The organism is Psychrobacter sp. NPDC078631 (assembly GCF_050268165.1).
Lineage (GTDB): Bacteria > Pseudomonadota > Gammaproteobacteria > Pseudomonadales > Moraxellaceae > Psychrobacter.
In genome coordinates, this window is record NZ_JBNNGG010000001.1 from 576,717 (window position 1) to 807,402 (window position 230,686).

Below are 230,686 nucleotides of genomic sequence, written 5' to 3' on the forward strand. Positions count from 1 at the left end.
GAACATAGCAGTTAAAGATGCAATGATTACTTTTTTCATAATAGTATCCTCAAAGATAAATGAATGGTTATAAATAACAACAGTGACGCTAAGCATCGTGCTCAAGCTTCACTGAAGGGGTATTGGATGAGACAGTCATACATAAATGCTATCGCGTTATCCATTACAGACATCATAGTGAAAGTTAAAAACGCTGCACAGTATCAAAATGTAATTATTGGCAGTAAACTGTAACTTTTAATTACCTATCGCTCATAAATTTAAATAATAGAGCATCGACCATTTGTGGAGTAAACAAGTATGACCATTCATATCGTGTTGGTCGCCCCAAAAATGCCGAGCAATACTGGCAACATTATTCGCTTGTGTGCCAACAGCGGCGCGCAGCTGCATTTAGTGAGACCGTTAGGGTTTGAGCTTGATGATAAAAAGCTACGCCGTGCAGGTCTTGATTATCATGAATACGCGCATTTGCAAGTGCATGATGATTGGACGGCTGCGAGACAAGCTCTAAAAACTGCTGATTGCAATGTCGTTACCGCATTGACAACCAAACTGAGCAAACCGTTCTACGATTATGACTTTGGTAAGCACTCGGACTCCGAAGTATCTGATAAGGCTGCTATGCCCAATATCGCGCTGGTTTTCGGTTCTGAGACAGCAGGTTTGGCAGATGATATACGTGAAGATATCGGTGCTGATAACTGGCTAAGACTGCCCATGCTGGCTGACTCGCGTAGTTTAAACTTATCAAATAGCGTAGCCATTTGTCTGTACGAGATATGGCGACAGCAAGGATTTGCAGGCGATGAAGGTCGTAGCGTTGGTTATGAGACATTGACAGTCTATGACCCAAAATAGCGATTCTACAAAGCAATAACTATAGACTTAAAAGTATTTGCGTACTTAATGAGCAGTAAAATATTAGATACTGCTCACTCATCTACACTGGTTATTTAATATGATATCTAGTGTGTCTTACCACCTATAAAGCACTTATAAACAGTTTGGTGGTTTGGGTAGTCCTGCTAAGCGATTGACATGACGCGCGACCAAACCTGTATTAAACAATTGCTGTAGCTTTTGATTGCTAATATCTTGGTCTGGCAAAGTCTTTTGTAGCCATTTGATTAGTGGACGGGTTGCTGGCGCGTGATTAAATTTATCAAAAAACGCGCGCACTTGTTGCAAAATTTCTAAATGCTCATCGCTCAGATTGACCTCTAGTGTGTCTGCCAATTGCTGCGCGATAACAGGTGTCCAAATCGTATGGTCACACAGATGGCCGTCTTGATCTAATTCGATATTAGCCGCCGATAATACAGCGTTGTGAGTGGTCATATCATTACTCATAAGGCAATCGTCACCACTTTATCAAACTGACTGCTCTGAGTCAGATTCACCCATTCTGCGTCGTTTAAAATAGTAGTCAACTTAGTCTCTAAATTAAGTTTGCCAGTTGTATTTGCTGTGAGCTGTGCGATGTCATCTGCTAATGCGTAAATACCAGCAATATCCTCGATATCGCTATCATTTAAATAAGCATTGAGCCAGTCGATAAAAGCAGGGGTGCTGCCAAGCAAGAGAATACTATCACCTGTGCGCCAAGTGAGAGACATCTCTTCGGTGCTGCGTCTAAGGGTAGCCATCGTGCTATGCAATTGATATAAAGTTGCCATAAAGGTGTCCGATTACGTGCTTTATTATTTTATAAATCTAAGTTATATAGTGATTTAAAATGTGAGTATCTGCTCAAAGTCTTGTGAGTTGATGACCTCTGGCACGAGTGTGAGCTGTGATGCCAGATCTGTCGGCAACATACCGGTGACCCAGCCACTAAAGACATCATCAGGTAGCCAAGCTGCAGGCATGTCATAAAGCTCAAGTGACTGAATCATGCCATGCAGCCGCGAGTCAGATTGCATCAATAATCCAAAGACTGGCGCATCTAAGAATAATTGCACCTCATGACCAAATGTCGCTAAAGTTAGCGCAAGCGCACAACCTTCGTAGCTTGCTGCTTCAGTGGGCGTGTGCAGCTGAATTAATAATCTCATTATGTATTCCTAAAAATAGTTACCGCTACCAGTGATCTCAATAGACAAACCATCAAACGATACGCTATCAAAATTGTATCAAACGACAGTCGTCCTGCATCATCATCGCAAGTTCACTGAGTCCCACTAAGGTAAACCCTGTCGCAAGATTGGCACCGTCAAGCTGATGGCGTGAGCTGTTGTCTACATCACTCACACCGCGGCTAAGGGCTGTACTGACACAGACAGGCAGGGGTAATTGATACCGCTCAGCCAAAGACTGCCATTCTTTGGTCAAGTCTAATTGATCGGCTGACTGCCAACGCAATCGATTGGCTATGTGAGCCGAGTCGCCATAAAAGAAGACGTTGAGCAGAGGTAGTTCAGAGGTAGCATTATCGCTGCTGCCTACGCTATTAGTGTCATTGTTATCAACATCATCACTATTCGCTGCGCCCTTCAGGTAAGCGCGTGCATAGCGTAACGCCAAGTGTGCCAATGGGTGACTAGGGTCAGCAGTAATCAGTAGTAACGGGGTAGTGGTCGTCATAAGGCGCGGTATCACATATTATAAATTAGAGTTTAAAAATTATGGCCGAGTTGCTATAAATGCTTTGTATAAAGTCATTTGGTCGTTATTATTATAGTGCTTGTGTGCAAATTTGCGTGACAGAAAACAGAATTTATACTGATAATGCGACATACAGCGGATCATACTGTCACATCAAATGTTGTTGTGTCATAAAAGAGAGGTGAGTCGTCTCTATCAAAGATGTTTATGCTACCATAAAGCGCCGCAAACCAAGTAGAGTCACTGTTATTTAACGTGGTTTTATCTCAAGTGTAGGCACACTGAGTATTATTATTTGATGCTGTGACTGCCTCGTAAGAAAAAACAATAAACTTATGAGCTAGGTTCACGTAGTCTTACCATTCTATGTAAGGAGTTTTTGTCACTATGTTACCTGCTATGCCCTCACGTGTGAACAATGGTACAGATTATCAGCCTACCGTAGAACAACTGCAAGTCCTGCAGACAGCGAGCGAATTTGCTTATCAGATTTGGGAAAGTCGGACCGTTTCGTGTCAGACTTTTTTGCGTAGCTATCCGTTGAATAGTACGCTGACCCGCCAGCAAATCGATGATCTGATACAAGATTATACGCTAGATGAGAACTATCAACTCGCTGATGAAATCAAGGTCATGAGTGGTCTGCGTCACTTGCGCACGCTACTAATGATGCGCTGGATTTGGCAAGATGCCTTGCAAACGATCAGTCTGGAGCAACTGACCGATGAGTTGTCTGAATTTGCAGATGGCTGTATCTCTTTTGCTAAAGATTACACTTATCAGCACTTGGTTGCTAAATATGGTGAGCCGACCTTTATCAATGAACAAGGCAATGTACAGATTGATGATATGGCGATTATGGCCATGGGTAAGCTTGGTGCGCAAGAGCTGAATTTATCGAGTGATATTGATCTAATCTTTGTGCATCAAGCGCGCGGCGAGACCAATGGCAGTAAAGCAAAAGGCACACGTAGCATAGATAACAAACGCTTTATGACTCGATTGGGTCAAGGCATTATTAAACTGCTTGATAACAAGACCGCTGATGGTTTTGTCTTTCGAGTAGATATGCGCTTACGTCCATGGGGTGATGGAAGTGATTTAGCCATTCATCTGTCTGCATTGCAAAAATACTTTACGATGCATGGGCGTGCATGGGAGCGTTTTGCTTGGTTAAAAGCGCGCGTGGTCGGACAAATAGACCAGCCATTTTATGAAGAGTTACAAGCGCTGATTAAGCCATTTGTGTTTCGTTATTATGTGGACTACAGTGCGTTTTCGGCATTGAGAGAGATGAAATCTCTTATTCAAAACCAAGTTGCACAGCGTGAAGACTTGGACAATATCAAGCTTGGCGCGGGTGGCATTAGAGATATTGAGTTTATCGTACAGGCCTTTCAGCTTATCTATGGTGGCCGGCATCCACAGCTGCAAATCAAACCTTGCTTGCAAGCGATGCAAGTATTGTGTGAGCTTGGCTATCTGGAGCATTCAACTTACGAGCAGCTACAGGCAGCGTATCGGTTCTTACGCCGGCTTGAGCATGCTATTCAAGCGATTAATGACCAACAGACCCAGCGCTTACCACACGATGAGCAATGGCAGCATAATCTAGCAGTGACGCTGAATTTTGAAAACTGGCATGCCTTGTTAGATCAGCTTAATCGTCATCGCGAGAGTGTCAATGTGCCGTTTGAGCGTATGGTCACTGAGCGTCAAATACCTGATAACGAAGATACCGACCTAGAGCCAGAGCACTTAGATGAGCAAATTGCCCGTTTAAATGAAGTGCTAACAAAAGAAAATCGCGAGGTACTACAGAATTTTTGGCAATCAAAAATGGTGGCTAATTTAAGTGATGAAGCCAGAGAGCGTTTAGACGACGCATATCCTGTCATTGTCCATGCGTTGTTAGCGCATCAAGAACAGCAGCAACTTGCCAATACTGCTTTACCAAGATTGATCTCACTGCTTGAAGCGATTTGCCGCCGTTCTATCTATTTGGTCATGATTGCTGAAAACCCTAATGCAACGATTGAGCTGATTCCAATGCTATCTGCCAGCCCGTGGATCGCAAAAGAGTTGGCTCAGTATCCTGTATTATTAGACACATTTTTGCAGCAGCGTTATCGCCATCTGCCAGATAAGCGTGAGCTGCGTGATATCTTGCGTCAACAGTTGTTACGCGTCGAGCCAAACGATGAAGAAGAGCTGTTGAGCGTCCTGCGACTGTTTAAAAAGAATCAGGTGTTGGCGGTCGCGGCTAGTGATGTATTGGCTGAACGCCCGATTATGAAAGTGTCGGATTCATTGACTTACATCGCTGAAGTCGTATTAGAAGCCGCATTGGAGCGCGCTTTTGCAGAGATTGTTAATCGTTATGGGTATCCTATTGGCCAAGATGGTGACCCAGTCACTGAAGCAGACTGCGGCTTTGCAATTATCGGTTATGGCAAGCTTGGTGGCTTAGAGTTATCGTATTCTTCAGATTTGGACTTGGTATTCTTACACAAGATAAAAGAGCAAGGTATGACCACTGGTGAAAAATCAGTCAGTGGTATGAAGTTTGCCGCGCGTCTTGTACAAAAACTGATGAATTATCTCAATACTCAAACACGTGATGGCCGTGCTTATGAGATTGATATGCGTCTGCGGCCTTCGGGAAATGCTGGCATGATGGTGGTGTCTTGTCATGCGTTTGAAACCTATCAAATGGATAAGGCATGGTCATGGGAGCATCAAGCGTTGGTACGTGCTCGTGCGATTTGCGGGGACAGACGAGTCACTGCACGCTTTTGTGATATTCGCCGCGATGTATTGTCGTTGCCACGGACACTGGATCAAGTACGTAGCGAAGTCACTAGCATGCGTATCAAAATGCAAAAGCATCTAGGGACGAACCAATGGCAGCAGGAAGCGGGTAAATTTCATCTTAAGCAAGATGCAGGCGGTATTGTAGACATTGAGTTCTTAGCACAGTTTGCCGTATTGGCCTACTCGCATGAATATCCGAGTTTGACCAAATGGAGCGATAATGTGCGAATTTTTGCAGAAGTTGCTTTGCTTAGTATTTGGGATGACCAAGTCTGTCAGGATTTGACCGATGCCTATCTAAGGATACGTGCTGCCACGCATCAGTTGGCACTATCAGAGCAGTCTTTGCTCGTTGATGAGTCATTGTGGCAGGAGACGCGAGCGTTAGTACAATCACAGTGGCAGCATCTCATGGGCGTGGAGACAGACGACGAGTAATATCGAAACTTGTATGATTAAGGCCTTGCCGATGGTCGAAGAGACGCTTAAACTGTAATGCGTTATGATAAATAGAAGCTATGAACAAAAGCTATGAACAAAAACTATGGATAGAATCGGTAGCTAGAAACGATATAATTAAAAACCATATAGTGCCAAACCAAAAGATTTCATTTGCCAAGACGGCCAGTGATATAATCGGTCACACATCATCATAGCACTGTCAGTCGTTCGTCATAATGAAGCTGTTGTTTAGGCAATAAAAATTGACGCTGCGGTGTTATCATACGATGTTGATCAATACTGTTAAATAAAACCTACCTAAAAAAAGTTAGACGTCAGTGCTAGCATAAGGACAATAAAATGAATATGGCAACACAAGATGGTAAGCTTTGGATGAATGGCACAATGATCGAACAGCCAGATGCTAAAGTTCATGTGCTTACACATAGCTTGCATTACGGTATGGCTGTGTTTGAAGGCGTACGCGCTTATCAGACAGCTGATAATCGTACCGCTATTTTCCGCTTAAAAGAACATACCGAGCGTCTCCTTGGCTCAGCCAAAATCTTCCAAATGGATGTACCTTTTGATGCTGCCACTCTAGAGCAAGCACATAAGGATGTGGTCAAGCAAAACAACTTGGCAGAAGCTTATATTCGTCCGCTCATTTGGGTAGGTGCAGAAAAACTTGGCCTGTCTTCACGTGATAACAGCATCAATGCAATGGTTGCTGCTTGGCATTGGGGTGCTTATCTTGGTGAAGAGGGCATCAAAAACGGTATCCGTGTAAAAACGTCATCTTATACGCATCACATGCCAAACGTGACTATGTGTAAGGCTAAAGCCTCTAGTAACTATCCTGTGTCTATCATGGCCAATCAAGAAGTGACGCGCAATGGCTATGACGAAGCTATCTTGATGGATCCACAAGGATTTGTATGTCAGGGCGCAGGCGAGAACTTATTTTTGGTGAAAAATGGTGAGCTACATACGCCAGACCTATCAGGTGGTGCATTAGACGGTATCACCCGTCGTACTATCTTGCAGTTCGCAGCTGACCTAGGTATCAATGTCATCGAACGCCGCATCACTCGTGATGAGTTTTACTTAGCTGACGAGATATTTATGACAGGTACCGCTGCTGAAGTCACGCCTATTCGTGAATATGACGATCGTATCATCGGTAATGGTGGCCGCGGTCCATTGACTGAAAAACTACAGACCTTATACTTTGATGTGGTTCATGGTCGTAATGAGCAATATATGGACTGGTTAAGCTTTATTGATTAATAATGCCATTACTTTAAAGACCAAAAAGGCTGAACATAATTGTTCAGTCTTTTTTTTATGCTAATATAGCCATCATATTTATTCATACGATTAAAGTGAGCAGTCAATGCCAATAGATTCTAGTACAGCCGATAATAAAAATATCAAACAAATTATTTGTATTAAATGGGGTACAAAATACGGTGCTGATTACGCCAATAAACTATATGGTATGGTATCTCGTAATATTACCCCGCCATTTCGTTTTGTATGTTTTACGGATGATACGACTGACGTACGTCCAGAAATCGAATGTCAAGAATTGCCACCATTAGATGTCACCATGCCAACGAATACGTTAGGAAAGTGGCCGAAATCTCGTTTGTGGGGTGAAAAACTCGGTGATTTAACAGGGACAGTATTGTTTGTAGATTTAGATGTGATCATCGTCGATAGCCTCGATCCTTTCTTTGAATATGGCGAGCCAGATGATGTTATCTTGTCTTACAATCCAAGCAATCCATTAGAGCGCTTAGGGCAGACCTCTTGTTTTAGATTTCAGATCGGGTCGCTTGTCTCATTACAAGAGAAATTCAAAGCCGATCCACAAGGTATCGCTGATGAGTATCGTTTTGAGCAGCGCTTCGTCACTCGTAATGCGCCAGGTGGTGTCAAGCTGTTTCCAAAGGCATGGGTAGCACACTTTAGACGCAAATGTCGCCAACCATTTCCGCTTAACTACATCAAAGAACCGAAGATTCCTAAAGGCGCTCGTATTGTTATCTTCCCAGGTGATTTGTATCCTACGCACGCTATTGAAGGTAGATATAATAAAAACGCTGCCAACAATGCTAAAGACCATCTAAAAAGACTTACTGAGCCTAAAAACTTGAAACGCCCATTGCGCCATTTGCGTCATTTTATCTTGCCAGTAGGGTGGATTGAAAAGTACTGGAAAGAATAGATTTAACTTTATAGTTATTACCATATTAGCAAACGTTAGTATTGATGCTTGCTATCTTTATATTCGTGAAGATAGAAGCATGACCCAGTGAATGGATAGAATTATGAAAACAAATGATACCATCAGAGTCTTTGTTGGCTGTGACCCAAATAACTGTGATTTAGAGCAGATGATGGTTCTAGATTATAGTATTCATAAACATACTAGTATACCAGTGGAAATAGTATGGATGCAGTTATCGCGAGATCCGGACAGCTACTGGTATTCAAATCCTGAGACTGGTAAGGGTTGGGATACTACTAAATGGTCAACGCCTTTTTCTGGTTTCAGATGGGCGATTCCGGAGTATTGCAATTATTCTGGACGTGCGATCTATATGGATGCTGATGTTGTTATTTTAGACGATCTAGCAAAGCTATGGCAGCATCCTATTCAAGGGCAGTCTATAGTAGCCGCTAAAGCAAATGCTGATATGACTCGCCTATGCACCTGTGTGTGGGATTGTGATGCTGCAAAAAATGTGGTTTTGCCTATCGAGAAACTTAAAAAAGATCCCAAAAGTCACAAAGAGATGATGGCTTTGTTTAAGAAAAACCCGCAACTGATTGAGCCTTATCAAGATAGCTATAACTGTATCGATGGTGAAGACTTAGCAATAGAAGAAATCAAAATTTTGCATTATTCGGATATGGGAACGCAATTCAGTCATAAGTATTCCTTACCTAGAGTAAATGAGGAAGGGATTGAGCATTGGTTTGACGGTGAAGTATTGCCACATCCAAGACAGGATTTGGTCGATCTTTTCGATACCTACTATAATGAAGCGCTTACTGCTGGATATGATTTAGAAAGTTATCGAATTGAGCCATTTGGTAGTTTTCCAAAAAAATCACAACAAGGATATATAGGTAATAAGGTGACTCGTCCACATGCTTCTAAGTCATTTTTTTCAAAGCTATTTAAACGCTAGTTTTTAATGAAGCAGTGAAAAGCCTTTTTAAAAAGCTAAAGATTTATTCCATAGGTTGTCGTTTATGAAGCAGCACAAAAAAATAGCGTTACTCGTTATTAATTGTTTACAAGGCGGCGGTGCGGAACGTGTTGTATTGACATTGGGGCAAGGATTTTACGAATTAGGGTATGAAGTACATATTCTAAGATTCAAGCCACTGGTACAGTACGATTTAAGCCAAAATCTCAATTATCATGTCTTAAAGTTTAAGCCCTACAAACTGATACCAGGTGCACAAAGACGCGATAGAGTGTTTGCTCGTGCTGTCGATAAATATGTTCTACAACATATCGGTCAGCCTGACATCATATTGTCTAATCTAGACCGTGCAGATAGTATTCTAAGTAATAGCAAACTACCTAATATCACTTATATTATCCATAATACGGTATCACTACTCTACAAGTTTAATAAAAATTATGATGCTGAACAATTGAAAAAAAGAATGGTGGAGATATACGCAAAGCACCCATGTGTGTGTGTGAGCGAAGGCGCACAAAAAGATTTTATCAAGAGCTTTGGTCGTATTACGCCAACCATTGCCATCCACAATCCAATTGATAGAGACAGCATTCAAAAGCAGGCTGATGCTTTTGTTCCTGAGTATCAAAACTATATTATTCATGTCGGTAGTTTCAAAGATGCAAAACGCCATGATTTGTTAGTAAAAGCCTACGCACAGACTGATCAATCTATGAAGTTATTATTCTTAGGTCAAGGCAAGCACAAGAACGAGACAGAACAGCTAGTAACAGAGTTAAATTTAACAGAAAAAGTGGTATTTCTAGGGTTTCGTGATAACCCTTTTCCTTATATTAAACATGCGCAATTTAAAATATTGACCTCTGATTGGGAAGGCTTTGCCTTGGTTATTGCCGAAGCTCTCGTACTAAGTACACCAGTTATCAGTACCAATTGCCCATCAGGCCCAAGTGAGTTACTGCCTCAAAATAATTTAATGCCTATGGGCAATGTTGACGCCATTGCCAAAAAAATGCGTCAGGCTATGAATAATCCGCAGGAATTTCATGCGCCATTCGATGAGTCGCTACTACCAGTCAAGATAGCAGAAAAATACGTAGAATTTACTCAAAAGTAATAGCTGAAATATAGTGATATCACCATATTTCTAAATTGAAATACTTACCTTTAAGAATACCTGATACATGGCTAATAATATTATAGAAGTAAAAGAAGAACTGAATAATAAAGAAAAAGTGTTACTTGTGATTAACTGCCTACAAGGCGGGGGTGCCGAACGCTCTGTTTTAACTCTTGGACAGGGTTTTCACGATTTAGGTTATGACGTTCATATTCTACGCTTTAAATCTAAAATATCGTATGAACTCAGTGATGATATTTCCTATCATCAACTTGACCTAAGTGACTATAAGTCTATACCCACTAAACAACTGAGGCACTGGTACTTTGCAAAAGTATTAGACAGATACGTGAGCAAAGAGATTGGCACTCCAATACTGACGCTTGCGAATTTAGACAAAGCTGATATGGTCTTGCGTCACAGTAAGCTACCTAATATTGCACACGTAATTAGAAATAATCTTTCTAAAAAAATTGAATTGTTTAGAAGCCAAGGCAAAAAAGCAAATGAGAAAAGATTAAGCAATATATATTCTCGGCATCCTTGTATATGTATTAGTAAAGGAGTCGAAAAAGACTTTCAGTCTACATTAGGTGTTACAAATACCACGACAATATATAACCCGATTGACCAAATACAGATCATACAATCGGCGTCAGAGTTTGAGCCAGAGTTTGAGCCAGAGTTTGATAGTTATATTGTTCATGTTGGTAGTTTTAAGACTCAAAAAGCCCATGAGGTCTTACTTAGAAGCTATGCAAAAACAAAAAAAACGGTTCCGCTTTTGTTGTTAGGTGAGGGAGCATTGTTAGAGCAAATGAAGACGTTGGTTATTTCTTTAGGTTTAGACCATCATGTATATTTTTTAGGTTTTCAAAAAAACCCGTATCCCTATATCCGAAAAGCAAAGTTTATGGTGTTATCATCAATATTTGAAGGGTTTGGACGAGTCATTGCTGAGTCACTGGCTTTAGGGACGCCTGTCATCAGTACAGACTGCCCATCAGGTCCAAGTGAGCTACTACCATCGTACAACCTCGTCCCTGTAGGAGATGTTGATGCTTTAGCAGAAAAAATGGATGAAGCAATGGTGGATGCTAGTATGTATGAGTCCGCATTCGACAATGAGCTGCTACCAACGAATATTGCTCAACAATATATAGAGTTTATGGCAACCAATAATTAGGCGTTTCTTAGTCTCAGCATTGATAAAAAACGAAAGCAGTAGTTTTGAGTCAAAATATGAGAAAGATAGCCCTAATCTAACCACCATTTGGACCAATCATCTCTATGCAATTGCCGTAGAGTAGCGAAAGCACTCTGGTTGTTCTGTAGTTTTTCGAATACAGCGAGCAGTATAGTCGTAGCCAATTTATCGACTTTCTGAAATTTATTATAGCGTTTACGCATATTTCTTAAGCTATCATCGGTACCAATACGAAAATAAGTAAGTCCATCGTATAGAGGCAAATCGCCGGCATAAAGTATGTCGGTTTTTTCGTCTAATAACGGCTTAGGTTCAGCATTAGCGCTTAGTTGTAAAAAGTTTTTGGTCTCATGAACTCTTAAGGTATTCATCAGAGTGATGACGTTCATTAAAATAGCAGCTCTAAGACTGTTGTTTGAGTGATCAATGAAAGTATCGCAGGCTGAGACAATCCAGCGCAGCGAAAGATGCTCTAATAAATAATCGCTTTCTGACTCCCAAAGCTTTTCAAATTCAGCAAAAGTTTTATCTATTTTGTATTTGCGGCGCATCAATATAATAAGCGTATTGTGATAAAAGCAGAGCTCAGACTCTCCTAAAGATTGATACTTTAAGTTATTTAAGTGGATTTCTAAGTCTGTACTTTTACGCTCATCTGTCAGTGCTTCAATATCACACGATAACTCAGTGATTATTGTCGTTTTCATCTCATTAAAGCTTTTACCATCATAGTTTTTGACAATCTTACCCGCATTCAATCTTTTTTCACTTAGAAATATCAATAGCAGTTTTCTTTGCCAGTTTGAAGGTGTAGTCATGTCACTAAAATCCTTTGAACAAGTATGATGCAATTAGAGCTTAAAGGTCTGTCGAAAAAATTGATACCAAAGTGGTTTATAAAATACTTTTGTTTAAACTGAATAGTATTGCTTGTACCATTCGACAAATTTTGTGATTCCATTCTCGATACTGGTATCAGGTTTGAAATCAATATCATCTACTAGCTCGTCTATATCTGCATAAGTAATAGGCACATCACCTGCTTGCATCGGTAATAAATTCTCTTGCGCTTTTTTGCCACAAGCGCTTTCGATGGCAGTGATAAAACGGCGTAAAGTTACTGGTTGATTATTGCCAATGTTATATATTTTATAAGGGGCGGTTGCTGTAGTGATAGTAGAGTATTGAGGAGAGGGGGCTTTATCCATTATTCGAATGATACCTTTTACAATATCATCAATGTAGGTAAAGTCACGCTGCATATCACCATTATTGAAGACATTGATTGGCTCACCAGCTATAATTTTTTTGGTAAAAGAAAAATAGGCCATATCAGGTCGACCATAAGGACCGTAAACGGTAAAAAACCTTAATCCTGTCGTAGGGATATTATATAAATGGCTGTAACTATGTGCCATGAGCTCGTTAGATTTTTTGGTAGCCGCATATAAACTGATAGGAAAATCAACACAATCAGCAGTGGTAAATGGCTGTTTTATATTCATACCGTAGACCGAGCTGGAGCTGGCATAGATCAAATGCTTGATATCATGATGGCGGCAGCCCTCAAGTATATTAACAAAGCCGACCACATTTGAATCAATATAAGCATTCGGATTTTCGATAGAGTAGCGGACACCTGCTTGGGCACCTAAATTAATGACAATATCGAATTGATAGGTAGAAAAAAGATCAGACATGGCTTCGCGATCAGCAAGATCTAGCTTAATGAAGGTAAAGTATTCTGGTTCTGATATTTCGTTTAGCAGTTTTAAGCGATCTTCTTTTAAACTGACGTCATAGTAGTCGTTAATATTATCAATACCAACGATGCAATTATTGCTATTAGGCAGCTCTATTTCTAGTAGAGCTTTGATTAGATGAAAACCAATAAAACCTGCCGCACCAGTGACTAATATATTCATCAGTCGCTCCCGAATAAATCTCTGGTAAAGACCTTGTCCGCCACATCTTCGATTTCAGCAGATAAACGGTTTGCCACAATGACATCACTCATTGATTTAAACGCTTCTAGATCTTGAATAACTTGTGAGTTGAAAAAGGTACTTTCTTTCAATACTGGTTCGTAAACAATGACTTCGATACCTTTTGCCTTAATACGTTTCATGATGCCTTGTATGGCAGAAGCTCTAAAGTTGTCTGATCCACTTTTCATAACCAATCGGTGTATACCTACAATTTTCGGTTTTCGTTCAATAACTTTATCAGCGATAAAATCTTTACGAGTTCTGTTGGAATCGACAATGGCTTTTATTAGGTTACTTGGCACCTCGTCATAATTTGCCAATAACTGTTTGGTATCTTTAGGCAAGCAGTAGCCACCATAGCCAAATGATGGATTGTTATAATGATCACCAATGCGCGGGTCTAAACCAATACCTTCTATGATTTGTTTGGTTTCAAGTCCAAATGTTTGCGCATAAGTATCAAGCTCATTAAAGTAGGCCACGCGCATTGCTAAATAAGTATTAGAAAACAGCTTGATTGCCTCAGCTTCAGTGGGCTTTACAAACAGTAGCGGTACGTCCTTTTTGATTGCGCCTTCAAGTAATAAATTCGCGAATAATTGAGCTTGTTCTGACTGTTCACCTACAATGATTCGGGAAGGGTAAAGGTTGTCATGCAGCGCTTTACCTTCTCGCAAAAATTCGGGTGAAAAGATAATACGGTCAGTTGCATAACGCTCTCTAATACTCGCCGTATATCCTACTGGTACGGTAGACTTTATAATAATAGTCGCTTGTTGATTGACCAAAAGTACTTGCTCAATCACTGCTTCTACCGTTGATGTATTGAAATAATTGGTCTTGGCATCATAATCAGTTGGTGTCGCCACAATAATAAAATCAGCGCCTTTATAGGCTGCCGATGCATCAAGTGTCGCAGAAAAGTTGAGATTTTTATTTAATAAAAAATCCTCAATATCTTCATCTTCAATAGGGGACTGCTGGGCATTCAACAAGTCGATTTTTTCAGGAACAATGTCAACAGCGACGACTTCGTTGTGCTGTGCCAATAGCATTGCATTTGATAGGCCTACGTAGCCTGTACCTACTACTGCTATTTTCATAATATATCCAATTAATGTTTATGCTTTGATAGATCTAGTCCAAAATTGGTTTATGCTAAATAAGATTCAAAATCACGATACGGTGTCAGGTTGCCTTAGCTCAGAGAGCTGGTGTTCCCGTCACAGAAACGGGGAGATACGCTAAAAATTTATGCTTCATAGCTTGGCTGATTTTCTTGTGTAAATTTGGTTCAAGAAGATCTAGGCTCTGGATACAACCGTACTTGATAGATTTATCTTCTAAAGCAGCAATAAAACCCTCGACACTACTTTCATCTTTTAGATAGTTGACAGAGGTATCGGGTTTTAGATTTGCTTCATCTTTTTGAATTTTAAGATGATTCATCAGGGTTATTGGGTTCACCTGCGCCACATCTCTAAATTTATATCTAATCTGCTTTGTCAGTAGCTGAGGATGGTTTAGTAAATAATCTTTCAATATGTCCCTATCGACGATATGCGGATAGTGATGAATTTCAAAAAACTGATCCATACCAAGTATTTTGGCACTTAGCATTTGGGCGATAGTATGCCTTGGTTGAATCGGTGTTCCAAACAATTTAAAGCGAGATTTTCGGAAATTAAGCTTAGCATTTAATGCCGCACTTTTACGCCAGTGGCCGTGAATGTTCAGATTTTTACCATCCAAAAATTCATCTATTTTTACTGGTTGATTAAAAAAGAAATCATCATTCATATAGATGAAGTAATCAGACAGCCCCTCAATATTCCATATCATCGACTCAATCGATCGAGTGTTAAACGTAGGCAAAAATTGCTCATAACCGGAAAATATATCCTTATGATCAACGATGCGTATTTTATCTGCTGAGCAAATACCTTGCTTGGCAAACTCATCAATGAACGCTGGCTTTTGTTGATCTGTGACAATATATATATGACGACAAAAAGGCACATATTTGATGATAGAAGCAATATTATAATATATCTCATCGTCACTGGCGAAACGCGTGTCAGTTATTGCGTCAGATGCCACTTCTTTACTTGGCTTATACTGTTCTCGCTTTTGTTTAAGTATAGGGTCTGCGCCATCTACCCAAGCAATGACGATATCTAATGTGTTTTCATTAGGCTGCTTCATAACTGATCCTGCTCTCTTCGGATATGCATCTATTTTAGTAGCTATATTAGACCAGCTATGATATTTGCTGCTGCGATTATTAACAAGGTTTAATCGATTTAGATAGTTAGACTAATTATAATTTTTATAGAGATACTGTTAAATCCTGCTCGTACTTTACTGAGTAGATGCCGAGCACTAGCGGTAGGTGAGACTAGCATATAAAGTCAGAACGCTGCAATAATTATGACCATAGTCGCATTCATTTGGCTAACCTATCATGCCTATACTGTTAAAAAATCAAGCTGAGACACTAATGCCACCTATTATTCTATTTATTTTAAAAGCGCTTGAAGGTCGCGGTGCTGAGCGTATGGTTACGACGTTGGCAAGCGCTTATGCAGATATGGGCTATCGTACTCATATCCTATGCTTGGAAGCGACGCAGGATATGCTACTAGACGCTCGTGTGCAATATCATATCGTGCCATATGATGAGGTGTTTTCTGAGCAGAATCTCGACCCAGAATCTACGCAAGCACAAGCCTACGAATCAGTTGCCAAACGTATTGATACTTACGTGCTTAGCCAAATAGGGAAGCCAGATCTAATACTGGCTAATATCTATAAAATAAACTGGATTATGGCATATAGCCAGTTACCCAATATTGTAAATGTACTGCATACAGCGCTATCAAAGCAGTTCCAAAACCAATTATTAGAGGCGCCAGTACAGACTATAAATCATTTGAAAACGGTCTATGGCGCTCATCCTTGTAGCTGTGTAAGTAAGGGTGCACGCCAAGATTTGATTGATCTTATAGGAAATATCACCAAAACCACAACAATATACAATCCTTGTGATGCTGCTGATATAAATACCAAAGCAGCAGCGTCTAGCCATCTTGAACATTTCGGCTTAGTAGATAAAGAGTACATTATACATGTCGCCTCATTTGATAGCATGAAAGGTCATCGAGACTTGCTACAGGCATATGCCGAAACAGAACGAAAGCTGCCGTTAGTACTAGTGGGTAAAGGTAGGCTTGAAGCAGAGATTAAACAGTTGGCTGTCCAACTAAATATTAGCGATTGTATTAAGTTTTTAGGCTTCCAGACCAACCCTTATCCATTAATTAGGTCAGCCGCACTGATGGTGCTTACTTCTAAGTTTGAAGGCTTTGGCTATGTCATCGTAGAGGCGCAAGCACTGGGCGTACCAGTAATCAGTACGGATTGTCCTTTTGGTCCACGAGAGTTATTACCTAAGCAAAACTTAATTGCGGTAGGTGATATTGATGGCTTGGCGTTACTCATCGATCAAGCCATAGACAACCTTACAGATTATATCGTGCCGCTAAACCAGCAGTTGCTGCCTGAACATATTGCAAGACAGTACTTAGCGTTTCGTTCTGTTTTAGATTTAGATAAAAATGAGGGTTTATAACGTGTAGTGGTTCTTAATTAAACGCAATTAAGTAAAGGTTATTAACTGCGAGTCATTAACTAGAAAGTGTCGAATAGCGTTTTAGAGATAGGAGAGTGATTGATGACAGGAACACCATGCGATTGATAGATTCTGCCGAGTAAGTTAAACGAAGGGACAATCCGCTCGTGCATAACTTTGCTGAGCATACTTGGCGCACTATTATTTTTATTTTCATAAAACCGTGGTTGCTTACTGTTAAGCAGGTCAATACCGTACAGATGAATACTCGCTGCTTGGCGCGAAAACGCCAACTGCGCTGCTACATAGGCGACAGTGCCTGCTTCCACAAAGCCATGAGTAATGTTAAGAGAGACACCGATGTCAGCCGCTTTATGATCGCTATCAATAATAAAGTTTGGATTATTGATAAAGTACGATAGCGGCATTTTTTTATTGAGCAATTTTTTCTTAAAGATAAGCTTATTAAAAGATAGCTTGTTTGACTTAACTCCCCATGGCCTATCTACTGGGTACAACACTCGCATGGCATGATGGTACGTTTGCATAATATCAGGGTGCGTAGTGGCCATCGCTTCAAAGACAGCTAACGTTGCATATAGAGGTTGACCTGTATAGTACTGCCGTAAAATCTTAGGCTGATGATTGATGAAGCGCGCATCACTAATGACGTAACCAACAATATCGGTAAACTGATGCTGCCCAATCAGGCTGATACTGCCATTAACAAAAATAGTAGGTGTATCTAGTAGCTCTGCTAACGGCAGCTGCTGTATAGATGGTCCTGAGGCGATAATATTGACGTCTTTTCCATGCAGGCTTTGTTCAGGTTCATTGGCATTAAAAGCATTGATAATGATGAGCTCATTATCAATATTGAACCTAGCGGTAGCAGGTAATCTCAAATATAGCGCCATACTATTTTCCAGTCGTTTGTTTCACCTATCTTATATCGTAATACACTGCCTTTATGCTAATTATAAATTGTCTAAATATGGTTAATTGCTAAGCATCTATTGCCAATGGTCTTTTAACCATGGGCTTGGCTTCACATGTCGATACCATTTACCACCACTACCAGCAATTGCATCTGGCGGGTTAATCTCACCGTGGAAGATAACGATTTTTGCATCATCCGGCAGAGTAGGTGTGCGTACAAAGTTAAAAGGAATCGGCGCAATACATTGGTACTTAAAGCTGACACACCATGTTTTGTCCCAATACTCTAGGTGATGATGCTCACGCAAATAGTTAGAGAGATAAGCCTGCTCGTGACGTACTTGGGTGCGAATGGTTTCAAAGTTTCGCTCAAAATTGGACAGCAAATCAGGATAGGTATTCATACCAATATTGAAGCGATAAACAGAGCTGTTACCAATCATGCGCCAAGGTTTCTTCCAGTCGCGGATGATGACGACACTGTCCTCATGCTCAGCTTGGTAAGTAAAAAACGCATCGATATTATCGACAATGACGATATCAATATCTAAAAATAGGGCCACACCTTTTAAATCATACAGCTCAGGCTTAAAGGTAGTCAGTTTTTTCCAACCACGTTCAGGACCTGCTGGCAAATCCATATCGGGTATCGGATAACAGGCAATCGCAGGGTCAATACCTGTGCTGTCATCGGTCAAGCAAACCATTTTAAAATCTAAGGTTAGATGTCGACTAACCATGTTGTAGAGACGATTGACGTATTCAGGACCATATTTGTCGCCCCATTTCATACAGATGATATAACGCTGTTCAGCAGCATTTGTGCTGGTCTGATTAGGATCTGTAGATGAAGTCTTAGTTACGTCAGATGTCATAATGCACTCGTATTGAGATAATAGTCAGATAAATGAAGGATTAATAAAAGTAAAAGAATATAGAGTTCAGCCAATATTAGCATAGCTATGACTGATGGTACGTCTAAATAGTGCAACGCTAGGTTGGTGATGACTAATGATTGTCGAGCTTAGTGTTATCATTTTTAACAGTACTATCGTTTTTAGCATTGTCGCTTTCAACATTGTCATTTTTAACGCTATCGTTGATATCACTAGCAGAACGACTAGAAACGCTAGAATGGTGAGATTGGATAAAGGCTGCTAAAGTCTCTTTATCTTTTTTATAAGGGTTGCCTAAGTTTGGAATACGCTTAAAACGTCGATAGCCCCACATATAGTGACTATAGTTGTCTGTAATCATACGCTCCATAGCCTGATTGAGAGCATGAGTCGCCACTTTAGCATTGCGGTCATACAAGGCTGGATCATCGAGTTTATAGCAGTAAATATCAAAACCGCGTCCATCGGTACGGCGAATACAAGATAAGCCAACCAGCGCACATTTGGTTTTGCTCGCCAATTTTGAGGCAAGTGTACTGGTCAATGTTTCGATACCAAAGAACGGAACGACAACGCCGCCTGATGGTTCTGGAACGTGGTCGGGCAGTACAATACTAAAACCACCTTGCTTGAGCGTTTTAAACACGGCTTTGACGCCGCTACCATCAGTAGGTACCAAAGTCGCATTAAGTCGCGCACGTCCTTGAAGGATAAACTCATTAGCGAATTTGCCGTCAACTGGCTTATACATAATGGTTGGCGCACCAAACTGGTTTAGCCAAGCATTCATCATCTCCCAAGTGCCGAGATGCGGTACGATAGCAAGCATGCCATTTGGATTGGCAAGACCTTCTAAAAAAATGTCTTTATTATGGACATCACGAATCTGAGCGATACTCCACTCAGGTGGCATCGCCCAGCTTTTTATAGATTCAATACTGGTCAAACATTGATGATAGATGATGTCTTTAGTCAGCGCCCGTTTTTGCTGCTCAGACAGTGTGTGAGTAATCAACGCCATATTGATCTGAATGGTACGCATGATACTTAGACTGGGTATCTTAATGATAACCCAAGCGGCAAAACGTGCCAGCATCTGCAGTACAGACAATGGCACGACTTTGAAAATATGATACGGATTCATGACCACTCACATGGCAATGAATCACGTAATAGGCACTGTAGACAGCAACCGCGCATCATCAAACGATTTATTCAGCAGGCTTGCTGGTATCAGCTTGTGCTTTTTCGCGCACACGGATACCAAGCTCACGTAGTTGTTTGCTATCAACGCCAGCAGGTGCTTGAGTCAATGGGCAATCAGCCGTTTTGGTTTTTGGGAAGGCGATAACGTCACGGATAGAGCTTGCGCCTACCATCAACATAATCAAACGATCCAAACCAAATGCTAGGCCGCCATGCGGTGGCGCACCGAATTTTAGAGCATCAAGTAAGAAACCAAACTTGTCTTCAGCTTCTTGCTCACCGATACCCAAGGCTTCAAGTACAGCTTGCTGCATATCATAAGTGTTGATACGTAAGCTACCACCACCAATCTCAGTACCGTTCAATACCATGTCATAAGCGATAGAAAGGGCAGACTCTGGGTTATTTTTCAACTCTTCAACTGAACCTTTAGGCTTAGTGAACGGATGATGCATCGACGTCCAACGACCATCGTCAGTCTCTTCAAACATCGGGAAGTCGGTCACCCAAAGAGGTGCCCATTCACAAGTCGTCATTTCAAGGTCTAGACCGATTTTTTGGCGTAATGCACCAATTGCATCGTTCACGACACTGGCTTTATCCGCACCAAAGAAGATAATATCGCCATCTTCTGCAGCAGTACGCTCGATTAGGCTCACAAGCACGTCATCAGTCATATTTTTGATGATTGGAGACTGTAGGCCAGACTCTTTATCCACACCGTTGTTGATACTGCTAGCGTCATTGACTTTGATATAAGCCAAACCGCGTGCGCCATAAATACCAACAAACTTGGTATAAGCATCGATTTGCTTACGGCTTAATGATGCGCCACCAGGGATACGTAGGGCAGCCACACGACCTTTAGGATCGTTAGCAGGACCTGCAAACACTTTGAAGTCAACGTCTTTCATCAAATCTGCAACGTCGACCAGCTTTAGTGGAATACGTAAGTCAGGCTTGTCTGATGCATAGTCACGCATTGCTTCTGCATAAGTCATGCGTGGGAACTGCTCAAACTCAACGTCCATCATTGTCTTAAACAAATGCTTGATAAGACCTTCGTTGATGTTCATGATTTCTTCTTCGTTCAAGAAAGAAGTCTCAATATCCACCTGAGTAAATTCAGGCTGACGATCGGCACGTAAATCTTCATCACGGAAGCATTTAGCAATTTGATAATAACGGTCAAAACCTGACACCATCAATAATTGCTTAAACAGCTGTGGTGACTGCGGCAGGGCAAAGAAGTTACCTGGACGAGTACGTGATGGTACAAGATAATCACGCGCACCTTCAGGTGTTGCACGAGTCAAGATAGGTGTCTCAACATCCAAGAAACCATGATCGTCTAAATAACGACGAATCGCTGACGTTGCCTTGGCACGGAACACCATACGCTCTTGCATTTGCGGACGACGCATATCAAGATAACGATACTTCAAACGCAAGTCTTCAGATACAGTTGTTTTTTCGTCATTCAATGGGAATGGCGGCGTTTCAGATTTAGCCAGTACTTCAATTTCTTTGCCCAATAGCTCAATCTGGCCACTGGTCATATTATTATTTTCAGTACCTTCATAACGGCGACGTACGCGGCCAGTTATCTTTAGCACGTATTCAGGACGTACAGCATCAGCTGCTGCAAAAGCTTCTGGGGTATCAGGGTCGACCACGACCTGTAAGATACCAGCGCGGTCACGCATGTCTAAGAAAATCACGCCACCGTGATCGCGACGACGATGTACCCAGCCTACGATACTAATGGTTTGCTCAAGCAAGCTCTCGGTTACGGCTCCGCAATACTCGTCTCGGTATTCGCTATGCGTCATAGTGCTTTGCGTCATAATATGGTTATCCAGTTATCAGCCCAATTCGAAGTACAATAATGCAGCCATTGTTGTGCGTTTCAAGCTATTTGCAAAAAAAACACACAAACAACGCGATTAAGACATATGGTCATCACGTTGGCTGCAGAAAATTTGATATAAACGCATATTATGCCTAATCTGCCTTTGTTATACAACCGGCTGAGTTCAATCAAAGAATGGGAGTCTGCAAGTATCTGACGTATTTATTCTGCGTTATTTATATTGGGTTAAATATTGTCATCATGCTTGAAAACACCGCTTAGTGTGCACATATCAACCGCACGTTAATAAAAACAGCCATATCAATATATTTACTGACTTGAGGATTTGTAACCATGCTATTTCATCCCCCTAAAAACCCTGTTGAGCTTAAAATACGCCACTTAAATGATGCTCAAAAGCAGCGTCGCGAAGATTTGATGGAAGCCACCCAAGGCAAAGCTGCCCTCAAACAGTTCAAAAAAGTCATGGCCAAAAAAGCCAAGCAAGCATTGAAGGCAAAAACTAAAAATAAGAAAAAACATACCGATGATAAGGCACAAGTTTTTGTACTCGATTTTGACGGCGATATCAAAGCAACTGCGGTCAAACATTTGCGTGAAGAAATCAGTACTTTAATTAGTACCGCAAATAAAGGTGACGAAGTTATCGTCCGTCTCGAATCAGGCGGCGGCTTGGTACACGGTTATGGTTTGGCCGCAGCGCAATTGGTTCGCCTAAAAGATGCTGGTTTAAAATTAACGGTCTGTGTTGATAAAGTGGCGGCAAGCGGTGGTTATATGATGGCCTGCGTTGCAGACAAGGTAATAGCAGCACCATTCGCTATCATTGGTTCAATCGGTGTGGTGTCACAATTACCAAACTTTCATAAATGGCTAAAAAACCATGACGTCGATTATGAGATGTTTACCGCTGGTGATTATAAGCGTACGGTGACTGTATTTGGTGAAAATGATGCCGAAGACCGTGCCAAATACCAAGAAGAACTAGAGCAGACGCATGAGCTATTCAAGCATTTTGTTAATACATATCGTCCAGAACTCGATGTTGCCAAAGTAGCTACGGGTGAGCATTGGTATGGCGAAGATGCGTTAAAGCTTAACTTAATTGATAGTCTACAGACTTCAGACAGCTATATTTTGGAACGTATGGAAGACAACGAAGTATACGCACTATATTCACGTCAGAAGCCGACATTAGCAGAAAAGTTAGGATTGGCTCAGGCAGCAGAAGCGACACTGAGCATGGCTGTAGATAAATTACCTGATGCACTTGCACGTTTTGATTTGAACAGCCGCCTAAATATTCTGAAATAATGTTAGTTATCATTATGATAGTTAAATAATGGTATTTTAGTGTTCAGAAGTTTTTAGATACATTGTTTATATTTTGTAAAAGGCGTGGCCTAGCTGGTCGCGCCTTTTTGCTGTTTATTGACAATTGCTGTGTTATAAATGTAGCACACGGAAAACAGTATACGTGCGTGCACTAAAGCTCTAGTAGAGCTTTTTATCAACATTTGATTTAGACAATCAATAAAGAAAAGGAAGTCATTTATGTCTAACGACAATTTAATGTTTACCGCAACAGAACATGGTCAAGCCATGCATGCCAAAGTCAAAGCGTTCATCGAAACGAATATTGAGCCTATCGAAGCCCAATTCTGGGAAGATTGTCATAAAAAAAATCCTGATGGCAATTGGGAAAACTGGGAGTGGCCAGAAGCCTACGAAAACCTGCGCAAGCAAGCGCGTGAAGAGGGCTTGTGGAATTTATTCCTGCCAGATGACACACTAGGTGCAGGACTGTCAGTCACTGATTATGCACCTATTGCAGAATTGACTGGTCGTAGTTTGCTAGCACCTCATGTATTTAACTGTAATGCCCCTGATAGCGGTAATATGGAGCTGTTGTGGCGCTACGGTACTCAAGAACAGCAAGACAAGTGGCTTACCCCAATTCTAGAAGGTAAGACACGTTCTGTATTCTGTATGACTGAGCCTGATGTGGCGTCAAGTGATGCAACCAATATGCAAGCAACAGCGGTAGTAGATGGTGATGAGATTGTCATTAATGGTAGCAAGTGGTGGTCATCTGGTCTTGGCGATCCAGCGGTTGATGTCTTGATTGTGATGGCATATACCGCGGATGAAAGTGCAGACCGTCATCACCAGCATTCGATGGTGCTTGTGCCAGTTAACACTCCGGGTGTGAACATCAAACGTATGCTGAAAGTGTTTGGGGATTATGATGCACCGCACGGGCACGGTGAGATTAGCTTCGAGAATGTGCGTGTGCCAGTTAGCCACTTTATTGGTGGACCTGGTAAGGGTTTTGAGATTGCACAGGGTCGTCTAGGACCAGGCCGCATTCATCATTGCATGCGCTGCATCGGTGCTGCCGAAAAATCTCTTGAATTAGCGGTCAAGCGTGGTATGTCACGTACTGCCTTTGGTAAGCCATTACTACAATTGGGTGGTAACTTTGAGCGTATCAGCGAAGCCCGTATCAAAATCGACCAAGCACGCTTGCTCACATTGTACGCCGCCCAAAAAATGGATGCTCAGGGCACCAAAGCCGCATTGACGGAAATCTCTGCTATCAAAGTAGTGGCGCCAACTGTGCTACAAGAAGTCGTCGACATGGCGATTCAGATTCATGGTGGTATGGGCGTATGTCAAGATACCTTGCTACCGAATTTCTACGCGCAAGCACGTGTACTACGTTTGGCAGATGGTCCAGATGAAGTACATAAAACCATGATTGCTAAGCTAGAACTAAAACGTCAGGGCTTTAGTCGTTCTGCTAAATCTGACAAAGCTTAGTCTTAAGTTTAATCTTAACAAACAGTTGTGTGAGTTAGTTTCGATTTGCTCATGCAACTATCAAGAATAAGCCAATCAACATGCTAATTGAAAATTCACTATTAACAACTTAGTAGTGAATTTTTCATCCCTAGAGCGAGTCCTCATTTCAAAAATGGTAATAAGTATGAGATAAATTGAATTGAGAACTAGCTCGCATATCTGTTATAAAAATAAATGACCACATGATAAGGAATGTCTCATGGCAACTGATAGTAAAGTACTAGACAAAGGCGGTGCCGTACGTGAGGGTGAAGAGCTTGATGCCAAGGCAGTAAGCGCATGGCTTCGCGGTCAAGGTGTCGACGTGGTAGGCGAGCCTACGGTCACTCAGTTCTCAGGCGGCGCATCAAACTGGACATATCGACTACAGTATGAGGGTGAAGATAAAAACCAAGACCTCATATTACGTCGTCCACCAAAAGGTACCAAAGCAAAATCCGCTCATGACATGGTGCGTGAGTACACTGTTCAAAAAGCATTAAAAGATGCTTATCCTTATGTACCTGAGATGATTGCGCTATGTACGGATGAAGCTATTATCGGCGCTGACTTTTATGTGATGGAGCGGATGGAAGGTATTATCCCTCGTGCAGAATTACCAGAAGGCATCGATCTAAATCCTGAGCAAACGCGTCTGCTTTGTACCAATGTATTAGACGCTTTGGTAGAGTTACACCAGATAGACTATACCGAGCATCCTGATTTGGTCAACTTGGGCCGCGGTGAAGGTTACTGTGAACGCCAGATCAGTGGTTGGGACAAACGGTATGTTAAAGCAAAGACGCCAAACGTACCGAGCTTTGCACTGGTCAGACAATGGCTTGCTAAGCACACGCCTGCTGATAGCAAAACTTGTATCATTCATAATGATTGGCGCTTTGACAATGTCATACTTGATGCGGATGAACCGACCAAAGTTATTGGCGTGCTCGACTGGGAGATGGCAACCCTTGGCGATCCATTGATGGACTTGGGTAGTGCGTTGGCTTACTGGATTGAAGAAGATGATAATATCATCATGCAACAGTTCCGTCGCCAGCCAACACATTTAGAAGGCATGATGACGCGCGATGAAGTGGTTGAATATTACCTAAAACAGTCAGGTTTAGAGATAGATAATTGGACCTTTTATGAAGTGTTCGGATTGTTCCGCCTCTCAGGGATTATTCAACAGATCTACTATCGTTATTATCATAAGCAAACCACCAATCCAGCGTTCAAAAACGCTTGGCTCGTTATACATGTCATGCATGCTAAATGTTTGAAACTAATTGCGCAATATGAAGGCGAAGCCTTATTCAATGCGCATGTACAACCGCATTTAGAAGACATCGGCGTAGATGCTGCTGCTATCGAGCAGTTACCAAGCCCTGTTCAAAAAGTGGTCAAAAGTATTTTACCAAAAGGTTATTTTGCAAAAGCACCTGACTCTCCTGAAGCGTAAGCATTCAGCAAACTGTACTTTAGCAAATAAGATAAAAGGTAATAATTTATGACAACCATACTTTTAGCACGTCATGGCCAAGCGTCTTTTGGACAAGAAAACTATGATCAACTCTCAGAGCTAGGTACTGTCCAAGCACAAATGCTAGGTCAGCACTATGCAGCTACGCAGCGCCGTATTGATGCCATATTTACTGGTAGGTTGGTTCGGCAGCAAGACTCAGCACGTCATTTTTGGGAGCGTTACCAGTCATCTGTACATGCCAGTAATAGCAATGGCACAGCTGTTGCGCCCGCAATCAACTTTGATCAGCCTGATAGTTATATTCTGCCGCAATTTGATGAATTTAATCATAAAGACGTGTTTGTTAAGTCAGCAGAGGCATCTGGCAATCGATCTGACATCTCAGCTGAAATCGCCAAAGCAGAATCGCCAGCGACACGACTGGCTGAGCTATTTGATCAAGCGATGCAGCGCTGGCATGCTGGTGATAATGATCAAGACTATCTTGAAAGTTGGCCCCAGTTTAATAATCGTGCACAGCAAGCCCTTGAACAAGTATGTACAAAAGCAGCAAGCATGAGCTTAGATCAGGACAGCACCGTGCTCGTATTCACTTCAGGTGGTGTCATCGCTGCAATCACTGCCCAGTTATTGCGACAAGGCAGTCAGACCGCTTATCAGCTGAATAAAAGCTTGGTCAATACGGGGGTGACCTCTATTACTTTAAAGAATCAAAGCTCTCGCTTGCTGTCTTTGAATGAATATAGTCATTTATTCTCTGAGGGTAAACCGTTTGTGACATGGCGATAAATTTACACATGATTTGCGAATGATATAGTGTCATATCTGCTTAAAGTATGAGCCTTATCGACGTTTATACTAAAAAGTTACCGATTTGATTCTGTGCAATATCGATATACAAAGGACGGTACATGCAAAATAAATTAATAAAATTGGTTGCTAAAAGTGCGCGCCATAGCAAAAACCAGATAGTAGGCGCGGTTCGACCTGCAAGCTATCTAAAAGACTTGAGTCAGCAGCAAGTAGGCACAGGTAAAACGGTGCTTATCACAGGTGCCAGTTCAGGTCTAGGCGAGGGCATGGCCAGACTGTTTGCTAGCCTTGGCTACAACTTGGCCATATGTGCGCGTCGCACTGATCGTTTAGAGCATCTAAAATCGGAGATGATGCAGAAGTATCCTGATATCCGAGTCGAATACCAAGCACTAGATGTGAGTGATTACGATACGGTCTTTCAAGTATTTGATGCTTTTGCAGATGACTTCGGTAGCATTGAGCGAGTAGTGGTCAATGCAGGTATTGGTGATAGCCGCCGCATTGGTAAAGGGCATTTTGAGACTAATCGTCGCACTGCTGATGTTAATTTTGTCGCCGCATTGGCACAGTGTGAAGCCGCCATGAATATCTTCCGTGCTCAGAATAGCGGGCATTTGGTCGTGATATCGAGCATGTCAGCAATGCGTGGATTGCCTAGACACTTGACAACCTATGGTGCAAGTAAAGCTGGTTTGGCTCACTTAGCAGAAGGTATTCGTGCTGATATGCTTTTGACCAATTTACCTATTAAAGTTTCTACAATTTACCCAGGTTATATTCGCACTGAAATCAACGAAGGCTCTAAGCCATTACCATTTGAAGTCAATGCAGATACTGGTACTAAAGCTATTGTCGCAGCTATCGAAGCGGGTGTGGATGAAGCCTGTGTGCCGAGCCTACCTTGGTCCATGGTCAGTCACGCGATGAAGCACTTGCCATTACAGGTAATGAATAAACTAAGCTAAGCAAATTGGTTTTCCTAAGGTAGAAAAGAAGAAGCCCACTATTATTGTAGTGGGCTTCTTCTTTTATTTACTCTAAATAGCAGGACAAGTATTACAACGTTTGAGGATTATTTGACATATGCTGTTCACGCAGTTTTTGACGTAGTACTTTACCAACGTTACTCTTTGGTAACTCACTGACAAACTCAATATGACGGGGACATTTATAACCAGTCAAATTGTCCAGCGCAAATTCTTTGATGACTTCTTTAGTGACGTTGTTATCGGCGGGTACGATATAAATTTTAACCGCTTCACCTTGATGGTCATCAGGAATACCAATTACTGCGCAATCGACGATACCATCACAGTCGAGCATAACGGATTCGATTTCGTTAGGGAATACATTGAATCCAGAAACCAAGATCATGTCTTTCTTACGATCTAGTAGGGTGATATAGCCTTTTTCGTCCATACTGATAATATCACCCGTACGGAAGTAACCGTCACTTGTGAAATCATTGGTATTGTCTTTATTAAAGTAACCAGACGTAATATTAGGGCCTTTAATACACATTTCGCCTGCTTGATTTAGGCCCACACGTTTGCCACTGTCATCTACTACAATGATATCGACACTAGGAACAGGTATACCAATAGTACCGTTGAATTTACGATCAGTAATCACGTTAGCAGTACCTGCCGCAACACCTTCCGTCATACCCCAACCTTCAACCATAGGGCAGCCAGTTACTTCCAACCAACGTGCTGCGGTTTGCTCAGTTGCCGCCATACCACCAGCCTGAGTGATACGTAATGAACTAAAATCTAAGTTTTTAAAGTTTGGCTGGTCAAGTAACCCTTTGAATAGAGTGTTTACAGCAGGGAAGATATGGAACGGTTGTTTTGATAACGTTTTAATAAACCCTGGCATATCGCGCGGATTAGGTACTAGGATAAAGGTATAACCTGAACGCATACCAAGTAGACTCAGCATGAAGGCAAAAATATGATATAGCGGTAAGGCCATAACCATATTGATATATACTTCATTGATACCTGAGGTCACAGGACGATACCATGCCTCTGATTGCATAGCAGCAGCGACGACATTACGTTGTGTTAGGACAGCACCTTTAGATAGTCCAGTCGTACCACCTGTATACTGCAAAATAGCTTTCTGTTGTAGGGTGGTTTTTGGTGCTTGAATCGGTAGATTCTTACCTTTCTTTAGAACTTCAGGGAACTTAGTAACGTCATACTTAGGATCGTTTAGGTTGTACTTTGGAACCAAGCGTTTGACCTGACGGATGACCGTATTGACCAAAATACCTTTTAGACCCATCATATCGCCCATTTTTGACAGCACGATACGTTTGATATTGGTCTCTTCAATGACTTGCTCTAAGGCTTGAGCAAAGTTGTCAACGACAAAGATAACCTGAGCACCTGAGTCATTCAATTGGTGACGCAACTCGCGACCCGTATATAGTGGGTTTACTGGAGTGCAAACATAACCTGCACGTAGAATACCAATCATAGTTGGTAGATATTGGGGAACGTTTGGCATCATAAGAGCCACTACGCTGCCTTTAGGTAAACCTTGAGCCTGTAACCATGCTGCTACTGCCAGTGAAGCGTTATCAACATCACCATAAGTATGCGTCACACCCATACAGATAGTCATCGGATGCATACGAAAGCGGTTAAAACACTCTTCATATAACTCTATAAGGCTTTCATACTGATCCGGATTAATCGTCTTAGGTACGTTTTCCGGGTATTGAGAAAGCCAAGGTTTATCTACAGTCATGATTAGCGTCCTTAAATATTAAAATAAATTAAGGCTCTATAAAAAAGTAGTCACATCCATGTCAACAATTTATATTGCTGTTCCGTTAGCAAGAAATTGTCGAGTGTTATCCTATATATTCACATACTGCTAAAATACGAGGCCCTTATAAAGTTTGATTCAACCACAGAGCATAAATATCTCATCAGGTTAAAAAACTAATTAATGTTTTGATAATGAAAATAGCTACTAGTAATACTGCTAATCAATCGATATGAGTCATAATTATATAAGATTAAAATAACAGAAAGTATAGTGACACATTTTGGCAATACATTAACATAACTACAACCGTGCCTGTTATGCTTATACAAGAACTTGATAGTTTACAGTTAAATTTGATAAATGAAAAAATATATGTTGAATAACTATAAAATGCCTAGACAAGTAATTTACTTTCTTATCAAGTAATTAACATGAAATTTATTCAAAAAATGTCATATAACTCAATATAAAGGTAGATTTGTAGTAATGGTAATAGAGAAATTTTATAATTGAATGACATAAAATGAATATACAAAAAGAGCATCTTACATTAAATGTAAAATGCTCTTTAGTGAAAATAAAATCAAATTTTTAAAAAATTAAAACTTTGATGTTCGTTTATCTTTGTGGATGGTCTGCATTGTGTTTTTCACGCAATTTTTGACGAAGTACTTTACCGACATTACTCTTTGGTAAGTCGCTCACAAACTCAATGTGACGTGGACACTTATAACCCGTTAGATTGTCTAACGCAAAATCTGTAATCACTTCTTTGGTAACATTATTGTCTTCAGGTACTACGTATATTTTGACCGCTTCACCTTGATGACTATCAGGAATGCCAATTACCGCGCAGTCAAGAATACCATCACAGTCAAGCATCACAGATTCGATTTCGTTCGGGAATACGTTAAATCCTGAAACCAAGATCATGTCTTTCTTACGATCTAGCAGTTTAATATAACCCTTGTCGTCCATGCTGACGATATCACCAGTACGGAAATAACCATCACTAGTAAAATCAGCACTACTGTCTCTATTGAGATATCCAGAGGTTACGTTAGGGCCTTTAATACATAGCTCGCCCCCTTCGTTTAAACCTACATGCTTGCCATCTTCATCGATAATAATGACATCGACACCAGGGGCTGGTACACCGATAGTACCATTAAACTCACGATTGGTAATAACGTTGGCGGTACCGACGGCAACGCCTTCTGTCATACCCCAACCTTCGATCATCGCGCAGCCAGTCACTTCTAACCAGCGCTTCGCAGTTTGCTCAGTAGCCGCCATACCACCAGCTTGTGAGATACGCAAAGAGCTAAAGTCCAAATTTTTGAAATTAGGATTATCGAGCAGCCCCTTAAAGAGAGTATTGACCGCAGGGAAAATATGGAACGGTTGTTTTGACAAGGTTTTAACAAATCCAGGAATATCACGTGGATTAGGTACTAGTATAAAGGTATAGCCTGAGCGCATACCAAGTAAACTCAGCATGAATGCAAAAATATGATACAGCGGCAGCGCCATCACCATATTGATATACACTTCGTTAATTTCTGATGTGATAGGGCGAGTCCATGCTTCTGATTGCATCGCTGCTGCTACGATATTACGCTGCGACAAAATAGCGCCTTTCGAAAGTCCTGTAGTGCCGCCTGTATATTGTAAAAATGCTTTTTGATCCAAAGACATTTTTGGTTGCTGAAAAGGTAGGTTTTTACCTTTTTTCAATACTTCAGGGAATTTAGTGACATGGTACTTAGGATCATTAAGATTGTACTTGGGTACTAAGCGTTTGACCTGACGAATAATCGTATTGACCAAAATACCTTTCAAGCCCATCATATCGCCCATTTTCGACAAGATGACACGTTTGATAGCCGTTTCTTCAATGACTTGCTCAAGCGCTTGGGCAAAGTTATCAACCACAAAAATTGCTTGAGCACCAGAATCGTTAAGCTGATGGCGCAATTCTCGGCCAGTATATAGTGGGTTGACAGGGGTGCATACATAGCCTGCACGCAGTATGCCAATCATAGTTGGTAGATACTGTGGAACGTTTGGCATCATCAAAGCGACGACACTACCTTTTGGCAAACCTTGGTTCTGTAGCCAAGCAGCGACTGCCATTGAAGCGTTATCAATATCACCATAAGTATGAGTCACTCCCATACAGATGCTCATTGGATGTCCACGGAAGCGATCGAAGCATTCTTCGTACAGCTCCATGATGCTGCTATATCTATCGGGATTAATGGTTTTTGGCACACCGGCTGGATATTGAGAAAGCCAAGGTTTGTTCGATATCATAGTTAGCATCCTTGCGATTTGATATAGGCTAAAGTATTTTAAAAAGGTAATTGTCAATCTATCAGTAGTACAGAACACCATTTAAATAAGTGATATATCCCACATTCAATAGCGTCCTTGTCTATTGATTAATAGCTGGTTTTTTGCTGCTGTCACAGCATTTTATTTAACGAATATTTAGATGAAGCATTAAATAAAACAAATAAATAAAAAATTCAATTTTAAAAATAATGTTCGTTCTAAAACTATTTATCTGCTACTTACAAATAAAGTATCAAAAAAACGATACATTTGAGCAATACATTAGCATGAATTTAGTCTAAAACAATAACAGTAAGCGATACTGATCAGTACATATATTAACTTATAAGAATATATTGAATTTGTTATCTCATAAATGAAGGATTAGATAATTAATGTTGGTGAGTTGATAAAACACAAAGGAATGTAGATGCCAAAATTATTGCGGTAAAATGAATTGATCTTTTTTATTAAAGAAACGTCGATAGATAAGCAAGGCACTGATGGTGCAGCCAAGCGTGCTGCTGACACATATCAGGAACATAGTGACTATTTGATAGCGTACGGCTTGAGTGGGATCGGCGCCCGCTAGGATTTGACCCGTCATCATGCCTGGTAAGCTAACAATACCGACGACTAGCATAGAGTTCAAAGTCGGAGTCATACCATTAGTGATAGCTGCTTTTATCTGCTCATGGACGGCTTCAAATGGCTTAGCAGATAGACTGAGCATCATCTCTATACGCCCAGATTGCTCATGAAAGGATTCAATCAATTGATTGCTCGTCAACGAAATGGCAGTCAGAGAGTTACCTAATATCAGACCCAATATGGGAATAATGAATTGCGGTGTATACCAAGGCTCAACATTCAAAATCGCTATAATGGCAATCGCCGTTACTAGTATTGCTGAGATACTGACTGCCAATAATGTATCTGTTAATAACCCTTTATAGCTGCGTTTAACACGATTTTTGGCGGCACTTCCTGCAATTAAAGTCATGACCGTTAAGATAAGTAGCACTTCATACCATTGTTCACGTGCAAAAATCCACGCCAGTATCAGCCCAATAAAGCTCAGCTGTATGATCGTACGAAATGCCGCTATTAAAAGCGTCTTGCTTAGCTTTAAACGTAAGCGCCAAGAGATGAGTAATACAATGACAATTAGGCTGCTAGCAAGAGCGATATCACCATAAGTGAGAAAAATTTGCATATCATTCGTACCACTCGTATGAGCTTATTTAGGAAGTAATTATGGTAATAATACAAGGTGAGGGCTAAGGTTATTAACGTGCTAAATTGTCTGAGCAACTAAGCGACGACTTAATTATTTAATTAAATATTCTTGAATAAAAGTTCTTCAAGAGTCTGTGGTGAGTACACCTGCTTGCATATGCCAGTGTCTATTTGCCAAAGGCATGATATCTTTTGTATCGTGAGTTACCCATAGGAGTGTGCGCTGCGCATCTGCGTGCAACCAGTTGATAAGTAAGTTGACGAGCTGTGCTGAAGTGTCAATGTCCAAAGCGGCAGTTGGCTCGTCTAGTAATAGAACTTTTGGACTAAGCTGCAATAGACGTAATGTATTGACCAGTTGGCGCTCGCCACCAGATAAGTGCTTGGCGTCCTTTTGCAAAAAGTCTGCACTTCTATCTAAGTGTTCAAGCTGAGCAACATGCCAGTCTCTATCAAAAGTCTGCGATTGATGAGCATGCAATTGATAAGGCATTTGTAAATTTTCAAGGACACTGCCGTCTAGCAACTGTGGATGCTGAGCGAGTAGGGCGACCTGCTTGCGCCACCGCATAGGTGCAGTCTCATGAATATCGTGATAAACATTATTCGACGTGTCATCGTGCAAACGAACAGTGCCGCTGCTCATTGGCAATAATCCTGCCAATACTCGCAATAGTACTGATTTACCGCTACCAGACGCTCCTGTCAAAACAGTGACCTGCCCTGATAATAGCGTACCGCTCGCACCGCTTATTAGCGTTCGATCATGAGTTGATGGCTCTTTATCCAGTGAGGTGTTTGCGGTTAGCTTGCTTGTCCATTTTTGATAAATGCTAGACGGTATCGAGATTTTATTCGAGGCTTCTTTACTATCTTTAATGCTTTGAGCATTTATCGTCCGTTGGCTATGTGCACATAGGTTATCAAATTCAAGCAACACTCTACCCGTATCTATGCTCATAGCAGTTCTACTGCTGACCATTTACTTGCTCAGAGATAGCCTGTTCGATCGTAACGCGCAGTTTTTTTGGCACACGAATAGGACGCATTGGTGGGGTTGTCGCTGCAGCTGCAGTATCTGGTTTATCGCTGCCTATTTCATCATTACTCATTGGCTCTGGTTTGACAAGGTTTTGTACGCAGGCAATGACGATTTTGGTACTGCTTAGTAGCTGGCTATCATTTGTTTCAGTAGTACTATGATTCGGTAGATTGCGATATATACTTTGATAAAATATGATACTGGCAGGTTTTAGCTCCACTTTATCAATACGTACGCTAATTACCTCATCTAATAGAATGGCTCTTTTGTATTGCAAGTCTGCCTGACTCACGACAAAATGCTGTACTTCACCACTGTCAGTCTGCAAAAAATAGCCATTTAAGCCCAGCTCAGTAAACCAGTCGCGTCGGCAGTTTTCAAAAAACACCAAGTGATTGGCGTGATAGACTATACCGCCAGCATCAGTATGGTTAATATAGACGTTATAATCTTTAGCAAATAATGGTTTGGTGTCATCATTCATGGCTGATGTCGTATTTTTTTGCTTAATTGTTGTCATAGTGATGCTCGATATTTTTAATAAGTATTGTTGAATAAAAGTGTTTCAGATAGACCAATAATAGATAGTGCTTATAATAGAGTTACTCTAGCTCAAGATTTCAGGCCATGCAACCGCTAGAACCGCTTACATTTGTTATCATAGTCGTTTATATTTCACCTATTTATAGAGCGCTATATTCTAACCAATCAGTATAGGACAGTTTATGACCCGTTTTGTCAGTTTTAATATCAATGGTATCCGTGCACGTCAGCATCAGCTCGAGGCGGTGCGCGAGGTAATCGATCCTGATGTCATGGGCCTACAAGAAACCAAGGTTCATGATGATCAATTTCCGCTTAGCGATATCGAAGGGCTGGGCTACCACGTCGAGTATTTTGGGCAAAAAGGGCATTACGGCGTTGCACTATTATCTAAAGCTGCACCTGTACTTGTACAAAAAGGCTTCCCTGGCGAAGATGAAGAAGCCCAAAAGCGCTTTATGCATGCACGTTATGAGTTTGAAGGTCGTGAAGTGGATGTGCTCAATGGTTACTTTCCGCAAGGAGAAAGCCAAGATCACCCGACTAAATTTCCAATGAAGCGCGCTTATTACGCCAATTTGATGGCTTATATTGATACGCTAAAAGCGGAAGGTCGTTCGATTATCGTCATGGGTGATATGAATATTGCACCAGAAGATATCGATATTGGTATTGGTGAAGTTAATGCTAAGCGTTGGCTGAAAAATAGAAAAACCTCATTTCTGCCAGAAGAGCGTGAATGGTATTCAGCATTGATGTCACGTGAGCTGACAGATACTTACCGTCTGCATTATCCAGAGAGCACCGAGTTATACAGCTGGTTTGATTATCGCAGTCGCGGCTTCAATGATGAACCTAAGCGCGGGTTACGTATTGATCATATCCTATGTACCTCAGACTTAATCGATAAATGTATTGATGCTGGTATCAGTTATGAGCTACGTGCTATGGAGAAACCATCTGATCATGCACCGATTTGGTCGGCATTTGACCTAAAGAAACCGTAATACTTATATACCGTGATACCTATATATAGTCAACCTCATGTCAATTAGATACGATGATTAGCTTGTTCAGTCTGCTTATTGTAGTGCTGTAGCTAGTTCTTCTTGTATCTGAACTGTCTTGAACTGACGATAGTATTTATCACTTTGTACTCCGTAAATAACGATAAAAATTGAAAAATAAGGATTTTATTATGGCTGTTGGAAATGTATCAGTACCTGACGTTATCTATTCTATCGATGGTATCAAACTCAGTGCCACAGCGGCAGGCGTTCGCTACAAAGACCGCGATGATTTAGTAGTCATCGAAATATCTGACAAAGCTACTACTGCGGTTGTGACCACTAAAAATACCTTTTGCGCCGCGCCAGTGCGAGTATTGCGTGAGCACTTTGCTAAGGTTAGTCCGCGCTATTTAGTCACTAATACTGGTAACGCCAATGCAGGTACGGGCGCTGATGGCAAGCGCCGCGCTATTGATATCTGTACAGCATTGGCTGACAAGGCCGGTGTAGATACCAATACAATATTGCCATTCTCTACCGGCGTGATTGGTGAGCCATTAAATAGTGATGCGGTCATTGCAGGTCTGGATAATGCATTAGCTAACCTAGCGCCTGATAGCTGGCTAGCTGCTGCCAATGGCATTCGCACAACAGATACCATTCCTAAATTGGCCAGCCAAAAAATTGATGTAGCAGGTACTAGCTATCATATCACTGGTATGTCTAAGGGCTCAGGAATGATACGCCCAAATATGGCGACTATGCTGGGCTATGTGGCGACAGATGCTAATATCGCTGCTGACTTATTGCAAGAGATGCTAAGCGCTATCAATGAGCAGTCTTTCAACCGCATTACTGTCGATGGCGATACCTCAACCAATGATTGTTGTGTGTTAATCGCAACAGGTGCTGCTAGCTCAGAGGTGATTGATAGTCCAGAGCATCCACATTATCAGCCTGTATTCGATGCATTAGCTGATGTGTTTGTCCGTCTGGCACAATTGATCGTACGTGATGGCGAAGGCGCTACCAAATTTATGACGGTCAAGGTGACTGGCGGTCAGACCACGCAAGAATGCTGCGATGTGGCTTATGCAGTCGCACATTCACCCTTGGTAAAAACGGCATTTTTTGCTAGTGATGCTAACTGGGGACGCATATTAGCAGCAGTGGGCTATGCTGGTATCGAAGACCTAGACACAGAGCAAGTCGATGTGCATCTAGATGAGGTAATGATTTGCCAAAATGGCGGTGTTGCACCTGACTATACAGAGGAGGCGGGCAAAACAGTCATGAGTCGACCTGAGATTACTATCCATATCGATCTTGCACGTGGCGATGCTAGTGATACCGTATATACCTGCGATTTATCATACGATTATGTCAAAATAAACGCTGATTATCGTAGCTAGTCATTCTTAACAAAACAGAATTTGCATAGTTATATAAGAGCCAGAACAAATATTGTTCTGGTTTTTTTATGTCAATCATCTCCTCAGTAGCAAATAACTCTGCTATTCAATACGCTTCATTAACATCAGTTGCAAAAGCTGACGTTACTTTACAAAGCAGTCATAGAGGGTAAGACGACTAGCGACCTATACTGGTTTCAGTAAAAAGCAAACAACCTTATTAGCTTGTAACAAAATTAGCTTGTAGCAAAGCAAGATAAGGTGTTCAAAATAATAAGTTTATCTAAGTAGCAGTGAATTATTAGCTAAATCAATAAATAAGTCAGTAACTAAGCTATCAATAAAGAATTAATAACAATTATCTGAGGATTGTATAATGAAGAAATTAGCACTTGCAGCATTGATGACAACTTTTGCCCTTTCTGGCTGCTCTACGATGGGTATGGACAATGAGCGCACGATGGTTGTTGAAGGACAACCTATGAATGTAAAAGTAGTTAATATTCCAAGTTTTGAAGTGGAAATTGCACCGCGTAAAGCAGTATGTGACCTGACTGCTACTGATGGCAGCATGGTCGAATCACAGTGCTTGCAGTATCGTCAGACCTATCAGAAAAATTACACTACGCTAAATGGTAATATTCAAGGCTTTACCTATGAGCCGAACTATCGTTATGTCCTAGATGTACGCCAAGAAGCAATAACAGCAGAAGGCTCAAATGTAGTGCAGCCAGTTTGGATTCTAAACGAAGTAGTATCAAAAACTGCTGAATAATATTGATAGCAATATATAAACGATAAACCAGTCATAAAAGCAGTTATGCATGACAAAAAGGCCTCTAATTCGTTAGAGGCCTTTTTGTTGTTTCTATTATCAGTAAATTGTTTCTCGAGAAGTCAAATTAGCATTGACTGTAGTTGACACTAACGCCGCGCGTTGCTGTAGGAATTCTATTATCAGCATAAACTGCCAGGCCGCCTCGTGCTGTTTCTTTATATTTATCAGACATATCAGCTCCTGTTTGCTTCATCGTCTCTATCGCTTTATCCAAAGAGACGAAGTGCTGACCATTACCTCTACAGGCTAGACGTGCTGCATTGATTGCCTTGACTGCGCCCATCGCATTACGCTCGATACAAGGCACTTGTACCAGTCCGCCAATAGGATCACAGGTAAGACCTAGATTGTGCTCAATGCCAATCTCTGCTGCATTTAGGCATTTGGCTGGCGTGCCATTCATGATTTCTGCCAGTGCAGAGCCTGCCATTGCACATGCAGAACCAACCTCACCTTGGCAACCAACTTCAGCACCAGAGATTGAAGCATTTTGCTTGATAAGGCTACCGATAGCAGTAGCATTTAGCAAAAACTTACGAACCCCATCTTGGCTGTAGTTGGGCAAAAAGTCACGATAATAATGCAGTACGGCAGGAATGATACCTGCTGCGCCATTGGTTGGCGCTGTGACTACTTTGCCGCCATTTGCGTTTTCTTCGTTAACGGCGAGCGCGTACAAATCGACCCAGTCCATAGCGGCTAACTTATCGGTCTTGGTGATAGGTTTGTCTTTTTCAGCGCACAGCTGTGTATGCAAATCTTGGGCACGGCGCTTTACATCTAATCCGCCCGGCAAGATGCCGCCATTTTCACAGCCTTGTTTGACGCAGTCTTGCATCACTTCCCAAATGCTATCTAGATAAGCAAATACTTCTTCTTTGGCATGAAAGTGACATTCGTTTGCCAGTACCAATTCACTGATACTCAAGTCATGCTCACGACATTGCTCTAGTAGCTCTGCTGCGTTATTGAACGGGTAGGGAACTCTATCGATGGTCGGGCTAGCATGATCTTCGTCTGGGTTAGTTGCATCCTCTTCATTAATGACAAAACCGCCACCGACTGAATAATAAGTCTGCTGATAGCGAACACCTTCAGTTGAGATGGCGCGTAGCGTCAATGCATTAGGGTGATAGGGTAGCACGGTATCGTCATACCAGTAGATATCTTGCTCCGTATTAAAAGCAATCGTATGCGTGCCTGATACATTGAGAATTTTGTCAGAGAAGATAGGAGATAGGTAGCTACTGGTCATGCGTGTGTCTATCGTGCTAGGCGTATGTCCAAGCAGTCCTAATAAAATAGCGGTGTCTGTTGCATGGCCTTTTCCAGTCGCCGCCAAAGAACCATACAGTTCAATCTCAATGGTCTTAACCGCAGTCAGTTCCATCTGCTCAGTTAGCGAGGTCAAAAATAAATTTGCAGCGACCATCGGTCCGACGGTATGCGAACTGGATGGGCCGATGCCGATTTTAAATAAATCAAAAACACTGATCATAATAAGTCACCAAAAATTTTAAGCGCTTTAGCCTATTTTATCTATGACATTGGGCGCTTTTGTGAAAAATATAATAGACAGCCATCGCTCCTAGTCACCATTGATAGGTGGGCGCGAGACACTATTTATGAAGGTTATAAGGTAAATGAGCACTGAGGGCAGTTGAATAATAACTTTTATTTATTTTGAAACTCCGTTATCATGCTCGCAGTCAACAACTATGTAACATCCTGTAAGTTGGTTATCATCGTAAAATAAGACGGATTAAAAAAAGACTAATTTTTTCAGTCAGACGCATTCTTATTCATACATCTAGCAAGATATGGCTATCATACCAAATAATACTTTTGGTTTGTCATATTACAACATAAATGAATGAATTGGGATGACATATTATAGATAGAAAGACTTAACGTTCTGCTATTTATACAAGCCCTTAGAAATATGTCAATTTACTAATATCTCCATCTGATTCTTATTTTATCAGTTATTCAAGGGCGTATTGAACATTCATAAATAGTCTCTGTCAGTGCCATGGTCGAATATTCAACACGCCCCAGCCTATTACTTTAGCTTAGCTCACATAGGACAAGCGCGCATGCCATCTCAAAAAGACCCTTCATCAGCGTCAGACAATAGCGCTCAAGATCTATCGACTCAAAATGCCTTGGAGTCTGCAGGCATTGATTCAGCCGCTATCAATTATCCGCATAATCCAGATTTTGAAAATGGCCGTTGGTTCCCGACATGGCGTCCTTATAAGGGCGACTTGGATCGTGATCCAGTCGGTATCAACGACTATTTACCTCCGTCAAAAAGCGTATTGCTCGGTATACAGCATACGTTTGCGATGTTTGGTGCAACCGTGCTTGCACCTTTATTGATGGGGTTTGATCCTAACCTAGCTATCTTGATGTCTGGTATCTGTACGGTAATGTTCTTTATGATTACCGGTGGGCGCATGCCGAGCTACTTGGGATCAAGCTTTGCTTTTATTGGTCCAGTCATCGCGGTGACCGCTTATGCAGGCGCAGGATTCAATGACAATCTAAATGTTGCGCTAGGCGGTATTATGGCCTGCGGTATCATTTATGCATTGATTGGTCTGCTAGTGATGAAGACAGGTACAGGTTGGATTGAGCGCTTGATGCCGCCTATCGTGACGGGTGCGATTGTCATGATTATCGGTCTTAACTTGGCGCCAGTGACCATTCAGGGCGTGTCTGCCAATCAGTTTGATGCTTGGATGGCTACCTTGACCGTACTGCTCATTAGTGGTGTGGCAGTATTTACTCGCGGTATGTTGCGTCGTCTGTTGCTACTCGTCGGTCTGGTTCTGTCGTACGTTGCTTACTTTGTCATGACCAATATTCTAGGCTTTGGTACAGCGATTGATTTTAGTACAGTAGCTGCCGCTTCATGGTTTGGACTACCAAGCATTCATACGCCGCGCTTTGAGATGAGCGCTATTATCCTAATTGCACCTGTGGCTTTTATTTTGGTGGCTGAAAACCTAGGGCACTTTAAGGCAGTAGAGGGCATGACCAAGGCTCGTGTGACGCCTTATATGGGCCGAGCATTTTTGGCGGACGGTTTGGCCACGACTTTTTCAGCAGGATTTGGTGGTACAGGTGTTACTACTTACGCTGAAAATATCGGTGTTATGGCGGTTACCAAAGTGTATAGCACGACGATATTTGTCGTAGCAGGGTTGGTTGCTATCATATTGGGACTGTCACCAAAGTTTGGTGCTATCATTCAGACCATCCCAGCGGCTCTATTGGGCGGTGCTTCTATTGTTGTCTTCGGTCTTATCACGGTTGCTGGGATAAAAATATGGATCGATAGCCATATTGATTTTAGTAAAAACAGCAACCTAATCATCGCGGCAGTGACGGTCATTATGGGTACTGGTAACTTTAGCTTGCACTTAGGCGGCTTTGATTTAGGCGGTATCGGTACGGCTACTTTAGCCGCTATCGTGTTAAATGCTTTGTTTAACCAAAGCTCTGAAACTAAATAAGTAAGGCTGATGAGATTGAAGTTTGAGTCTGTCAAATAAAGATGGTCAAAGAATATCTCATCTAACAAAAAGCGCCCATGCTATCGATAGTATGGGCGCTTTTTTGTATGGCAGTGTTGAGCAACAGTAGTAGCGAACAACAGTATCGGAACTATTTATAATCGCGCTTATAAAATCTTGAAAAAAATCGATAGCGGCGAAGGGCGCGTGGTTTTGGTTTCAACGAGCCTAAGTAAATAGCAAACATCGTTAGTAATGCGCCACTCCACTGCAAAGTATTAATCGGCTTGTCCAGCCAGCTATAGTCAATGACAAGGGCTGCAATAGGCTCAGTCAACAATAGCAGCCCAGTCAGTGCCAACGAAAGCTTAGGAATAGAGTAGGCAATCAATCCCCATGCCAAGCATTGCATTACCGTACCATAGATAAGTACCCAACCAATCTCAGACCATGTATTGGGTAGGATATTACCTGTGTCAAATACAAACATCGGTATAATCATGGCTAAGACGCCACCGATACTGATTAGCTGCATTAGCATAAATATAGGCGTCGGTTCAGTATCGTGCGTTTTGCGGATAAAGGTCATTGATGCCGCCAGCATGGCACCCGATACAATACCAGTGACAAAACCCCAAGTCGCAGCGGTGTTGTGTGCAAATTCAGGGCTACCTATCATTGCCACGCCTATCATGGCTAAAAACAAACTAATAAGCTGCACGATAGACTGACGCTCATTAAAATACATAAAACCAATAGCAGCCAAGAAAAATATTTGCAAGCTATTCAGCAGCGTCGAAATACCAGGCCCAACCGCATAAATACTCTCATGCCACAGCGCCAAATCCAATCCTAAAAACGCCCCTGATAGTAGCGCATAAAAAATGGCGCGTCTTGATTTGGGCATACGTTGGCCCATTATCTTAGCCAATACCGCAAACACAATACCAGAAACAGCTAATCGCCAAAACGACATGGCCCAACCACCAATATCGACGTGAGCGACAATTAAGCTGCCCAATCCAAAAATGATACAACCAATGACTAAGCCAATAGGTGCAGATCGCGTTGAAGCAATAGCCATAATTTGTCCTTATAACAGTATTTGAATAACAGCATTCTTATTATCATTGCATCATGTCAGAACTTATGTTGACATAGAGCCATATTGTCGTGGTTTTAAGTGCAAAATGAAATGGTAAAACCATAATTTATTATGCTGAATACAGATACTATCGCTATGCCGAAAACTATTAGGCATGTTAGACGCAAATAAATAATCAAAGTGTTTGATATGGCTACGTTTTTCACAATAGACTTATGACAGTTAGATAATAGTACATATATCAAAATATTTGTATCAGGGCGACGATTGATAAAAGCATGAAAGAGCATAATGTATGCAAGTGATATTTCTGCACGGAGGATATGTGTGTAGCACTTTAAGCGACATTAACGCGGCAACACATGTATAGTAGATTGACGATATAATGTACTCAACGTCTGATTCGTTATACCAAACAATCTATATTATTTGTCTAGGTTTATTTATGCTTCAACGATTGCTATCAAAAAAACAGCCACATACATTGTCTGGTTCGCTACCAAAAATATCGCAATACAGTGTCGTCGTGACGATGCTATCTAGCGCATTGTTTTTGATGCCTAGCGCACATGCCGCCAGCTGTAAAATCCCAAAAAGTTATTACAAAAACGTCTCCTGCACGGCTAGTAGTAGTTACTTTTTGGCGATCAAAGACTTTGGTGCGCCGGTGGCTTTAATCGATAAAAAAGGCAAACGAGTCGTTGATTTGTCACGTTATCAAAAAGTCGATGCCGATAAATTATCGGGCGGTCTGTTGCCTGTACTGCGTAACAGTCGCGTCGGTTATCTCAATATGCAGGGCCGCGAAGTCGTGCCTGCCATGTACGATATATTGACAGAGAGTCAAGGTTGGGCGCGGCCTGTATCGGATGGGCATATCGTAGTAAAAAAAGAGGGTAACTATGGTGTGATTAATACAGCCAATAGTACCGTTGTCTCGTTTTCTGCAGCGATTGATGATATCGATAATTATCGTAATGGAGTAGCGCGTGTACGTAAAGGTCGTGCAACCAGTTGGGTAGATAAAAACGGCAATGCGGCGAGTGATCCGAATGCCCAGAATGACACTCAGGCAGTGAACAAACCTACTTCATCTAACGAAAAATCTAGCAAAGCATCACAGTCTGTACCAGCGCGTTTTACGACGCTTCAATCGCGTCAGCAAGATGGTAAATGGGGTTTCGTCGATGATAATAATGTCACGATGATTACGTACTCATTTGACGAAGTGCGTCCGTTCTCTGAGGAATATGCTGGCGTGCGTATTGGTGAAGAGTGGGGCTTTATCAATCTAGGCGGTGAGCTGGTGATTCCTTTTCGCTTTGCTAATAGTGGTGTGAACGCTAACGATAGCTATCAGGGCAAACCATCTTTTGTATTTACAGGTGGTAAGGCGTGGATTGGTAACCTAAAGAACGGAAATAAAATGTGTATTGATAAAGAAGGGGCTGGTGTTGCTTGTGATTGATGCAATTACTAGGGCGTGTCCTCATTTTAAAAATGGTGATAAAAATGAGATAAATCGCAGTCAAACAAGGAAAATAGCGCAGATAATATCGAGATATTAGTCAGCTATTCGAAGCCATTTGGCAAGATTTAGCCATTTTTAACCCATTTAGATAACTATCGATTGAATTGAGGACACGCGCTAGGATTAAATAGGCAATAAAAAAGAGTGTAAAACCTGTGATTTTTCGCTAGGTTTTACACTCTTTTTTTAACACTGATACTTTTAGCTCATTTGGATGACTTTGGATAACTATCGATTGAATCGAAGACACGGCCTAGTCTTTTAAAGCTATTTGCTCGATAAATGATTGCTGATTAAGTCAACCATATAAGGCTGATAATACTCTGGAATATCGTGTGCCATGCCCTCGATGAGATGGAACGTAGCATTAGGGATGGTCTTGGCAACGACTCGGCCCTGCGAGGCAGGCAGGAGTCCGTCAGCGCTACCATGTAATACAATCGTTGGTGCTTTGACTTGCTTACTAAATCGACTGATAGAGCCTGATGCCAAGATAGCATTGAGCTGCTGCACCGTACCAAGCGGGTGGAAGTTGCGCTGATAGCGAATCTTAGCGATTTCACGGACCATACGCACATTCACATGACCTGGTGTACCAACGGTCTTCATAAACCAAACACTATGACGCACGATATCACGCTCAGAGTGGCTCTCTGGACGATTGATAAGGGTGTATAGCTGTTTGGGCTTTGGCGGCTTCAAAAACGCACGATTGGTCGTGGTAAACATAAGCGCCATTCGCTGCACTAAGCTTGGATAACGTGCCGCCACGATTTGTGCAATCATACCGCCCATCGAAGCCCCAAGCAGGTGTGTCTTACCAAGCTTTAGTGCTTTAATCAAACGTGCGGTGTCTTCAGCCATGTCCGTCAAGTTATAAGCAACCTGTGTGCTTTTGTTAGACAGCCCTGTCTGTAGACGAACCATCATTTTGAGCTGGCTAATACGCGGCAAGCCTTCTATCTGTACTTTAGAAGACAAGCCGATATCTCGATTATCAAAACGAATCACAAAAAAACCAGCATCGATAAAGCGCTTAATAAAATTGTCTGGCCAAAATATCATTTGTGATCCTAGCCCCATGATCATCAGCAGTGGCGGATTATTGGGATTACCGCCAGCTTCGACACACAACTCAATACCATCACCGATGTCAATCATTGCTTGACGAAGGTGCTTACTCAAGTCAGAGTCGCGCCATTGATGCTCCCCAAACTTGCGCCACTCAGGAGTAGGGTAGTTATTCAGATGATCTTCTAGATTGTTATCTAGCGTTTCAGGCAATTTGGCACTATTGATGTCATTTGATTTTGTCATGAAGTGTCCTAATTAGAGGGTCATCTACTACAGCTCAAGCATCTCAAAATCAAGCTTGCCGACACCGCACTCAGGGCAAGTCCAGTCATCAGGGATGTCTTCCCACTTAGTACCAGGTGCGATACCTTCTTCTGGGCAGCCAAGCGCCTCATCATATATCCAGCCGCAGACAATACATTCATAACGTTTCATAAATAGTCCTATCGATCATTACCAGTATTACAGTTACAGCGTGCTATAAACGCTCATTTTTAATATTACAGCTATTATATTAGACTGCAAAAACGCACGTAGTTTAGCATATAACCGCAATTTTCATAGTTAAGTTTACACTTGTATATTGAGATGACTTTTCTTTTATCAAGTCAATCACATACGTTACCTTATTAGCGCTTAATAACAAGACTGGACGCCAGCCCGCCACACGAAAACCAATTATGCTATAATAATCGCCGCTAAATTCACAGTAATGCTTAGCATTTATCGCTGATATATCATCCAGCTGTTGTCTTATCTAAACTAACTAAACCATCTAAATACATAAGCTAAGGGTCATCATGAGTACCAATGCCGCCGCCACATCCGCCACCAACAATGAGACGTCTCATGTGCTCAATACTGACCATCCGTTTTGGCAGATTATTCGCACAGTACCAGACTTTCCAAAAGCTGGCATTGATTTTTATGACATTACCCCGTTACTACGCAGTCATATTGACGCTGTCATCGATGCGCTACTTGCCGCTTTGCCAGAAGGGCTTATGGACGAGGTAGATTGTCTGGGTGCAGTAGAAGCGCGCGGCTTTGTCTTTGCCAGCATGCTAGCAGGCCGTCTGGGCAAAGGCATGATCTTGCTACGTAAACCAGGTAAGCTGCCGCCGCCTGTTGCCAACAAAGCCTATGCACTTGAGTATGGTAAAGACACGCTTGAGATGCAAAACAATCTACCACCTGAGCGTGTACTATTGGTCGATGATATCTTGGCAACTGGTGGTACGTTGACTACTGCTTACGAGCTATGTCAATCAGCTGACCATACTGTGGTCGGCGCGCTAGTGTTATTGGACTTGGTCGACTTGCATGGCGAGTTCCCAGTACCTGTTTATACGGTACTAAAAGCTTAAAATGAATTGCTATGTTTTTGACTACTAGACACGTCGTATTGTCGATATAGCTAAACGATTCTCCAAATAAAAAGCGCCCTGATACTATGTCAGGGCGCTTTTTCGATACTGTATTAATGTTTTTTAGTACTGTGTTGAGTAGGCTGTATTTATTGCTCTTCGTCTTGTTCATAGTCCTTACAAGACTGCTCTATCACCGTACGACCGACTGTCTTTGGGGTGGTGACTTTAAAGTCTTTTGTGGTCAATATTGGTTTTTCTGACTGCCATGACTTGGTTACTTTGCCTTCAGCATCGTAGTTAACAAAGGCTCGTCTATAGTAACTGGCATCTTTACATGAAATGAGTAGTTGCTGCTCACTATGGTCAATATTGCTTTTTCCTTCCTTCGAGTCATCTTTATCGGCATCTTTGTCTTTAGGATAGGTTCTAAGGATAGATACTGTGATATTTTCAACGTCTTTTTCATCTATGATACTGATGTCAGAGCTTTCAATAGAATCCAAATCTATACTAAAAATTGATCCAGAGCTGCTCTCGGACACCTCTACCCAGTTAACTGCCTGGGCGCTGATCGCTAAAGCACTGCCTGCCAATAATATTGATAGCCGTTTCATATAAGCCTTGCTTCTTGTCATTTGAAGTAGGTAATGATAGCCAACTTACTATTAGTAGGCAAATATCTTTTGTGCTAGCTCAGTATCCGTCGTGCTCTGTCGTGTGGCTATTATTGTCCGCGAATGGCTGCTAATGTCTTAGCCAGCTCGTCACGCGCCCCAATAAAACCATCAATACCTTTAGGTAACAAGTCCTGTGTAACCTTGTCTTGCTGATACGCCGCACTAAACTCTTCGTGCGTTAAGCTTACTTGAGTCATCGCCTTCATATCCATCGACATGCTTGGAGACAGTTGGCGAGTTACCTCGGTATCCATGGCTGCCAACTCGTCAATGAGGTTGGGAGCTATCGTCAACAAGTCACAACCTGCCAATGCCAAAATCTGCTCGGTAGAGCGGAAACTGGCGCCCATTACTTGCGTCTCGTAACCGTGCTGCTTGTAATACTGATAAATGAGCTTGACTGACTGTACGCCCATGTCATCAGAAGCCGGTACGTTTTGACGGCTTTGTTGACGTTTTTGCCAGTCTAAAATACGGCCAACGAAAGGTGATATCAGGGTCACGCCAGCATCTGCACAGGCAATCGCTTGGTGTTGTCCAAACAGTAAGGTCAGGTTGCAGTGGATATTTTGAGTCTCAAGATAGCGCGCCGCCTCGATACCTTGCCAAGTTGCCGCCATTTTGATCAATACTCGCTCTGAATCGACGCCCGCTTTTTGGTAAGCATCCATAAAGGCCAGTGCCTTATCTATCGTCGCTTGAGTATCATAAGATAAGCGAGCGTCCACTTCGGTAGAGACTCGGCCTTCAATCAGCTCTAAAATATCGCAGCCAACCTGAATGGTCAGCGCATCGATCACGGCATCCACGTCACCATTGTGACGACTCATGGTCTCTGACAGCATACCTTGGTTATCAGGATGAATCAGAGCCTTGGTAATAAGGCTTGGGTTGGTGGTTGCATCGATAGGTTTTAAACGGGCAATAGCGGCAAGGTCACCAGTATCAGCAACAATCGTGGTCATAGTACGTAGCTGTTGTAATGCGCTCATCAGGTATCCTTTTTCTTATTAATCACATGATGCTCCTCTTATATATAACAGGGTAGGGAGCTGAACTGGAACTGTAACACAGTTTTGGGCAGGTGTTGCCTCATAGTTATGCTATGCGTCACTGTTATCTGGCTCAACTGTGCTAATATTAATAACAGTTGGTATATTTATACGCATTTACGAATGGGCACTGACCTTAGTTTTTGCTATAGTAGAGCCGGCTATGTATCAAGCTGCTGTATTTGGCAGTAAATATAGCATTAACGCTAAATGGCACTAGCAATATAAGGTGTTTTTGATAGACTGTTTTGAGGTTGATTTTGAATATAGTTTCTATTATCAGGCTTAGCCTTTAACTAAAAACAGAAAACAGTCAGATTTGGCAATAGAGCTACCTAAGTAATAGCAATGTAATAGCGATATTTAAATAATAGTAATATCTAACAGCGATAAAATCTAAAAAGGATGGGCGGTAATGAGCGAGCAGTCACCAGAGCAAACAATGGATAATCTAAATCAAACCACTACAGGCGCTAGCGATACCGCAACTGAAAAAGAGTTTTTAGACAATATTCGCCAAAATATTGACGCAGTAGACTGTGAGATCCAAACGTTAATCAATAATCGTGCAAAGTTAGCTCAGCAAGTAGCCATGGTAAAGAAAAATCATACCGCTGCTGATGATAATAGCAATCCTATCTTTTACCGCCCTGAGCGTGAAGCACAGGTACTAAAAGCTGTCATGGAGCGTAATGCAGGTCCCATTGCTGATGAGAAAATGGCGCGTTTATTTCGTGAAATCATGTCAGTATGCTTAGATTTAGAAGCGCCGCAGCGTATTGCCTTCTTGGGCCCTGTCGGTACTTTCACGCATGCCGCTGCGCTCAAGCACTTTGGTAAAGCCGCGGATACCGTGCCAATGACAACCATTACTGATGTGTTCCGCGAAGTCGAAGCGGGGACAGCGATGTATGGCGTGGTCCCTGTTGAGAACTCTTCAGAAGGCGTCGTCAACCATACTCTAGATGGTTTCTTATCTTCTACTTTGAAGATTATAGGCGAAGTTGAACTGCCAATTCATCAAAACTTCTTGGTTGCTGAGCATACCAAGATTGATGGCTTGAGCCGTATTTATTCGCATCAGCAGTCGCTTGCTCAGTGCCGTCATTGGCTAGATGTAAACTTCCCTAATGTTGAACGCGTTGCAGTATCAAGCAATGGTGAAGCCGCTCGCCGCCTTAAAAACGAATGGCATTCAGCTGCGATTGCAGGTGATGTCGCTGTTGCAGAGTATGGCTTGCATAAGCTTTATTCGAACATTGAAGACAATCCAAGTAACACCACACGCTTCCTTATTATCGGTCATGAAGCAATTGCGCCATCTGGCCAAGACAAAACTTCTATCGTCGTCTCCGCTCACGACAAAGCAGGCGCACTGATCGAAATCTTGAAACCTTTGTCATATCATGGCGTATCGATGACCAGTATTGAAACGCGTCCTGAGCGTCCTAACAAATGGGCATACGTATTCTTTATCGATATGAATGGTCATGTTAATGATCCAAACGTTAGCGCTGCCATCAATGATATTCGTCCATTGGTCAAAGATTTGCGCATATTAGGCTCATATCCAAAAGCTGTCCTATAGACGACTACCTATAGACAACTATAGGCTTACTCACAGGTATTCATACATAATAGATGGGTCTTAGCTTTTGCAGATAGCATTCAAACAAAGCATTTACAGACACCATCTAAGGATAAACCATGCAGACTACTCAATTGACCGCGTCAGATCTATCGCCGTTAACGCCAGCTTACGACAGTATTTTGGCATTGGCACCTTATCAAACCGGTAAGCCAATTGAAGAGCTGACACGTGAGTATGGTGTCTCAGACGTGGTCAAGCTGGCTAGCAATGAGAATCCAATGGGATGCTCACCACGAGTGACGCTAGCAGTGACTGAGCAGCTAGGGCAGTTGTCACGTTATCCTGATGGCAATGGTTACTATCTAAAGCAAGCGCTGGCTGATTTTAACGATGTCAATGCCAATCAAATTACCTTAGGTAATGGCTCTGATGATTTGCTAGATATTTTAGCACGCAGCTTTGTGGGTGCTGGTGATGCCATCGTCTATAGCCAGTATGCTTTTGTGGTATATCCCATGCTAGCGAAGATGCAAGGTGCCACGGGCATTGAAGTGCCTGCTCAGCGCTTTGGCCATAATCTAAAAGCCATGAGCCAAGCGGTTCAAGATAATCCGAATACCAAAATCGTCTTTATTGCCAATCCGAATAATCCAACGGGTACGCAGCTAGAGCAAAAAGAGCTGTATCAGTTCGTTGCCAGTGTGCCAAGCTCAGTCTTGGTGGTACTAGATGAAGCTTATATCGAGTATAGTCCTGAGAGTAACAACCGCGCACTATTAGATGAGTTCGATAATGTCATTATTGTGCGCACTTTTTCTAAAGCTTATGGGCTAGCAGGTTTACGCGTCGGTTATGCTCTAAGCTCGGTGGCAGTGGCGGATTTACTAAACCGAATTCGTCAGCCATTTAACGTTAGCCGTGTCGGTTTGGCTGCTGCTGCTGCTGCACTTGCCGATCAAGACTTTATCGAAAAAACTCGTCTGATAAACGATGAGCAAATGCGTTGGTTAGAAAAGCAGTTTGACGCGCTAGGATTGGGTTTTGTGAAGTCGCATGCCAATTTTATTATGGTCGAAGTGCAGGTTGAGATGGAAGATATAACCGCTGCTTCGATTCATCAGGCACTACTTGAACAAGGCGTTATCGTCCGTCCGTTGGATGCTTATGGACTACCTAACTGGCTGCGTATCACAGTAGGTGTGGCTGAAGACAACCTACGTTTGATTGATACTTTACGTTCTATTTTGACTGAAGACTAAGCGCGTCCATAAGTGCTTTGTAATTTAAAAACTGTTCTTAATTAGCCATTAAAATTTATAACACTAAGACTGGCTCTATCTATGTCTTAGTGTGTCCAACGAGAAAAACCGTGAGTAGTCAGAAAAACAATAAACTTCAATCGTCTCTAAATACTACGCCACCTATATTTAAACAAGTTTGTGTGATTGGACTTGGGCTGATTGGTGCCAGTTTTGCGCAAGCTATTAAAGATAATGGCTTAAGCGCGCGTCTGGTAGCAGTCGATAGACATGCGCCAAGTATCACAGAAGCTATTGAGCATGGTCTGCTAGATGCAGGCAGTGCAAACTTACAGGACGTCATCGCTGGCAGTGATTTAATTATTATTGCAGTGCCAGTACAGGCAGTTCAAGCAGTGTTCATTGATATCAAGCAAGCGATGGATAATGGACAGCTTGCCAGTGACTGCATCATGACGGATGTCTGTAGTACTAAGGTCAATATCATTGATGCCGCTAAAGTAGTGTTCGGTTCGCTGCCGATAGGATTAGTGCCAGCGCATCCAATTGCTGGGGCTGAAAATTCAGGGTATCATGCGCGCCGCGCCAGTTTATTTGTCAATCATAGCGTCATTATTTGCGAGCTACCGACAACCAGTGCAACTGCTATTGTAAAGTTGCGACTATTATGGGAATCAGTAGGCGCAAATGTCATGTCAATGGATGCTGAGCATCATGACCGCATATTAGCGCACACCAGCCATTTGCCACATTTGCTTGCCTTTAATTTGGTTGAGCAACTGGCAAGCCATGATGATAATTTAGATATGTTTCGTTATGCCGCTGGTGGGTTCCGCGATTTTACGCGTATCGCTGCCAGTGACCCTAAAATGTGGCATGATATATTTTTTGCCAACCAAAGCGCGATTGTCAGCGCTCTTGATGAGTATGGTGTCTATTTACAGACCATGCGCCAGCTTATCATTGATAAAGATTCAACTGCCCTGATGGGACTTTTGGGCCGCGCGCAAGCCGCACGGCGACATTTCGGCCATATGTTAGCCAGCACCCCTTATACGGATACTTCTGCTATGTCAGCTTCTTATAATATTACCCCTAGCAATACTGTTTCTGGCACCATCGCGATTCCTGGTGACAAATCTATCTCGCATCGCAGCATTATGCTCGGCAGTCTTGCCACAGGCGTGACAAATGTGACTGGGTTTTTGGAAGGGGAAGATGCGCTAGCAACGCTACAAGCATTCCGTGATATGGGTGTGACTATCGAAGGCCCTGACAATGGCAACTTGACCATTCATGGCGTCGGTATGAATGGTTTAAAACCTAGCAAAACGCCACTGTACATGGGTAACTCTGGCACCAGTATGCGTCTGCTGTCAGGTATCTTGGCAGCGCAATCATTTGATAGCGTGCTGACAGGTGATACTAGCTTGAATAAACGCCCAATGGAGCGCGTGGCGGCACCGCTACGCACGATGGGAGCTGTGATTCAGAGCACTGGTCATAGTGGTACTGCGCCGCTTAGTATCACTGGTCGTGATACAGCTGGTAAGCCATTACAAGGCACTGAGTATGATATGCCAGTCGCTTCAGCTCAGGTAAAGTCTTGCTTGCTACTAGCAGGTCTATGGGCCGAGGGTACGACAACGGTCACACAACCTGAGATCAGCCGTGACCATACTGAGCGTATGCTATCAGCCTTTGGTTATCCGGTAACCGTAGAAGGCAATCGTATCAGTGTCACTGGTGGCGGCACACTAACAGGCGGCGATATCGCGGTTCCTGCTGATATCTCATCTGCAGCGTTTTTTATGGTGACAGCAGCTATCAGTCAAGACAGCGAGCTGACCTTGACCCAAGTAGGTATCAACCCTACGCGTACTGGCATCATTGATATTCTAAAATTAATGAATGCAGATATTAGCCTAAGCAATGAGACACATGTGGGCGGCGAGCCAGTTGCTGATATTACAATTCGCAGCTCAAACCTAGTCGGTATTGAGATACCAGAGCATCTTGTACCACTGGCGATTGATGAATTTCCTGTGCTGTTTATCGCAGCTAGCTGTGCACAAGGTCGTACGGTATTGACTGGTGCTAAAGAGCTGCGTGTCAAAGAATCAGACCGTATCGCTGTGATGGCAGAAGGGTTACATACACTTGATATTGATTGTACTGTAACTGATGATGGTCTGATTATCGAAGGTAAAGGCGCTGCTACTGAAAACGGCGACATAAATAATAGCCAACCTGTCTTTGGTGGCGGTTATATTGTCTCGCATCATGATCATCGTATTGCAATGAGCTTCTCTGTAGCCAGTCTGCGTGCATCCCAGCAAATTACCATTGAAGGGGTTGAAACGGTTAATACCAGCTTCCCAGGATTTGCTGAACTTGCCAACCAAATCGGTATGTCTATCCAAGTGGATACTGGGGCTGAGTAAGTCGCTAAGCTATCATTAACTCTTAAAGATTTAATCTAACATCGTTAGCAATGTACTCATGTCATTATTGGCATGAGTACATTGCTTTTTATCTTATAATCTCACTGTAGTAACCCTGCGCTTTCACGATTCAATTGACAATAATAATTAGAATTAGGTGAGAGTGCGCTTTGCTCTAAAAAGTTGTCCTATATTATGACTACCCAAAATGTCATCAAAAACCCCGTTGCCCCGATAACCACAACTAGACGTGGCATTATTACTGCGCTCATTGCCTTTTTTATATGGGGCGGGTTTCCATTGTATTTCAAGCAGTTATCTGAATACGATGCCACTGAAATTATTGGCCATCGCATTATTTGGACATTTTTATGTTTGCTGGTGCTGCTGGTAGTGACCAAGCGCTGGCAGTGGATTGACACCTTAAAGCAAAATCCAAGATGGATTGTATTCACCTTTTTGTCTGGTTTAATTATTGCCACCAACTGGCTGACCTATGTATGGGCGGTCAATCATGATCGTATTCTTGAGGCCAGTTTGGGTTACTTTATCGGGCCATTGGTCGGCGTTGCGCTATCCATGATCTTGTTCAAAGAGCGTTTGCGCACGCTACAATGGGTCGCTATTGGATTTGCACTGCTGTCTGTCATCATTCAAGTGGTGATGCTTGGTAGTCTGCCGTGGATATCGTTGATTTTGGCATTTAGTTTCAGTACCTACGGGACGATTCAACGACAAACGCCATTGACTGCTGTTGATGCTATGTTTGTCGAGACTGCGATGTTAGTACCGTTATGTCTGTGGTGGTTTTGGCAGTCTGATGTGGCAAGTCATCAACTGAGCTTTTGGTTTAGCTCAAATATTTGGCTGCTCATGATCGCAGGTCCGATTACGCTAATACCGCTTTTATTATTCAATAAATCTACCAAGCTCGTGGCATACAGTATTCTGAGCTTTATGAATTATCTGACGCCGACCTTCATTTTCTTTTTGGCAGTGTTCTATTATAAAGAACCATTCGATTTACATCGTTTAGCAGTATTTGGTTTGATTTGGTTAGGTCTGCTATTATTCAGCATCGACCTGTGGCGCCATCGTCCAAGTAAAGTGTTAAAAGCGGCGCGCCTACGTGAAGAAGCGCTAAAATCAGTTAAGTAAATATTAAAAACACGAAAAAAATTAGCAAACAAGGATGAAAGCATGTTTCATACTCAGTCTGATGTAGTATTTATAAAAGGTCTAAAAGTCGATGCAGTAATCGGTGTGTTTGATTGGGAGCGAGCCATTACTCAGCCATTACTCATTGATATCGCGCTTGAGACTGACATTAGCCGTGCTGCTGTGTCAGATGATGTCAGCGATGCCCTGAGTTATAAAGAAGTCTGCGATGATGTGAGCGAGTGGTGCAAAGAGATTCAAGCAAAGCTGCTTGAGCATTTGGCAGATCAGATCTCTGATAAGATATTTGCAAAATATGACTGTCAAAAAATAACGTTGAGCATTGCTAAGCCTACCGCTATTGCTCAAGCGGATACGGTAGGGGTGCAAATAACGCGCTATGCGCCAGCATCAACCAACGAGCCAGCTACTAAAGAAGCTACCAAAGAAGTTAACGTTAGCCAAGCTGATGATGCATAAAACGTCAGTGGATTTGAATTTGGCAACGTTAAAACAATGCGCACCTGAGATTGTGCAAGCGCAGCCTGTGGTAGAGGTAATGTTAGCGCTAGGTAGTAATTATCAAGCCGACAAGTATCTACCGCTTGCTCGGCAACGCTTGGCAGCGCTAGGTGAGGTGCGATTGTCTACTGCTTTTCAAAACCCTGATTTTACTGCAACATTGGAACAACCAAAGCCTGACTATACCAATCAGTGTGTCCATCTAACATTGACCACACCGATAAGCCTGCAGCAACTACAGCAAACCTTCAAAACACTTGAAGGTGATTGTGATAGATGTCGACAGACTAAGCCGAATCAAGTACGGCAGGTGACGATGGATATTGATATTTTGATGATTAAATTGGCTACTATAGAAAATAGCCTAAGCAAAGGTTCGATATTTAAATCAATGTCTGATTGGATTGTCATGGCCGATCGTTATCCGTTTAAAGCGCATGAGGAAATGGGAGTCAGGGAATTAGCCGTATCTACTGATTAGATGTTTGAATAGCGTTTTAAGATAAGGTCGATGATAAGTGGATAGATAGTAAATTAATTTATTTTAACTGACACTGACTACATCTGATATTTTTGTAATAGATAAAACTAAGGGGCGTACAATATATTGTACGCCCCTTAGTTTTATTTCTTTTGCTGAAATTCTAGTAGTTACTTCAGCTCGTTATCTACGTCATTGATATCAGCACGACCAATCACATCTAAATCTTCTAAACAAAGCTTATCATATTCTTTTTTGCAAAAATTAGGATCAATATCGCACATCGCTGACTGTAGTTGATCGAGGCGATTTTCTGATTGTTGAATGTGTTCAAGCATTTTAGCAAAGGCTTCTGCGACAGGGTCTTGTGAGGTTGGGTCGATACCATAAGCCTGAAATGCCGTATCGCGTGCCGTCGCTTGTTTTGAGGTCGCTGTTTTTTCTTGTGACTTAGTATCTGGTGATTTTTCGGCAATTGGATTGCCTTTTTCATCGTGATGATCTGAGATCATACGCGCGGCACTGCCGACCATCGTAGCACCTGCTGGTACTGGCTTGACTACCACTGCATTTGAGCCGATTTTAGCGTTTTTACCGACTGTAAATGGACCTAAAACTTTTGCACCAGCACCGACTGTTACGCCGTCTTCTAGCGTTGGGTGACGCTTGCCATTATTCCAAGACACACCGCCCAAAGTAACACCATGATATAGCGTCACATCGTTACCAATCTCAGCCGTCTCACCGATGACGACGCCAACACCATGATCGATAAAAAAGCGTCTACCAATCTTAGCAGCAGGGTGAATTTCGATACCTGTCATGATGCGAGAGCCATAAGAGATCACGCGAGCGGCTAGTTTCTGTTCATTGTTCCAAAGGCAGTGAGCCCCGCGATGCAAAACAAGCGCATGTATGCCCGGATAAGTTAGGATAACTTCCAGACTATTACGCGCCGCAGGATCTCGGGTGAATACTGCATCAATATCTTCTTTCAAATCATTCTTGATAGTAACAAGTGATTTGAATAATTTGGATGGCAATGACATAAAGCGTCCTATCTATTCGTCGGTAGAGTGTCGTCGCGAAAACAGCGATGTCTCTAATCTGTGGTCATAAAGTTCGGATAATCAGGAATATATATTTTCGCTAAGCTTCTGCAAGTTATAACAGCTTTATACCGCAAAATATAGTAAAAAGCTGTCAAACAAAGGCAAGCTTATAAACTACGGCTTGTTTTAGTCTTTTGATAGTTTAGCAATCAAAGCGCTTAATAGCTGATATTCTTTTTGATCAAGCTGTAGGCGTGACCCAAGTCTAGACAAGCGCGATGGCAATGACTTTAGATGTTCGCTATTGGCTAGGCCACGCTGCACCATAAGGTCAGTGGTGCGCTGAGTAAGCTGTTGCAGCTGCTGCTGATTAATAGCAGGCTCATCCCATTGCTGACGCAAATTCACATTGATTGTCGATTGGGCATCTGTGCTTGTATCCAAATCTAAACTATCAGCTGTCTGAGTGTGCGTTTGAGCATAAGCAAAGATAAAGCTGGCGATGACTTGCACCGCTGATGCGACATTTAGCACAGGGTAAGCAGGATTGGCATCGATTTGAATGTGATAATCGGCATAAGCCAATTCTTCATTGGTTAATCCACGGTCTTCACGTCCAAATAAAATAGCAATATTTGGTTTGTTAGAAGTAGCAGCAGATGAGGTATCAGCATTACTATCGTCTGCACCTAAAGCTGCCTGTGCATCGATAAAGTCAAACATAATCTTAGCGGCTTGCGTAGGTGTCACGACAGGGCGCGGCATATGACGGCTACGACTGCTAGCAGCAAATACCAACTGACAGCCAGAGATAGCAGATTCTAAAGTGGGTGTAATCAAAGCTGACGATAATAACTCACTGCCACCCGCTGCATGAGACACACTGGTTTCGTCAATTGGTAATTTGGGATCGACCACCGTTAGACGAGATAAGCCCATAGTATGCATCGCGCGGGCAGCCGAACCAATATTGGCAGGCAAAGTCGTATTGACCATTACTACTTGTAGGCAAGCAAGATAGTCGCTTACTGTATGTGATGATACGGCTAATGAAGCGTCGTTACTCATTATTGTCCCAGTCTCTGATTGATTTCTTGTTCAGCACGGTGTAATGCAATGGCAATCTCTTCGATCAGGACGGCTTGCTCATTGATACGGCGCTCACGGCAGTATTCTTGTAACTGGCTGCTAAGACGGACTAATTGAGTCGTACCTAAGTTGGCGCTGGCGCCTTTTAAAGCATGAGCAGTTTCAAAACCATTGGCGTTATCGTCTTTTTGATGAGCAATTCGCAGCGCTGCAACTCTTTGCTTACTATCAGCAAAATATACTTGTATCAAATCAACAAAGTCTTCTTCAAGCAAGTCACGCATGTCCTCGAACTGTTCATGATTGATAATTTCTTCATCAGTTTGTCCGAGCATATTATTATTTGTAGTGTCATCCATGGTGGTTGTCCAATTTATAAAAGTTAAAGCAATAAGATTACTATAATGAATTTCTAAAACGTAATGTACGTCTTAGCTGTAATGGAAATGTAAGTTCTCTTCACTGACCAAAGTCTTTAATGTCTGCAAGTTGTCGTCATTTGGGTAAACGCGCCAGTGCTCAGACAGTCCGACATTTGCGATGCCATAGACTTCATAAATGCTTAGTCCAAGTGGCAGACAGTTATCATTGATAGAAGCGTCAGTATTACTCAGGGCGTTATTGGCATAACTGGCTGGCATACCGTTTTGATTGGCCGCATCATGGTTCATGTCGCTCTCTAATGCCAATAAATCATTACCGTTCTCATCATACAAGCTGCCACCCATTGCAGGATCGTAGACATTGTTACCGCCACTACCTTGCTCGTCTTGCTCTTGGTTATAAGCCAGACGCGGTTCGGGAATAATGTCAGCTTGGGCTGATTTGAGTAGTGGCTGTAAACGTGTGAGCAAATTAATATCACTACCGTGAACTTTGATACTGATTTTTTTGAGCCAACGTAGTCTGGCATCTACCATGCTCATGGCACTATCAAGACGTGCAAACAAACGTCCATCGCGCTCACGGATGCTGCCTTTGATGATGACGACTTCATCGATTTTCAACTGTTCTTTGACACGATTAAAACGCTCAGCATAACAGCTGACCTCGAGTCTCGATGTACCATCATCCAAAGTAATCACGTTGCGATTACCAAAGTTAGCAATATCTATAATAAGCCCTGAGAAATAGCAGCTGCCGTTATAGCCAGTATCAGTTAATTTGTCGAGACGCGCACCAGAGGTATAGCGCTTCAACTCATCCAAATACTCATTGATTGGATGTCCCGTTAAGTACAGTCCCAAGGTGTTTTTTTCAGCTTTTAGGCGGTGTTTGTCACCCCAAATGAGTTCTGGCGTCATGACTAACGGCGGCGCTGCGACCACACCGTCCATTTCACCAAACAAATCCATCATACCGATTTCGCGGTTTTGACGATCTTGCTCAGCAGCCTGTACTGCGCTTGGCAATTGACTCATCAAGGCGCCGCGAATCTCATACGCTTCATCGGCTGGCAAGTCAGGTCGTAGCGTGGCGGCAAAGTCATCAAAACAGCCAGCGCTGACCAACGCTTCAAGTGTGCGTTTATTGACTTTTTTGATGTCTACACGGCGGCAGAAGTCATATAAGTCTTTAAAAGGACCATCCGTGCGGCGTGCATCTACGATAGACTCTACCGCGCCTTCACCCACGCCTTTAATTGCGCCAAGACCATAGATGATATTGGTCGGAGTATCGGCAACGAAATGCCACTCACTACGATTGACCGAAGGATTGACTACGGTCAACCCAAAGTTTTCACGGCAGTCATTGATAAAGAACACGACGTTGTCGGTGTTGTTCATATCTGAAGTTAAGACCGCTGCCATAAATTCGGCAGGGTAGTATTGCTTTAGATAAGCCGTTTGATAAGCCAATACCCCGTAAGCCGCAGAATGCGAGCGGTTAAAACCGTAACCTGCGAACTTTTCCATCAAGTCAAATACACCGCCTGACGTGACTTCATCAATGCCTTGTGAGGTGGCACCAGTGACAAAAATATCGCGCTGCTTGGCCATCTCTTCAGGTTTCTTTTTACCCATCGCACGGCGTAGCATATCCGCACCGCCCAAACTATAGCCTGCCATCACCTGTGAGATTTGCATGACCTGTTCTTGATAGACAATAACGCCATTGGTGTTTTCTAAAATCGGCTCAAGATTGGGATGGTCATAAATGACTTCCTCGCGACCATGCTTACGGTCGATATACATCTCTACCATGCCTGCATCGAGTGGGCCGGGACGATACAGCGCACACATGGCGATGACATCTTCGATATTGGTCGGTTGCAGTTTAGCCAGATACTTTTTCATGCCCATACTTTCTAGCTGAAAGACCGCCGTGGTTTTGGCATCTTGCAGCAGTTTATAGGCTTTGCTGTCATCTAACGGCAAATCTTCTAAAACTAAGGCAGGTACGTTTTCTTTTGCACGGCGCAAATTAATATTTTCAACCGCAGCGTTGATAACGGTTAAGTTACGTAGACCCAAAAAGTCAAACTTCACCAAACCGACAGCTTCTACATCGTCTTTATCAAACTGGCTGACACGGTGACCTTCATCATCACAGTAAATGGCGCTAAAGTCAGTGATCTTGTGCGGAGCAATCAATACACCACCGGCATGTTTACCGACGTTTCGACAGACGCCTTCAAGCTTAATCGCCATCTCCCAAATCTCGATGGCATCTTCATAATCCATATTATCAGGATTAGAGATCAAGTCTTTGAGCTGTGGCTCTTGTTCAAGCGCTTGGCTCAGTGTGATGCCAGGCGTTTTTGGAATCAGTTTGGATATTTTATTGGCCAAAAAGTATGATTTGCTTTGTACGCGTGCCACATCACGCACAACCGCTTTTGCGGCCATCGTACCAAAGGTAATAATCTGTGAGACGGCATCACGGCCATAGGTTTGCGCGACATAATCAATGACGCGGTCACGACCTTCGATACAAAAGTCGATATCGAAATCGGGCATCGATACACGCTCAGGGTTCAAGAAGCGCTCGAACAGTAGGTCGTAATGAATCGGGTCAAGGTCGGTAATGTTTAGTGCATAGGCGACCAATGAACCTGCACCAGAACCACGTCCAGGGCCTACTGGCACGCCATTGGCTTTTGCCCAGCGGATAAAGTCCATGACGATTAGGAAGTAACCAGGGAAGCCCATAGATAAGATAATATCTAACTCATATGCTAGGCGTTCATCATATCTCTGACGGAAATCGTTCCAATTGTCCGTACGTGCCTCGACAGGAAACAGCTTGTCTAAGCGCTGCTCAAGACCGCGTTGTGACTCGGCACGGAAAAACGATTCAATCGTCTCGCCTTCAGGCACAGGAAAATCAGGTAGGACGTTAATACCAAGCGTTAGGGTGACATTGCAGCGTGTAGCGAGGCGCAAAGTATTGTCAATGACCTGCGGAATATCAGCAAATAATTGCTCCATCTGAGCTTGGGTTTTTAGATACTGCTCATCCGAATAAGTCTGCGGACGGTTTGGGTCAGCAAGGACATAAGAGCCTGCAATACAAACGCGGGCTTCATGAGCATCAAAATCATCCTGCTCTAAGAAACGCACGTCATTATGCGCAATGATAGGGATGTTATGTTTGGCACCTGAATGGATGGCTGCTCTAATAAAAGCATCTTCGCCTGAACGATTGGTACGCTTGATCGCAAAGTACAAACGATCATCAAATTTTGCCTGCCACTCAGTGAGTAGTTCATCGGCTTTTTCTGGCATCGAGCCGACCAATGCTTGACCCACGTCTGACTTTTCGGTGAGCAGTACAATCACACCTGCTGCATGCTCTAAGATATGACTGCGCTTAATAACCGGCGTGCCATGATTGATAGGATCAGCACGACCTTCGGTAAACCCAAGCGATACGATACGGGTAATATTTTGATACCCCTCGTTATTCATCGCGAGTAGGGTGAGGCGTGTGTCTTCATTATCCATGATGACTTCACTGCCAATGATAGGCTTGATACCCGCACCTAAGCAGGCACGATAAAACTTCACCGTGGCATATAAATTGGACAAATCGGTCAATGCCAACGCGCGCTGATTGTCAGCCGCAGCAGCTTTTACCAGCGGTTTGATACGCACGATAGAATCGGTGATGGAATATTCGCTGTGAATGCCAAGATGTACAAATGCCATAGAAGACTCTTACTGGTACGATCAAAGAAATAAGCTAGCGATAAAATAATTGATTATTATCAATCAATTATACTGATATCTAGAGGCCGATAAGACCTCGATAGCCATATTGATACGTTTTAAATGGGGTCGTCAATAATAGCATTATTTGCCGCAGACAGCCACAGGTTCAAAGGGTTTAATCTGCGTGAGTTAAGTCATTAAGATGTAAAAACTCGGTTATGGACAACAGCAAAAAGCCCTCAATATAACGAGGTATAGAGGGCTATGTGATTGATAATTAAAGTCAGTTTTTTAGTAACCAACCACCGCTGCATCGACAATACGTGGATCAGACGATCCATAAATACCGTTTGGTGTGAGCATGATCGATTGCGTAGATCCCATCGCGGATTTTGGACTGACCGTATGACCCATTGATTCGAGCTTTTTGACAGTATCAATATTCAGTGCTTTTTCCACTCGAATCTCATCAGGTAACCATTGATCGTGGATACGCGGCGCATGTGTTGCCTCAGCGATATTCATATCATGGTCGATGACGTTGGAGATAATCTGAGTGACAGTCGTGATGATTCGGCTACCACCTGGACTACCCGTGACGATGTAAGGTTTGCTGTCTTTGAATACGAGCGTTGGACTCATAGAGGACAGTGGACGCTTATTGGCTTCCACCGCATTGGCATCGCCACCAAGTAGACCGTAGCCATTTGGTACGCCTGGTTTGGCAGAGAAATCATCCATTTCATTATTGAGCAGAATACCTGTACCGTCCGCAACGAGACCAGTACCATAAGAGAAGTTCAACGTATAAGTATTGGCTATCGCATTGCCATCTTTATCAACGATAGAGAAGTGTGTGGTTTGATCGCTTTCATAAGGTAGCGGGTTGTTGGCTTTGATGGTAGATGCTGGCGTGGCTTTATTTGGATTAATCAATGTACGCAGTTTGTCTGCATAGGCTTGTGAGGTTAAGCCGCTGGCAGGTACATCGATAAAGTCGGCATCTCCCAGATACTCAGCTCGATCTGCATACGCTAACTGCATCGCTTCCGCCATTAAGTGAATAGTCTGTGCGCTGTTTTGTCCGTAGTCTTTGAGCGGATAGCCTTCTAAGATATTCAAAATCTGGACGATGTGAATACCACCAGAGGAGGGCGGCGGCATAGAGACAATCTCATAGCCACGATAGTCGCCTTTGACAGGTTCGCGAGCGATGGCTTGATAATTGGCTAAGTCTTGCAGGCTCATGCTGCCGCCTGCTTCGTTGACTGCTTTGACCAGTTTTTGAGCGGTCTCACCCTTATAAAACCCATCGGTACCCTGTATCGAAATCCGCTTTAACGAACGAGCAAGCTCAGGCTGCTTTAAACGTTCACCTGGCTGATAAGCGCTGCCATCAGGCTTAAAAAACACTTTTTTGGTACTTGGCCATTTCTGCAAGCGATCGCTCAACGCCGTGAGTGACTCTGACAAGCCAGCAGTGACTTCTATACCGTCTTCAGCCAGTGCTATCGCTGGTGCCATAACTTGCTCACGGCTCATCGTACCATGCTCTTCTAGCGCTTTTAGTAGTCCTGCTACTGTCCCTGGCACGCCAACTGCCAAGCCATGATAGCGAGATAAGTCGCTGACAGCATTGCCTTCTTTATCAAGGTACATATTGCGCGAGGCGCTACTCGGTGCTTTTTCACGGTAATCAAGTGCCACCGTTTTGCCTTGCTTGGCATCATAAATCATCATAAAACCGCCACCACCTATATTACCCGCACGCGGCAAGGTTACTGCTAGGGCAAAACCCACCGCAACGCCAGCATCTACCGCATTACCGCCGTCCTTTAAAATCTGCAAACCGATATCAGAGGCAAGCGCTTCTTGGGTAGCGACCATGCCGTTCTTTGCCCAAACTGGATGATGAATGGCGTCTTCAGAGTAAATAGCTTGGTCACTATTAATATTATTGGAGGTATTAGCATTGTTCAATGTGATGTTAAGTGTATTGGTCTTCGCTCGCGTGATGCGTTTGGTTTCAGATAATACCGTTGGACTATCAGCCACGATGGCCAAGTTTATGGCACTGGTATTGATTGATGTGTTGTTGACCGTCGCATTACTTATTGAGGTCGTTGACTCTACAGCCTGTGCGGATATAGATAGCAGTAGCGTACTAGTAATGAGCACGACGCTAGATTTGAGTAAGGTATTAATTTTCGGTTTACGCTGCTGAGCGGTTCGATGGTGGCGAGATAATAACTGTGACATCGCAAAGTCCTTTTTACGCGAGTGGAGAGAATAGAGCTAAGAAATAGATAAGCCTAAATAGTAACGAAAATATGAAATAGTAGAAAGTTGTTTATTATCTTTTGTGGTGTACGCTTTTATAGCGCTTGTCTGTATCAGCTGTATTTCAAATAAATGAAGTTGGTTTTCAAGTAAATGAAGCTACTGATAAGACAACAGTTATACAGAGAAAATTATTTATGAATGAAGAAATTCTTTAAAAATATTCGCTAATATTACTAAATTGTAACGTCCTGTGATATAAATAACGGTACCACTGTACACTCATTATCGACTGTCTATTCATACAAAGAGATTACTATGTCATCACACCATATTAATAACCGCAATCGACAGCGCTACTCTGAGACTGCGCCTGCTTGTTTATCGAACACTGATCATAAAAACTATAATGGCAAAAGCAATAACAGTCATCTATATCCAACCAGTAAATTGACGTCTATCGCCTTGATAGTTGGTAGTGCTTCACTTGTACTCGCAGGTTGCCAATCAACTCCAGCCAGCTCATCCTCCAATCTGTCGTCGAACAGCAGCGTCTCTAGTACTATGATGGACTTTAGTGTCGCAAATGCCGCGCAGAGCCAACGTCAGGGTCAAGCTTTTACTGCCAGTCAAAACGCTCAGGCCGCACGTTATGAGCAGCTGTTTGATCAAGAGAAGTATCCAAACACCGAAAACCAAGCCAAATCACACTTGCTAGCAGCCATTCGTCAACACTTGGCGACCGAGCATGTCGCAGTCGCCACAGCCAACTATCGCTCAGCACCATTTATTGACCCAAGTAGTATTGATGCAGGATCTAGTAGCTTGCTTAAAACGATTATAGAAACCTATGCGTATCAGCCTGAGGGTATGTATGATAGTAGCGATGATGAGGCGCAAGCTGAGGCTAGAGCAGAATTAGCAGCGGTAGGTGTAGAGTCGAATAAATGCAATAAAAACGAAGATGATGACGCTTATGAAGTCTGTGTGGTAGAGGGTATTAACTACGATTATGATAACGCGAAAGATTCGATAGAGTCCGACTATCCTAGTGATTATGATCAATCTAGAGCAGAAGCTGAAGCAGAGAGAAGAGCCATTGCTGCTATATTGGCCGAAGCGGGGGAGAATGAGCCTACGAGCAGTGTTACCAACAGCGATAACGAGTATGCTTACGATACAGCAGATGACTATAGTAGCGATAATTACAGTAGTGACGACTATGATAATTATGATGAATACAGTAGCGGTACTGAAGGTATGCTCTCAGGAATGTCAGGGTTAAGTCCCAAGTCAATGGCTGCAAAGTATGAAGCCATGCAAATGGCAAAACAGCAAGCTAAGACAAAGACGGTAAATCGTGGCAGCCTACCAATGTCATCTACAGGCATGATTGGCAATATACTTAATATGTTCCACCGCACTCCTGAGCAAATAGCTGCATCCAATGCTTATCAGTATGAGCATTTAACATTCAATAGTGTCAGTCAATACCGTTCCAAGCAGCGCCAACTACAAAGCGTCTATAGCTACGATTACGCCACACCAACGATTAGCTCATCGATACAGATACCGTTAGCATTTGATTTCAATAACAGCAGTGTCGTAGTAGATCCATCGGCCATTATGCCGATTGTTGCACTTGTTAACCCTGAGAATACGCCATTACCATCACAGATGACCTCGCACACGGTGAGCTTTGGTTTGCCTGAAAGTATCACGGCACAGTTGCCATCAGCGGTGCTCTATGATGCGGTGCTCAACGCAATACAGAACAGCATGGCTGAGCTCGCGCCTGAGCATTTTAGCGCAGTCGATATCAGTGGTGACACGTTTGCCAAAGAAGTCGGTGCGACTCGCGCTGTAAAAGTCTATTTCGGTAGTCAGCAAAGCGGTGAAATGATTGGTAAGACGCTCAAATATGTGACTAAAGCACTGCAAGAATACGTAGATGCCAATCCAGATAAATATCCTGATGGTGCCGCACTAAAGACAGCACTTGCTAAAGTGCAGTTATACAATAAAGGCTATCAGAGCGCGGATGTCGGTTCGCTATTGCAGCTTATCGAAGCTATCGGTCCTATCTCGTTTAATCAAATCAACTACTATTACTTAGACAGCTCAGATCGACTGTTGGCCAAGCAGCAACGTGTCAATATCGGTGGTGATTTGATGGGGTCGACCACAACCATGCTAAACCAAGTACGTTACGATAAAGCCAGCTTTAACCGTCATGCCTTGACACCACTGCTTGCTGAGTCTTTTGGTCCAGACGCGATGCCTGCTATCGATGGCAATGCATGGATAGCTAAGCAGCGCGATAAAAAAGACAGATTACAAACGGCTCGCTATGCACGCTACGACTATCAAGATAGCGGTGTCGAAGGTGCTTATAGCAGTAATGAATATGGCACTGATGAGTACGGTAACGATAATGACAATGGCGCAGACGCTGTCGATGAGAGCCGAGTTGACGATGCTCCAGATGATATGAATGAAAAATAGAAGTCGAATGACCTCATCTCATTGCATTTACGCTCATATCTATTAAGGATGAAAAATGAAAATAGTACCTCACACCATTGCACAACGTCTGCCATTTAAGACTAAAAATAATCTGTTAATCACCAGCGCATTTTTGACAGGGGCACTGTTGTTAACAGGTTGCCAGTCTACCAATTTGGGCCAGTCCAGCACGGCGGCTGTAAAACAAGCACCTAGCGTTGCTAAAAAAATACTAGAAACAGCACTACAAAAACAGCGTCGTCAGTCATTTAGCTATCATAGCAATCTTGAAATTGGCAATAACCAACAATTTATAGATGCTGATACTAATACTGGTACGGAGAAAATGGCGGCATCAGACTATGTAGATGAACACTGCGAAGAGGCACATGACCAAGCGTACGCGGCTCTAATCCTGCAAGCAGAACAGCAAAACAAAGATGTCTTAGCGGTGGATTACGTTACTAAGCGTGACAGCATAAGGCAGTCGTATTTTGAGTGCGTAGCTGCCTATCATGCATGGGATGACCATCAATACGATAGCGATGTAAAAGTAGCACCAGATTATCAAGCGCTATTTGATAATTATGAGGATAAACAAAGACCGTTAGATAGGAAGAAAGCACAGTTATTAGATGAGTACCTACTACAGCCGCTTTCTATCGATTCTCAAGGGATCTATCAACCGATGGCAGGCAAGGCTACGATGCTCGCCAGCGCGCAATATCAAGCACGTAATCATCACAGCAGCATCAACCAGCCTATTTATATGGATTTTAAAAACGGTGATATTTACCTATGGGCAGATAACTTTGCGATTCTAAACTCAGAATTGTTAGACGATAAACTCGGTACAAAATGGCAAAACAAGTGGTTAAAAATAGCCATTGATGATGGTACGTTGCCTAAAGGGTTTGGTGGTGAAGTCATTAAAAGCCACTTTGCGGCGTTAGATGCGACTTATGATGCGGCGCCTGTCGGCCAGTTTAATTATGTTACTCCTGACTCACTTGCTTCACTGTCTCCAAAACTGCCCGCGCACCAGTTATCGGCTATGCTACCAAGCGATCAAATCATTCGCCGAGTACAACGCTTTGAGGATTATCAAACGTCGCAACAGAAATATATGCAGATTTTCTACGATCGGATCAGTGAAAAATACCCAGAGCTGGTACAAGAACCCGAGCCGATGACAGCGTTTGAGTCGATTCGAAATCCAAAGGCATTTACCAGTAAGTCTATTGTACAAAAAATACTGGCTATGATAAAAGGTCAAATGCATGAGGGAGCAACGACAGGTGAAACCGTTGCCAACACAGAAGTACAGGAACTATATGGGTTTGATAAACGTGGTCAACTCAAGTGGGAGCACTTACGTCGTCAGTTAGATAACACTAGCGAAGCGAATAACAACAAAGGCATGAGGATAGATGTGTTGCAGCAGTATTCTGCTATTAGCAATAAGGACTTAGCGTTTCCTAACCTACCAAGTAATGTGCAGACGCCAAACGCTAGCAATAGTATTGATTTACAAAAGTATGCTCCAGAGCTGCTGCAATACTACCAAGATGGTAATGGCACGGCAGTAGGTAAAATGGTATTTAACATGTTGCCGATGGTCAGAGAGCGTTTTGGTTCGGTCGAGTAAATAGCGATTTTCGTAAAAATGATTTTTCCACATTCGAATAGGATAGGTATGAAACAATATTTAGTAGGTATATTTTCTGCTGTCATCACTTTTAGTTCTGCTCAAGCGGGATGTATTGGCAACTCATCGTTCTCCACATGTTCTGATGCTAGTGGAAATACGTACACAAATAATAGAATAGGGAATACTACATATACCTCTGGCTATAATAGTAGTACAGGAAGTAGCTGGAACCAAAGTACCAATAGAATTGGTAATACTTCATATACTAACGGTACCAGTGCTGATGGTGGTTCTTGGAATAAATCTTCTCAACAGATTGGTTCTTATACTTATCATAATGGTAGTGATAGTAATGGTAATAGCTTTAACTATTCCTGCAATCAATATGGATGCAACTAAAATATATAGACGATAAAAAATAAATAAAAAAGCGCACCTATTAACGGCGCGCTTTTTCATTTTATACGTATACAGCGGGGCAAAATAACACTTTTCCGGAGTGGCTTATTACATACCTTGATGCTGTTTGTCATGGCCTTTACGGTCTTTTGAATGCTTACGACCTTTTTCTTGTCTCTCTGATTTCATTTGTTCCATCTTTGCACGTTGCTCAGCAGTCAACACTTGAGCGATGGCATGTTGTGTTTGTACACGTTCGATAAAGCGTTGCTTTTCTTTTGCCGCTCGTTGATCAGCCAGACGGTTCAGAGCAGCAGTGTTCAAAGTGCTGGCATTGGTCAACGCTTGTATTTGCTGATCCATTTGCGCGCGTTCTGCTTGATGTTCTGCACGGTCAGCAGTGCGATCGCCACGTTTGTTTTGCATGATGGCTTTAATTTGCGCTTGCTGTGTCGCTGTTAGATCCAGCTTTGACATTGGGCCTCTCATCTCACCTTTTTTCATGCCATCTTTGTGGTTCTTTTGCATTTGTGCAGTTGGCGTTGTATCAGTAGTCGCGTTAACGCTGGTGCAAGCCGTTACTGTAAATATGCTAGACGCTGCTAATACTGAGCCTAATAGTAATTTTTTCATCATAATATCCTTGATTACATTGAGTTTGATTTAATAAGCACTAAATTTTTATCTCGCAAGTAGCATCTGTTGAACGTTATCGCTCGTTATGGTCAGCCATCTTAGAAATGCAATACTTGCTGTTGATAGGAGTATATTACGACAGTTAAAGGTTACGAACATTTATGAAGTATTAAGAAAGGTAACGTTTCTGGTGAATTAGCAAGTGCTTGCCTGATAATATGGTTAACTACCGTCTACGAGCAATAAAAATGCCACGGCGACAATTCTGCTAACCATATATCACAATGACATTTGTACGTGGACTTATTGCGTCATGATTATTATAGAGTGATTGGATTGAGTAAATAGAGATAAATAAAAATTAAAGGAGAGAAGCATGCCAAACATCCTGATAGGCGATGACGACGAAGAGTTAACTCAATTATTGCAAGAGTACTTGGACAATCACGGCATTCGCTGTGACTGCGTACATGATGGTGCAGCAGTCATACAACGACTCAAAGCAGTAGCACACGAAGATACGGTTTATGATTTACTCGTACTCGATATTATGATGCCAAAACTAGATGGGTTAAGTGTCCTGCGCCAATTACCAAATATTATCGATATTCCAGTCATTATGCTGACGGCAAAAGGGGAAGAGATTGATCGTATCATTGGTCTAGAGCTTGGCGCTGATGATTATATTACAAAACCTTGTAACCCTAGAGAGCTGCTAGCGCGTATCAACGCAGTGATTAAACGTACCAATACGACTGTATCAGAGCATACTCCGTTGCCAGAAAGTCGTTTGCATCTCGATCAAAATCAACGTGCCTGCCAGATAGATGGGGTGACGCTGCAAGTCACTGGTACAGAGTTTGATCTGCTCGTGGCCTTGCTCAAACAAAAAGGGGAAGTGGTAAGTAAAGCATGGCTGTCAGAAAATATCTTGCAGCGTGAGTTGCAGCCATTTGACCGTAGCCTCGATGTACACGTATCTCGCTTACGAAAAAAACTTCAGCCTTTCCACGATGAACCAATAAAAGCGGTGCGTGGAAAAGGTTATCAACTGGTGCTGTAATGACGGACATATCGATGAAAGCTTCTGAGCAGACCCTCAAAAAAGCACCTAAGTTTAAGATGCGCATTACTCTGTTTTGGCGTCTGTTTCTGAGCCTATTATTGACGATTTTAATTACTTCTGTATTGTCTATCATGGTAGAGCGCTGGTTAGCTGAAAAAGAGCTGACCTCTCGTATGGACGTGCAAATCGATAGTCTATTGATAAAGCGTGAAGATATGGTCGCGTCACTACGGGCTGGTGATATAGAGTCTGTCAGGCAGATGTATCGTCAAGACCGCCAGTTGATGAATCAAATCAGAGTCTATGATGAGCAGGGCGCTATCATATTCCCGCGTTATCGTGACAAAGATGAGCGCACGCAAGGACAACTGCAAAGTGGTCGGCAGCTAATGGATCGTGCAATACAACCGTTGCAGCAAATACCGTCTAGACCACCTAGAGTAGAGAATAATGCGTATGGTGTAGAAGGTCGCAATGCTGACAATAGACTGCGTGAGCACGACAATGAAATACCAAAAGATGAGCCGTCTTTTTGGCAAAAATTCCTAAAGCCAAGAACGGCAAGTAGTACAGCAGTGGCTGATATCGATACTCGTCCTGAACTGGCCGATATGTCTATTGAATTACCTGATGGTCAGTCAATCATCATACAGTTGCGTCCGCACCTACGTTTTTCAGACGTGGTAGAGATACAGCACGGTAATTTTCCAATACGTTTGCTATTGATTGTTATTTTTAGTGTACTGGTCTGCATATGGCTCAGTCGCACGCTAACCCAGCGAATTGGCCGTGTACAAAATACCGTACACCGTATGATTGATGGTAATTATCAAGCCAACCCAGAACTGTCCAAGATGGGTGATGATGAGTTGGGGCTACTTGCCAAAGACGTTGCTCATCTGTCAACGAGGCTCGTCGATAGTGAGTTGGCACGCAAGCAAATGCTTAGCGATATCTCACATGAGCTGCGTTCGCCACTTGCTCGTCTAGATGTAGCGACTGAGCTGACTCGAGACTTTGCGCCCAATGCCAATCGTTATCTGGACCGTATCGATAAAGAATCTACACGAATGAATGAGCTGATTGAGCAAATCATTCATATTCAATCCCTACAAATGCAGCAATATACCGTCGATAATTTGGAAAGTGAGGCAGTCGACATATCTGACATCATTAGTAATATCGGAGAGGATGTCTGCTTTGAATTTCAACATAAAGACGTGCATTGGCAATGGCAACCGCCTGTAGCCTCAGCGTTAGATAGTTTGGAAGGTTTTTGGACAGTCCAAGGTAATGCAGAGCAGTTGTATAGCGCACTTGAAAATGTCATTCGTAATGCCTTTATGCACACGGCAGCGGGTTCGACAGTGATTGCTGAAATTAAAGCAATACAAATGGACAATAAGGCACCAGCTGTTCAAATTAATATAACAGACGAAGGTGGCGGTGTCGCAGACAAAGACTTAGAACGTATTTTCCATCCCTTTGTACGGCTCGATACTGCTCGGCATCGTGATACTGGCGGCTATGGTCTTGGGTTGGCTATTGTTCATGCTGTAGTTATGGCGCATAAAGGATATATCAATGCTCATAACCGCCAAGATGGTATCCAAGGGTTGGTGGTTCAAATAGTGCTACCTAGCAGACAAAAAGATAAATAATGTAGAAACAAATTATGTAACCAACATGCGCTTATCATGTATTTTTAATGTGTATAAGCGCATATTTAGTAATAGATAAAAGCTGACTCTTCTTAAAACCGACGTAATTTATTATAAATAGACAAAAATTAAAAGTAATTATATTCGTTTATATGAATATAATGGACGAACGGTATCAAAACACGGATGAACGGCATTGTCTCTCTGTATATATTCGGTAATACTAATATATACAGAGAGTGATAAAGATTATACAAAACAGAACGTCTTATTCCTTAAAGACTACTACAACTATTATTTGAACAAGGTCTCATTATTATAAGCCTATAACCCGTTTTATTTTGTCACATCGTCTCTCTGGCATGGATCTTATCTCTGATTTTTTAAATCTGACAAGTCTGTAAGGGAGTACGCATCATGAACCGCATCTATAAAGTCATCTGGAATGAAGCCTTAAGTTGTTTTACCGCCGTTGGTGAATACGCGAAGGGACGTGGCAAATCTTCCAAATCTAGCGTTAGCTCTAACGCTACCATAAATACAACGTCTAACCTGTCCGTTATCCATACGTTACGTCTGAGCACTATAGCGCTTGGGCTACTAGCTGCTGGCTTTGGCATGCAGGTGAATGCATTGGGTACCTACTTTGTTGGTGACGACCCAACGCCTAAAATACATACCAATTCATTCCTTCACCAAACACTAACGGTGCAGGGTGGAGAAACGGTCACTGGCGATCCCAATACCAAAAATATTAGCGTGACTGCCAATAGACATGATAAGTCGCTAACGATAAAGCTCGATGAAAATGTCGATTTAGGGACTGATGGTAGTCTCAAAACGGGTGATACTTTAGTTGACAATTCAGGCATTAAGATTACAGCCATAAATCCAGCCAATAGTGTCACTTTGAGCAGTAGTGGTCTAAACAATGGTAATAATAAAATCATTAATGTAGCCGATGGCGACGTTATGGTAGGGAGCAAAGATGCAGTTAATGGCTCGCAACTTCATAGCTTAGCCAGTACGGTTACGGCTAACAAAACCAAGTACTACAGTGTAAACAGCAGCGCCACAGGGTTGTTAAGTAACGAAAACAATGATGGTGCAACAGGCTACAATGCGATGGCTATGGGGGGCAATGCCAGTGCATCTGGTAGCCAAACGATAGCCATTGGTAGTGGCGAGAGTGGTCAGCACACGACTGCATCAGGAGAACAATCCATCGCTATTGGTGCAAATGTTGTCTCAAAAGGTAGCTCTTCTATTGCTATCGGTGGTGACGATTTGAATGCTGCATCCGAGGCAAACATAGATGGAACAGCTAATGTTGGTCAAAACAGTGGTAGTGTCAATACGGTGTTTAGATCTTACACTGGTCGAGATCTCGTTGAACCAACACAGTATGATAGGAATACTGAAGCTGCAGGTGCAGCCTCCATAGCTATTGGCTCAAAGGCGCTATCTACAGGAGACTTGTCTACCGCTATTGGCGTGCAATCTAGTACAGCAGGTATTGCAGCTTCCGCCTTTGGTATTGGTGCATCAGCGAGCAAGGATGGTTCTGTTTCTCTAGGTGCCGGCGCTCAGTCTAATACTCAAGATGGCGTGGCGCTAGGATCACAATCTGTAGCTAACGTTGCAGGTGGTGCGCTTGGGTTTACTCCATCAAGTGCTAGTGTCATAGACAAAGCAGCTATTACAGCAACTAATAGTACAGGTCTTGGTGCAGTTTCTGTTGGTAGCTCTACTAATGGTACTCGCCAAATTGTAAATGTCGCAGCAGGTACTCAAGACAGTGATGCAGTAAACATATCTCAATTAAAAGCGTTAGATACTATCGTTGCTGGCATTGACTTCCCTATCCGCTCTAGCAGTACACAGCCATACACCACATCAGTAACAGGTACTGACGCTCTTGCCGTTGGCTCTAATGCCAATGCAAACGGTAATAATGCAACCGCTATTGGAGAGAATGCATTTGGAAATGCAAATGCAACCGTTATCGGTGAAGGCGCAAGATCTTCGTTCAACGGCTTTGCTGGTGGTCAGGAGGCCAAAGCGGGTGTTAATTCAGTGGCGATAGGTCAAAGAGCCACAAACGGAACCGCAAGTCGTGCGGTTGCGATAGGCTATGAAGCAAAAGCAACTGCCCAAGACACTATTGCACTTGGTCTTGATGCACAAGCTAAAGCGCAAGGCGGTGTGGCACTCGGTAAAGGTGCTAGTGCAAATGCTCTAAACAGTGTCGCTTTAGGTCAAAACTCTATTGCAGCTGTACAAAGCGGTGCATCTTTCTTAACCAATGTTGCTGCTGATGCCAATAACGGCACCGTCTCAGTAGGCGCTGTTGCAAGCGAACGTCGTATCATTAACGTTGCAGGTGGTTCAGCAGATACTGATGCAGTGAACGTATCTCAGCTAAAAGCTGTTACAAACATTGCTAATAGAGGTTGGGATATTAGTGCACAAGGTGATAGTGCTACCGCAAGTACGGTAGAACCTGGCGAATCAGTTGACTTTAATAGTAAAAACAGCAATATCACTGTTTCTAAAGAAGCAACCAGTAATGATGTCTCGTTCGAACTCAACAACAACTTAGACCTAGGTAATAACGGTAGTGTAAGAATGGGTTCGAGCTCTCCATTCGGTCTTGGTAATACAACGACACTTGATCGCTCTGGCCTCAAAACAGGTAACGTATTATCTAGTACTACCGTTGATGGCTTAGGTGTTAGAACGGGTAATGCACTGGCTAGTACATCAGTTAATGGCTTAGGAGTATTTGTGAATGGTCCACTAGGTATTCCTAGTACTGTTCTAACCATGGATGGTTTAACAATTATCGGTGGTCCAAGCGTAACAAGGTCTGGTGGTATCAACGCTGGTAATAGAAGGGTTGTCAATGTTAATGATGGCATACATGATAAAGATGCTGTCAATGTCAGTCAGCTAGAAGGTGTTAAAGAAACAGCTAACAAAGGTTGGGATGTCAGTACACAAGGTATCGCTACCACTGCAAGTACTGTAGAGCCTGGCGACTCAGTTGACTTTAACAGTAAAAACAGCAACATCATTGTCTCTAAAACATCAGACAGTAATGATATCTCATTTGAGCTCAATAATCAGTTAGATTTGGGAGGTGTTGGTAGTATACAGATAGGTAATACCTTTATGGATAACAGAGGTTTCACTTTTATTGATAGTAAAGTCATGCTAAGTAGCCGTGGTCTAGACAATGGAGGCAACACCATTCGCAACGTTGGGGAAGGTGTGCTAAATACGGATGCTGTCAATGTTGGGCAGTTAAAAGATGTCGCCATTGCCTTGGATCAAGGTTGGGGCATTACCGCTCAAGGTGATATCGCTACGATGGTAAAACAAGGAGATGCTGTCGACCTTAGCAGTAAAGACGGTAATATCAAGGTATCTCGGAAATCAGTGAGTGATGTGGCTGCTTTCGATAGTAGTCCATCATTGCAAGCTGCAGCCATACCTACCAATGCTAATGATATTAGCTTTGATCTGAACCCAGATATTACTTTGAATAGCGTAACCACTGGGGGTACGGTCATGAATGACGATGGACTGACCATTGCAGGTGGCCCAAGCATCACAAAAATTGGTATTGATGCCGCTGATACCAAAATTACCAACGTTCAAAATGGAGAAGTTTCGGCGACAAGTCAGGACGCTATAAATGGTGGTCAGCTTTATGCCCAAGGAGCTGGTATCAGTAGTATTATCGGTGGTGACACTGTTTACAACGCCGAAGATGGTACTTTTACCAACGGTGACATTGGTGGAACGGGTGAAAGTAATATCGATGGTGCGATCGCTTCTATCAGACAAGGCACGATTGAAATTAGTGAAAATGTGCAAATTAACACAGAGAGCATTACTACTAATACAACCAATATCGCGACCAATACGACAAATATTGCTACGAATACCAGCAATATCACGACCAATACGACAAATATCAAAACCAATACGGATAAGCTAGATGCTGGACTCAATTTTGGCGCAGACAGTGGTGCCAATATCAACAAACCAATTGGCGATGAGAGTGTCCTCAGCTTTACTGGTGGCAATAACATCACCACCACAGCAGATGGCAGTAGTATTAAGTTTGATCTAAACGGTAATATCAGCGTTGATAGTGTCACAGTTGGAACAACGGTTATCAATAGTGAGGGCATTAGTATGCAAGATGGGCCAAGTATGACGTCTCAAGGTCTATATGCTGGTAACCAACGTATGACCGGTGTCGCCGATGGGGTCGAAGCAACAGACGCCGTCAATTATAGTCAGCTTAGCGCGCTTGATAGTCGACTCAATAACAATATGAGCGATCTTGGCTACAAAATCGACGAAGTAGAAGATGATGCAAATGCAGGTATCTCAGCTGCAATGGCAATGTCGGCAATGCCTCAGGCTTATATCGCAGGTAAGTCACTGATTGGTGGCGGTGTCGGTACCTATAACGGAGAGAGTGCCGTAGCGATTGGTTTCTCTAAATTATCTAATGACGGTCGCTGGGTCATCAAGGTAAATGGTACAGCAGATACTCAAGGCAACGTAGGCGGTGCAGTTGGTGCAGGCTTCCATTTTGACTAACAAAGCCTTTCAATTGTAGTTATCGGTAGGCTATAAAAAAGCAAGACATCCAATGTCTTGCTTTTTTACGGCTTAAAGATAAACAATTAAAGTAATAAAGCTAGCGATAAATCAAAATAAGCGCTTGTAAATTGTGTCTCACAAGCGCTTATAATTTATAATTAAGGTGCTTCTATATTCTGAACATTGCGCCATTCGGTGTCAGTCCAACATAGGCCATACCTGCTTGATTCATCCAGTGAGGTTGAATAATGCCATGCTGCAAAATCGCATGGATATCTCTATGTGCTCGTTCTATCTTGTGCTTTTTATATAGGGAAGCCGTGCCTGCGACTGCGTAAATTTCAGATACCATGTCACGAGCTTCTCTTGCGGCCTCACAAGACGCTGCCCATACATCTGCAAGCTGTATATCAGTAAAGGTGTTCTTCTGTTGAGATTCTTCCCATAGTATCTCGACACTATGATGCAGTTGGGCGCGTTTTGATACCAGTATTGTTTTGCTCTTAGCAATAGTAGCCTGTACCGTTGCACGGTCGCGTAGATCTGGACTCTTACCCGGTGTTACTCTCTCAAGGCACATATCAACCAAGTCATCCATGGCGGCTTTTAATACGCCTAGCGCCATCGCCGCACAGCCAGCAGCATTGATACAACCAATAGGCAGTCGACTGTAGGCAGTATCGACAGCCACAGGACTGTCAAAGTCAACTGCATAAGCCTCTCTGACAAAAGCGTCTTTGACGACTATATCGTGGCTACCTGTGCCATTTAGGCCACCCACATCCCACGTATCAATGATTTTTACATCTTTTTTAGGAATAAAAAATAGCTTTAAATTTGCACCCGGGCCAAGGGTCGTAGGAGAGCCTTCGGAGATAACGAGACAACGGAGCACAAACCAGTCAGCCAATTGGCATCCAGAGACGAGTGTCCATTGTCCTGATACCATATAGCCATTATCTGCTGTTTGGGCCGCGCCTTCAGGACGTGCGGAATTGGCATAAATATGAGAGGGGTTACTGTATACCTCTTTCATACTGGACTCGTCCAAAAATCGACCGAATGTACAGGCTAAATGGTTGTTCCAAACGATCCAAGCAACGGAGGCCTCAGCACTGGCCAACGTCTCATAAGTTTTTAGCGTTTCTACTGGGTTTCCTGCCCATCCTCCTAACGATTTAGGCAGCCCCATTCTAAACAATGCAAATTCTGAAAGTTTATTAACCACTACGGGCGCAATTTTTCTAGCACTTTCTGTTTCATCTCTGAACATGATTGCTGATGCATAAATCTTGTTTGCTGCATCCGATGGTAGGGTGGTTATCTCTGCTGAGGATATATCATTCATATTGTTCAACCTTATTGTGATGAATAAGACAGTACTTTTTTCTATAGCTGATAAAGTACAAATTTGAGCGATGACAAATGCTTATATAAAGAATAACCAACAGCTGCCCACCATACAACCGTTAATATGAATATATTAAAAATTATATTGTAAAAATTGAATAAATAATAATCAATGAGGCTAAATTCAGCGATTAAGCTGTAAAAATAGGTAGGGGTAAAGAATAGCGAAGAATAAAGCTCGACAAATATTAAGTGTTAATTCTAAGTCACTTAATATTTGGCCAAGAAGATAAATATTCTATAAAGATAGGTATCCTATAAAAACTGTCTTAAATTAGGCATCACGTTTCGGTGCATCAGGCTGCATCATAGGATCCGCATCTGCAAATGCCTTTAGTGTACGGCAACGAGTATCAATGGCGACGATGTTGGGATAAGCGCTTAAATCTACTTTGAAGCGGCGAGCAGAAGAGACTTGCGGAATCAAATAACAATCTGCGAGAGTAGGACTGTCCCCATAGCAGAACTGTCCGCGATTGTTATCCGCCGCTAAGCGTGTCTCTAAAGCGGCAAAACCTTCACTGATCCAGCGATTGCACCATGCAATCACATTTTCCTCGTCGACTGAAAGCTCGTTACGCAGGTACTGCAAAATGCGGCGATTATTGATTGGGTGGATGTCGCAACCAATCATGGCGCTCAGCGCGCGTACCTGCATACGCCCAGCAGCATCATTAGGCAATAATGGATACTCGGGGTAGACCTCTTCTAACCACTCCAAGATAGCTGGACTTTGATATAATAATAAATCGTCAGTCTGTAGGACAGGTACTAATCCTTGCGGATTAATCGCTTTAAAGGCAGATTCTAACTGCTCATCCTGTGCCAGATTGATCGTGATATCATCGTAATCTAAGCCTTTTAGGTTCATAGCGATACGAGTACGGTAAGACGTGCTACTACGAAAATATCCATAAAGTGTCATCATGATTCATGTCCTTATGTAGATGTGTTTTTATAAAGATAAATATTATGAAGTAAGATCTATATCTCAGTGATATTTGATCGGGCAAGCCATTATTGAACAAACCACTAACAAGCAAAATTAAAAAATAACCAAGCACACCAGAATCGAGCAAATCATGCCAGCAGACAAAACCCTTGTAGACAGTTCTATCAGCAGTAAAAACCAAAGTGGGGTCCAGTCGCTTGAGATTGGGCTGTCGATACTCGATGTGCTGATCGACCGTAATGAGCCTATGATGCTAAAAGATATCGCTGAAGCCATGCAAATGCACCCAGCAAAATCCCATCGTTACTTGGTCAGTCTCATCCGTAAAAACTACGCGCGTAAGCTTGATGATGGCCGCTATGGGCTTGGCGATAGAGTCAATGCATTGGCATCACTAGGACATACGGAACTCAACCAAAACAATCTTTTGGCACGTCTCACGCAAGTGGCTAATGAAATCAAAGACACCTTAAATTGCGGTGTGCAAATTGCCAAATGGTTTAGCGAAGGCCCTATTATTATTCAGTCCGTTGAGCCAGACAGTCCGATTAGCATCATTACTCGCATTGGCTCACGTATGCCTCTGACGACATCGGCCACAGGGCAGTTATTTGCCAGTTATCAACCTGATGCCGTCATTCAGCCATTGGTCACAGCTGAGTGGCATACGAGTAATACCGCCGCAAATATGGCCGAGAAGTGGCAGCACTTTACCCAGCTACAGGCCAAAATTCGTACGCAAGGCTATGCAACAGTGACGGGCGATATGCTCATGGGGATCAACGCCATTACGATTCCCGTTATATTGCCGCAGCTTGCCAATAGTACTACTAAACCATCCACGAGTAGTGATAAAACTGCTGGTGAAGATTTACCGCTAGAATATGCTATTACTATCATTGGAACCACAGAGCAGTTACCGATGAGTGAGCAACATAACGTGGTTGAACAAATACTGGCGATAGCACAGCGTTATCACATTGCCTAGCCAATAATGGTGCTATAAGCTAAGGCGATCCTTCAATTCATCCTCTAAACCATACAGCCGCTACTGGCCGCTTTTGCTTTTTCGTATACGTTGTCAGCATCTAGGCCAGTTGCATTTACTTCATCAAGGTAATGCTGCGAACCTTCCATTAATGGACCTCTCCAATCTGGGTCGTTGAGTGGATCAGGGATATCAATCATAATATCGCCTTTTTCTTTGGCAGCGGCCATTGCTTTGGCATTGCTAACGTCAAATACTTTAGAGATATGCGCTGCTAGCTCTGCGCCAGAATTATCATCGATTACTTTTTTGAGGTCATCAGGCAAACGGTTGTATTTCTCCTTGTTCATGCTAATCACAAAGGTAGAATTATAAAAAGGAATATTGGTGTGCGTATTGATCAGCTCATCAAGGCGAAATGCTTGAATGGGTTGCCAAGTAAAGCTGAGCCCGTCAATGACACCGCGCTGCAGAGAGGTATAAGTATCACTGGCAGGCATGCCGACAGGTGCAGCACCAGTGGCTTCGATAATATGGCTAGCAACCGCAGAAGGTTGGCGAATACGTAGACCTTTCATGTCGGCTGGCGTGCGAATCGGTTTATCAACCGTATGAAGCGCACCTTGACCAGTCCCTATCAAAGCGAGCAAGTGAGTGTCTTCGTACTCGTCTTTAATGATACCGTCATTATATAGCTTATGAAGTATACAGCTCTGCTGCTGTGCAGTATTAGTGATGCCTGGCAACTCTACAATTTGAGTCAAAGGAAATCGTCCTGCTGTATATCCTTGTGCTTGCATACCAATATCCACACTACCTTTCGCCGTAGCGTCATAGGTAGCCCCTGGTTTGCTGAGCGTTGCAGAAGGGTAGATCTCAATCTTTAAGCGGCCGTTTGAATCCGCTTCAATTTTCTTTGCCCATGGCTCTAACGCTTCGGTGTTTATATTGTCAGTGGCAGTCATAAAGTGTGAGAACCGCAACGTTGTCACTTCACCTGCATCTGTAGACGCGCCTGTTGCTTGGTCGTTATTGGAGCAACCAGTCATCGCAAGCGAGGCGGCTAAGAGTATTCCTAGAGGGGTTCTTATTTTCATCATAGAGTCCTTTCATGATGGTGATATATGGTTCGCTATTTATTGATACCTAGAGTAGGTCGTCAATTAGCACCTTTATAATTAAAGCGATGATTAACTAATCATTTAAAAACGTAGCAAGCAGGATTACAGGAGAGTTACTCGCCGACAGGAGCAACTTCGCGTGCTTCAGCCCACTCATCACTATGCAAAAACTGTGTATGTGCTGGGGCGCGTTTGGTACGAGACCACTCATCTAGCATGTCTTGCTTGATGGCATCTGTAATCATCGATACTTTGTCTTCTGAGGTTGGATCATCATAGGTCAGCTCTAGACGATGACCATTGGGATCAAAGAAATAAATCGAGTGAAAGATGCCGTGATTGGTCACGCCAATGACATCAATGCCGGCATTTTCTAAATGCTCTTTGGCAACGATTAGCTCGTCACGGTCCTTAACCTTTAGCGCTAAGTGCTGCACCCAGCTTGGGGTATTTGGATCAAAGCCCATCTCAGGTTGATTGGGTACTTCGAAAAATGCTAAGACATTGCCATTACCAGCGTCCAAAAAGACGTGCATATAGGGGTCAAAGGCTTTGGTCGAAGGCACATGGTCTTCTGCGAATGCCAAGATGAAATCCATATTTAGATTTTTTTTATACCATTCAACGGTTTCTTTGGCATCTTTGCAGCGGTAAGCCACATGATGAATTTTCTCAATTTGAAAGCTCATATCAAACTCCTTTTGATAAGGCGTGTCACTCATTTGGCTTTATTCACATAACGATGAGTAGGTGAATGCGTTTGTCTTTCTATCCGCCTGCATGAGAATTCTCACACCTATTTTGCTATTTCTCTAACTATGTTATTTCTTAAATACTATTTATCAAAATCAAAGCTCAGCGCTGGTAGTACTTTGCCGCGTACTTCACCAAATCCAACACGTATGCCGTCTTTTTCGCTATAGCCTTTCATGATGACCGTGTCACCATCTTCGATAAAGCTGCGCGTCTCGCCGCCTTCAAGCGTGACTGGTTTGGTAGCGTTCCAAGCAATCTCTAGCATTGAGCCATAAGAGTCAGGCGTTGGGCCTGAAATCGTACCTGAACCCATCATGTCACCGACTTCAACTTTGCAACCAGTGATGGTGTGGTGGGTGAGCTGTTGTGCCATTGACCAATACATGTATTTGAAGTTGGTCTCACAAATGACCGTCGCTGTTTCCGAATTTTCAGGTAGTAACTCAACTGATAGGTTAATATCAAAGCTGTTATCGCTCGCTTTTTCATTTAAATAAGCGAGTGGCTTGGGCTCTTGAGTTGGGCAAGCTGTTTTAAACGGCTCCAATGCATCCATGGTGACAATCCAAGGGGAAACCTCAGAGGCAAAGGTCTTGGCATTAAATGGACCTAATGGCACGTATTCCCATTTTTGGATATCTCGTGCTGACCAATCATTGAGCAACACCATGCCAAAGATATGATCAGCGGCATCATCTACGGCGATTGGCTGACCGATATGATTGCCTTTACCAACGACAAATGCGGTCTCTAGCTCAAAATCCAAGCGCTTACAGGCTGAGAAGATAGGACGCTCATCAGGGCTAGGCTTTAGCTGACCAGATGGACGTACGATATCAGTTCCACTAACGATGACGGTGCTGGCACGTCCGTTATAACCAACTGGCATTTCAGTCCAGTTAGGCAGGAGGGCGTTGTTTGGATCGCGGAACATGGTGCCGACGTTGGTCGCGTGCTCTTTCGATGAATAGAAATCGGTAAATCCCGGTACTTGCACTGGCAAATGCATGGTGACGTCTGCTTGCTTAAATAGCGCCTTTTTTTGCAAGTCTGCATTGTCACGTAAGGTGTCAGTGTCGCTAGACAGCAGTGTTTGAATGGTCGTGCGTGCCTGCGTCCAATTGTCTCGACCAGAATCAATAAAAGCATTTAGCGTAGATTGGTCAAAATACGGACCACCGTCTAAACTTAATAATCCTTCGGCTTCGAGTACAGATAGATCCAGTACATGCTCACCAATGGCAACGCCTGCACGGCGCTTGTTATCACTAGCAGCGTCTTTAGTTTCGCTAAAGATGCCATAAGGGAGATTGTGAATAGAGAAGTCAGAGTCAGCAGCGATATCGATAAAAGAGGTGAGGGTGTTGTCAGTCGTTGACATGATTTGCTCCTTGCTAATATACATTATGAATTACGTTATAATTAATCACTTACGTATAATGTAATTTATTGATATATGGATTGCAAGTTTTTTGTACAATGTCTTTTGTTAAAAGGCTGCTTTGAAAAGTGGTTGTCAGTGTTTTAGCTAAACGGTTCTGACTAGACGGTTTTGACGAAATAATTTTGATTAAATGCTAGGCATAAAAAAAGGCCGAGCAATCGCTCAGCCTTTCTTATCCGCGTTTATTTTTTATCAAGTTACATATTGATTAACATGTTAAGTAACTTGGACTAATTAGTCTTTTAAGACGTCTGCCATGGCATTGGCCACATAGTCGATGTTGCTGGTATTTAGGCCAGCCACACACATACGTGAGTTAGAGACCATATAGATACCAAACTCAGTCTGTAAACGCTCAACTTGCTCAGGCGTGAGACCAGTAAAGCTAAACATACCGTTTTGACGAGTGATGTAATCAAAGTTACGGTGAGGGATTTTGGCTTCTAACACTGACTTTAGCTTTAGGCGCATGGCTTTGATACGGTCGCGCATCGCATAAACTTCGCCAACCCATTGCTCATGTAGTGCTTCATCGTTCATGACGATATCGACCACACGTCCACCATGTGACGGCGGGCTTGAGTAGATACGGCGTACGGTTGCGTTTAGCTGACCGAATACGCGATCGGTTTCGTCTACAGTTGGACAGACGACTGATAGGCCGCCGACGCGCTCGCCATATAGCGATAAGTTTTTAGAAAATGAGTTGCTAACAAACAATGGCAAGCCCATCTCAACCGCTTTACGGATAGCGTAAGCGTCGCTGTCCATGTCTTCGCCAAACCCTTGATAAGCGATGTCCATGAATGGAATCAGCTCACGCGCCTTCACGACATTGAGTACAGTGTCCCATTGCGCTTGGGTCAAATCCATACCGGTTGGGTTATGGCAGCATGGGTGTAGCAAAATGACGTCGTTTTTGTTTAATGTTTCAAAAAACGCAATCATTTCATCAAATTTGATGCTGCTGTTGGCTTTGTCGTAGTACGGGTATTTACCGACTTCTACATCAGAGCCTTCAAAGATAGCAATATGGTTGCCCCATGTTGGATCGCTCACATAGCACTTAGCTTGTGGGAACCAGTCATGAATAAATTCAGCACCAACTTTCAACGCGCCAGAACCACCGATTGTAGCGATAGTAGCGACCAAACCGTCTTTTAAAATTTGGGCGTCTTTACCAAATAGTAATTCCTGACAGCCTTTACGGTGGCCTGGCAGACCTGCCATTGGCAAGTATGGACGCGGGGCGATAGGATCAGCAATACGCTCTTCGGCTGTTTTTACACAGTCGAGTACGGGCAATACGCCATTCTCATCATAATAAATACCAATGCCTAAATTGACCTTGTTAGGATTGCTATCTGCTGAGTATTTTTCCATAAGACCTAAGATTGGATCACCAGCGTAATAATCGATACGTTCAAACATGCCATTTCCTTATAAAAATATAAATCGAGCAGCCGAAAATCATAGAGCAAATCGTGGCTGAACTCAACATGAGAGTGGGTTATATTCGGCAATTAATAAAATAAATAGCCAAATAGATTGTTTATCCGTCTATCAAGTGCATTTGACATGCTATACGTCATTCGCTAGACGATGATTCAGAGTGATGTAGGTCGTTATAATGAGTCGCAAAATACGTTTGCAAAAACTGCTTAAAGGCAATCGTCGCTGGAGAGAGCGCCCGTGAGGCACGCTGATAGATAAAAAATTGCCGCATTTTGACTGGTTGAGTGAGTGGTCGCATCAGCAGACCATTGGCACTGACCCAATCAATAACTTCAGGCATATAGGGCAGACACAGCGTAATGCCAAAGCCTTGGCGTGTCATCTCAAGTGCGGTGGACATAAAGTTCACCTTGTAGCGGGCTTGTTGCACATGAGCGGAGATAGAGTCGTCGAGCTCTGCGGTTACTTGATCGAGGAACGGACCTTGTAAAGTAATCAGAGGTGTCTCTAATAAATCTTGCCAAGTAATTTCGTCTCTTTGTGCCAGTGCATAATTGTCTGGCATAACCACACAAAATGGTAGCTGATACAACAAGTCAGCCCCGATATCATCTTCAGTTTCTATAAAACCAAGCTCGGTGCCAACCCCTAAATCGACTTCGATATCTTGGATATGCTTAAGCAAGTTTTCTGCTGAACAGTCTAATAGTGAGACGCCAATATTTGGATATTCTTTGGCAAATTGAGCGATGACGGCAGGTAGGGAAGACGCTGCAAACTGTGATACAGCCAAGCGCACCTGACCTTGGGCCAAGCTGGTCAAGCTACTTGCTTCATTTTCAAACAGCTGCATCTCATTCAAGATGCGACGCGCTTGCGGTAGTAGATGCCGTCCTACTGCTGACAGAGACAACTGGCGAGTGGTTCGATCAAACAGCACGATACCGAGGCCAGTCTCTAATTCCTTAATCAATCCACTAACAGCAGATTGGGTCAAATACATCTGTTCGCTGGCACGAGTAAAGCTGCCGTTGTCAGCGACTTTGATAAATGCAGTCAATTGGCGAATGCTGATATTCATAAGTAAACCTGATAAATAAATCATAAAAAACAATTAGTCTTATAAATAAAGCTAATCTAATATAAATACAACGTCAACAATAAAGATTGATTATTAATCGTTTTATAGACTTTTACTATTGATCGACTTTTACTATTGATCGACTTTTACTACTCATCGATTTTCTATTACCAATTGAAATTAAGGATAATTACAATGGCAGATTTATTTGACAACCCAATGGGACTAAATGGATTTGATTTTGTCGAGTTTGCTTCTCCGCAGCCTGATGCAGTCGACGCATTGTTTAAGCAGCTTGGTTTTGCTCATGTCGCCAATCACCGTTCAAAAGACGTTGCTCTATATCGTCAAGGTGATATCAACCTTATCCTAAACCGTGAGCCAAAAAGCCAAGCCAGTTACTTCGTTGAAGAGCACGGCGCTGGTGCTTGTAGTATGGGCTTTCGGGTAAAAGATGCCAAAAAAGCGTATGAGCGTGCGGTAGAAATGGGCGCGCAGCCAGTAGATGTGCCAACTGGGGTGATGGAGCTTAGATTGCCTGCTATCAAAGGTATTGGGGGCTCACTAATCTATTTGATTGACCGCTATAAAGACGGCGAATCTATCTATGATGTCGACTTTGAGTTCTTTGCAGATATCGACAGAAACCCTGTCGGCTATGGCTTCAAAGTTATCGATCATCTAACGCACAACGTCTATCGTGGACGCATGGCATACTGGGCAAAATTCTATGAGCGCATCTTTAATTTCCGCGAGATTCGCTACTTTGATATCAAAGGTGAGTACACAGGACTAACCAGTAAAGCCATGACCGCACCTGATGGAAAAATCCGTATTCCATTAAATGAAGAAGCCAAGCAGGGCGGTGGTCAAATCGAAGAGTACCTGATGCACTTCAATGGCGAAGGTATTCAGCATATTGCTCTAGCCAGTGATGATTTGTTTGCCAGTATCGATAAGCTAAAAGCGGCTGGTATTCCGCTTATGACCGCACCAAATGCTGCTTACTATGAAATGCTGAGCGAGCGTTTACCGAACCATGGTGAAAATGTTGCTGACTTGCAAACGCGAGGTATCTTATTAGACGGTACGACAGAAGGCGGTGCGCCGCGTCTGCTACTACAGATTTTCTCTGAGACCATCTTGGGTAGCCCAGTATTCTTTGAGTTTATTCAGCGTAAAGGCGATTATGCCGATGGCTTTGGTGAAGGTAACTTTAAAGCGTTGTTTGAGTCGATAGAGCGCGACCAAGTACGTCGCGGCACAGTCGGTCAGCCAGAGACTGAAACCCTATAGCATTATCTAACGCTTAGACCACGTTTAATCAACGGACAAGACAAAAGGAGTTTGTATTGTCCTTAATAAGAGCATTACCTAAAAGCATACTGCAAAGGTAATACTCTCATTGCGATAAAAGGAACACAGGCATGGAACGCCTATCACAGATAGATTCTCTTAATACTGCCATCGGTACCAATAGCGTTGCGACTAATAAGCAAAGCGACGATGCGGCCAGTCATTCTAACGCGACACATAAAAAACAGCCGTATATCTCACACCAGCCAGATAGTAATGGTCATATTCACTATAGTGATGATGAGCATGCGATGTGGCAAGCGCTGCTGGCACGTCAAGCGGAACAAACGCCCAATCGTGCATGTACTGCATATTTAGAGGGTTTGACTAAGTTAAATTTACCGACGACGCATATCCCGCAGTTGCACGATATCGATGAGGTATTACAAGCGACCACAGGTTGGCAGACTGCTGCTGTGCCTGCATTAATCAGCTTTGGTAAATTTTTCAAATTACTGGCCAATAAGTCCTTTCCTGTGGCGACATTTATTCGTCGATTCGATGATATGGACTATATTGAAGAGCCTGATATTTTTCATGAAATCGTTGGGCATTGTCCGCTATTGACCCATCCTGCGTTTGCAGCCTTCAACGAAACGTATGGTAAGCTTGGTCTTAGCGCGACGAAAGAGGAGCGCTGGTTTTTAGCACGACTGTATTGGTTCACTATTGAGTTTGGGTTGGTTGGAAGTCGTATAGAAAATCGTAGGATTTACGGCGGCGGTATATTAAGTTCACCTTCTGAAACGGTCTATGCGCTTGATCGGATGCCGCGAGAGCTTTCAGTCGCTCAAAATAAGCCGCAATCTCAACCTCAGTCTCAACCTGAGCACCGAGCGTTTGATTTGCTCGATGTGTTGCGTACGCCTTATCGTATCGATCAGATACAGCCGATTTACTATGTCATCGATGAATTAGATACCTTATTTGATATCGTCAATAGTGACATTATGGGTGCGGTAAAAAAAGCTATGTCGCTTGGTCTATTTGAACCGACCTATCCAGAAAAAACTCGTTAAAAACGTCAATTCAAAATTAAACATGAAAACCAACACTTCAGTGCGGAATATTGAGATAGCAGCAAAGCTATATCAACATGAACGTACGAGTATTAGAAAGTAGCTATCAAAACAACCATTAAAAACTGACATCGAAAACAGCCACTATAAAAGGATTTTATTATGACAGCATTATCACAAAACAGCTGCGAAGCTTGCCGCATTGGCGCACCGAAAGTTGATGAAGCCGAAGCACGAGAACTATTACCACAAATTCCTGATTGGTCACTAATCGAGGTGGGTGGTATTCAGCAATTGCAGCGTCAGTATAAATTTAAAAACTTCGTCTCAGCAATGGCATTTGCCAATCAACTGGCAGACATCGCTGAAGCAGAAGGGCATCATCCGGGGATATTGGTAGAGTGGGGTAAGGCTACGGTCACTTGGTGGTCGCATAGTATTAAAGGGTTGCATCGCAATGATTTTGTCATGGCAGCTAAGACCGATGACTTACTTAATAAGTAACGCATAAGTCATTCGGTTATTCGCTAGCAAACCCGTTTTCTAACGCTATAAAACTAACGCTCCCAAATTCAAACCCACTCTAATGCCAGCCTGAGCTGGCATTTTAAGGATGTGTCATGCCACCAAAACCCCTCACATTAATCAGTGCCAAGCTCGCCTTTATCATCTCCGCCATCGTCATCGGTATCATGGGTATCACCATGATCGGCTTTGGCTGGGTGCCTCATCTGTCTCTTATCTTAGCCATCTGTGTGCTACTGGCTATTGGTATGTATAAAGGACTCAGCTTCGATGACATGCAAGCACAAATGGCCTCAGGTGTCATGCGTGGTATTGGTGCCATCTATTTGTTCTTCTTTATCGGACTGATGGTTGCGGCTTTGATGATGTCAGGAGCGATTCCTACACTGATGTATGTAGGCTTTCAGCTGATCTCACCTGAGTACTACTATATCTCTGCCTTTATCTTAACCTCTATTATTGGTATTGCTTTGGGTAGTAGTTTGACGACTGCAGCAACGCTTGGCGTGGCGTTTATTGGTATGAGTAATGCTTTCGATGCCAATGTGGCGATAGCAGCGGGGGCGGTAGTATCAGGCGCGTTCTTTGGTGATAAGATGTCTCCTTTGTCTGATACTTGTACGATTGCCTCTTCTGTAGTGGGTATTGATCTGTTTGAGCATATTCGTAATATGATGTATACGACCGTGCCTGCGTGGGTACTGACGGTTATTTTGTTTTGGCTGTTCTCAGGACAGACGACTAGTGCTGATCTGAGTCAAGTGACGATATTGCAAGGTCAGCTGATAGACAGCGGTCTGGTACATGGGTATTCGGTACTGCCGTTTGTGGTACTGGTTGGGCTAGCACTGTTTCGGGTCAATGCGATTTATACGATTATCTGTACCATAGCAGCGGCACTTATTATTACTTATGTACATAGCTCACCAAGCTTTGGTCAATTGGGTGGTTATCTGTTTGCAGGCTATGCTCCTGCTGAGTCATTAGAGCTAGGGGAAGTAGGTGGTATGCTGTCGCGTGGCGGTGTACAGAGCATGTTCTTTACTCAAGCGATTGTGATATTGGCATTAAGCTTGGGTGGTCTGTTGACGGCACTAGGGATTCTGCCAGCACTGCTATCTGGTATTAAGGACACATTAACGACGTCAGGACGAGCGATATTCGCCGCCGCGATGTCGGCACTAAGCATTAACGTGCTGATCGGTGAGCAGTATTTGAGTATTCTATTATCAGGTACGGCATTCCGGTCGACGTTTGAGCGTTTACACTTACATCCTAAGAATTTGTCGCGGACAATTGAGGATGCAGGGACAGTGATTAATCCGCTGGTACCTTGGAGTGTGTGCGGGGTGTTTATCAGTCAGGCATTAGGGGTGCCAGTATTAGATTATCTACCTTATGCGTTCTTCTGTTATTTGTCATTACTGCTGACACTGCTATTCGGGTTCACGGGGCTGACGATTAGTAGAGTGAAAGAAGGAAAAGTCGTCGAAGCATGATAGATAATGATTGATAAAAAAAGGTGGGGCTAATATTAGCCCCACCTTTTTTGCTTCGAAATACGTATTTACTGATCTTCCGTTTGCGCATCCTGACTTTTGATAATTTTATGCTGATCTTCAGTGCTATTGACTTTCCAGTAGCTAGAAACATATAAATGCGTCTTTGGTATCGCGCGCTCAACTTTAAAGTACTGGCGCAGTGTACGCATACTATGAAATTCACACGCAGCCCATACAGCAGGTTGGCCATCAAGCCAGTTCAATGATTTAACACAGTCCAGTAAAGGACTATCATCTGCATTTGGATGCGCATTAATCACCCAATGTATCTCGACGTTCTCTGGTTTTTTGAGCGTCTGACGATCTGCTTCAGTCATTACTTCAAGTACTGCGTAACCACGAGCATCAGTAGGCAACTGGGCTAAGTTGACCGTAATCGCTGGTAGCGCAGTCATATCACCGACTAATAAAAACCAATCTGCTTCATTATTGATGAGTTTCTTTGGCCCTGGACCACCTATTAAAATTTGATCGCCGACTTGAGCATTTCGTGCCCATACCGATGCAGGTCCTTCTGTTTCATGCAAAGCAAAATCAACATCTATTGCGTCATCACGTTGCACGCTCACCGTATAAGTACGCATCAATGGGCGACTATCTGCATCTTGAGGGAATATCAGTTTGATATAAGCACTTTCTTGATCGATAGGAAAATCAACCATGCCAGCACCGCCAAGCGTGACACGGCACATATTTGGCGTAATGTATTTAGTGCCAATAACTTCTAGTACTCTTGGAGTAGGTTTTGCCATATTGTGCTTTCCTTCTAACAACGGGTTGGCTTACTAATAGAACCAACCCGCTGTCTGTAGTATTTATTAAAAATTGGCTTTTAGGCTGACTGACATTTGACGTTCAGGGCCCATCCAGCAGTTATTGATGTCGTAACAAGCACCAACATAGGTCTTATCGAACAGATTGTTGATACTAGCACCCACAGCCAGCATAGGGTTGATCTGATAGCTGCCGCCGACATCTACCAGCGTTACGCTTGGTAAGTCATCAGAGTTTTGCTTGTCAATCTGCATGCCGTCTTCGTAGCGAATGCCAGCATTTAGAGTGAGTTTATCCGTAGCATAGTAGTCTGCCCATAGCGTGGCTTTGTGTTTGGCAGTTTGAGCAGGGGTGTTACCGACTACATCAGGGTTGAACTCATCTTCTGTGATCTCAGCATCGGTGTAGCTGTAGCTTGCCGCGAGATCTACCCAGTCATTGAGCATGCGACTGCCTGATACCTCAAAGCCTTTTGATTCAATTTCACCAGTTTGCGTTTGGCTTCTGTAGTTGATTTCATCCGCTACGACGACGTTTTTTTGGGTGATATCAAATACGGCAAGCGTTCCTTGAGTGGCACGATCTTTTGACAAATACTTCACCCCAGCTTCTACTTGATCGGCAGTGGTTGGCTTAAATGGTTCATTGGTAATAAAGTTACTACCGACCACTGGCTGGAACGATTGCGAGTAGCTGGCATAAGGGGAGAAACCATTACCAAAGTCATAAATGGCAGCGAAACGACCACTGGTTTCTGAGGCATCATTGTCAATTGTTTTGTCGCTATAGATGACGCCTTCAGTGGCTTTGGTTTGCTCAGTGATACTGTCAAAATTATCGTGACGTAAGCCTGCCACTACAGTCCAGTCTTTCCACTTCATCTCATCTTGTACATAAAAACCAAGCTGACTTTGTTCGATATCTTCCTCTTGACGATAAGCATCTAATGGCAGAGTGTCAGCATTGATTTGTGAATAATCTGGACTAGATAAATCAAGATTTGGCGTGCCATCTGCCCCAGCATCATAGTAAGTCGCGTTGCTATCTGTCTCTTGATACTCAACACCGAACAGTAGATTATGTGAGGTGTTAGCTGTATTGAATTTATAGGCCAGTTGGTTGTCCGTGGTCCAGTTATTCATGCTCTCATCCGTGGTATAAGCCACGCGATTGAGAATCGTGTCACTGCCCTCTACAAACCCTCCACTGTTATACATATTGCGTTGCTGCGCCTCGGCATCAGTATAGCGCATGATATGTTTAAAAGTTAACTGGTCATTGATATCCCAGTTTACGGTGACACTTGGCATAAATACTTCTTTACTAAACTTATTCCATTTATCGCCTGCATAGGCATCACTGTCAAGCTTGCCATAGCTTGCCTTGTAGACGGTGCCGACAGCAGGCAATGGGGTAGAAGGTACCATCTCTGGATCATCTTGATAAAACAAATTAGCAAGTACTGAGACATCATCAGTTGCCTGCCATTCAAGGGATGGATTAATCAGCAATCGCTCTTCTTCTGTGGTTTGCATTTGACCATCTTTTTGGCGTTTTAGCGCGACTAAGCGATAGTTCAATGAGTCTGTGATAGGCCCCGTACTATCAACGGCCACTTCTTTTAGGTTTTGATTGCCAAGTCGTAGCTGTACTTCGTTCTCTTGAGCGCTTTTAGGGGCTTTGGCTATTTGGTTCACCATGCCACCGGGTGCTGCATAGCCATAAAGGGAAGAGGCGGGTCCTTTCACGACTTCGACCGCTTCAGTCGCATAGACATCGACTTGTGGCATTAGGTTCCAAGCGCCATCGTAGGGCAGTCTTAGTCCGTCATAAAAGTTTGAATAGGTTTTAAATCCGCGGATATTGTACTCATCAAAGATAGAGACTGTACCGCGGCTCTCAGAGCTCACGCCTGGTTCATAACGTAATGCAGCATTGACGCTGTCTGCCTGACGCTTTTGCAACAGGTCTTGATCGATTCTGGTATAGCTCATTGGCGCATCGTTTGGGTCCAATGCAGTTTTGGTGCCAGTACTACGATAGCCATCTGAGTAGACGGTAATAGCATCTAAGGTGGCTGATGGTGTAGCAGCCTCATCGTTTTCAGTGTTGTTTGTCGTCTCTACAGCGTAAGCGGCGTGACTCATACCCATGATCAGGCCAATTTGTACTGCTGTGGTGAGATATTTTTTGCGAATGACGTTAGTGGTTAGATGAGACCGCATCAGATTTCCTCTTGGACTAAAATGATTGAATATTATTTGTGACAGTTAAAGCAAATTTACAACGACGCTAATAATAACACTAATGATAATTATTATCATTAAAAAATTACAACGAGACAGTTTTGAGAAGTATTTGCAGAACTTAAAAAGGTAGAGACGCAGTATTGCAAATGAAGCAGTATTGTGAATAGAGCCATGCAGACTTACCGTTTTGAACGATGTATTTTAAACGATGGTTTTTGTCAGGCTTTTCTCGTATTATGCAGCAGCATTCTAAATACAATTATTTACAGTAGAATTTTTACATCGCTGTATCGACGTCACTGTACGGCTTTATTCTAGCTCGCTTTGAGACTCTTTAAGATTTGTCTTGCAAGCAGATATACCATTATTATCGATAGGTTTACGTTGTTTATTGAGCAACCAAAGATTGTTTAAGGTCACATTTATGGACACACCCTCCAACCAATCCACCAATAACCAGCGCTATTTTACAGTGTGGCGTTGGCATTTTTATGCAGGTATTTTTATTGCTCCTTTTTTAGTTGTTTTAGCGATAACGGCGCTCGGTATGCTGTTTATGTCCAACACAGTAGGACGTGACAACGATCGCTTAACAGTTGTCGTGCCAGAGTCTACGGTTCAATCACCTGTCTCTACTCAAGCAAAGAACGCGCTGAGCACTTTGCCTGATAGCACACTGGTTAAATATATCGCTCCTCGTGATACTGATACGGTGGCTTTATTTCAGATAAAATCAGACGACCAAAGCAATATGGTGGCAGTCAATCCCTATACGGCTGATATCGTCCAAAGTGTGCCTACCAGTAGTGGTCTTTATAGTACGTTTAACGATATTCACAGTGATTTGCTGATCGGCAAAGTCGGTGATTATTTGTTAGAAACGGCAGCCTCATTGACTATTTTGATGATTTTGTCTGGTTGGTATCTGTGGTGGCAAAAACGTAAATCAGTCAAAGCGATGCTGATACCTAGTGAAAGGGCGCCCAATAAGAAAAAACGCTCTTTTATCCGTACGATTCATGCGACATTGGGCAGTTGGATATCTGTGCTGCTACTGTTTTTCTGTATATCGGGCATGGCATGGGCAGGTGTGTGGGGTGAGAGAGTGGTGCAAGCATGGAGCCAGTTCCCTGCGGGTAAGTGGGGCGTTGCACCTGTTCCTGTATCGATTGATCACAGTCAACATGCTGCTATGCAAGAGTCTACACCAGCGCCGCATGTACATGGTGCGGCAGCATCTGAGGCGCATACTGATGCACCCACACATGGCAGTGCTCTCAACTCAAGCGACACCAAAGAAGTTCCTTGGGTACTTGAGCTGACGCCAATGCCTGTATCAGGCACGACCAAGGGCAAAGATGGTATCGCTGCCAGTATCCCGATTATGATTGATACAGTGGATCGCTACGCTCGTGAAATCGGTTTTGTAGGGCGTTATCAATTGAACCTACCACAAGGTAGTACAGGCGTCTGGACTATTAGCCAAGATTCAATGAGCTATGATATGAAAAGTCCGACAGCAGATCGTACGGTACATATCGACCGTTATTCGGGTAATGTCTTAGCTGATATTCATTTTGATGACTATAATGCGTTTGGTAAATTCATGGCGGCTGGTATCGCGCTGCATATGGGCACGCTCGGATGGTGGAGCGTACTGGCTAATGTACTATTTTGCCTAGCAGTAATCGCTATTTGTGTCAGTGGCTATATCATGTGGTGGCAACGTCGCCCTCGTCAGGCGAGTGATAGCGTGGGATTAAACCCACCAGCTCGCGGCTTGAATGTTTCCGTCTGGTGGCCGCTTGCTATTCCTTTATTAATTGTGGCTATCATATTCCCGACTGCTATTATCGCGATTATAGCTATCGCGCTATTAGACTTCTTGGTGATTTCTCGAGTTGGGTTGTTGCAGAAGTTGTTAAAATAAGCGAAAGGTAAGATATCGTTGTTCTCGATATAGCAAAGGAGCGTCTTGTAGTAAGGCGCTCCTTTTTTTGCTTAAAAATTGCTGATTTTAAGAACGGATTATTTCGAAAACTGCTCAGATTAACTGCTACTTAGCTTAAAGTTGATCAAACGTTTTATGGGTTTGAAATAGCTCGGTTCATGCTAGTAGTTAAAGCATTGCTTACTTGAGCATAGCAATGGCATCTTTGCTGGCACGCTGTCGCTCTTCGGCATTTAGCTCAATGAGACGGCCTTCTTTCATTAGTAATAATCGATCAGCATGTTCAAAATAACCGTCATCGTGACTGATGATAAACAGTGTCTTACCCATGGCTTTTAGCTCAGGGATGAGCGTTTGGTAAAACACGCGACGAAAAGCAGGGTCTTGGTCGGCTGCCCACTCATCGAGCAGTAATATATCCTTTTGTTCGGCGACAGCGATTAGCATGGCCAAGCGTTTGCGTTGACCCTGTGATAATTTATCTGTAGAGAGTTTATGGTCAGACACACTTACTTTTTCTTGTAGATTGAGCTTATGCAGCCAATCAGATATTAGGGTTGCATCAGGTTTATTACCCTGATATCCAATCAACTGCTTAAATAAATGCTGGTCGCTAAAAATCGCAGAAAATAGCTGTCTAAAATCGGCATTGTTCTCTGAATTAACGCTCTGTCCATCGACTTGTACCGTCCCTGTAGTGGGGGTGAAGATACCAGTAATGATTTTGGCAAGGGTGGATTTACCGCTACCATTCGCACCGATTAAGAAAACCACGTCACCTCGTTGCAAGGTTAAATTGACGGACTTTAAGATGTTATTGGTAGGGTTTTGATTGCTATCACTATTATCACTGTTATCGCTATTTTGAGCATTATCATTAACCGCTGTGTCTGGTGCATTACTATTATGACTACTACTGCCTACATAGCGATAATTGATATTATCCAGAGTTATGGACTGCCAGTTCTGTGCAACAGTATCTGTCGCAAAGCTTGACTGATGCTCGGCCAATTCTAAAGACTGTATCTTTTCTAGTGCAACTTGAGCGGTCTGCAATGTTGGGTAAGCGCCAACCGCATGTAGGAGTGGCGACTGCATAAACAAAATCGTCAAAGAAAAGGTAGTGGCAACTCCCATCGGTATATCTAGATAATTGGCCACTGCAAACACGATACCAATCGATGCGAACATCATAATATTAGACCAGTTCACCGCTGATAAATGAAAAGTATCAGACTTGGTCACGGTCTTTTCGTATGATTTGGCATGAGCCAAAAAATCATCTGTATACAGTTTTTCTGCTCGGTGTTGGTTAAGTGCCAACTCTTTGCGACCTTCTATTATCGATTGATAATCTTGATATAACGCGTCATTAATCTCTCTCAACTCGGTCAAATGGGTATAAACATGCTTGACCAAAATGGTACTTATCCAAATCGTCATCACAATCCAAAACATGACAATGAACAATAATGGCAACGACAGCCAGCCCAGATATAGCCCAACGCCAACAGACAAAATAATACCTTGTACCAGCTCTGGCATACGGACAAAAGCAACGGTAATCGATTGAATATCTGAAGACAAGCTGGCAAGTAAGCGTGCACTACCCAAATGATCTATTTGAGGAACGGTGGTATCGATGATTTGTTTGACCAATTTGGTTCTAAGCTCATAGACAAATCGATGCCCCAATCGAGTTAAGGCATATTGCGATAAAAATGTCGTCACTAGCAGTAATAGTACCAGCAGTGAAAACTGCCCCAAGCTGAGCCAAGATAAAGTATCGAATACTGGCTGACTGATAAAGGTGTGATTGATATAGGCAATTATACCGACACTGACAGCGGCATTGACCAAATTTAGCAGAATGACTTTGAGAAAAGGCAGACGATAATTCGTCCAAATCATATGATATAAAGAAGCAGTCGTACGAGAAGACGCTGTGGTATGAGAAGACATAGTAACTCAGTAATAAAATAAATTTTTGATAGCAGAAAAGGGAGTAGGTCGCGCCTAATCCCTTTTATTGAACCTAATAAAGCCTACTAATAAAGCTTAAAAATCGAACGTTGCCGATACTTTTAAGGCCGTTGGTTCACCTGCATTTAGATAGCCATAGCCTGGTAATCCACCTACAGATTGCCAGTAGTCTTCACCTGTGACATTGGTCACCATACCTTTTAGAGTAACGTCTTGTCCTGCCAGCATAGTGCGATAGCGAGCACCTAAATCTAGGGTAGTATAGCCATCAACTTTTAAGGTATTGGCAGCATCAGCATAACGTGCACCTGTATGGATAATATCGCCTGTTAAAGTTAATCCTTCCACTGCGGACAAATCATACTCTAGGTTGACATTGCTCTGTAAAGTAGGCAGGCCAATAACGCTATTGCCATCTAATGCACTATCACCAGTGTCTTTTTGCTTAGCACTTAAGTAAGTAACACCAGCATTGAGGCGCATGTTTTCACTTGGGCTACCAAAGACAGTCAGCTCAGCACCTTGATGACGGTTCTCGCCAGTCGCGGTAAACGTATTATTGTCATCGATATAAGCACGCGGCTCATCAGTATGGAATATGGCAAAACTGCTACCAATCACACCATTGTCGTATTTCACGCCCAGCTCAGTTTGTTTGCTTACATAGGGATCTAGGTTTTGTCCTGCATTGGTTATGGCATTGCCAGAATTATCAACCAATGGTGCAGCGGCACCTTTGGCAAGACTTTCAATATAGTTGCCATATACAGACCAGTCCATCGTTGGCTGATAAACGATACCAACGCTTGGTGTCCATGCGCTTTCATCATAGTCAGCTGTTTTGGCTTGGGTATTGTAGTCGTAGCTGGTCGTTTTGATATTCTGATGACGTACGCCTACCGTAGTTTTTAGCTTATCGTTGAACAGTGAGAACGTGTCTGCAAACGCAAAACTCTGTAATTGAGTTTCACTCGTTCGCTTAGGATCATCAAAACGTCCGCCAAAGAAAGCGGTATCTGACCACATATTGTCATAATCTGTCGGGCGGTACAAATTGGTCGCGAGTTGGTTACCAAAGTCAAAAGCGTAAGCGCCTTTTTCCTCTTGATCATAAAGATCAGCGGCTAGTACCCAGTTGTGCTCAATCTTACCTGTCTGCCATTGACCACGCAGACCAAGCTCAGCACTTTGGACTTTATCTTCTCGAACATTGTCAAAGCGATAGGTTGAGCCAGTGCCATCTGCGTCAGATACTGTAAGGTTGGCTAACGAGTTGTCCTCATCACCATGTCTGATACCGTAGGCACCATAACCAGTAATATTGTCATTAAAATCATATTCTCCGCGAATCGTACCAAAGACATCCTCCTCGTTTGAATAACTCCAAGGCTGCGCCCAGTTTTTTGAGCCGTCTGGTGCTTTTGGTACATGAGAGACACCAGCAAGCGTTACACTAGGACGAGTCTCTGATAGTTTGTTGTCTTGCCAGCCTAAATCAGCCGATAGACGATATTGATCTCCTCTATAGTCTAAACCAAGGGCAGCCAAACCCAAGGTCGACGACTCATCATCGATAGCGCTGTCACCATCTTGATAAGCAGCATTAAAACGAACACCAATAGCATCATCGCTACCGAAGCGATCACTGACATCTACTGCGACCTTACCTTGGTCGCCTTGACCATAACCAAGCGTTAGCTGACGTAGTGGCTCATTATCCGCTCGTTTGGGTAGCAGGTTGATAGTACCGCCTGCGTTACCACCACTCGGTGCCGCGCCATTTAACATCGCTGAGGCACCGCGCTGTACTTCGACGCGCTCGAACAATTCTGTTGCGATATATTGTCTAGGTAGTATGCCGTATAGACCATTGAACATCGTATCGTCTGAGGTGGTCACAAACCCACGCATAAAATACGCTTCTTGAAAGTTACCGAAACCTCTAGCCACACGTACAGTAGAATCTTTTTTGAGTAGATCGCCCACACTTTGCGCTTGCTGATTGGCAATATATTCATTGGTATATGAGGTGGTAGAGAACGGCGTGTCCATAATGTCTTGATTGCCCAAGAGTCCGACGCGGCTGCCTGTCGCTACCTGTCCACCTTCATAGGCGCTAGGTAACCCATCTGCTGACGCATCAGCACTACTGGTTACGACGATAGTATCAAGTACCACATTAGGAGTGGTTTGAGCATCTACATCATCTACTAGCGCCCATACCGAGTGACTTGTGGTTAGTATGATGACTGAACATAGTGATTTTAGAGGTAGCGATTTCGTCGATACTAAGCGTGAAGGTATGGATTCTAATCGTAGAGAAGCGCCAGACACATTCAGAGAGTTAAGACGAAACAAAGCAGCAGATAAGCGAGACAGTTGCATGAGTATTTCCAGCATGTAATTTAAATCGTTATTATAATGATAATCATTTCTATTACAATGAATTACTGAGTCAATTTTAAATATACTAGCTCGAGTAAAGTACGGCTGTTGCTCGATAAGGTGCTAATAGCATCATCTATAAATAGGGAAGTGCTTTTATATTTGGGAGTAGGGTGGGCTGTATAGAGAGAGCAAAAAGGAAGTACAAAGCAGATGATTGGTTTATCTATTATAAGTAGTCTGTATGAACAATTTATTCATTTGAGCCAGTTCATGTATCAATGTATGCTATTGTTTTATCAGGGGCAAGGAGTACGCTGGTATCGCCCACCAGAGGTGCAGTCAAACGGAATTGACTGATTTACATAATTGAAATGGATTTTAAAGGTGGCGCTTATGTACGCAGTAATTGGAGCAGGTCCAATGGGGCTCGCTGCAGCCCGAAATTTACAAAAACTCAATATTCCTTTTATCGGCTTTGAGCTACATACAGATGTAGGAGGGCTATGGGATATCGACAATCCGCACAGTACCATGTATGAAAGTGCCCATTTGATTTCGTCCAAGCGTATGACGGAGTTCAAAGAGTTTCCTATGAGTGACTCAGTTGCGGCGTATCCTCATCATACCCAGCTCCGTCAGTACTTCCGCGACTTTTCAGATACGTTCAATCTAAAATCACATTATGAATTCTCCACGCGCGTGGTCAGCATGGTGCCTGAAGGCGACGGTTGGCGCTTAGTCAGTGAGTGCAATGGCCAAAAGCAATCGCGACTGTTTGATGGTGTGCTCATGGCAAATGGTACTTTGCACACCCCCAATATCCCAAGCTTGCCGGGTACGTTTGCCGGCACGTTGATGCATTCCTCTGAATATCGTAGCCCGTCAGTGTTTAATGACAAACGTGTGTTGATCGTTGGCTGTGGTAACTCGGGCGCTGATATTGCAGTTGATGCGGTGCATCATGCCAAATCAGTAGATATCAGTCTGCGCCGTGGTTATTACTTTCTGCCCAAATTTATCAAGGGTCAGCCGATCGACACACTAGGCGGGAAACTAAAGTTACCGCGTCCAGTTAAGCAGCGCATGGATGCAGCGATGATTCGTATGGTCATCGGTAAACCTTCTGATTATGGATTGCCAAACCCAAACTATCGCATGTACGAATCACATCCTGTGGTCAATTCATTGGTATTACATCATTTGGGTCATGGCGATATTAAGGCGCGCCGTGATATTCGCCGCATCGATGGTCATACGGTGACCTTTAGTGATGGAGAAAGTCATGATTATGATTTGATTCTGATGGCGACTGGGTATTTACTAAATTATCCATTTATTGAGCGCGCACAGCTTAATTGGCCTGCCAATCATGACGCTCCCCAGCTTTATATGAATGTCTTTCATCCTAAGCATGATAATTTATTTATGATGGGTATGGTTGAGGCAGCAGGATTAGGTTGGGAAGGTCGAAATCAACAAGCGCGGCTTGTCGCACTATATATTCAGCAGCGTCAGAAAAATACAGCAGCCGTTAAACAGTTCAATAAAGTGAAACGCAAGCGTGCTGGCAAAACGCTCAATGGTGGCTATGATTATATTAAGCTTGCACGTATGGCATATTACGTGAATAAAGATGAATACTTAGAGACGCTGTCCAAGCATATTGCTGAGCTCGAAACAGAGCAGCCTGTATTGGCATCAAAAGTATGATAGCGGCAGTGGCGTTTGAGCCACGGAGTTTGATTCTGCTCAATCTCATTTTGGCGCTAATGATGTTTGGCGTGTCATTGAGTTTACGTCTCGAAGATTTTAAGCGTATCGTTTTGTCTCCCATTGCGCCGATAGCGGGTCTGTTCGCTCAGTTCTTTCTACTGCCCTTAGCCACGTGTCTGTTTACATGGGCATTGAATATCGATCCTGAGTTGGCGCTAGGAATGATTTTGGTCGCGTCTTGCCCAGGTGGTAGTTTTTCTAACATTATGACTTGGCTGGCACGCGGTAATGTCGCGGTGTCAGTCAGTATGACAGCGGTATCAAGTCTCGCTGCGGCTATATTAACACCAGTCAATTTTGCCTTTTATGGTTGGCTCAACCCACATACGCGTGAGTATCTGACAAAGATAACGATTGAGCCTAATAGTATTCTGATACTGGTTCTATTAGTGTTAGCGTTACCTTTAGTGCTAGGAATGGTAACGGGGCGACGCTTGCCAGATCTGGTCGTGCGTATCCAAAAACCGCTACGTATTTTCTCCCTACTCGTGCTGATGGCTTTTGTGGCAATCGCTTTTTCTAGCAATTTTGCGCTATTTTTAGAGCGTTTTCATAGCTTTTTCTGGCTGGTCGTTGGTCATAACTTATTGGCACTTGCGTTAGGTTATGGCATGGGGCTGATGCTCAAGTTGCCAGTCGCGGATCGGCGCGCGGTGACTTTGGAAGTAGGAATACAAAACTCAGGGCTAGGACTGGTTATTTTATTTACTTTTTTCCCAGAGGCAGGCGGCATGATGCTGATCACAGCATTCTGGGGCGTATGGCATTTGGTGTCAGGACTGACACTTTCACAAATTTGGGCACGGATACCCTATGAATAAAAGCGTAATCAATAAAAGCATAGTGAATAAACGTATATTAATCACTGGTGCCGCAGGTTACATCGGCCATCAGTTGGGCAATCGTCTGGCTGCTCATTATCATGTCGTCGGCACAGATATTCGCAAGCGCGATGATCTAGACTTTCCAATTCACGTATTAGATGTGCGCGATGAGGGTTTGGCAACGCTACTAAAAGAAGAGGGCATTACCCATGTCGTGCATCTCGCCTCTATCTTGCAAGCGTCAAAAGATCGTGCTCGTGACTATGATATCGATGTCAATGGCACGCGTAACGTACTTGATTGCTGTATCAAAGAAGATGTTGCACATATAACGCTCACCAGCTCGGGTGCTGCCTACGGATATCATGCTGACAATCCTGAATGGATTGATGAGCAAGATGCCCTACGTGGTAATCCTGAGTTTGCTTACTCAGATCACAAAAGACAAGTCGAGGAAATGCTTGCAGAATTCCGCGAGCAGCATCCACAATTACAGCAGCTGATTTTTCGACCTGGCACAGTACTAGGCGCTGATACGCGCAATCAAATTTCCAGTCTGTTTATGGCACCGCGCGTGCTTGCGCTCAAAGGTAGTGAGTCGCCTTTTGTGTTTATTTGGGATCAAGACGTGATCGGCGCTATGGAAATGGGGATTCGCGAGGATAAATCTGGTATCTATAACATGGCGGGCGATGGCGCACTGACGATGAGGGATATCGCAAACCGACTTAACAAACCGCTATTGACCCTGCCAGTGGGTTTGGTTAAAGCTGTCTTACAAGTGGCAAAATGGGGTGGCAAACCAACGGGACCAGAACAGGTTAATTTTTTGCGTTATCGCCCAGTACTGAGTAATAGGCGACTCAAAGAAGAGTTTGGTTATTGTTTAGAAAAAACGTCTGCCGAAACCTTCGAGTACTTCATCGAATGCAATGGATTGCGTAAACCTTGATAGGGAGAAAATCATTAATGCAATCAATGCAATCAATGTCATCAATAAATGTTACTTTAATCACTGGTGCTGCATCAGGACTTGGTTGGGCGATGGCACGGCACTGGTATGACGCTGGGCATCACTTAGTACTCGCTGATATAGATGAGCAAGCGCTGATCGCCCGCGCTCGTGAGTTAGAAGATTCTGCTAGAGTCATGACAGTCGTCACTGATATCACTCAAATTGATGATATTGCTAGCCTTATTGAGCAAGTTAGCGAGCGCTTTGGCCGTCTTGATCTATTGGTGAACAATGCTGGGATTACCCATCGATCACCAGCATATCAGACTGATCCTGCGGTGTTTCGCAAAGTCATGGCGGTAGATTGGCAAGGAGCAGTGGAGCTGACCATGGCTGCGCTACCGATGCTACGAGAATCTAAAGGTCAAATTATCTGTATCGGCTCAATGGCTGGCTGGATGCCAGTTCCTGGACGGGCAGCGTATTGTGCGGCAAAAGGTGCACTGACCCAGTTCTTTGAAGTATTGCGCTTGGAGCTAGAGTCTGAGGGGATACATATCCTTATGGTCTATCCTAGCTTTCTTGATACACCTATCGAGAACCACGCGCTCGGCCGTGATGGTAGTATCGCAAAGCATCCACGCTCAATGATCGGTAATATGCGTAGTGCTGAGTGGATGGCCGAACAGATCGATCAAGGTTTGCAGCGGCGCAAACGTTGGATATTGCCGGACCCTCTCTCACGCTTTGGCAGTTTACTGTGGCGTATTGCGCCAGCTTTATACTTGCGTCAGGTGCGTAAACGTTTTGGAAATGAGTTACGGTAGATTGCGTAAGAACCTAGAAGAGAGGCTAGTAGTTCATGCAAATTATCGATAGTGTTATGCTAAAAACACTATGTTGGAGAGCGCTATATTTGAAGGTGCTTTATTAGAAAACACTATGTTAAAAATCACTATGTTAAAAGTCTCTGTATTAGAAGGTACTTTATTAGAAAACGCTATGCTAGAAACAATAATCTAGCATAGCGTTTTAACTCATAGCGTTTTAACTTTATTAGCTAGTTCAATATCACCTAGTTCAGTATTATCTTTATTAGTACTAATGATTTCTGATTGGTTTACCAAGCTCCATAGTCTCTTCAGTCTCGATGACGGTAGGATTTTTCGCTTCCTGACGCTTATCCCACCAAGCGAAGATATTGGCCAATATAGAGCCAGAAACAGAGTGCCAAATACAAGCAACGGCGGCAGCGATGGCGGACTCTGCATTGCCAGGGAAAAACTTCGTACTTAAGCCCGTGGCCAGACCTGCATTTTGTACGCCAACCTCGATAGATATGGTGCGTTTTTTGGGTTTGCTCATACCAAATAAGGCCCCTGAGTAGTAGCCCAATATATAGCCGACGATATTGTGTACCGCAATGGCCAAGATAACGACTAGCCCTGACTGCAAGAACTGATCGCCAAATACAGCGGCAACGCCACCGACGATAGCGGCAAAAGCTAATACAGCCACGCCTGGCATCACCGCACGTACATCATTAAACCAGTGTTTGTTTTGAAATAGTATGTTTAACATAGAGCCGATAGCGACTGGCAACAATGTCACTAGGAGCATAAAGCGGAACATACCCCAGCCATCCATCTCTACAGATTGACCAACCAAATAATTTAGCCAAAGTGGCGTCACTAACGGTGCAATGATGGTCGATACGGTGGTCATACCTACCGAAAACGCCACATCACCTTTGGCAAGGTAGCTCATAATGTTTGAAGACACACCACCAGGACAAGTACCAACCAATACTAGACCCAGTGTCAACCCAGGTGATAAATCAAACAATCTAGCCACGCTAATCGCTAAAATCGGCATAATGGTATATTGGATAATTGAACCGATAAAAATATCAAGCGGGCGCTGGGCCAATACCTTATAGTCTTCTTTACCTAACGTCATACCCATTGCGAGCATAATGACACCCAGAACGATGACTTGGGTATCACCTGTCACCCAAGAAAAAGTCGCAGGCTCTATAAATGTCACTGCGGCCGCTAAAATAATAACCAATGCCGTAAATCGACTCAACTGCTGACTTATCATCCTCAAAAACTGCATTTCTCAAATCCTTCTAAGTCTGGAAAATAGTCAAGTATAAGTTCAAAGCCACTGTATTTCCAATGAGTTTGGGCGGTTTTTAGCCAACAATAAGTTGCTATTATGACAACTTTAGATATTTTTCCATTTTTGATACAGAGGGGTTTGTTTGGTGAAAATTACAGATAGCTGACTATATCGTTACCTTTCTTTAAATTCCACAATTTTGGATGCCGTTATAATTCCTTATGATTTAGTTTATGTAATCTACATAACATTTTATTTATGAGATATATGTATAAAGTGCTATGTGGATTAACGTCATTCTTTGCAATGGTGTTACTTAGTTAGTATGCTAACAATTAATATACTAACTAAGTAATATCTAATATGCCTAATCAACCTTATCAGTTTCACTTTTTTTTGCATTGTGGTCATCTCATCGAAGAGCGCCTGCGTACCAAACTGACCCCTTTGGAGATTATGCCGCGTCAAGCACGTGTGTTAGATGCACTCGGAAGAATGGGGCAAGCATCGCAAGTGCAATTGGCTGACGAGTTTGGATTATCTGCTGCAAGCATGAGCACGATGACCGCACGCTTATTGACAGCGGGTTTAATAGAAAAGCGTGTCGATGAGCATGAGCTGCGCAGTAACGTCCTCAAGCTCTCCAAGTACGGGAAAGGTTTATTAACGCAGATTTATGAGGTATGGCGCGAAGTAGATCAAGAGATCTATGAGGCGATAGGGTCTGAAAATGCGACGCAACTTGCAAGAATTACTCATGAGCTACGCAATGCGTTTGGTGGCTTTACACCAGGTGAGAATAGCTCGAATTCAGAAGAACAAGCGCATAGTTAGTTAAGTTCAACACGCCCTAGTATTTTTATAAGAGATTTTTCACCCATTCAGTCTAACCAGTTATCAGGAAATTTACGATGTCGACCTCTATTCAGTCACTTGTTCGATCAAAAAGTATTATCAAACGCCTATCTTTACTGACATTATTAACCACCTCTTCTTATGCCTTCGCACTTGATGTTGATTTTGTGGACAGTAAATGGGATGGTAAGACCATTCCTGAAGGACAACAGTGTCAAAAATTTGATGGAGTTAAACCCGGTACGCCAAAGCTTAGCGTGTCTGGTATTCCAGCAGGGTCAGACAGTGTCGTGTTGGTATATAGCGACCGCGATTCAAAAAAGATGAATAATGGCGGGCATGGCATCATGAGTTACACCTTGGCAAAAGGCGCCAATAAGGTGCAATTACCGATTGTGGCTGGACATACTTATGAGATGCCAAAAGGTTTTGAGATGATAGCAGAGCATCGCGGCGCTGGCTGGGACAAGGAAGGGGCTTATATGCCACCTTGTTCTGGTGGTAGTGGACATGAGTATTACGTCACGGTTCAAACGTATAAAGGTAATAAGGTCACTGCTGAAACCGTATTAGAGCTAGGTAAGTTTTAATCGGCAAAGTGGTATTGGCTATAAAAAAATTTAATCAATTATTCATATAAACAGGACACTATTCATGCAACTTTCTACTGCTAAATTCGGCTTAAGCTGCTTAGCGCTGACACTCGCATCAGGCGGGCTTTTCGCTTGTAGTAGTGACGTGTCGAACACTAGTGAAAGTACGTCTGCCAGTGTATCTAGCAAAAATGCAGACAATGTAATGCCATCGGTACAACCGTCTTATTTTTTGAGTGATGGCTTGGTTGAGCCTATTAGTAAGGTGTCATGCTCATTGTCAGATGGTAGCACTGGTAAATGCTATAAAATTGTTACCGAAAACAAGCCAAGTGACGTTGGTATGGGGCCGTGGTGTCCGAGCAATATTGCAGATGATGCCTCAAAAGGTGGTATTTGGCTAGAAGGCGGCAAAGTCCATGATGTTGATGGTGAGTTCGTTAAAAACTTAGCAGAGTTCTATGGTGACAGTAATTGGAATATGTATAACAAAACCACTGGGGAGATTATAAAAACATCAACGCTTGAGGAATGTGTGGCCGCGGCAGATCCTAGAGTTGGCCCAGAATTCCGTAACTATTGCGTTGAGTGCTTGCCAGAGTACGTAGAAGACTTGACCGATACTTTCTATATACCAGTCACACCAAAAGCCGCAGAAAGTATCACTGAGTTCGGTGGCCCAGGCCCTCAATCTAGAGGTCCATCGGTACGCGGTATTGCCTTTAATGGTGTACGTTTTGATGCGCCCGCACCTGTCAGTAATATCTTAGGCGCTTATACGCTTGCGCCGTTTGACGATGCTGGTGGGCATATCAATTCTCATGAAGGTTACCATTATCACGCTGCCACTGGACTAACGACTAAGATTGAACAAGACGACGGTCATGCGCCAATGATAGGTTATGCACTTGATGGTTATGGCATATATGCTAATACTGATGTAGAGGGTAATGAATATACCGATCTGGATGAAGCACGTGGTCATTATGATGACGTGAGAGGGTATCATTATCATGTGGACAAAGCAGGCAATAACAACTTCATAAACGGACTGCGTGGTGTGTATGCTGAAGACTAGTTTGTCATCAACGACGGTTGCGTGCTTAGCTGCATTTGGACTGAGTATCGTGAGCGTCAATGCGACTGCCCACAACCCCAATACCTCGGCTTTTATACTGTCGAAAGCGGCTGATGGCAAATATTTGGTGCGTCTAGATGGTGCTTTGACTGGAGTAGAGGCGCAAATTAACGAAACGTACTCGACCAACGCGTATAAAACGGCGGAGGAGTTTCAGCAGTTAGCCAATGAGCACTTTGTTAAGTCATTGACTTTATCTATCAATAACCAGCTCATTAAAGTAGTGAACCCAAATGTACAGCTGGGCCACGGCACACAGTTCTCTGCCGAGGCGCAGGGTATTAGCGATACGGTCGAATCTATTGATTTGACCAATACGTTCTTTAAAGACTTGCATGGCAACCGAATGACGGTCGTATTGCTGTCTGACCAATTTCCAAAGACGCAATATACGCTTAGTGATAGCAATGAGCATCATTTAAGTTTACAGTTGGTTGACGGTCAGTGGCAACAAAATAACAGCGATGTACTGCCTATGACAGCTGATGATACTCAACCGCATACTCATGATGGAAGTGGTCAAGAGGTGGTATATCATCATGACGAAGGCGGCCATGACGTAGATAATCATTCACATGAATCTGCTGATGATCTAGCACTAGATAGTGTTTTAAATACTGATAAAATAAAATTAGCAAGCACGCCGACATTGGCTGCAGCAGACAAGAGCTTGTTTGGTTCTATCTATGTATTGGGTATTGGTGCTGTAATAGCATTGCTGATAGGTGCAAGGTGGTTTTTTAAGAAGAAACAGTAGTAGCATGGCGCGTGGTGTCAATCTAGACATCACGCCCAGAGCTTTTCTCAAACAATATAAACAGGTCAGCATATTTCAAGGCTATTTCATTGAACACTGTGTCTACGCATCTTTTGTCTACGAATCGTGCGCCATCAAAATCAACACGTTTTAGACATCTGGCTCTTGCGTTAGCGATATTTTATCTGCTCTACAACTTAACGACTTTTTATAGTGTCTCCCTGTATAAACTTTATCCATCGAAAGTTCATAACCTAGCCACGCCATTTGACAGCATAATTCCTTTCATTCCCGCTATGATTGTTCCTTATAGCTGGTCATTGATTCTATTTGTGGCTAGTTTTTTCTTAGTGCGGACGTCTGCGCAATTATCTTTATTGACCTATCGGCTAATCTTAGCGACCATTTTTGCCTGTTTAGTTTTCTATTTTTATCCCGCTCGTTTCTCATTCAGTCGGCCAATACCTGATGATTGGACGCAATTTGGCTATCAGTTTTTGCAATTGATGGACAAGCCATTTAATCAGTTGCCATCATTGCATGTCAGCTATGCCATGTTGCTTGGCGTATCTTTATGGGATGTTGTAGCGTCTAGAAAGAGATGGATTTCAGCGGCTTATCGACTGTTGCTTACTGGCATATGTACATTGATTGCCCTGTCGACAGTGTTGACGTATCAACATCATTTGTTAGATATGTTAGGCGGGGTAGTGTTAGCCGTTACGGTGTTTATACTCTCAAATCGAATTCGTAATGCATTGGTAATCAAGCATCTGACACTGGGTGTAATAGGGTTTTTATTGATAGCGATAGCAGGGTTTTACTTTGCTAATATGAGTATGATAGCGTCTAAAGTTGTAGGAAATTTAGCTATCATCATTGCTGCATATTGGCTGATCAGTTTTACGATGTTGGCTTGTGCCTATCAACAGGACAAGCCAATACTGGATACACGCTGGTTCCAAAAATCCAGTAACGGCCGACTGACCTTACATACTTGGATTAAGTTTGCACCAATCATTATTATTTATAATGGCATGTCATTTTTAGGGCAGTGGTATTTTAAAGTTTTCTCCAAAAGTCAAAAGTATCCACTCACGCCGTATGCTATTAATGGCAAGGTCAAAGTTGTTGCTTCACCTCGATTAATGCAGACGGATCTAAGTAGTCATTTAACGTATTGGTTGTTTGGCTCCAGCTCATTAGAATGGTTAAGTCCGTTAGAAAGTAATCGGCCTGCAGTTCGCTATCAGATAATTGTTGTTGATTTGGCGGCTGAGATATCTACCCACGCCCATAATCTTAGAATAGCTGCTAATGGCATTATGAATACGACAGTTCATTACTTGTATTTACCTTTGTTGGATTTGCAGCCGTTAAATGATGTATTGCTCCAAGACTATATTAATCTATTTAAACAAATTGATGCGTTGATACAATCGGCAGAGACACAAGCGATAACCGCTAATAATGAGAGCTGGGTAGAGGGTAGTCAGGTAAAGGATAGCCTCATCACGCTTATCAATTTCCATTGCGTGATGGGGTTATCACGTAGCATCGGCGTGCAGGTTCTATATTTGCTATATTGTGGTACGCTAACTGTCTATAACTATCGATCGTGGATTGAGCTGCATTATCCGCACGCGCACCTTAAAGATGCTTATCTGCCGCAGTCGTTGGTAGAAGCTATGGCCACTTATAAGTCTGTCACCTATTCAACAGCGTCTTAATAACTATCGATGTCAGTAGGTTTGCGTCTGCTAATTTTTCTTTGTTTGCTTTTTACCTATTGCTTAATTCCTATTCAACTATGGAGGAATCTATGAACACCTCGTTGCCTCGCTTGTACTCTTTTCGTCGCTGTCCTTATGCTATGCGCGCTCGTCTCGGCATCCTATTTGCCGAGCTGTCCGTAGAGCTGCGAGAAATCACGCTAAAGAATAAGCCAGAGCAGATGCTAGCGATTAGTCCAAAAGGCACGGTGCCTGTGTTACAGCTTTCAGATAGATCAGTCATTGAAGAGAGTGCAGAAATCATGATGTGGGCGCTTGAGCAAAACGATCCTCAGGGACTGCTTAATGAAAAGATTTCATCTGAGGCTAATGCACTGATAGCACAAAACGACAATGAGTTTAAGCAGTGGCTCGATCGCTACAAATATGCCGATCGTCACCCTGAGATGACTCAAATAGAATATCGACAAAAAGGTGAAATTTTTCTGCAGGATTTAGAAGCGTTATTGACTAAGAATACGTATCTACTAGGCAATAGCGTGACGGTTGCTGATATCGGTATCATGCCGTTCGTTCGTCAATTTGCCCATGTAGATCGTGATATTTTTTATAGTTTGCCTTACCCGAAATTACAGCTGTGGCTACAACACTGGTTGGAACACCCGTTATTTGTACAAGCCATGACTAAGTTTCAGCCATGGCAGGAAGACGATGAGGTAGTGGTGTTCCCTGCTTAATATAGTTGGTTCTATATAAGCTGTATAGGGTATCGGTCTTGCTTGGTCTATCTCGATTTCACAACGACCACTTTTTGTGCTGGATGTTTGTCTTTAACGACGATTACTTTTTTGGCTTTAGGTTTCGCTTTCGCTACGACAACTTGCTTGGCCTTAGGTTTTGCTTTAACCACGACCACTTGTTTCGCTTTGGGCTTTGCTTTAACGACGACCGCTTGTTTTGTTTGATGTTTGTCTTTGACCACGACAACTTGTTGGGCCGCATTCGCTGGACCGATCATAGCAAAACAAGTAGATACAGCCAATAGTGAGCTGATAGCGATTTTTTTCATGTTGAAGTTTTTCATAGTAAGGTCCTTTTAGGCTGATTATAAGTAAGCGTTTTTATTTAATGGTTAAAGGTATCTGAGTTGAACGTCGCTTTATTGAATAAGTAGATAATAGCGAGTTATAGCGTTACGTACTTTTATGAAAGTTAAAGAAAGGTGACTTTTTCTATCAGATACTGAATTATTAATACAATCTTAGGAGCTTTTTGCTAAGGGTCGGCAGACTAGCAACACTTTAGAGACGATACTTACTCAACTTCATCTGAAGTCGTAGCTATAAAATGAGAGGAATAGTAGTTTTTGCGTGGACTCGAAAGGGTCTAAACGACTAGAAGTAATGAAACACGAAAAGGGGGCGACTTAAGATAAGTCGCCCCTTGTTTAGTAGGTATATTAGACACGTTAATAATTAAGAAAGTTTAGTCATTTTTCAATGAAATAGACTGTTATCAACTCAATATTCATCCAGATCATTGGCTAAAGCAAATAGTGCTCCCCATTTCATAGCGGCTTTCACGATTTACTCTCCTAAATGATTAATGTCGTCTAAACCTTACAAGCCGCACTAGCTTCTTTGGCTTTTTCATAGACAGCTTGAGGGTCTAGACCTAATGCTGCGACATCGTTTAGGTACTTTTTAGTACCCGCTTCTAATGGGCCTTGAGCAGATAGCACTTTAGCCCAATAAGCGGTGATGTAACAAAAACTGTGTGTCGCATAAATACTAAAATTTTAGGCTATTTGCAACGCGGAGTTCAAATGTCAGAGTATGTTACTAAAATCAACTGGGTGAGAGACAGCCATGAAAGCTATATTGATAATAAATATAGCCGAGGGCACGAATGGATCTTTGATAGTGGTGCCGTCGTGCAAGCCTCATTTTCTCCTCACGTTGTTCCGTTGTCTTGTTCTTTTGAGGAGAATGTAGATCCTGAAGAATCTTTCGTAGCGTCTCCTTCAAGCTGTCACATGCTATTCTTTTTATCTATTGCCACCTTGGTAGGCTCGGAATTAAAGAGCAAACGATTACTGGACAAAAGGAAACTCAGTATAGTCGGGTCAAGGTGCCTGCACATTCAAGTTGCAATAATGAGTTTGGTAGCAATTATGAAAGTAGAATACTTAACCTCCTTGATGACCTTGACTCTCTTTACGAAGCTATAAAGTCAGAAGAGGCAGGTCTTCCTATGATGTATGGGCCAGATGAATCGGAAACGGCTATGATTACAACTTGGATGTCAAAAATTTATTATGGTCTATTCTATTATGATTTGATTTCTACGAAAGATGATGGCTGGCGAGAAAGTTGCTCATTCGTTGTGAGGGGAAAAAATTTCGAGTACGTTCGAGCTTCATATAAACATGGCTATGGATTTCAATTGCCATCGAGTCTTTATGTCTTTAAAACAAATAATGCTAATGCAGACCTTGTAACTTTAGTTGAGCCAAGCATTATCTTGCTGAAAATAGGTTCGCTGACTCTTATACTATGCATTTGCGATGGTTACCTCACAAAAAATTATCTTAATGGAGAGGCGCTGGATCGGTTAAGGGGTTGTGTGAGACAAGAGGATGAAAGAGATGCTGAATTTCCATCACATAAAATTGCACTTGGTGAGATAGTTGCACTTAGAAGCTGTATTCCAAAAACACCAAAGTTTATATCAAGCAACAATCAAATTATCAATATGAGCTTATCAACGATGGCGTCCAATCCAAATGATTATTACAAAATTAATAAGCAAGACCTGACCAGTGCGAGAGTAGAGATTCTTCGTGAATTTAACATTTACCTTGGCTAGAAAAGCATATAATAAAATAATCCGGCGAAACGGCTACTGCGGCGCTTTGCTCTTTACAGCCATCTGAAAATGCGAGTGTTACCGCTGACATCTCAATTGTTTGGGCAAGATCCCAGCCGCCTTCAACCCAATCGGTTGCAGAGACACGCACACCCACTGGCTTTTCACTTGAAAACTCAGCCCGAACTGCTTTAAATACGTCAAGTAACAAGCGCATTCTGTTCTCAAGGTTACCGCCGTATTGATCATCACGGTTATTAGAAAGTGGCGATAAAAACTGATGCAATAGATAACCGTGGGCACCGGGAAGTTCAATTAAATCAAGGCCCAGCGCATCGGCGCGTTTTGACACATTCACAAAATCATTTATTAGCGCATCAATATCATTTTGATCCATTGCTGTGGGCACAGTGGAACTTTTGTCATACGCCAGCGCCGACGGTGCAACCGTTTACCAGCCATTTAACTGATCAGGGGCAATCGAACCGCCGCCGTCCCATGGTTTTTTGGTTGACGCTTTACGCCCAGCATGGGCAAGTTGTACGCCTATCGGCATCGGGCTGTACTGTCTGATTGCTGTTAGCGTTTTATCCAGTGCAGCTTGAGTCCTGTCATCCCATAATCCTAAATTAGCATAGCTGACACGGCCTTTTGGATTGACCGCGTCGCTTCTAAAATAAGTAGCCCTGCACCGATCAAACTCATTTGGCCTACATGGATTGTATGCCAATCGCTTGCCGCGCCATCGTTGGCAGAGTATTGGCACATGGGTGCAATGATAATACGGTTATCTAGTGTGAGTTGCCCAAGTTTCAAAAACGAAAAAAGCTGGCTCATGGTGAGTCCTCGAAAAACACGTCTAAAGGCATGTAACATAAAATGCAAAAGCGATATGAATGACTTATATGGCTTATATGATTATCGCTTGAATAGTTGGTGTTGGTGGGGATGACTGGTTATTTTTATAAAGCGCGTTTAAGTGACACTAGCTAATATACAGATTGCTCTCAATCATGTTTTTCATATGCAGCAGGCGAGGGGCAATATCTTCTTCTAGTTTGGTGCGACTAAGGATAAAACTTGGTGCGCCGCAGTTAAAAGTGAGCAAGCCTTCTGTCGGGTGCACCAGCGCAATGGCTACCGCATTGACATCCTTTTGCCATTCACTAATTGAAAAACAATAACCATAGTCCTCATAGTCTTGAAAGGCTTTATCTAATCCTCGTCTAATCTTTAGCCAATCATCCTTATACTTACTACGAATCGCATTAAGAATAAACTCTTGCTCAGCAGGTGGCATACTCGCCAAGCAGGCTCTCCCCATCGAACTTAAATGAATAGGCAGATAAGAGCCGACATTGCGCTGCATAGTCGTAGTCCCTTGGCCTTGCACAACGTTAAGATACACCATCATCAGTCGATCACGAGTAGCCATGGCAACGGCACTATTGGCATAGTCTGCCAACTCTTCCATATAAGGAGTCGCAAGGTTATTGATAGAGATATTAGTCATCATCGTATAACCAAAACTTAGTACCCCTGTCGAGAGCTGGTACTTACTGCTATTGGTCGATTGTTTTAAATATCCCAATTTGACCAATGTATAGGTCAGACGAGTAATGGTGCCTTTAGGAAGCCCTGTCAGTTGACTTAGGTCTTGGTTGCCTAGATAAGGCCGCTGCGGGGTAAAACAACGCAGTAGCTCTAACCCTCGAGCCAACGCTGTGACAAACTGTCTGTCATTTTTATCTCTCATCTCTGCAATGGGTTCTAACAATTCAATATGCATCTCGTTGTTAGCGTCTTCATCGGCAAGGGTATCATTAGTCATATGTCGTCTATTATCCCCAATCAAATTCATACAAGCGTTATAAAATCACAAAACTTTATTATTCATAGCATTCTGTGAGCGAATATCAGCTCACAGTTACCCACTGTCTCTTTGATTATATTATATCAATTTACTTTCATATTCTCAGCATAGCATAACGAGAAACTATTGTTTCGCTATGCGGTATGAACGGTAGCAATAGTCGTTATAAGAGGTATGGTTAGGCTTCTTGTGGATCATACTGCTTTTCTTTAATGAACAAAGTAGGGATAAGACCACATAAGAAATATGCACCTGCCATAAGTAATAAACCTGCGCCGATAGAGTTATGCATGGCCATATAACCGATGGCAACAGGAGCAATCACAGAGCCAAGCCGTCCAATATTAAATGCACCACCGATAGCAGTACCGCGAATAGCAGTAGGGAAGCTTTCGGTCAAGTAAGTGGCGTTGATCGCATAAGGAATCCCATATAAGAAACCAAAAGTGATCATTAACCAACCAATATTTTCTGGAGTATGCATATACACTAGAATAGGAATAAACAATGCAGTGCCCATCGTACCAAAGGCAAATACTATCTTACGTCCGATTTTATCAGCCATAAATCCCGCCACGACTTTGGCAAACATCATAGTCAGGTACGTTCCCGCCATATACAGTGCCATTTCTTTGAACTTGATACCCAATTCAGTTTCTAGATAAGAAGGTAGCCAGTTACTGACACCAAAATAGCCGAATAACAAAAGTCCTGAGCTCATTGACCATAGGATAAACATGATACGGTGTTTCGGATTTTCCATTATCGCTTTGTATGGGTTCTCTGCTTTTTTGAGTGTGTCTAGTGCGCCGCTCAGTTTTAGTGCTCGAGCGTCTTTCCAAGACTGGGGTTCAGGGACTAAAAAGTACATTGATACTGCCAAAAGTATTGGCAAAAACGTCAGTAGATATAGTGTGCGCCAACCATAGCTAGGGATAATCCAAGCGGATACACTGGTGATAACCAATGAGCCTAAAGTAAATCCAGTCATTAATGCAGCGAGGACGGTGGTTCGATGCTTGGTAGGTACCATCTCTGACATAAGCGTATTGGTAGCGATATAAAGACTACCAAGCCCCAAGCAGGCAATAACCCGTAGCGTGACAAACTGCTCATAGCTCTGCACCAAGCCACTAAAACCAGACAATATAGAGAACATGCCAGTCGCAAGAACGATGACACGTACTCGGCCAAAGCGATCGCAAGCCCAACCACCAAAGAACCCACCGATTGCCATCCCAAATAAGGACCAACTGCCTAGAGCGCCAGCTTGTACATTGGTCAGTGCAAACTCTAGTTTTAGGCTGGATAAGGTAAAGGCAAGAATACCGATATCAGCCCCATCACATAGTAAAACTAAAAAACAAAAAACAAAGGCCAGTTTCCAAGGTTGTTTTTGGGTGGAGATCATACTTGGATCTGCAGTTATAGCGACACTTTTCACAATTTATATCCTTAACGTTGTGAGAATGAAAAACTAATTTGATGCGTAGTGGTAAAAATAGAGGAGAACGGTATCAGCATCCTAGCAAATACCGCCGTGCATTTTGATAGATGAAAAAGTGGTAAGGATTACTCGCTGGCTTCTTTAATCATATTACGGGCAATGATGACTTGTTGAATCTGTGTGGTACCTTCATACAAACGATATAGACGTACATCACGATAAAAACGCTCAATACCGTAGTCTGCGATATAACCGGCACCGCCATGGATCTGTACAGCTCTATCAGCAACACGGCCACACATCTCAGTGGCAAACATTTTGGCGCATGAGGATTCAGTAACAACGTCTTTGCCTTCGTCACGCAGACGTGCAGCGTCTAGTACCATGGATTTGGCGGCATAGATTTCTGCTTTTGAATCAGCGAGCATGCCTTGGATAAGCTGAAAGCTAGCAATCGGTTGACCAAATTGCTTACGCTCGACAGCATAATTGAGTGCATCATTCAGCATGCGAGTAGCAGCTCCAGTACTGGCTGCTGCAATATGCAAGCGCCCTTTATCAAGAACTTTCATGGCCGTTTTAAAGCCAACACCCTCAACGCCGCCAATAAGCGCATCCGCTGGTACGACACAATTATCAAAGATCACATCACAGGTATGCGCGCCTTTTTGGCCCATTTTTTTGTCAATTTTGCCCAAAGTAATACCAGGCGTGTCGCTTTCAACGATAAATGCCGAAATACCGCCAGAGCGTTTGTTTTGTGGATCGGTGCGAGCCATGACAGTGAATACACCAGCCTGCGGGGCGTTGGTGATATAACGTTTGGTACCATTGATGATATAAGTATCACCATCCTTAATAGCGGTCGTTTTCAATGATGCGGCATCTGATCCTGACTCCGGCTCGGTCAAACAGAACGAACCGATGATTTCACCACTGGCCAACCGAGGTAGATACTTTTGCTTTTGTGCTTCAGTGCCATCAATCACTAGGCCAGATGAGCCAATACCATTATTTGTCCCTATTAATGAGCGAAACGCAGGGGAGGTACGTCCTAACTCAAATGCCAGCGTAACTTCTTCTTCCATAGTGACACCAAGTCCGCCGTACTCTTCGGGTATGGTCAGTCCAAAAAGCCCTAATTCTCGCATTTGCTCAATAATCTCTTCTGGAAGACGGTCATTTTCGGCAACCCAATGTTCCATAGGGATAAGTTGATCGTTAACGAAGTTACGAATGGTTTGGGTGATGTGGTCGAGGGTCTCTTTATCTCTAATCATATAAATCTTCCTTGTTTGATTGATGCCTGATATCAGTAACGGCTCTGTGACTGTATTAAATAATGTGACGTCCTTGGATAAACAGCATAATCGATGAATTATTAAATTACAATAGTTTTGGTTTAAAAAACCGCATTGCGGTATTTTTATAATTTAATATAGCTTTTTATTTTAAATTTATTCTAAATTATCAAGTTTTTATGCTTCACAAACCAAAATAAACAGTATATATTGATATTAAATACCGCATAGCGATATTTAATATTCAAAATAAATGCTTTGTTAGGGTGTTTATACTTTATGCAAGAATGATGTTTAAGGAGTCGATCATGGAAGAGCCACTCATTATTTGTGAGAAAAAAGGAGAGGGCGTGAGTGTCATTAGACTTAATCGACCCAAAGTGCGCAATGCACTAAACAGCGAGCTACGTCAACAAATGGCAGATCTGTTCATTCAATTAAATGATGAGCCACAAACCAAAGCGATCGTCCTTACTGGTGGTGACAAGGTGTTTGCCGCTGGTGCAGATATCAACGATTTTTTGACTACTAGCACAGTGGATATGTACCTGCGTCATAGTGAGCGCTATTGGGCTGCCATTACTAACTGCCAAAAACCCATTATCGCTGCCGTTAATGGCTATGCTCTGGGCGGTGGCTGTGAGCTAGCGATGCATGCTGACATCATCATCGCAGGCAAGTCTGCCAAATTTGGTCAACCCGAAATCAAGATAGGACTCATGCCAGGAGCAGGTGGAACGCAGCGTTTGTTTCGCGCGATTGGCAAACATAAGGCCATGAAGATGGTACTAACGGGCGATATGCTCAGCGCAGATGAGGCGGACACAATGGGGCTGGTATCTGAAGTCGTGGCAGATGAGGCTACTATCACACGCGCCATTGAGATTGCTGAGCAGCTATCACATTACTCTCCCATTGCCTTAGCGCAAATCAAAGAAGTAGCAAATCTAGGTGTTGATATGCCTTTAGAAAGTGCGTTGGCTTTAGAGCGCAAAGCTTTCCAGATTTTGTTCAATACTCACGACCAAAAAGAAGGCGCTAAAGCCTTCCTAGAAAAGCGTCCTGCAGAATATAAAGGGCATTAAACCCTAGCCGCGTTAATTCATAAGCACGTGAATTCATAAGCACGTTAATTCAAAGCCACATTGTGATCACTTTTGAAGCAAGTTATCACCTTTGAACCAAAATTTCATAGCAAACTATGTAGAGAGTTATTATGACTGTGAACACAATTGCCATTATCGGCACTGGTATTATGGGCATGGGTATTGCTCAAATTGCTGCTCAAGCTGGTATCCAAGTACTTTTATATGACGCCAAATCAGGCGCTGCTGAACAAGGACGACAATCCTTGCAAAGTACCCTCGAAAAACTCACTGCTAAAGGCAAGTTTACCGATGAGCAGTTACAGGACACTTTAAGTAATTTGACCGTACTACAGGAGCTTAGCCAAATTGCGACTGCTGAGATAGTGGTTGAAGCCATTATCGAAAATTTAGACATCAAAAAACAGCTTTTTGCCCAGTTAGAAGGTGTGGTCACTACCGATACTATTTTGGCGACCAATACCTCCTCCTTATCAGTGACCGCCATTGCTGCTGACTGTGATCATCCAGAGCGCGTGGCAGGATTTCACTTCTTTAATCCAGTCCCTTTAATGAAAATTGTAGAGGTCATTCCAGGTCTGTCTACTCAGCAATCCGTGATTGACGTTCTCTCCGATTTGGCCAAACGTATGGGTCATCTAGGTGTGGTAGCAAAAGACACACCGGGTTTTATCGTCAATCATGGCGGTAGAGCGTACGGCACAGAAGCGTTAAAAATATTGGGTGAAGGGGTAACAACGTTTGAGAATATTGATCAAATTTTGCGTGAAGGCGCAGGATTTCGTATGGGGCCGTTTGAGCTGTTAGACCTCACTGGTATCGATGTGTCGCACCCTGTGATGGAGTCGATTTACAATCAGTTCTATCACGAAGCGCGCTATCGTCCGCATTCATTGACCCGCCAAATGCTAGTAGGTAAAAAGCTCGGCCGTAAGGTTGGTGAAGGGTTTTATCACTATGAAAACGGTCAGAAGTTGTCAACGGTCACTGCTCAAGATCAGTCGTCCGAAGCACTCATATTTGATGCCGTTATTACCTCAGTTTGGGTTGGCGCTGATCTGGTAGAAGACAAAACTCAGCTGGTCGATTACCTAAAGTCTCAGGGTATCACTATCGATGACAACGACAAGCCAAACCCTGATAGTTTAGTTTTACTAGCACCCTATGGCGAAGATACGACCAATGCTGCCATTCGTTATCAAGTTAATCCCAAGCAAGCCGTTGCCATTGATATGCTCATTGGACTAGCAAAGCATCGTACTTTGATGCCAAGTCTCGTCACGCAGGAAACATTTATCGCACAAGCTTATACGTTATTTGGTAAAGGCTTGGATGACAGGGAAGCAACCACACAGCCTATGGTCGGTGCCACGCTGATTGCCGAAAGCATCGGCTTTGTGGCACAACGTGTGGTCGCTATGGTGATCAATCTCGGTTGTGACATTGCTATGCAAGGGATTGCTTCACCTGAGGACATCGATAATGCCGTCAAGCTTGGGCTAGGTTATCCGCATGGTCCTATCTCTTGGGGCGATCATCTTGGCGCTTCGCGTGTGCTGCTTATTTTAGAGCGCATCTACGGGCTGACAGGCGATCCGCGTTATCGTCCAAGCCCTTGGCTGCAGCGCCGTGCCAAGCTTGATGTGTCATTGTTTACTCAGCAAAACACTTACTAATTTGAACGACAAAATATGGTTGTTAAACCATAAAACCATTATTTAGAGTTAAAAATACGACAAGGAAACGTTATGTTAGATGCTTATATTTATGACGGATTAAGAAGCCCATTTGGTCGATATGTTGGCGCATTAGCAACCGTACGTGCTGATGATTTGGTAGCCACCGTGATGAAAGCGTTGGTCGAAAAGCACCAGCTATCTGCTGATATCTTTGATGAAGTGTTGCTAGGTAGCGCTAACCAAGCAGGCGAGGACTCTCGCAATATCGCTCGCAACGCTGCTCTATTAGCAGGGTTGGATGTAACAACCCCAGGTCAGACAGTAAACCGTCTATGTGCGTCAGGCCTGTCCACTGTTGTCGATGCTGCTCGCAGTATTACGTGTAACGAAGGGGATATTATTTTAGCAGGTGGGGTCGAGTCGATGACGCGTGCGCCGTTTGTATTTGCCAAGACAGAACAGCCTTTTAGCCGTGACTTTAAAGTATTTGATACGACTATCGGTAGCCGTTTTCCCAACCCAAAGATTATTGAGCAGTTCGGCAGTGATACCATGCCGCAGACGGGCGATAATGTTGCGCAGAAGTACGGTATTACGCGCGAGGAAGCCGATAAGTTTGCAGCCGCATCACAGGCCAAGTACCAAGTCGCCAAGCAAGCAGGGTTTTTTGACGATGAGATAACACCTATCACCGTACCCCAAGGTAAGAAATTGCCTGCAAAAGTAGTCATAGATGATGAACATCCGCGTGCCAGCTCTAATATTGAAGCACTACAAAAGCTGAAGCCTTTAAACAAAGATGGAATCGTCACCGCAGGTAATGCGTCTGGTATCAATGATGGTGCTGCCGCGCTCATCATTGGCTCAAAGCAAGCAGAGAAAAAGCTAGGCTTTAAGCCGATTGCTAAGATCCTATCATCAGGTGCAATGGGTGTTGAACCCAATATCATGGGCGTGGGTCCTGTTGAAGCGATTAAGCTAGCACTAAAGCGTGCGGATCTGACTCTCGAGGACATGTCTGTCATTGAGATTAATGAAGCATTCGCTTCGCAAGTGCTGGGTTGTCTAAAAGGGCTGGACATTGATTTTGATGATAAGCGTGTCAATCCCAATGGCGGTGCCATCGCGGCCGGCCATCCGCTTGGCGCATCAGGTGCAAGAATCGCCTTGAGTACCGCTCGGGAGCTACAGCGCACGGGTGGCAAATATGCCGTGGTCAGCCTGTGTATTGGTATTGGGCAAGGGCTTGCCATGGTGATAGAACGCGTCTAAGACTCAAAAGTACGCTCGCCCCATTATTGATTATAGTTGATTCAGGTTAAAAGAGAGACAAGGCAACCGAGCGCAGATGTAACTGTGATACTTCAAGTGAGGTTAACGCTGTCACTCTTTTACAGAGGATTGACTATATCAAGGACAATTTATTATCAAGGAAGATACCATGACAACCATACTCAACGAACACGATAACTACCATCAAGCCGAAGAATCCTATGGGTTCCCTTTAATTATCAAACAGTTACTAAACCGCGCCAAGATTGCTTCTACCAACCAAACCATTAGCTATGCCGACAAAGTCACTTATACCTATGCTGAGTTTTTTAAGCGTATCAATCGCTTGGCCAATGTATTAAAAAATATGGGCTTGCAGGCAGGTGATGTGGTCGCGGTCATGGATTGGGATAGCCATCGTTACCTTGAGGCCTACTTTGCAGTACCAATGTCGGGCATGATTTTGCAAACCGTTAATGTCCGTCTATCTGAAGAAAAAGTATTGTACACCGTCAATCATGCTGCGCCAAAAGCCTTATTGTTGAATGCTGAATTTGCGCCGATGATTAAAAGCTACCGCGACGACGCGCCTTCTATCAAACATGTAATTTGGGCGGATGATGTAGAGAATGATAAAGCAGGTGGTAATGAAGCTGAGCTGCCTGACTATGTCGATGGTGAATATGAGGCGCTATTAGCAGCTGCTAGTGACGAGTTTGACTTCCCAGACTTTGACGAAAACACTATTGCTACGACATTCTATACCAGTGGTACGACAGGCGATCCAAAAGGCGTTTTCTTTACCCATCGACAGATTGTACTACAGACGATGGCAAGTACGCTATCAACAGCGCTTAATGCTGAAGGTCAAGGTGTTCGCTATAACGATGTCTATATGCCAATGACGCCGTTATTCCATGTTCATGCATGGTGCTGGCCATATGGTGCCACCATGATAGGACTCAAGCAAATTTATCCAGGGCGATACAATCCAGGGGCACTGGTTGACCTGATTGAAAATCATAAGGTTACATTATCACATGGCGTTCCAACAATTTTACAAATGTTACTCAAGGAGATGGCAGCCCGAGGACGCAAATTTAATGGTCTTAAGCTGATGGTAGGTGGTTCTAAAATAAATAAAGGCTTGGCTAAGAATGCTATTGATATGGGTGTAGAGTTTATGCCTGGTTTTGGAATGTCAGAATCTTGTCCAGTATTAGCTAGAGCAGTATTCAATGATAAAACAACTGCAATGTCCATAGAAGAACAGCTCAATTATCGTTGCCTATCAGGTTCACCCATTATGCTAGTTTCGATGGAAATCTGGGATGAAAACGGTAAGCCACAACCCATGGATGGCAAATCGACAGGCGAGCTTGTGATACGCGCGCCTTGGCTAACGCAAAGTTATTTCAAAAATCCTGATGCAGGTAATGAGTTATGGAAAGGCGGCTGGATGCATACTCAAGACATCGCCTGTATGACGGCTGATGGTACGCTAAGCATCACAGACAGGCTCAAAGATGTCATTAAATCTGGCGGCGAATGGGTATCCTCGCTTGAAGTCGAAACCATTTTGTCCTTTCATCCTAGCGTCGCTGATATTGCGGTGATTGGTGTACCAGATGAGCGCTGGGGTGAGCGTCCCTTGGCATTGATCGTGCTAAAACCAGACCATGTCGACACAAAAATGGAAGATATTTTGGCATTGGGTCATCAAGCAGTAGAGAGAGGTCATCTGCCAAAATACGGTGTGCCAAGTGAAGTGAGGTTTTTGCCAGACATGCCAAAAACCAGCGTCGGTAAACTCGATAAAAAACGCATGCGTTCGATGTACTCAGAAAATCTTATCTAGTCAAACAATCTGGTCACCATTAAATCGACTTTGACAAAAGCGAAAGCTTGCATAAACCCTAGTGTTTGACTGAATGCTAGGGATGGGAGAGGTGTGTGAGTCACGAACACCCTGAGTCATACTCATCATCTTTATAACAGAATCTGTCTAATAAAAAGAGAAAAACTATGGAAGCTGCGCCTACGTTCCCAGAAATACAAGAGATTGTCGTAAGCGATGATAATCACCCATTGCATGACTTTACCGTTATTTATCCTCAGCAAGTGGAATGGGGTGATATGGACTCCTTTGGTCATGTCAATAATGTGGTTTATTACGAATATGCTCAAAACGCTCGTATCTACTACAATAGGCGGCTTGGTTTATTTAACGAACAAACGTCTTCGGTGATGGCTGCCTCGTCATGTCGGTATTTAATATCCGTTGCCTATCCTGATGAATTATGGATTGGTGTCAAGGTCAAAAAAATTGGTAATTCAAGTCTGATTCATGAATATACCTATTACAGTACAGTGCAGAAAACAGTCGTTGCAATCGGTGAGTCGGTGTTGGTATATCTCGATAAATTGAGTGGGCAAAAAAAGCCTATCGATGAGTCGCAAAAAGAAGCGATTGCTGCTTTGGAAAATATTAATCAAGAAGCCTAAAACCTAATATATCGGTCAAATTATGATTGGGGTTTTTAACTAGGAAGTACTTATTAAGTAGAAGTTAATTTTCATATAAAAGGATTATTTATTTTTATGAACTAGAGAAAATGTAATAGCAATTAGGATTGATAAGGATATCAACATAAAACAGGGAAGAAATGAATGATGCTTTATATAAAAAGGTTATCTTTAGGTTTTGCTACGGTTGTAACGTGCGTATCTGCACAAGCAGTAGATCTTGTGACAACAGGTGACACGACTTTGAGTATCGGTGGTTACATCAAAGCAGAAGGTGCTTTTAACTCTCCTGATGAAGGCGAGTCGGAATTTAAGGGTAATTTACGCCAGTCTCGTATCAATGTTAAAACGACCAAATCGGTAGATGATAAAAAACTCACGGGTTTTATTGAAGGTGATTTTTATGGTGACTACGCCAAGGGCGGCTCAAATCTGCGCTTGCGTCATGCTTATGTTCAGGTTGATGATTTGACAGTGGGTAAGACTTGGAACGGTCAGTTTTTGGCAGTGGCACCTCTTTCTACGGAGCAGCTTGACTTCTGGGGTACTGGTTTGGGTACGGCCTCTGGTGGTGGTTCTTATATTCGTCCAGATTTGACGTTGCACTATACTTATAAAGGGCTGCGCTTCACGTCTCAAGACCCTGTTTATGATAATGCGAGCTTACCTGATATGGTGGTAAGCTATAAAGATAAGATATCTAACTTTGACTATAATGTGGCTGTCACGGCTCGTGATGCTGAGAACGGAGATGGTTCAGATGTGGGTATCGGTGTTTCTTTAGCGGGCAAGCTGACATTGGGTAAAGATTCACTCCATGCCAGTATATACAATGGTAAAGGCATGGGTGCTTATTCTGCCATCTGTGTTGGAGGACCTTTAATTATGAATGGCGGCGTAGACTGTGATGCCGAGGATGGGAAGCTTATCTCGCAAACTGGCTATAGCATAGGATATAAGCATCAATTTACCCAAAAGCTGCGTGGCAACTTGCGTTATGGTGAGGTAAATGTAGACGATGCGGCAGACACTTCTGCCAATGTAAAAAGCGCGAACCTTATCTATGAGTATCTACCAGATCTAGATTTGGGTATTGAGTGGAGAAATCAGGACGTAACGACATCCCCATGGATGCCAGCAGGTCAGCAAATTGAAATAATGGCAAAATATGATTTTTGAGTTGAAGTGTTTAGAGAAGTAAGCGATACGATGGCGCATCTCCATAGTTATAGTGGGGATGTATTATCTTGATTAATGATTTTTTATCAATACTTATCATGTTATTCAGGTATTAGAATATATATTAGTAACTTTCCTATAAAAATAACTGACGTTGCAATTGTCGGGGTCGAAACGCCAGTTATATTAGCTTATAGAAAGATAGTGTACTATGTGTTTTCTACGGTAACAGTAATACAATTTTAAAAACAATATTACTTTTACGCTGCTGAAGTATCTAATCTTGTTGGTTGCAGTTTGCTTTCTTTGCTGTCGACCGCTGCGCTCAGATTTACTAAGAAGATAGCGATGGCTGCGATAATACCTGGTATAGCGATAAATAAGAAGTTCATCTGATGGGTCAGCTCTAAGGTGAGTAGCGCACCAGTTAGAATAGGACCTACGATAGCACCAATACGTCCAATCCCTGAGGCCCAACCCATGGCAGTCGTACGTACAGCGGTGGGATAATATTGAGCCACAAAAGTATAGAGCAGAATTTGTGAGCCGATAGTGGTAGCGCCAGCAATCGCGATAAGGGTATACAGGACAATCTGAGGACTGTTGTAGCCAAGTAGAATTAATGCCGCGGCACCAGCGACAAACATAATAGTCAATACAGGTTTTAAATGGAATTTATCAGCTAGGACACCACCACCAATAGCCCCAATCATCCCACCAATATTAAGTGCAAATAGAAATAACATACTAGCACCTAGCGAGTAACCAGCTTGAATCATTAGCTTTGGTAACCAGCTTGCTAAAGCGTAAACCATCAGCAAACACATAAAAAATGCTACCCAAAACATAATAGTAGTGAATCCACGTCTGTTCAGAAATAACGCTTTAATTGGTGCATCATCACCTTTGGTGGGTTCGTCTAGTACTAACGTAGTAGAGGGTGTAACTTTTTCTTCAGGAGCCAATTTTTGAACGATATTTTTAGCTTCGTCTTCTCGATTTTCTTTGACTAAATACATCAAGGATTCAGGTAGCATCTTCCAGATAATTGGCAATAGTAAAGTAGGAATGCCCGCAATATAAAACATAATTTCCCAGCCAAAATCTAGAACCAAAAAAGACCCTAATAATGCTGACGTCATACCACCAATTGCATAACCGCTGAACATAATAGCGACTAAAGTACTACGCATACGTTTCGGTGCATATTCAGATGTTAATGCTACGCAGATTGGCATCACGCCGCCAATACCTAGACCTGCAATGAAGCGTAAAGCCGCAAACTGCATAGGCCCACTAGCGAAAGCACCAAAAAAAGTAAAGCTACTGAATAGAGCGACACAGATCATAATTGTTTTTTTACGACCGATTTTGTCAGATAAAGTACCAAAAATCATCGCACCAAACATCATGCCGAATAGTGCTGCGCTAGCAAGAAAACCTGCTTGTACCGAAGTCAATGACCACTCTTCCATAAGCAATGGCAGGGCCACGCCATAAATAATGAGGTCGTAGCCATCAAAGATAATGATCAGTAAGCACCAAAATAGGACTTTCCAATGAAAAGGTGAAAATTTGGCTTCATCAATAACTTTATTGATGTTTAAGGTTTGAGATTCCATTCATATTCTCCGTTGATGATATCCTTATACGTGCTTTACAAGTTAGGGTTTTACAGGTGCTAAGTCAAAAACTATCTAGGTATCAATCGATACCTAAAAGGTATATCTTTCTATATAACATTCTATTGAAACAATGTTGACTTTTATCTTAATTAGAGGAGTGAGTACTCTTATAAAGTATGAGATACGAAGAATGATGCTTGCAGTGAGTGTATGTAAGACAACTAATACCAAGAAGTTTCATTAATTTCTATTATAGAAATGCTGGATACGCAAAAAGCATCCATATACTAAAAAAATATATAGATGATTAAAAATATAAGATAAATAGATAAAATTAGCCTAATTAATCAACGCTAATGAATGTGTTTTTAAAAGCATTTATTAGCATTATTGCAGGTAATATTTAATATACTTATTAAATGCTTCAGGTTGTTCAATATTTGAGATATGCGAGGCATCGATAGTGGCGAGCTTAGCATTAGGTATATGATCGACCATATATTGGCCATCGGCAACGGTCGTTACCGGGTCTTCAACGCCTGCTAACACTGTAATTGGTACACGAATATCTTTTAACTGCTTGCGAGTATCAGCGATAGATAACGCCTCGCAGCAGCTTGCATAGCCCTCGGCACTGCCAGCCGCAAGAGCGCTAGACAATGCCGTGACTACATCTGGGTAATGATCGATAAAATCTGCTGTGAACCAACGCGGAGCAGCTGTATCCGCGATAGGAGCTAGACCTTGCTCACGTACCGATTTTGAACGTTCCGTCCATGCTATTTCGTTACCAATTTTCGCGGCGGTATTACATAACATCAAGTGGTGGAAGCGCTCAGGGTGATTGATAGCTAACCATTGACCGGTTATACCGCCCATAGAAATGCCACAAAAAAATACCTTATCAAGATGCAGGTGATCTAACAAATCAATCACATCTTGCCCCAACTGTTTTAGATTATAAGGACCTCTGGGTGCTGATGATTTACCATGGCCACGAGTGTCATAGCAGATGATAAAGTAATCGGCTTGTAAGGTATCGATTTGTGGTTGCCACATATGATAGCTAGTACCTAAAGAGTTGGAGAATATTAGGGCGGGGTTGCTGCTATCGCCAAAGGTGGCATAGTTTAGCGTGACACCTTTATTTTCAAATATAGGCATGATGAACGTCCTTGTGTTAACTGTCGGGTGATTAAGGTCTTCTTTTTGACCTATTAAGCTGGGTGTCTATTTTATTTTGAACGATTAATCAGCTCTCAATACGTTCAATAATCATTGCGATGCCTTGTCCAACACCGATACACATTGAGCAAATTGCATAACGCTTGTTCGTTTTTTCAAGCTGGTTGAGAGCAGTTAAGACTAAACGTGCACCTGATGCGCCGAGTGGATGACCAAGGGCAATCGCACCGCCATTCGGATTGACACGTGCGCTATCGTCAGATAAACCCAAATCACGTGTGCAGGCTAGAGCTTGGGCGGCAAAGGCCTCGTTTAATTCAACGACATCCATATCATCAAGTGACAGACCAGTTTGCGCTAGTAGCTTTTTCATCGCTGGTGCTGGGGCAAAGCCCATAATACGTGGCTCAACGCCTACCGTAGTTGAGGCCACGATACGTGCACGCGGCTTCAAATTGAATTCTTTAACCGCTTGCTCTGACGCTACTAGGAAGGCTGCCGCGCCATCATTGATACCAGAAGCGTTACCAGCTGTCACTGTGCCGTCTGTGGTGACAATAGGACGCAGTTTAGTCAACTTTTCAAGTGTAGTATCAGCACGAGGATGTTCATCAGTATCGATGGTGACAGGCTCGCCTTTACGTTGTGGGATGACGACAGGATTAATCTCATCCTTGAAAAATCCTGACTCTTGCGCCGCTTTAGTACGTTGTTGGCTACGTAATGCAAATGCATCTTGGTCAGCACGATTGATATTGAATTGCTCTGCAACATTTTCAGCCGTTTGAGGCATAGTTTCTGTGCCATATAGCTCATCAAGTTTTGGATTGATAAAGCGCCAACCCATAGTGGTATCTTCAAGCTTTTGGCTACGACCAAAAGATTTATCTGATTTACCTATCACAAATGGCGCACGGCTCATACTCTCAACACCACCTGCGATAATTAGATGGGCTTCACCGGCTTTAATCGCACGCGCAGCTATCGCTAACGCATCCATCGACGAGCCGCACAAGCGATTAACAGTAGTTGCAGGCACTTGATAAGGTAGGCCGGCTAGCAATGACGACATACGTCCGACGTTACGGTTGTCTTCGCCGCTTTGATTGGCACAGCCATAGATGACGTCATTTACTCGTACCCAATCCACATTAGTATTACGTTCCATTAACGCCTTGATAGGGAGAGCACCTAAGTCGTCTGCACGTACTGGTGCTAGACCGCCGCCGTAACGACCAAAAGGAGTACGAATGGCATCGATAATATAAGCATTATTTAAACTAGTCATTGAATTAATCATGGCAATTATCCTGAGTTTTAATTGTTCTAGGCTTTATTTAAGAGGTTTTTTATTTAGTAGCGTCCACTAACATTGCACCAGTCAACTCTTGCAAGTCCAAAAAGCTCATACCATCGACCATTTCAGTGACTAGCAGTCCTTTATCAGTGACATCAATGACGCATAGGTCGGTATAAATGCGATCAACGCAGTTTTTTCCAGTTACAGGGTAGGTAAGTTCGCTGACGATTTTTGGCTCGCCTGTTTTGGTGATGTGATTGGTCATCACAAAGACTTTTTTCGCACCGACGGCTAAGTCCATAGCACCTCCAACAGCGGGTATCGCATCCTCTGCACCAGTACTCCAATTGGCTAAATCACCATTAGCAGCTACTTGAAACGCACCCAACACGCAAATGTCGATATGGCCACCGCGCATCATGGCAAAAGAGTCACCATGATGAAAGTAGCTACCGCCATCGAGCATAGTAACGTACTCCTTTCCAGCATTAATCAGTTCGGGATCTTCTTCACCTTTGGCAGGTGATGGACCAAAAGCTAATAAGCCGTTTTCTGAATGCAAAAACACGTCTTTATCATTAGATAAGTACTGTGCGATTTTGGTCGGTAATCCGATGCCTAAGTTGACATAGGCTCCATCTGGAATGTCTTGTGCAGCTCGTTCGGCTATTTGGTCACGGGTCAAAACGGTGTAAGAGGTATGGCTCATGATGACGCTCCTTATAATTGGCAGTATTTAGCGGTAATTACGCTGCAGTATCAGAAAGTTCAGTACTAGTGCTAGCAGGCTGGACTTGCACCACGTGCTGCACAAAAATGCCTGGCGTAATAACGTGCTCAGGATCAAGCTCACCAAGATCAACTGTTTGAGAGACTTGAGCGATAGTCACGTCAGCTGCCATTGCCATAATTGGACCAAAGTTACGTGCAGATTTTCGGTAAACTAAGTTACCCCAACGATCACCCTTGTTTGCTTTTATTAAGGCGAAATCAGCTTTAATTGGATATTCCAATACATAGTCTTTACCATCGATATTACGAGTTTCTTTGCCTTCTGCGAGCAGAGTGCCGAACCCTGTTGGGGTATATACGGCTCCAAGCCCCATGCCTGCCGCTTGAATACGGCAAGCTAAATTACCTTGTGGTACTAATTCCAGATCAACTTTTCCTGCATGATAAAGCTCATCGAATACCCATGAGTCTGATTGACGAGGGAAAGAGCAAATAATTTTACGTACCGCGCCCGTTTTTAATAATCTGGCAAGACCATGATCACCGTTTCCAGCATTATTATTAATAATGACAAGGTCTTTAACACCTAAATTGATAAGGCCATCAATGAGTTCAGCTGGTTGCCCTGCAGTTCCAAAACCACCAATCATAATAGTGGCGCCATCTTTAATTTGGCTAAGTACATCCGTGATATTTTTTTCAGCTTTATTAATCATGTCTATGTCCTATACAAAAGTAATATTAGGTATTGCGAGACTTAAGTTTTATGCATCTTCGAGACTGTCTTGTCGTTTGGGCTGTTCTATTGATAAAAATGATGTATATTTTTGCTTATGAAAACAAAGGTAATAAGCGTTTTTTGCTTAAAATATAGTAAGCAACCATGCCGATAAGAATGCCCCAAAAAACAGAGCTTAGTCCTAGAAAACTCATACCAGATGCTGTTGCTAAAAAAGTGATTAGCGCTGCATCTCTTTGAGAGTCATCTTTCATTGCTATAGTAATGTTGGTAGAAATAGCACCGATAAGTGCAAGACCTGCTAATGCTGCGACTAGCTCTTTGGGCAGCAAGCTAAATACCATCACGATACTACCGGCAAGTAATCCCCCTAATAGATAAAAAATACCGTTTGCCACACCTGCTATGTAGCGTTTCTCTTTTAATTCATGAGCATCTTTGCCAGTACAAAGTGCTGCGGTGATTGCTGCTAGGACAATCGTAATACCCCCTACACAGGCGACTGCTAACGAAGCGAGGCTTGTAATACTGACGATAGGCTTGGCTGGTGTGTCGTAACCATTAAGATTAAGAATCGCCATGCCGGGTAAAAACTGTCCAGTTAAGCTGACAAGAATGAGTGGAATCGCAAGGTTGAATACGGCATTCCACGTCCACTCAGGCCATATCACAGTCGGTATGGTAATGGCTAAATCTATATCGACAGGGTTCATCTTACCCAATAGAACACTTAAAATGACACCGCATAGCAGTACCCAAATCATGGTATAGCGCGGTGAAAAACGTTTGGCTACTAAGTAACAGCCAAGCATACTAAACACGATAAAAGGCATCGTATTAGTTGCTACAAATAACTCTAAACCAAATTGAAACAGGATGCCTGCCATCATACCGGCAGCGATACCATTAGGAATCCATCTTAAAATTTTGTCAAAAGATCCAGTTGCGCCTACTAAAAAAATCACAATCGCTGATACGATATAAGCGGCTATCGCTTCATTAATACTCATATTCGGAAAGACGGTTACCAGTAGTGCGGTACCAGGCGCTGACCAAGCGGTAATGATAGGGGTTTTATACTTAATGGATAAATAGATACCTGAGACAGCGGCACCTATAGATACTCCCCAGATCCACGATGCCATCATCGTTTCAGACACCTGCGCTGCTTGTGCTGCTTGAAAAAAGATAATTAAGGGGCCAGCATAAGAGATCAGTACGGCCAAAAAACCTGCCACGGTGGCAGAGAGTGACCAGTCGTCTTTCAATGTGTGTATTACGTTTGCCATATTGCTTCCTTGCAAATCAGCAGCGGTTAGATAGTTCTCTGTTCAACGCTATGCTACTTAATAACCTGACGAGAGAGATTAGCCTGCGTCACCACCGCCTACAGGGATAGTGCTTCCAGTGATATAGGAAGATTCATCAGAAGCCAAAAATGTGATGGCATTGACTTGTTCATCTATTGTGCCGTAACGTTTCATAAATGTGCGGTCGATGGTTTGATCAACAACTGCGTTCATCCAGCCTTTTTCCTCATCAGTTAAAGACTTTGTATTACGTGGAATCTTTCTGGGTGGGGCTTCAGTACCACCTGTTGCTACTGCATTAACGCGAATTCCATCACTTGCATGTTCAAAAGCAAGTGACGCAGTCAAGGCGTTTATACCGCCTTTTGCAGTTGAGTAGGGTATACGGTTGATACCACGTGTCGCGATGGAGGAAACATTAACGATAGTGCCAGATTGTTGTTTAATCATCGCTGGCAATACTGCATGACAACACCATAATGTTGGAAATAGTGAGCGACTGATTTCTTTTTCAATCTCTATCTCAGAGAAACTGACGAATGGTTTCATCCATATTGCACCGCCTACATTATTGACCAATATGTCAATACGACCGTAGGTATCAAGAGCTTTATCGATAACATCCTGTGCCCCTTGATAAGTCTCAAGATCAGCTTGGACGGTTGTCGCATGCCCGCCATTTGTAGTGATTTCTGCTAACACGTCTTCTACCAAAGGTGAAAAGTCTGCCATGACTATCTTGCCACCCTCATTTGCTAAGCGTAATGCGACCCCGCGACCGATACCTTGTGCGGCACCCGTTACGACACATACTTTATTATCAAAGCGCTTACTCATTGCTGTCTCCTAGAGAAAAGTATCCTATCGCTGTATTGTTTGAGCTATATTACTGCTCACTAGGTGTGAACTTTTCATAATAAAAATTGCTAGGTTTGAGGTTACTTGTGTCTAACCAATTACTAACGGCATCGACCATCGCCAAAGGACCACACAGATAGACATCAACATCGCCATTATTTAGCCAATCAACTTCAACATGGCTGGTCACATAGCCTTTGCGCTCATGGTCACTTTCTTCGCTTGCGACACAGGTATAATAGTCAAACCAATCGTGGTTTTTCTTCACCTCTTCCAGTTTTTCAATCTCTATCAAATCAGCATCATTAGTAACACCGTAGACCATCTTAACAGGATGATGAGCACCCGATATTTCTAAGCTTTTTAGCATCGATAAAAAGGGTGCTATACCTGTACCACCAGCTAAAAATACAGTAGGACGTACGATAGGACGTAAGTAGAAACTGCCGAATGGTCCTTCAAAATCAATATCTTGACCTAGCTTGGCAACATCAGATAAAAAGGTACTCATCTTGCCATTTGGAATGTTACGGACGACAAATTCAGCCTGATTGGTACTAGGCATTGAGCTAAAAGAGTAGGAACGTGTCTCATCAGAGTCAGGGATAGTAATATTGACATACTGCCCAGGTAAAAATACTAAGGCATCTGGATTATTAACCTCAACGCCGAAGTGAATGGTAGATTCTGACAATACATTTAGCTGCTGTAGCTTACCTTTGAACACAGATTTGCTGACTTTGCAGGCTTCTGATGAGGTTGGCACTTTAATGACGCAGTCGCTCTCAGGGATCATTTGACAGGTCAAGACGTAGCCATCATTAGCTTCGGTTTCAGTCAGTGCTTCTTCAATATACATATCAGGATGCATGTCATAGCTGCCCGATTCACAATGACAACGGCAGGTACCGCAGGCGCCATCTAAACAGTCCACAGGGATATTATATTTTTGGCGATAAGCAGCTTCGGCAACGGTTTCATCATCTTCACATTTGATAAATCCCGTGACACCATCTTCAAACTGTAGAGCTATGTTGTATTCCATGAGAAACATCCTTTTTCAATATATGGCTACTGACTAACATCACTATATTTTTGGTTGGCTCGTTGATACTTTATAAATTACCAACAAGCTATTTTTAAATTTAATTATTTGTACTAACTGGCAAGCATAAATAAAATCATGCGAACTCTAGACGTGATATACATCCATAATTTGGTGTACGTAATCATCTTTTAATACGATGTATTTGTCCAAAATCTTTGGGCTAGCTTGATTCATGTCTATTTTGTATTTAGAGAATCCCCAGTAAGTATTGGTCTCATGATAACGATAAGACTTATTGATCCAGTTAAATCGGACGCTAACAATGCCGTTATTATCTTCAAGTAATTCGATATTAGATAAGTTATGCGTGGTGCGAGTATCAGGAATGGTTGCAGAAGAACGCTCAGTCTCGATACGGAAAATTCGATCTTCAAGCCCGCGACGATCAGGGTAATAAATCAGAGATATTTCGCGTTGCGGGTTGTTTATTAGCTCGCCATCATCATCCCAACTAGGCATCCAAAATGGACAGTCTTCGTCATAACAGGCTAACCATTCTTCCCATTTTTTTTCATCAAGCAATCGTGCTTCACGGTACAGAAACTGACGCACATCTTCGATATTAACCGTTGCATTTTTCATTAGCGATATCCTTTTATATTTGTTCGTCCTGCAATAACTAGCAAGTTACTGGTCTAAGTAGGTAGCTAATATTAGCCTGCGCCATGTAGCTGCTGTTCTTGCTCTAGGGCTTTTTTCATCTCTTCATGCCAATATCGATGTTGCACGGTATACAATCCTTCATCTTCAGTCTTAGCTCCGCTTAACAAAGGCTTCAGGTCGATGGCTTTTGCACCTTCGTCAGCGCCTTCTATCCAGTGCTCGGAACCACGACACATGTCGTTCCATTCGAGCTTAATGCCGTTATAGCCTTGCTGGCATGAGCGGAATTCTTCTAAGTCATCTGGTGTTGCCATACCAGTTACGTTAAAGAAGTCTTCGTACTGACGGATACGGCGAGTACGTGCTTCATCACTTTCGCCTTTCGGTGCGATACACCAGATAGTGACTTCAGTTTTATCAACGGCTATCGGGCGTAGCATACGGATTTGCGAGCTAAATTGATCCATGATATACACGTTTGGATATAAGCATAAGTTACGCGAGCGTCCAATCATCCAGTCGGCCATTGCTTCACCATACTGGGCAACATAGTCATCGCGATACGCAAAATTAGGACGATCTTGCGGGTTCTCCCATTGAGTCCAGAGTAGTAAATGACCGTTCTCAAAAGAATAGAATCCGCCACCTTGACGACCCCATTTGCCAGCATTCATGGCTTTGATGTTGTCTTCTTTTTTTGCTTCTTGCTCTTTGCGACGTGCTGTTGTCGCAGCATAGTTCCAATGGACAGCTGAAACATGGTAGCCATCAGCACCATTTTCAGCTTGTAGCTTCCAGTTACCATCAAAGGTATAGGTTGAGGTGCCGCGTAGTACTTCTAGGCCTTCTGGTGATTGATTGACAATCATGTCAAGAATTTTGGTTGATCCGCCAAGCCAGTCTTCAATCGGTTCGACGTCATCTTTAAGACTAGCAAACAAGAAGCCTTTGTAATTGGCAAGTTTGACTTGCTTTAGATCATGAGAGCCGTCTTTATTAAAAGCGTCAGGGTAACCTGCGCCGCGTGGATCTTTCACCTTGAGCAGTTTGCCTGAATTATTGAAAGTCCAACCATGGAATGGGCACGTATAAGTTGTCTTATTGCCTTTCTTATGACGGCATAACTGAGCGCCTCGATGAGAGCATGCATTGATCATGCAATGCAATTCACCTTCTTTATTACGAGCCACGATGACGGGTTGGCGACCAATATATGATGTGTAGTAATCATTATTATCAGGAATTTGTGTCTCATGAGCCAGATAGACCCAATTGCTTTCAAAGATATGTTTCATCTCAAGCTCAAAAAGCTCTTCGTTGGTAAAAGCGCTACGATGTAGACGATAAATTCCTTTTTCTTTATTTTCTTCCAAAAAACCATCGATAGAAATATCTGATCCTTCAGGTACTAAGTTAATACGCTCGCTCATGACTGTCTTCCTTGTGAATAATGATGTGAGTGTGCTGCGCTTGACATGACAGCAAAGTGTATATCAAGCGCAAATTTATATATTTAATAGCTATTGATCAGTAGCAAATAGCTGTATCGAATAAAGCTGAGATATTCAACTGTTAAGCTTGCGCACGGCGTCGTTCGACTTCACTGCCTTGCACTGGCTTATCGATATCTTTGACTAAGTGAAAATCAAAGTCGATACTGGCATATGGCTTATTAAGACCATGCTCTTTTAACTTATCAGCGTCTTCAATCATATTTACTTCGGGAACTAGACCCTCACGACTAGCAAATGCAAAGTCATCCCATAGATATTCATCACCGTCGATATTGATTTGGGTGGTTAATTTACGATAACCGTCTGCACTAGCGAAAAAATGAATGTGTGCTGGACGATGACCATGACGTCCTAGCGCGCCTAAGACCTTTTGAGTCATGCCTTCTGGCGGTACTGCATAACCTAGTGGCACAATGCTACGGAATGCATAGTTGCCGTTTTCATCAGTAATGATGGTGCGTCGTAGATTAAAAGAAGATTGAGACTCATCAAAGAAAGAGTAGTTACCTAAGCTGTTGGCATGCCAGACTTCAACCTTGGCATTTGGTAAAGGCTGGCCGTTTTCGTCGTAGACGCCTCCTTGCATGAATAGAACGGTACCATTCTCAATATCAGTGCCGTCATCTAAACGGGCAAAACCTTTTTCTTCTGGAGCTCCAGCAACATAAAGTGGGCCTTCGATCGTACGTACAGTGCCACCATCAAGACCAGCTGCTTTGAGATCTTCCTCAATCATCAAATCCATAAAATGATCAAAACCAAGACCAGGGGAGAGTAATCCTGCTTCTTTACCCAAGTCACCAATGAACTCAACCCCAGACCAGTATTCATCGGCCGTGATTTTCAAATCATTGATGGTCTGCATGAGGTCGGTTACGATACGTAAGACAATAGCTTGTATACGTGGATTAACTTGTTCAGGAAAGTCAATTTTACCTTTGATGAACTGAGTGGCTAGTGCTTCAATTTGGTTGCGTTCCATGTCTCTCTCCTTGTTGAGGACTATTTAAAAGGTAGTTATATCGAGTACTCTTACTCAAACTTTACTCATTCACTGCTTATTTTTGGCAATAGGTGCCCATTGGTCTGGTATAGACCAATAATTATTAAAAAATGGATTAAGGCGCTATTATTTAATTAAAATCAAAAGTAATAATGAAATCTAGTAATAGCGTTATAGGGCACTAACTATCATCATCGCGAATAGAAGAAGGATGACGAAGTAGAGGGGTGATCTCGACTTTCATATAAGGGTAAAGTGGTAGCGACATCATAATGTCGTGTAGTTCTTCATTACTTTCGACATCGAAAATACTAAAGTTAGAATACTCTCCCGCTAAGCGCCAAATATGACGCCACTTACCTTGTTCCTGCAGTTTGTGTGATAGCGATTTTTCAGCTTGTTTAAGTTCACTGACCTTATCAGCATTCATATCTGTCGGTAACAACACATCCATTCTGACGTGATATAACATAATTATGTCCTTATATTTTATGGTTAGTCATATGGCTGATATTTGGTCTACATCAGCATTTATTTTACGGAGCTTTTGGCAGAGCACTATTAAGCCCCAGCGTGAGAGTCGCTTACGTAAGTTCCTAACGATATAGGATTTGAGGATGATAAATTTGCTTGTCTGGCATAGTGATATACTTTGTCGCTATCTACCTCGATACCTAGGCCAGCACCGGTTGGAATAATTAAACCAAAATTTTGATAATCAAGCGGTTGAGCTAAAATATCCTCTGTTAGTAGCAACGGGCCAAAAAGCTCCGTGTCAAAGTTCAGACTAGGATAAGTAGAGAACACATGCGCTGATGCAGCAGTACCAATGGGTCCTTCTAGCATCGTTCCGCCATAAAGCTCGATACCTGATAGATGTGCCATTTGTCCGATAAGGCAGGCGGCTTTTAATCCACCAGCTTGATTGATTTTTACAGCAAAAACATCGGCACAGTGATCCGCTGCCAATTGAAACGCATTATATGGATCTTGCACGACTTCATCAGCCATAATAGCCACGTCGAAGTATTCAGCTAAACGCTTTAGCGCTGATTTATTACGCATCGATACTGGTTGCTCGATTAAGTCAACACCGCCATTCTGTAATAAATTTATACCTTTAATAGCTTCAAGCTCTGTCCATGCTTGATTGACATCAACGGTGATGCGGCAATCAGGTAAAGCTTGTTTAATAGCTAACACATGGGCGACATCATCAAGGATAGGGTTGCTGCCTATTTTTAATTTGAAAATCCGATGCTTTCTCTGTTCAATCATCTGATGAGCTTCAGCGATATCGGTATCAGTATTTCCGCTAGCAAGCGTCCATGCCACTTCGATACGATCACGGACGCGACCACCGATGAGCTCGCTGATAGGTAGATCGAGTCTTTTGCCTTCGATGTCGAGTAGAGCAGTTTCAATCGCGCATTTTGCAAAACGATTGCCGCTGATGTGGGTATTCAATAGCTGCATTGCTTTTGCTGTGCTTGTAGGCTTTTCTTTCATCAAGAGAGGGGTAAAGTAAGTATCGATATTAGTTTTGATACTATGAGGACTTTCTTCAGCATAACTTAAGCCGCCAATCGTCGTTGCTTCGCCCCAACCTTCGTAGCCATCTTCGGTTTGGATATGCACCAGAACCAATACTTGTTCATTCATCACGGTACAAGCCAGTTTATGCGCTCGAATAGTAGGTATTGGTACTAGTAAAGTATTAATTGAACGAATCATATCTATCCTTAGTATAAAATTTTGGCTTCCTTATGCTTAATAAGAACTATAGGTGTTAAATATCGACATGTCTAAGACCTATTTAGTCTTGTTTTAATACTTTTTAGGTATTTTGTCGGAAGGTAGGTGGTATGTTATGTTCTTTAGGTATGGACATTTCGTATATGAAGTAGGTGAGAGATAAAAGGGAAGAAATTAGAACGACTTAGGATAGAAACAATAGGAAGTCAATCAAGGAAGAATAATGGAACTCAGGCATTTACGCTATTTCATAGCTGTGGCAGAAGAAAAAAGCTTCAATAAAGCAGCTGCTCGTTTATACATCTCGCAGCCACCACTTAGCCGGCAGATAAAACAGTTGGAAGAAGAGATTGGCGTTACGCTTATCGATAGGGAGAACCGTCCCTTGAAACTCACTGAGGCTGGCGAGTTTTTTTATGATCATGCTATTCAAATTTTAAAAAAATCAGACGATCTGCGTACTATGACTATTCGTAAGGGAAATTTTGATAATTCACTCTCAATAGGCTTTGTGTCATCTATATTGTATGGCATATTGCCGAGAGTAATATCCCGTTTCAGAGAAGTTCATCCGAATATCGAGGTTAAATTGTATGAGCTAAACTCTTGGCAACAAACGCAAGCATTAACAGAAGGTAAGATAGATGTAGGTTTTGGCAGGTTGTTATTTGAAGATGCTTCTATTAGGCGAATGGTGCTTAGAGAGGAAGATTTAGTAGTCGCTGTTCCTATCGAGCACCCATTATCAAAAGAAAAACGCGACAGTTTAAGCTTGATCGATTTAACAAATGAAAATCTCTTACTTTATCCAACAGCACCGAGGCCCAGTTTCATTGATTACGTATTAGAACTATTTGAAAATCGTAATTTGAAAGCGAATTATTTTATGGAAGTGCGTGAATTGCATATTGCCCTAGGGTTAGTAGCAGCAGGAGAAGGGTTGACTATCGTACCAAAGACACTTGAGCATTTACGTCATCAAGAGATAACCTATATACCATTTGAAGAGGGGATATTGACTTCGCCAATCGTGATGAGTGTCAGGCATTTCGATAAGTCTGAATTACTGGAAACGTTATTAGATGTTACTTATCAAATTTATGACGAAGAAGGCTTCATATATAAGCGTGAAAAAATTTGATCAAGTATAAGTTTTAAGGGCTTTACTTATTTAAGACAAAAGCAATAGGTATACTAACGTCGTCAATTTTTCTATAAAAATTGCTAATAATGCTAAAGTAGCAATCAAAAGTTTACATTAACTAAGGTTGCTATGTCCAATATAGAGTCCAATACAAAAAAACCAATATTCAAACAGAGTATCGCGCTGTCAGAGAATAGCGGATATATATCTAATGACATAAATACAGCGAAGTCTGCTTTCTTAACACTACCAGTCGTTATACAGACTGCACTAGAGCAAGCTAAACGAGTCGTTCTGATTGCAAATAATCCTGCTGTGACCACGACGCAGCTTGAGATGCTATTACAGCCCGATGATGTCTTGGTGTTATTTAATCACTTTATTCATGATGATTTTTTTGCCAGCCATCAGTTAGCTAGTTTGTTACCTAAGTTGCTGTTTTTTCGGCAGATTGGCGACAGTAAGCTGCATTTTGGCTTACCGCCTAGAAGTAATCATATATCAGTGGTGGAGCAAATGGCAGAGACCGCCCCACTAGGGGTATTGACGAGCAACCAGCCTTATCAGTTTCCAACATTAGCTGATGATCCAAGCCCTAATGACGATCCTATCACTGCTCATCGTATCTTAGATATTCCTTCGAACATGCAAAAACTATTATCAAGCCTTACCTATCATAGTGTGCTATCAGAGCATCATAAAGTCGTTGCTGACTATCCATGCTTTACCGATATTCATTCGTCAGCACCCTCATCAGGTTTTCTATTGTATCGGCTGATGCTGGCAGCTCGAGCATACTTACACCATATTCAAAAAACGAAACTACCGTTAGAGATAGTAATGACCGGCTTCAATGACAATGATAAAACTGCTCATTTTTGGCATGGTCATAACTGGGGTTTTGAACGTCAGGAAATGAGTCGACCACCTATAGGAGTGACTATTCATCGGTACTAGAATATTGATTAGCTAAGTTTTCGTTAGCTAGAAATTGCTAGAAATAGTTAAACATAAGGAGCGTCGGGGCAATGAGCGCGCTTTATCTCATTGTCGTCAGGCTCTCGTCGTACGGCTATCAGTGATGACTGTTCTTCGATCCAATCAATTAGCCTCATGTCGGAAAATTGGGACAGCCATCCTGTCATGGGCCAACAGTGCCATTTTTGATAGAAGCGATTGGCATTGACAATGATACTGTCCAGATGGTTGAGGGGTGGCCGGTAGACACTGTGCTGCTGATGATAGGCGATATCGGCAGTAAGGTAAAAATCGATATCTAATCGACGTGCTGTAAAGGCAAAATCGGTATCTTCTGCGCCATAACCTGTATATTGGGTGTCAAAACCACCAATTTTATCAAAAGTCTGTTGATTGATAGCGAAGCATAGGCTCCAAAATGCACCGTAATCATCAGTCTGTTTGATAGCTGTTTGCTTTATTCTAACTTGCTTTGTTCCAGCTTGGTTTGAGTCAGCTTCATCAAAATTATAACGATAAGGGTTATAGACAGATAGCTCGTCTAAAAGAGAAAAAGGCAGATGATTAATTTTTAATTGTGCATTTTCTTCTACTGATAATGGTCGCGTTAGATAACGCGGTTGACCCATCAAAAGCGCACTAGGATATTGCAGAAGCTTCTTATACATTTGCTCAATAAACGTAGGCGCTACGATACAATCAACATCCAAAAAAATCAGCATATCGTGAGTTGCCTGCAACGCTCCAAGATTGCGATTATGTCCGATGTCAAACTCTGTAGTTGTAATATCGTCACCATCATTCACAGTCGATTTAACCGTAGTCGGTAACTTCACGATATTCAATGAAAATTCGGCTAACCGATTGGGATCAGCGTCGTCGTTGACGATAATGACTTCGGCTGGCTTCACACTACTATTTTCTAGACTACTAAGTAGGTTATAGAGATGACGATTACGACCATAGCAAGTCGTAATGACGGTCATCGATACAGTATCAGAAGTCATGCTAACGTTACTTGTTGGCTGGATGGTCATCGCTTGTCTTTACCTCGTTATCGTATTGCCTGTTACTTTTAATAAATCAGTATTTAATAAGTCAGTATTTAATTGTTGATTCGGGTGTTAAGTTGAGTCGAGGAAGCAACCAGTTTTCAAACCAAAGCTTAGTAGTAGGATAATCAGTGGTGCTATGCATGAACGCTTGAGAAGCTGTTGGCGTAGCTATGTTGGTTTCCCCGCTGTTATTTTCTTCAATGCTATCAACTGAGGTAGTGGGGTGTGGTTTATTTCGGCCATGAATGGTTTGGGCAATAGATTCAAGTTGACCATCATTGACGCTCATTAAGGTTTTAAACTGTTGCCAATTTAAAGCTTTATTTTGAGCAACTAACGCTTCAGCCATGACGGCTTGTTCATTATGCGGCCTGTCATCAGGCACCACTATGAGCGGCGTATCGTAATGATACGCTTGCGCAACAGCATTTAGGCCACAGGCCATCATCAAATAATCGCTATGACAAATAAATGGTGTGACGTCATCTACCTCAGTTGGGATATCGACATAACATCGTTTGTCATCGTCTATAGGCCCGAGAGAGACAATTAATGCATTGGGTAGCAGTGAGCGCAACTCCGGTAGTTTTTCGTCAATCGCTTTGTGTCCACCGTAGCCTTTGATAACGGTAACAATAGGTATTGTAGCTTCGGACTTGTCTATTAATTGAGCCTTGATAGATGGTAGGTTTGTAGATTTAAGATCAGAATTTTCTTGATCAACGCTTAGTTTTGTCAAGATATCTATAAAGCTCTCATAAGTGTATGACTCAGCTTCTTGATAGTAGATAAAGTCAAGATAGAGCGTCTTATCACAGACCCACTTAGATGTATGTGCAGATTCTAACGCTTTAGGATAAGGTGCTAGTAAGGCAAGCGCGCCAGCAAAAGCACCTATATGTGGCGCATCATCGCGAATACCAGGAAGCCTAACGTAAAGATAAGGAATGCTTGCCGCACGGCAGAGCATCGCTACCTCAACGCTGACATCGATAATCATCAGATCAATCTTACGTTGAAAAATAGTGTCTAGTATTTGGTGACTGCGTTTTTGAATGTCACTATTGCCTACGGGCGAGTAGTGTAGGCTGGCTGGTTGCCAATATTCTCCTGCACGACCTGCTAGTATGTCATCGGGGCGTTCATCTTCTGCATTCAAACGTACGATTTGTTGTTCATCAATGGCGGTAAAACGATAGCTATCTATATCTAAACTCGTAAATACCGTTAATTGCGCTCTTGCATCATTAGGCAGCAATGCAGCCAGTTTGTCTGCCTGTCGGCAATGTCCTGAGCCGTGATGATGAGCATAATATCCAATACGCATCATTACGATCCCTCAGAAAGGCTAACAAGATTATTCTCAGTTTCAACTGGTGCTTGAATGGCTTGATTAAAAAACTGCAGGGAGTCTTTTGTTAAATCAGACAGCTCATAGCTGTTAATACTATTGATATAACTTTCTGAATTGTCTTCTATTAACGCAGTTCTATTTTTTAACGCTGCTCGGTACAATCCCAGATAGCCGTCTACCATCGCTGACACTGAACAAAACTGCAAAGCACGGTCACGGCAGGCTTGACGTGATATGTTTTTAATCGTAGAAAAACCATTGATAAAGGCGGCTTTGTCTTTTTTAGGTACGATGACTCCTGTCTCTGGAGTAATAATTTCGGCACTGGCTCCAGCATCGAAACCAATGACTGGTGTGCCACATGCCAGACTCTCAGCCAAGGTCAATCCGTATGGCTCGTCCCAAGTACTGGTAAATAGCATGGCAGTTGCTCGGCACAAGTAATTGTTAATCTCGTTCTTGGTGACATGACCTACGTAACTGAATAGTTTGTCATCGCCACTCTTACTGTCTTTAAATAACAAAGGGGCTACTTTTTGATTGAAGTAGTCTTCGTTGCTTTTAGGTCCTGCAATGATAAGTTTTTTTCCAGCTTCCATGCAGTACCGCATGGCTAAATGAGTGCCTTTTTCAGGGCAAATACGTCCATACCAGAAATATACCTCGTCATCGCTACCATTAGTATTGCCAAGCGTTTCTGTATTGGCAATAAAGGATTCGACATCGATGCCGTTATACACCACTTGTGAGGGGACAAACTCAGCGAATAACTGCTGTTGGTGCTTACTAATTGCTGTAAATTGAGTGGTTGTACCAGAGCGTAATGTTAAAAGTGCCAAACGTAGCTGTGGAAAAATAGGCGTATGAAAAGTGGTAAAAAATCTTTCGCCAAACGCTTGGCCTGTCATCATCGGAATGTGATGCAGACTGTGGTTATGTACGATATCAATCTCACCGCGTTCATCACGTTCGATAATATCTCGTAAGGCTATCTGATAAGTGAGATATTGATACATCTCTTCACGGCCCATGGCGACCGTTTCATGCTCATTATCATAGACCATCTTGTTAAACTCATGACGAGTCAATAACGGCACCAACGTTGCTTTCGTCTCGCTATCTTTATGAGCGTAAAGCAATACCTCATGACCTTGCGCCACTAGCTCATCACAAATCAATTGGGTAATCATTTCTAGACCACCCGCGTAAGGCTGGGCAATGGGATACAGTGAATGCGCAATAATGGCAATACGTAGCGGTGAATTCGAAGACATAATCATGTTTTTGAGACCTTTATAGTTATAAGCATCATGGCTATAAGCGTTTTGGTTAGTAGAGTGGTGTATAGGGAACCTAGTATAGAAACGATAAAAGACAATAGAATGACCTTGGTTCAAAATTGGCTTATATAAATCGCAAGTTTTTACGAATTGCTGGCTTTATAAGTATTGTTTTTATAAGTACTGACTTTTACGAATCGATGGTTTTTTTATCTTTAAATAAAGACGTCGCATAAGATGTTGTGATAGTCGTCTTCTTTTCATGTGCTACTTTTAAAGTCTGCTTAAGAACCTTACTCATACTTGGCATATCTGCCCGAGCATTAGAGAAATTATCCATTGCGACCTTGGCTGCGCTTAGTTTTAGAATACAGACTGCCACTGCACAGATAAATAGTACTGGCGAATAGAGCGGTGAAAACGGTGCTACAACTAGGACTGTAATGATATTTAGCACCAATAGCAGTTTTGGTAACGCTGCTATATTCTTAAGGAGTAATGACTGACGACTTTGGATATAGTTTTGTTTTGGCGTACAGACAAAAGGTTTCTCTCGTCCCCACAGCACCGGAAGCCATGACAAGGCACCAATTTCCCAAAAGTTCAAATGCATCAACCATGCTCGTATCTTTCTGCCAAAACGTGGCTGATGGCTATCGTCTACTTGTTGATTGAGAGGCGATTGATCGCGGCAATATGCCCACAACCGTCTAAGAATAAAAAAGGCATAGCCTGTATAAACCACATATAGAGAGGTAAGCATCGACACGTCAGCGTTATTTATTAAAAGCATATCAACCATCACCAGTAATGCGCAGATATGCAAAAGGATAAAGAACCCTGTAAAGTTTACCCAAGCACTCAATTGAGACAGATGAGCGCGTATATATGCTAGACGTTCACTCATACTTTTGGATTTCGAGACATGTTGAACTGGGGAATTGTACGGGACTGACAGGTAATCCGTGAGCACTTGCATATTGCCGTAGATCCAGCGTCGGCGTTGACATATTAGGTCATCTAGTGTGTTAGGTAATAAGCCTGTGGCAATGACTTCTGGCACAAACTGACTACGAAAACCTTGTCGATGCATAAGCACGCCCATCTGAGCATCTTCAGTGATAGAAGCACCTGACCAACCTCCTATGCTCAAAAGGTCTGAGCGTCGAATGACTGCGTAAGTACCCGTTGATAAGGCACGATTGCGATTAAAAGGACGATACAGATGATGATTGAAATAGTGATTCAACTCGCTATGAGCATCCGGCTGTCCTTCATTACGATAAAACTGCGGAAACTGAAGTAGGGTATGCTCAGGATATTGAGCGATAGCCCGCGTAATAGAGGCTCTAGCATGTGGTAATGCTTGGTAATCACTATCGACCACCACAATGTGACTACAGTCTGGACTCATTAACCCAAGTGCCAAGTTTAAAGCACCCGCTTTGAATCCTTCGACACGATCAATGTGATAAAAATGGACATTCAGCTCAGCGTTTAAGCTTTGACAAAATGCTGCTAATGGCTCATACAACGACATCTCTTTATTATTATTATCGATAATCAATATCTCATCGCATGCTTCTTTTACTGCTAATAACGACTTTATTGTGGCAATAACCAACTCTGGAGGCTCAGCTCGCGTCATTAATTGAAAACTGAGTGCTTCGTTAGTTAGGGCTTCTGGTGTGTTAGCAGTCATGTCTGGTCCTTAAGCATGTACAACAAGTGAAATTCATATAAAAAGAATGGGCTTATAGACAATGTAAGTACTTGTATCCTCAGTCATTTAATGAATACCAATGCATATTAATACAAAATTAAGTAATGATTTAGCCGATAATTGTTTGTGATAAATTAACTGTGTAAGTTGTACGTAATGTGACATAAAAACTTAGTATTTAAATCACGTAAAAATAGGGCGTTTTTTGATTGAGAAGGGGGTAGGTAGCTGTGTTTTATTTTTGAGTTAGGGTAGTTAGCATAAGGAAAAACTAGAAAAAACGAATATAAAAAAGCAGGAAGGTCTGCATCATTATGTTGAAGCATGATTTTAGTAAGATAGAAAAGCACGACTGAAATCGTCGTTAGTTTCAGAAGCTAACTACGTTAATAAGTTTGAGATTAGATTATTTATATTGACGTTTAACTTAATGCTTAGCTAGCCCTAGCTAAATAAAGCCAGTGCTAAGTCTGTATTAAATGAGTGACACACCAGTTCCAGACAGCGTCGATAATTGGTGTTGATGACGAATTCTTTTTGCGAACGAGATAATAGTCTGGATCGACTGTTAGCGTTGACTCACTTACCTGAACCAACCTTCCTGCATTCAAATCCGCTTGTACGAAAGCCTGACAAGCAATCGCAACGCCTTGACCTGCTAGCGCTGCATCTAAAGCCAATGCGGTCTGGTTAAATACAGCGCCGGGCAGCTTACCTGTAGTACCAAAAAATCGTGGCCAATGATGATGTGAGTCATGTAGCAATGGCATCTCTTGTAGCACTTCTTTTGACATGGGCAGTTCTCTATTGGCCATCAAGTGGGGGCTGGCTACAGCTACAAGCGTTTGTTTGAACAGTAGATGAGTATCAAATGCTGCAGGGAGTGGTGGGCGCGTTAAGCGTACCGCGATATCTACCTGATCACGGTCAAAGTCTGCAACGGATTCAGTCGCTACAGTACGCAACTCGACATCAGGGACCGCAGCAGTCAAAGCCGATAAGCGCGGCAGTAATAGCTTAGTGGCAAAAGTCGGCGTCACGCTGATAGTGACAGTCTTAGGCTCTCTGAGTAGCTGAGCTGTTGCTTTATCCAAAATCTTAAAAGCGCGAGTAACTTCTGCAAAGTAAACAGAACCTTGGCTAGTGAGCGCCACGCCTCTTGGTAGTCTTTGAAACAAAGGAAAGCCGATATGCTCCTCTAGCATTCTTACTTGCTGAGCGACCGCGCCTTGCGTTACACACAGCTCATCCGCCGCCGCCCGAAAATTAAGATGACGCCCTGCAGCCTCAAATGCACGTAAGGCATTGAGCGGTGGCAACGTACGATGACTGTTTGGCACTTTTTTTCCTAGACGATAGATTTTCTACAGTCTAGCATCTTTTATTATGATGTTAGGAATCTGATTTTATTGGTTATGATAAATGAAACCATAACTAATGGAGAAAGACAAATGAATAATATTATAACGACAAAAAAAGTGGCGCTTATCACCGCAGGTGGATCAGGCATGGGTGCTGCCGCTGCTCGTAAACTTGCAGCAGATGGTTATCATGTCGCTATTTTATCTTCCTCTGGTAAAGGTGAGGCCTTAGCAAAAGAGCTTGGCGGCATTGGGGTTACTGGCTCTAACCTTATTAATGAAGATGTACAACGATTGGTTGATTCGGCGATGCAACAGTGGGGACGTATTGATGCGCTTGTAAACTCTGCTGGTCATGGCCCGCGCGCATCTATTTTAGACATCACTGATGAGGATTGGCATAAAGGGCTAGAGGTTTACTTTCTTAGTGTGGTACGTGCAATTCGTTTGGTCACACCAATCATGGTGGCACAGGGTAGCGGTGCTATCGTCAATATATCTACCTCTTGGGTAACGCAGCCGACTGCGCTTTTTCCTACGTCAACGGCTTTTCGTGCCAGCCTTGGCGCTTTTACCAAGATTTTCTCAGATGATTATGCAGTAAAAGGTGTGCGTATTAATAATGTCTTGCCTGGCTGGATTGATAGCTTGCCTGAAGTCGATGAGCGACGTGAGAGCGTGCCGATGAGACGTTATGGTACCTCTGAAGAAGTCGCCTCAACAATTGCCTTTTTATTATCTGAAGCTTCTGGATCTATCACTGGTCAGAATATACGGGTTGATGGTGGCGTCATTCGCTCTGTTTAACGAGTCAGTCAATACAAGCCTATTGATTCAAGATTGCTAATACAAGAATATTAATAGAAGCAATAACACTCTGTCGACGCTAGCTGCTTGAAAAAAAGCAGCTCATCTATTTGTTAAGGCCAATGTTATGTTTCGAGCATACGCTGCACTGGTACTACTTGGTATCATCTGGGGGTCGAATTTTATTTTTATGAAATGGGCGACGGCTCTAATCAGCCCCTCACAAACCGTATTTTTACGCCTGCTATTTGGGTTTTTGCCATTGGTTGCCGTTGCTTGGCACAGCAAAGTAATTACTCGGGCGCAGTTACAGCATTTGCCACACTTTATAGTGATGTCAGTGCTCGCAACGTCTTTTTACTATTATGGATTTGTCGCAGGTACGGCGCTATTGCCCAGTAGCGTCGCAGGTCTATTAAGTGGCTCAATCCCTATATTTACCTTTTTGGGCGCGGCGCTGTTCTTACCTGAGGAGCGTCCGACCAAGCAAATGGCGATTGGACTTGCGCTAGGATTTGCTGGTATCGCATTAAGTGCGCGACCATGGCAAGGCGCTACTGGTGTCTCTCTCGTTGGCGTTTTGTGGATGTTAGCAGGGTCTCTGAGTGTGGGTGCATCTTTTGTGTATGCGCGGCGTTATCTGTCTCCTCTGAGGTTGCCGCCACTGGCGTTAGCCACTTGGCAAGTGGGGTTAGCTGTCATAACGCTTTCCGTACTCATCGATTTCGATGGTATAACCCAGCTGTCGACAGATACTAGGGCAATGTGGGGAACGATACTTGGTCTAGGTGCTTTGGGTACTGGCGCTGCTTTTTTGATTTATTATTTTATCATCGAGACGTTAGGTTCAGTGCGGGCTGCTGGTGCTACTTATATTGCTCCAGTCGTTGCTGTTACCATTGGCGCTGTAATTGGAGAGGACATCACCAGCTTAGAAATTATAGCGTTGGTACTGATTTTAAGTGGTGTCCTACTAATACAAACGGGTAGACAGGCTTCAGGTTAGCGGGAGAGATGGGTAGGCTGTTAAGAATACAATATGCATACTTATGACAAGTTAAATGTTGGCTTAATTCCTGAATATGCTCAGGGCCAATACCGCAGCAGCCACCGATTAATGAAGCGCCTTGTGAGTAACAAACCAGTTCCAGACAGCGTCGATAGTCGGTGTTGATGACGAATTCTTTTTGCGAACGAGATAATAGTCTGGCGCAAACGTTAGCGTTGATTCGCATAATAAATCAACTTTATCTATTCGGTCACGATCAAAGTCTGCAATAGATTAGATGGTTACTGGTATGCTAGTGATTACCTTGAGATGATCGAATTAGAGTCTCGGCAATGAGATATATCTTGTTATAGGATTTTGAAGCGCTATTGACTAAGTTTTAGCTATGGTATAAAGACGACTATGTAGTGGTTTTCCCTGCTCAATACTCAGTGCTTGAGATTCATGCAACTACCTGAATGATAACTACTGATATGCCTTACAACTGAATAAACAAGTCCAAAAAGTCGTTGTTTTTTGGACTTGTTTTTATTTATCACAGTTATTTTAGAAATATACTAAAAACTATATCCGCTCCTTTGTTCAACGTAAAAACAATAATTAATGTGTCTGTTTCGGCAGTGCTCTTGACTGATAGCGGCTGTAATAAAAAATCGCTAAGCCAGGTATATACAGCAGCAAGGACAACAGCAAGTTATCCACGCCAGCAGCATAAATTAGCCAGATACCATAGACACTCGCGCCCAGACCGATGGCTTTGATGCTCCAGCGTTCTGATTGTGCAAATGATACTTTGACCAAATACGCCCCGACTAAAAAGTAAGGAATCAAAATCATCGAGGTGGAGATAATCACCAAGGTGTTATAGCCTTTACCAGTCAAAAAGATCATCAGTAAGCACAGCTGCACGGTCAAACTGGTTAGTAGTAATGATGCCGTTGGCGTGCCTTGTGCGTTTTGCTTGGTAAATATACGTGGAAACGCATTGTACTTCGCCGCGGTAAACGGCACTTCAGCCGAGTAGAGAATCCAGCTCAGGTAAGATGCTAATACCGAGATGATAAGACCAATACTGATAACCCATTTACCCACATCGCCCGTCATCTGCGCCATGATGCCCGCCATCGATGGGTTACTAAGCGCTGCCACATCCACACGGCTCATGACCCCGAGAGAGAGCAGAGTAATGGCAACGTACAACACCAGTGCACACAACACCCCGATATAAGTAGCGCGGCCGATATCAGCACGCCTCTTCGCACGTTGCGATAAGACAATCGCGCCTTCGATACCCGTAAATACCCATAGGGTGATCAGCATCGTTCCTTTGACCTGCTCCATAAAGGGCGCTTCTAACGTCGTACCTGCGCGGTCGGCGTTAAAAGTCTTCATATCAAAGGCATAATAGGCAAACACAATAAAAGCAATGAGCGGTAAGCTTTTTGCCAAGGTCGCCAGCAAGTTGATAAAGGCGGCTTGCTTAACGCCGCGCAGTACCAAATAATGCACCAGCCATAAAATGATAGACTCACCGACTAGCGCCCACAGAGTGTTGCCTTCACCAAAAACAATACTGGTTGGTGTATCAATAAAGCTACCCAGTGCAGCAAACGCCACGACCAAGTAACCAACCACACCAATGGTCGCACACAGCCAGTAACCCCATGCTGAAAAGAAGCCTGCCAAATCGCCAAACCCTGTTTTGGCATAGGTATAAATACCGCCATCCAGTTCAGGTTTGAGGCGTGACAAATGCAAAAAGCAGCCTGCGAGGAACAAAATACCTACGCCGGTGATGATCCATGCGGTAATGATGGCGTTCACGCCTGCCACTTCGGCCATGTTTTGCGGTAGGCTAAAAATACCCGCACCGACCATCGAGCTAAACACGATGGCAGTGAGCATGGTTAGCCCAATTTTTTGTCCATTTTGCATCGTGCGATCTCTATTTTGTTGAGGTGCCTGTCGTCAAAGTATCTGTTGTTAAAGTACCTGTTGTCAAAGTGCTTGTGAAATGCTGGCTCAATGCCTGAATGTGTTCAGGGCCAATACCGCAGCAACCGCCAATCAGTGATGCGCCTTGGGTTTGCCATTTTTTTGCCCAGACCAAGTATGCAGGCGGGGTTAGGTCATCGCGCACTTCATCGAGGCCATCGTTCGCTGTAGCGTCTTTTGGTTGTGGTGGAAAAGCGTTGGCATACGCGCCAAGTTTGATGTGCGCGGCATCCTTGTCTTGCAACACGCTTTGCGCTACATCAAGCGCTTGATCAATTACTTCTGGCTGACAGCAGTTAAATAAGATTGCTGCTACATTGATATCTGCCATTTTGGTAACGGCTTCTTTTACCGTCTCGCCTGAGCGCAAACGTGGCACATCGAGATGCTCGCTGTCTTCTAGGGTGAATGAAACCCATAATGGCTTATTGTCAGTATCGAGCGTGTCCAGTAGCTCGCGAACAGCGACAGATTCAGCGATTAAGCTTTGGGTTTCTGCCAGCCAAAAATCCACATATTCGCTCAAACCTTTGATAAGTGGCGTGGCGATATCTTCCACGTGATCCGCGTCAAACAAGTCGGCACGATATGAGCCAAATAGCGGCGGGATGGAACCTGCAATCTTAGTGTCGCGGCCTTCCATCTCGACCGCAGCGCGCGCCATCTCGCCTGCTGAGGTAGCCAATGCTTGCGCTTGATTGGCAAAACGCTCTTCGCCAATATGAAAGGGTACGAGCGCATAGCTGTTGGTGGTGATGACCGCTGCACCGCTTTGGATAAAAGCGCGATGCACGTCACGGACGATCTCAGGCGCTTCTATCATTGCTAGCGCCGACCACTCAGGCTGACGAAATGGTGCGCCACGTTTGGCTAGCTCTCGACCCAAGCCGCCGTCAATAATTGTGATTGCGTCAATTGACATAATAAGTCCCTCTTTATAGTGAATAGGTACATCTACTAAGACTCTATAGTCAATTCTCTATAAAAGAGTGACAGCATTAACCTCACTTGAAGTATCATAGTTACATCTGCGCTCGGTTGCCTTGTCTCTCTTTCAAACTGAATCAGCTATATTTTGAGAAATAGAGTTATTTAAAGGGACGAAATACTAGGCGTAATAAGGAGTAGATGCAACCAAAAGTTTAGTAATAATGTTAATTGATTACTTTTGGCATCTGGTTGCCTTGTTTGAGTATAGGTATTGCATGGTTTTTCTGATGAAGTTTATGCAAATTGTGAGTAAATACGAAGTAGCGATGACTTTTAGTTAGAGACAAAAAAGCAGACATCCTAGAATATCTGCTTTTTTTATTTCTATATTATGCTTCAAACAATGATTAGCCCTGAGGCTTGATTAAGTATTTCTCACCAGTCGCCTGTTTGCCATAAGCGGCGATTGATTTTAACTGTAGCGCTTCCTCTAGGGTCACTTCATGCGTGTAGCTGCTCGCAAAGGTGGTGGTGATTTCTTCTGCCACGCGTTTGCGCATGGACTGAACCGTTTCACTACCAAGTTTGCCAAGTGCATTGAACAATAAGAATCCATTCACACCCCACGCAAAACCAAAGTTACGGTTTAAGGTGATCGGACCACGGTCTAAGGCGCCATAAATATAAGCTTGTTTAAAGGTATTTGAGCCATAGACGCTGTATTCTTCTACGTCACGAGTGATAGCTGCTTCCATACAGTTTAGAATATCGCTGGTGAGCTTACCGCCACCGATAGGGTCAAACGAAATCGTAGCGCCTGTTTCAGTAATTGCGGCGGTCAAATCAGCAAGGAACGTCTCGCTGCTTGAGTTCACCACATACTTTGCGCCCATATCGCGCAATAGCTTTTCTTGCGAGTCTTTACGGACGATATTCACCAAATCAACATCGTCTGCCATACAGATACGGTTTAGCATTTGACCAAGGCTAGAAGCAGCTGCTGCATGTACGATGGCTTTGTGGCCTTCAGCGCGCATGGTTTCAACCATTGCCAGTGAGGTGAGCGGGTTTACAAAAGACGATGCGGCCTCGGTAGCTGTCGTGCCGTCTTGCATTTCTATGCAACTTCTTACATTGACACAGTGGTATTGACGATATGTACCGCCACCAATCACCGCAACCATTTTGCCCATGAGTGCTTGTGCGGCTTCTGATGAGCCTGCTGCGACGACTGTACCAGCGCCTTCATTGCCGACAGGCGTGTCTTTATTTACCCGCGTTTTGAGTGATGGCATGAATTTCGCAGGCACATCAGCAGAAATGATAGGGCTGTCATCAGTGCCTGATTGTACAGCGGTTGACATATCAGCGGCGCTGAACATCACACCAAAATCAGAGGGGTTCAATGGCATGGCTTCCATGCGAACGACAACTTCGTCAGCACCGGGTTGCGGCATCTCGATGTCTTTCAAAGACAGGGTTAATTTGTTGTCATCACTGATGGTTGAAACCAGTTGTTTATTTTTATCGGTCATAAGCTTTGCTCCTGCAAATAGTTGGATTTTTAGACCAATCCCTTTACGGTATTGGCCGTTCTTTAAGTTATTGAATTTTAGTAATTTTCTTAATGTGGCTCATCTTTAGTAGCCACATTGCCACAGGTTATTTAGCGTTTGCGGCTTGGATTAGAGCTTTAACGTGTTGCATAAACTCAGGCATGTTTGCTTGACTGTCTGCCTGAACGCTTTTTGCAATGTCGGTTTCACTCATGGCTTTGTTCCATTCTTTCATGCCGTCCACTTCTGCCAGTACATCCCACTCAAGCTGAGTCGCGCCAAAAGCGTTGACAATAGTGTTGACGTGATGCACATAGATGTCAGCCATGGTGAACTGCTCGCCTGCAATCCAAGGCGAAAATTGACATAAGCGATTCATAGCAATAATACCGCGGCCCAATACTTGACGTACTTCCTCTTTGACTGCGTTAGGTGCTTGAGTACCAGAAAATACGTATGGAATCAGTCGACGGCTTGGTAGCTCAAAGTAAAGCTCTGCTATTTTCATAATCTGACGTACAGACGCGCGTTCTGCTGCATCGGCAGGATATAGTGGCTTTTCAGGATATGTTTCTTCAAGGAAGTCACAAATCACGTTAGATTCCGACAGATTAAAACCGTCAGGCATGGTGATCGCAGGTACTTTACCCACTGGACTGACGGTTAGTAGATCATCACTACCAGCGTACAAAAGGTCCTCTTGGAATGGAATGCCCTTATATAAAAGAGCGTGTTTTACGATGTTGTAATAGTTGCTTGCAGCAAAGCCGTGCAAAGTAATCATAAGTCATTCTTCCATTGTTGACGTAAAAGTTATTTTTAATCGTGTTTTCATTGCAACGTTTAAGTTAAACACATTATTACTGGTTTTAATGTGGTTATATATAAGGAATAACGTGAATCACTATTGCTTTTAAGACAATAATAAGGCGAGAATGCTCACATATTCATCTAAATGGAGAGGACAGTTGGATCAATTACGTGCCATCAAGTATTTTAGCAAAGTCGTAGAAACGGGCAGTTTTACTAAGGCGGCAAGTGCATTCAAAGTGCCGCCATCCTCACTATCGAGACGAGTATCTGATTTAGAAAAGAGCTTGGGCGCGACACTATTAAAGCGCTCGACCCGAATTGTTAAATTGACCGAAGTAGGGCAGGTTTATTATGACGATATGCAGCAAGTACTAGATCAGCTCGAACAAAGCAAAGAAACAGTACGCAGTTATCAAACGACGCCAATGGGACGGTTACGCATCAGCTCTATGGTGGGTTTTGGTGAAAAAATACTGCTACCACTGCTGGATGAGTTTGGTGAGTTGTATCCAGAGATTGTACTAGATGTCAGTCTCAGTGATGAATTATCCGCATTGGGACGTGACGATGTCGATATTGCGATTCGCGGTGGTTATGCGCCAAATGAGCGAGTGCTTGCCATTAGGCTCATGGATAATGGCTTTATACCGGTTGCGTCGCCCAGTTATTTAAAGATGCATGGTGTACCTAGTCATGTGATGGAATTAAAGGAACATAAAGGCCTGTATTTCAAAGCCCCAAACGGGCCAACGCCTTGGCTCTGCTATGTCGACGATCAGTGGCATGATGTCTCAGGACCTGCAGTGGCAATTTCAAACAATGGACCATGGCTAGCCAAAAAGGCTTGTGATGGTGAAGGGGTTTTGATGTCTACTCGATGGGCGTTATCCTCATATCTTGAGTCAGGCGCATTGCAAGAGCTTACCTTTGAGCATCCATTAGCAATCACGCAGCACGCTGATATGGCCGTATATTTGCTGTATCAAAAGCAGCGCTATCTAGTACCAAAAGTAAAAGCCGCCGTCGATTTCTTGGTTGAGAGGATAAAAGTAGGAAATGTAGATAAATAGCCTAAGCAATATTTTGTGATTGACTTATAGTAATAAATATTCTGCTAATCTGATTTGTGTAGGCTAGCGTTAGAATGATCAAGTGCTTAAAGAGGAATATGGTAGTTTTGAAATACTTAGTATTCATTGTCTCTTTTCAATAATTTACATTGCAATATAAGCTGTATCTCGCATAAATACAAAAATATTAATCTATTGTTAATGTTGGTCTTTCTGCAAGAAAATGGCGCTTATTCTGGTAAAAACAAAGAAACTATTTGGAACTTTGACGAAATTTAGCAGTAAGCGAAATAGGTATTGGAGTTGTGGTTGTTATAGGTCTTTATTTCCAATGTTAAGTCTCGGTAAGGATGTTATTCTGAGTTAAAAGCTGTCTAGTAAAAGCTGGGAAGCTCACAAATTTCAGCTAATTATAAGGTTAGTAATAAATGAGAAATGTTATTAGTGATGAAAAGATAGGAGACTTCCGGAATTTAGTAAATTCTAATTCAAGCTTTGTATATCAAATCTATAAAAATAAAGGTGGCAAGAACCTTTTTAACCTAGTCTGGTCTGGTCTGGATTACAGTATCAGTTCGACATTTGGAGAACGTAACTAATTTTGATAAAAATATAGATACAAAATCTATGCAGGTCTATTCTTTAATATCTTCGATTGACCTTATATACGAATCGATTAAGCAACTGCACAGAGTATTTGTAAATGAAAAAAACATACCATTTTCAGGTGAGAAAAAGTGTTTTAATGAGCGCTTGTTTCCTAGTGAGGATGATAACGACTATTTTAAGACCATAAGAGCTTGCTTTGGTGCTCACCCTGTGAATTTACAGCAATCGAAATCAAAACGCTTTGCTAGTTGGCCTTTTGAGAGTCATGTCAATAGTGGCGATTTAAGTGTCCATTTATACAGTAGAGATGTAGATGCAGAAGATCTATTGTTAAACCTCAATATAAATGAGTTATTGGAATTTCTCATTACTCGATATGATTATCTAGATGTTATTGCAGACAGGATACAAAGTTTATTCAGCGAGTATCAGAAAAGCCTTTCAAACCAGATCATTGAAACGAAATCTGATCCGCTTGAACAGCTTTATATTCTTAGGGATGAGTCTAAAAAACGCTTAGACAACGATTATTATAATGGTGAAATTAAGGATCTAATTATGATTTTCGAAGCAAAAATTACTGATCCTAAACTTGTGCAAATGGCTGATAATTACAAAGATTCTCTCTTACCTCTAATTGGAAAAATTAAGACTAATCTTCAAGTGATAAACCTCGTTGATTTAGAAAATGACTCTATGGTTAGAGTTCGCTCAGGCCTTGGCGTGCATTTAAGCTATGAACTGTCAAAGTTCTATAGCTGGGTGTACGGTGATAGATACGATCCACTATTGAACTACTACTTTAAACGATTCAATGAAGTTACAAAAGGTAAGTTTAACTTCACTAGTTGTGATGAAATTAACCTGGCATTTCTTAAAGCAAAGTTAATGTTAGCCGAATAGAAAAAATTTAGAAGGGCGTCTTCTTATAACCGTAAACAGATCAAATTTATTAGGGAATCTATTGATTCTCTAAACCATAGATTGACTTGTTTTAGAGGTGTATTGGCATAGTAAGTTTAGTCAAACATTGATACTCAAGATTATTACGAGTAATGACTCTAAATAAGAACGCGCTATAAATGAGCTAGTGCTAGCGTCCGCTTCATTTAGCTTGCCCAAGATCATCCAGAATAGCGCAATCTGCATTATCATCGCCTGCACAATGATCAAAAGAGTTCTGTAGCGAGTCGACCATCTCCTGCAATTGGGCAATTTTTTGATTCAGCGTTTCGATATGCCCTTGTGTCAACTGTTTAACATCTGCACTCTGACGATTGGCATTTTTGCGCAAATATAGTAACTCTTTCATTTGCTTGGTTGAGAATCCTAAGTCACGAGAATGTTTTAAAAAGCATAGGTCGTCTATATCGTCTTTAGAATATAAGCGATAACCTGAGTTCGAGCGATTTACGGTTTCTAGCAAGCCAATCTGCTCATAGTAACGAATCATTTTGGTAGAGATGCCGGATTTTTTGGATGCTTGACCAATATTCATATTTATCCTCCTAGCCTAAAAAGGGACTTAAATAACAAAAGGGTTTAAGTAACCTGTGTATTTAAACCCTATATGGATATCCTTTACGATTCTATATTTACTCTGTAATGACGGGTACTTTGAAATACTTGAGACGTAACGCATTACCTAAGACAAAAACAGATGACAGCGCCATGGCGGCTGCCGCAAAAATGGGTGAGAGCAGGATACCAAATGCTGGATACAAGACACCTGCGGCAATCGGAATCAAAGCAACATTATAAATAAACGCCCAAGCCAGATTTTGTCTGATATTACTGATGGTGGCTTTACTCAAGGCAATCGAAGTAGGCACACCTTGCAGACTACCTGACATTAGCACCACTTCAGCCGCCTCAATCGCCACGTCTGTGCCTGTACCAATGGCCAATCCAACATCGGATTGAGCCAATGCAGGGGCATCATTGATACCGTCACCGACAAATGCAGCTCGGCCATATTGTTCTTGCAACTGGCGTACTGCATCCACTTTTCCTTCGGGTAATACTTCTGCCACTACCTGATCGATATTTAATTTTGCGGCAATCGCTTGGGCGGTATGGCGATTATCACCTGTAATCATGGCCACTTTTAAGCCTAACTGATGTAGTGCGGCGATGGCGGCATGAGTCGTCTCTTTAATAGGATCGGCAACGGCGATGATAGCGGCCAACTGCTGGTCAATAGATACATAGAGTGGGGTTTTACCTTCTTGCCCCAAACGTAGCGCATCTTGTTCAAAAGGCGCAACATCAAGCCCCAATTGTTGCATATAACGATCCGCGCCAATATGAATCACTTGGCCTGCCACGTTTGCTTGAATACCCAAACCTGTCATCGCCTCAAAGTCAGTGATAGGGAGCAGTTGAATATTCTGTTGTTCTGCGGCTTGAACAATGGCTAAGGCAATGGGATGCTCAGACTTTGCTTCAACCGATGCCACCACACGTAAGACTTGTTCTTTCTCAAATCCTTGTTGGACTTGAAAGTCTGTCAAGGTAGGTTTGCCTTCAGTCAATGTACCTGTTTTATCAACGGCAACCACGCTCACATCCTGAAGCATTTGTAGCGCTTCACCTTTACGGAATAGCACACCTAACTCTGCACCGCGACCTGTACCGACCATAATAGAGGTGGGAGTGGCCAATCCCATTGCACAAGGGCAGGCTACAATGAGGACGGCAACCGCATTGATTAAACCAAAGGTTAAGGCAGGGTCAGGGCCAAAAATTAACCAAACTATAAAGGTCAATGCTGATAAAAACATCACCGCTGGTACAAACCACATGGTGACTTTATCCACCAATGCTTGAATCGGTAATTTAGAGCCTTGGGCTTGTTCTACCATACGAATGATTTGTGCCAATACAGAATCTTCACCAATGGCCGTTGCTCGAATATTCACAGTGCCGTTTTGATTGATAGTACCACCGACCACTTGATCGCCTGCTTGTTTTTTCACAGGGACAGGTTCACCCGTAATCATAGATTCATCAATATAACTGTGACCGTCAACGACTTCGCCATCGATAGGCACACGCTCGCCTGGACGAATCTCAACTATCATTTGTGCGGTGACGTCCTCTACAGGGACTTCAATGACTTTGCCATCTTGCTGTACACGGGCAGTCTTTGCCTGCATGCCCACCAAATGCTGGATGGCTTGAGAGGTACGTCCTTTGACTTTTGCCTCAAAATAACGGCCTAATAGTATCAAGCTCACAATCATAGCAGCGGCTTCGTAATAGACATGCACTGTACCTTCAGGTAACGCTTGCGGGATAAAGGTCGCTATGAGGGAAAAGCCGTACGCTGCTATAGTACCAATCGCCACTAGCGAATTCATATCTGGCGCAAAACGCAATAAGGCTGGCACGCCTTTTTGATAAAAGCGTCGGCCTGGAAAGAGTAGTACCAATGTGGTCAAAACAAACTGTATCAGCCAACTTTGCTGAGTGCCGAGGTTATTCACCACCCACATATGAAAGGCGGGAATCATATGCGAGCCCATTGCGAGAATGAATACGGGCAATGATAACAGCGCAGAAAGCCCTAAATCTCGTTTAAGCTGATTTTGCTCTGAGGCTTTTTTATCTTGTCGATCACTTTGGTCTTGTTCTACCAGTTTGGCCTCGTAGCCCGCTTTTTTAACGGCATCAATTAAGTCACTCGTTTTTATTTGCGCATCGCCTTTAATCCAAGCGCGTTCAGTCGCAAGGTTTACCGTGGCTTGTTGCACGCCAGCGACTTTGACCAAAGATTTTTCTACCCGCCCAACACAGGAGGCACAGCTCATGCCTTCTATGGATAGCTCGATAGGCTTGGTTTCAGTCACTTTATAGCCTGCGCGCTCTACCGCTTTGTTTAACTGGGCAACATCTACAGGTTGAGATGAGTAAACAGTCGCCTGTTCAGTGGCAAGGTTTACCTCGGCATTTTCAACATGCTCAATATTTTTTAATTGTTTTTCGATACGCCCAACACAAGAGGCGCAACTCATGCCTTCAATGCTCAGAACTTCATGATAAGTAGGGGCTTTAGTATTTTTTGTTTTCATAACAACCTCTGTCGTTTTTAACTATATTTTTAATCGTATTTTTAATTCTATAGTGACAGCATATAGGTTGACATCATGGTAAGGTCAAGCGTATTTTATAATACTTCCAGGCGCATTTATAGTAGCGTCTTATATTTATCGTTGAATACAAAATAGCTCGATTATGGTTTATTGTTGAAGGTGTGGCGGCATTAATTCTAAAATAGGGCAGGATAAATGGCTGATAATAAGATAAACTGCCCAGCGAGCGCTGATAGGGTTCGATAACTCTCGATCAATTCACTGTATTTGGCTACTAGCGAATAAAACACCAATAATAAACGCTGCTAGTAATGACAGAGCATGCCGTCAACAGCAGGTGATATCAGCACCGTTAACATAAAACATTTATACAAGACCATTGATATTAAGGCACATCACTATGGAAGAAGTACCAAATACGATAGAACAAAGACCCGTATTCATGCCCAAAGTCAACAGTGACAATTTGGTAAAAACGGATATGGTTATGTTTGAGCGACATGTGGGATTTGCGACCAGACAAAAGAAAAAATCCATTAATGACCTACAGCAAGTCATTCGCAAAAAGTATGGGTTTAAGCATGTGTTAGAGCTGTCTAGTAAATCTGGTAATAAGCTGAGTTTTCCGCTAAGCCCGTTTAGCTTAAAAATTACTGATGAGCATGATGGCAATCCATATAGTGTCGAAAATGCTTTTCAAGCCAGTATGGTTTTTGAAGATGGTGGTCCTTATACGGATTTGCTTACCGCGCCACCAAGACAAGCCCGAAAAGATGAGCGATTGATGACCTCGGGCGAGCTCATTGGTTACAACTACTTTGGTATGGAATGGGGCGTAGAGCCGTTAACAACATTTTATGATTGGCTGTACGTGAATGCGCTCAAACAAAACCCTCAGCTGCACGAAGAAGTGATTCAATATCAGGGGTTTACTGATATTACCTTTAATCCTAAAAAATCTATCCATAGTGCAGCGTATGCGTTGGCGCTGTTTGTGGCACTGCATAAACGAGAGTTGCTCGATAATGTTGAAGACCCAATGGCATTCTATGACTTATGCAATAATTTTAAAATCAGCAATACTGAGCACCTATTAGAAGAAGGTTGGATCTGATCGTCAAATCAGATCGCTTAAGTTTGCTTGAACCGAAAGCTACGATCCATAATGTATCGTGGCTTTTTTATTTCTCTATATTTAGCCATTTTTAGCCCATTTAGATGACTATCGAGTGAATTGAAGACACGCCCTAGTAAACATACTTAAACATTATAGCCAATAGTTCTCTTGGACATAGGCGATACAGAGATCATAAAATGCTTGAGCTGGGGGAGAGATAGATTTATCAGCAAGTTTAAAGATACCGATTTGCCGGTTTAAAGAAGGGTCAACTAAATCTATCCAAACGAGTTCCGGCTCATTCGCAGGGAAGGCAAGCTTGGGTAAAGTAGTGATACCTAGATTATTACGCAATAAAGAAAACAGCGATGTGATGTTTTCTACCGTGTACCTTGCCCTGCGATTGAGCGCTTCGGCTGGCGTGTTTTCGAGTAATCTGCAAGTGCCATTATAAATAAACGGCTGCGCCATGAGTTGCTGCCATTTTAGCCCGTGCGATTGATTTAACTGGTTGTTTAGCTCATTACTTTGCAGACAGACCACGCCAATTGGGTCTGATATGAGTAAAGTAAAATCTATATTCGTTTGATCAATACTGGTGCAATTGCCCAGTGCCAAATCAATTTCTCCGGCTAACAATCGATTGGCCACACCGACAGAGTTATCATCTATCAATACGATCTCAATATCAGGATATTTTTTTGAGTATTCGACCAATACGCTAGGTAACAATTTAGTCACTAGCGACGGTACGCTTGCAATCCTAATTTTACCTTTTTCGCCAGACGCAGAGGCTTTTAAGTCATCTTCTAGCGCTTGATAAACGCTAAGAAACTGCTCAATCTTTGGTAAGCAGGTTTCACCGAAAGGCGTCAATATGGATTTGTTTCCCACTTCAAACAAACGCTGACCGAGTATTTTTTCTAATTCTTTTATCGAGGCTGACAAAGCAGCTTGCGAGCGATTGGCACGATCAGCCGCCGCACGAAACCCTCCTTCTTCCACGACAAATAAGAAATGACGCAATTGCTGTAGCTTCATATTCAGACCATCCAAAACTATTCTTTAATAATCTATCTCAAATGATAGATTAAATCTATCAAAATTCAAATTTAATTAGTTAGATTTATCGTTATTAATTAAGTAGGATAAGTCATATAACACTTGGCGGTGATTAAATAAATTTGAGATCACTTACTGCTGAAACCACTTATCAAAGGACATGACAATATGATGACTCACTCAAACAAACAGGCCGTTAAAACCTCGCTTTATGCGTCTAAAGCACCTTTGGAGTGGGCCATCACTAATAATGGAACCTTGTACACCGCTCAAATTCCTATCGATGAAAATGGTGATGTGGTTGCAGGCGGTATAGAAGCGCAAACTCGCCAAACGCTAGACAATCTTAAGCACACGCTAGAAGGTGCCAATGTTGGCATGGATGCAGTTCTACAAGTAATGATCTACGTAACCGACCGCGACTATCTAAAAACTGTCAATCAAATTTATGCTGAATATTTTGAAGCACCTTATCCAAATCGGGCAGCGCTCGTAATAGCAGGACTGGCTCGTGAAGAGATGCTGGTTGAGCTGGTCGTATATGCCGCTGTGCCCTAAACTCTAAATGTACTCTAGTCAATAAATAAAATATTTAATACTTTATCAAGGAAGCTCTTATGTCAGCTCACACCGCTCAACAGATATTGCAACAAGACCCAACCAAATCACTTTACATCAATGGTGAATGGCAGGCAGGCGTAAATACCGTTGCCAATATCAACCCATCTGATATCACTGACATTATCGGTGAGTTTGCGCAAGCGAGTAGCGATCAAGTCAAAGACGCTATTGCTGCTGCCCGTCACGCTCAGCCAAAGTGGGAAGCGACTTCTTTAGAAAAGAAGCAGTCTATCCTACAAGCCATTGGCGATGAAATGATTGCTCGCTGTGATGAGCTAGGTACGCTGTTGTCTCTTGAAGAAGGCAAGCCGTTCGCGGAAGGTCGCGGTGAAATTTATCGCGCAGGTCAGTTCTTTCATTACTATGCGGCGGAAGTATTGCGTCAAATGGGTGATACGGCTGATTCAGTACGTCCTGGTGTCAAAGTCGAAGTCACACGCGAAGCAGTCGGTGTGGTCGCCATTATCTCACCTTGGAACTTTCCAACGGCCACTGCTGTATGGAAAATCGCGCCAGCACTAGCATTTGGTAACAGTGTCATTTGGAAGCCTGCCAATTTAACGCCAGCTAGCGCGGTCGCATTGGCTGAAATCATTCATCGCCAAGGCCTGCCAGAAGGTACGTTTAACCTGCTATTGGGCGGCGGCTCGTCAGTCGGTGATGCGCTCATTAATTCTACAGACATTGATGCCGTTAGCTTTACCGGATCTGTACCAACAGGTCGAAAAGTCGCTGCTGCTACTGCACAAAACTTTATCCGTTGTCAGCTTGAGATGGGCAGCAAAAACGCTTTGGTTATCGCTGACGATGCCGACTTGCAAGTTGCTATCGATGCAGCAGTGGCTGGTGCGTTTGGTGGTTCAGGGCAGAAGTGTACGGCTTCTTCACGTCTTATCGTGATGGACGGTATTCACGATGCGTTTGTAGACGGTGTGATTGCCAAAATGAAAACCTTGAAGGTCGGTCATGCGCTTGAAGACGGCATCTTCATGGGGCCTGTCGTCGATGATAAGCAGCTGGCATCAAACATGGACTGGATCGAAAAAGCCAAGCAGTCTGGTGCTCATTTAGCGTTTGGCGGTGAGCGTTTAGAGATGTCGCATGACGGCTACTATATGTCGCCTACGTTGTTTACTGAGACGGATAACAGCTGGGATATCAACCAAGAAGAAGTGTTTGCCCCGCTGGCATGTGTCTTGCGTGTCAAAAATCTAGAAGAGGCGATTGCGATGACCAATGATACGCGATTTGGTCTGACGGGCGGCATCATCACCCAGAGCTTACGCAGCAGTGCAATGTTCAAAGAGCAAGTACAAGCAGGCTGCGTCATGGTCAATCTGGCAACTGCGGGTACTGACTATCACGTGCCATTTGGTGGTCGTAAACAGTCAAGCTTTGGCCCGCGTGAGCAAGGTCAATATGCCAAAGAGTTCTATACCATCGTCAAGACCGCTTATCAAAAAGCGTACTAGGGATGTCTTAACAAGAATGCTCGTCGCTATCTGAACGATGCTGTACCAAAAGGTACTTACTTGCTAAAGATAGCGGCTATCGATAAAAGTATTAAAGGGAATTGATATGTACCAAGACCATATCGTCATTGATGGATTACAGTATAGCCATTGGGATCGTGACTACTTTAAGATGCTACAAGCTAGTGGTATCAATGCAGTACACGCGACCTTGGTCTATCACGAAGACGCTCGTCAAACCATGACCCGCTTTAGCGAATGGCATGCACGCTTTGAGCAAAACTCAGATCTTATATTACCCGTGTACTCAGTGGCTGATATTAAAACGGCAAAAGAGCAGGGTAAAGTTGGCATCTTTTTTGGCGCGCAGAACTGCTCACCAATCGACGATGAAATTGGTTTGATTAGCGTGATGCGCCGCTTAGGCCTATTGATTATGCAGCTGACTTACAATAACCAGAGCTTGCTAGCGACAGGTTGTTATGAGCAAAATGATAGCGGTATTACTCGTTTTGGTCAGCAAGCCATCGCTGAGATGAATCGTGTCGGTATGATTATTGACATGTCACACAGCGCTGAGCGCTCAACGCTTGAGGCAATAGAAGTGTCATCGCGTCCGATATGTATTAGCCATGCCAATCCAACCACGGCTCATGAGGCGCTGCGTAATAAATCGGACACGGTCATTAGTGCCTTGACCCAAGCAGGCGGATTGTTAGGGTTTAGTTTATACCCGTTTCATTTGCCAAATGGCAGCGCATGTACGCTCGATGACTTCTGTACCATGATTGCCAATTGCGCTGATAAGTATGGTGTGGAGCATTTGGCGATTGGCAGTGATTTATGTCTTAATCAACCGCAAGCTGTACTTGAGTGGATGCGTAATGGACGTTGGTCAAAAGCGATGGACTATGGCGAAGGCAATGCCAGTAATTCAGGTTGGCCAGACACCTTGCCATGGTTCGCTGGCAAAGACGGTATGGAAAACATCTATAACGGTCTGCTAAAGCACGGTTTTAACGAAAGCGATGCTGGAAAAGTCATCGGTCAAAACTGGTTCGATTTTTTAGAGCAAGGATTAAAGCCTTTAGCTTAACTAGATTTTTAAAGAGTCATTTCAATCAATGGTTGCTCGAAATCGCTATAAGACGACAGTCGTGTTATAGCGTCTATCTGTTTGAAGTAGGTAATTTAAATTAGATAGGTATGTATAGTGAGGTCGTTTTATCGCACGCTCATTGCTACCACTCTGATCTAAAACGCAACGTTAGCATAGTATATGGAGCCACATCATGGCCGATTTAAAGGGATTTAATCAAGGTGAGCAAGGACGCTCAACTCCTGTTAATCAAGGAGTAAGTGAGTCCGAAGCCGCCACTATTTCTACTGACACGTTAGGCCTTAAAAATCCTGCGTTTTGGTACAGTGGCGGATTCATTGTGGCCTTTGTTTTGATGGCGATTTTTGCAGAAGCGCGCTTAGCAAAAATAGTCGAAGTGGGCTTTTCGTGGTCCGTCAAAATATTTGGGCCTTTTTGGCAGATATTGCTACTAGCTACCTTTGTCATTGCTTTGGCCGTCGGTGCTGGCCGTACAGGACGTGTGATTTTAGGCAATTTACCCGTACCTGAAATAGACAGTTTTAAATGGATGGCGATCTTATTTTGTACTTTGCTTGCAGGTGGTGGGGTTTTTTGGGCTGCCGCTGAACCCATCGCGCATTTCGTGTCAGCACCTCCTTTATACGGTGAGTCAGCCGATCTACAGCAGCGCGCTTTTAACGCCTTATCTCAATCATTTATGCATTGGGGGTTTTTGGCGTGGGCGATTGTAGGTAGTTTGACTGCAATTGTGATTATGCATCTGCATTATGACAAGGGATTGCCGTTGAAGCCTCGTACGTTGCTGTATCCAGTATTTGGTGAGCGTGTGCTGACGGGTCAGACGGGCGCAATTATTGATGCTTGCTGTATCGTGGCGGTTGCTGCCGGTACTATCGGTCCTATTGGTTTTTTAGGCTTGCAGACCAGTTATGCGTTGAACACCCTGTTTGGTATCCCTGATACCTTCACTACCCAGCTCATTATCATTGTCTTTGCTATCGCGCTCTATACATTGTCTGCGATCAGTGGCCTGACGCGCGGTATGCAGCTACTTAGCCGCTTTAACGTTATGTTGGCGTTTGCACTGATGGTATTTATCTTACTCTTTGGACCGACCAATTTTATTATCAATGGTTATATCCAAGGTGTGGGTACGATGATTGATAACTTCGTCCCAATGGCGACGTTCCGCGGTGATGAAGGATGGCTGAGCTGGTGGACGGTATTCTTTTGGGGTTGGTTCTTGGGTTATGGCCCGATGATGGCGATATTTATTGCTCGTATTTCACGTGGCCGTACTATTCGTCAATTGATTACCACCGTCTGTATTATTGCGCCGCTTGTGACGTGCTTTTGGTTCACCGTCGTTGGCGGCTCTGGTCTGGCTTTTGAGATTGCCAATCCAGGAAGTGTCAGTAGCGCCTTTGAAGGCTTTAACTTACCCGGTGCATTATTAGCCGTCACGCAGCAATTACCTTTTCCTTTAATTACCTCGATATTGTTTTTAATTTTAACCACAGTGTTTATCGTTACCACGGGCGATTCGATGACTTATACCATCAGCGTGGTCATCAGTGGCGAGCGTGAACCAAACGCCATGATTCGTACCTTTTGGGGCATCATGATGGGTGTGACGGCGATTGTTTTAATCTCGCTTGGCTCAGGTGGCGTGACAGCATTGCAATCCTTTATCGTCATCACGGCAGTGCCAGTTTCTTTCGTCCTGCTGCCTTCGTTATGGAATGGACCACAAATCGCACAAAAAATGGCACGAGAGCAAGACTTGTATCGTCCTAACAAAGTAGAGGTGAGACATAAAATCAGCGAAGAAAAACTCGCTAAAGCGTCTACAGAAAACAAAATCTCTGCAGAAGAAAGCTTATAAAAAAAGCATGACATAAAAAACTGTGTGATGTTCTAGATTATTAAACGGTAAATACTAAACTAGCCTCTATCTATACCGCTGATTTCTTATTTACCGATAGATATTATCATTGACATTGTTAACGAAGCTGCTGGCTCGATATATTAGGTAAGGTAGTGAAATTATGAATATGGTTTATACAAATAATGCGAATAATAAAAGTATCGATGTCAAACCGCCTTCACTGGGTACAGGTTTTCGTACTCGTGATGTGATTATGGATGCCCAAAGATTGGGTGCGATGCATCAAACCCGTATTAGCTTTGTGCGTACATTACTACGCAAGATTGATAAAGAAAAATGGACGCTCAGTACTCATTTGTGGGATTTAGATGAGAATGGTTATGGCAAAGTTATCTATCGTCTACATACGCCAGAGCATCTATATCATCTGGTGGTGTTCTGCAACGAGCTAGCTGATGAAGAGCGTAACGATAGAGTCATTGCCCAAAAGTGGGATGTGACATTTGGTCTGGTGTTTGGCGAGATAAGCGGAGAGTTACTAGATAACTTACAAGCCAATGTGCCGTTGCAAGAAGCAGGTCGCAACTCTAATATGTTGATGGTGCTGGCACGTGCAAATAAGAGCGTACGAGTCTTTGATCATATTGTGAGCTCACTCGCTGCCGGTCAGCAACCAGATTTGGATGTGTTGGCGCAAGTGGGTTATATCTTGCGTACCACGGCGGTCTATGGCAATGGTAAATTTGGTATTTATGATTTTAAACCGTTAGACCATAGCGCAGACTTTGACCAATCGTTTCGCGCGCAGATGTGTGCCGTGTATTTGCTGCGTGAGTTTAGTCTAGACTGGGTCGATTATTTGGCGCAGAAAAAGGGCAGTAGTAAAGCAGTTGCACTGCATCCAGAGATTAAGCGTTATTTGGGGATTGGTAATGCCACTGGTTTGGGTATGGCGCCGTATTTGATTAATCATCCTTGCGTGGTTGATCAATGGCTGACCACCCGTGAGGAAGCACTGCAAGCGACATTGACTTGTCAGATTGAACCCAAAGAAACGGCGCATTTTGCCAGTTTAATCAAACGTGCTATTCAGCATTTTGGCGAGATTGTCACCATCAATGAGCAGCAAATAAAGCTCAATGAAACGGTCGTCACAGAATTAATGGTACTACAAAACAATTTGATGACTACCATCAATCACTATGTGACATGGGCGGAGTTCTTGCAAGCGCACCATGATTTGAGTCTTGAGAGTCAAGAGGTCATCATTTCTTGCTTGATGGAGCTATATCCTGAGCGTGTTGATGCGTTTCAAGAGAAAATAAATGCCGATGAAACCTTGTCGCTACCGAAGGGCAAGGTGATTCAAGATTTGATTGATGTACTGGAGCGACACTATCAATGGGCGATCAATATTGATTTTAGCCAGCCTGAGAATAGTCATTGGTTTTGGTATCGTTCGGTGGATAAAGAAGAGCCACGCCTAGGTGTGCGCGGGCAAGAGGTAGGCGCAGATCGTGAGCTTGCCCTAGACATCGCAAGGCAAGCAAACAAGCTGTACTTCGCGCTCAAACAAGTCAACGCTCAACAACTGATATCTGAGTTTATTCTAAACCAACCAAAGTACCGCTCAATTGCACGCCGTGTTTGGACAATGGGGCATAAACAGTTGGGTGATATTCAGATGAATGTCTTACACAAAGACGCGTTACCTATGCATCTGTTACGGTGTAAATTGTCTATGTTTGGTGCGACCAAGTTTGATCCGAGATCAGATCGCTGGGTACGAATCACCTTGTTCCAAGGTGCACCTTTATTTGCAGAAGTGCATAGTGATGAATGGCTGTTTCCTTTATTACCAGATTTGTCGACAGAGCAGGAAGGTTTGACTCATGATCGTATCGCATAATGAAATCGTAGCAATGGTGTATAAAGCCTTTACTGGGATGCATCGAGAAGTTGGGGAGGCTGATATAATCGCTACGATGGTTGCTGAATTACAGATGGCAGGCTTGGATGGCGTCAGACACTTTAACAATGCTAGCCCGTATATTCTAACTGAGAGCGATACGCCAATTGATATCGTCCATCAAGAGGATGGAGCTATGCGTTTAGATTTGCACGGTAGTAGCTTGGCTTGTCATTTGCCGACGATCATCGATTACGCTCTTGAAAAAATGGCTGATTCAGCACACTTTCATATTTACTTGCAGAATTGTCATAACCGCTGGTTGGCTTATAGCGAGCTGGTAGGGCTGGCGGCCAAAGGCTATGCCTGTTTGGCCAAATGGGACAATGGCTCTGTGCCCAAGCATACGTTATTTACATTGAATCAAGGGTTTGTCTATCCTGACCTTTACTTTTTTGACAAGGCACAGTCAAATTACAATACCAATGACATGGTTATTGAGATTGCGACTCAAAACTTTGATATCGAACATGATATCCAGCATTTCGATCGTAAAATATCGACAGACGAGCTGTTTGAAACTCATCAGCGCGCATGGAAAGAGGGTATCTATGTCGATGACGAACAGTGGGCGATACTCAAAAAGACAGCAGCGGCTATATTGGTTGAAAATAGTGAAGCATCCAGTCGCGGCGCGGGCGGAGTATAAAAACAAACCTATTAATTACGTTAATTACGTCAGTTATGCTACGAAACAGATTTTTGTATGATGAGTAATTAGTCGTTTGGTGCGTACGCTATATTCTCATCCCAATATGGCGGCGTGCCATAGTAGTTGGTCATAAAGTCGATAAAGCATCTGACTTTGTGAGGTAGTAGTTTTCTATGGGCGTAGACAGCATACAAGCCTAAAGGGCTAGGTTCATATTCTGGCAACACTAAGACCAACTTGCCAGTACTTAATGCTTCGCTAGCAATGAAAGTCGGCTGTAATATCAATCCTCCGCCTGCAATAGCTGCTTCAACGAGTACGTCGCCATTATTACTATGAAAAACGCTACGTTCTTTGAATTGTTTGGTTTTTAGGTATTTGTAGATTTGACCCTTAGTTTCGACATTCATATAGCTATAATGCAAATAGCGATGCGACTCTAAATCCTCAAGTTGCTTAGGTGTGCCATGAGCTTTGAGGTACTCGGGTGAGGCGCATAACACTACACGAATCGGAGCAATCTGCTTGGCGATAAGCGACGAGCTTTGGAGCTGTCCGATACGCAGGGCAATATCAAAGCCTTCTTCAACGATATCTACTTTTCGATCACTCAACTGCAAATCAACGGTAACTGACGGATAGCGCTCCTGAAAATCAGTGATGAGTTTTGCCATATGCTTTAAGGCAAAGGACACGGGCGCACTGATGCGCAGGACGCCTTTGGGATGCTGCTGTAAGCCGCCTAACTGCGATGCCATCTCATCAATACTCAATAAAACCTGCTGCGCATGTGTAAAGTATTGACTGCCAGCTTCAGTCAGGCTGACTTTGCGTGTAGTACGGTTGAGCAGGCGAGTATGTAGTTCCTCCTCTAGCTTTGCCACATACTTGCTTACTAGCTGCGGCGAGAGCTGCATCGTAATAGCCGCTTTGCTAAAGCTGCCTTCTGTCACTACCGCGACAAAAGCGCGCATGGCATCGATTCTATCCATGTTTATTCCTATAATTCTCTCGATATCAAATCAATTATAAACAGTATGTTGATAATTATTCAATATAACTGAGCTTACTCTTTTATAGCGTTGATAGTAAAGTGTGCCTATATCATTTTCGACACTATTTATTCTAATCATACGTTATGGAGTGAGCATCAATGAAATCATCACTATTAAATACTATTTTGACATCAAAAGCTGGAGCAGCGGCCTTAGTGCTTCGTGTACCCGTTGGCCTGATTTTAGCAGCTCATGGCGCCCAAAAATTATTTGGTTGGTTCAGTGGTAATGGGCTAGCAGGTACGGCTCAATGGTTAAGCAGTATGGGTATGGAGCCGGGTTACTTGATGGCGATACTAGCAGGCGGTGCTGAGTTCTTCGGTGGTCTAGCTCTGGTATTAGGTCTGCTAACCAGACCAGCTGCTTTAGCCGCAGCCTTTACCATGTTGGTGGCTATTTTTTCTGTCCATATTAGCAATGGGCTATTTGCTGATAATGGTGGTTATGAATACGCATTAACATTGATGGTAGCTACACTTGCTTTAGCCATCCAAGGTGGCGGTTCCTTCAGTATGGATAAGGTATTATCAGAAAAATTAGGATAGGTTTTATAGTTGTAAATGGGATCATTCAATTTTCGTGAACAAAGCCATTTAATAAGAGCCATTTAAGACAAGCAACCAGGGGAAAGCCATGACAACACTTTTATCTAATGAGCCAGTCAGCCAGCCTGTACTTTTTATACCGCATGGCGCAGGGCCTTGTTTTTTTATGGATTGGCAACCAGCGGATATGTGGTATGAGATGGCAATGTTTTTAAAAAGTATTTCTGCTCGTTTGCCTGAGCGACCAAAGGCTATCTTAATCATTAGTGCACATTGGCAGACGGCTGAATTCAGTATCACCACTGGCAAACAACCTAATCTCATTTATGATTATTATGGCTTTCCTGAGCATACTTATAGTTTGACTTATCCAGCCTTAGGCGCGCCAGCATTGGCAAAGCAAGTCAGCCGGCTATTGACAGAGGCAGGGGTAGGTAATAAACAAGATGCGGAGCGCGGTTTTGATCATGGGGTATTTATACCGTTTAAGCTAATGTTTCCTGAGGCGGATATTCCAGTGGTGCAACTATCCTTGCGTCATGATTTAGACCCACAAGCGCATTTGGCTGCTGGTCAAGCACTGGCGTCATTACGTACAGAGGGGGTACTAATCGTCGGTAGCGGCATGAGCTTTCATAATATGCGCGGTTATGGCGATACCAGCTTTACTGAACCATCAGAGAGTTTTGATGAATGGCTAACGAATACTGTAGAATCAGCAGATTCGGATAAACGACTTGCGGCATTGGTCAACTGGAAAAATGCTCCTCACGCGCTTGACTCACATCCATTAGGGGCAGAGGAGCATTTGTTACCGCTTATGATAGCGGTGGGTGCAGCAGGATGTGACAAAGGGCACAAGATTTACTCCCAGCAAGTGCTAAAAACGCAGTTGTCTGCTTTTCAGTTTGGCTAAATATGACTTTTTCATTTCATCTCAAATCGTTAGTCTGCATTTTTTAGTCGTATATGCGCTCATCATCACGTTATAAAACCCTTACGTTTATCTTATAAAAATTTTGATCAGAGCACGGTATTATTCTAAGGAACAGTAAGCTTCAGGTTGGGTATCCACTTTTACCACTCTCATAAGAAAGACAAGTAAACAAAAAAAGGAATCATAATGATGGCTTTGAACCATATGGTAAAAAGGTTTTGCAAAGCGACAGTCATAATTTTAAGCTTTAATATGGCATCTTCATTTGCAGCGAATAACGATATAGAAGGACAGCAGATGACGGTTTCTGTTCATCAAGGCGACGTTCAAGGTAAAGTGAATGCCGACGTTACGTCATTTTATGGTATTCCTTATGCTCATGATCCTTTTACAAAAGCGCGTAGGTTTAAAGCTCCTCAGGCGTATGAAAAGTGGGAAGGAGTCTTGGACGCCACAAAAAAAACAGCGCCAGTTCCGCAGCCAGGCAGAGAGCAGACGGTTGAGCTTGTCGGTGCTGCAGGAGACCTTACCTTAAATATATGGGCACCAACAGCTGCTCTACAATCAAATAAGCAGCTACCTGTGATGGTGTGGATACCTGGCGGCGCTTTTATTCGGGCAGATGCAGGAGAAGAGGCGTACAACGGTACTAGCTTTGCAAGAAATGACGCGATTGTCGTCACTGTGAATTATCGAGTTGGTGTGGATGGGTTTATGCATTTAGATGGTGCGCCAGATAATAGAGGTATTCTCGATCAAATTGCGGCACTACAATGGGTACAGAAAAACATTGCCAATTTTGGCGGTAATCCAGAGAACGTTACTCTGTTCGGTCAATCGGCAGGTGCTGAAAGCGTCGCTATACTGTTGGGCACAGATAAAGCAAAAGGTCTCTTTCAACAAGCAATCATGCAAAGCCCACCAATGCAATTCATGACCATGGAGCAAGCAGATCGAGTTAGCCAAACTTTTGCCAAAGAGCTGGGTGTATCAGCAACGATAAGCGATATCTCTCAAATTCCTCTTGAAACGTTAGTCACTGAAGTTATTGATATTGGTAACACTATAAAGAATCGAGACCAGTGGGGCATGATGTCTTGGGGCGGCACAGCGTTTTTGCCTGTCGCTGATGGAGATGTCATCAAAGAGTCACCTATGAGAGATCTGGCGAACAATACAGATCCAGCCATTCCCGTTATCGTGGGTAGTACGGATCAAGAAGCCAGACTGTATTATGTTCCAGGCGGTGCTATCGACCAAATTCCTGCAACACAAAGATCGCAGTTGTTGAGTGATTTATCTTTGAGTGGTGCATCGCGTGATGTTTACGCGCCAATTAAGAATGAAAAATCTATTGGCGATAGCTTTGCTGACATTCAGTCTGATTATACCTTTCGGATGCCTGCAGTCCATATTGCTGAGCACTTGGTTAACAACGGCAATAAAGTCTGGCATTATAACTTTTCGTGGTTTTCACCAGCCTTTGATGGAAAGTTAGGCGCCGCGCATTTTGTGGATGTGCCTTTTACTTTTAACGCTCTTGATAGTGAGCAAGCCAAAAGCTTTATTGGCGATCAACCATCGCAAAAGCTTGCCGATACCATGCATCAAAACTGGATCGAGTTTGCTCGTTCTGGACAAGCACCATGGGATAACTATCGACTAGCAGATCGAGCAACGATGGTATTTGATACTGACTCTAAAATTGTTAACGACCCTGAGCGAGATGTTAGAGTATTGTGGAAAGATTATTCGTTCTAGAACGATGATGCCAAGTATATAGCCTGAAGCACAACTCACGTGCATAGGGAGCTGTAAGGGTATAAGGTTGCATAATATGCGCCGTTATAATAATAGCGGGTGCATGAGGATTGACATAAGGCATCAAGTCTACTTCTCACCAAATTAAAAACACAGTTGTCCGCTTTTCAGTTTGGTTGGATATGTTGAAACGTTTAATGCATGATATTTCAGCGTGATTATCAAAAATAAAACATCCTTTGAATCTCAGAATTAAAGGATGTTTTAGGTTAATAGAGCAGTTATTAACAACCTATCAAAATAAGAGATAATGTCGCTTATGATTCATATTTTGCCACTACATTATTTCCGTCAAGTTCAAATTTATAAGTATTGAGCACAATACTCTCATCATCTAAACACTGGCCAGTAGCTAGGTTAAAGCGTTGTTTATAGATGGGCGAGGCCACATAAAGTACCTCTTTTGCTGTTCCTGTATCATCTGTAATCGTGGTGCCACCAATCAACCCCCGAGACAATACATTGGCTTGACTGAATGGATCGTAGTTATCAAGAGCAAATAAATCGTTCTCTTTGGTACGAAAAATAGCAATTTGTTTGCCATCTATCAGGGCGCAGACACCGGTTTCAGGAATGATATCGTCAAGTGTACAAATAGTCTGTTGGTTCATGAGGCGGTATCCTTAGTGATGATAATGTTGCTCTGTATGAATGATAAATCGTGAGTGATAAGCTGCAATTTGCAAAACATGATTTGAGAAAATGAGTCGTAAAGCTTGAGTCTAAAAACATGAGTGGAAAAAACAGCGCCTTGCTTTTTGTGATAATTAACAAGTCACTCATCATTGGCTAGGCCAATTCAACCAGATTGATGGTTGCTTTCTCCGCATCAGTCGCTGGGCGAATCTGCTCACGATCAGTCACGAAAACGACATTATCATCGCCTTTCTCACTGTTTACAAAATGACGGAAACGTTTGAGTTTTTCGGTGTCATTAATCGTCGCTGCCCACTCACACACGTAATTGTCGACCAATAACTGCATTTGTGCTTCGAGCTCATCTGCTATGCCTAAACTGTCTTCAATAATGACGGCTTTTAGATAATCCAGCCCGCCATCTAAGCTTTCACGCCACTTTGAGGTGCGCTGTAGCTTGTCCGCTGTTTTGATATAGAACATAATGATGCGGTCGATGTATTTGACCATGGTTTCGGTATCCAGATCGGTGGCGAACAGCTCACCATGACGCGGGGTAATACCGCCATTACCACAGACAAATAAATTCCAGCCGTTTTCAGTCGCAATCATGCCAAAGTCTTTACTTTGTGCCTCAGCACATTCGCGCATACAGCCTGACACACCCATCTTGATTTTGTGCGGCGAGCGCACGCCTTTATAACGATCTTCTAATCTCAAGGCGAGGCCAATACTGTCATCGACGCCGTAGCGGCACCAGTTATTACCGATACAAGATTTCACGGTACGTAAAGATTTACCATAGGCATGACCAGTCTCAAAGCCTGCTTGCACCAGTTGCGTCCAAATATCAGGCAATTGCTCCATGCGTGCGCCAAACAGATCGACCCGCATCCCACCAGTGATTTTGGTGTATAAATTAAACTGCTTCGCTACTTGACCCAGTACGATGAGCTTGTCTGCAGTAATTTCACCGCCCGGCACACGCGGTACGACGGAATAAGTGCCGTCTTTTTGGATATTACCTAAGTAGTAATCGTTACTGTCCTGTAGTGGTGTTAGCTCGGTTTTGAGCACGTAGTCATTCCAGCACGATGCCAAAATAGAGGCGACCGTTGGTTTACATATCTCACAGCCATGACCGCTACCATGTTCAGTCAGTAATTCATCAAAGGTTTTGATGCCGTGCACACGAATCAGACTATATAAATCCTGACGAGAGTACGCAAAGTGCTCACACAAGTCATTGTTTACTTCAAAGCCCATGGCGGTGAGTTGGTAGCTGACCGTATCTTTGACCATAGGTGCGCAGCCACCACAGCCACTACCGGCACTGGTCACGGTTTTTACATCGCTGACGGAGTATGCGCCGTTTTCGACGGCCGAGCAGATAGCGCCTTTGGTCACGTTATAACAAGAACAAATCGTGGCAGTATCTGGCAGATTGTCGATGCCCATCACGGGTTTTTCGACATTGGGTAATATCAGGCTTTCTGGGTGTGCGGGTAGGTCAATGTCATTTAAATACAATTGCAATAAGTTGTTATAGTCTTCGGTGTCGCCTACCAATACAGCACCAAGCAAGCGTTTGTTATCCGGTGTAGTGACCAGTTTTTTATAAATGCCCTCAGCTGGGTTTTGATACAGGTAGCTCAAGCTGCCGTCACTCGTACCATGTGCATCGCCAATACTACCCACATCAACACCCATCAGTTTTAACTTGGTGCTCATGTCAGCACCCGCAAATATCTGCTTGCTATCACCAGCGATTTGCGCGGCACAGATACTGGCCATGTTGTAGCCGGGAGCCACCAGACCAAATACTTTGTTGTCCCATACTGCGCATTCGCCCACGGCATAAACATGATCTACATTGGTGCGACATTGCTCATTGATCAAGATGCCACCACGCCCGCCCATTTCGATACCGCATTCTGGGTTGTTTTTAATGAGACCGTCTTGCGGTCTAATACCGGCGCTAAACACAATCATATCGGTTGTTAGAGAGGTGCCATCTGTAAACTGCATGGTTAAATGTTGACCGTCACCGCTGGTGTCATCAGAGTTGGGTGCAGTATTGGATAGAATCTCTTTGGTATTTTTCCCCGTCAGTACTTTGACACCCAGCGCTTCTATTTTACGCTTTAAGATCTCACCACCAGCGGCATCAAGCTGAACGCCCATCAATTGCGGTGCGAACTCGACCACATAGGTATCAAGCCCTAACGTCACGAGCGCTTTTGCGGCCTCAAGCCCCAGTAGACCACCACCAACCACCACGCCTTTTTTGACAGTGGGCAGATCGGCAATTGCTAAAATCTCATCTAGATCTGCAATGGTACGGTATACGTGGCAATGCGGATGCTCGCGACCTGGGATGGGCGGCACAAAAGGATATGAACCAGTCGCTAGCACCAACTCAGAGTATTCAATAATCTCGCCTGCCTCAGTAGTAATACGCTGACTGGCTGAATCGATATCTACAATGCACTGATTCAAATGCAAATTAACTTTTGATAATTCATAAGCTGTTAAATCTACTAGGTTCAACTTACTGGCATCTTGATGTTCAAAATAGCTCGACAAATAAACACGGTCATAAGCAGGGCGGTCTTCTTCAGCAAATACATGAATGTCAAATTGCTGGTGTAGTCCTTGCTCAATTGCTCGTTCAATAAAGTGATGACCGACCATACCGTTGCCAATCACCACCAAATTGCCTTTTTTTTCTGTGTTCAATGCAGTGCTAATCATGCGTCTGTCCTTAGTAATGGGGCTGGTTGAATACGGACATCGTTTATTTTTTATCACGCTATAAACGGCTCCGTCTCTCAACAACAGCTGATAAACAGCAGTTAATACCTACTATTACAGAGCATTCAATAATCATGCCAGAGCACTTCGATTAGCTAGGTTTTTGCGTGTTGCCATCGGACATAAAGGTATGCCGTATCGAGATCAGTCGCTTATGTACTAAGGTTTTTATGTCAGCATGATTAGCGTTGCTATTTGCCAAAAATCAGGGTGAGCACGATTATTAACGACAGCGATATCAAAAATTAATGCACCAAAATAGTTACTGCTGTGCCCCAAGTTGGATGTTATTGCTGCTTATAAGGGAGGCTGATGGAGTGTTTTAAATCTGCTGTATTAATGCTTTATTAGCATAAGCATCAGGTGTGGTGATGGTTATAGACCCACCAGTAAAGGCGCTTAGAGCCTCAATAAGCGTTGGTCTTTATATGGATCTGGCAGCGTACACAAATAACTGGCATAACCATTGCACTGCTTGAAACATTGCTACTTATCATATTTGAATACTGCATTTTTTGAACACTTAGTACCTTTAGTACGTTGTCAGAACCCTGAAGTTAATCATTTGAGGAAGTTGCCTATGTCATCATCAGCCCCCGTTGCATCTAGTAAAGACAAGCTTAATGTTTTGTCATTTACGGGTAAAAATAAAATCCTTCATTTAGGTTGGATGGCATTTTTCCTTACCTTTTTTGTATGGTTTAACCATGCACCATTTTTATCAGCGATTGGAGAAACACTCAATCTGAGTAAAGATCAAGTCAAAACGTTACTCATTTTAAACGTGGCATTGACTATTCCTGCCCGCGTAATTATCGGGATGCTGACAGACCGTTTTGGCCCTCGTATTGTTTATACCGCCATTTTAGCCATTGGTGCTATTCCTTGTTTTACTTTTGCGTTCGCGCAGGATTACAACACCTTGGCACTGTCTCGATTTTTACTAGGTTTTGTGGGTGCAGGCTTTGTGGTGGGTATCCGTTTGATGAGCGATTGGTTTCCAACCAATGAATTGGGAACAGCTGAGGGCATTTATGGGGGGTGGGGTAATTTCGGCTCGGCAGCAGCGGCACTGTTATTGCCGACTATCGCGATTGGTGCCGCAGCAGTGTTCGGTGGTGATGAAGGTTGGCGTTATGCAACAGCCACGTCAGGGGTAGTGATGGCGATTTATAGCATCATTTTTTATAAGATGGCGCGTAATACACCCAAAGGGGCTACTTATTTTAAACCCAAAAAATCAGGAGCCATGATGGTGACGTCATCGGGTGATTTTTGGTTAATGATGGTTTTTAAACTGCCTATGTATTTGGCATTGGCATTATTGGCATGGAAACTATCACCTGATGGTGTGAGCTTACTGAGCCAGTCTAGTGTCACTATGGTCTATATTGGCCTTGCGATACTGTATGTTTACGAGTTCATCAGTAGCTACCGCTTTAATAAAGAGGTTTTCACCACGCCTGTACCAGTGGCGCATCGTTATGATTTTAAGCAAGTAGGTATCTTAAATATTTTGTATTTTGCTACGTTCGGCTCAGAGCTCGCTGTCGTGTCGATGCTACCTTTGTTTTATCAAGAAACTTTTAGTTTATCGATTGTGATGGCAGGGGTATTGGCATCGAGCTATGCCTTTATGAATCTAATGTCACGCCCAGGTGGCGGTTGGCTAAGTGATAAGTTTGGTCGCAAAATTACTTTGTTGATTTTGACAGCTGGTTTGGCTATCGGGTATCTATTAATGGGCTTCCTTGATTCAACGTGGCCACTGGCATTGGCATTGTTAATCACAATGTTTTGCTCATTCTTCGTACAGGCAGGTGAGGGCGCTGTTTTTGCGGTGATTCCTCTGATCAAACGCAGTATGACAGGGCAGTTTGCAGGGATGACAGGTGCGTATGGTAATGTTGGGTCAGTGGTGTATTTAACGGTGCTGAGCCTGGTGTCTTATCAAGTGTTTTTCTTTGTAATTGCCGCGACAGCAGTGGTTGGATTCTTTGCATTGTTTCTCTTAAAAGAGCCAGAAGGCATCATTATTGAAGAGATGCCAGATGGCACATTTGCCGAAATACAAGTGAGTCATAGATAGTATGGGGTGACGACAGATGACGATAACACATGCAGCAAACGCCAATAGAAACAATATTCAAAATGCGGATGAGATGGCTGTTCATTTCAATAAAGGCAATCCGTCATCTTTGATAGAGTCAAGTCAGTTTGTTGCTATTGATGAGACTGGTGGAAATAAAGATATTGTTGATGCCAGTACTGCATTATGGTGGCTTGATTTTTTTACTATGGCAGGCCGCAAGACGGAAAACCAAGACAGTTTACTTATTACCACCTGCTTGCCCTATCAATATTCAGGTGAAGAATCATCTAATGCCAATCGCTCAATATCTCAAGCAAGATTTCACCCGTCCTCATCAGCGCCACTATTGGTGCTGATGGCAGATGGGGTCAGCGCTTGTCAGTTTCCAAAACAGGCAAGTAGGCTAGTGGTGAATACCATTGCTCACAAAATAACATTAGGGTTGACTGCACTGGCACAATCACAAGATGAGACATTATCCATCAGTTTTGATGATGATCAAGTCGCCACTATTATCAAAACAGCAGTCAACAAAGCCAACGATATCCTATATTTTCCTCAATCGTATCAACGGGTGCCGCCGTTGTTGTCTACGTTATCAGGCTTGCTCTGTATCGGTGACCGTATTCACCTGTTTCATACAGGCGACTCTCGAATATACCGCGTGGGGGTAGATTGTCTGACAGTATTGAGCAAAGATCACCGCGTGCACCGCGGCCAAGATAAAGGAGCGCTTGCTGCAGCTATCGGCGCAGATAGCCAGTTAGAGCTACAACAATCAGTATTTACCCTTCATCAAAACGAGTGTTTGGCCATTATGACAGATGGGGTGTATGAGCATATAGAGCCCACAGAGTTGCAATTTGAGCTGTGCAGCAGTGCGACTAATATATTTCAGTTGATGGCTACTACACACAAATTACCGCTAGGGTTTAACACCAGTCAAGCCGTGTGCGAGCAAGCCTTTAGTGCAGGTAGTCATGACAATCTAAGTATGGTCATGCTGAGTATGAACACACGGTCAGCCCATTTTACTTCTATCAATGGTTCTAAAGGTATTGGCCATTTTGATGGCATTGACTTTGATAATCTGGATACGGTCATACATGATGTGAATCGCTACCAGCTGCCAACCGATTTACAGATAGGCGATCATATTGATGGTTTTACTGTGATTGGTATTATCGCTCGTACGGCTCGCAGTCACGTGTACTGGGTGCAAGATGAATACAATAATGACTTTGTTTTAAAATCACCCAGTTTAGATTCGGTCGCCGATGGTCACTATCTGCGTGATTTTCTAAAAGAACGTAAAATTGGTTTGAGCCTATCAAAACATCGCCGCGCAGGAGAGTCGGCTTACAATCAAGCTGATCCCAATCGATTGCCTGTCAATCCTGCATCCAACAATATTGGTCATAGTGTGGGTTCTGGGCTCAGTGAGTCGGGGCTGCTGCGTTACTATCCAGTACCAGCAAGTACCACATACTTATATCATTTGACTGAATATATCGCCGGCGAGAGTTTACGGGATTTTATGGATCGTCATGCGCCTTGTGATGTGTGGCAAACCTTTGATTTACTCACCAAAATTGGCATGGCAGTTCGAGTCATGCATCGCAACTATCTGCTGCATCAAGACATCAAACCTGAAAACATTCTTTTGACCAAATCAGGCGCGGTCAAACTGATTGACTTTGGTTCCGCCAGTTCCTCTATCTTAAAAGACAGTACCCGACCACCAAATGGTGATTTGCACTATGCTGCACCAGAATATTACACCGATGCACCAAAAGGTGTGCATTCTGACTTGTTCTCAATTGCAGTGATTGGCTATGAATTGCTGACGGGACAATTGCCATTTAATACCCAGACACTAATGATGCCAAACCAAACATTACTTATGCCCGCGCAGCCGCTACGGCAGCAGAATGTGCCTGACGCCAGCCAACAGGCACTCATGCGTGCGCTGCATGTCAATACTAACGCGCGCTATCAAGCCATTGGTGAGTTTTTACAGGATTTTAACCCTGATAATAAAGCGCATAGCCGCGACCCAGAACCCCTCATTAAGCGTAACCCTCTATTGGTATGGCATGGCATTTGCTTCATAGAGTTTGTCATCATTTTATTGTTGTTGGCGTACTTTTCATGACACGCTGTTTTGCATTCAATGCTGCTCCGCGCGGCTAAGGAATTTTCTGTTTATGTCGCTATCTATGTCGCAAGCCGCCACTACGGTAGATACTCATACCAACACTCACGCCTTAGCATCAGACCGTCAAAAAAACGCTGGCATCGTTATTATCGGGGCGGGCATGGCAGGCAGTCGTTTTGCCATTGAGCTTGCTCGCACGCAATCAAATGATGATAAATCCCGTTTGCCAATTACGTTAATCAGTAAAGAGCCGCACGTGGGCTACAACCGAATTATGCTGTCACCCGTATTGGCTGGCGACACAGCGTTTGAAGATACTTATTTATATGACAACTCAGAGTATGAGCAGCTAGGTATCACCGTGCTGGCTGGGGTTGCAGTAGAGACAATAGATACCAAGTGCCAGTGTATTGAGCTAGATGATGGGCAAACATTCAACTACGCCAAGTTAGTAATGGCCACAGGGTCAACTGCCCGAGTCATTCCGTTCCCCAATCACACGGCTAAGGGCGTGCATGTGTTTCGAGACCTTGCCGATGTGACCGCTTTGATGGGTTATGCTAGTCAAGGAAAAACGGGTTTAGTGATTGGCGGTGGCGTACTGGGATTAGAGGCTGCCTGCGCGTTAGCGGCACAGGGCGCGAGCATGACGGTCATTCATATGGATGGTTATGTACTCAATCGTCAACTAGACCTGCCAGCGGCCGAGCTTTTGCAAGCTGAGCTCAGTCGCCGAGGGGTTGGTCTCGCGGTTTCTGCCCATACTGAGGCCATCGAGATGAATGACGCAGGAGAAGTGTGCGGACTATCTTTAAAAGACGGGCGCATGCTAGCGGCCGATTTTATCGTGATGGCAGTGGGTGTGATACCCAATACAGCGCTTGCTAAGCAAAGCGGACTCGAGGTTAATCGCGGTATTGTGGTCGATGATTTTATGCACACCAGTTGTCCTAATGTTTATGCCATTGGTGAGTGTATAGAGCGAGATGGCGAGCTATTTGGAATGGTGGCGCCGGTAAATCAACAAGTGGATACGTTGGTCACGGTTTTAAAAGATGCTTTGATAGAAAACGATATAAATGTGATAGATGGTAGAGCCACCGTACCAACTCACTGGGTTCCTTTTGTCAGCAAGCCGCTGTCATTAAAATTAAAAGTATCTGGCATGTCGGCATTTTCTGCAGGGCAAATTGCTTTCGATGATGACGCTGCCGACTCTATTGAGACTCTCGTATATCGTCAGCCTGAATTAAACCATTATCACTGTCTGTACCTCAAAGAAAAAAAACTCATTGGCGCTGTACTTTATGGGGACACCAGCGATGGCAGCTTTTACAGTCAGTTGATTATAGATAATGTTGATATTACGCCTATCAAAGACACACTCATATTTGGCGAAGCATATTGTCATTTGGATGAAATAATGCCAAGCAATTCGCCAACTAGGGAAGTAGATATAGAGCTTGAAGATACGGACAAGAACATCAATCATCATAAAGTGGCCGAACTGTTAGAGGATGCATTATGAATGATGCTACCGCCAATCAATCTGCTGCTAGCAAAGTAGTGTCAGCTAATAGCCTACTTAATAGCATGCAAAAAGCAACAGGCCGAGTCATTGAGACACATGATATAAGTGCTGCCAAAAATATAAAAAAAGCACCATCGTTATCTGATGGCGACTTGATTAATGATTTAATTGATGAATCGACTGATGACTTGATCGATAGTTCGATCACTACTATCCGCACGACGTGCCCTTATTGCGGCGTGGGGTGTGGTGTTTTAGCGAGCGTGAATGCAACAGAGGTGCTGAGCGTCAAAGGAGATCCTGAGCATCCGGCTAACTTTGGTAAATTGTGCTCAAAAGGGAGTGCACTGGCACAAACATTGGGCACTGCGCGCCGCTTGACCGAGCCATATTATCAAAACAAGCAAGCAGTCATGCAACAGCATAAACCTATGCAATTGGGTAATTATTTCAATGCTATAGACGTATCCGACAAGCCACTGATAAATCAGACAGACTGGGACACCGTTTTAGATGACGTGGCCAGTCGTTTAAATGACACCATCGCCAAACACGGGCGAGACAGCATTATGTTTTATGTCTCAGGTCAATTGCTGACTGAAGACTATTACGTGGCCAATAAATTTATAAAAGGGTTTATTGGTAATAATAACATCGACTCCAACTCTCGGCTGTGTATGTCATCTGCAGTAGCTGGGCACAAACGTGCGTTTGGTGCAGACCTTGTGCCGGGTAATTACGAGGATTTGGAGGCTTGTGATTTATTGGTACTGGTAGGCTCCAATATGGCGTGGTGCCATCCTATTTTGTTTGGTCGATTTTTAGCAGCCAAAAAAGCCAATCCTAATAAAAAACTGATTGTGATAGACCCACGCCGTACGGACTCTTGTGAATTTGCCGATTTGCATTTACCAATTGCTGCGGGTACGGATACACATTTATATAATGGGTTGCTACATTACCTAGATCAACAAGGTTGCCAAGATGATGAATATGTTAGCCAAAGCTTGGGTATTGATGATGCGGTGAATGCGGCCAAAGCATGGAGCATTGATGAAGTCGCTAGCGCCTGCCAAGTGTCTGCGGATAGTATCCGCCAGTTCTATGAATGCGTTGCCGCCACTGATAAAACAGTTACTGCCTTTAGTATGGGCGTTAATCAATCACAAAGCGGAACCGATAAGGTCAATGCTATTATCAATACCCATTTGTTCACGGGGCGTGTGGGCAAAGTAGGGGCCAGTCCGTTTTCACTTACTGGACAGCCTAATGCAATGGGTGGACGAGAAGTCGGCGCCCTTGCCAATTTGTTAGCGGCGCATTTAGAACTAGACAATGCCGATCATCGTCAGCTCGTGGCAGATTTTTGGCAGTCGCCTCAAACTATCACCCCAAACGTGGGTGTCAAAGCCTGTGATGCGGCCGCTGCCATATTAGATGGTCGTATCAAGGCCATTTGGATTATGGCTACCAACCCCGTGGTTAGCTTGCCAGATGCCGATAATTTTCGCCAAGCGCTTGCTGAATGTGATTTGGTGATTGTCTCTGATTGCTCGGTAGACAGTGATACGGTAAAGTGTGCCGATATTGTATTGCCTGCTCAAGGGTGGGGCGAAAAATCTGGAACGGTCACCAATTCTGAACGGCGCATATCTCGGCAGCGGACATTAATGCCTGCAGCAGGGCTTGCCAAACCAGATTGGTGGATACTGTCTCAAATTGCCACACGCATGGGATTAACGGGATTTGATTACCAACATCCTAGCGAGATATTTAATGAGCATGTGGCATTGACCGCTTATGGTAATACGCATAACAATAACTACAGCACATCTCACTCTACTAAGATCTATCCTCGTTATCTGAATCTTAGCAAAGACTTGTCTGCTCTAATAACAGATGAGATGCCAACCGATAAATCTGCTCACCAATATATTAGCCAACATGTTAATCATAAAGGCAATCAAACATATCAGCCAGTCGTACTCAGTCAGCAAGCATACGAAGAGATGTTACCGTTTCAATGGGGTGGTACGCGTATCTCCATGATTGATAAGATAAAACCTTTAGAAAACGAGATCATTAATTCCGCTGCTACTGTTACTAAGTCACAGTTAATTGCTATTACGCCCTCTGATGAAGCGAGCGTAGCCAATGTGCATCGACATCAAAGCAAGAAAAACCCCCATCTGATTGTTGATAATCGAACACCCTCTAAACGTGAGTTTGAGCATAATAATCAATCTGAAAGCCAAGCAATTCATTTACGCCTGATTACAGGCAGGCTGCGCGATCAGTGGCATACCATGACTCGTACTGGCCTTGCACCGCAATTAAACCAACATCAGCCAATACCGACACTGACCATACATCCTAATGATGCACGGCAACTGGGCGTTCAAGACAACGACTTTGTACAACTGCATCGTAGGTATGAAAACTACAAAAAGTATGAAAGCTATGAGAACGGCATGGCGAGTAATGGCGTAGTCAGTGACGCCGCGATGAGTGCGGCTAGGGATGGCAACGAGCCCGCAAGTACCGTAATGGCGCAAGTTGCCATTAGCGATACGTTGCGCGTTGGTGATGCGTTTATGCCCATGCATTGGAGCAATGCTTTTGCTAGCTTTGCTCGTGTAGGCCCCCTTATTCCAACAGTCGTCGATCCGCATTCAGGGCAGCCAGAGCTCAAAAATTCGGCGATTAGTGTCACGCCCGTTCCTATGCAATCATTTGGCAAGATTTTGGTGCATCCTGAGTGGCAAGACGCCGTTATAGTGCAACTACGTACTATTTTGGACAATTTTTCTGCCAAAGCGTCAGAGAAAGGATTGTCTGAAACAAAATGCGAAGCACGTTCAAACAACATTTTACCAGAGGCATTACCTGCACTCACTTGGAGCTTGAGTCATCAAAATAACAGCGTCTTGATCAATCTCGCTAGCCCGATGGTGGAGGCTAGTAGTACCTTAGCGTGCCCCGAGTTTTGGCAGCAGTTTATAGCGTCTATGCAATCATTATCACAGCCAAACTCTCAAGAGGGTGTCATGCATACGGCGTTTACGGTCGATAATGTACAGAATCAATTGCGTTTTATTGTGACACAATCTGCGCCTGAGACAGACTCAAACAACGCTGCCATAAATAGTGGGTCACCTGATGATGAGAGGTCCAGTACACAACTGATTATGGCTATTTATGTTGCCCCAACGCAACAGCAATTACCGAGTGTCCGCTGGCTCGATAGCTGTTTTACGGATACTAGCCAAATACCTGTCAATCAACGATATAAATGGTTGCTCGCGGGGCGGCCTGCCAGTGGTTATGTCGATCCAGGTCCCTTGGTATGCTCATGTATGTCAGTTGGAAAAAACACCATTATCAAGGCTATCACACAGCATGGTTGTACTAGTGCGACGGCAGTGGGTCAGCAGTGCCGAGCAGGTACCAATTGTGGATCTTGCGTAGGGCAAATCAACGCATTAATCGCAGAATGCGCCCCGTTGGCGCAAGCTTAAATGATGTTATGGCACGTCGCTTGCAATCTTTTATATGCAATTACTGGTTGAGTATTGTGTTATGAACAATAAGCCATTTTAGAGTAGGGGTTTATTGACAACTTTGCTTTTGGTTGCCCATTTTGCTGTATTCACGCTGTTATCAGGAGTCACCACCATGACCAATATATCTGCCGCTACCTTAACGCATGAGACCTCTCAGCTAATGGATCAACACTGCGCAGAAAACGTGCAAACTTGCACCAAAAGAGGCACTGTGCATCTGATTGGCGCAGGATCTGGTGACCCTGAGCTATTAACATTAAAAGCGTGGCGAGTAATGCAGCGCGCAGAGGTAGTGTTATACGACAGTCTGGTGTCTGAGGATATTTTGGATATGTGCGCGAGCACGGCTGAAAAAATATTCGTTGGTAAGCGCCGTGCCAATCATGCATTACCACAAGAAAGTATTAATGAGCTACTGGTCAAACACGCGCTAGCAGGTAAAATGGTGGTTCGCTTAAAAGGTGGCGACCCTTTTATTTTTGGGCGCGGCGGCGAAGAGCTACAGGAAGTGGTGCGTCATGGCATTCATTTTGAATCCATTCCCGGCATTACAGCCGCCAGTGCCGCTGCTAGCCGTGCAGGAATTCCACTAACGCACCGCGACCACGCTCAGTCGGTCAAGTTTGTCACTGCTTGCAAAAAAAATGGCGCGCCTAATAATGATTATAGTGAGCTAATGGACAGCAGCCAGACAGTTGTATTTTACATGGGTTTGCACCGTTTGCATGAGATGACACAAGGGTTGATAGCAAGTGGACGCGACAGCGAAACTCCTTTTGCCGTAATTAGTCATGCCAGTATGCCAACGCAGCAAGTACTTATCGGCACATTAAGTGATATCGCTGATCAGCAAGCTGAAGCAAAACTACCAACCCCTGCACTATTGATTATGGGTGATGTGGTCACTTTATATCATGAGTTTGCAGACTATAATCTTGGCGCCATGGGTAAAGGTGAGTTTATTGATGTTGATAAAGTGATAAGCAGTAATGAGTTAATACCCGATTTGGAAAGTATTGCGTAGGATAACTACTTTTAAGAAACTGTTATTTTAATAAACTTGTATTAACGTGATTATGTGCACCCGTCTAGAATCTTGTGTAGAACCATGTTTAGTCTAGATAATACTTACATCAAGTTTAAGAGTGTTCGATGTCGTTTCAAGGTTGGCTATAGCTAAGTTAATTATTATAGATTTCGTAATTGCTCGATTAACCAACGATGTATGCCACTGTCAGCAGTACGTGGATGCCATGCTGCTATGACCTTAAAAGTAGGCGGCAATGCTTCAACCTTAAGCTCTTTGACCTTACTGCTCGGCAATAATCGCGAAGGATAAAACGCAATCATGTCAGTCGTGTGCAAAATATCTGGTACAGCCGAAAAGCTAGGAACCGACATCACAATATTTCGTTTTAGACCTTTTTCTGCAAACCATTGATCATGAGAGCCGCGTAAATTAGCACGCGAAGGTGACACGACGAGCTGCGCGTGTGCAGCCACTTGCGCCAGCGTTAATGGCTCTGTGGCAAAGGTATTGTCACAACCCGTCACGCATAAATGTTGCTCTTCAAACTTATACGCATATTAATAGGATATATAGGGCTGTATCCAACGCTCCTAATTGTATTAACGTTATTGAAGCCTGTGACCCAAGGATTAAGCCTGCCAGTGGTGGTATTAATTGAAACGATAATACTTGTTCCACTGACACAGTTGGTGTCTTTCCCACTAGCAAGCTGGGTCATTGAGCTTCTGAGCAGAAAAAAGTGATCGCTTTTCGCAGCGTTCACTGGTACACCATTCTCTTATTCAAGCTCATCAATTAATTGCTTCATCTCAGAGATTTCACGCTTTTGCGCTTGAATAATATCGTCAGCAAGCTGCTGTACACGCGGATCTTCAATATCAGCGCGACTACTGGTCAGAATGGCAATCGAGTGATGCGGTATCATCGCCTGCATCCAATCGACTTGATCGACAGTTGCTTGAGATCTAACGCCCCAAATACCAACTGCAAACATCAATACACTTAGACCATAGATCATCAAATTGACCTTGGTCTTCTTATACATATTGGTCATAAATGCCAACATGACGACTGCCATACCGGCACCCATGTATAGCGCCATATAAGCTCGGGTTTCACTAAAGTAAATGTGATCCCACTGGTAGGTATTGAAGTACATCATGATATACATGATGACAGTCGATGTCAGAATCATTAAGGTGAATTTTACATAAGGGTTCATATTTTTTTGCTTAGCAGCTTCCATGATATGACCTCCATTGTTTTGTTAAATTAAAATGGGTAGACAGTTAAAACCAGAATTTGACCCCCGCAGTCAAACTACTGCTATCAACTGATTCATTTTCTTGACGTCGTTGACCACGAGCCTTGCCAAGCGCTGTCTCATAACTAACCCCCACATAAGGGGCTAGCTGGCGATTGAACGTTTCGTAAGTCAGCCTGACCTCAGTTTCCATCTCATTAAAGCCCTTGGTAATACCATTATCATGGTCATCTTTACTAAAGGCTGTCAGTCCAACCTCCGGTATGACAACCCAATGCTGATCCAAACGCCATTCGTACTCTGCGCCCAAATCAAGACGAAGTTGACCATCGGTATATAAGTAGGCTCTCGCATCCGTTTCTATAAAATAAGGCGCGGTACCGACAATACCTGCCATTACGGCAGCGTTGTCGTTTTCAGTATCGTAAGCGACACCAGCTTCACCATTCCAGAAAATGCTCAGTGGTTTCCAATAAGCAAGGGAGCTTAAGCTATCGATTTCTTTATCATCTTTAGTCTGAGCACTACCTTCAGTGCGTAGTCTTATACGATTGCTATCAGTACCGTACCAACCCGTCGCTTCGAAGTTGATTTGATCCTCATCAAACTGATAGCCCAAGTCGTCTACTGAGACTCCCCATAATGGCATGCTGCCCATCATCATGGGCTTACCATACTGCCCGTAGGGAACTCCATTTGAATAGTCTGGACTGCGAGCATCAGCTGGTGGCTGCCCACCTTGCATGCCCAACATATCCATGCCGCTATGGTCCATATCAGACATATCACCTGACATGTCCATGCCGTTATGGTCCATATCAGACATATCACCTGACATGTCCATGCCACTATGATGCATACTCGACATCTCAGCAGCTGTTGCAAAAGAGGATGTGAGCAAGACTAGCGATGACAAACCAATGAATGACAGATTTTTCTTAGATATTTTCATAATAAGCCTCATATTCGAAGGTTTGTTAAACGACGGCAACTTCTCTGAACATGCCGGCTTCCATGTGATAAAGCAGATGGCAATGCCACGCCCATCGTCCAACTTCTCCCGTCACATCGAAGCTAATCTTTTGCGCAGGCTGCACCACAATCGTATGTTTACGTACTTGAAAGTCTCCAGATGGTGTGCGCAAGTCACTCCACATTCCATGCAGATGCATAGGATGGTTCATCATCGTGTCATTGACTAAGGTAATACGTACGCGCTCGTTTGGCTTAATATTGACAGGCGTTGCATCCTTAAACATGACACCATCCAACGCCCAAATATAGCGCTCCATGTTACCCGTTAAATGTAGCTCGATCTCTCGGGTAGGCTTACGCTGCTCTGCAAATATGGCCTCATCGACAGAGCTCAGCTGACTATAATTCAGCACGTCACGATTGATATTACGCAGGTTAATACCGGGATCATCGAGGTTCATACGTGGACTGTCGACACGCATATCAGATTTAAAGTCATACTCGGTCTTAGCATGCTTTGCTTTGTAGCCTTTATCACCCATCGCACCCATCATATCGGCCATGGTCAACCATTCGATCTTGTCCATAGCAGGTATGTCAGCTCGCGCGCCTTTTTTGGTTGCAAGCGTGGTCGCGACATAGCCTGAACGATCGATATTTTGGGCAAATATCGTATGTGCATCTTGAGTAGGCGTGACGATGACATCATAGGTCTCAGCCACGCCAATGCGGAAATCATCAATCGCAACGGGTGCGACATCAATACCATCTGTTGCTACCACAGTCATCTTGAGACCTGGTATACGCACATCAAAGATGGTTTGCGCTGAAGCATTGATAAAGCGTAGTTTGACAGGCTGTCCCGCTTTTACTAGTTGTGTCCAATTGGCCGCTGTGGTCTTACCATTCATTAGATAGGTAAAGGTCTTTTCGCCAGATAAATCAGTAAAATCCGTCGGCATCATGCGCATCTGATTCCACATTTTGCGCTTGTCATAAGCGGCTTCTAAATCTGTTGCGGCAATATCAGACAATAGTTTTTTGAAGTCTGGCAGATGATAATTATCAAAGTCAGCGCGCTGTTTGAGCAACTTCAAGAGATTGTGTGGATCGCGGTGCGTCCAATCACTCAGCACGATTACATGGTCTTCTGCGACTGGATGACGCTCACGGCCTTTTGGTTCAATGACAATAGCACCGAGCATACCGGTTTGTTCTTGAAAGCCACTGTGTGAGTGATACCAATAGGTGCCTGATTGTTTAAGTTTGAATTTATAAGTAAAGGTGCTATTTGCAGGAATGCCATCAAAACTGATACCTGGTACGCCATCCATCTCAAAAGGTACGAGCAAGCCATGCCAATGGATAGAGGTTGACTCATTCATCTGGTTATGAACACGAATAGTTACGGTATCGCCTTCACGCATCTTTAGCGTTGGTGCTGGTAGCGAGTCATTAATCAGTGTTGCCATACTCGACTTGCCATTGACAGTGACGGGCTTCTTGCTGACATACAAATCAAACTCATTCCCAGTTAAGATAGGTACGATATGGTCGGCTTTGTCACTGTTGACGGCTACATTTTGTTGCCCTTTTCCTAGCGCACTATTGGCAATAGACGGTAGGGTGGACAGCATGGATGCCCCTAACAAGGTAGAAGACCCTGTCAAAAAACGCCTGCGATTAAGCATAGTTTTGTTCATAGTTATTCACCTGATTTATATCCATAAAGTGAGAGTTGAGGCTGTATTTATCAGCTAAGTCTATGACTTTGGCCGCTTATTAATAGAGCTGGATAAGCTATTTAAACGACAACCAAGCTAGATTTGCTGCTGCGGTGAGTCAATAGTTGCATAAATAGCTGTTGAGCCATCTTTGTTAAGCTGCATCACTTTATACGGCATAAATTTATCTTGGTATTCCATACCAGGGCTACCAACTGGCATGCTCGGTACGGCAAGACCGATCGCATCACTTGGCGGGTTTTTTAGGAACTGCGCCATATACTTAGCAGGGACATGACCTTCAAATACGTAGCCATCGGTAGTAACGGTGGTATGGCAAGAGCGCATTTGCTGCGGTACGCTGTATCGCTCTTTAAACAAGGACACGTCTTCGACATTCTGTGCGGTTGCGTTTAGACCATGACCTTCAGCATAACCGACCCATTCTTTGCAACAGCCACAATTGGCATCTTTGTAGACGGTGGCTGAGATGTTTTTTAGGATAGTTGATTGGATATCTGAAGGAGCGCTGACGGGTGTCATTTCAGCTGTTGGTTGCTCTGTGTGCGTAGTTTGCACGTTTTGCGTAGTAATAGTTGGTTCAGTCGCTGGTGTTGAGTCAGCAGCAGCGGAGTTAGGTTGACTACAAGCGGCAATCGTTAACGATAATGGCAAGACCACGATCACCGAGAGCATACGGCCAGATATCAGATGATGTTCATTAATAAATCTATTAGTATAGCGTCTCATAAAACCACTCCCGAGCGTCTGTCTGACGATTAAATATTATAAAAATTAAAGCCACATCACTGGACAAAATAGTACTGGACAAAATAGTGCTAGCAAAGCTTAAAACTCAAACCGCAAAAAGCAGCACTATTGAGCACTGCATTTTGTACAAAAAATCAATGTTGCATCTCGGATCCATCACCTGACATATCCATCTCACCATCAAATGACATATCCAACATACTATCGTCTAACCGAGTCGTTAGCATGGTGTACTGGTTTTCATTTAGGTCAGGTAACGATCTAATAAAAGCGACCATTGCCCATATCCTGTCATCATCGTGAGTAGCGCCCCAAGCGGGCATGCCAGACGCCATAATGCCATGTTTAATCGCCCAAAAGCTTTGTCTGGCACCAGCCTCGTTTCGATAGCGCTTAACGATATCCGCCTCAGTAAAGTTAGGAGGCTTTGGGTACATACCGCTATTTAGATCTGTGCTGTTGACGCCGGGAGACAAATGGCAGCCTGCACACATATCTTTGTAATCTGCACCGCCCGAGCTGATCATTTCCGCCTTCTTTAAATTGGGAACCAAAATATTCTTACTGGCATGTTCAATTGAGCGTGTGCGGGCAGTTTCTAAAAAATCGTAGACCAGCGGACTATGAGCTTGATCAGCACCGATATTTATCATGCCACTAGTCACCGTAATAAAAATACCCGTAATAGCGATAAAGACAGTAAAAAGTATTCCTAACAAGAACTTCATAGGTTTGTCCTAAAAATCCATTTTCTTTAATATCCCATTACTGCTTGATCAGCTTCTCTGACAATATAGTCAAGTCTATATAAATCCGCTACAGCGTCATCCTCGCTAAGCATACTAATGTATAACTTGCACTCGGTTTCCTTGTATCGAAATTATATTGAACTGACTATAGTATTGAACTTATAAATTGATATTTAAGAGTCGCTATCGCTGCTCACACAGTGCTTTTGGTATATCGCTTTCATTTTGCTCATGTTAGCCATCATAGCTTTCATAGCAGGATCATTCATATCCATTTTGCTATGATCCATTTTTTGCATCATCTGCATATGCTTTTGCATCTTCTCACAGTTCATTTGGTCTTTTTCAGCATGCATTTTTGGGTCGTGCGCCAAAGCAGAGGTTGAAACAACTAAGGCTATAGCAGTTGCTACGATTGATTTAGACAGTGGCATTGATTTGAATAGTGACATTGTTTTGAATAGTGACATGGTAAATCCTTATTTGATTTAGTATGTAGTCGAAAAGACTTTAAGATATTAAGTTACTTTAAAGCATACTTTAGTGATTCTGACAGAGAGATGACGGTAAGATTACAATTCTGTCATCTTACTATTTATGGTTTTTAATGTTGTCAGTAATCCTTTAGTATGACATCAGAGCTGATTTTACTTATCGCTACCATATTTATTGATAAAGTATTTTTCAGACTGTAGATGTTGATCTTTGTGTTCAATCTCACAAGCCACTCTCGCATCGATGTAGCTTTTTATTTGTGAATTTGAGAGCTGAGCATCGTTATGATCCAAGTTTTTTGCAAACTCAGTCACAGCGTCGCATTTGTTGATGATTGAAGTGCTTAGATCAGTCGTATGCGCATTGGCAGTGGTAGTACCGATAAGTACCAAGATTGACAGCAATAATACTTTTTTAAATGAACCGTGAGCTTTCATATAAAACCTCTTTTGTAAGTTGTTTACATTGATTACCGATAAAAATAATTCATAGTAGCTAGATATTGAATAGTAGCTAGGTATCGGAAACGAGCACCTATGTACCGTTTATATAGGTTAGCAAAATAAAACTGACAGTCTGATTACGAGCACATGACATCTTTGTCAGTTACCCATCAATGTTGTCACCTGTGCTGGTTAGAACGTTAAACAATCATGACCGTATTGAGGAATTACAATGAAAGTACTGCTGGTAGAAGATGAATTGAAGCTTGGCGAGTATATAAAAAAAGGCTTAACCGAGGCTGGGTTTATCGTGGATCATCAGCTAACAGGATTAGATGGCTATCATGCATTGATGACGGAAGAATTTAGCGTGATATTGATGGATGTGATGCTGCCTGATGTTAGTGGCTTTGAGCTGGTGCGTAATTACCGAGCGGCTGGCAAGCATACACCTGTGTTATTTCTAACGGCAAAAGATGACTTGAGTGACAAGATAAAGGGGATTGAGATTGGTGGTGATGATTATTTGACCAAACCTTTTGCCTTTGCAGAATTGATCGTCAGGATGAAAAGCTTATTACGACGTGCCAATCAAGCCGACTATCAAAGTACGATTATGCAAATAGCGGATCTCAAGATGGACATTGGCAAGCGCACGGTGCATAGAGGAGATAAGCCTATTAAGCTCACGGCAAAAGAGTTTTCCTTACTACAGTTTTTATTAGAGCGCCGCGGTGAAGTGCTTCCACGCTCAATCATCGCTTCCCAAGTATGGGATATGAACTTTGAAAATGATACCAATGTGATTGATGTGGCGATAAGGCGTCTGCGTATAAAAATAGACGATGATCATGATGCAAAGCTGATTCATACGGTGCGCGGGATGGGCTATCGGTTAGAGGCTGTCGATACAGCGCTTGATAGCAAACCATCTCACGAAGCTGGCAATGTCTAATATGAAATATAGGTTTGATAATCGGCGCTTGCCACTATTATGGCGTACTGTGCTATTGCTCACAATATTTGTTGTTATATCGCAGGTTATTATTTATATATGGATACAGCGTTCTGTTAAAGGCCATTTTGAGCAAATGGACGCTGAGATTATGACCCATGCGGCTTTTAATCTACGTAAACGAGTGATAGATAGTAGCCCTATAACTTCCCAAACCCTACCTAGCTCTCAAAATCCATTGAATAGTCAACAGTCGCTAAGAGCGGCATCTGACGTAATGCCTGATGGAGATACTTCTACCGCAGTGATATCAGAGGAAGCTGATCATCAGCATTCTTCTTGGCTAGATTACGATCTAAAAACCATTATCGCTAATAAAGAAGGGCAGATACTGTCTAGTACCCCCAATAACTTTGCTCAAGAGCTAGGAGAGGGGTTTAATCTGTCATCACTGAAACAAGATAATGATAAGCAACAGTTTGTGATGAATATCAATAGCCGATACTATCGAGCAATGGTCATTGAAGACGACAAAATGCTCGCGCTTATCGCATTGCCTATAGATGTGCATCATCAGTATTTATTACAGTTCAATCGTCAGCTTAGTATGATTTTGTTCGCGATTACCTTGTTGCTCGTCTCAGTAGCGGCGTTGGGTGTGTACTGGGGTTTTGCCCCTTTGGCGACCATCGTCCAAAAAATGAAAACAATGAATCCTGAAAGGTTGGATGACAGAGTCACGGTCAGTGATATGCCGTTAGAGCTGCGACCACTAGCAGAATCTTACAACTCGATGATGGCCAAGCTTGAAAGTAACTTTGAATCATTGTCACGGTTTTCAGACAATATCGCCCATGAGCTGCGCACTCCAATAGCGACACTCAGCACGCAAACGCAAGTCATGTTAAATAAACCGAGAGCGGGCGATGAATATATTGAGCAGCTACATCATCAGCATGACACGTTAGAGCAGCTGTCAGCCATGATAAATAATATGCTACTGCTGGCAAAAACCCAAAAAGGATTGAGTGACTCGCAAATCAGTCACGTGGATACGGAAAATTTAATCACCAAGCTCGTTGATTACTACGAAATGATTGCAGAAGACCGAGGTATCGCTATTGAAACCAAAGGTGAGTTCAGCGCTGTCTTAGGGGATAAAAGTTTATTACAAAGGCTCTTTGCTAATCTGATATCGAATGCGATTTATTATGCTGCTCAAGATAGCGTTATAACCATTAGGGCAGATAGAATAAACTCAGATGAGATGGTGGGCACAACAATAAGCAGTCTTCAACAATCAAAACAAGATATTCTACGAATGACCATCACCAACCGATTAGATGAGCCATTGACACAAAGTGAGGCAGATAAGTTGTTTGAGCGCTTCTATCGACATCACAAAACAGTAGATCGCCATACAGGAACAGGTTTGGGTCTATCCATCGTACAGTCTATCGTTGGGGCGCATAACGGTAACGTCAGTATTAATATAAAGGACGATGATTACTTTCAAGTGAGTGTCGAGTTATTAGCGGAGGTTTAATCTTTTAGTAGGGCGTGTCCTCATTTAGATGACTATCGATTGAATTGAGGACACGCCCTAGTCAACGATAGATATCCAATCTGAATAGATAGATTTGGCAAGTGATTGCCTTGAAAACGAGCTAGTAATGACCAAGTAAATGTACGTCTAGTGCCCCATATAAAGCTAGAGATTATTAAAAACTGGAAATTATTAAAAAGCAGTAGTTAGAACGGTAAGTCGATAACGAACATAATACTTAAAACACAATCATAAAAACCAATTAGGGAATGACTATGCATATCACGGCTAATTTTGATGCAGGTAACATTGACATTATTAATGCAGATGACAAAAAAGACATTCAATTAGCGATTCGTCCAGATGTTGGTGGCGAGTTTTTTCAGTGGTTTAACTTTCGTCTGTCAGGTCAAATAGGGGAGCAGTATGTTCTCAATATTCTGAATGCAGGAGGGGCCTCTTATCTGGAGGGTTGGGATGATTATCAAGCGGTTGCTTCTTATGATCGTCAGCATTGGTTCCGTCTGCCAACGTCTTACAAAGATGGCAAGTTGACCATCGTGGCAGAGTTAGAATGCGAAACCATTCAGATTGCGTATTTTGCGCCTTATAGCTATGAGCGTCATCAAGATTTATTGGCTGCAGTGCAAGTACATCCGCTAGTGACGTTAGAGTATCTAGGCGAAACGCTTGATAAGCGTGACTTGACCCTAGTCAAAATCGGGGATGGTGCTGCTCACAAGCGCAATATATGGATTACTGCCCGTCAGCACCCAGGTGAAACGATGGCTGAATGGCTTATCGAGGGTTTGTTGTATAGCTTGTTAGATAGTGATAATGCGACTGGCAAACAGTTGTTAGACAAGGCCAACTTCTATATTGTCCCTAATATGAACCCTGATGGTAGTGTACGTGGTCACTTGCGTACTAACGCTGCCGGAACCAATCTAAACCGTGAATGGCAAAGTCCAAGCTTAGACAAAAGCCCTGAAGTATTTCATGTGATTAATAAAATGGAAGCAACAGGCGTGGATCTATTTTATGATGTGCATGGTGATGAAGCATTGCCATACGTATTCCTCGCTGGTTCACAAGGGACGCCAAGCTACAGTGACCGTCTTGCTGGACTACGTGATAAGTTTTCAGACGTATTAAAGTTAGCCAGTGCTGATTTTCAGTCTGAGATTGGCTATGAGATCGATGCACCAGGTGCTGCCAATATGACCGTTGCCACCAATTGGGTAGCAGAGCGTTTTGATTGCCTCGCTAATACGTTAGAGATGCCATTTAAAGACAATGATAATCTGCCCGATGAAAAGATGGGTTGGTCACCCGAGCGTTCTATCAAATTAGGCGAAGCATCTCTGGTAGCAATGCTAGCTGTCGTGGATGATTTACGATAACTATAGAAAAAAAGCTGCAGAAAATAAAAAGCTGCTAATGATGGCCGAGTGTTTTAGTGGTCATCGTTAGCAGCTTTTTTTCATTTTCATCTTCACATTCGCTAATAGCAGTCCTGATAAGATCAACATCATGGCCAGCATCTTCCACCACGTCACCACTTCTCCTGTGAGTAGTACTGAGGTCACCATACCGAATACGGGCACCAATAGTGCAAACGGCATAACCTTGGACGCGGTATTTTGACTGAGTAAGTGTGCCCACAGGCCAAAGCCAATTAAGGTTGAGATATAGACGATAAACCCAAGTGAGAGCCAAGACTTGAGTGATGCTTCAGTAAACGTCGCCATCTGCCATGCATTAGTCTCGAAGATAAGAGAAGATACCGTCAACATCACGCAAGCAATGAGACCGCCCCAGACTACCAGTGCTAACGCAGACAAAGCAGATGCTTTATTTTTTCCAGTGCTAGATGTGGCAACAGATACCCTTGCCCCTTGCTGCGTCTCTTGTAGGGCAGCTTTCTCTGACGCTTTTTCTGAGGCCTGTTTTGATGCTTGCTTGGAAGCAATATTACCAAAGCTCCAACCGATGGCCGCAATCAAAATACAGATGAACCCTGCCAAAGGCATATCACCGCCAAGGTTTAACGCAATCACGCTGAGTCCTAGTACACCGACCAACATACCGACGATTTGCATACGGCTGACTGCTTCACCCAATATAAAGTATGCTAGCAATACCGTGATAAAAATCTGAATTTGTAGCAGTAGTGCCGTCAGCCCCGGGGATGAACCCAGATGCATCGCTGTAAAGACAAAAGCATACTGCATGACAAATGTACCGATGGCATAAATAAACAGGGTACGGTTGAATTTAGGCGGCTTTAGAAACAAAACCAGAGGCACAGCAGTAAAGAAAAAACGCAGGGCGGTAAGCATCAATGGTGGAAAGCTCTCAAGACCCCACGCAATAAAAGTAAAATTTACGCCCCAGATAAAGGTAACCAGTACAGCCAATGCAGTATATATAGGGGACATATGAGCTATCCTAGAGAGTTGTTATCCGTTTTGGGGAATGGTTAGATTTAATTGTGTTCAGCTTATGTTTGGCTGATATTTAGGCTTAGAATTATAGTCGAAAGGTCACTATATAATAAGACGGTACTAGCACTATAGTCGATTCAATTTAAAAGTAGTACAAGGCAACCGAGTGTAGATGTACATGTGATACTTCAAGCGAGGTTAACGCTGTCATATTTTTATAGTGGAATGACTATATAAGTCTCTGATTGATCAGTCTAACGATTGAGCCAATACCTCGAAAACTTTTGAATGACTCATCTGTGCCACATTGAACCGCATAAAGTTCTCAGCATTGTCCGATTGGCTAAAAACATTACCCGGTGCCAATACCACACCCTGTGATAAGCAGCGATTAGCCAATTCGGTCGCATTATTATTCTTAGGTAATCGGCACCATAGGAACATACCTGCTTGTGGGAGCAGCCACGGTACGATGCCTAACTTAGCCAATCGTGGTAGCGTATGAGTACGCGCGCTTGCCAGCCGAGTATGGATATCATTCATATGCTTACGGTAGCCGCTATCAGTCAACGCTGAGAACACAACCGCCGCTGCTAACTGACTGCCACCAAAGCCAGTCGCTATCTTTAAATCTACCAAACTCTCGACCCATTCCATAGGCGCTGCAATATAACCACAGCGTAGGGATGCGGATAACGTTTTAGAAAAACTGCCGATATAGAATACTCGTGATAACCCATCCAAAGCCGCCAATCTCGCCGCAGGCTTGACTTCAAAATCTGCAAAAATATCGTCTTCGATAATGTACAAACCAGCAGTCTGGGCCAACCGTAATACACGGTATGCCGTAGCAGGTGATAACGTTGCGCCCGTAGGATTATGAATGGCAGCATTGGTGATGTACAGGCGCGGCTTATGCTCATCTAAAATCGCTGCAAAGGCCTCTACATCTGGCCCATTTGGCGTATAAGGCACGCCAACTACTTTGACCCGATGGGCAAGCAGCTGTGCTCGAAAATTAAAGTAGCAAGGATCATCGACGATGACCGTGTCACCTGGTGTCAGCAAAAATCGAAAAATCAAATCTATCGCCTGAGTGCCCGAATCCGTCAATATGACCTGTGACGGTTCTGCATTGATACTCAATCCTGCCATACGCCGTGTGAGTAATTGACGCAATGCTAACAGCCCTAACGGCGTTGCATACTCACTGATAATGGACGCGTCAGCCTTTGCCACATTTCGCAGACCACGGCGTATACCTGCTTCAAATAGCCAGTCCGCTGGTAACCAGCCGCAGCCTGGCTTTAGTGCGCCATCGGGTGGCTCCAGCGACTGCCGCGATACCCACAATGGATCTACCACTCGATCAATGCTTGGTGCTATATCTGTCAATGATAGCGGCGCTGTCGTCTCTGCCACATAGAATCCTGCACCCGGACGGGAGTAGATGATTCCCTCAGTTTGCAGGCGTTCATAGGCTTCAACCACGGTCGATGGTGAGAATCCATAATCTTTGGCAGCGGCACGGACAGACGGTAGTCGCGACTCTGGCATGTAGATAACGGTTGCTATTTTCTCTTTTACGTCAGCCATGACAACTTCGATGCGTGTTAGCTTCTTATTCATATTTTTTACAATTTTTGGTAAGGCGAATTTTGTGAAGGTTTTATCTTAAGGTTATAGCTAGGACAATATATGGGTAGGATATCCCAACTGTATGGGTTTTATAGACCAAACAGTTCTGTCTAATTGTACTGTATTGTATATAGATAACCTACTGTACTTTTGTTTTAATCATTGGACGTAAACGATGTAGAGGTAGGTGTGATTCTATTGTGAATCACACTAACTTCAGTCAATTCAACGATTATTATTCAAAAAGCAGCGATATATGACCACTAAAAAATATAATAAGTATCTGGCGTTTGCCTTATGTGTGATAACGACAAGCGTCAATATTCAAGGCCCGCTTTATGCCGTTTATGCGCACAATGATGGCTATGGCGTGCTAGCAACTACGATAGCGTTTTCCTTTTATGTATTGGGTGTCATACCTGTATTGTTAGCTTTTGGTGGATTGTCTGATCGCATCGGACGGCGCAAGGTGATTTTAATCTCTCTAGCCCTATCGGTAGCAGCGACGGCTCTTATGTTGTTTTATCCATATACGCGCGCGTTAGCAATAGCGCGATTCGTACTGGGTGTGGGAACGGCTCTGATGGCTGCTACGGCGACGGCCTATATGATTGAGCTGCTCGGCTCAACAGATACGATGCGTGCGACAGCGTGGGTGACGGCCAGTACAACGATAGGTTTTGGTCTTGGCCCTGTATTGACGACGGTTTCTTTGATGTTTTATGAAACTGATCAACCAGCCAGTTTTTTCTTACTGCTAGCGAGCGAGATATTCGCTATGTTTTTGTTATATCAATTACCAGAGACGGCACCTAAACGCACTAATTTTCCCACCTCTATGCTACGGCTACCTTATTTTAATCGTGAGGTCATCTGGTATGGCAGCGGTATCTTGATCTGTTGGGCGACGACCGGATTGGTGTTGTCAGTTATTCCCTCAGTACTGGCCACGCATGGACTGGCTAAATATGCAGGGGTATCCTCTATGTTAGCCATCAGTTGTGGATTGATCGTTCAGCCAATCGCCCGAAAGCTTGACCCTCAAGTTTCAAGCAAGCTAGGTCTTCTGATCTTACTACCAGCTTATGCTTTATTGGCTTGGGGGACGTTGAATGCCAATCTACCAGTCATTCTTTTGGCGGCATTTTTGGCCAGTACTAGTTGCTATGGCTTTGTCTACTTGGGCGGTATGCTAGGAGTCGCAAAATCTGCTGGAAATGAGCAGGCACGTGCAAGTGCAGGCTATTTTCTGATGGCATATATAGGGCTTAGTGTACCCGTCATCTTTACTGGTTTGATTGTGGATCGGTATGGTGCTGCTACTGCATTCTACGCCTTTGGTGTGTTTTCATTAGTTGGTGTGATTGTCTTATTTGCCAGCCAGCCTATGTTGAAAGTTAGGCGTCATTCGAACGCCAATTTGCATAGCGTGACTTAGAATAAAATTGATAATGCAGTTCTCTATCCATTATCTTTTCATTTAATACCTTTTAATTTAATACCTCTGCATGCAATGTCTATGCTCTAAAATAACGCTCTTTTTTTGCTGGGGCACCACGATAAAGCAAACAATTGTATCAATATAGTGCTTTTGCCATTAAGTTTAATAGAAAACACCGTTTTGCCCATGGCATAGAACTTGCCCTTTATACAGGTATGACAATATTGTCATGTTTTAACTAAAGAGGGTATGTTCTATGTTTAAAAAAACCATTCTTTCACTGTTTATTCTAAGCGCGTTTGGTATATCAGTATCCCAAGCAGAAGACTTTACGGTTCTTAAGCAAATAGCAGATAAACCTACTCAGTTGAGTAGTGGTGAATACAAAGGCAATTACTACGTACCTTCTACTTTGGACACCATAACATGGGGATATTTGCCCAACAGAGACGCAAGCCCCGTTATGTCTGTTGCCTCTGGTAGTGTGGTGACTTTTGATACCGTCTCACACGAAGGTTTGCTCGAAGATCAGGGCCGTGATGCAGCAAAATACTTTAAGTCAAAAGGGGTCAAAGACGACTTTATTTTAGATGAAGCAAAAACAATAACAAAATCAAAATTAAAACATGACTTTGATAAAGATGGTCCACATATCGTGACAGGCCCTATCGAAATCAAAGGGGCACAACCAGGCGATATCCTAAAAGTAGAAGTCATCAACGTTGAACCGCGCGTGCCGTATGGTGTCATCTCTAACCGCCATGGCAAAGGCGCATTGGCAGGCGAGTTTCCCAAAAAAGCAAAACAAGACAATGCGTCTGCCGCTCACCCTGAGCGCTACGGCAATGTCTCCGTATTTACGCCTATCGAAAAAAATGCCAAAGGTGAATACGAAGGTATCCTAAAAACAGATTCTGGTAAGTCTATACGTTTTCCACTTAGTCCCTTTATGGGTCTAATGGGTGTCGCAGCAAACACCTCAGAGCGAGTACATTCAGTTCCACCTGCTATGTATGGCGGCAATATTGATATCAACGAATTGGGTGCAGGGGCAACGGTTTATTATCCGGTACAAGTGGCAGGTGCACTGTTTTATACAGGTGACAGTCACTTTGCCCAAGGCGATGGCGAGGTTGCATTGACTGCCCTTGAAGCATCTGCTCGGGCCACTTTTAAGTTTACACTGCTAAAAGCAGGTAAGGATAAGATTCCGGGTAAAGAAATTGTGCAACCTTTGGCAGAGAATGCTGAATTTTGGATCACGCCAGGGCTAGATGAAGATTTGGATGAGGCGATGAAGAAGTCTACTCGTGAAGCGATTCGTTTCTTAAATCAAGAGTATGGTATTGATGAGGCAATCGCTTATGCTTACCTAAGTGCAGCGACAGATTTTGAAGTATCGCAAGTCGTGGATAAGACCAAAGGTATTCACGCCAAAATTCGTAAAGCAGATTTCAAAGAGTTTGAAAAATAGTAAGAACTAACACTTTCAATTTTAGAAAAAAAGTCCTTTATACTGATATAAAGGACTTTTTTACATTCATTATATTGGTTTAAAAAAGGTGAATATCACTAGAGTCACAGCAACGTTCTGTTTTCTTCTACTTCAATTAGCCATCGCACTTTGCAGGATGGTGTAAGCCGCTTTGACCCTCTCTGCGTTGGGGTAGTTCTTATTTGCCAAAATGACAATGCCAGATTTTTTTGCGGGAATATAAGCGATATATCCACCGAATCCATTGGTAGCGCCTGTCTTGTTCACCCATACATCGTTTAAAACAGGTGTCGGCTGATTGTTTGCTGTAATAGGCTGTGGCTTGAGCACCACATCCGTTGAATTACCTTCAAGCAATGTGTCTAGCTGAGTGGGGAATGGATACATCTCCCACGCCAATCCCTGTGTAACAGTGCTCGCTTGATAGTATCCCTTTCTAGTGTTTTGCAATGACTGTTGAATATCTTTATCCAAAGGAATTAACCCCATATTAGCCGCCATGTAATGGGTCATATCCGCGCTGGTTGATTTAATACCATAAGCTTCGGCGTCCAAAATCCCAGGGTTAACTCTTATCGGCTCTCCAGCAGCGTTATAACCAAACGCATAATCGCCCATTTTGTCATTAGGAACATTGACAAAGGTACTAGGCATATTGAGTAAGGGCAGTATTTTATCTTCCATCACCTGTGTGTAATCCGCGCCCATACTCAAGGCTGATATATGGCCGAACAGTCCTATACTGGCGTTAGAGTATAGACGTTTTGAGTTGATAGGGAAGGCAGGTTGCCACGACTTATAGTAGCGGAACAATTCCTTATTGTTTTTGACATCGTTAGGTACTTGAAGTGGTAGACCACCAGCCGAATAGGTGGCTAGGTTGATAAGCTTGGTGTTACCAATGGCGCTGTCTTGTAGATAAGGAATGTATTTATCAGCGGTATCCTCCAAGTCGAGTGTGCCATTGAGTTCGGAGTAACTGGCCAAAGTCGCGGCAAAGGTCTTACTGATAGAGCCCAACTCAAAGATAGTGTTTTCTGAAACAGCCTTACCAGATTGCTTGTCAGCCAAACCATAGTTATAAAAAGATGACTTTCCATCGACAATAATGCCAAACGCCATACCTGGAATATCATGTGCTTTCATTAGCGACTTGGCTTGTGCATCTACTGTGCTTTTTAGATGACTGTCGCTGTCGGCTGCTTGCACTTGTCCAGATATCAATGAGGCGGCAATGACAGCAGTCAGACCAACTCGGCTAAAAAGTGTTTGCACTGATTTTTTCATGATTATATTACTTGTCCGTTTTGTTAGAAGTAGCGGAGGTCTATTCCTTTAGCGAGTCTGCAAATAGGTTACTGACATTCCAGAATGTCATTTCGTGTTTTCCTATTTTATTTCTACAGAACCTCCGTATTTTTACAGAATACCAATATTCCGGCAAGATGAAATTGGTTTGTTGAATATAGATTAAAGGCTAATTCATACCTCTACTATGAATGTTTAAACGTATTTATCTCTCATTTATTGAGGAATTGTCGTGTGCACGACAAACTTCTAAGCGCTGTTATGAAATTATAGTCTACAGGCAAGGGATGTCGTCAATGATAAACCTTAACTTATCACTAAATGAATTAATCAGGGATGAATGATGAATAGTAATCAAAATGCTTATGGTATTGTCTACGCTGTTTTTTTGTTTGACGGCAATTTGGCGCATTTTTTTTGTTATGTTTAAAATGAGGACAAACCCTAAAAACACGACTTTTGTCATTATCTTGTCATAACCGCATCGTATCCTTGAGCTCACTATGAATGGTGGCTGCGTATGGCTGATGTCTTGACTTATTGTATGAGTCATTGATAACAGTAGGCGCATCAATACAAGGTTTGTTTATGAGTGTGGCTAATCGGCTTGGTAGTATTTCTACGCGCATGCTGATTATTTTGGCATTGGCTTTTTCATTGATTATTCTGATGGTGTACTGGGTTATTGAAACCCAAGCGAAGCCGCGCCTACTAGAGATGACTTCAGAAACAGTGGTTGAAACAGGTAATGAAGCAATCAATAGCATTATGGCGAGTATCAGCCATGTCGATGGATTGGCAAAGGCGACCAGTACGATGGCTGGTGGCTTGCCAAAAGAAGACGTTCTTTATAAAGAAACCTTTGGCAATCTCATGCAGCAGACGGACCTGCGAATCGTGGGCGGAGGTGTATGGTTTGACCCCAATATGTATGAGCAAGGTCGAGAGCGTCAGTCGTTTGTGTGGGCGCGTGATGAGGCAGGCAACATGCAACCATCAGAACGCTATAATCAAGTGAGCCAAACGCCCAATCCCTATTATCGAGATTGGTGGTACATTCCAGCGATGTATGCGCGTCATGACCACTGTGTCTGGAGCCGTGCGTATGTGGATCCCGTGAGCAATCAGCCGATGATGACTTGTGCAAAGTCATTGTATGACAGTCGTAACCAAGCTTTTGATGGCGTGGTGAGTTTTAATTTGTTATTGGATAATCTCGATGATGCCATGAAAAAATGGCAAGATAAGGTAGGTGGCTATGTATTCTTGGTAGACTTGGACAATCGGTTTTTGACCTTTCCTGATCAGTCGATGGTCACTCAAGTGACGGAAGATAATCCTCAGGGCGAAATGGTAACCGCACATCAATTGGCCAAGAAAAACCCTAGCTTTGAACCTATTGCTGATCGCCTAGATAGTATCAATCGCACACTGATCGATGAAGCGACTGCCAAAAATGAAGGCCGTTTCACGCTCGCCGCCCGTAGTATTTTGAGCACGACCAATTTGGACAAAATCAGCGAACAAGAATCCCAATTACTCTCCGCATTATTGCTATTGAACATCGATCAGACGTTTAACTTAGTCGGCAGTCATTTGGTCGATACCATCGCTGTGCCCAATGATTTTGTGTTGCAGCAGTCTGCCACCGCTTTTGTGTTTCGTATGCCATTTACGTATTGGAAGATGGTCATCGTTAAGCCTGATAATGACATGATGAGCGTGGCAAATGCACTGTCAAACCAGCTGATTCAAGCCATGCTATTGGGGTTTATTCCGATTTTATTACTGACTGCATGGGTGTTTCGTCGCTACTTTACGCGTCCATTAAAGCACATGGCAATGGCCGTGGCTGATATGGGCACATTGATTGAGCAAAAACAATATCAAAAATTAAGCGTGCATAAATTGCCACACTCAAATGTCAGTGAAATCCAAGTCATCAGCGAGCAGACCAATCAACTGATTGATCGTGTCGTCGAAAACGAAGGCGCGCTTGCTGAAATAAATGTCCATCTAGAGAGCCAAGTGACCGCCCGTACGAAAGATTTGCAGCAAGCCATGGACGAATTAAAAGCCTCACAAGTGCACCTAGTACGCTCCGAAAAAATGGCCACACTCGGTCAGATGGTGGCAGGCGTGGCGCACGAGGTCAATACGCCTCTTGGCTATGTGCGTAGCAATATGGAGCTGGTCGGTGATAACCTCATGCGTTTTGATGAGCTGATACAGCATACCGATCAATTATTGCATGCGTTAAAAGAACCAGAGGCTGCCCAAGCACAAGTGACTCAATTGATAGAGGAGACCTTGCAGTGTTGCGAGGCAATTAAAGAAGATGAAGTCAGTGAGGATTTGACAGATTTGATCAAAGACGGCCTGTATGGCGTCGATCAGATTGCGGAGTTGGTCGTGAGTTTGCGTGATTTCTCTCGAATTGACGAATCCAAGGTAAAAGAGGTCGATATCAATGACTGTATCAACACGTCTTTGGTGATGGCACGTAATAATCTAAAAACTCTAGATGTCAGCACCAGTCTGGCTGAGCTACCATTGATTCAATGCAATCCTTCGCAAATCAACCAAGTATTACTCAATCTATTTAATAATGCCGCCCAAGCCATGCCAATGGATCATAAAGGGACATTACAGATCCTCTCGTCTGTTGATGAGTCGCGACAATACGTGGCAATCAGCATTACAGATAATGGTGTTGGTATTAAAGAGAGTATTTCAACGCAGATCTTTGAGCCTTTTTTTACCACCAAAAAAGCCGGTGATGGCACAGGATTAGGATTGGCTATCACAGCACAAATTATCGAACAACATAGCGGTCGCATCGAGGTCAGCTCAATCGTTGGCACTGGAACGACGTTTACCATCCTGCTGCCGATACAGTCTATCGCTCATAAAGCCAAACCTTCGCAGGCCTTATTTGAAAGTTGAGAGACTTCCAACTACTTATTTAAAGAGAGCCTCATGCAAAAACCAAAAATTGCCTTTATCGATGATGAACCACGCATTTTACGCAGTTTAAAAATGCACTTTCGACAGTCACACGATGTGTTTACCACCACCGATGCCATTGAGCTGATGGAATATATCAGCGCGAATGAGGTACAAGTGGTTGTCAGTGATCAACGCATGCCAGATAAGCAAGGTACAGAAGTGTTGCGTGATATCAAGGCGGCATCCCCGAATACTATTCGTATCTTATTGACGGGGTATGCAGATCTGAATGCGGTGATTGATTCTGTGAATGAAGGCGAGATTTATCGCTATATCACAAAGCCTTGGCAAAATGATGAACTCAAAAAAACCGTTAATAAAGCCACAGAGATTGCTCAGAAAACCCAAGAAATCACCCAAAATGCCACTGAAAATCATGACATTCAAAACCGTATTCATGCCAGAATTGATAGCAAGCGTAGTATATTGGTGTTAGATGATGATGAGAGTGTCTATCAGCAAATAAAAAGTCATTTTAAGAGTGCTTATACCGTGAGCTGGGCAAGCAATATTGAGCAGGCTGCAAGCTTATTACAAAAAAAACGCTTTGGCGTCACTATTACGGATTCGACGCTCAATAAAGAAAATATCACTCCCATTGTTTATGCGCTAAAAAATATTCAGCCTGATCTGATGGTACTCATGTTGACCGAGTTCAAAGATGCACATATGGTGATTGATTTGATTAATAAAGGTCAGGTATATCGCTGCCTACCACGACCGACCAATTTTTCTATGATGAGTATCAGTCTTGATCGTGCGTTTGATCATCACGAAAGATTGGTACAGCAGCCGATATTGGCAGCTCGCCATCATGTTGAAGCAGTGCCAGAATCAGAGACGTTGAACTTTTCTGACAAGATAAACCGTTTTTTTGCCAAATTTAGAGGTTGGCGCATTGGAAGGTGACGTCAATCCAACATAAAAGTGATACATGCGATGATCATCTTGCTACTGGTTATAAGTTTTCTCATTGGCTGCACAACATTTACCCCAGTAGAACCGTATGCACTTTAGGAGTAATCGACTGTATTGTGTCTAAGGTCGAACGCTATTCAAGCCAAAACATTTTGCACGCAGTCGATTAAATACTCTTTTACGGCGTTGAACAGTGGGTCAATCCATCGTCGTTCAGGACAGGTCAAATATAGTGGATAGGGGGCAACTTGCCAACCCCCTAGTTTAATTTCAATGTGCCGTCCTTCTTTTATATCAGAACTAATGTCCAAACGAGATTCTAGTGCAACACCATGTCTCATTATTGTCCAACGCCTGACCACGTCACCATCTTTTGCCCGATACAGCGGCGCTCGTTTGTTTGCCCAAGCCTTCAAACGTCCATTGACTAAAATATTTGTCATTGTGTCCCAGACACAGACAATTATGTTCAGCCAATGCTGATGGTGTCTTAGGTTCACCAAACTTCTCTAAGTACATAGGCATTGTCTAAGATGCCCAGTGCATCCTTACAGTGCTGCAAAAACTGCTCACCCTTGTTAGTAAGGTGGAGTTTGCGCGTCAAGCGGATGAACAATTTGTCCTATTGAGATACGCTAATGGAGGACAGGCCCTCGTTTGAGAAACATCAGACTAAACAGGACGGTTGTATTGTCTCAAATATAACAAACAACCGCTTAGATATCGATCTAAATAACCCATTAAATATAACTAACTTTCAAAATTATATTGAAAGTGTTTTAGGTGATGGCTACTGTTTGACCCACAACACTTTCATTACAATGAGCGCTATCACGATGGATAAAATAGAACAGGTATCCAAAACTGAAACGATAATTCAAACAATAAGGGCGGTTTATGACTCTGAATACCACTAAAACAATTTTAATCACTGGCAGCACAGATGGCATTGGCAAATTGGCAGCGTTAAAACTGGCAGAAGCTGGGCACCAAGTGTACTTGCATGGCCGCGATGCTGACAAACTTTCTAGCGTCATTGCAGAAGTTCAAGCAGTCGCGACAGGCGCAGCAGTAGATAATATTGATGGGTTTGTGGCTGATTTTTCTGATCTAACGGATGTGCTAAAGATGGCAGCAGACGTCAATGAAAAACTGCCAAAGCTTGATGTACTCATAAATAACGCAGGGATTTATACCACGGCATCAGCAATGACTAAAGACGGTTTGGATGTACGTTTCGTAGTCAATTACCTAGCGCCTTATGAGCTGACCAATGCTTTATTACCTTTGCTTAAGCAGTCTGATAAAGCGCGTATCGTGAACTTAAGCTCAGCTGCGCAAGCGTCAATATCTTATCAAGCATTTGCAGGCCAGGCCCGCCTCGATGATAAGGATGCTTATGCCCAAAGTAAGCTGGCACTCACAATGTGGAGTATGGCATTAGCTGACACCGTCACTAGCAACGATATCAATGTCATCGCCGTCAATCCAGGCTCGCTGCTGAACACAAAAATGGTCGATGAGGCGTATGGTCAATATTGGTCATCAGCAGACAAAGGCGCAAATATCCTAGCTGCATTGGCCATCTCAGATGAGTTCGCTGATGATACTGGTAAGTACTTTGATAACGATATAAAAGATGGCGCACATGGCGATGCAAGAGGTAAGTTTGGTCGACCACATGCTGATGCTCTAAACCAAGCAGCCATTGCAGAGCTTGAGCAGCAGACTCAGACTGTATTACAGTCAATCTTTGCATAAGATGCATAAAACTTATATTTATCAGAATCAATAAATTTCGAACAATTAAATCATTACTAGGGCGTGTCTTCATTTCAAAAATGGTGATAAAAATGAGATAAATTGCCGTCAAACGAGGAAAATGGTGCAGATAATATCGGGATATTAACCAGCGATTTGACGATGTTTGGCAAAATTTAGCTATTTTTAGCCCATTTAGATAACTATCGATTGAATTGAAGACACGCCCTAACTACATTCTCAAATTTTATTATTAAAAACTCTCTCATTAAAAACAGGACACAATATTATGCAAACTATCAAAGCCATTGGTTATCAAAACAATCTACCTATCGATAACGAACAATCGCTACAAGACATCACCCTTGATAAGCCAATTGCTTCAGGCCGCGATATTCTAGTGGAAGTGAAAGCCATATCAGTTAATCCAGTAGATTATAAAATCCGTGAAGGGCGACCTGCCGCAGAGGGTGAGTATGCTGTTATTGGTTGGGATGCTGCCGGTACTGTGACGGCTGTCGGTGAAGACGTCAGTTTATTCTCGGTAGGCGACAACGTCTATTATGCTGGAGATTTGACCCGTTCAGGCAGCAATGCTGAATATCAGTTGGTCGATGAGCGTATCGTTGGACACATGCCAGCCTCTTTGTTTTTCGCTGAGGCAGCGGCATTACCACTCACGACGATTACAGCTTGGGAGATGTTATTTGACCGTTTACAAGTGCCTGTCTCTGATAGCGCAGCGAATGACAGCGATAGTAGCGAGGATGCTAATAACGTCTCAGTATTGGTCATTGGCGCAGCGGGCGGTGTTGGATCTATCTTAACTCAGTTATTAAAGACAAGAACGTCTGCCACGATTATTGGTACGGCTTCGAGAGATGAGAGCGTGCAGTGGCTCAAAGATTTGGGTGCTGATCATGTTATCAATCACCGCAACCCATTGTCTGATGAACTACAAAAAACAGGTATTGCTGAAGTAGACTACGTGGTGAGTCTCAATAATACTGAAGATCATTATGAAGAAATAATTAAATGCTTAAAGCCGCAAGGTAAGCTTGGACTGATTGATGATCCAAAATCACTAGATGCCAACCCTCTTAAAACCAAAAGCTTAAGTCTGCATTGGGAGTTTATGTTTGCACGCTCAATGTTCAACACGCCAGATATGATTGAACAGCATCATTTATTAAATGCGGTGGCAAAATTGATTGATGCAGGCGAGATCAAAACCACAGTTGCTCACAATCTTGGTACGATCACTGCTGAACACCTACGCAGTGCGCACCAAATGCTAGAAAAACAGCAAGCGCATGGCAAGATTGTATTAGAAGGCTGGTCTGCATAACGCCTTTTAGATTAATAGTTAACGAGGGTTCGGAACACTTTAGGCTGAAGTACGGTACAGCCGTAAAAGGTTACATCTTTTAAATAAAGTGTTCTGATATCTAGCTCTAATGGCTTATAAACCGCTATTAAGTTAAATACTCACTTCATCATTACCGATCCATTTGGGTCCTATTTTAACCTCAATATCACGTGCGGTAACGGCTTCAGCGCACTCGGAGCATACTGTCACAGGATGCATAATGTGACCACATGCCTTGTGTCTATGCAATAGCGGTGCCCCGCGTTCATCAGCCATGTATTTATCACCCCAACTGACCAACGCCAGTACGATAGAGTGCAAATCTAATCCACATTCTGTCAGTCTATATTCCTCACGTAGCGGCCGCTGCTGATAGGCGACTTTTTTTAAAATATCGTATTCAACCAGTTTGCGAAGCCGGTTAGATAGGATATGGCGTGTAATGCCCAAGCGTTGCTCAAATACGTCGAATCGTCTGACTCCCAAAAAACAATCACGTAAAATCATGAGCGTCCAACGATCACCAATGACTGCTAAAGTGCGAGCCACCGAGCAAGACTGTTGGTCCAGTTCATCCCAGCGCATAGGTTATCTCCTTTATCGTTAAGTCATAGGTTAGCTTGACAGGGTCCAAAAATAAAGCTATGTTTTTGTTAGTTCTAAAAAGGAACCTATAAGGAAATAGACATGAACAGAGCACCCGTAGCAGTTGTAATTGGCGCAGGCGATGCCACTGGCAGTGCTGTTGCTAGACGTTTTGCGCGAGAAGGTTTTACTTTGTGTGTGACCAGAAGGACTGTTGAGAAGCTAGAGGCATTAGTCAGTGATATCGAAGCGGCTGGAGGAGTAGTCAAGCCATTTGGTTGTGATGCGCGTATCGAGCAAGAGATGGTTGAGCTGTTTGCTCATATTGAAAAAGACATTGGGCCGATTGAAGTAGTGGTGTTTAACATCGGGGCAAACGTTCATTTCTCCATCTTAGATACGACAGAAAGGGTCTATCGAAAAGTGTGGGAGATGGGTGCCTTGGCTGGATTTTTGACAGGTAGAGAAGCGGCAAAAGTTATGATTCCACGTGCGAGGGGGACAATTATTTTTACGGGTGCAACAGCGTCTTTACGCGGTAGTAAAGGTTTTTCGGCTTTTGCTAGCGCTAAGTTTGCTCTGCGGGCATTGGCACAAAGCATGGCGCGAGAGTTGGGGCCAAAGGGCATCCATGTCGCACACCCTATCATTGACGGCGCCATTGATACTGATTTTATTCGTGACAACTTTCCCGAGCGTTATGAGCTCAAAGACCAAGACGGTATTTTAAATCCAGAACATATCGCTGAGCAGTATTGGCAGTTGCACTGTCAGCCAAGAGATAGCTGGACACATGAGCTGGATTTACGCCCATGGATGGAAACTTTTTGATCTTATCTAATTAATAACCATCAAAATTTTAATGGACTTTTAATCTATTGCAAGGAATGCCAAGATGAGTAAACAAGTAGAGTTTTTCTTTGATGTGGGTAGCCCAGCCAGTTACTTGGCATGGACTCAATTAGCGAGTATCGCGCAGCGCCACAATGCCGAGGTCGTTTGGCGACCTATGTTACTTGGCGCAGTGTTTCAAGCCGTTGGTAATACCTCACCAGCTGCCGTACCTGCTAAAGGCGCTTATATGCTCAAAGACCTTAAGCGTTTTTCAGCCATCTATGACGTGCCTTTTCGCTTCAATCCATTTTTCCCAGTCAATACGATGCAGCTTATGCGCGGTGTTACCGCTTATTTGGGGACACCTAAATTTGAGAGTTATTTATCAGCTGTCTTTAATGGGCTATGGGCTGAAAAGTTAAATATGGAATCACCAGAAGTCGTGGCTGAGGTTTTGTCGAAAGTAGGCATTGATGTGACTGATTTTATGGCGCGTATTAGTGAGCCTGAGGTCAAGGCGCGTTTAAAATCTAGTACCGAAGAAGCAGTAGCACGAGGGGTGTTTGGGGCACCAAGCTTCTTTGTAAATGGTGAAATGTTCTTTGGTCAGGACCGTTTGAGCTTTGTTGAAGATGCTTTGAGAGACTGAGATCATTAAAAGTACTGGCGTATGCTGATTGACCAAGCATTCATACGCCAGCACTTTGACACCTGTATTTTGCTAACAGACTTATCAAATAATGATATTTCTATCTAATAGTCCGTATTTACCACTTCATTTCACCTGTATTTACTTTACTGCCTATTTGTAAATTAGTATCCCCAGATAACGCGGGATAAGCTGCTTCCATAGTAGAAATCACCTTTTCTGACTGCTTGGAGTCTTGCTTTTTTGCCTCATCCAGTGCTTGCTCAAAAGTTTTTAGATAACTGAGAGTGAAATCAACAGCATAGTCTTTTTTGAGTAGGTTGCCCGAATAGTGACCTGGTATCACAAGGTTTGGCTCTAATTGCTTCATTTGTTCCAATGATTGCATCCACTCGCTACGAGCTTCTTTAGTTTGGGTATCAGCAGTCCACACATGCATACCTGATGTTACCGACACACCGCCGAACACAGTTTTTGACTCTGGTACCCACATGTATGCTTGATGGGTTCCCATCTCTTTGATTTCAATTTTGTGACCTTCTAGGGTCAGTGTAGACTGATCAAGGGTTTGCGGTACTGTGATCTTGGTAGGCGCATGCTTGCCAAGGATTGGACCCCAATGTTTTAATTTTGCATCTTTAGTCGCCTCAATGTGTTCAATAATCGAAGGGCTAGACATAACCTTCACATTAGGGAAGGCTTTGACTAAAGGCTGAAGACCGAAATAGTAATCTGGATCGCCTGCCGTGATATAAATCATTTTTAGGTCTTTATTGCTTTTTTTGATCATATCAACCAATGCTTCACCATCTTTGACACTAAACTGTGCATCGAACAAAATAGCATCTTTCTCGCCACTTGCCAGCACAGAAACCACTGGGAAAATAGCATTTTGATCAGGTTTATATGCTTGTAGTTGTAGGTCGGCTGCGTTTGCTTGGGTTGCAAGCAGTAGGGCACTGGCCGCCATAGAAGCTGTCATTAATTTTTTCATAATCTACCTGTATTTTCATTTGAGTAAATAGACCGCGTTGATGGCGGTATTCGTTGTTAATGGCTATTCTATTCGATTGTATTTCGTTTAAATACGCTATAATTCGGTATTTACTGTTTCAGTTTTCGCGCAAATAAGGATGAAGAGATGGATAGGCTGACCGCGTTACAGGTGTTTGTCACGATCGTCGAACAAGGTAGCTTGAGCCGTGCCGCGGACAATTTAGACATGTCTAGAGCTAAGGTAACGCGCTATCTGACAGAGCTTGAGAGCTGGATGGATATGCGCTTATTACATCGCACGACTCGAAGTCTGAGCCTCACTGCACCTGGTGAGCAGACTCTTGAGGTGGCGTACCAGTTGCTTGAATTGACTGACTCGTTGGATCAGATACGTAATCAAAACACTTTGGAGCTAAAAGGTCAGCTGCGAATAACTGCCAGCTTTTCGCTAATTGATAGCCTTTTAATGGATGTGGTTGGTCGCTTTGTTTCTCACTGGCCGCAAACAGCGATTGATATTCTTACCACTGATGATTCGGTCAATTTAGTTGATGCCCGTATTGACTTGGCGATTCGTATCACCAATGACTTGGAGCCAAATGTCGTTGCCAGACGTATCGGTGAGTGCCACTCTATCGTATGTGCTACACCTGAGTATTTACAAAGGCGTGGCAGACCTACAGATGTACAGTCGCTTGTACATCACAACTGTCTATCATTTGCGTATTTCGGACGGTCGGCATGGGTGTTTGATGGGCCAAATGGTCCAGAGTCTGTTCCTATCTCTGGCAATATCAGCGCCAATATCTCTGAAGTCTTGCTCTCTGCCACATTGCGTGGACATGGCATTAGCTTACAGCCATCTGGCGCAGTCAAATCTTTGATTGCATCTGGACAACTTATTGAGTTATTGCCTGAATGGAAACCTAAAACTTTGGGTGTGTATGTGGTTTATGCCAATCGAAAGCAGGTGACACCACTACAAAGAAAGTTTATTGATTTTCTCGCCGAAGAAATAAAGCGTTCACCTTATTGGTAGCAAGTAATGGATAGATCGGAATGTTTGTTTATACTATTTTAAACATAATAAAGTAGATTAATAAGAAATTTTATTAAAAAACGTCAGAAACTCAAACGGTCAATAGCAACGTTAAAATGATGCTTATTGACCATTTAATAAGGTTTAGACTTCGCTATATCTCATATAGGACGGCCAAGCCTGCTAAAAGGATTGTTGTTCTTTCATATAGTTCTTATATCGTTGGGAGCTATCGCTATAAATACTTGAGGATAGTAATGTGCTTATTACTATGTTTGAATTTGGCAAAAGCACGCATTAAAGGATACAGTAAAATGCTCAGTGCAATCGCAATGAACCAAAGTGTACTGACGTTATTTACACCAAAATATTCTCCATGCGTCATACCGAACTGTTGAACGGCAAATACATACAGCAGTTTCAATACATAGAGATGTACGATATAAAAAAACATTGGCACAGAACCGATGACTACCAGTGGTTTTATCCATAATTTGGTTTCAATTTTTTGGAGCATCACTAATAAAACCAGTCCTATGCCCACATTCCACAATATAAAGAGTAACGATGATGGATATTTGGTGAGATTCATAAAGCTCATGAAGGTTCCACTCAGAGTGGGCATCATCAGCCATGCTTGATCGCCGTATACATTGGCCAGTCGCAGTACCACAAATAACGCGATACTCACCATGCCAAATGTAAGTAACGTACGATTTCTCTTTTGCACAGATGTAGAGTCACCGAACACAGATGTACCGATACAGTAGCCCAGTATGATAACGCCAATCCAAGGCAGTACAGGATAAGAGGTTCTAAAACGAATCACCTCACCAAACTCAATCCAGCCGCGTTCATGAAGTATCAGCCACAGTTGATGGACGATAGGAATGTCGGCAAAGGAGACGGTATCTAATAAATTGTGCCCAAATATAATCACCAAGCTGAGTAGCCACAGCCACTTTTTAGGCAGGCCAATAACTGCTGAGAGCGCAATCATACTGAAGCCAATCGCCCATATCACTTGGAGGTAAACTACATCGGGTGGAAATTGTGCTGTCCAAGCAAAGTTAATTACAATCAGCTCCAGAAACACCAAAAAAAGCCCGCGTTTGATTAAAAATTCGCGGGTCATTTGAATACTATTGTGTTTGTGTTGGTACAAATAAGCAGACAGTCCCGTCAGTAACACAAAAACAGGTGCACATAAATGGGCAATCATTCGGCTGAAAAATAGTGGTTCATCTGTTCCTGGTATCAGCATTGGATCAGGAACTTGATGGTGTAAGTAAAAGGTTTCTCGAACATGATCCACCATCATAATGAGCATTACAAGCCCTCGAAGTGCGTCAATCGCTTGTAACCGTTGAAAAGGTGTCGCCATACAATAACCTTTGTATAATTAAAATGAAACATTATAACATATCAATTATTAGCTATTATTCATTTAAGTGCGCATCTTCGTAGAGGTACTCGCTCATTTGGATGTTTATGCTTGTCTTAACCTTTTATGCTGTGTTTGACCTAACGATAGCGTACCGCTGTTAAAACGGCGCGAAATTATCAGGCTGACTGTGCGTAGCAGTCCAACGTTGATTGGCATCAATATGACTATTAAGCCCAACTCCTCGTGGTACTTGCATATTATCGCCATACAGCCAAAGCACCATATTGGTACGTTTGCCACTGGTGATTGGATGTGCGGCGTGTGGCACCGAGCCTCTATGAATAATCGCCATGCCAGGCTTAAAGATGGCACGTTTGGTTTGCCCTAAATGGCGATCGACAAAGTCGACTTCTGATCCAGTAAAGTCTTCGCCTGGCAGATTTAGGTTAATATTCATAGTCACCGCTGAAGCATCAGTATGAAGTTGTAGCGATGTGTCGCCTGTCGGCTGGTATTGAATTGAGAACCCAAAGGTCTGAGTGTCATAGCCATAAACATTGGCAAATAACAACCGAGCGATAGGGCGCATATATTGATTCATGACTTTATAATAAAACGCCTGAAAATTAGGGGTGGCCAAATAGCCTAGCGAGCGCGCATCTAGCATGGCGCCATTACTGTTCAATGCGATACCATAAGGAGGACGTATGGGAATGTTAGCGTCTGCGATTGCTTGCAGATAACGGCGCAGCGTTGACAGTTGTGTTGGGTCAAAGAGTTGCCCCTGATATACGTCAGGTAGTATCTCTTGCCATAAATTTTTAACAGCCATCTCCGTAGAAGGAGTGCGCCATGCTTGCGTCACTGCATCACGTAAAGTTGGATCAAATAATGAGTCATCAAGTACAGGCAAGTCATGCTCAGTGGTTTCCCACTCTGCCCATGCTTGCTCTAGTAACTGGCTGTTTTGATTCCAGAAATGCTCTACAGATGGTGCACGTCTAAGCATGTCTGATTTTGAAGGTAGTGGTAAGTTGCGTGCTTGCTGTAGTGCGCTCTGTTGATTATCTCCATCATGGTCGCTATGGTGTTGAGTACCCTGTGTGCTCGTAGGCCGTATTATAGTATCCATCGTGTCTCTCCAAATGTGTGAATAAACCTTGTAGGTGCATGCTACTATAATTAATGATTTTGATAATCAGCAGGTTTAGAGAAACAGTTTCAATAATTTTTATATAATGATGAGGCTAGCAGCAGCAAGCGATGGTGGTTGCTAAGTTAGACGTTAATTGAGCGAAGGCATGACGATGAAAAATTTGCAGGATTTACGTATTTTTATTGAGACCGCTCGCTTAGGTAGCCTATCTGCCTGTGCTCGGCACTTAGATCTGTCGCCTGCAGTTGTGAGTGCAGCGGTCAAGCGATTAGAAGCGGAAATTGAGACGGTATTATTTGTTCGCTCTACTCGTAGGCTGCGTCTAACTAGCAAGGGGGAGCAATATTTAAAGCATTGCCGAGATGCGGTGGCTATCTTAGACAACGCTTATGCAGGACTACATGACAATGATGCTGAACTGACGGGTACCATTCGACTGTCGGCATCATCAGATTTGGGACGAAACTTAATTTTGCCGTGGTTGGACGATTTTATAGACATTCACCCAAAAGTGACGGTGCAGCTACATATGTCAGACAGCTATGTGGACTTGTACGGTCAGCAGATTGATTTGGCACTACGTTACGGCGCACCCAAAGATTCATCACTGGTCGCATTACCCATAGTGTTGAATAATTGCCCTATACTGTGTGCGTCAAAGGAGTATTTGAGCAAAATTGATAAGGATATCGGTATCCCAAAAGTGCCGGAAGATTTGTCGCAGCATAATTGCTTACATTTGGGTCATGATGAAAAATATTTGAGTGAGTGGACTTTTGAGAAAGCGGGAAAGACTAAACGTGTGGCAGTGGATGGCAATCGCAGAAGTAAAGACGGTGACGTTGTACGCCGCTGGGCAGTGGCGGGCAAAGGCATCGCATTAAAGTCTCAGTTAGATATAGCCGGCGATTTAAAGGCAGGAAGACTTGTCGAGGTAGAGTTGGACGGCTGGCAAGTGGCCAACTATCCGCTGTATTTGATTTGTCCAGAACGGCGCTTAATCGATCCATTGTTTAATGCGGTCAAAGAATACTTGATTGAACGGGTAGAGCAGGTATTAAGGTAAAACGAGAACTAATGATTACCCTGTTTGCTCAGACGAGCAAAACAGTACTCCCTAGACAATGGTTACTTGATGGGTATTGTCATTATTGCCATATTTTATCAAGCACCGTAAACCAGTTTTTTGACGTCACCTTTTCAATAAGTTGATTTGAGAAGTGACGTTGTTGCATCCGCTCAATCAGCATGGAGATTTGACTGATATCAGATAACTCATCAGGTAGTAGACAACCATCGAAATCAGAACCAAACCCAACGTGATCTTCTCCTAGATGGTCGATCAGATAATCAAGATGGTCAACAATCACATCAAGTGAGGTGTGCGTATTACGTTGCCCATCTGCACGAAGGAACGCCACATCGAAATTCACCCCAACCAAACCATCACTTTGTTTAATAGCAGCCAGCTGTTGATCGGTTAAGTTCCGTGCTTGCTGACAGAGAGCATGTGCATTGGAGTGTGTTGCAACAATAGGCTGGCAAGCAATCTCTAGCGTATCCCAAAAAGCACGCTCATTCATATGCGACACATCGATCAGCATATGCTTTTCACTGCATTTAAGAATGAGGTCTTTACCTTGAGTCGTAAGCCCAGCTCCCGTATCTGGAGAATGCGGAAAGGAGGCATTCAAGCCATCACCGAAAAGGCTCTTTCTATTCCATAGTGGGCCAATGCTTCTGAGTCCGGCATCATAAAACACATCTAGCAGTTCAGGCTGTATGGCTAAAAACTCAGCACCTTCAAGATGCAAAACGATAGCCAGTTGTTGATTCTGCTGACAGGCCTGAATTTGTTCTAACGAGGTGCAAATCTGAATCTGACCGTCAGATCTTGCCTCTAGTTGCTGGGCTAGTTTCAATTGCGCACAGCAGATATCGACGATTTCTTGCGGAGTGAAGTCTGAATGTGAGGGATTGGCTAATTTGTCAGGATGGTTGTTTTTCACATAAGCATAGGGCGGCAGGAAAATAGAAAATAATCCGCCCATCCAATTCGCTTCTTTGCAGCGTTGTAAATCCAAATGTCCCGGTAACGTACCATAAATGAAATCATGTACCGGATCGGCAGCTGAACTTAGCCAAAGGCGAGTCAATAGATCGTTATGTCCATCAAATATCACAGGCTTAGTATTAGCATTCATATTTCACCTGTTACCATACGAGTAGGAATCAATTTGTCTTTATTCAGCTGTTTGTTACTCAGTGATTTAGAATTCTTTGGATTACGAAAGCGCAGTTCTTCAAAAGGTACAGGCGTCTCGCTGTTGATACGTGCCTCCTCAATCAGGTAGTGATAAGGCGATTTGCCACAGACAGGATCGGCGTTTTTGGCATCCCCAGTTAGCATAAACGCTTGGCAACGACAGCCACCATAATCGCGTTCTTTATCGGGGCAGCTTTGGCACATGTCAGGCATCCAGTCATCACCGCGAAACTGATTGAAACTGGCAGATTCATACCAAATATCTGACAGTGGTGTATGTCGTACATTAGGAAACTGTATTGGCATTTTTCTGGCAGCATGGCAAGGTAGGGCTGTACCGTCTGGTGCCACTGTTAAGAAAATCTTGCCCCAGCCATCCATACAGGGCTTTGGACGTTCTTCATAATAATCAGGCACCACGAAAATAAGTTTGCACTTGATACCACGTTCTTCAATCTGCTTACGGTATTCATTGGTAATGCGTTCGGCTCGGACCACTTGCGCTTTGGTTGGTAGTAAACCCTCTATATTTTCAAATGCCCAACCATAAAACTGACAAATAGCCAGTTCGACCGTGTCGGCTTCCAGCTCTAAGCACAGCTCAATAATCTGGTCAATCTGATCGATGTTTTGCCGATGAATGACAAAGTTGAGCACCATCGGGTAATCGTACTGTTTGACCAGACGTGACATCTCATACTTTTGCTCAAAGGCATGCTTCGAACCTGCTAAGGCATTGTTCACCGTTGGATCACTGGCTTGGAAGCTGATCTGGATATGCTGAAGGCCAGCTTCTTTTAAACGTGCAATCCTAGCCTCAGTAAGCCCCATACCTGACGTGATTAAGTTGGTATAAAAACCTTGGTTATGCGCATAAGCGACCAACTCTTCTAGGTCTTGACGAACCAGTGGTTCACCGCCAGAAAAACCAAGCTGCACCGCACCCATTTGCCGTGCCTGATCAAACACATCAAACCATTCTTGGGTCGTTAGCTCCTGCTTATACTGAGCATAATCAATGGGGTTTGAGCAGTAAGGGCATTGTAAGGGGCAACGATAGGTCAGCTCAGCAAGTAACCATAGCGGTAGCCCGACTGGCGCAGTCATACTAAATCAATCCAATGTTCACGCTGGGCAACCAGCATATATTCAATGATGTCTTGCTCGATTTCAGGGATATCACCAAACATGGCTTGCACCTTTTGAATAATATCAGCAATAGACGCTTGACCATCAATATGCTGCCCGATGATGCTCGCACTGTCATTGAGCTTAATCATGCCTTCAGGGTACAGTAAGACATACGCATTTTGCGCAGGCTCAAACTGAAAACGATAACCGTGACGCCATACCGGTACGATGGATTGATCCAGCTCAGGTAAACTAGCAGGTATACTCATTTGAACAATCCTTTATGCCAGACATGGTCAGTGGTGACGCTTTGATAAGGGGCTTGATTATGCACGTAGGCCAAGCTCAATGCATCCAAAATCGTCCATAAGATATCGAGTTTAAACTGTAATATCTCTAGCATTCGCTCTTGCTGCTCTGCCGTTTTGAATGAGTCGAGTGTGATGGTCAGACCATGCTCAACATCGCGGCGCGCTTGACTCAAGCGCGAGCGGAAATAGGTATAGCCTTGATCTTTTATCCAAGGGTAATGCTTGGGCCAAGACTCTAAACGCGATTGGTGAATCTGCGGAGCAAATAGCTCAGTCAGTGAGCTACTGGCGGCTTCTCGCCATGACGTCCGCCGCGCAAAGTTCACATAAGCATCCACGGCAAAACGCACACCCGGTAGCACCAGCTCTTCAGAAATCACCTGCTCACGAGTTAGACCGACTGCTTCTGCCAGACCCAACCACGCTTCACGACCGCCGCCGTCAGGATAGACGCCATCTTGATCAATCATGCGTTGAATCCACTCTTGACGCACGCGCTGATCAGGACAGTTTGCCATAATAGCCGCGTCTTTCAATGGGATATTGATCTGATAATAAAAACGGTTGGCGACCCACGCTTGGATTTGCTGCTGTGTCGCTTTGCCTTCATGCATCATGATATGAAAGGGATGGTAAATATGATAGTACTGACCTTTAGCCATAATCGCTTGTTCAAACGCTTCTGGGCTTAGCGCTGTGTTTTCTTCTTGCATTGTTCTCACCTTACGATTGCTATCTTTGCCTTACCGTTTGTATTAAAGCTCAATCTGCATCCCATCAAATGCTACTTCAACACCATGTTGTTTTAATGTCGCAGCCTGTTCAGATTGTTCATTCAATATCGGATTGGTGTTATTGATATGGATCAGCACCTTACGAGAGTTATCGAGCTGATCTAGATAATGCAACGAGCCATCTTCACCGCTAATATGCAAATGTCCCATGTCTTGGCCGGTTTTTGTACCGACGCCGCAATCTTGCATCTCATTATCCGTCCATAGGGTGCCGTCAATCATCACGCAATCAGAGGCGTGCATGATCTGCATAACGTTATCGTCAATTTTGCCCAAACCTGGGGCATAAAAGAGTTGTTTTTGTGTTTTTAAATCTTTCACAATTAGGGCAATATTATCGCCATCATGCGGATCATTACGGTGCGGGGAGTAGGGCGGTGCTGAGCTTCTAATCACCAGAGGCGTCAGCTCTAAATTGCTGTAGCCGTCAATTTGAAAGCTCTGTTTTGGATCGATTTGATTATATTGTAGACCCCCATTCCAGTGCTTTAACATATTAAACAGTGGAAAACCTGTACTGAGGTCTTGATGCACCATGTCCGTACACCAAACAGGCATTGGACAGCCTTCACGTAGGGTCAACAGGCCGGTCGTATGGTCAAGTTGACTGTCCATCAACACCACATCTGTGATACCTGTGTCTCTTAAGTTACGTGCGGGCTGAGCTGCCTTAAATTCAAATAACTGTTGGCGAATATCAGGGGACGCATTGAATAAGATCCAATCTATACCATTTTCTGATATGGCGATTGAGGATTGGGTACGGGTCTTTGCCTGAATCGTGCCTTGACGCACACCGTGGCAATTATCGCAATTGCAATTCCACTGTGGAAAACCACCACCCGCAGCTGAGCCTAAAACGTGAATATACATAAATCAATATTTCCAAAAAAATAAAAGCCCTAATCATCTAGGGCTTTTAATGGATTGAGTGCTAATGAGTTTTAGCGTGCTTCGAAATACATAGTAACTTCGAAACCGATACGAATGTCTTGAAAAGCTGGTTTAGTCCACTGCATGGGATTACTCCGGAACGATCTTACTATTTAAGAAGTAAGATTAATAAAGTTAATGAGTGATAAAGGGTAGTATAAGCTGCCCCCCGCTGTCAATTTCTTAGATGTTAGTAAAGCGTTAACGAGCATCGATTAAGCAGTCTTTTATAGCACAAATGAAAGCCGGTTTATCATACCGAAAAGACAGTATATCGAGCATAAGATTAAAAATATCTTTGAATAGTTTGAGCATAAATTCTAACTATAAAAAATCTGCTCGAGGGAAGTCAGGTGTATTTCGAGAACTTATGAGTTATACAGATATATTGCAAAAACCGAATTTATCTATAAAGTAATAGGTTAACTTGATAGATACTGGAGCCTGAAGATGATTGCTGAATTACAAGGCAGTGAGTTAACCAAAGCAATCTTGGAAAATGTCAGCAACTATGTATGGTGTGCTGTCAGCAACGTTAGCGATGATTATGCTGTAGCAACTATAGATAATGGTTACTACGAATTATTGGTTCCTATTGTAGCTTTCAATAACGATCAGTTCGTTTGTGATAAAGGTGATCTATGGGAGTACGCTGTCTCAGTAAAGAGAGTGGCACTTACTCATGATGATGTAGGGCTATAACTCATTATTAGTATAATGACTGTTACGTTCTACATACAGATTAGTCTTACAGCCTATGCATGAAAATCTACCATCTGTCTACAACTTCTTGTTCTAGCTGACAATACATCTGTACTATCTATTTATAAGCTCATCTGTCTAACCATCAATATTTTGCAACGATAGATAAAATAGGTTCGAAGATGCTCAAGTGATTGCTGTTACAAAACCGCTTGTTTAGCTTACTAATCATTGTCATTGAATAGGAGTAACAACATGGATACGGTAATTGTTGGAAGCGAACTAACTCGTTCAATGCTTGAGGACGGTCATAAAAATATATGGTGTGCTGTAAGTGATGAGAGTGATGAGAACGCTCTAGAAGATCAGGTAGGTAATGACTTCACATCTCGCATTGTGGCTTTTGAAGATGGCCAGTTCTATTGTACGGGCGGTATGCCTTGGAAATATGCAGTGCCAATTGAGATAGTGGCATTGACGCGATATGACTTTTCTTTTTAGTGAACAAACATCACTTAGATAGGTTCGGATAGTCATCGCCGAAAATAAACCCTAATAGTAAGATATTTAGTTAGATAAAAATGCGTGACTGATAAGGCCATTCAAGCGATGCAATATACAGCTTGAATGGCTTTTTGTGTTTTAGAGCCAGTTTGAAAGCTATCTATTATTTTAAAAATTCAGGTTGCATAAAGGCAGGGTTTGGATACGTATAAAATCCTTCACCAGTCGCGAATCCTAGTTTGTTTTGATCGATTAATTGCTCTTTTAAATATTGAGCAGCCTTGAATCTCACAGGATTTTGAGTTTTTTCAGCAGATAGTTTTGTGATGTTGTAGGCAGTGTTGATACCGATAGTGTCCAATATGGCAAAGGGACCTGACGGCGCGCCAGTTACTATCATCCACGTTTTATCTATCGTATGTGGATCGGCAACCTCTTTTGCAACCAATTGCAAAGCTGCATCTATAAAAGGTGCCAACAAACTGTTCATGATATAGCCGGGTTGCTCCTTATCCAGCGGCATTGCCACCATACCGATGTCAGTAGCAAAAGCAACAACCTCATCAAATACTTTAGGATCTGTCCCAGGATGCCCCATGATTTCGGCGACATTATGCATCCAAATTTTATTGGCAAAGTGTAGCGCTAAAAACTTCGCAGGTCGTCCCGTTGATTCTGCAAACTGGCTAGGAAGTAAGGTTGAGGTATTGGTCGCAAAGATGGTTTTCTCTGGCGCTAATTTGGCAAGTTTTTCATAAAATTCGATTTTAATTTCAGGAATCTCGGGAATGGCTTCAATCATTAGATCAGCATCTTTGACTGCTTCTGCTAAGTCTGAGGTGTAGCTGAGATTATCAAAAGCCTTATCCAACTGCTCTTGAGTTGCCCTCAAATCCTTTCGAAAAGCCTTGCACATCAATTGAAATTTTGACTTTGCTTTTTCTAAAACCTCATCATTGATGTCATAGACACTGACATTAAAACCATGAAATGCGGCCTGAAAAGCAATTTGGTAGCCTAGGATGCCGCTTCCCGCGACAGTTACATTTTTATACGTCATTGTATTTATTTCCTAATAGTAGTGGATATAAGTTGCTAGATAAATGTCTAGAACTTATAGACCTATTATTAGATGGTTTTTCTTAATTATTCAACCTTCATTTTTATAAAAACATTAAAGAGAACCCAAAAATCTCGCTATGCAGGTATCAGATAAGTCCACACTACTTGACTTATTATATTATTAACTAATTCAATAACTTGCTGACTGTATTACTAGCTTCATACCTAATGATTTTATGATAACTGAAAGCTAATTTAATATCATAACGATATTTTTAATGACTGTTGATGTCAAAATATTGTCGACGAGGTTATAAAGGAGGACGTAAGCAGTGATGTAAGAGTACTCAACAGACCCTAGGGCGTGTCCTCAATTCAATCGATAGTCACCTAAATGGGTTAAAAATGGCTAAATCTCGCCAAACAGCGTCAAATAGCTGACTAATATCTCGATATTATCTTCGCTATTTTCCTTGTTTGACTGCGATTTATTTAATTTTTATCACCATTTTTAAAATGAGGACACACCCTAGTACGTTCTAAAAATATCAGTAGACGCGATAACCTGTTCCCTAAACCACTGATGCTTAGGGTCTTTCTGATATTTTTTGTGCCACAGCATCCGCATGGTAATCGGTGTGGGTTGATAAGGTAATGCCACGCTGTCTAAATGCTCAAATCCCAACGTATTCAATTTACTGGGGACAATGGCCATTAACTCTGACCCCTTAACGAACGTTGCCATCGTCGCAAAGCTATTGGTGCGTATGACGGTATTGGCATCTATCGCTTGGATAATGCGTTTATCCGTTTGGCTGGCAGACGCGCCTTTGGTAAAGCTCAGTCCCACGTAGCGGGCGTTATCAAAATCTTGCTCGGTTACTGGAGGTGAGCGGTACGCAGGATCGTAATAGCACCGTGCCACATCGTCAAATAAGCGCACGCTCATAATGTCATTGTGATCAGGGGCAAAGGGGGAAAACGCCAAATCAATATTATGTTGCCGAAGTTGCTCAATATTAGGCTTGCGAGAAGGCAATATATTTAAGCGAAATGAGGCCACTTGTGCGCTAATTTGTTGCATTGCCTGTGTTAAAAACACACCCACCTGATAATCATTTGCCAAAATCGTGTAATCAAAATGAGCCAGCTTTGGCTCAAACTCTTGGGTCTGCGTTAACTCATCTAGTCGAACCAATAACGGCTTAATTTCTTGATATAAATATTCGCTTTTTTGGGTTGGCATCACGCTTCTACCCGAACGCACAAACAACTCATCGTCAAATATTAGCCTTAGTTTTTGCAAACTGTGGCTAATGGTCGATTGTGTCAGATCCAATTGTTCGGCAGTTTTAGTCACTGTGCCGACCTCGTGCAAGGTGGTGAATACCAACAAGTGCTGTCCGCTTAACGCTAAATAATCGAAATCTTTCATAATAAGTATGAACAAACCTCTGTTTTTATTCATGAGTTGGTAGCATATGATGGTTGTCATCAGGTTGCAAGAATTTAATATTCCAAAAACCCCAAGTTTTAAATATTGCTTTATTAAATACTGTTTCATTAAGTACTGCTTTATTAAACATTAGGTCTTTGATGAAGCAGTCACTAACCATTGGCTTTGAACACCTTCTTAATTAGGGAACACTTATGACATCTTTAACCAACGCAAAAGCATTATCTACCTTTGCTGTTTTGGGCTTATTTGCACTACCTACAGTCGCCATGGCAGATATGACAGAGGGTTTATATGGCACGGCACAACTGGGCTATAGCATTGCGAACACTGACTCAGAAGCCTATGGTAATAATATTGCAACCGATAACGATTTCCCAAGTTCATTTGAAGCTGATAATAGTATGGTCGGCGGTATAGGATTGGGTTATCAGTTTAACCAGAACCTACGTATAGAAGGTCGATTGGCAAAACGTAGCTTTGATATTGATGACTCACGTTACGGTACAGGCGCTCGTGATGGCGAGCAATACATTTTAGATGGTGAGTTTGAAAGCTTAACGATGACTCTTGAAGGGTTTTATGATTTCCCTATTAGTCCCTCATTTACCCCTTATGCTAAGGCAGGTATTGGACTTTCAAAAAATGACTATTCTGCTCGATTGGGCGGAACTGGCGTAGCAGGGTTTGACGCATTTGATGGCAAAGCAGATGGTTATTATGACAACTACGCTGATGGCGACTCTAGCGAATTTACGTGGAATATTGGAGCAGGTGCAA

194 protein-coding genes and 1 pseudogene (2 of these 195 only partly in view) are annotated in these 230,686 nt (G+C 43.1%); 92 read left to right on the forward strand and 103 right to left on the reverse strand.

What is annotated here, in order from left to right:
- Nucleotides 1–39, reverse strand: partial view of an entericidin A/B family lipoprotein gene (locus ACQKCP_RS02295; protein ID WP_427611113.1) — the 5' portion only. Its footprint begins 102 nt before the window's first position; the window shows 39 of its 141 coding nt (coding positions 1–39); it begins with the start codon at nt 37–39; its stop codon lies beyond the left edge, outside the window.
- 261 nt (nt 40–300) lie between these two features.
- Between ACQKCP_RS02295 and ACQKCP_RS02300 the strand changes: the two genes are divergently transcribed.
- On the forward strand, nt 301–861 hold the full coding sequence (locus ACQKCP_RS02300) for a tRNA (cytidine(34)-2'-O)-methyltransferase (protein WP_427611114.1): 561 nt from the start codon (nt 301–303) through the stop codon (nt 859–861).
- Between the two features lie 135 nt (nt 862–996).
- Here ACQKCP_RS02300 and ACQKCP_RS02305 read toward each other — a convergent pair whose 3' ends face one another.
- From ACQKCP_RS02305 to tusD, 4 genes are all read right to left on the reverse strand, one after another.
- The gene (locus ACQKCP_RS02305; protein WP_427611115.1) at nt 997–1,341 is read right to left on the reverse strand and encodes a TusE/DsrC/DsvC family sulfur relay protein; all 345 of its coding nucleotides are present in this window, start codon (nt 1,339–1,341) and stop codon (nt 997–999) included.
- Between the two features lie 8 nt (nt 1,342–1,349).
- Nucleotides 1,350–1,679, reverse strand: coding sequence for a hypothetical protein (locus ACQKCP_RS02310; RefSeq protein ID WP_427611116.1), 330 nt, complete (start codon nt 1,677–1,679; stop codon nt 1,350–1,352).
- 54 nt (nt 1,680–1,733) lie between these two features.
- Nucleotides 1,734–2,057, reverse strand: a complete 324-nt coding sequence (locus tag ACQKCP_RS02315; RefSeq protein WP_101204423.1) for a hypothetical protein — start codon at nt 2,055–2,057, stop codon at nt 1,734–1,736.
- A 67-nt stretch (nt 2,058–2,124) separates the two neighbouring features.
- Nucleotides 2,125–2,586 carry a sulfurtransferase complex subunit TusD gene (gene tusD / locus ACQKCP_RS02320; protein ID WP_427611117.1) on the reverse strand — a complete coding sequence of 154 codons (462 nt, stop codon included), beginning with the start codon at nt 2,584–2,586 and terminating at the stop codon, nt 2,125–2,127.
- Nucleotides 2,587–2,994: 408 nt separating this feature from the next.
- Between tusD and glnE the strand changes: the two genes are divergently transcribed.
- The 6 genes from glnE to ACQKCP_RS02350 all read left to right on the forward strand — a co-directional run bounded on the left by glnE (nt 2,995) and on the right by ACQKCP_RS02350 (nt 11,395).
- On the forward strand, nt 2,995–5,859 hold the full coding sequence (gene glnE, locus ACQKCP_RS02325) for a bifunctional [glutamate--ammonia ligase]-adenylyl-L-tyrosine phosphorylase/[glutamate--ammonia-ligase] adenylyltransferase (protein ID WP_427611118.1): 2,865 nt from the start codon (nt 2,995–2,997) through the stop codon (nt 5,857–5,859).
- Nucleotides 5,860–6,222: 363 nt separating this feature from the next.
- Nucleotides 6,223–7,152: a branched-chain amino acid transaminase gene (locus ACQKCP_RS02330; RefSeq protein WP_296207733.1), complete on the forward strand. Its 930-nt coding sequence runs from the start codon at nt 6,223–6,225 to the stop codon at nt 7,150–7,152.
- Nucleotides 7,153–7,258: 106 nt separating this feature from the next.
- Complete coding sequence (locus ACQKCP_RS02335) at nt 7,259–8,095, forward strand: glycosyl transferase (RefSeq protein WP_427611119.1); 837 nt, start codon at nt 7,259–7,261, stop codon at nt 8,093–8,095.
- A gap of 103 nt (nt 8,096–8,198) precedes the next feature.
- Nucleotides 8,199–9,065 (forward strand): glycosyltransferase, encoded by an 867-nt coding sequence (locus tag ACQKCP_RS02340; protein ID WP_427611120.1) that lies wholly within the window; start codon nt 8,199–8,201, stop codon nt 9,063–9,065.
- Between the two features lie 64 nt (nt 9,066–9,129).
- Nucleotides 9,130–10,206, forward strand: a complete 1,077-nt coding sequence (locus ACQKCP_RS02345) for a glycosyltransferase (RefSeq protein WP_427611121.1) — start codon at nt 9,130–9,132, stop codon at nt 10,204–10,206.
- A gap of 67 nt (nt 10,207–10,273) precedes the next feature.
- Nucleotides 10,274–11,395 carry a glycosyltransferase gene (locus tag ACQKCP_RS02350; protein WP_427611122.1) on the forward strand — a complete coding sequence of 374 codons (1,122 nt, stop codon included), beginning with the start codon at nt 10,274–10,276 and terminating at the stop codon, nt 11,393–11,395.
- Between the two features lie 71 nt (nt 11,396–11,466).
- On the opposite strand, the gene ACQKCP_RS02355 is transcribed toward ACQKCP_RS02350, so the two are convergent.
- From ACQKCP_RS02355 to ACQKCP_RS02370, 4 genes are all read right to left on the reverse strand, one after another.
- Nucleotides 11,467–12,234, reverse strand: coding sequence for a hypothetical protein (locus ACQKCP_RS02355; RefSeq protein WP_427611123.1), 768 nt, complete (start codon nt 12,232–12,234; stop codon nt 11,467–11,469).
- Nucleotides 12,235–12,327: 93 nt separating this feature from the next.
- Nucleotides 12,328–13,341 (reverse strand): NAD-dependent epimerase, encoded by a 1,014-nt coding sequence (locus ACQKCP_RS02360; protein ID WP_427611124.1) that lies wholly within the window; start codon nt 13,339–13,341, stop codon nt 12,328–12,330.
- Nucleotides 13,341–14,507: a nucleotide sugar dehydrogenase gene (locus ACQKCP_RS02365; RefSeq protein ID WP_427611125.1), complete on the reverse strand. Its 1,167-nt coding sequence runs from the start codon at nt 14,505–14,507 to the stop codon at nt 13,341–13,343. The genes ACQKCP_RS02360 and ACQKCP_RS02365 overlap by 1 nt, the downstream gene beginning before the upstream one ends.
- A 100-nt stretch (nt 14,508–14,607) precedes the next feature.
- The gene (locus ACQKCP_RS02370; protein ID WP_427611126.1) at nt 14,608–15,609 is read right to left on the reverse strand and encodes a capsular polysaccharide biosynthesis protein; all 1,002 of its coding nucleotides are present in this window, start codon (nt 15,607–15,609) and stop codon (nt 14,608–14,610) included.
- 259 nt (nt 15,610–15,868) lie between these two features.
- On the opposite strand from ACQKCP_RS02370, the gene ACQKCP_RS02375 reads away from it, so the two are divergent.
- Nucleotides 15,869–17,035: a glycosyltransferase gene (locus ACQKCP_RS02375; RefSeq protein WP_427611127.1), complete on the forward strand. Its 1,167-nt coding sequence runs from the start codon at nt 15,869–15,871 to the stop codon at nt 17,033–17,035.
- Nucleotides 17,036–17,094: 59 nt separating this feature from the next.
- On the opposite strand, the gene ACQKCP_RS02380 is transcribed toward ACQKCP_RS02375, so the two are convergent.
- The 4 genes from ACQKCP_RS02380 to aspS all read right to left on the reverse strand — a co-directional run bounded on the left by ACQKCP_RS02380 (nt 17,095) and on the right by aspS (nt 21,908).
- A complete protein-coding gene (locus tag ACQKCP_RS02380) occupies nt 17,095–17,952 on the reverse strand; it encodes a hypothetical protein (RefSeq protein ID WP_427611128.1) in 858 nt (285 codons plus the stop codon).
- 96 nt (nt 17,953–18,048) lie between these two features.
- Complete coding sequence (locus ACQKCP_RS02385; RefSeq protein WP_427611129.1) at nt 18,049–18,849, reverse strand: glycosyltransferase; 801 nt, start codon at nt 18,847–18,849, stop codon at nt 18,049–18,051.
- Nucleotides 18,850–18,982: 133 nt separating this feature from the next.
- Entirely contained in the window at nt 18,983–20,014 is a 1,032-nt protein-coding gene (locus ACQKCP_RS02390) for a lysophospholipid acyltransferase family protein (protein WP_424505925.1), read from the reverse strand.
- 67 nt (nt 20,015–20,081) lie between these two features.
- A complete protein-coding gene (gene aspS / locus ACQKCP_RS02395) occupies nt 20,082–21,908 on the reverse strand; it encodes an aspartate--tRNA ligase (RefSeq protein WP_101204567.1) in 1,827 nt (608 codons plus the stop codon).
- Nucleotides 21,909–22,282: 374 nt separating this feature from the next.
- Here aspS and sohB point away from each other — a divergent pair, with 374 nt between their 5' ends.
- The 5 genes from sohB (at nt 22,283) to ACQKCP_RS02420 (ending at nt 28,063) form a co-directional block, all read left to right on the forward strand.
- Nucleotides 22,283–23,263: a protease SohB gene (gene sohB / locus ACQKCP_RS02400; RefSeq protein WP_160021877.1), complete on the forward strand. Its 981-nt coding sequence runs from the start codon at nt 22,283–22,285 to the stop codon at nt 23,261–23,263.
- Between the two features lie 258 nt (nt 23,264–23,521).
- On the forward strand, nt 23,522–24,772 hold the full coding sequence (locus ACQKCP_RS02405; RefSeq protein ID WP_227526716.1) for an acyl-CoA dehydrogenase family protein: 1,251 nt from the start codon (nt 23,522–23,524) through the stop codon (nt 24,770–24,772).
- A gap of 241 nt (nt 24,773–25,013) precedes the next feature.
- Nucleotides 25,014–26,258, forward strand: a complete 1,245-nt coding sequence (locus tag ACQKCP_RS02410) for a phosphotransferase family protein (RefSeq protein ID WP_427611130.1) — start codon at nt 25,014–25,016, stop codon at nt 26,256–26,258.
- Between the two features lie 48 nt (nt 26,259–26,306).
- Nucleotides 26,307–27,071: a histidine phosphatase family protein gene (locus tag ACQKCP_RS02415; RefSeq protein WP_427611131.1), complete on the forward strand. Its 765-nt coding sequence runs from the start codon at nt 26,307–26,309 to the stop codon at nt 27,069–27,071.
- Nucleotides 27,072–27,193: 122 nt separating this feature from the next.
- Entirely contained in the window at nt 27,194–28,063 is an 870-nt protein-coding gene (locus ACQKCP_RS02420) for an SDR family oxidoreductase (RefSeq protein ID WP_427611132.1), read from the forward strand.
- A 91-nt stretch (nt 28,064–28,154) separates the two neighbouring features.
- On the opposite strand, the gene ACQKCP_RS02425 is transcribed toward ACQKCP_RS02420, so the two are convergent.
- From ACQKCP_RS02425 to ACQKCP_RS02445, 5 genes are all read right to left on the reverse strand, one after another.
- Nucleotides 28,155–29,855, reverse strand: a complete 1,701-nt coding sequence (locus tag ACQKCP_RS02425) for an AMP-binding protein (protein WP_347162248.1) — start codon at nt 29,853–29,855, stop codon at nt 28,155–28,157.
- 642 nt (nt 29,856–30,497) lie between these two features.
- Nucleotides 30,498–32,195: an AMP-binding protein gene (locus ACQKCP_RS02430; protein ID WP_427611133.1), complete on the reverse strand. Its 1,698-nt coding sequence runs from the start codon at nt 32,193–32,195 to the stop codon at nt 30,498–30,500.
- A gap of 460 nt (nt 32,196–32,655) precedes the next feature.
- Nucleotides 32,656–33,432 carry an ABC transporter permease gene (locus tag ACQKCP_RS02435; RefSeq protein WP_427611134.1) on the reverse strand — a complete coding sequence of 259 codons (777 nt, stop codon included), beginning with the start codon at nt 33,430–33,432 and terminating at the stop codon, nt 32,656–32,658.
- Nucleotides 33,433–33,579: 147 nt separating this feature from the next.
- On the reverse strand, nt 33,580–34,416 hold the full coding sequence (locus ACQKCP_RS02440) for an ABC transporter ATP-binding protein (protein WP_427611135.1): 837 nt from the start codon (nt 34,414–34,416) through the stop codon (nt 33,580–33,582).
- 7 nt (nt 34,417–34,423) lie between these two features.
- The gene (locus ACQKCP_RS02445) at nt 34,424–35,017 is read right to left on the reverse strand and encodes a thioesterase family protein (RefSeq protein ID WP_427611136.1); all 594 of its coding nucleotides are present in this window, start codon (nt 35,015–35,017) and stop codon (nt 34,424–34,426) included.
- A gap of 205 nt (nt 35,018–35,222) precedes the next feature.
- Here ACQKCP_RS02445 and xthA point away from each other — a divergent pair, with 205 nt between their 5' ends.
- From xthA to ACQKCP_RS02460, 3 genes are all read left to right on the forward strand, one after another.
- The gene (xthA, locus tag ACQKCP_RS02450; protein ID WP_427611137.1) at nt 35,223–36,047 is read left to right on the forward strand and encodes an exodeoxyribonuclease III; all 825 of its coding nucleotides are present in this window, start codon (nt 35,223–35,225) and stop codon (nt 36,045–36,047) included.
- Nucleotides 36,048–36,238: 191 nt separating this feature from the next.
- Nucleotides 36,239–37,462: a bifunctional glutamate N-acetyltransferase/amino-acid acetyltransferase ArgJ gene (argJ, locus tag ACQKCP_RS02455; RefSeq protein ID WP_427611138.1), complete on the forward strand. Its 1,224-nt coding sequence runs from the start codon at nt 36,239–36,241 to the stop codon at nt 37,460–37,462.
- A 376-nt stretch (nt 37,463–37,838) separates the two neighbouring features.
- Nucleotides 37,839–38,237, forward strand: coding sequence for a DUF4377 domain-containing protein (locus ACQKCP_RS02460; RefSeq protein WP_427611139.1), 399 nt, complete (start codon nt 37,839–37,841; stop codon nt 38,235–38,237).
- A gap of 127 nt (nt 38,238–38,364) precedes the next feature.
- Here the strand turns inward: ACQKCP_RS02460 and ACQKCP_RS02465 are convergent, their stop codons facing one another.
- Complete coding sequence (locus ACQKCP_RS02465; protein WP_427611140.1) at nt 38,365–39,798, reverse strand: L-serine ammonia-lyase; 1,434 nt, start codon at nt 39,796–39,798, stop codon at nt 38,365–38,367.
- Between the two features lie 598 nt (nt 39,799–40,396).
- Here ACQKCP_RS02465 and ACQKCP_RS02470 point away from each other — a divergent pair.
- Entirely contained in the window at nt 40,397–41,821 is a 1,425-nt protein-coding gene (locus ACQKCP_RS02470) for a solute carrier family 23 protein (protein WP_347162262.1), read from the forward strand.
- Between the two features lie 151 nt (nt 41,822–41,972).
- On the opposite strand, the gene ACQKCP_RS02475 is transcribed toward ACQKCP_RS02470, so the two are convergent.
- The gene (locus ACQKCP_RS02475; protein ID WP_347162264.1) at nt 41,973–42,905 is read right to left on the reverse strand and encodes a DMT family transporter; all 933 of its coding nucleotides are present in this window, start codon (nt 42,903–42,905) and stop codon (nt 41,973–41,975) included.
- A 466-nt stretch (nt 42,906–43,371) separates the two neighbouring features.
- On the opposite strand from ACQKCP_RS02475, the gene ACQKCP_RS02480 reads away from it, so the two are divergent.
- Nucleotides 43,372–44,394 (forward strand): WG repeat-containing protein, encoded by a 1,023-nt coding sequence (locus ACQKCP_RS02480; protein WP_427611141.1) that lies wholly within the window; start codon nt 43,372–43,374, stop codon nt 44,392–44,394.
- A gap of 330 nt (nt 44,395–44,724) precedes the next feature.
- Here the strand turns inward: ACQKCP_RS02480 and ACQKCP_RS02485 are convergent, their stop codons facing one another.
- Nucleotides 44,725–45,774 carry an alpha/beta fold hydrolase gene (locus ACQKCP_RS02485; RefSeq protein ID WP_102092481.1) on the reverse strand — a complete coding sequence of 350 codons (1,050 nt, stop codon included), beginning with the start codon at nt 45,772–45,774 and terminating at the stop codon, nt 44,725–44,727.
- A gap of 27 nt (nt 45,775–45,801) precedes the next feature.
- Nucleotides 45,802–45,966, reverse strand: a complete 165-nt coding sequence (locus ACQKCP_RS02490) for a rubredoxin (protein ID WP_057759803.1) — start codon at nt 45,964–45,966, stop codon at nt 45,802–45,804.
- 365 nt (nt 45,967–46,331) lie between these two features.
- On the opposite strand from ACQKCP_RS02490, the gene ACQKCP_RS02495 reads away from it, so the two are divergent.
- Nucleotides 46,332–46,898: an adenine phosphoribosyltransferase gene (locus tag ACQKCP_RS02495; protein WP_057759806.1), complete on the forward strand. Its 567-nt coding sequence runs from the start codon at nt 46,332–46,334 to the stop codon at nt 46,896–46,898.
- Nucleotides 46,899–47,047: 149 nt separating this feature from the next.
- On the opposite strand, the gene ACQKCP_RS02500 is transcribed toward ACQKCP_RS02495, so the two are convergent.
- Together ACQKCP_RS02500 and ACQKCP_RS02505 are read right to left on the reverse strand one after the other, a co-directional pair.
- Complete coding sequence (locus ACQKCP_RS02500) at nt 47,048–47,515, reverse strand: hypothetical protein (protein ID WP_427611142.1); 468 nt, start codon at nt 47,513–47,515, stop codon at nt 47,048–47,050.
- 110 nt (nt 47,516–47,625) lie between these two features.
- Nucleotides 47,626–48,570, reverse strand: coding sequence for a transaldolase (locus tag ACQKCP_RS02505; protein ID WP_102092478.1), 945 nt, complete (start codon nt 48,568–48,570; stop codon nt 47,626–47,628).
- A gap of 475 nt (nt 48,571–49,045) precedes the next feature.
- Here ACQKCP_RS02505 and pheA point away from each other — a divergent pair, with 475 nt between their 5' ends.
- The 6 genes from pheA (at nt 49,046) to ACQKCP_RS02535 (ending at nt 56,085) form a co-directional block, all read left to right on the forward strand.
- Nucleotides 49,046–50,218, forward strand: coding sequence for a prephenate dehydratase (gene pheA / locus ACQKCP_RS02510; RefSeq protein WP_102092477.1), 1,173 nt, complete (start codon nt 49,046–49,048; stop codon nt 50,216–50,218).
- Between the two features lie 119 nt (nt 50,219–50,337).
- Entirely contained in the window at nt 50,338–51,480 is a 1,143-nt protein-coding gene (gene hisC, locus ACQKCP_RS02515) for a histidinol-phosphate transaminase (RefSeq protein ID WP_427611143.1), read from the forward strand.
- A gap of 110 nt (nt 51,481–51,590) precedes the next feature.
- The gene (locus tag ACQKCP_RS02520; RefSeq protein WP_427611144.1) at nt 51,591–53,924 is read left to right on the forward strand and encodes a bifunctional prephenate dehydrogenase/3-phosphoshikimate 1-carboxyvinyltransferase; all 2,334 of its coding nucleotides are present in this window, start codon (nt 51,591–51,593) and stop codon (nt 53,922–53,924) included.
- Nucleotides 53,925–54,119: 195 nt separating this feature from the next.
- On the forward strand, nt 54,120–55,082 hold the full coding sequence (rarD, locus tag ACQKCP_RS02525) for an EamA family transporter RarD (RefSeq protein WP_427611145.1): 963 nt from the start codon (nt 54,120–54,122) through the stop codon (nt 55,080–55,082).
- A gap of 42 nt (nt 55,083–55,124) precedes the next feature.
- Nucleotides 55,125–55,562: a dihydroneopterin aldolase gene (gene folB, locus ACQKCP_RS02530; RefSeq protein ID WP_427611146.1), complete on the forward strand. Its 438-nt coding sequence runs from the start codon at nt 55,125–55,127 to the stop codon at nt 55,560–55,562.
- Nucleotides 55,483–56,085: a 2-amino-4-hydroxy-6-hydroxymethyldihydropteridine diphosphokinase gene (locus ACQKCP_RS02535; protein WP_427611147.1), complete on the forward strand. Its 603-nt coding sequence runs from the start codon at nt 55,483–55,485 to the stop codon at nt 56,083–56,085. The genes folB and ACQKCP_RS02535 overlap by 80 nt, the downstream gene beginning before the upstream one ends.
- A 170-nt stretch (nt 56,086–56,255) precedes the next feature.
- Here ACQKCP_RS02535 and cysE read toward each other — a convergent pair whose 3' ends face one another.
- The 5 genes from cysE to ggt all read right to left on the reverse strand — a co-directional run bounded on the left by cysE (nt 56,256) and on the right by ggt (nt 64,639).
- Nucleotides 56,256–57,134, reverse strand: a complete 879-nt coding sequence (cysE, locus tag ACQKCP_RS02540; protein WP_427611148.1) for a serine O-acetyltransferase — start codon at nt 57,132–57,134, stop codon at nt 56,256–56,258.
- A gap of 189 nt (nt 57,135–57,323) precedes the next feature.
- Nucleotides 57,324–58,205, reverse strand: coding sequence for an RNA methyltransferase (locus tag ACQKCP_RS02545; RefSeq protein ID WP_427611149.1), 882 nt, complete (start codon nt 58,203–58,205; stop codon nt 57,324–57,326).
- Nucleotides 58,205–58,585, reverse strand: a complete 381-nt coding sequence (locus tag ACQKCP_RS02550; protein WP_057759831.1) for an Hpt domain-containing protein — start codon at nt 58,583–58,585, stop codon at nt 58,205–58,207. Before ACQKCP_RS02550 ends, ACQKCP_RS02545 begins: the two co-directional genes overlap by 1 nt.
- A gap of 72 nt (nt 58,586–58,657) precedes the next feature.
- Entirely contained in the window at nt 58,658–62,377 is a 3,720-nt protein-coding gene (gene dnaE / locus ACQKCP_RS02555; protein WP_427611150.1) for a DNA polymerase III subunit alpha, read from the reverse strand.
- Nucleotides 62,378–62,671: 294 nt separating this feature from the next.
- The gene (gene ggt / locus ACQKCP_RS02560; protein ID WP_427611151.1) at nt 62,672–64,639 is read right to left on the reverse strand and encodes a gamma-glutamyltransferase; all 1,968 of its coding nucleotides are present in this window, start codon (nt 64,637–64,639) and stop codon (nt 62,672–62,674) included.
- A gap of 339 nt (nt 64,640–64,978) precedes the next feature.
- On the opposite strand from ggt, the gene ACQKCP_RS02565 reads away from it, so the two are divergent.
- From ACQKCP_RS02565 to ACQKCP_RS02575, 3 genes are read left to right on the forward strand one after another with little or no spacing between them, the layout of a single operon-like run.
- The gene (locus ACQKCP_RS02565; RefSeq protein WP_427611152.1) at nt 64,979–67,165 is read left to right on the forward strand and encodes a hypothetical protein; all 2,187 of its coding nucleotides are present in this window, start codon (nt 64,979–64,981) and stop codon (nt 67,163–67,165) included.
- A 55-nt stretch (nt 67,166–67,220) separates the two neighbouring features.
- Nucleotides 67,221–68,813 (forward strand): hypothetical protein, encoded by a 1,593-nt coding sequence (locus tag ACQKCP_RS02570; RefSeq protein ID WP_427611153.1) that lies wholly within the window; start codon nt 67,221–67,223, stop codon nt 68,811–68,813.
- A 48-nt stretch (nt 68,814–68,861) separates the two neighbouring features.
- Complete coding sequence (locus ACQKCP_RS02575) at nt 68,862–69,215, forward strand: hypothetical protein (RefSeq protein ID WP_082624586.1); 354 nt, start codon at nt 68,862–68,864, stop codon at nt 69,213–69,215.
- A gap of 108 nt (nt 69,216–69,323) precedes the next feature.
- Here the strand turns inward: ACQKCP_RS02575 and ACQKCP_RS02580 are convergent, their stop codons facing one another.
- Complete coding sequence (locus tag ACQKCP_RS02580) at nt 69,324–69,848, reverse strand: Spy/CpxP family protein refolding chaperone (RefSeq protein ID WP_201567212.1); 525 nt, start codon at nt 69,846–69,848, stop codon at nt 69,324–69,326.
- Between the two features lie 379 nt (nt 69,849–70,227).
- Between ACQKCP_RS02580 and ACQKCP_RS02585 the strand changes: the two genes are divergently transcribed.
- The 3 genes from ACQKCP_RS02585 to ACQKCP_RS02595 all read left to right on the forward strand — a co-directional run bounded on the left by ACQKCP_RS02585 (nt 70,228) and on the right by ACQKCP_RS02595 (nt 77,198).
- On the forward strand, nt 70,228–70,914 hold the full coding sequence (locus tag ACQKCP_RS02585) for a response regulator transcription factor (protein ID WP_427611154.1): 687 nt from the start codon (nt 70,228–70,230) through the stop codon (nt 70,912–70,914).
- 14 nt (nt 70,915–70,928) lie between these two features.
- The gene (locus ACQKCP_RS02590; RefSeq protein WP_427611155.1) at nt 70,929–72,578 is read left to right on the forward strand and encodes a sensor histidine kinase; all 1,650 of its coding nucleotides are present in this window, start codon (nt 70,929–70,931) and stop codon (nt 72,576–72,578) included.
- 417 nt (nt 72,579–72,995) lie between these two features.
- Nucleotides 72,996–77,198, forward strand: a complete 4,203-nt coding sequence (locus ACQKCP_RS02595; protein ID WP_427611156.1) for a YadA-like family protein — start codon at nt 72,996–72,998, stop codon at nt 77,196–77,198.
- A 172-nt stretch (nt 77,199–77,370) separates the two neighbouring features.
- Here ACQKCP_RS02595 and ACQKCP_RS02600 read toward each other — a convergent pair whose 3' ends face one another.
- A complete protein-coding gene (locus ACQKCP_RS02600) occupies nt 77,371–78,549 on the reverse strand; it encodes an acyl-CoA dehydrogenase family protein (protein WP_427611157.1) in 1,179 nt (392 codons plus the stop codon).
- 336 nt (nt 78,550–78,885) lie between these two features.
- A complete protein-coding gene (gene maiA / locus ACQKCP_RS02605) occupies nt 78,886–79,536 on the reverse strand; it encodes a maleylacetoacetate isomerase (protein WP_427611658.1) in 651 nt (216 codons plus the stop codon).
- A gap of 157 nt (nt 79,537–79,693) precedes the next feature.
- Here maiA and ACQKCP_RS02610 point away from each other — a divergent pair, with 157 nt between their 5' ends.
- Nucleotides 79,694–80,551, forward strand: a complete 858-nt coding sequence (locus ACQKCP_RS02610) for an IclR family transcriptional regulator (RefSeq protein ID WP_427611158.1) — start codon at nt 79,694–79,696, stop codon at nt 80,549–80,551.
- Nucleotides 80,552–80,595: 44 nt separating this feature from the next.
- On the opposite strand, the gene ACQKCP_RS02615 is transcribed toward ACQKCP_RS02610, so the two are convergent.
- The 5 genes from ACQKCP_RS02615 to ACQKCP_RS02635 all read right to left on the reverse strand — a co-directional run bounded on the left by ACQKCP_RS02615 (nt 80,596) and on the right by ACQKCP_RS02635 (nt 86,408).
- Nucleotides 80,596–81,648, reverse strand: coding sequence for a TRAP transporter substrate-binding protein (locus ACQKCP_RS02615; protein WP_427611159.1), 1,053 nt, complete (start codon nt 81,646–81,648; stop codon nt 80,596–80,598).
- A 137-nt stretch (nt 81,649–81,785) separates the two neighbouring features.
- Complete coding sequence (locus tag ACQKCP_RS02620; RefSeq protein WP_427611160.1) at nt 81,786–82,361, reverse strand: VOC family protein; 576 nt, start codon at nt 82,359–82,361, stop codon at nt 81,786–81,788.
- A gap of 146 nt (nt 82,362–82,507) precedes the next feature.
- Nucleotides 82,508–83,809 carry a fumarylacetoacetase gene (fahA, locus tag ACQKCP_RS02625; RefSeq protein WP_427611161.1) on the reverse strand — a complete coding sequence of 434 codons (1,302 nt, stop codon included), beginning with the start codon at nt 83,807–83,809 and terminating at the stop codon, nt 82,508–82,510.
- A 297-nt stretch (nt 83,810–84,106) separates the two neighbouring features.
- On the reverse strand, nt 84,107–85,303 hold the full coding sequence (locus tag ACQKCP_RS02630) for an aromatic amino acid transaminase (RefSeq protein WP_427611162.1): 1,197 nt from the start codon (nt 85,301–85,303) through the stop codon (nt 84,107–84,109).
- A 157-nt stretch (nt 85,304–85,460) separates the two neighbouring features.
- Entirely contained in the window at nt 85,461–86,408 is a 948-nt protein-coding gene (locus ACQKCP_RS02635) for a LysR family transcriptional regulator (RefSeq protein WP_427611163.1), read from the reverse strand.
- Between the two features lie 195 nt (nt 86,409–86,603).
- Here ACQKCP_RS02635 and hppD point away from each other — a divergent pair, with 195 nt between their 5' ends.
- The 4 genes from hppD (at nt 86,604) to ACQKCP_RS02655 (ending at nt 90,807) form a co-directional block, all read left to right on the forward strand.
- Entirely contained in the window at nt 86,604–87,704 is a 1,101-nt protein-coding gene (hppD, locus tag ACQKCP_RS02640; protein WP_057759888.1) for a 4-hydroxyphenylpyruvate dioxygenase, read from the forward strand.
- Nucleotides 87,705–87,835: 131 nt separating this feature from the next.
- Entirely contained in the window at nt 87,836–88,783 is a 948-nt protein-coding gene (gene phhA, locus ACQKCP_RS02645; protein ID WP_427611164.1) for a phenylalanine 4-monooxygenase, read from the forward strand.
- A gap of 162 nt (nt 88,784–88,945) precedes the next feature.
- The gene (locus ACQKCP_RS02650; RefSeq protein WP_427611165.1) at nt 88,946–89,287 is read left to right on the forward strand and encodes a 4a-hydroxytetrahydrobiopterin dehydratase; all 342 of its coding nucleotides are present in this window, start codon (nt 88,946–88,948) and stop codon (nt 89,285–89,287) included.
- Between the two features lie 116 nt (nt 89,288–89,403).
- Nucleotides 89,404–90,807, forward strand: a complete 1,404-nt coding sequence (locus ACQKCP_RS02655) for a Na+/H+ antiporter NhaC family protein (protein WP_427611166.1) — start codon at nt 89,404–89,406, stop codon at nt 90,805–90,807.
- Nucleotides 90,808–90,875: 68 nt separating this feature from the next.
- Here the strand turns inward: ACQKCP_RS02655 and ACQKCP_RS02660 are convergent, their stop codons facing one another.
- Entirely contained in the window at nt 90,876–91,622 is a 747-nt protein-coding gene (locus ACQKCP_RS02660) for a siderophore-interacting protein (protein WP_427611167.1), read from the reverse strand.
- Between the two features lie 66 nt (nt 91,623–91,688).
- On the reverse strand, nt 91,689–93,869 hold the full coding sequence (locus ACQKCP_RS02665) for a TonB-dependent siderophore receptor (protein ID WP_427611168.1): 2,181 nt from the start codon (nt 93,867–93,869) through the stop codon (nt 91,689–91,691).
- Nucleotides 93,870–94,317: 448 nt separating this feature from the next.
- Here ACQKCP_RS02665 and ACQKCP_RS02670 point away from each other — a divergent pair, with 448 nt between their 5' ends.
- Nucleotides 94,318–95,823 carry a PepSY-associated TM helix domain-containing protein gene (locus tag ACQKCP_RS02670; protein ID WP_427611169.1) on the forward strand — a complete coding sequence of 502 codons (1,506 nt, stop codon included), beginning with the start codon at nt 94,318–94,320 and terminating at the stop codon, nt 95,821–95,823.
- 201 nt (nt 95,824–96,024) lie between these two features.
- On the opposite strand, the gene ACQKCP_RS02675 is transcribed toward ACQKCP_RS02670, so the two are convergent.
- A complete protein-coding gene (locus ACQKCP_RS02675; protein ID WP_427611170.1) occupies nt 96,025–97,806 on the reverse strand; it encodes a multidrug ABC transporter permease/ATP-binding protein in 1,782 nt (593 codons plus the stop codon).
- Between the two features lie 96 nt (nt 97,807–97,902).
- Nucleotides 97,903–100,212, reverse strand: a complete 2,310-nt coding sequence (locus ACQKCP_RS02680; RefSeq protein ID WP_427611171.1) for a TonB-dependent receptor — start codon at nt 100,210–100,212, stop codon at nt 97,903–97,905.
- A gap of 396 nt (nt 100,213–100,608) precedes the next feature.
- Between ACQKCP_RS02680 and ACQKCP_RS02685 the strand changes: the two genes are divergently transcribed.
- From ACQKCP_RS02685 to ACQKCP_RS02700, 4 genes are read left to right on the forward strand one after another with little or no spacing between them, the layout of a single operon-like run.
- Nucleotides 100,609–101,925, forward strand: a complete 1,317-nt coding sequence (locus ACQKCP_RS02685; RefSeq protein ID WP_427611172.1) for a flavin-containing monooxygenase — start codon at nt 100,609–100,611, stop codon at nt 101,923–101,925.
- A complete protein-coding gene (locus ACQKCP_RS02690; RefSeq protein ID WP_427611173.1) occupies nt 101,922–102,809 on the forward strand; it encodes a bile acid:sodium symporter family protein in 888 nt (295 codons plus the stop codon). Before ACQKCP_RS02685 ends, ACQKCP_RS02690 begins: the two co-directional genes overlap by 4 nt.
- A complete protein-coding gene (locus ACQKCP_RS02695; protein WP_427611174.1) occupies nt 102,802–103,764 on the forward strand; it encodes an SDR family oxidoreductase in 963 nt (320 codons plus the stop codon). The genes ACQKCP_RS02690 and ACQKCP_RS02695 overlap by 8 nt, the downstream gene beginning before the upstream one ends.
- A 35-nt stretch (nt 103,765–103,799) precedes the next feature.
- Nucleotides 103,800–104,594, forward strand: a complete 795-nt coding sequence (locus tag ACQKCP_RS02700; protein ID WP_427611175.1) for an SDR family oxidoreductase — start codon at nt 103,800–103,802, stop codon at nt 104,592–104,594.
- A 274-nt stretch (nt 104,595–104,868) separates the two neighbouring features.
- On the opposite strand, the gene ACQKCP_RS02705 is transcribed toward ACQKCP_RS02700, so the two are convergent.
- Nucleotides 104,869–105,885, reverse strand: coding sequence for a bile acid:sodium symporter family protein (locus ACQKCP_RS02705; RefSeq protein ID WP_427611176.1), 1,017 nt, complete (start codon nt 105,883–105,885; stop codon nt 104,869–104,871).
- 369 nt (nt 105,886–106,254) lie between these two features.
- Here ACQKCP_RS02705 and ACQKCP_RS02710 point away from each other — a divergent pair, with 369 nt between their 5' ends.
- The 6 genes from ACQKCP_RS02710 to ACQKCP_RS02735 all read left to right on the forward strand — a co-directional run bounded on the left by ACQKCP_RS02710 (nt 106,255) and on the right by ACQKCP_RS02735 (nt 111,704).
- Entirely contained in the window at nt 106,255–106,725 is a 471-nt protein-coding gene (locus ACQKCP_RS02710; protein WP_427611177.1) for a MarR family winged helix-turn-helix transcriptional regulator, read from the forward strand.
- A gap of 77 nt (nt 106,726–106,802) precedes the next feature.
- Nucleotides 106,803–107,336 carry a hypothetical protein gene (locus tag ACQKCP_RS02715; RefSeq protein ID WP_427611178.1) on the forward strand — a complete coding sequence of 178 codons (534 nt, stop codon included), beginning with the start codon at nt 106,803–106,805 and terminating at the stop codon, nt 107,334–107,336.
- Nucleotides 107,337–107,400: 64 nt separating this feature from the next.
- A complete protein-coding gene (locus ACQKCP_RS02720) occupies nt 107,401–108,417 on the forward strand; it encodes a YHYH protein (RefSeq protein ID WP_427611179.1) in 1,017 nt (338 codons plus the stop codon).
- On the forward strand, nt 108,404–109,234 hold the full coding sequence (locus ACQKCP_RS02725; protein ID WP_427611180.1) for a hypothetical protein: 831 nt from the start codon (nt 108,404–108,406) through the stop codon (nt 109,232–109,234). Before ACQKCP_RS02720 ends, ACQKCP_RS02725 begins: the two co-directional genes overlap by 14 nt.
- A 98-nt stretch (nt 109,235–109,332) precedes the next feature.
- Nucleotides 109,333–110,964: a phosphatase PAP2 family protein gene (locus ACQKCP_RS02730; protein ID WP_427611659.1), complete on the forward strand. Its 1,632-nt coding sequence runs from the start codon at nt 109,333–109,335 to the stop codon at nt 110,962–110,964.
- 92 nt (nt 110,965–111,056) lie between these two features.
- On the forward strand, nt 111,057–111,704 hold the full coding sequence (locus tag ACQKCP_RS02735) for a glutathione S-transferase (protein ID WP_427611181.1): 648 nt from the start codon (nt 111,057–111,059) through the stop codon (nt 111,702–111,704).
- 47 nt (nt 111,705–111,751) lie between these two features.
- On the opposite strand, the gene ACQKCP_RS02740 is transcribed toward ACQKCP_RS02735, so the two are convergent.
- Complete coding sequence (locus tag ACQKCP_RS02740) at nt 111,752–112,051, reverse strand: hypothetical protein (protein WP_057759939.1); 300 nt, start codon at nt 112,049–112,051, stop codon at nt 111,752–111,754.
- Nucleotides 112,052–112,579: 528 nt separating this feature from the next.
- On the reverse strand, nt 112,580–112,708 hold the full coding sequence (locus ACQKCP_RS02745; RefSeq protein WP_427611182.1) for a hypothetical protein: 129 nt from the start codon (nt 112,706–112,708) through the stop codon (nt 112,580–112,582).
- Between the two features lie 389 nt (nt 112,709–113,097).
- Here ACQKCP_RS02745 and ACQKCP_RS02750 point away from each other — a divergent pair, with 389 nt between their 5' ends.
- The gene (locus tag ACQKCP_RS02750) at nt 113,098–113,835 is read left to right on the forward strand and encodes a hypothetical protein (protein WP_427611183.1); all 738 of its coding nucleotides are present in this window, start codon (nt 113,098–113,100) and stop codon (nt 113,833–113,835) included.
- Here the strand turns inward: ACQKCP_RS02750 and ACQKCP_RS02755 are convergent.
- From ACQKCP_RS02755 to ACQKCP_RS02780, 6 genes are all read right to left on the reverse strand, one after another.
- Nucleotides 113,816–114,232, reverse strand: coding sequence for a hypothetical protein (locus tag ACQKCP_RS02755; RefSeq protein ID WP_427611184.1), 417 nt, complete (start codon nt 114,230–114,232; stop codon nt 113,816–113,818). The genes ACQKCP_RS02750 and ACQKCP_RS02755 overlap by 20 nt on opposite strands.
- A 54-nt stretch (nt 114,233–114,286) precedes the next feature.
- The gene (locus tag ACQKCP_RS02760; protein ID WP_427611682.1) at nt 114,287–114,565 is read right to left on the reverse strand and encodes a hypothetical protein; all 279 of its coding nucleotides are present in this window, start codon (nt 114,563–114,565) and stop codon (nt 114,287–114,289) included.
- Nucleotides 114,460–114,711 (reverse strand): hypothetical protein, encoded by a 252-nt coding sequence (locus tag ACQKCP_RS02765; RefSeq protein WP_427611185.1) that lies wholly within the window; start codon nt 114,709–114,711, stop codon nt 114,460–114,462. Before ACQKCP_RS02765 ends, ACQKCP_RS02760 begins: the two co-directional genes overlap by 106 nt.
- Nucleotides 114,712–114,820: 109 nt before the next feature.
- On the reverse strand, nt 114,821–115,666 hold the full coding sequence (locus tag ACQKCP_RS02770; RefSeq protein ID WP_427611186.1) for an IclR family transcriptional regulator: 846 nt from the start codon (nt 115,664–115,666) through the stop codon (nt 114,821–114,823).
- Between the two features lie 220 nt (nt 115,667–115,886).
- A complete protein-coding gene (locus tag ACQKCP_RS02775) occupies nt 115,887–117,119 on the reverse strand; it encodes an MFS transporter (protein ID WP_427611660.1) in 1,233 nt (410 codons plus the stop codon).
- Nucleotides 117,120–117,280: 161 nt separating this feature from the next.
- Entirely contained in the window at nt 117,281–118,435 is a 1,155-nt protein-coding gene (locus tag ACQKCP_RS02780) for an acyl-CoA dehydrogenase family protein (protein WP_101204502.1), read from the reverse strand.
- Nucleotides 118,436–118,764: 329 nt separating this feature from the next.
- Here ACQKCP_RS02780 and ACQKCP_RS02785 point away from each other — a divergent pair, with 329 nt between their 5' ends.
- The 6 genes from ACQKCP_RS02785 (at nt 118,765) to ACQKCP_RS02810 (ending at nt 126,218) form a co-directional block, all read left to right on the forward strand.
- Nucleotides 118,765–119,541 carry an enoyl-CoA hydratase gene (locus ACQKCP_RS02785; RefSeq protein WP_427611187.1) on the forward strand — a complete coding sequence of 259 codons (777 nt, stop codon included), beginning with the start codon at nt 118,765–118,767 and terminating at the stop codon, nt 119,539–119,541.
- A 131-nt stretch (nt 119,542–119,672) separates the two neighbouring features.
- Nucleotides 119,673–121,238: a 3-hydroxyacyl-CoA dehydrogenase gene (locus ACQKCP_RS02790; RefSeq protein ID WP_427611188.1), complete on the forward strand. Its 1,566-nt coding sequence runs from the start codon at nt 119,673–119,675 to the stop codon at nt 121,236–121,238.
- Nucleotides 121,239–121,310: 72 nt separating this feature from the next.
- Nucleotides 121,311–122,513, forward strand: coding sequence for a 3-oxoadipyl-CoA thiolase (locus ACQKCP_RS02795; RefSeq protein ID WP_427611189.1), 1,203 nt, complete (start codon nt 121,311–121,313; stop codon nt 122,511–122,513).
- A gap of 169 nt (nt 122,514–122,682) precedes the next feature.
- Nucleotides 122,683–124,371, forward strand: coding sequence for a fatty acid--CoA ligase (locus tag ACQKCP_RS02800; RefSeq protein ID WP_427611190.1), 1,689 nt, complete (start codon nt 122,683–122,685; stop codon nt 124,369–124,371).
- A gap of 167 nt (nt 124,372–124,538) precedes the next feature.
- A complete protein-coding gene (locus ACQKCP_RS02805) occupies nt 124,539–125,018 on the forward strand; it encodes an acyl-CoA thioesterase (RefSeq protein ID WP_057759970.1) in 480 nt (159 codons plus the stop codon).
- Between the two features lie 165 nt (nt 125,019–125,183).
- Entirely contained in the window at nt 125,184–126,218 is a 1,035-nt protein-coding gene (locus ACQKCP_RS02810) for a hypothetical protein (RefSeq protein ID WP_427611191.1), read from the forward strand.
- A 260-nt stretch (nt 126,219–126,478) separates the two neighbouring features.
- On the opposite strand, the gene ACQKCP_RS02815 is transcribed toward ACQKCP_RS02810, so the two are convergent.
- The 13 genes from ACQKCP_RS02815 to ACQKCP_RS02875 form a co-directional block, all read right to left on the reverse strand.
- Nucleotides 126,479–127,840 (reverse strand): MFS transporter, encoded by a 1,362-nt coding sequence (locus tag ACQKCP_RS02815; RefSeq protein ID WP_427611192.1) that lies wholly within the window; start codon nt 127,838–127,840, stop codon nt 126,479–126,481.
- Nucleotides 127,841–128,230: 390 nt separating this feature from the next.
- Complete coding sequence (gene pcaD / locus ACQKCP_RS02820; RefSeq protein WP_427611193.1) at nt 128,231–129,007, reverse strand: 3-oxoadipate enol-lactonase; 777 nt, start codon at nt 129,005–129,007, stop codon at nt 128,231–128,233.
- Nucleotides 129,008–129,095: 88 nt separating this feature from the next.
- Complete coding sequence (gene pcaF, locus ACQKCP_RS02825) at nt 129,096–130,316, reverse strand: 3-oxoadipyl-CoA thiolase (protein WP_427611661.1); 1,221 nt, start codon at nt 130,314–130,316, stop codon at nt 129,096–129,098.
- Nucleotides 130,317–130,377: 61 nt separating this feature from the next.
- Nucleotides 130,378–131,037: a 3-oxoacid CoA-transferase subunit B gene (locus ACQKCP_RS02830; RefSeq protein ID WP_427611194.1), complete on the reverse strand. Its 660-nt coding sequence runs from the start codon at nt 131,035–131,037 to the stop codon at nt 130,378–130,380.
- A 37-nt stretch (nt 131,038–131,074) separates the two neighbouring features.
- On the reverse strand, nt 131,075–131,776 hold the full coding sequence (locus ACQKCP_RS02835) for a 3-oxoacid CoA-transferase subunit A (protein ID WP_427611195.1): 702 nt from the start codon (nt 131,774–131,776) through the stop codon (nt 131,075–131,077).
- A 115-nt stretch (nt 131,777–131,891) separates the two neighbouring features.
- Nucleotides 131,892–133,088 carry a benzoate/H(+) symporter BenE gene (gene benE / locus ACQKCP_RS02840; protein ID WP_427611196.1) on the reverse strand — a complete coding sequence of 399 codons (1,197 nt, stop codon included), beginning with the start codon at nt 133,086–133,088 and terminating at the stop codon, nt 131,892–131,894.
- Between the two features lie 78 nt (nt 133,089–133,166).
- Nucleotides 133,167–133,946 (reverse strand): 1,6-dihydroxycyclohexa-2,4-diene-1-carboxylate dehydrogenase, encoded by a 780-nt coding sequence (locus ACQKCP_RS02845; RefSeq protein ID WP_427611197.1) that lies wholly within the window; start codon nt 133,944–133,946, stop codon nt 133,167–133,169.
- Nucleotides 133,947–133,995: 49 nt separating this feature from the next.
- Entirely contained in the window at nt 133,996–135,021 is a 1,026-nt protein-coding gene (benC, locus tag ACQKCP_RS02850) for a benzoate 1,2-dioxygenase electron transfer component BenC (RefSeq protein ID WP_427611198.1), read from the reverse strand.
- Between the two features lie 138 nt (nt 135,022–135,159).
- Nucleotides 135,160–135,657, reverse strand: a complete 498-nt coding sequence (gene benB, locus ACQKCP_RS02855) for a benzoate 1,2-dioxygenase small subunit (protein WP_427611199.1) — start codon at nt 135,655–135,657, stop codon at nt 135,160–135,162.
- A 71-nt stretch (nt 135,658–135,728) separates the two neighbouring features.
- Complete coding sequence (benA, locus tag ACQKCP_RS02860; protein WP_427611200.1) at nt 135,729–137,108, reverse strand: benzoate 1,2-dioxygenase large subunit; 1,380 nt, start codon at nt 137,106–137,108, stop codon at nt 135,729–135,731.
- A 142-nt stretch (nt 137,109–137,250) separates the two neighbouring features.
- Nucleotides 137,251–138,174: a catechol 1,2-dioxygenase gene (gene catA, locus ACQKCP_RS02865; protein ID WP_427611201.1), complete on the reverse strand. Its 924-nt coding sequence runs from the start codon at nt 138,172–138,174 to the stop codon at nt 137,251–137,253.
- Nucleotides 138,175–138,376: 202 nt separating this feature from the next.
- Nucleotides 138,377–138,667: a muconolactone Delta-isomerase gene (gene catC, locus ACQKCP_RS02870; RefSeq protein WP_427611202.1), complete on the reverse strand. Its 291-nt coding sequence runs from the start codon at nt 138,665–138,667 to the stop codon at nt 138,377–138,379.
- 89 nt (nt 138,668–138,756) lie between these two features.
- Complete coding sequence (locus tag ACQKCP_RS02875; RefSeq protein ID WP_427611203.1) at nt 138,757–139,929, reverse strand: muconate/chloromuconate family cycloisomerase; 1,173 nt, start codon at nt 139,927–139,929, stop codon at nt 138,757–138,759.
- A 244-nt stretch (nt 139,930–140,173) separates the two neighbouring features.
- On the opposite strand from ACQKCP_RS02875, the gene ACQKCP_RS02880 reads away from it, so the two are divergent.
- Both ACQKCP_RS02880 and ACQKCP_RS02885 read left to right on the forward strand, forming a co-directional pair.
- The gene (locus ACQKCP_RS02880) at nt 140,174–141,091 is read left to right on the forward strand and encodes a LysR family transcriptional regulator (protein WP_427611204.1); all 918 of its coding nucleotides are present in this window, start codon (nt 140,174–140,176) and stop codon (nt 141,089–141,091) included.
- 132 nt (nt 141,092–141,223) lie between these two features.
- On the forward strand, nt 141,224–142,051 hold the full coding sequence (locus ACQKCP_RS02885; RefSeq protein ID WP_427611205.1) for a hypothetical protein: 828 nt from the start codon (nt 141,224–141,226) through the stop codon (nt 142,049–142,051).
- A 47-nt stretch (nt 142,052–142,098) separates the two neighbouring features.
- Here the strand turns inward: ACQKCP_RS02885 and ACQKCP_RS02890 are convergent, their stop codons facing one another.
- The 5 genes from ACQKCP_RS02890 to ACQKCP_RS02910 form a co-directional block, all read right to left on the reverse strand.
- The gene (locus ACQKCP_RS02890; protein ID WP_427611206.1) at nt 142,099–143,109 is read right to left on the reverse strand and encodes a glycosyltransferase family 2 protein; all 1,011 of its coding nucleotides are present in this window, start codon (nt 143,107–143,109) and stop codon (nt 142,099–142,101) included.
- Between the two features lie 61 nt (nt 143,110–143,170).
- Nucleotides 143,171–144,457 (reverse strand): hypothetical protein, encoded by a 1,287-nt coding sequence (locus tag ACQKCP_RS02895; RefSeq protein WP_427611207.1) that lies wholly within the window; start codon nt 144,455–144,457, stop codon nt 143,171–143,173.
- On the reverse strand, nt 144,457–145,761 hold the full coding sequence (locus ACQKCP_RS02900; protein ID WP_427611208.1) for a glycosyltransferase: 1,305 nt from the start codon (nt 145,759–145,761) through the stop codon (nt 144,457–144,459). The genes ACQKCP_RS02895 and ACQKCP_RS02900 overlap by 1 nt, the downstream gene beginning before the upstream one ends.
- Before the next feature lie 190 nt (nt 145,762–145,951).
- Nucleotides 145,952–147,463 carry a glycosyltransferase family 2 protein gene (locus ACQKCP_RS02905; RefSeq protein WP_427611209.1) on the reverse strand — a complete coding sequence of 504 codons (1,512 nt, stop codon included), beginning with the start codon at nt 147,461–147,463 and terminating at the stop codon, nt 145,952–145,954.
- Between the two features lie 485 nt (nt 147,464–147,948).
- On the reverse strand, nt 147,949–148,824 hold the full coding sequence (locus ACQKCP_RS02910; protein WP_427611210.1) for a LysR substrate-binding domain-containing protein: 876 nt from the start codon (nt 148,822–148,824) through the stop codon (nt 147,949–147,951).
- Between the two features lie 111 nt (nt 148,825–148,935).
- On the opposite strand from ACQKCP_RS02910, the gene ACQKCP_RS02915 reads away from it, so the two are divergent.
- Together ACQKCP_RS02915 and ACQKCP_RS02920 are read left to right on the forward strand one after the other, a co-directional pair.
- Nucleotides 148,936–149,652: an SDR family oxidoreductase gene (locus ACQKCP_RS02915; RefSeq protein ID WP_427611211.1), complete on the forward strand. Its 717-nt coding sequence runs from the start codon at nt 148,936–148,938 to the stop codon at nt 149,650–149,652.
- 127 nt (nt 149,653–149,779) lie between these two features.
- Nucleotides 149,780–150,658, forward strand: a complete 879-nt coding sequence (locus tag ACQKCP_RS02920) for a DMT family transporter (protein ID WP_427611212.1) — start codon at nt 149,780–149,782, stop codon at nt 150,656–150,658.
- Here ACQKCP_RS02920 and ACQKCP_RS02925 read toward each other — a convergent pair.
- The 5 genes from ACQKCP_RS02925 to ACQKCP_RS02945 form a co-directional block, all read right to left on the reverse strand.
- Nucleotides 150,591–150,887, reverse strand: a complete 297-nt coding sequence (locus ACQKCP_RS02925) for a homocysteine S-methyltransferase family protein (protein WP_427611213.1) — start codon at nt 150,885–150,887, stop codon at nt 150,591–150,593. The two genes, ACQKCP_RS02920 and ACQKCP_RS02925, sit on opposite strands and share 68 nt — an antisense overlap.
- Before the next feature lie 374 nt (nt 150,888–151,261).
- Nucleotides 151,262–152,596 carry a basic amino acid/polyamine antiporter gene (locus ACQKCP_RS02930; protein WP_427611214.1) on the reverse strand — a complete coding sequence of 445 codons (1,335 nt, stop codon included), beginning with the start codon at nt 152,594–152,596 and terminating at the stop codon, nt 151,262–151,264.
- Between the two features lie 10 nt (nt 152,597–152,606).
- Nucleotides 152,607–153,563: a homocysteine S-methyltransferase family protein gene (locus tag ACQKCP_RS02935; RefSeq protein ID WP_427611662.1), complete on the reverse strand. Its 957-nt coding sequence runs from the start codon at nt 153,561–153,563 to the stop codon at nt 152,607–152,609.
- 430 nt (nt 153,564–153,993) lie between these two features.
- A complete protein-coding gene (locus ACQKCP_RS02940) occupies nt 153,994–155,121 on the reverse strand; it encodes a zinc-binding dehydrogenase (RefSeq protein WP_427611215.1) in 1,128 nt (375 codons plus the stop codon).
- A 127-nt stretch (nt 155,122–155,248) separates the two neighbouring features.
- Nucleotides 155,249–155,926: a glutathione S-transferase family protein gene (locus tag ACQKCP_RS02945; protein ID WP_427611216.1), complete on the reverse strand. Its 678-nt coding sequence runs from the start codon at nt 155,924–155,926 to the stop codon at nt 155,249–155,251.
- Nucleotides 155,927–156,110: 184 nt separating this feature from the next.
- On the opposite strand from ACQKCP_RS02945, the gene ACQKCP_RS02950 reads away from it, so the two are divergent.
- Together ACQKCP_RS02950 and ACQKCP_RS02955 are read left to right on the forward strand one after the other, a co-directional pair.
- The gene (locus ACQKCP_RS02950) at nt 156,111–157,025 is read left to right on the forward strand and encodes a LysR family transcriptional regulator (RefSeq protein WP_427611217.1); all 915 of its coding nucleotides are present in this window, start codon (nt 156,111–156,113) and stop codon (nt 157,023–157,025) included.
- A gap of 582 nt (nt 157,026–157,607) precedes the next feature.
- The gene (locus ACQKCP_RS02955; protein ID WP_427611218.1) at nt 157,608–158,537 is read left to right on the forward strand and encodes a hypothetical protein; all 930 of its coding nucleotides are present in this window, start codon (nt 157,608–157,610) and stop codon (nt 158,535–158,537) included.
- A gap of 202 nt (nt 158,538–158,739) precedes the next feature.
- Here ACQKCP_RS02955 and cueR read toward each other — a convergent pair whose 3' ends face one another.
- Nucleotides 158,740–159,132 (reverse strand): Cu(I)-responsive transcriptional regulator, encoded by a 393-nt coding sequence (cueR, locus tag ACQKCP_RS02960; RefSeq protein ID WP_427611219.1) that lies wholly within the window; start codon nt 159,130–159,132, stop codon nt 158,740–158,742.
- 97 nt (nt 159,133–159,229) lie between these two features.
- Nucleotides 159,230–161,707, reverse strand: coding sequence for a heavy metal translocating P-type ATPase (locus tag ACQKCP_RS02965; protein WP_427611220.1), 2,478 nt, complete (start codon nt 161,705–161,707; stop codon nt 159,230–159,232).
- Between the two features lie 421 nt (nt 161,708–162,128).
- On the opposite strand from ACQKCP_RS02965, the gene ACQKCP_RS02970 reads away from it, so the two are divergent.
- Entirely contained in the window at nt 162,129–162,842 is a 714-nt protein-coding gene (locus ACQKCP_RS02970) for a DarT1-associated NADAR antitoxin family protein (protein WP_427611221.1), read from the forward strand.
- Nucleotides 162,843–162,995: 153 nt separating this feature from the next.
- On the opposite strand, the gene ACQKCP_RS02975 is transcribed toward ACQKCP_RS02970, so the two are convergent.
- A complete protein-coding gene (locus ACQKCP_RS02975) occupies nt 162,996–163,886 on the reverse strand; it encodes a LysR family transcriptional regulator (RefSeq protein WP_427611222.1) in 891 nt (296 codons plus the stop codon).
- Nucleotides 163,887–164,075: 189 nt separating this feature from the next.
- Between ACQKCP_RS02975 and ACQKCP_RS02980 the strand changes: the two genes are divergently transcribed.
- The 6 genes from ACQKCP_RS02980 to ACQKCP_RS03005 all read left to right on the forward strand — a co-directional run bounded on the left by ACQKCP_RS02980 (nt 164,076) and on the right by ACQKCP_RS03005 (nt 171,608).
- Entirely contained in the window at nt 164,076–164,465 is a 390-nt protein-coding gene (locus ACQKCP_RS02980; protein ID WP_427611223.1) for a RidA family protein, read from the forward strand.
- Nucleotides 164,466–164,524: 59 nt separating this feature from the next.
- The gene (locus ACQKCP_RS02985) at nt 164,525–166,000 is read left to right on the forward strand and encodes an aldehyde dehydrogenase family protein (protein ID WP_427611224.1); all 1,476 of its coding nucleotides are present in this window, start codon (nt 164,525–164,527) and stop codon (nt 165,998–166,000) included.
- Between the two features lie 106 nt (nt 166,001–166,106).
- Complete coding sequence (locus ACQKCP_RS02990; protein ID WP_427611225.1) at nt 166,107–167,096, forward strand: membrane dipeptidase; 990 nt, start codon at nt 166,107–166,109, stop codon at nt 167,094–167,096.
- Nucleotides 167,097–167,292: 196 nt separating this feature from the next.
- The gene (locus ACQKCP_RS02995) at nt 167,293–168,987 is read left to right on the forward strand and encodes a BCCT family transporter (protein WP_427611226.1); all 1,695 of its coding nucleotides are present in this window, start codon (nt 167,293–167,295) and stop codon (nt 168,985–168,987) included.
- Nucleotides 168,988–169,150: 163 nt separating this feature from the next.
- Nucleotides 169,151–170,899: a hypothetical protein gene (locus tag ACQKCP_RS03000; RefSeq protein ID WP_427611227.1), complete on the forward strand. Its 1,749-nt coding sequence runs from the start codon at nt 169,151–169,153 to the stop codon at nt 170,897–170,899.
- The gene (locus tag ACQKCP_RS03005; protein ID WP_427611228.1) at nt 170,883–171,608 is read left to right on the forward strand and encodes a DUF3726 domain-containing protein; all 726 of its coding nucleotides are present in this window, start codon (nt 170,883–170,885) and stop codon (nt 171,606–171,608) included. Before ACQKCP_RS03000 ends, ACQKCP_RS03005 begins: the two co-directional genes overlap by 17 nt.
- A gap of 68 nt (nt 171,609–171,676) precedes the next feature.
- Here ACQKCP_RS03005 and ACQKCP_RS03010 read toward each other — a convergent pair whose 3' ends face one another.
- Complete coding sequence (locus ACQKCP_RS03010; RefSeq protein WP_427611229.1) at nt 171,677–172,603, reverse strand: LysR substrate-binding domain-containing protein; 927 nt, start codon at nt 172,601–172,603, stop codon at nt 171,677–171,679.
- A 161-nt stretch (nt 172,604–172,764) separates the two neighbouring features.
- On the opposite strand from ACQKCP_RS03010, the gene ACQKCP_RS03015 reads away from it, so the two are divergent.
- The 3 genes from ACQKCP_RS03015 (at nt 172,765) to ACQKCP_RS03025 (ending at nt 175,909) form a co-directional block, all read left to right on the forward strand.
- Nucleotides 172,765–173,211, forward strand: a complete 447-nt coding sequence (locus ACQKCP_RS03015) for a DoxX family protein (RefSeq protein WP_427611230.1) — start codon at nt 172,765–172,767, stop codon at nt 173,209–173,211.
- Nucleotides 173,212–173,299: 88 nt separating this feature from the next.
- Complete coding sequence (locus ACQKCP_RS03020) at nt 173,300–174,127, forward strand: DODA-type extradiol aromatic ring-opening family dioxygenase (protein WP_427611231.1); 828 nt, start codon at nt 173,300–173,302, stop codon at nt 174,125–174,127.
- Between the two features lie 273 nt (nt 174,128–174,400).
- Nucleotides 174,401–175,909 carry a carboxylesterase/lipase family protein gene (locus ACQKCP_RS03025; RefSeq protein ID WP_427611232.1) on the forward strand — a complete coding sequence of 503 codons (1,509 nt, stop codon included), beginning with the start codon at nt 174,401–174,403 and terminating at the stop codon, nt 175,907–175,909.
- Between the two features lie 317 nt (nt 175,910–176,226).
- On the opposite strand, the gene nirD is transcribed toward ACQKCP_RS03025, so the two are convergent.
- Nucleotides 176,227–176,580: a nitrite reductase small subunit NirD gene (gene nirD, locus ACQKCP_RS03030; RefSeq protein WP_427611233.1), complete on the reverse strand. Its 354-nt coding sequence runs from the start codon at nt 176,578–176,580 to the stop codon at nt 176,227–176,229.
- A 178-nt stretch (nt 176,581–176,758) separates the two neighbouring features.
- Nucleotides 176,759–179,359, reverse strand: a complete 2,601-nt coding sequence (nirB, locus tag ACQKCP_RS03035) for a nitrite reductase large subunit NirB (protein ID WP_427611234.1) — start codon at nt 179,357–179,359, stop codon at nt 176,759–176,761.
- 640 nt (nt 179,360–179,999) lie between these two features.
- Here nirB and ACQKCP_RS03040 point away from each other — a divergent pair.
- The 5 genes from ACQKCP_RS03040 (at nt 180,000) to cobA (ending at nt 189,787) form a co-directional block, all read left to right on the forward strand.
- Complete coding sequence (locus tag ACQKCP_RS03040; protein WP_427611235.1) at nt 180,000–181,508, forward strand: NarK family nitrate/nitrite MFS transporter; 1,509 nt, start codon at nt 180,000–180,002, stop codon at nt 181,506–181,508.
- Nucleotides 181,509–181,524: 16 nt separating this feature from the next.
- Nucleotides 181,525–183,666 carry a protein kinase domain-containing protein gene (locus ACQKCP_RS03045; protein ID WP_427611236.1) on the forward strand — a complete coding sequence of 714 codons (2,142 nt, stop codon included), beginning with the start codon at nt 181,525–181,527 and terminating at the stop codon, nt 183,664–183,666.
- A gap of 52 nt (nt 183,667–183,718) precedes the next feature.
- Nucleotides 183,719–185,197 carry an NAD(P)/FAD-dependent oxidoreductase gene (locus ACQKCP_RS03050; RefSeq protein WP_427611237.1) on the forward strand — a complete coding sequence of 493 codons (1,479 nt, stop codon included), beginning with the start codon at nt 183,719–183,721 and terminating at the stop codon, nt 185,195–185,197.
- Nucleotides 185,194–188,718: a molybdopterin-dependent oxidoreductase gene (locus tag ACQKCP_RS03055; RefSeq protein ID WP_427611238.1), complete on the forward strand. Its 3,525-nt coding sequence runs from the start codon at nt 185,194–185,196 to the stop codon at nt 188,716–188,718. Before ACQKCP_RS03050 ends, ACQKCP_RS03055 begins: the two co-directional genes overlap by 4 nt.
- Nucleotides 188,719–188,875: 157 nt before the next feature.
- Nucleotides 188,876–189,787 carry a uroporphyrinogen-III C-methyltransferase gene (cobA, locus tag ACQKCP_RS03060; RefSeq protein WP_427611239.1) on the forward strand — a complete coding sequence of 304 codons (912 nt, stop codon included), beginning with the start codon at nt 188,876–188,878 and terminating at the stop codon, nt 189,785–189,787.
- A gap of 164 nt (nt 189,788–189,951) precedes the next feature.
- On the opposite strand, the pseudogene ACQKCP_RS03065 reads toward cobA, so the two are convergent.
- A pseudogene (locus ACQKCP_RS03065) lies at nt 189,952–190,326 on the reverse strand (LysR substrate-binding domain-containing protein); the annotation flags it as partial.
- On the opposite strand from ACQKCP_RS03065, the gene ACQKCP_RS03070 reads away from it, so the two are divergent.
- Complete coding sequence (locus ACQKCP_RS03070) at nt 190,324–190,536, forward strand: hypothetical protein (RefSeq protein ID WP_427611240.1); 213 nt, start codon at nt 190,324–190,326, stop codon at nt 190,534–190,536. The pseudogene ACQKCP_RS03065 and the gene ACQKCP_RS03070 sit on opposite strands and share 3 nt — an antisense overlap.
- Nucleotides 190,537–190,571: 35 nt before the next feature.
- Here ACQKCP_RS03070 and ACQKCP_RS03075 read toward each other — a convergent pair whose 3' ends face one another.
- The 7 genes from ACQKCP_RS03075 to ACQKCP_RS03105 all read right to left on the reverse strand — a co-directional run bounded on the left by ACQKCP_RS03075 (nt 190,572) and on the right by ACQKCP_RS03105 (nt 196,208).
- A complete protein-coding gene (locus ACQKCP_RS03075; protein ID WP_427611241.1) occupies nt 190,572–191,039 on the reverse strand; it encodes a DUF305 domain-containing protein in 468 nt (155 codons plus the stop codon).
- Nucleotides 191,040–191,082: 43 nt separating this feature from the next.
- Nucleotides 191,083–192,009 (reverse strand): copper resistance protein B, encoded by a 927-nt coding sequence (locus ACQKCP_RS03080; protein ID WP_427611242.1) that lies wholly within the window; start codon nt 192,007–192,009, stop codon nt 191,083–191,085.
- 25 nt (nt 192,010–192,034) lie between these two features.
- The gene (locus ACQKCP_RS03085; RefSeq protein ID WP_427611243.1) at nt 192,035–193,735 is read right to left on the reverse strand and encodes a copper resistance system multicopper oxidase; all 1,701 of its coding nucleotides are present in this window, start codon (nt 193,733–193,735) and stop codon (nt 192,035–192,037) included.
- Nucleotides 193,736–193,852: 117 nt separating this feature from the next.
- The gene (locus tag ACQKCP_RS03090) at nt 193,853–194,506 is read right to left on the reverse strand and encodes a DUF411 domain-containing protein (protein ID WP_427611244.1); all 654 of its coding nucleotides are present in this window, start codon (nt 194,504–194,506) and stop codon (nt 193,853–193,855) included.
- A 155-nt stretch (nt 194,507–194,661) separates the two neighbouring features.
- A complete protein-coding gene (locus ACQKCP_RS03095) occupies nt 194,662–195,255 on the reverse strand; it encodes a c-type cytochrome (protein WP_427611245.1) in 594 nt (197 codons plus the stop codon).
- A 194-nt stretch (nt 195,256–195,449) separates the two neighbouring features.
- Entirely contained in the window at nt 195,450–195,728 is a 279-nt protein-coding gene (locus tag ACQKCP_RS03100; RefSeq protein ID WP_427611663.1) for a hypothetical protein, read from the reverse strand.
- Nucleotides 195,729–195,923: 195 nt separating this feature from the next.
- Complete coding sequence (locus ACQKCP_RS03105) at nt 195,924–196,208, reverse strand: hypothetical protein (protein WP_427611246.1); 285 nt, start codon at nt 196,206–196,208, stop codon at nt 195,924–195,926.
- Between the two features lie 238 nt (nt 196,209–196,446).
- Between ACQKCP_RS03105 and ACQKCP_RS03110 the strand changes: the two genes are divergently transcribed.
- From ACQKCP_RS03110 to ACQKCP_RS03120, 3 genes are all read left to right on the forward strand, one after another.
- On the forward strand, nt 196,447–197,169 hold the full coding sequence (locus ACQKCP_RS03110) for a heavy metal response regulator transcription factor (RefSeq protein WP_057760064.1): 723 nt from the start codon (nt 196,447–196,449) through the stop codon (nt 197,167–197,169).
- Nucleotide 197,170: 1 nt separating this feature from the next.
- Complete coding sequence (locus ACQKCP_RS03115; RefSeq protein WP_427611247.1) at nt 197,171–198,715, forward strand: ATP-binding protein; 1,545 nt, start codon at nt 197,171–197,173, stop codon at nt 198,713–198,715.
- A gap of 275 nt (nt 198,716–198,990) precedes the next feature.
- The gene (locus tag ACQKCP_RS03120) at nt 198,991–200,118 is read left to right on the forward strand and encodes a M14 family metallopeptidase (RefSeq protein WP_427611248.1); all 1,128 of its coding nucleotides are present in this window, start codon (nt 198,991–198,993) and stop codon (nt 200,116–200,118) included.
- 66 nt (nt 200,119–200,184) lie between these two features.
- Here the strand turns inward: ACQKCP_RS03120 and ACQKCP_RS03125 are convergent, their stop codons facing one another.
- Both ACQKCP_RS03125 and ACQKCP_RS03130 read right to left on the reverse strand, forming a co-directional pair.
- Nucleotides 200,185–201,156 carry an EamA family transporter gene (locus ACQKCP_RS03125; RefSeq protein ID WP_427611249.1) on the reverse strand — a complete coding sequence of 324 codons (972 nt, stop codon included), beginning with the start codon at nt 201,154–201,156 and terminating at the stop codon, nt 200,185–200,187.
- A 255-nt stretch (nt 201,157–201,411) separates the two neighbouring features.
- The gene (locus ACQKCP_RS03130) at nt 201,412–202,791 is read right to left on the reverse strand and encodes a PLP-dependent aminotransferase family protein (protein ID WP_427611250.1); all 1,380 of its coding nucleotides are present in this window, start codon (nt 202,789–202,791) and stop codon (nt 201,412–201,414) included.
- Between the two features lie 265 nt (nt 202,792–203,056).
- Between ACQKCP_RS03130 and ACQKCP_RS03135 the strand changes: the two genes are divergently transcribed.
- Nucleotides 203,057–204,238 (forward strand): MFS transporter, encoded by a 1,182-nt coding sequence (locus ACQKCP_RS03135; protein ID WP_427611251.1) that lies wholly within the window; start codon nt 203,057–203,059, stop codon nt 204,236–204,238.
- A gap of 259 nt (nt 204,239–204,497) precedes the next feature.
- Complete coding sequence (locus tag ACQKCP_RS03140) at nt 204,498–205,715, forward strand: acetamidase/formamidase family protein (protein WP_427611252.1); 1,218 nt, start codon at nt 204,498–204,500, stop codon at nt 205,713–205,715.
- A 132-nt stretch (nt 205,716–205,847) separates the two neighbouring features.
- Here ACQKCP_RS03140 and ampC read toward each other — a convergent pair whose 3' ends face one another.
- Nucleotides 205,848–207,023, reverse strand: coding sequence for a class C beta-lactamase (gene ampC, locus ACQKCP_RS03145; RefSeq protein ID WP_427611253.1), 1,176 nt, complete (start codon nt 207,021–207,023; stop codon nt 205,848–205,850).
- Nucleotides 207,024–207,632: 609 nt separating this feature from the next.
- Between ampC and ACQKCP_RS03150 the strand changes: the two genes are divergently transcribed.
- Both ACQKCP_RS03150 and ACQKCP_RS03155 read left to right on the forward strand, forming a co-directional pair.
- The gene (locus tag ACQKCP_RS03150) at nt 207,633–209,990 is read left to right on the forward strand and encodes an ATP-binding protein (protein ID WP_427611254.1); all 2,358 of its coding nucleotides are present in this window, start codon (nt 207,633–207,635) and stop codon (nt 209,988–209,990) included.
- A gap of 33 nt (nt 209,991–210,023) precedes the next feature.
- Nucleotides 210,024–210,962: a response regulator gene (locus ACQKCP_RS03155; protein WP_427611255.1), complete on the forward strand. Its 939-nt coding sequence runs from the start codon at nt 210,024–210,026 to the stop codon at nt 210,960–210,962.
- A 372-nt stretch (nt 210,963–211,334) separates the two neighbouring features.
- Here ACQKCP_RS03155 and ACQKCP_RS03160 read toward each other — a convergent pair whose 3' ends face one another.
- Nucleotides 211,335–211,496, reverse strand: coding sequence for a hypothetical protein (locus ACQKCP_RS03160; protein ID WP_427611256.1), 162 nt, complete (start codon nt 211,494–211,496; stop codon nt 211,335–211,337).
- 372 nt (nt 211,497–211,868) lie between these two features.
- Between ACQKCP_RS03160 and ACQKCP_RS03165 the strand changes: the two genes are divergently transcribed.
- Both ACQKCP_RS03165 and ACQKCP_RS03170 read left to right on the forward strand, forming a co-directional pair.
- The gene (locus tag ACQKCP_RS03165; protein WP_427611257.1) at nt 211,869–212,732 is read left to right on the forward strand and encodes an SDR family NAD(P)-dependent oxidoreductase; all 864 of its coding nucleotides are present in this window, start codon (nt 211,869–211,871) and stop codon (nt 212,730–212,732) included.
- Between the two features lie 298 nt (nt 212,733–213,030).
- Complete coding sequence (locus ACQKCP_RS03170; protein ID WP_427611664.1) at nt 213,031–214,080, forward strand: zinc-binding alcohol dehydrogenase family protein; 1,050 nt, start codon at nt 213,031–213,033, stop codon at nt 214,078–214,080.
- 132 nt (nt 214,081–214,212) lie between these two features.
- Here the strand turns inward: ACQKCP_RS03170 and ACQKCP_RS03175 are convergent, their stop codons facing one another.
- Nucleotides 214,213–214,686 carry a winged helix-turn-helix transcriptional regulator gene (locus ACQKCP_RS03175; protein ID WP_427611258.1) on the reverse strand — a complete coding sequence of 158 codons (474 nt, stop codon included), beginning with the start codon at nt 214,684–214,686 and terminating at the stop codon, nt 214,213–214,215.
- Nucleotides 214,687–214,788: 102 nt separating this feature from the next.
- Between ACQKCP_RS03175 and ACQKCP_RS03180 the strand changes: the two genes are divergently transcribed.
- Both ACQKCP_RS03180 and ACQKCP_RS03185 read left to right on the forward strand, forming a co-directional pair.
- Entirely contained in the window at nt 214,789–215,517 is a 729-nt protein-coding gene (locus tag ACQKCP_RS03180) for an SDR family oxidoreductase (protein ID WP_427611259.1), read from the forward strand.
- Nucleotides 215,518–215,581: 64 nt separating this feature from the next.
- Nucleotides 215,582–216,169, forward strand: coding sequence for a 2-hydroxychromene-2-carboxylate isomerase (locus ACQKCP_RS03185; RefSeq protein ID WP_427611260.1), 588 nt, complete (start codon nt 215,582–215,584; stop codon nt 216,167–216,169).
- Nucleotides 216,170–216,287: 118 nt separating this feature from the next.
- On the opposite strand, the gene ACQKCP_RS03190 is transcribed toward ACQKCP_RS03185, so the two are convergent.
- Nucleotides 216,288–217,163, reverse strand: coding sequence for an MBL fold metallo-hydrolase (locus ACQKCP_RS03190; protein WP_427611261.1), 876 nt, complete (start codon nt 217,161–217,163; stop codon nt 216,288–216,290).
- 147 nt (nt 217,164–217,310) lie between these two features.
- On the opposite strand from ACQKCP_RS03190, the gene ACQKCP_RS03195 reads away from it, so the two are divergent.
- Nucleotides 217,311–218,204, forward strand: a complete 894-nt coding sequence (locus ACQKCP_RS03195; protein ID WP_427611262.1) for a LysR family transcriptional regulator — start codon at nt 217,311–217,313, stop codon at nt 218,202–218,204.
- Nucleotides 218,205–218,439: 235 nt separating this feature from the next.
- On the opposite strand, the gene ACQKCP_RS03200 is transcribed toward ACQKCP_RS03195, so the two are convergent.
- The gene (locus tag ACQKCP_RS03200; protein ID WP_427611263.1) at nt 218,440–219,588 is read right to left on the reverse strand and encodes a DUF1624 domain-containing protein; all 1,149 of its coding nucleotides are present in this window, start codon (nt 219,586–219,588) and stop codon (nt 218,440–218,442) included.
- A 160-nt stretch (nt 219,589–219,748) separates the two neighbouring features.
- Complete coding sequence (locus ACQKCP_RS03205; RefSeq protein WP_427611264.1) at nt 219,749–220,723, reverse strand: hypothetical protein; 975 nt, start codon at nt 220,721–220,723, stop codon at nt 219,749–219,751.
- 175 nt (nt 220,724–220,898) lie between these two features.
- On the opposite strand from ACQKCP_RS03205, the gene ACQKCP_RS03210 reads away from it, so the two are divergent.
- Nucleotides 220,899–221,813, forward strand: a complete 915-nt coding sequence (locus tag ACQKCP_RS03210) for a LysR family transcriptional regulator (protein WP_427611265.1) — start codon at nt 220,899–220,901, stop codon at nt 221,811–221,813.
- An 82-nt stretch (nt 221,814–221,895) separates the two neighbouring features.
- Here ACQKCP_RS03210 and ACQKCP_RS03215 read toward each other — a convergent pair whose 3' ends face one another.
- From ACQKCP_RS03215 to pqqA, 6 genes are all read right to left on the reverse strand, one after another.
- A complete protein-coding gene (locus tag ACQKCP_RS03215; protein WP_427611266.1) occupies nt 221,896–222,951 on the reverse strand; it encodes a dipeptidase in 1,056 nt (351 codons plus the stop codon).
- Complete coding sequence (gene pqqE, locus ACQKCP_RS03220; protein ID WP_427611267.1) at nt 222,948–224,120, reverse strand: pyrroloquinoline quinone biosynthesis protein PqqE; 1,173 nt, start codon at nt 224,118–224,120, stop codon at nt 222,948–222,950. The genes ACQKCP_RS03215 and pqqE overlap by 4 nt, the downstream gene beginning before the upstream one ends.
- Nucleotides 224,117–224,413: a pyrroloquinoline quinone biosynthesis peptide chaperone PqqD gene (pqqD, locus tag ACQKCP_RS03225; protein ID WP_057760106.1), complete on the reverse strand. Its 297-nt coding sequence runs from the start codon at nt 224,411–224,413 to the stop codon at nt 224,117–224,119. The genes pqqE and pqqD overlap by 4 nt, the downstream gene beginning before the upstream one ends.
- Nucleotides 224,410–225,168: a pyrroloquinoline-quinone synthase PqqC gene (gene pqqC / locus ACQKCP_RS03230; protein ID WP_427611268.1), complete on the reverse strand. Its 759-nt coding sequence runs from the start codon at nt 225,166–225,168 to the stop codon at nt 224,410–224,412. Before pqqC ends, pqqD begins: the two co-directional genes overlap by 4 nt.
- A gap of 42 nt (nt 225,169–225,210) precedes the next feature.
- Nucleotides 225,211–226,122: a pyrroloquinoline quinone biosynthesis protein PqqB gene (gene pqqB, locus ACQKCP_RS03235; RefSeq protein ID WP_427611269.1), complete on the reverse strand. Its 912-nt coding sequence runs from the start codon at nt 226,120–226,122 to the stop codon at nt 225,211–225,213.
- A 71-nt stretch (nt 226,123–226,193) separates the two neighbouring features.
- Nucleotides 226,194–226,268 carry a pyrroloquinoline quinone precursor peptide PqqA gene (gene pqqA / locus ACQKCP_RS03240; RefSeq protein ID WP_082894360.1) on the reverse strand — a complete coding sequence of 25 codons (75 nt, stop codon included), beginning with the start codon at nt 226,266–226,268 and terminating at the stop codon, nt 226,194–226,196.
- 364 nt (nt 226,269–226,632) lie between these two features.
- Here pqqA and ACQKCP_RS03245 point away from each other — a divergent pair, with 364 nt between their 5' ends.
- A complete protein-coding gene (locus tag ACQKCP_RS03245) occupies nt 226,633–226,884 on the forward strand; it encodes a hypothetical protein (protein WP_201569055.1) in 252 nt (83 codons plus the stop codon).
- Between the two features lie 255 nt (nt 226,885–227,139).
- Nucleotides 227,140–227,385 (forward strand): hypothetical protein, encoded by a 246-nt coding sequence (locus tag ACQKCP_RS03250; RefSeq protein ID WP_427611270.1) that lies wholly within the window; start codon nt 227,140–227,142, stop codon nt 227,383–227,385.
- Nucleotides 227,386–227,551: 166 nt separating this feature from the next.
- Here the strand turns inward: ACQKCP_RS03250 and ACQKCP_RS03255 are convergent, their stop codons facing one another.
- Nucleotides 227,552–228,448: a 3-hydroxyacyl-CoA dehydrogenase gene (locus ACQKCP_RS03255; RefSeq protein WP_427611271.1), complete on the reverse strand. Its 897-nt coding sequence runs from the start codon at nt 228,446–228,448 to the stop codon at nt 227,552–227,554.
- Nucleotides 228,449–228,979: 531 nt separating this feature from the next.
- The gene (locus tag ACQKCP_RS03260; RefSeq protein ID WP_427611272.1) at nt 228,980–229,918 is read right to left on the reverse strand and encodes a LysR family transcriptional regulator; all 939 of its coding nucleotides are present in this window, start codon (nt 229,916–229,918) and stop codon (nt 228,980–228,982) included.
- A gap of 182 nt (nt 229,919–230,100) precedes the next feature.
- Between ACQKCP_RS03260 and ACQKCP_RS03265 the strand changes: the two genes are divergently transcribed.
- On the forward strand, nt 230,101–230,686 hold the 5' portion of the coding sequence (locus ACQKCP_RS03265; protein ID WP_427611273.1) for an outer membrane protein. The gene runs 158 nt beyond the window's last position; only the first 586 of its 744 coding nucleotides appear in the window; it begins with the start codon at nt 230,101–230,103; its stop codon lies off the right edge, out of view.

Excerpts from the sequence above, each read along its gene's own strand:
- ACQKCP_RS02300 (WP_427611114.1), top strand. The coding sequence starts at position 301 with ATGACCATTCATATCGTGTTGGTCGCCCCAAAAATGCCGAGCAATACT.
- ACQKCP_RS02305 (WP_427611115.1), bottom strand. The coding sequence starts at position 1,341 with ATGACCACTCACAACGCTGTATTATCGGCGGCTAATATCGAATTAGAT.
- ACQKCP_RS02310 (WP_427611116.1), bottom strand. The coding sequence starts at position 1,679 with ATGGCAACTTTATATCAATTGCATAGCACGATGGCTACCCTTAGACGC.
- ACQKCP_RS02315 (WP_101204423.1), bottom strand. The coding sequence starts at position 2,057 with ATGAGATTATTAATTCAGCTGCACACGCCCACTGAAGCAGCAAGCTAC.
- tusD (WP_427611117.1), bottom strand. The coding sequence starts at position 2,586 with ATGACGACCACTACCCCGTTACTACTGATTACTGCTGACCCTAGTCAC.
- glnE (WP_427611118.1), top strand. The coding sequence starts at position 2,995 with ATGTTACCTGCTATGCCCTCACGTGTGAACAATGGTACAGATTATCAG.
- ACQKCP_RS02330 (WP_296207733.1), top strand. The coding sequence starts at position 6,223 with ATGAATATGGCAACACAAGATGGTAAGCTTTGGATGAATGGCACAATG.
- ACQKCP_RS02335 (WP_427611119.1), top strand. The coding sequence starts at position 7,259 with ATGCCAATAGATTCTAGTACAGCCGATAATAAAAATATCAAACAAATT.
- ACQKCP_RS02340 (WP_427611120.1), top strand. The coding sequence starts at position 8,199 with ATGAAAACAAATGATACCATCAGAGTCTTTGTTGGCTGTGACCCAAAT.
- ACQKCP_RS02345 (WP_427611121.1), top strand. The coding sequence starts at position 9,130 with ATGAAGCAGCACAAAAAAATAGCGTTACTCGTTATTAATTGTTTACAA.
- ACQKCP_RS02350 (WP_427611122.1), top strand. The coding sequence starts at position 10,274 with ATGGCTAATAATATTATAGAAGTAAAAGAAGAACTGAATAATAAAGAA.
- ACQKCP_RS02355 (WP_427611123.1), bottom strand. The coding sequence starts at position 12,234 with ATGACTACACCTTCAAACTGGCAAAGAAAACTGCTATTGATATTTCTA.
- ACQKCP_RS02360 (WP_427611124.1), bottom strand. The coding sequence starts at position 13,341 with ATGAATATATTAGTCACTGGTGCGGCAGGTTTTATTGGTTTTCATCTA.
- ACQKCP_RS02365 (WP_427611125.1), bottom strand. The coding sequence starts at position 14,507 with ATGAAAATAGCAGTAGTAGGTACAGGCTACGTAGGCCTATCAAATGCA.
- ACQKCP_RS02370 (WP_427611126.1), bottom strand. The coding sequence starts at position 15,609 with ATGAAGCAGCCTAATGAAAACACATTAGATATCGTCATTGCTTGGGTA.
- ACQKCP_RS02375 (WP_427611127.1), top strand. The coding sequence starts at position 15,869 with ATGCCTATACTGTTAAAAAATCAAGCTGAGACACTAATGCCACCTATT.
- ACQKCP_RS02380 (WP_427611128.1), bottom strand. The coding sequence starts at position 17,952 with ATGGCGCTATATTTGAGATTACCTGCTACCGCTAGGTTCAATATTGAT.
- ACQKCP_RS02385 (WP_427611129.1), bottom strand. The coding sequence starts at position 18,849 with ATGACATCTGACGTAACTAAGACTTCATCTACAGATCCTAATCAGACC.
- ACQKCP_RS02390 (WP_424505925.1), bottom strand. The coding sequence starts at position 20,014 with ATGAATCCGTATCATATTTTCAAAGTCGTGCCATTGTCTGTACTGCAG.
- aspS (WP_101204567.1), bottom strand. The coding sequence starts at position 21,908 with ATGACGCATAGCGAATACCGAGACGAGTATTGCGGAGCCGTAACCGAG.
- sohB (WP_160021877.1), top strand. The coding sequence starts at position 22,283 with ATGCTATTTCATCCCCCTAAAAACCCTGTTGAGCTTAAAATACGCCAC.
- ACQKCP_RS02405 (WP_227526716.1), top strand. The coding sequence starts at position 23,522 with ATGTTTACCGCAACAGAACATGGTCAAGCCATGCATGCCAAAGTCAAA.
- ACQKCP_RS02410 (WP_427611130.1), top strand. The coding sequence starts at position 25,014 with ATGGCAACTGATAGTAAAGTACTAGACAAAGGCGGTGCCGTACGTGAG.
- ACQKCP_RS02415 (WP_427611131.1), top strand. The coding sequence starts at position 26,307 with ATGACAACCATACTTTTAGCACGTCATGGCCAAGCGTCTTTTGGACAA.
- ACQKCP_RS02420 (WP_427611132.1), top strand. The coding sequence starts at position 27,194 with ATGCAAAATAAATTAATAAAATTGGTTGCTAAAAGTGCGCGCCATAGC.
- ACQKCP_RS02425 (WP_347162248.1), bottom strand. The coding sequence starts at position 29,855 with ATGACTGTAGATAAACCTTGGCTTTCTCAATACCCGGAAAACGTACCT.
- ACQKCP_RS02430 (WP_427611133.1), bottom strand. The coding sequence starts at position 32,195 with ATGATATCGAACAAACCTTGGCTTTCTCAATATCCAGCCGGTGTGCCA.
- ACQKCP_RS02435 (WP_427611134.1), bottom strand. The coding sequence starts at position 33,432 with ATGCAAATTTTTCTCACTTATGGTGATATCGCTCTTGCTAGCAGCCTA.
- ACQKCP_RS02440 (WP_427611135.1), bottom strand. The coding sequence starts at position 34,416 with ATGAGCATAGATACGGGTAGAGTGTTGCTTGAATTTGATAACCTATGT.
- ACQKCP_RS02445 (WP_427611136.1), bottom strand. The coding sequence starts at position 35,017 with ATGACAACAATTAAGCAAAAAAATACGACATCAGCCATGAATGATGAC.
- xthA (WP_427611137.1), top strand. The coding sequence starts at position 35,223 with ATGACCCGTTTTGTCAGTTTTAATATCAATGGTATCCGTGCACGTCAG.
- argJ (WP_427611138.1), top strand. The coding sequence starts at position 36,239 with ATGGCTGTTGGAAATGTATCAGTACCTGACGTTATCTATTCTATCGAT.
- ACQKCP_RS02460 (WP_427611139.1), top strand. The coding sequence starts at position 37,839 with ATGAAGAAATTAGCACTTGCAGCATTGATGACAACTTTTGCCCTTTCT.
- ACQKCP_RS02465 (WP_427611140.1), bottom strand. The coding sequence starts at position 39,798 with ATGATCAGTGTTTTTGATTTATTTAAAATCGGCATCGGCCCATCCAGT.
- ACQKCP_RS02470 (WP_347162262.1), top strand. The coding sequence starts at position 40,397 with ATGCCATCTCAAAAAGACCCTTCATCAGCGTCAGACAATAGCGCTCAA.
- ACQKCP_RS02475 (WP_347162264.1), bottom strand. The coding sequence starts at position 42,905 with ATGGCTATTGCTTCAACGCGATCTGCACCTATTGGCTTAGTCATTGGT.
- ACQKCP_RS02480 (WP_427611141.1), top strand. The coding sequence starts at position 43,372 with ATGCTTCAACGATTGCTATCAAAAAAACAGCCACATACATTGTCTGGT.
- ACQKCP_RS02485 (WP_102092481.1), bottom strand. The coding sequence starts at position 45,774 with ATGACAAAATCAAATGACATCAATAGTGCCAAATTGCCTGAAACGCTA.
- ACQKCP_RS02490 (WP_057759803.1), bottom strand. The coding sequence starts at position 45,966 with ATGAAACGTTATGAATGTATTGTCTGCGGCTGGATATATGATGAGGCG.
- ACQKCP_RS02495 (WP_057759806.1), top strand. The coding sequence starts at position 46,332 with ATGAGTACCAATGCCGCCGCCACATCCGCCACCAACAATGAGACGTCT.
- ACQKCP_RS02500 (WP_427611142.1), bottom strand. The coding sequence starts at position 47,515 with ATGAAACGGCTATCAATATTATTGGCAGGCAGTGCTTTAGCGATCAGC.
- ACQKCP_RS02505 (WP_102092478.1), bottom strand. The coding sequence starts at position 48,570 with ATGAGCGCATTACAACAGCTACGTACTATGACCACGATTGTTGCTGAT.
- pheA (WP_102092477.1), top strand. The coding sequence starts at position 49,046 with ATGAGCGAGCAGTCACCAGAGCAAACAATGGATAATCTAAATCAAACC.
- hisC (WP_427611143.1), top strand. The coding sequence starts at position 50,338 with ATGCAGACTACTCAATTGACCGCGTCAGATCTATCGCCGTTAACGCCA.
- rarD (WP_427611145.1), top strand. The coding sequence starts at position 54,120 with ATGACTACCCAAAATGTCATCAAAAACCCCGTTGCCCCGATAACCACA.
- folB (WP_427611146.1), top strand. The coding sequence starts at position 55,125 with ATGTTTCATACTCAGTCTGATGTAGTATTTATAAAAGGTCTAAAAGTC.
- ACQKCP_RS02535 (WP_427611147.1), top strand. The coding sequence starts at position 55,483 with ATGCGCCAGCATCAACCAACGAGCCAGCTACTAAAGAAGCTACCAAAG.
- cysE (WP_427611148.1), bottom strand. The coding sequence starts at position 57,134 with ATGTCATTGCCATCCAAATTATTCAAATCACTTGTTACTATCAAGAAT.
- ACQKCP_RS02545 (WP_427611149.1), bottom strand. The coding sequence starts at position 58,205 with ATGAGTAACGACGCTTCATTAGCCGTATCATCACATACAGTAAGCGAC.
- ACQKCP_RS02550 (WP_057759831.1), bottom strand. The coding sequence starts at position 58,585 with ATGGATGACACTACAAATAATAATATGCTCGGACAAACTGATGAAGAA.
- dnaE (WP_427611150.1), bottom strand. The coding sequence starts at position 62,377 with ATGGCATTTGTACATCTTGGCATTCACAGCGAATATTCCATCACCGAT.
- ggt (WP_427611151.1), bottom strand. The coding sequence starts at position 64,639 with ATGTCACAGTTATTATCTCGCCACCATCGAACCGCTCAGCAGCGTAAA.
- ACQKCP_RS02565 (WP_427611152.1), top strand. The coding sequence starts at position 64,979 with ATGTCATCACACCATATTAATAACCGCAATCGACAGCGCTACTCTGAG.
- ACQKCP_RS02570 (WP_427611153.1), top strand. The coding sequence starts at position 67,221 with ATGAAAATAGTACCTCACACCATTGCACAACGTCTGCCATTTAAGACT.
- ACQKCP_RS02575 (WP_082624586.1), top strand. The coding sequence starts at position 68,862 with ATGAAACAATATTTAGTAGGTATATTTTCTGCTGTCATCACTTTTAGT.
- ACQKCP_RS02580 (WP_201567212.1), bottom strand. The coding sequence starts at position 69,848 with ATGAAAAAATTACTATTAGGCTCAGTATTAGCAGCGTCTAGCATATTT.
- ACQKCP_RS02585 (WP_427611154.1), top strand. The coding sequence starts at position 70,228 with ATGCCAAACATCCTGATAGGCGATGACGACGAAGAGTTAACTCAATTA.
- ACQKCP_RS02590 (WP_427611155.1), top strand. The coding sequence starts at position 70,929 with ATGAAAGCTTCTGAGCAGACCCTCAAAAAAGCACCTAAGTTTAAGATG.
- ACQKCP_RS02595 (WP_427611156.1), top strand. The coding sequence starts at position 72,996 with ATGAACCGCATCTATAAAGTCATCTGGAATGAAGCCTTAAGTTGTTTT.
- ACQKCP_RS02600 (WP_427611157.1), bottom strand. The coding sequence starts at position 78,549 with ATGAATGATATATCCTCAGCAGAGATAACCACCCTACCATCGGATGCA.
- maiA (WP_427611658.1), bottom strand. The coding sequence starts at position 79,536 with ATGACACTTTATGGATATTTTCGTAGTAGCACGTCTTACCGTACTCGT.
- ACQKCP_RS02610 (WP_427611158.1), top strand. The coding sequence starts at position 79,694 with ATGCCAGCAGACAAAACCCTTGTAGACAGTTCTATCAGCAGTAAAAAC.
- ACQKCP_RS02615 (WP_427611159.1), bottom strand. The coding sequence starts at position 81,648 with ATGAAAATAAGAACCCCTCTAGGAATACTCTTAGCCGCCTCGCTTGCG.
- ACQKCP_RS02620 (WP_427611160.1), bottom strand. The coding sequence starts at position 82,361 with ATGAGCTTTCAAATTGAGAAAATTCATCATGTGGCTTACCGCTGCAAA.
- fahA (WP_427611161.1), bottom strand. The coding sequence starts at position 83,809 with ATGTCAACGACTGACAACACCCTCACCTCTTTTATCGATATCGCTGCT.
- ACQKCP_RS02630 (WP_427611162.1), bottom strand. The coding sequence starts at position 85,303 with ATGTTTGAACGTATCGATTATTACGCTGGTGATCCAATCTTAGGTCTT.
- ACQKCP_RS02635 (WP_427611163.1), bottom strand. The coding sequence starts at position 86,408 with ATGAATATCAGCATTCGCCAATTGACTGCATTTATCAAAGTCGCTGAC.
- hppD (WP_057759888.1), top strand. The coding sequence starts at position 86,604 with ATGGCAGATTTATTTGACAACCCAATGGGACTAAATGGATTTGATTTT.
- phhA (WP_427611164.1), top strand. The coding sequence starts at position 87,836 with ATGGAACGCCTATCACAGATAGATTCTCTTAATACTGCCATCGGTACC.
- ACQKCP_RS02650 (WP_427611165.1), top strand. The coding sequence starts at position 88,946 with ATGACAGCATTATCACAAAACAGCTGCGAAGCTTGCCGCATTGGCGCA.
- ACQKCP_RS02655 (WP_427611166.1), top strand. The coding sequence starts at position 89,404 with ATGCCACCAAAACCCCTCACATTAATCAGTGCCAAGCTCGCCTTTATC.
- ACQKCP_RS02660 (WP_427611167.1), bottom strand. The coding sequence starts at position 91,622 with ATGGCAAAACCTACTCCAAGAGTACTAGAAGTTATTGGCACTAAATAC.
- ACQKCP_RS02665 (WP_427611168.1), bottom strand. The coding sequence starts at position 93,869 with ATGCGGTCTCATCTAACCACTAACGTCATTCGCAAAAAATATCTCACC.
- ACQKCP_RS02670 (WP_427611169.1), top strand. The coding sequence starts at position 94,318 with ATGGACACACCCTCCAACCAATCCACCAATAACCAGCGCTATTTTACA.
- ACQKCP_RS02675 (WP_427611170.1), bottom strand. The coding sequence starts at position 97,806 with ATGTCTTCTCATACCACAGCGTCTTCTCGTACGACTGCTTCTTTATAT.
- ACQKCP_RS02680 (WP_427611171.1), bottom strand. The coding sequence starts at position 100,212 with ATGCAACTGTCTCGCTTATCTGCTGCTTTGTTTCGTCTTAACTCTCTG.
- ACQKCP_RS02685 (WP_427611172.1), top strand. The coding sequence starts at position 100,609 with ATGTACGCAGTAATTGGAGCAGGTCCAATGGGGCTCGCTGCAGCCCGA.
- ACQKCP_RS02690 (WP_427611173.1), top strand. The coding sequence starts at position 101,922 with ATGATAGCGGCAGTGGCGTTTGAGCCACGGAGTTTGATTCTGCTCAAT.
- ACQKCP_RS02695 (WP_427611174.1), top strand. The coding sequence starts at position 102,802 with ATGAATAAAAGCGTAATCAATAAAAGCATAGTGAATAAACGTATATTA.
- ACQKCP_RS02700 (WP_427611175.1), top strand. The coding sequence starts at position 103,800 with ATGTCATCAATAAATGTTACTTTAATCACTGGTGCTGCATCAGGACTT.
- ACQKCP_RS02705 (WP_427611176.1), bottom strand. The coding sequence starts at position 105,885 with ATGCAGTTTTTGAGGATGATAAGTCAGCAGTTGAGTCGATTTACGGCA.
- ACQKCP_RS02710 (WP_427611177.1), top strand. The coding sequence starts at position 106,255 with ATGCCTAATCAACCTTATCAGTTTCACTTTTTTTTGCATTGTGGTCAT.
- ACQKCP_RS02715 (WP_427611178.1), top strand. The coding sequence starts at position 106,803 with ATGTCGACCTCTATTCAGTCACTTGTTCGATCAAAAAGTATTATCAAA.
- ACQKCP_RS02720 (WP_427611179.1), top strand. The coding sequence starts at position 107,401 with ATGCAACTTTCTACTGCTAAATTCGGCTTAAGCTGCTTAGCGCTGACA.
- ACQKCP_RS02725 (WP_427611180.1), top strand. The coding sequence starts at position 108,404 with ATGCTGAAGACTAGTTTGTCATCAACGACGGTTGCGTGCTTAGCTGCA.
- ACQKCP_RS02735 (WP_427611181.1), top strand. The coding sequence starts at position 111,057 with ATGAACACCTCGTTGCCTCGCTTGTACTCTTTTCGTCGCTGTCCTTAT.
- ACQKCP_RS02740 (WP_057759939.1), bottom strand. The coding sequence starts at position 112,051 with ATGAAAAACTTCAACATGAAAAAAATCGCTATCAGCTCACTATTGGCT.
- ACQKCP_RS02755 (WP_427611184.1), bottom strand. The coding sequence starts at position 114,232 with ATGGATCAAAATGATATTGATGCGCTAATAAATGATTTTGTGAATGTG.
- ACQKCP_RS02765 (WP_427611185.1), bottom strand. The coding sequence starts at position 114,711 with ATGTTACATGCCTTTAGACGTGTTTTTCGAGGACTCACCATGAGCCAG.
- ACQKCP_RS02770 (WP_427611186.1), bottom strand. The coding sequence starts at position 115,666 with ATGACTAATGATACCCTTGCCGATGAAGACGCTAACAACGAGATGCAT.
- ACQKCP_RS02775 (WP_427611660.1), bottom strand. The coding sequence starts at position 117,119 with ATGATCTCCACCCAAAAACAACCTTGGAAACTGGCCTTTGTTTTTTGT.
- ACQKCP_RS02780 (WP_101204502.1), bottom strand. The coding sequence starts at position 118,435 with ATGATTAGAGATAAAGAGACCCTCGACCACATCACCCAAACCATTCGT.
- ACQKCP_RS02785 (WP_427611187.1), top strand. The coding sequence starts at position 118,765 with ATGGAAGAGCCACTCATTATTTGTGAGAAAAAAGGAGAGGGCGTGAGT.
- ACQKCP_RS02790 (WP_427611188.1), top strand. The coding sequence starts at position 119,673 with ATGACTGTGAACACAATTGCCATTATCGGCACTGGTATTATGGGCATG.
- ACQKCP_RS02795 (WP_427611189.1), top strand. The coding sequence starts at position 121,311 with ATGTTAGATGCTTATATTTATGACGGATTAAGAAGCCCATTTGGTCGA.
- ACQKCP_RS02800 (WP_427611190.1), top strand. The coding sequence starts at position 122,683 with ATGACAACCATACTCAACGAACACGATAACTACCATCAAGCCGAAGAA.
- ACQKCP_RS02805 (WP_057759970.1), top strand. The coding sequence starts at position 124,539 with ATGGAAGCTGCGCCTACGTTCCCAGAAATACAAGAGATTGTCGTAAGC.
- ACQKCP_RS02810 (WP_427611191.1), top strand. The coding sequence starts at position 125,184 with ATGATGCTTTATATAAAAAGGTTATCTTTAGGTTTTGCTACGGTTGTA.
- ACQKCP_RS02815 (WP_427611192.1), bottom strand. The coding sequence starts at position 127,840 with ATGGAATCTCAAACCTTAAACATCAATAAAGTTATTGATGAAGCCAAA.
- pcaD (WP_427611193.1), bottom strand. The coding sequence starts at position 129,007 with ATGCCTATATTTGAAAATAAAGGTGTCACGCTAAACTATGCCACCTTT.
- pcaF (WP_427611661.1), bottom strand. The coding sequence starts at position 130,316 with ATGACTAGTTTAAATAATGCTTATATTATCGATGCCATTCGTACTCCT.
- ACQKCP_RS02830 (WP_427611194.1), bottom strand. The coding sequence starts at position 131,037 with ATGAGCCATACCTCTTACACCGTTTTGACCCGTGACCAAATAGCCGAA.
- ACQKCP_RS02835 (WP_427611195.1), bottom strand. The coding sequence starts at position 131,776 with ATGATTAATAAAGCTGAAAAAAATATCACGGATGTACTTAGCCAAATT.
- benE (WP_427611196.1), bottom strand. The coding sequence starts at position 133,088 with ATGGCAAACGTAATACACACATTGAAAGACGACTGGTCACTCTCTGCC.
- ACQKCP_RS02845 (WP_427611197.1), bottom strand. The coding sequence starts at position 133,946 with ATGAGTAAGCGCTTTGATAATAAAGTATGTGTCGTAACGGGTGCCGCA.
- benC (WP_427611198.1), bottom strand. The coding sequence starts at position 135,021 with ATGTTTCTCATGGAATACAACATAGCTCTACAGTTTGAAGATGGTGTC.
- benB (WP_427611199.1), bottom strand. The coding sequence starts at position 135,657 with ATGAAAAATGCAACGGTTAATATCGAAGATGTGCGTCAGTTTCTGTAC.
- benA (WP_427611200.1), bottom strand. The coding sequence starts at position 137,108 with ATGAGCGAGCGTATTAACTTAGTACCTGAAGGATCAGATATTTCTATC.
- catA (WP_427611201.1), bottom strand. The coding sequence starts at position 138,174 with ATGGAACGCAACCAAATTGAAGCACTAGCCACTCAGTTCATCAAAGGT.
- catC (WP_427611202.1), bottom strand. The coding sequence starts at position 138,667 with ATGTTATATCACGTCAGAATGGATGTGTTGTTACCGACAGATATGAAT.
- ACQKCP_RS02875 (WP_427611203.1), bottom strand. The coding sequence starts at position 139,929 with ATGATTCGTTCAATTAATACTTTACTAGTACCAATACCTACTATTCGA.
- ACQKCP_RS02880 (WP_427611204.1), top strand. The coding sequence starts at position 140,174 with ATGGAACTCAGGCATTTACGCTATTTCATAGCTGTGGCAGAAGAAAAA.
- ACQKCP_RS02885 (WP_427611205.1), top strand. The coding sequence starts at position 141,224 with ATGTCCAATATAGAGTCCAATACAAAAAAACCAATATTCAAACAGAGT.
- ACQKCP_RS02890 (WP_427611206.1), bottom strand. The coding sequence starts at position 143,109 with ATGACCATCCAGCCAACAAGTAACGTTAGCATGACTTCTGATACTGTA.
- ACQKCP_RS02895 (WP_427611207.1), bottom strand. The coding sequence starts at position 144,457 with ATGATGCGTATTGGATATTATGCTCATCATCACGGCTCAGGACATTGC.
- ACQKCP_RS02900 (WP_427611208.1), bottom strand. The coding sequence starts at position 145,761 with ATGATTATGTCTTCGAATTCACCGCTACGTATTGCCATTATTGCGCAT.
- ACQKCP_RS02905 (WP_427611209.1), bottom strand. The coding sequence starts at position 147,463 with ATGACTGCTAACACACCAGAAGCCCTAACTAACGAAGCACTCAGTTTT.
- ACQKCP_RS02915 (WP_427611211.1), top strand. The coding sequence starts at position 148,936 with ATGAATAATATTATAACGACAAAAAAAGTGGCGCTTATCACCGCAGGT.
- ACQKCP_RS02920 (WP_427611212.1), top strand. The coding sequence starts at position 149,780 with ATGTTTCGAGCATACGCTGCACTGGTACTACTTGGTATCATCTGGGGG.
- ACQKCP_RS02925 (WP_427611213.1), bottom strand. The coding sequence starts at position 150,887 with ATGCGAATCAACGCTAACGTTTGCGCCAGACTATTATCTCGTTCGCAA.
- ACQKCP_RS02930 (WP_427611214.1), bottom strand. The coding sequence starts at position 152,596 with ATGCAAAATGGACAAAAAATTGGGCTAACCATGCTCACTGCCATCGTG.
- ACQKCP_RS02940 (WP_427611215.1), bottom strand. The coding sequence starts at position 155,121 with ATGACCGATAAAAATAAACAACTGGTTTCAACCATCAGTGATGACAAC.
- ACQKCP_RS02945 (WP_427611216.1), bottom strand. The coding sequence starts at position 155,926 with ATGATTACTTTGCACGGCTTTGCTGCAAGCAACTATTACAACATCGTA.
- cueR (WP_427611219.1), bottom strand. The coding sequence starts at position 159,132 with ATGAATATTGGTCAAGCATCCAAAAAATCCGGCATCTCTACCAAAATG.
- ACQKCP_RS02965 (WP_427611220.1), bottom strand. The coding sequence starts at position 161,707 with ATGAAAACAAAAAATACTAAAGCCCCTACTTATCATGAAGTTCTGAGC.
- ACQKCP_RS02970 (WP_427611221.1), top strand. The coding sequence starts at position 162,129 with ATGGAAGAAGTACCAAATACGATAGAACAAAGACCCGTATTCATGCCC.
- ACQKCP_RS02975 (WP_427611222.1), bottom strand. The coding sequence starts at position 163,886 with ATGAAGCTACAGCAATTGCGTCATTTCTTATTTGTCGTGGAAGAAGGA.
- ACQKCP_RS02980 (WP_427611223.1), top strand. The coding sequence starts at position 164,076 with ATGATGACTCACTCAAACAAACAGGCCGTTAAAACCTCGCTTTATGCG.
- ACQKCP_RS02985 (WP_427611224.1), top strand. The coding sequence starts at position 164,525 with ATGTCAGCTCACACCGCTCAACAGATATTGCAACAAGACCCAACCAAA.
- ACQKCP_RS02990 (WP_427611225.1), top strand. The coding sequence starts at position 166,107 with ATGTACCAAGACCATATCGTCATTGATGGATTACAGTATAGCCATTGG.
- ACQKCP_RS02995 (WP_427611226.1), top strand. The coding sequence starts at position 167,293 with ATGGCCGATTTAAAGGGATTTAATCAAGGTGAGCAAGGACGCTCAACT.
- ACQKCP_RS03000 (WP_427611227.1), top strand. The coding sequence starts at position 169,151 with ATGAATATGGTTTATACAAATAATGCGAATAATAAAAGTATCGATGTC.
- ACQKCP_RS03005 (WP_427611228.1), top strand. The coding sequence starts at position 170,883 with ATGATCGTATCGCATAATGAAATCGTAGCAATGGTGTATAAAGCCTTT.
- ACQKCP_RS03010 (WP_427611229.1), bottom strand. The coding sequence starts at position 172,603 with ATGGATAGAATCGATGCCATGCGCGCTTTTGTCGCGGTAGTGACAGAA.
- ACQKCP_RS03015 (WP_427611230.1), top strand. The coding sequence starts at position 172,765 with ATGAAATCATCACTATTAAATACTATTTTGACATCAAAAGCTGGAGCA.
- ACQKCP_RS03020 (WP_427611231.1), top strand. The coding sequence starts at position 173,300 with ATGACAACACTTTTATCTAATGAGCCAGTCAGCCAGCCTGTACTTTTT.
- ACQKCP_RS03025 (WP_427611232.1), top strand. The coding sequence starts at position 174,401 with ATGGCATCTTCATTTGCAGCGAATAACGATATAGAAGGACAGCAGATG.
- nirD (WP_427611233.1), bottom strand. The coding sequence starts at position 176,580 with ATGAACCAACAGACTATTTGTACACTTGACGATATCATTCCTGAAACC.
- nirB (WP_427611234.1), bottom strand. The coding sequence starts at position 179,359 with ATGATTAGCACTGCATTGAACACAGAAAAAAAAGGCAATTTGGTGGTG.
- ACQKCP_RS03040 (WP_427611235.1), top strand. The coding sequence starts at position 180,000 with ATGTCATCATCAGCCCCCGTTGCATCTAGTAAAGACAAGCTTAATGTT.
- ACQKCP_RS03045 (WP_427611236.1), top strand. The coding sequence starts at position 181,525 with ATGACGATAACACATGCAGCAAACGCCAATAGAAACAATATTCAAAAT.
- ACQKCP_RS03050 (WP_427611237.1), top strand. The coding sequence starts at position 183,719 with ATGTCGCTATCTATGTCGCAAGCCGCCACTACGGTAGATACTCATACC.
- ACQKCP_RS03055 (WP_427611238.1), top strand. The coding sequence starts at position 185,194 with ATGAATGATGCTACCGCCAATCAATCTGCTGCTAGCAAAGTAGTGTCA.
- cobA (WP_427611239.1), top strand. The coding sequence starts at position 188,876 with ATGACCAATATATCTGCCGCTACCTTAACGCATGAGACCTCTCAGCTA.
- ACQKCP_RS03070 (WP_427611240.1), top strand. The coding sequence starts at position 190,324 with ATGTTGCTCTTCAAACTTATACGCATATTAATAGGATATATAGGGCTG.
- ACQKCP_RS03075 (WP_427611241.1), bottom strand. The coding sequence starts at position 191,039 with ATGGAAGCTGCTAAGCAAAAAAATATGAACCCTTATGTAAAATTCACC.
- ACQKCP_RS03080 (WP_427611242.1), bottom strand. The coding sequence starts at position 192,009 with ATGAAAATATCTAAGAAAAATCTGTCATTCATTGGTTTGTCATCGCTA.
- ACQKCP_RS03085 (WP_427611243.1), bottom strand. The coding sequence starts at position 193,735 with ATGAACAAAACTATGCTTAATCGCAGGCGTTTTTTGACAGGGTCTTCT.
- ACQKCP_RS03090 (WP_427611244.1), bottom strand. The coding sequence starts at position 194,506 with ATGAGACGCTATACTAATAGATTTATTAATGAACATCATCTGATATCT.
- ACQKCP_RS03095 (WP_427611245.1), bottom strand. The coding sequence starts at position 195,255 with ATGAAGTTCTTGTTAGGAATACTTTTTACTGTCTTTATCGCTATTACG.
- ACQKCP_RS03100 (WP_427611663.1), bottom strand. The coding sequence starts at position 195,728 with ATGTCACTATTCAAATCAATGCCACTGTCTAAATCAATCGTAGCAACT.
- ACQKCP_RS03105 (WP_427611246.1), bottom strand. The coding sequence starts at position 196,208 with ATGAAAGCTCACGGTTCATTTAAAAAAGTATTATTGCTGTCAATCTTG.
- ACQKCP_RS03110 (WP_057760064.1), top strand. The coding sequence starts at position 196,447 with ATGAAAGTACTGCTGGTAGAAGATGAATTGAAGCTTGGCGAGTATATA.
- ACQKCP_RS03115 (WP_427611247.1), top strand. The coding sequence starts at position 197,171 with ATGAAATATAGGTTTGATAATCGGCGCTTGCCACTATTATGGCGTACT.
- ACQKCP_RS03120 (WP_427611248.1), top strand. The coding sequence starts at position 198,991 with ATGCATATCACGGCTAATTTTGATGCAGGTAACATTGACATTATTAAT.
- ACQKCP_RS03125 (WP_427611249.1), bottom strand. The coding sequence starts at position 201,156 with ATGTCCCCTATATATACTGCATTGGCTGTACTGGTTACCTTTATCTGG.
- ACQKCP_RS03130 (WP_427611250.1), bottom strand. The coding sequence starts at position 202,791 with ATGAATAAGAAGCTAACACGCATCGAAGTTGTCATGGCTGACGTAAAA.
- ACQKCP_RS03135 (WP_427611251.1), top strand. The coding sequence starts at position 203,057 with ATGACCACTAAAAAATATAATAAGTATCTGGCGTTTGCCTTATGTGTG.
- ACQKCP_RS03140 (WP_427611252.1), top strand. The coding sequence starts at position 204,498 with ATGTTTAAAAAAACCATTCTTTCACTGTTTATTCTAAGCGCGTTTGGT.
- ampC (WP_427611253.1), bottom strand. The coding sequence starts at position 207,023 with ATGAAAAAATCAGTGCAAACACTTTTTAGCCGAGTTGGTCTGACTGCT.
- ACQKCP_RS03150 (WP_427611254.1), top strand. The coding sequence starts at position 207,633 with ATGAGTGTGGCTAATCGGCTTGGTAGTATTTCTACGCGCATGCTGATT.
- ACQKCP_RS03155 (WP_427611255.1), top strand. The coding sequence starts at position 210,024 with ATGCAAAAACCAAAAATTGCCTTTATCGATGATGAACCACGCATTTTA.
- ACQKCP_RS03160 (WP_427611256.1), bottom strand. The coding sequence starts at position 211,496 with ATGCCTATGTACTTAGAGAAGTTTGGTGAACCTAAGACACCATCAGCA.
- ACQKCP_RS03165 (WP_427611257.1), top strand. The coding sequence starts at position 211,869 with ATGACTCTGAATACCACTAAAACAATTTTAATCACTGGCAGCACAGAT.
- ACQKCP_RS03175 (WP_427611258.1), bottom strand. The coding sequence starts at position 214,686 with ATGCGCTGGGATGAACTGGACCAACAGTCTTGCTCGGTGGCTCGCACT.
- ACQKCP_RS03180 (WP_427611259.1), top strand. The coding sequence starts at position 214,789 with ATGAACAGAGCACCCGTAGCAGTTGTAATTGGCGCAGGCGATGCCACT.
- ACQKCP_RS03185 (WP_427611260.1), top strand. The coding sequence starts at position 215,582 with ATGAGTAAACAAGTAGAGTTTTTCTTTGATGTGGGTAGCCCAGCCAGT.
- ACQKCP_RS03190 (WP_427611261.1), bottom strand. The coding sequence starts at position 217,163 with ATGAAAAAATTAATGACAGCTTCTATGGCGGCCAGTGCCCTACTGCTT.
- ACQKCP_RS03195 (WP_427611262.1), top strand. The coding sequence starts at position 217,311 with ATGGATAGGCTGACCGCGTTACAGGTGTTTGTCACGATCGTCGAACAA.
- ACQKCP_RS03200 (WP_427611263.1), bottom strand. The coding sequence starts at position 219,588 with ATGGCGACACCTTTTCAACGGTTACAAGCGATTGACGCACTTCGAGGG.
- ACQKCP_RS03205 (WP_427611264.1), bottom strand. The coding sequence starts at position 220,723 with ATGGATACTATAATACGGCCTACGAGCACACAGGGTACTCAACACCAT.
- ACQKCP_RS03210 (WP_427611265.1), top strand. The coding sequence starts at position 220,899 with ATGAAAAATTTGCAGGATTTACGTATTTTTATTGAGACCGCTCGCTTA.
- ACQKCP_RS03215 (WP_427611266.1), bottom strand. The coding sequence starts at position 222,951 with ATGAATGCTAATACTAAGCCTGTGATATTTGATGGACATAACGATCTA.
- pqqE (WP_427611267.1), bottom strand. The coding sequence starts at position 224,120 with ATGACTGCGCCAGTCGGGCTACCGCTATGGTTACTTGCTGAGCTGACC.
- pqqD (WP_057760106.1), bottom strand. The coding sequence starts at position 224,413 with ATGAGTATACCTGCTAGTTTACCTGAGCTGGATCAATCCATCGTACCG.
- pqqC (WP_427611268.1), bottom strand. The coding sequence starts at position 225,168 with ATGCAAGAAGAAAACACAGCGCTAAGCCCAGAAGCGTTTGAACAAGCG.
- pqqB (WP_427611269.1), bottom strand. The coding sequence starts at position 226,122 with ATGTATATTCACGTTTTAGGCTCAGCTGCGGGTGGTGGTTTTCCACAG.
- ACQKCP_RS03245 (WP_201569055.1), top strand. The coding sequence starts at position 226,633 with ATGATTGCTGAATTACAAGGCAGTGAGTTAACCAAAGCAATCTTGGAA.
- ACQKCP_RS03250 (WP_427611270.1), top strand. The coding sequence starts at position 227,140 with ATGGATACGGTAATTGTTGGAAGCGAACTAACTCGTTCAATGCTTGAG.
- ACQKCP_RS03255 (WP_427611271.1), bottom strand. The coding sequence starts at position 228,448 with ATGACGTATAAAAATGTAACTGTCGCGGGAAGCGGCATCCTAGGCTAC.
- ACQKCP_RS03260 (WP_427611272.1), bottom strand. The coding sequence starts at position 229,918 with ATGAATAAAAACAGAGGTTTGTTCATACTTATTATGAAAGATTTCGAT.